The organism is Arenibacter algicola (assembly GCF_000733925.1).
Lineage (GTDB): Bacteria > Bacteroidota > Bacteroidia > Flavobacteriales > Flavobacteriaceae > Arenibacter > Arenibacter algicola.
In genome coordinates, this window is the sequence record NZ_JPOO01000001.1 from 576,714 (window position 1) to 807,399 (window position 230,686).

Genomic DNA, 230,686 nt, shown 5'->3' on the forward strand with positions numbered 1-230,686 from the left:
TCTATTTCGTAGTAGTAGGAACCTCCATCTGGCAGTCTACTGCTCAGGTCCTTGTAATGTCCGTCCCAGTCGTTCTGGTAGTTCCTGGCAGAGAACACTTCTGCTCCCCATCTGTTGAATACCCGCACAAAGGAGTTGGGATAGTTTTCTATGTTATAGATGGTCCAAGTATCGTTTACCCCATCGCCATTGGGCGTAAAGGCCTGGGACACCTTTAGGGAGTCCTTGTCACCATTTCCGTCACCGGAACCATCACCATCACTACCGTCGTCACCCTCTTTTTGACTATCGGAACAGCCATTGGCGTCGGCCGTTTCCCCGGCAGGGGTATTGGGACAAGTATCATTATCATCGGTTACACCATCATTATCACTGTCTTTCTGACTATTGGCACAACCGTTGGCATCCACGGCCTCATCTTCAGGGGAAATCGGACATAGGTCTTCTGCATCGCTTACCCCGTCAAAGTCACTGTCCTTCTGACTGTCGGAGCAGCCTTCGGCATCCACAGCTTCCCTAGCAGGGGTATTGGGACAAAGGTCTTCATCGTTGACAACCCCATCGCCATCTGCATCCTTTTGGCTGTCCGAACATCCATTGGCGTCGGCCGTTTCCCCGGCAGGGGTATTGGGGCAAGTATCCTTATCATCGGTTACACCATCATTATCACTGTCTTTCTGACTATTGGAACAACCGTTGGCATCCACGGCCTCGTCTTCAGGAGAATCCGGACATAGGTCATCAGCATCTCTTACCCCATCATTGTCACTGTCCTTTTGACTCTCTGAGCAGCCTTCGGCATCCACAGCTTCTCCAGCAGGGGTGTTGGAGCAAAGATCTACATCGTCTGTAATGCCATCGTTGTCATCATCACTGTCACATACATCTCCTTCTCCGTCCATATCCGTGTCTAACTGATCCCCGTTGGGTACGGTAGCACAATTATCGATAGCATCAATCACCCCGTCACCATCCGTATCAGTATCATCATCGTTAAGTGTAACTACTATTGTGTGGAACAAACCGTCAAAAGTATCGTCAGAACTATCATTAGCTACACGAATGGAAATGGTAGTAGCATCGTCACGAACCATATCGTCGTTTACCCCAGTAACGGTCACCGTCTGGGCCGTATCCCAATTGGAGGGGGTAAAGTTAAGGATGGTCTTATCCACTATAGCCTCCGTCGTTGCAGCACTCGTCATATAGAGTACTACATCGGAATCTGGGGCTACAGCCAAGACTACAGCAAAGTTGCCCGTACCTCCATTCTCGTCCAGGGTGATCGCTGTTGTACTTACCGTTAATTTTTGACCCACTGAGCATCCGCTAGGATTTACTGCATCTCCCACTGGGGTATCATCGCAGACATCATCTTTATCAGCGATCCCGTCATTATCACTATCTGGACAGTCTCCTCCCGCATCCGTAATTCTCCAACTAAAGTTACTGGCGATTTTTTGGCGGGCAGCGTCCCCATCGCAATAGGTGCTGTTACCGGCACCAAAAATCACATTGTATTGTAAAGTCAGCACACTCCAGCCGTTCAACAGTTTGTCATAGTTCTCCATAGACAGTCCGGCGTCTGCAAACATATTCCTCATGGTGGTTACTTTGGACACATCCCAGAACCCAAGATTTTGATTAAAAGCAGCGACTTTATAAAACATGCCCTCCATATTGGTCACATTACTAACATCCCAATTCCCTATATCTTGATTAAAAGCATAGGCCCTATAGAACATTTCCCGCATATTGGTCACATTACTAACATCCCAATCCCCAATATCTTGATTAAAAGTAGAGGCTTCATAAAACATTCCTATCATATTCTCCACACTACTGACCTCCCAGACCCCAATATTTTGATTAAAAGCTAACGCTCTGATAAACATGCCAACCATATTGGTCACATTACGCACATCCCAGTTCCCAATATCTTGATTAAAAGCTAAGGCTCTGCTAAACATTTGCTGCATATTGGTCACATTACTAACATCCCAATTGCCAATATCTTGATTAAAGGCAGAGGCTTTTTCAAACATCCAACTCATATTAGTCACATTACTAACATCCCAATTGCCAATATCCTGATTAAAAACAGTTGCATCAAAGAACATCTCCGCCATATTGGTTACCTTGGACACATCCCAGCCCCCAATATTCTGGTTAAAAGAGCTGGCACCATAGAACATAGCCTTCATATCACGGACATTGGAGACGTCCCAACCAATAATGTCTCCGTTAAAGGTGGCTGCACCCCTGAACATAAAACTCATATCGGTTACCTGGGAAAGATCGGGGACATCTGTCGCATTAATAACCATATTAGAACAGTTGTAAAAGCTCCACCTCATGGATTCCCAGATTTGGCTACCCCATTGTTCTACCGAAAGCAGTTTTTTATTATCCTGGAAACTCTCCCAGGGAAAATAAAGATGTGGAAAATCGCCACTGATGCTTACGGTATAGATACCCTTTGAGCCATAGGTATGGGTGGCATTGCCTGTGTACACCGTATTATCCGTAGAGCCATCCCCCCAATCCACGGTATAGGCGAAGGTGCCGTCTCCTGTGGGTATTTCGATGCTATAGAAATCGGACTTGCCAGTCTTTCCCGTATGCCAGGTTGTGATAAAAGGCTTTTGGCACTCTTCCCCGGCATCGGTAATGGTCCAATTAAAGTCATCTATAATTTTCTGGCGGGCAGTGGCCCCATCGCAATAGGCAGTGCTCCCCACATTTAATTCCACCCCGTTCTTTAAGTTCAGGGCACTCCAACCGATTAACAGCTTGTCATAGTTTTCTTTGGAAAGTCCCGCTTCTTGAAACATACCATACATTGATACCACATTGGATACGTCCCAATCGCCAATATCCTGATTAAAGGCTGGTGCTTCATAGAACATATATGTCATATCGTACACCTTGGACACATCCCAGCCCCCAATATTCTGGTTAAAAGAGCTGGCCTGGTAGAACTGCGACTCCATTTCTTCCACCTTGGATACATCCCAGCCTCCAATGTCCTGATTAAAGGAGGTTGCTCCGTAAAACATTTCGGACATTTTGGTAACATTGGAGACATCCCAATCGCTTATAGCCTGGTTAAAGGAGCTTGCTTTGTTAAATATTGCACGCATGTCGGTAACCTTGGATACGTCCCAGCCGATAATATCCTGGTTAAAAGAGCTGGCCTGTAAAAACATTCCTCTCATACTGGTTACACTGGATACCACCCAGTTACCAATATCCTGGTTAAAAGATGTGGCGCTTTGGAACATATAGTTCATCGATGTTACATTGGATACGTCCCAACCCCCAATGTTCTGGTCAAAGGCATTGGCATTTGAGAACATATTGCTCATATTGGTTACATTGGATACATCCCAACTACTGATATCATGGTTAAAGGAAGCGGCTCCTTCAAAGATTCCCCTCATGTTTGTTACATTGGATACGTCCCAACCACTGATATCTTGGTTAAAGGCATTTGCAAATGAAAACATTAGGTTCATGCTGGTCACGTTTGACAGATCGGGTACATCAGTGGCATTGATGACCATATTGGCACATCCAAAAAATGCCTGACTAAAGGATTCCCAGACCTGCCCCCCCCATTGTTCTACATAAAGTAATTTTTGATTGTCCCCTCCAAAATCAAATTTAAGATGCGGAAAATCTCCGCTGATACTTACTGTATAGGTGCCCGGGCTGGCATAGGTATGGGTCGCCGGGCCCGTATATACCGTAGTGTCGGTGAAGCCATCGCCCCAGTCTACCGTATAGGCAAAGGTGCCGTCCCCGGTGGGGATTTCAATGCTGTTGGCATCGGTCTTTCCGGGGTTGTCGGTTTTCCAAGTGGTAATAAAAGGAGGTGGGCAGTCCTCTCCGGCATCGGTGATGCTCCATCCAAAGTCATCTATAATTTTTTGACGCGCCACATCACCATCGCAATAGGTACTGTTGCCGGCATCAAAAGCCACTCCGTTCTGTAAAGTCTGGGTACTCCAACCTTCTAACAATTTATCGTAGTTGTCCGTGGAAAGTCCGGCATCTTTGAACATCTCCGTCATAGCATAAACATTGGATACGTTCCAAGCACCAATGTTCTGGTCAAAGGAAGAAGCCCCTCTAAACGTATATTCCATATAGAACACCGAGGAGACATCCCAAACCCCAATATTTTGATTAAAGGAGGATGCACCATCGAACATATTGTTCATACTACGTACATTGCTCACATTCCAACCACTGATATCTTGGTTAAAAGAGGTTGCACCAGCGAACATATTATCCATTACGGTTGCCGTGGTCACAATCCACCCACCAATATCCTGGTTGAAAGCGGAAGCGCCATCGAACATAAACGACATATATTGTACATTGGATACGTCCCAGGCTCCAATATTTTGATTAAAGGAGGTGGCACCAGCGAACATATAAAGCATTTTGTTCACATTGCTTACATCCCATGCGCTGATATCCTGGTTAAAGGATGTTGCATTCTGGAACATCGATTGGGTCGTTGCCACTTGTGTCAAATCGGGTGCGTCAGTCGCATTGATTACCAAATTGGAACAATTGTAAAAAGTCTGTTCCATAGAGCCCCAGACCTGAGTACCCCATTGTTCTAAGGATAATAGTTTTTCATTGTCCCCGTCATCAACAAATTTAAGATGAGGAAAATCCCCGCTTATGCTCACCGTATAAGTTCCCGCTGTGGCATAGGTATGGGTGGCGTCGCCTGTGTAGACCGTAGTATCGGTGGAGCCATCTCCCCAGTCTACCGTATAGGCAAAGGTGCCGTCGCCGGTGGGGATTTCAATGCTGTTGGCATCCGTCTTACCGGGGTTGTCGGTTTTCCAAGTGGTAACAAAAGGACATTCTTCCCCTGCATCGGTGATGGTCCAGCCAAAGTCATCGATAATCTTTTGGCGGGCGGCAGCCCCATTACAGTAGGTACTGTTTCCAGCATTTAAGGAAACATTGCTCTGCAGGCTTAAATCGCTCCATCCATTTAGCAGATTATCATAATTGCTCGCAGACAGGCCTGAATCGTCAAACATATACCTCATGTCAGTCACCTTGGAAACATCCCAGGAACCGATATTTTGATTAAAAGATGTAGCACCTCTAAACATACTTATCATATCGGTTACCCCTCCCACATTCCAAGAACCGATGTTTTGATCAAAGCTTTTTGCATTCAAGAACATACCCTTCATGCTGGTTACATTCCCAACATTCCAATTACCTATTGCACCGTTAAATTGAGTAGCCCCAAGAAACATATCATCCATATTGGTTACATTGGACACATCCCAGTTCCCTATATCTTGATTAAAAGCAGAGGCATTATAAAACATATAATCCATCTTGGTAACATTGCTCACATTCCAATTACTAATATCCTGATCAAAGTCTTTAAGTCCTTTGAACATAAAGAACATGTTGGTGACATTTTTAACATCCCATAAACCAATGTCTTGATTGAAATTCGTTGCGTCATAGAATAAGTATGAGAAATCGGTTACACTTCCAACGTTCCATGAACCAATATCTTGATTAAAAGAGGCAGCTTCATAAAACATAAAGCTCATATTGGTAACCTTAGATACATCCCAACCTCCAATAGCTTGATTAAAAGAAGTAGCTTGATTAAACATGGATGACATGTTAGTTACATTACTCACATTCCACCCTCCAATATTTTGGTTAAATGCGGTGGCTTTATAAAACATGGATGACATATTAGTTACATTACTCACATTCCACCCTCCTATATTTTGGTTAAATGCAGTGGCTTCATAAAACATACCTGACATGTTAGTTACTCCTGTCAGATCTGGCACATCAGTCGCATTGATGATCATATTGGAACAATAGTAAAAAGTCTGTTGCATGGAGCCCCAAACCTGATCCCCCCATTGCTCCACGGACAATAATTTGCCGTTATCCTCTCCATATTCAAATTTAAGATGCGGAAAATCGCCACTAATGCTCACCGTATAAGTATCATCCGTGGCATAGGTATGAGTGGCGTCTCCAGTATATACTGTAGTATCGTTAGAGCCATCTCCCCAGTCTACGGTATAGGCAAAAGTGCCTTCGCCGGTGGGTATGGTAATTTGATAGTCGTTGGAAGCTCCCGGATTATCGGTTTTCCAGGTGGTGATAAATGGATTCTGTGCCATGATACTGCCAAAACCGAGGCAGCAGAAGACCAAGAGCATACACTTGAGGGTACTTTTCATAAGGTTTGATTGATTAGTAATTGGTTTTATTGATTTTTTCATACTTCGGGCTAGGTCAGCATGCAGCAAAACTATCACTGGGTCATAAGACAGGTCTATCTTTTAATTCAACCTACTCACATTTAAGTATATTCCTACATGTAGTGAGCCGAAGTCTGCAAAAAAACATTAAAAAGCTGGGTTTATTATTTCTAGAACAGGCATATTGGTGTCCAAATTAAATCTTGACACCAACTTTAAAGGCACATGAATAGAAGTATGAATAAGGTGTGGTACTCTAAAATACTAGCCGTTATCTTGGAGTATTGATGCATAATCACTTGGACTATGGTCTGTTGCGTCTTTAAAGACCCTGCTAAAGGAGCTCCTGCTGGCAAAACCACATTCCCAAGCCAGGGCATCGGTGGTATTATTCTCCAAAAAACCGTCTTCGATCAGTTTTTTGGCATGTTGCATACGTAAATTGTTCTTATAGGAAGTAAAATTAAGTCCATACTGCTGCTTAATGAAATAAGACAAATGATGTGCAGGCATTTCCATCTCACGTGCACAATTGGTAACATTAAAATCTTGTTGCAAATGCAATTTCTTTTGAACGAGAAGTTTCAGCTTTCTTTTTACCCCTGCTTCATCCAATCCATACTTATTATCGAGTTCTTGGTTGGAAATCGATTGTTTTGAATCCACAGTACCTTCGATTACTTGAGGATACCCATGTAAGATGGTAGGGAAATAGATGGGAATTACCCCTATGGAGAACATAATCAAATACAATATTACCGGTACCATAGATCCCCCTTCAAAAATGTTTATCGCCAGCATATTCTCTACGGCATAAAAAATGGCAAATACGGCAAATAGGGTTAAGCCAAACCAAAAAACCAATAACCATTTGTTCAAAATAACCTTTAACCCATCAGCAGTGCCTTCCTTGATAAAGTCCAATAACTTGGGCATCACAATCAATAAGGCGCCAAGCTGCCATACATGGCGCATTAGCATGTGCTGATCCAGATCAAGGAGCCAATAACTTACATGCAGCCTATTTTTGGGGTCGGTCAAGGCATTATGTAACATTTCTTGATAAACCGCATCTGGTTGCAGATATATAAATCCTGCGTCAATAACACTTAAAACAAAAGGAAGAAACAGTAGCAAGTATCTTTTTTTCCATTTAAATTCATCAGCCATAATAGTTTCAAAATAAAAATAAATGGGCACGGCAAACAGGTTATAAAGTATAAGCGGCCATAAAAAAAACCAACTACATAATGCCAAATGCCCTCCATCTATAATATAGGCCTGCAAGGCATAGACTGAAAGCAAAAAGTAAAAGCTCCCTAGAAAAATAGTGGCTTTGGGTTGGGTGGATTTTTTTAAAAACAACAAGGTGGTTAGAACAAAACCGAAAATGGAGGCAATCAATAAAATATTATACACAATGCAATCTTTAATTATTTTAGAAACTCAGGTTAAACACCAGTAACCTTTGTGTTTGGTAAAGCCTCTTCTTATATGACAATTACTCAATATTAAACCTAATGGTTCTATCTCAGCGCCTAGTACTAACCCTTTGAATATCCGTAACACTTCTTGAGTATACCTTGGTTCACTATTTTTTATTCTAATCTAAGCTAATTACGGTTACTGTAATTAAACTTAAAACTTGGGTCTAAGGCATAGAAAATTGAACCGATATCCCAATTGAATGCGGCAAAACAAATAAAATAATAACGTAAATACAAATTTAACTTCTTTTGGCAACAAGGTTCAGTTGAAACGCGCGGTATAAGATGTCCTTTCTAATTTAAATCCTGATATCCTGATGGCCTTACAATGTAAGTTGCGGCAATTGGAATATCTTTCTGATCTATTGCACTTTGAGGTAGTATGGATTGGGAAAGGTCTTCAATAAGTTGGTCGGTTAAAAGTTAACCCTCTTGAAGTAGATCCTGTACCTCGCCGATAATTTTCTTGGTTTTTGACCATTGAGTACAGTTTGTATTTCAAATTAAAGATTAATAATAATCCTACAAAATCAAAAACGGCTTAAGTCCGCTTTGGTTTTCGCTGGGGTCATTTTTTTTTTTTTTTTTTCAATAGCATATTTAGTATAACATTTTAAAAGATACCAAATAACTGTAAATGACAATAGATGGAATTAAAGTGTTGTGAATCAGGTGTTTATGCGTTTTTAAGGCTTCTGTAGGCTTAAATTTGGATGAGATGACCTCTACTATTCTCCAGCTGTAAAATACGCTAAAATCATGCGTAAAATTCAAAATAAGACCATGTTTAAGTATAATTTTTAAAATGAAATTAAACTTGGATGGTCAATGGGCGTTTTTGAGAAAAACGCCCCCCATTTATATAAGTTTTATTTTGTTTATTTATGTTTTAAATAGTTTATATATATGTACCACTACTTGTCCACTACTTGTCCACCGCTTGTCCAGTAGTTGTCCAGTAGTTGTCCCACTAGTTGTCCCAGATTTGGTTATGTTATTTGTGTGCTCATCAAAATCAAGCAAAAGATCTCAAATAAAATGATGGTTTTTTCAAATCATAAACCTATTCCAAGATTGAAAAAGCGATTCTTCGCTTCTCTTTCCCGATACCAAAGTTGTCCGATTTCGTCTTATTCGGATTGCATAATCGGGCTCGTGCCTCGCTCCTTTTATAAATCCTCCATAAGCCAAAATCGAGTTGGAGGGGTATCGAAAAAGTGAAAAATAAGTCGTGGAGGGCAGGGAAAAATATTATAGTTTTGTTTTTGATCTATTATAAATATAGGTATTTCTTTTGGGCGTTTACGTTTTGAAACGAACCTGGGTGAGTTTAAAATGTAAAGCAAGAGGGTAACACGCCAAGGCGGTGTTACGGTTCATAAAGTGCTTAATTTTATGGCTGTGTTGATAAACTTAAATTGAAAAGTCATGACATTTTTACGGTAAAAGTGCTCGGAAATCTCGTAATAATTGAAATTTTTATAGTAAATAAATTGGATAATATTACTTTCCAGAATTACGTGGTTGGGGAATTTATTAGGTTGGGAAAACCTAAAATGTTAAATGTAACACTTAGTTAGCGGTAAATAGGCAGGGAGCTCCTCCAAAACATTGTTTACTTGAGAATTTCATGATTTCCTTGATGAACTTGCTTATGTTGTGGGTATGTGGTTTTGAATATTTCAAATCAATTTCTTCCTGCGCCTTGGTTAATTGGTGCTAATATCAATTCAACTCTTAATTTTTCTTCTCAGAAAGGCCAAGAATAAGGGACAGGTATTGGTTTTTGTTATTCTAATTATGGCTTGTATCCAACTACTTTGAAAAATTAATTATAGCGTCCAATGCTTCGTCCGCATTTTTATGAATAAAATTCCCTTGGTAGCCAATAGTTGTACTGAGATGGGTATGCCTGTATAATTTTTGAAGCATTTGGGGCGAGACCTTGTCGCCTGCTATGTTTCCGAAACTATGTCGAGATATGTGATTGGTAATTTTTTTATCTATTTTAGCAAGTCCGGCAATCATTTTTAAATTGGTATTATGTCTTTTTATAGAAGATTTAATTCTTGTGTAGATAGTCTTGGAGTCCTTGTTTGGTAAATTTTTTAAATCAGGAAAAATGTAATCTGATTTAAGTCTTTTGTCAATTTTGTAGTAGTCAAGAATTTTTATCACCTGGTCAGGAAGTTTTAGTGAATCGGCTTTGTCATTTTTGCTCATTTTGTAATATAGTCGATCTCCATTAATGTCACTCCATTCCATTCTAAGGACGTCCGATATCCTTATTCCGGCAAGATAGAAGGAAAATAAGAATATGTTTCTAGTGTGCCATGTTGGAGTTCCCTCTTCTAAATCAAGTTCCTCAATTTTCCGAATCTCGTTTTCATCTAGACCTATTTTAATGGTCTGGGGGTATTTTATCTTTATTTTGTCTTTCCCGAAAGGGTAAAACTTTCTATCCACTATCTTTTTACTAATGGCAATGTTAAAAAGTAATCGTATCAAAACCAACACGTTCATTGCAGATCGTTCAGATATTCCGGCATTACTACGAAGGTAAATTTTCAATTTTTTAAGTAATTGTTCATCTATTTCCTCAAATGTCAGGTTTCTGTTTTTAACGAATTCCTTTATGGTGTTAATTTTGCTTCTATCGGAAATTGCTCTATTATGCTTATTGGCATTGATCAGATCCCCAATGTGCTCGTTAGCAAGTTCAAAAAACGATAATTTTCGGGTATCCTTTCGAATAGAATCTATTACACCTTTAGCTGTATAATTTTGTTTAGAAGCTTCCAAGTCAAATATGATATCTTCAATTTCATCGTATTTCTTTCTAATGAGCCTATTTAGCCGTTTGTACTTTGGATGTGAAGTTTTGACTTTTTCACCACTTTCATCCCAAAACTCCGGTTTTAGCTTTTGGCCTAGATGGTAATAACTGCGTTTTCGATTTACTGTAAGGCGCAGTGCTAAACGAAATTCTTTCTTTCCTTTTTTGTCGGTTTTAGTGTGTAAAACAGTTTTTAGAGTTGCCATGTTCCAAATAGTTTTTTATAAAGATAAACAAACTGGGTAACACATGGGTAACACATTTTGTGATATTATCTGGACACAATTCTAGATATAAAATATTATAAGGCACTTATAAACAATTATTTATGTTGTTTTGATATCTTTTGATATACTGAAAATTTAGGCTTAGGATCTAGTGCCGTGAGGTGTGAGAGTTCGAGTCTCTCCGCCTGTACAACAAGGGAAAGCCGACTTTTAGGAGTCGGCTTTTTTTGTTTTGGTAAAACAATGTTAAAACAAATTGAGGTTTTGTGGGATCAAGAACAATTGTTGTGTTTATGCAAATATCGTAGTTAGCCTAAATAGGAAGAATTCTGTGTTTTTGACTCCTCTGAATTGCACACCAAAAGCTTTTATGTTTGCATTGAACGATTCTGCCGATGCATTTGTGCTTCTGTTTATAAAAACTTAGGATATATCTATAGTTGAGCGATATTGTGTTTACGATGGTGTTGAAAATGGATCAAGTACAAAACTTGGGTCTGAAGTGAATAATTTATTTCTTTGCACTTTAAATTTAATGGATGGACAAAGGAACCGATTTATCGTTATTGAGCTTATTTTTACCAGAGGGATTACTCGACTTTTTTGATATCGTCGGCTTTGAACAAAAACCTATAAAGAATCCCTTATACGACAATCGGCTGACTGTATTTCTAGAGGAGAAAAAGCAGATACCGGAGCGTTACAAAGAGCACACCTTTAAGGCCAGTGGCTTTATGGAGCCCAGGGTCATCGATGATTATCCGATCCGCAGCAATCTGGTCAGTTTGAGTCTCAAGCGCAGGCGCTGGGATGTCCTGGAGGATGAAAAATGGACCAAGACCAGCCGTGATTGGGACGAATTTATTGCACAGGGGACCCGCATGTCAAAGGAGTTCGCTGCTTTTTTAAAAGAGATCAACGGATAATACGGCCCTGAGCGGCCAACAACTTGGGTCTCTCTTCGGGGTAAATGGCAAGAAACTCCAGCGGCAGTACAGGAATTATCTGAGCGAGTTCAAGCATTGGGAGCAAAAGGGACATGCCAAACAATGGCTCGTCTTTCCCGAAAATATGGGACCTTACCTCTCCATTGACGAAACGGCACTCTCCAAGGGGGAGCTCTACACCATAATCACCAACAAAAAAGCCAAGGGTAAAAAAGGGTCTATAGTGGCCATATTCTCCGGCACCAAGGTGGGGCCCATCATGGAACAACTGATGAAAATACCCGCCAAGAAAAGGGCAACGGTCAAGGAAATCACCCTGGATATGGCGAACTCGATGAAGACCATCGCCAAAAAATGCTTCCCAAAAGCGGTACAGGTGACGGATAGGTTCCACGTACAGAAGCTGGCGCTGGAGGCCCTTCAGGATATCCGGATCAAACATAGGTGGGACGCCATAGACCGGGAGAACCAACAGATAAAGCAGGCAAAAGAAAAGAACAGGGCCTTCGTCCCAAAAGAATTCAATAACGGGGACACCAGAAAACAACTCTTGGCCAGAAGTAGGTACCTGCTTTATAAATCGCCCAACAATTGGACCCGGAACCAATCCGAAAGAAGCAGGATATTGTTCGATCAATACCCTGATATAAAGACTGCCTTTGACCTGGTCCAAGGACTCAGGAACATATTCAATACGGCAACTTCCATTCAAACGGCATATACCAAGTTGGCACATTGGTACAAAGACGTAGAGAACACGGGCTTTAGAGCCTTCAACACTATTGCAAACACGATATCGCTCAACTATAGATCGATCCTGAACTATTTTATAAATAGAAGTACAAATGCATCCGCTGAATCCTTCAACGCTAAAATAAAGGCATTCAGGGCACAGTTCAGAGGGGTTAGAAACACAGAATTCTTTCTGTTTAGATTAACTCAGTTATTTGCATAAATATCCAAATACCCAGAAATCGTACTTGATCCTTGAAAATGGATTAATGCTATGTTAATAGTATTTACATTTCCAATGTGAAACTCTGGTGTGTGATGAAGAAATTGATAATATTATAAGTTATTCAGTGTCAATTTAGGAGTTAGGAGCGTAAAAATTGTTGATATCACAAAATAAATCCCATAAAAATTTTATTTTGTAAAAATAAATATGTAATATTGAAATTCCTAAACCGCTTTAGTTAATTAGTATCGATTAGGATTTAGTTGTTGGGATTAATTAAAAGCGTAGCAAGAGTGGCTTGTAACGGTTAAATAGAGTTGGTTAAAATATATGGTTTAGCGGTAATAACTAAACCGCTTTAGGTATTGTTCGATATGAAGAAGGTTTTCTTAAAGGATATTGCAAAAAAACTGAACGTTTCCAAAACGGCAGTATCATTGGTATTGAATAACAAAGGGGATGAAAACAAAATCAGTCAGGAAACTCAGAAAAAAATTATCGATTATGCCAAGAAGCACAATTATGTGCCAAACCAACTCGCACGTGGTTTAAGTAGAGGGAAAAGTGAAACTATCGGGTTGATTATTCCTAATATTTCGGATTCCTTTTATTCTAAAATAGCCGGTTATGTGGAGTTAAAGGCGAAGAGTCTTGGGTATACCGTTCTTTTTAGTAGCTCAAGTGAGGATCCAAAGAAAGAGTCAGAATTGATTCGGTCAATGCTCAACCGACAGGTTGAAGGATTAATTATAGCCTCAACGCAGCAGAATCTAAAAGAAATTGAGTCATTGAAGGAAGATAAATTTCCTTTCGTATTGATTGATAGGCATTATCCTGAAAGTGAGACTAATTATGTAATTGTAGACAATTATAATGGATCAAAAACTGTCACAGAACATTTATTGAAATTGGGGAGGCGAAAAATTGGGTTTATTACCCTAAAGCCAGGTTTGGAGGCAATAAGGCAAAGGATGTTGGGGTATGAAAATGCGTTGAAAGACTTTGATATAGAATTTAAAAAGGAACTTATAAAGGAGTTAAGTCCTGAAAATTATGAGGATGAAATAAAATTGGCAGTAAGTGAGCTAATAAAGTTTCCCAATTCAGTAGATTCAATTGTGTTTTCAACACACTACCTAACATCTGTTGGTTTACGAGAGCTTAAAAGGTTCAATGTAAAAGTACCTCAGGAAGTAGCCATTGTTAGTTTTGATGAATTAAGCGCCTTTGATTTAGTCGATCCACCTATTACTTCGGTTATTCAACCAGTAAAGGATATTAGTAACATTGCAGTGGAGATATTAATAAATGAAATTGAGGGAATGAAAGAGAATATAGACAATACTAGAATACTAGATTCCAAATTGGAAATAAGAAAATCATGTGGGACGTTTTAATACTAGAAATTAACTAATCATTTTTTGAACCCACATAACTAAACCGATTTAGTTTAACTTCAATCTAATTTATATGAAATAAAAAAATCAAGAATCGTGCACACTTCCGGAAATTGAAAACAGTATAATAGGGCCTGAAACCGGTCGGGTAAAAATGGAGTTTAATCAATAATCAAAACCAAAATGTGAATTATGAGAAAAATGTTTCAAACCCTTTCGAAGGGAACTTGTATGCTCTTTGCCTTGGCATTTATATGTGCTATCCAAAATGCAAAAGCTGAAAAATTGACCGCTACGCCACCTGAAGCGTTTGTTGATTTGGATTTAAAAGGCAAATCGATTGACACGGATAATTACCAAGAAATTAAATTAACAGGTACAATAAAAGATAATAATGGGATAGCCTTACCAGGCGCTAGTATTGTTGAAAAAGGTACAGTAAACGGGACACAGGCCGATTTTGATGGAAATTTTAGCTTGTCTGTGGCCAATGACAATGCCATTTTAATTGTTTCCTACTTGGGATATGCCAATCAAGAAATGATGGTTAATGGTAAAAGGAATTTTGATATAGTTCTAGTAGAAAGTGCCGATAGCTTAGATGAAGTAGTAGTAGTAGGTTATGGAAGTGTAAAGCGATCGGATCTTACTAGTGCCATAGCAACTGTTTCGACAAAAGAACTGGAGTCGCGAGTTGTTGCCAATCCACTACAGGCTCTGCAAGCCAAGGTTCCTGGTCTAAACATATATAATAATAACGGTTCGCCTGGGGGAGATCTTAGTTTTAACATTAGAGGTTTCTCCTCAATTAATGGTTCAAATACACCACTAATTCTAGTTGATGGCGTTATAACCTCGAATATTTCTGGTTATCATCCTTCAGATTTCGAATCTGTTTCAGTTCTTAAAGATGCTTCAGCTACAGCTATATATGGTGCTAGAGGAAGTAATGGTGTAATATTATTCACTACCAAAAAAGCGAAGAGAGGTGGATTGAATGTAACTTATGATGGAAATATAAGTGTTGGTGTACAAGCTCGAAGAATTGAAATGCTTGATGCCGAAGGATATATGGAATTATTTAAAAGAATGTGGGAATATGATCCAGCTAGGGGGCCATATGAAACAACTATCAAACCAAGGTTACATTCTGATTATCCATTGTTGTTCGATGCTAACAATAATCCGATCTACGATACAGATTGGCAAGATGAAGCTGTAGGAACAGCATACTCTACTCATCATCACCTATCAATTACTCATGGCACTGATAAATCACAAACCGGAATATTTCTGGGATTGAATGATGAAAGAGGTCTTTTTCAAATGGATTTTCAAAAAAAGGCAACCTATCGAATTAACACCGAATATAAACTAAGCGACTGGCTGACTGTTGGGGGTGAACTTAATGGATGGTCTATAAACCAACAAATTCGCAGTAATTCTGGCACCGGTGGTTTGAACTTAGCGAGGACTTTGATAGAAACTCCCCCTATATTACCAGTACAATTTCCAGATGGAAGGTTTGCTACTTTTAGAGATTGGGGCTATAGCACCACTGGAGTTCCACAACAATATTATTCTCAAGGAAATAACCCAGTGGCACAGTCCAATAATTCATTAGGTAGCTCGCCTGTAAAATCTTCCAATTTGCGTTTTACAGGATTCGCAAATCTCAATCTTTTTGAGGGATTGGAATTTAAATCAATTTATACCAATGAGGCAATTTACAACTTAGGTTACAATTGGAATACTTTTACCAATATCGATGGAAACGGTTTAGGTAGTGCTAGTGGTAATGCAGGACGTACTTCAATATGGACCTCCGACAATTTCTTTGCGTATAACACTATTATTAATGACAAACACAGTATTAATGGAATGATCGGAGCACAATGGTCATCAACCTATAGTAATTCGTTGGGAGCATCAACATCAGGATACACAACAGATTTTTATAAATACAATAACCTCGGAGTTGGTTCGCAACCATCCAGTGCAAGTTCAGGATTTAACGCAACCTCTACAAATTCTTATTTTGGACGGTTAAATTATGTATTCGATGATAAATATCTAATTACTGCCAGTTCACGTTATGATGGATCATCCGTATTTGGTGCTGATAATAAATATGCCTTATTCCCATCAGGGGCCGTAGGTTGGATACTTTCTAACGAAAATGCCTTTGTTAATAGCAATACTTTATCCAAGGTATTCTCATTTTTTAAGCTAAGAGGTAGTTATGGTTTGACCGGTAACTCCCCAAGTCCATATTCTTCTTTGGGAACAGTCGGAAATTATACAATAAATCTTAATAATCAAGTAATAAAAGGTTCAGGTATTGGTGGCCCCCCAAATGAAGATTTAAGATGGGAGAAAACAGCGCAACTAAATATTGGAGCCGATATAAGACTGTACAACGATCGTATATCGTTGACTGCTGATTGGTATAATAAGAAAACGACGGATCTCTTGTTCAATGTACCTGTATCACTTGTATCTGGGTTTTCTTCCGTAACAACAAATATAGGCAGTGTTGAAAATAAAGGGATTGAATTGGCACTTTCGGGTGATATTATAAGAAAAAATGATATTAATTGGAACATGAGTGCTGTGTTTTCAAAAAACGAAAATAAAGTCCTTGCCTTGGGAGATACAGATGCAGATGTGATTTCTTCAGGGTTTTTAGGTGCAGCAACAATACTAAGAGTAGGAAAACCAATGGGTTCCTTTATTGGTGTTGAAAGATTGGGTACTTGGGGAACTGATGAAGCATCAGAAGCTGCCAGATATGGTAAGAAACCAGGGGATATTAAGCGACATGATGTAAACAATGATGGTCAATTCGACGATGCCGATATGAAATTTCTAGGAAGTCCCTTCGGTGATTATGATATGACACTTTCGACCTCTGTTAGATATAAAAATTGGGACATGAGTGTTGATATCCAGATTAGGCAAGGGAATAAAATAGAAAATGTTGCCGCGCTTACGGTAGAAGATAGAACCTGGTATGCTAGTGGATATGCCACTGTATTAAAAGATGCCTGGACACCGGATAATCAAAATACTATGGTGCCAGCATTGCGGATGGGATCAGATCCTTGGAATACAGATTTTGGTAGTTTTGCAGACAGCCATTGGATGGAAGATGGTTCTTTTGTTAGGGGTAGAAGCCTAAACTTAAGTTATAGTCTACCTTCAGATGTTTCAGATAAATTGGGATTAAGGACCGCGAAACTTTATTTCAATCTAGATAACTTTTTCTTGATTGCACATAATCGTGATTTTGATCCTGAAGCTTCATCTTTTGGTGGAGGGTATGCGCAACAAGGGCAAACTTTTTATGGTACCCCAAGACCTCGCACCTACACATTTGGTATTAACCTTAACTTTTAAATACAAATTGAAATGAAAAAGTATATAATTATTTTGTTTGTGATAATTGGTTTTTCATCCTGCGAAGAGTTTCTTGAAGAAGATGTGCGCAGTTTTCAAACCAATGAAAATTTCTATAAGACGGAAGCAGACCTAAATTCTGCAATTAATGCGATTTATGCATTTCTTTATAGCCCATATAATAAAAGCGGTTATGATGATATGCCAATGGCTATGTTGGAAATGATTACAGGCCAGTGGAACAATGTATCACAATGGCCTGAAACAGGATTTTATTATGATCTTACAAATTCATCTGGGAGTTCCTATACCCTCAATTTTTGGGAGAATTGTTATAAAGGTATCGAATCCGCGAATTTAGTCATTAATAGTATTCCGAATGTTGATTTTTTAAATGAAGCGGATAAAAATAGCTTATTGGGCGAAGCCAGATTTTTAAGGGCATATTACTACTACTACCTGGTAAATATTTTTGGGGATGTTCCATTGAAACTTGCCCCTACTACAGCACCTGGTAGCGATGGATTGCTTCCAAAAACATCCATTAATGAAATTTATGACACTGCAATTGTGCCGGATTTAATATATGCAAAAGGCAATATAAAGTATGCCACACCGGAAGGCAATGGAAGAGTATCGGCTGGTGCTGCCCAAACCTTGCTGGCCAAAGTATATTTAAGCATGGCAGGCCACCCAATAAATGATGGATCAGCAATGGCACTTGCAAAAGAGGAAGCTTTGGCTGTCATAAATAGTAATTCCTTTTCACTGTTCCAAAGTGATGCTAGTTTAACTTGGTTTGATAAATTGAACAACTCAGCCTATGATAATACTGAGGAACACATTTGGGATCTGAATTATAATTATCCAGATTTTCCATCAAGTTTAAACACTTATTTTCTGCCCAAAGAAGTAGTTTTTACTAATACTGGATTCTTGCAATTTGGAGGTTTTTATCCTGATTCCGATTATTTGGACAGCTTTGATCCCGCTGATTTAAGGGGTAGAAATAATATGGGATTCTTTTACAATAGTTTTACAACCAATGGTCAAACTTACAATTTTCCCTGGGCTGTATATAAATTTTTTGACAAAGATATATTGGATACTAATCCAGGAAGTGGGAAAAATTTTCCTATGCTACGATATGCCGATCTTTTGTTAACCTATGCCGAGGCACAAAATGAAACTGATGGATCGCCAAATTCTACCTCTTACCAAGCCGTGAATGATATAAGGGTAAGAGCCGGGTTGTCTACAATTTCGGGATTAAGTCAAGAAGATTTTAGGAAAGAGGTGTGGAAACAAAGATATTGGGAATTGGGTGCTGAAAATAAAACCTACTTCGATATAATTCGGACCCAACAGATTTTCGATGCAAAACAGAATGACTTTGTACCAATTGTTGGTTTCGAATTACCTAGTGGAGCAATTGTAAAGGCGGACTATTTACCATTTGCTATACCATTAAGGGAAGTTCAAATAAACCCTTTACTAGCAGAATAACTAGATTTTGGGGTTGCCTGGGAAGTTATATTCTGATGCGCAACCCCTATTTATTATTTCATGTTGGATCTATTTTTAATGAATTATTATGTTATGAGAAAGTATTTAGTATTATTTGTTTTTTGTTTGTTCACTGGGTCTTCCTTTGTACTTATGGCCCAAGGACAACGAACCTTGGCAATCCAATATGTAAAGCCATATGAGTATGTGGCCTTAGATAACAATCTGATGGCCAAAGCATATCTTTCCGGTGAGAACTCCAATTCCTATAAGACTATAGTTTTTGAAAGCGGAAGGACTCTGAAAGTTGAACAGAAGGATGGAAAGGCATGGGTTTGGCTACCTGTAATCGGGGAGCCGGAAATGATAGAAATCACGGCCAGAAATAGGAAATTGAACCAGGAACAACTCTTTACCCCTTTAGTTACCTCGGACTGGGGTTATTTCAAGGAAGGTACTTTCCATATAATTTCATCTTCCCATCAGGATATAGCCTGGATGGATACCCCGGAATATTGTATGCATGAAAGGGTTAACGAGATAATTGCCCCTGCCTTGGACATAATGAAATCTGACAAGGATTACTATTTTGGAATGGAACAAGCCTTGAATTTAAAGGAATTTGTTGAAGCACATCCAGAAAGAAAGAATGAGGTAATAGACCGTTATAAGGAAGGCAGGTTTACCTGGGGAGCAACATACAACCAGCCATATGAAGGTATGCAGATGGGTGAACAACTCATTAGGGAAATGTATTTCGGTAAGCTCTGGATCAAAGAGAATTTTGATGGTGTCGAGGAAGAAACCGCCTTTAATACAGACGTACCAGGAAGGACCCTTCAGTTTCCCCAAATTTTGGCGAAATCTGGTGTAGATAACCTTTTCGTGTCCAGAATGAGGGAAGGTTTTTATGATTGGCATTCACCGGATGGTTCTTCAGTACTTACCTACACCCCAGGGAATTATGGTTGGGCCGCCATGTTTTATAAGCTTTTTGAGGAAGATGCTATCGAGGCCCTGCACAAAATCCAAAATAGGGTTAAAATGTGGAGCGATTATTATAAGAAACACAATTTGCCCCCGCATTTTGCAATAGTATTAAGCAACGACGCTTCTGGGCCTGTAGATTACGGACATGTAGTGAAGGAATGGAATGAAATTGTAGCCAAGACAGGGGCCAATATACCTAGTTTAAGACATTCTACGGTAACCAGCTTCCTTTCAGAAATTAAACAACCGGGAGCCAAGTTTGAGAACCTAGAGGGAGATCGCCCCAATATTTGGGCATATATACACGGCCCAGGGCATCACAAGGCTATAACAGCTTCTAGAAAGGCGGGTAGGATTCTACCTTCAGCGGAAATTTTTGGCACTGTGGATGCGTTGCTAAACAAAAGTTTTGATCAATATCCAACACAACGACTATCAAAAGCGTTTGAAGAATCTATTTATCCAGACCACGGATGGGGAGGAAAAAACGGTCACATTACCGATAGTATTTTTAAGGAAAAATTGGAGTTTGCGGCCGATGAGGCGGATAAACTGTTACAAGCATCCCTAAATTCCATTTCTGAAAAAATCAAAACAGAAAAATCCAATGGGATCGTGGTGTATAACGATCTTTCTTGGAATCGAAGTGGATTGGCTTCAGTAAAAATAGACAACGCAACTGCATATTATGTTATAGATGATAAGGGTAATGTGGTCCCTTCGCAAACAAGTACTGGGAATAGTAACGAAATACAGTTCTACGCAGCGGATATTCCTTCACTTGGATATAAAACGTTTTATTTAAGAAAGGGCAGAAAAAGTTCTAAGGTAATTAAAGCGGTTGCACCTAATTCTTTGACGAACGACTATTATACCATGCACCTTGGCAAAGGGGGAATTAGTTATTTGTTTGATCATAATTTGGGAGCTGAAATCATGAATACCACACGTTTTTCAGGTGGTGATATTTTATCTATGGGTTATAATGGCAACGGTGCCGGGGAATTTACTCAAATGACCGAACCCAATATGGAAGATTATGACAAGATGAGCAACCATATTGGTAATTGGGAAATAGTGGCAGATGGTGCAGTGTACACTGAATATGAAAATAAGGCAAAGTTTAAGCACATATCTACTGTAGCCCAAAGAATTCGGGTATTCCATCAGGAGAAAAAAATAGACTTTTTTATAGACTTCCTGAACTGGGATGGCACACACAATAGGGAGTTTAGGTTTGCAGTGCCCCTTAATATGGAAAATTCCAAGATTAAATATGAGGTGCCTTTAGCAATAGCTGAAGTAGGGAAAACCGAGATGAAGAATGCCCCGGGAGGTTGGGCATGGGGCGGAACCTACGATCAAAAGCCCGTAACAATACACCCACGTGAAGTGATGAACTTTATCGCGGCCGAGAATGAAGATTTTGCCGTAACCATGGCTACCGATGTAGCTTTGGCCGATTGGATAGACCCTACAAGAGAAGCAGTGGATTATACCGTTCTACAAGGGATTTTGATGGCTTCACATAAAAGTTGTCATGGTGAGGGCAACTGGTATCATCAGACTGGTGACCATCATTTTAAGTTTTCTTTGGCATCTCATAAGAAAGATGAAAGTACCTCTTTCCAGTTTGGAACAGCTTCTAACCACCCCTTAAGAACGGTATTGAAGCCTAAATCCAACACCAAAGGAGATCTGGCTCAAGAAATGAGTTTTTTCAATGTTTCGGACCCAATGGTTCGTATCAGCACTATTAAAAAGAGTGAGAAAAACAATGATGTAATCATGAGGTTGGTAGAAATGGAAGGGAAAGATAAAGAATCTAAGATAGAACTGGCGATGCCTTTTGAGCAGTTGATCAAAACCAATTTAATAGAAGAGGAGGAAAGTAAATTGCCTTCTTCAGGTAAAGATTTTAAGGTCAATATAGGACATAATGCCATAGATACATACAAACTAATTTTTTCCAAATAATAATCATTATGGGGCTTATTGAAAAGATTTCTAATGTAAAAGCAGGATTCCACCCTGTCTTGATAAAGGATAGTTGGCAGGTGTGCATAGCGAATTATTCCCAATATAATGAGGTGGATAGATTAGACTCCCTCATCATCAATGACAACAATAGCCTGGCCCTCTCTTTATTGACTGGAAGAGCAGTGTTGATTATTCAAAAGCCATGTGAAAGCGAGCCTTCTTTAGAAGCAATCGCCATGGTAAGGGGAACTTCGTATGTCATCCCTGAAAATGTGGGCTATAATCTTATAATGGAAAAGGGGTGCCAAGTTATTGGTGTTGAAAGGCCCAACACACACTCTGAAGGTGGTAGGAGAATACCCTTGACCACTGGGGAAATTGAGAGGTTAAAAAAAAATATAAACAAAGAATTTAAAAGTTAAGCATGGAAACAATTGCACCCTTATGGAAAAATGATGACGAGCTGTTTAAAATAGCCAAAGAAGAACTATTTGTTGCCCTGGTAGGAGATATTTTGGATACCCTAGGATACCAGCATCAATTTTTGCCTCCCAAAATTAAACCTCTAAACCCTGATTTTGTACTAATTGGGAGAGCAATGCCAGTATTGGAAGCCGATGTTTTTGAGGAAACAGTGGAACACACCAATAATCCACTGATGAAAAAGCCCTTCGGAATCATGTTCGAAGCCTTGGACGACCTTAAAAAAAATGAGGTGTATATCTGTACCGGTTCATCACCAAGGTATGCCCTTTGGGGAGGCTTGATGAGTACCAGGGCAATGAAACTTAAGGCTGCAGGAGCAGTAATGGATGGCTACTCTAGGGATACTAACGAAGTACTTAATTTAAATTTTCCCACATTTTCTTTTGGTGGTTATGCTCAAGATCAGGGACCGCGAGGCAAGGTGATCGATTATCGTGTTCCCATTGAAATTAAAGGAACGAGAATAAATCCTGGAGATATAATTTATGGGGACAGAGATGGGGTGCTGATAGTACCCAAAGAAGTTGAAATCAAAGCATTCATGGGCGCTATTGAAAAAGCCCGAGGGGAACAGATGGTTAAAATGGCCTTGGAAAAAGGAATGACCACTGTTGATGCTTTTAATAAATTCGGAATTATGTAGCCGTGCCAAAATAGGGATGCATTAATAGAAAAATAATTTATGAAAACTAAAAAATCCAACTATTTGTTGGGAATAAGCTTTGTTTCAACCATTGGAGGTTTCCTTTTTGGTTACGATACTGCGATTATATCGGGATGCAATACTTTTTTGGAACAGCATTTTAATTTATCGGCTGCAGAATTAGGTTGGTTGGTGTCGTCGGCATTGTTGGGAACCATTTTAGGCTGTGTGGTTGCTGGATTTATAACTGACAGATTGGGACGAAAAAAAGCTTTGATCATAGCTGCGATTTGCTTGACTTTTTCGGCATTTGGTTCTATGTTACCCCCGCAGTTTTTGGGTGATTTGGATCAGGCATATTGGCTCACTGCTGACGAAGATCTAGCGTTTACATTTTTAATTATAGTCCGTATTGTTGGAGGGATTGGTGTAGGCGTAACCTCAGTAGTCGCTCCCATTTATATTTCAGAACTTTCCTTGCCCCAAAATAGGGGTAGAATGGTGTCCTTATATCAGTTATCCATAACCTTAGGTATACTTTTGGCTTTTTTAGTAGATTGGTTGGTGTTGACCAATGCCGGAAATGCTGCCGGAGTAATTTCCAACGAACCTTCTGGATTTTGGCAGTGGCTTTTTGTGGATGAACTTTGGAGAGGTATGTTTGGTACGGAAATACCCATTGCCCTTTTATTCTTGATTTTACTATTCCTAGTGCCGGAAACACCAAGATGGCTCATTTCGAAGGAGCGATATGATGAGGCAGAAAAAATTATGGAAAAAATCAATGGAAAGGAGTATGCACAGATACAAATTGCAGAAATAAAAGAGGTGGTAAAAGAGGAAAGTGCTGGGATCAAGGAATTATTGAAACCGTTTTTAAGGGTGCCACTTTTAATAGGAGTATTGTTGCCCATGTTTTCTCATTTAAGTGGGATAGCGGCCATTATGTATTTTGCTCCGAATATCATTAATGAATCCATACAGAGCGTAGAGAGCTCCTTTTTAGGGGCCGTATTAGTAGGGGTGGTCAATAGTGCATTCACTTTCGTTGCAATTTTAAATATTGAAAAATTCGGACGTAGAAAGCTGTTGCTTGTTGGAGTTGTTGGAGCGTTTATTTCTCTAACTGGCGTTGGGATTTTGTTCGCAATAGGATCAAAATATGTAATTATTCCTTTATTGATGTATGTAGCTAGTTTCGCGTTTTCGTTCGGACCCATCGTTTGGGTTATTATCAGTGAAATTTTCCCTACACGCATACGTGGGTTGGCAGTTTCCTTAGGGAGTTTCGCTTTAATGGTTACCGGGTTTTTTATCACCTTGACCAATCCTATATTAATAGAACAAATTATGCCTTCGGGTACCTTCTTTGTCTATGCCGCTTTAACCCTACCTGCTATTTGGTTTATTTGGAAATATGTTCCTGAAACTAAAGGAAAGACCTTGGAGGAAATTGAAATGTATTGGCGAGAAGGTATTAACAAAAATAAAATATGAATTAAAGACCTGCGATTTTCTAAAAGAGGTCGTGTAAGGTTGTAGGTATTATAACCCATGATTAAAGAATATAAAACAAAAGAAAAAGGATACCATCCTTTTATTATTGAGGATGGATGGCAATTGGCAAAACTTAATTATACGGAAGATCAGCATATAGATAAAATAAACCAATTGGATGTCCACTTGGAAACAGATGAAGTTTTTGTTGCCATTGCCGGAAAATCGGTTCTCATAGCAGCCATAATTATAAATAACGAACCACACTTTGAATTGGAACCAATGAAAATCAACCAAATCTATAATATTCCGAAAGGAGTTTGGCACAACATAGCTATGGAAAAAGGAAGTGAAGTATTAATTGCGGAAAAATCGAATACCCATGTTGCGGATTTTGAACATTTTGCTCTTAGCAATTCTAAAAAAAAGGAATTAGAAACATTGGTTAAGGGACATTTGGAATCGCTAAAAATCTAATTGTACAACAATTATTAAAAAATGAAAGAAATAAATCTAAAAGGTAAAAAGGTATTGGTGACTGGGGGAAGTATGGGGATTGGAGCGGAAATCTGCAAGCAATTTGCCAGCTGCGGTGCGGATGTTTTTATAAACTATTTTAAGAATAAAGAGAAGGCAGAGATTCTAGCCAATGAAATACGTGAAGCCCATGGGGTAAAAGTAAGCTGTTATGGGGCTGATGTATCCAATGGCGCTGAGGTAGAAAAATTGTTCCAACAAATGGACGTGGACATGGGTTCTATTGATGTTTTGGTAAATAATGCAGGTTGTGAGGCCGTAGAGCATGTTTTGGATATGGAAGAAAGCGAATGGGATAGGGTCCTTAGCGTTAATTTGAAAGGCCCTTTCCTATGCTCACAACAAGCTGCCCGGAGAATGGAAAACAATGGTAGCGGCGTAATTATCAATATCTCTTCCATACATGATACCGTACCCAGAAAAGGGTTAATACATTACTGTTCGGCCAAAGCAGGACTTAAAATGTTTTCTAAATGTTTGTCTTTGGAACTAGCGGACAAAGGGGTTAGGGTAGTCTCCGTTGCTCCAGGCGCTATTGAAACCAATATGAACAGGGAGGAGATCCAGAAATTTGGCAAGGACAAGTTTGAACAATGGATTCCACAGGGTCGTGTAGGAGAGGTATCTGACGTGGCCAATACCGTTGTTTTTATGGCCAGCGATTTGGCTAATTATATCAATGGAGCGGATATTTATATTGACGGGGCATATATGAACCATACAATACAATATGATCCCAGACCTAAAAGAGAAAACAAGTAACCCAACAATTATATGTTGAAAAAAATCACATTAAAAGGCATTGCTTGGGACCATCCCAGAGGTTATCAGCCTCTTAGAGCGACCTCTGAGACATTTATACAATTACATCCTGAGGTGGATATTCAATGGGATATCCGTTCCCTGAAAGAGTTTGGGGACATGCCCATAGAGGATCTAATCGAAGTTTATGATCTAATTACTATTGATCATCCTTATATGGGGCAAGCAAATGCCAACAACCTGCTGTTACCTTTAGACAAATTGATTCCGAGGCATAGCTTGGAGAAATTGAAGGAGGAGTCCGTAGGTCCCAGTTACCAAAGTTATTATTATAATGGCAATCTTTATGCTATATCTGTAGATGCTGCGGCCTTGGTTGCTGCATATAGGGAAGATCTAATTTTAAAATTAGGTCTAAATATTCCTAAAACTAGAGCGGAACTATTGGATTTCTATAAAAAAATACCGAGTTCCCACATGGTAGCTTGGCCCTTATGTGCCACTGATCTTTGGTGCACTTTCCTGACCTTATGCGCGCAGGATGGTGGTAGGGATTTTATAAAGGATAAAACAATCGAAAATCGTTTAGGCATACAAGTTCTGGATGAACTAAAAATACACTTGGAATACCTTCATCACGATTCCATTCATTGGAATCCCATACAGATCTTAAACCGTATGGCGGATGAGAATGAGATAATCTATTCCCCTTTTTTGTTCGGTTATACCAATTATTCCAGATTGGGATATGCTAAAAACCTCGTGAAGTTTGGGAATAGCCCAACAAATCCTAATATCGATGTTTCTACAATATTGGGTGGGGTTGGCCTTGCCATATCTGCGCATAGTGAGCATCAGGATATGGCAGCAGCCTATATAAATTATGTGGCAAAGGCGGAAACCCAAGAGGGGATTTATACCAAAAATGGAGGTCAACCGGGGAATCTTAAAGCATGGCAAAATCAGGGGAACAATACGTTATGTAACAATTTTTTTGTCTCTACCATGGACACCATGAATAAAGCGTATGTGCGTCCTCAACACAAGGGATGGAACAAATTTCAGGAACAGGGTGCAGACCTATTGCATAACGGTCTTGTAAAGAACATTCCTTCTGATACCATAATGAAAAAATTAAATCAGTTATACCAATCTATTTGAAATGGATAGTAAATACAAAAATATAAACCTAATAATAGATGACAAGGTTGCGGTGCTAAAGTTTAATAGACCAGAGCAGCTAAATGCCATGAACCGGCAAATGATGGATGAAATTATTGATGGTATTGTAACTATCAATAACAACGATGATGTTAAAGTAGCCGTAATCACTGGGTCAGGACGTGCTTTTATGGCTGGTGCGGACATTAAGGAGTATGGAAGTCAAACCGAAGAGCAGTTTAGATCGTTTCAGGAAAGGGGCATAACCTTGTATGAGGCCATTGAAAATGCTTCCAAGCCGTGGATAGCGGCAGTGAACGGATTTGCATTGGGAGGCGGTTTTGAAATTGCGCTCTCCTGTGATTTGATTTTGGCAAGTGACAGTGCCAAGATGGGACTGCCAGAAGTATTTCTAAGTTTGATTCCCGGGGGAGGTGGAACCCAGCGCCTAATTCAAAAGATAGGTGTAAACCGGGTAAGGGAAATGTTGTATTTGGGAAGGCAATATTCATCCGAACAACTTCACACATGGGGAATCGTAAACCAGATTGTGCAGGACGGGGAATTTGATGAAACCATATTGCTATATGCGGAGAAACTAAGCCGTAGATCACCTAGTGCCATCAAACAACTGAAAAAATTGGTTCAATTAAGTCTTACATCCTTGTCTTTTGATAAAAAAATACAGGAGGAAGCCAAGACCGTAACCGAACTTTTTTACAGCCCTGAGGCAAAAAAAGCTATAAAAGACTTTATTGAAAAAACATGAAAGCTGCACTTTTGATTTTATTTATAGGAAGTTATACGGAATATCCGATACCTGGTTTTGGAGGTATAGGCCATGGAATATATACAGTTCAATTGAATACCGAAACCGGTGAGTTGACAACTTTACATACCATGATGGCACGTAACCCCAGTTATTTGGTGGTTAGCGATGACCATCAGTTTTTGTACTGCGTTAACGAATTAGACGAAAGCGAAAACCCTAAAGTAGGGGCTTATAAAATCAATGCTGATTATTCGTTGCAATTTTTGAACGAACAACCCATAGCCGGGGGGTATCCATGCCATATCAAAACCTTTGGCAATAATGTATTGGTGGCCTGTTATGCTACAGGGAATATTCATCAGTTTCCATTTGAAGCCTCGGGGAAATTAGGCCCCGCGGTACAACAATATAGCCATGTCGGAAGTAGCGTTAATAGTGACCGTCAAGAAGCGCCTCATGCACACCAGATTGCCGTACATCCCAATGGCAGGGATGTTTATGTATGTGACCTAGGAATAGATATTATCAAAGCCTACCATTTTAAAGGAAAGAACTTGGTGCCTAATGATATAAAGGATTGTAAAATATCAAAAGGAAGTGGTCCACGTCATATGGTTTTTGATGCCGCCGGAAATTTGGGATATGTAAACAATGAGTTGACAGGTACCGTTTCCGTTTTGAAACGTAAAGAAGGTTCTTTTGATGAAGAAGAAATCTATTCGGCCTTGCCCAGTGATTATATAGGCCTGCCAAGTGGATCGGCCATACGTATCCGCCCTAATGGTCAATTCCTATACGTTGCCAATAGAAAATTGGAGGCAATAAGCATTTTCAGAATAGATAAGGACAAACTTGAACCAATAGAATATCAGTATACCAAAGGTGAGGAACTTCGGGAATTTAACATTACACCGGATGGCAATTGGTTAATTGCTTGCCATCAGAACTCCCATGACACATTGGTGTACCAAATAAAAGAGGACGGAAGATTACAGGAACGTTATCGCACTAAGGAAATATTGTCCCCGGTCTGCGTAGTTTTTAATTAATAAGTTTAACTAAACCGATTTAGTACAATATATATAATAATAAATAAGCATAATGAGCAATAACAATAATGAAAATGTAGGTCCATTGAAAGGATTGGTCGTGGCCGATTTTACACAATTGGCTCAGGGACCTTGGGCAACGCAGATGTTGGGAGATATGGGGGCGGATATCATTAAGATAGAACCGGAAAAAGGAGATTGGATGCGGCACTATGCATATGGGAACCTTTATCCCAACGGTGAAAGCATTTCCTTTGTTAGTTTCAATAGAAATAAACGCAGCATCGCATTAAACCTAAAAGACCCAGAAGGGGTAAGAATAGCCAAGTCCATTATTGCTAAGGCAGATATTCTTGTTGAGAACTTTCGGCCAGGAGTTATGGACAGGTTGGGTCTTGGGTATGAGGAAATAAAAAAAACAAACCCCAAATTGGTGTATTGTTCAAGTTCTGGCTATGGATCTTCGGGGCCATATTTACATAGGGCAGGCCAAGATTTATTGGCACAATCCATAGGCGGCGGTTCGGCTCTAAATGGAAAAAAGGGAGATATGCCAGTGGTTACGGCTGTTGGACAAGCCGATTTATTAACCAGTTTATTTATAAATCAGGCAATAATGGCTGCCCTTTACTCCAGGTCAAAAACGGGAAAAGGCCAAAAGATCGAGGCGAACTTGCTGAACTCTGTGGTAGGCTTCCATATACAGGAAATTACTGCATACCTGCACAAAGGGGCAAACCCGGAACGCAGTGAAAGTGGTATCCCCAATCCCTGGTTAGGAGCACCATATGGGCTCTACAATACCAGTGATGGATATATCGCCATCGGTATGAACTCCGTACAAAAATTGGCTCAGGTCATTGCCTTGGAAAAATATGATTCAGAAGTTTATGCTTCCAATAATATAATAGAAAGTAGGGATGAAATTCGATTTGACTTCGATGCTGTTTTTCAATCTAAAGCGACCGAGGAATGGTTGGCCCTGCTGCTGGAACATGATATTTGGTGCTCCCAAGTCAATAGCTTCGATGAAATGGTCAATGACCCTCAGATAAAACATAATGAAATGATCATAGAAATTGAGCACCCAACAATTGGCAAGGTTAAGACTACCGGTTTCCCCGTATGGTTCAGTGACACCCCACAAAAAATATACAAGTCGGCACCCTTGCTAAATGAACATGCCGATGAAATACTCAGGGAATTCTGCGATTTTAACGAATAAGGAGTAAATACATAAACAACTAAAGTGACATAGCTATGAAATTAGGATTTGGTCTGTACAGACATATGTTGAACACCGAGCACTATAATTTTGCCAAACAATGTGGCGCCACACATCTAGTAATTCATTTGGTGGACTACTTTGGCCATAACAAGGACAATGCAGACCAGCCTATTGGGGGGAAGGAAGGTTGGGGACATGCAGGGGACCCAAATAAAATTTGGTCCTTGGAGGAGCTTTTGACCATAAAGAAGGAAATAAATGATCATGGATTGGAACTTGAGGCCATTGAGAATTTTGATCCGGCGCATTGGCATGATATTTTGTTGGATGGCCCGAAGAAAGAAACTCAAATAGGAAATCTAAAAGAACTAATTCGCAATGTCGGTAAAGCAGGTATCCCAGTATTCGGGTATAATTTTTCTTTAGCGGGGGTATCTTCAAGAGAAATTGGTCCCTATGCTAGAGGTGGGGCTTTATCTGTGGGAATGTCAAAAGGAGATGAAACGCCAATTCCAAATGGAATGGTGTGGAATATGGTTTATGATGAAAATGCTCCTGAAGGTGTTTTGCCTAAAATAGATCACGACGAACTATGGCAACGGTTACAATATTTTTTAAATGAATTGATTCCTGTTGCTGAAGAAGCCGGAGTGAAATTGGCCGCGCATCCGGATGATCCACCAATGCCATACATTAGAAATACACCAAGATTGGTATATCAACCGGATATGTATCAAAAATTGATAGATATGAAACCGAGTCTTTCAAATAATTTAGAATTCTGTTTGGGTTCTATTGCCGAAATGACCGAAGGAGATGTATATAAGGCCGCCGATACCTATAGTGAGCAGGGAAAAATCAGCTATATCCATTTTAGAAATGTGGTTGGTAAAGTTCCAACATATAAAGAAGTCTTTGTAGACGAAGGGGATATAGATATGTTCAAAATCCTTAGAATTCTTAAGAAGAACAATTTTGATGGGGTATTGATTCCCGACCATACCCCCCAGATGAGTTGTGACGGTTCATGGTATGCCGGAATGGCTTATGCTATGGGATATATGAAAGCAGGATTAAAAGCAATAAATGAATAAGTAAACCATGGCCAATATGGGTCAATGGATAATGATAGTTAGTTCAGTTAGTTTTTTTGAGTTGAAGGGTGCATCATGACATAAGGGTGCACTCTTTTCAAGAAAAAAATACATAACAAACTATTAGATATGACACTTTAAATAGAATAATAACTAAAAGAAGAAAACAACTATGAAAAGAATACTTGTAATTATCGCAATAATTTTTAATGTCGGTTCTAACATTATAAATGCACAAGAAACTTTGAATTGTGATTTGGAAACCTATGAACTACTAAAATCACTGTCTGATTCTAAATTGGCGAATGGAAAAGTGCTCCTATTTACCAATACTCATCAAGACCTGGCATGGATAGATGAACCTGAAAAATGCAAAATATTCAGGGATACTTTGTGGATAACCCCATTTTTGGATAGGTTACGATCGGAACCAGAATTTAAAATGGATATAGAGCAAGTATCCATAGTGCGGGATTATTTTGAAAGACAACCTGATAAAAAGGAGGAGTTCACTAAATTTTTGAACGAGGGTAGGATAGCCATAGGCGGTGCGTATAATTCTCCGTATGAAGAAATGTATTCTGGAGAATCACTCGCCCGACAATTTTATTTAGGTAAAAAATGGATGGAAGAAAACTTAAACGGCTACCAACCAACCACATATTTCAATGTTGATGTTCCTGGTAGGACCGCACAAATGCCGCAGCTTGTGAAAAAAGCAGGAATAGATAATTTTTTAATAAGCCGTCACTTAAAAGGCTATTATAATTGGCAGGCACTTGACGGATCAAAGGTTAGGGTTTATAGTCCTGGGCACCATTATATGGATTTTTATAACCTTTTAGGAATGGAAGACGCAGATGCTATAAAAAAAATGGCGAAAGATGCTGTGGCTTGGTATGAGATTTACAATGACAATGTAGTTGATAAAGCAATAATGCCGGTTATGTTGAACTATGAATTCATATGGGATCAGGAGCCGGTTCAAAATTGTGGCCCTTTTATGAAAAAATGGAATAGTATTCGGTATATAAAGACTGAGGGTAAAAAACGTATTGCCATCAACTTACCTAGTATAGTGTATGGTACGGCCGATGAGTTCTTCAAAAAAGGAGTTGAGACTACCCAAGTTAAACAGACTATTAGGGGAGAGCGACCCAATGCTTGGATTTATATACACGGGGCATCGCATCAAAAAACACTTAGTGCTAGTCGTGAAGGAGATATTCTTCTCACCCAGGCAGAAAAATTTGCAACCGCAAATGCTTTAATTGATGGCTCTTTCAAAAGATATCCAGAAAATGATTTACAATCGGCATGGTTGGCAAAGATTTATCCAGACCATGGTTTTGGTGGTAAGGGAGGAGACATAACGGATAATTTGTTTTTGCAAAAATATCTTTTATCACAATTAGAAGCCAGGAAAGTCTTGGACAATAGTTTAAAAGAAATAGCGGGCAAGATAAATTTTAATGAGCACGAAGGCACGCCAATTGTAGTTTTCAATAGTCTGAGCTGGGAACGGACAGACCCCGTAGATTTTGAAGCGAAATTTGAACAAAATGAGCTGAAGAATATTGCTTTGTATGATGACCAAAAAAATGAGGTTCCTGTCCAGATAATAGAGAGCTCATATTTTGAAGATGGTTCTATAAAGGATGTAAAGGCTAGGTTTTTGGCAAGAGAACTTCCTTCCATAGGTTACAGAACGTATTACTTAAAGTCCAATGATAACCTGGTGAATGTCAATAATGACATTAATGGCAGTAAGATAATAGAAAATAATTTTTACAGGATAACCTTCGCGAATGGAGGAGTGGCAAGTATCTATGACAAAGAACTTAAGGTTGAGCTAATAGATGATTCCAAGTTCAAAGCAGGAGAGGTTTTTGAAATGAATTCGGTGGGGACGGGAGCTGGTGAATTTTCTTTAGTGCAACAGCCAGATACCACGTTTTTTGAGCAACTTGGAACTGGTACAACCCATTGGGAAATTGATAAAAAAGGTCCGGTATTTACATCGGTCAAAATGCGACAGAAAATGAAGGAAGCCGTTGTCGAAATGGAGGTTTTGCTTTATAACGATATAAAAAAGATAGATTTTAATATTAATTTGAAAAATTGGGACGGTGTCCTATATAGGGAATTTAGAATGGCTTTGCCTTTGAACATGGAGAATGGCAAGGTTACTTATGAAGTTCCTTTTGGAGCGGTGACTGTGGGTGAGGATGAGCATAAGGGAGGTGGAGGAGAGATGTACAATTCACCTGTACAAGATATTCGGCCAAGGGGAATTGCAAATTGGATATCCGCTAGCAATGAGGCATATGGGGTAACTTTAAGTTCGAGTGTGGTTACTGCCGACTACATAGACCCAACAGATACTTTGAACAACAAGACGATATTACAAACCATATTGCTTGCCTCTAGAAGAAGCTGCCATAACGAAGGAAATGAATACCTCCAAACAGGAAGTCATCAATTTAATTTTAGCGTTACTTCACATAAACCAGGGTGGAAGAATGGGCAACGGTTTGGAGTAGAAGCGAATGAAAAGTTACAGGCTATAAGCGATCCTGAAACATATAAAACCGCCCAACTTCCCGAAACACTCAGTTTCTTCAAGACGGACAAGTCCAATGTGGTCATTTCTACTGTAAAAAGAGCAGAAGATGACCAAAGTGTGGTTATAAGGGCGTACGAAACTGATGGCAATGATGTGGATGTAGCAATTTCCATATTCAAACCTATCACAAAGGCATATTTGACCAACTTAATAGAACAGCCTATAAAGGAAATTAATAGTGGTAAACAAAAAATTGAATTGAACCTAGGTCACAATTCAATTGAAACGATAAAAATTGAGCAATATTAAGTCTATAAAATGAAAAGAAGAAAATTCATCACAGTTACAAGTACTTCTGCTATTGCAGTTACTGGAGTTTCACCTTTATTAACGTGGGCTTGTAATGAATCTATACCGAACAAATCTTCATTAAAAGAACAAGCCTTGCTTGCTTTTCAACGATTTGAAGAAGTTTGGGATTTTCAAGATTTTTGGAAGAGGGGAAATACCTTCGACGCCTGTTTGGTTTTTGTAGAAGCCCTACAACAACGTTGGCCGAAGGATAAGGAAGTTGAAGCAATACAAGAAAAAGTGGGGGAAATGTTGAAGGAAAACCTAACTTTTTTTAAAAGCTACGACCCTGGAACACTTTGGGCAGATGATTTTGGTTGGTGGGGTCTACTGGCACTCAATGCACGCAAGCACCTTCTGCGAATAGGGGACATGGAACTAGCCGATAAATACCTAAAATTGTCAACCGATCTATGTTGGGAATACAAAAGGAAAACTGCATATGACCATACGGATGCTGCCAGACCTGTTTTACATGGTTGTAGAAATGGAGATGCAAATGGGGATAGTTTGGGCGTTAAGAACACTGTTACCAATGTTTTGTTGTTCCTGCTTTCATCACGAATCTACCGTTTGTCACTAAAGGGGAATATAGAAGATAACGAGAAGTATCTAGATATGGCCTATCGCCAGTGGGTATGGTTCAATGAGTGGTTTAATCTGGAAGAATACCAGTATTTAAAGCAATTGTCAACATCAGGAGCATTGGTGCAAGAAAGACCTATGGCCTTTTTCGAAGGCTCAAGTTATCAGGAAAAAACACACCCCACCTGGGCAGAAGGTTGGGTATGGACGGGAGACCAAGGAATGTTGGTTGCTGCTTTGACCGATATGTTAGCGATTAAAAATGAGTTATCTACCTATCTCACAACAAAAAGCATAGATCCGAGTTTTGATGTAAAGGCCTATGAATCTAGGTTAAAAGGTATAATTCAATCAATTGGCAAAGGTGTTAAAAATGCCATGGTCGCCAATGTGGATGGTATTATTCGTGAGGCACCATGCCAAACTAGTTTTGGACCCGAACATGGAAGGGACTACCTCGCCGGTCGTGGAATTATGATGCGGTATTTAGGCAGCGATGAAGAAAGAAGGCTAATTGGTGTTGATCTAACAGAAAATATTCAAAAAACTTTAGCTGCCATTTGGAGTACGCGTAATCTGTCAACCAATCAGTTTCAACCTGAATTTACTAGTCTTGAAAATGACAAGCTTTATGTGAAGCAGTTCCGAAATCTTTGGGGCTTGGCAGATGAAGTTTATCAATGGGATATAGAATCGATGAAAGAGAAAAACAAAAACGGAGTATGCCAGTCTATAGGCTTAGATGTAATAGGTGCTATGATCAAATTAGCATAAATTTAATTAAAGCATATGAATTTGAGTAATTATAAAGCCGCCCTAATTATCATTATAACGATGCTTCCCGTAGCAGTGAGTGCACAACATAATGTCGACCCATTTGAAGGAAGCTGGGATATGACCATAGATCTCAATGGCAATGATGTTCCATCATGGTTAGAAATAAAACCTTGGGGATTCACAAAAGTGGGGAGATTTTTACATATTGGTGGCTACCCAAGGCCACTTTCGGTAATAAATATAAAGGATGATTATTTTGATTTTACCGTTCCGTGGGAATCTGAGAAAAGATTGCTGACGGTTGAAGGTAAATACACCGATGATCAGCTAAAAGGAACTATTCATTACCCTGATGGGAATTCATATAAATGGGTAGCAGTGAGAGCACCTGAGCTGCCATATGTTAAAAATCCTGCTTGGGGTACGCCAATTGTACTTTTCAATGGGGAAAACCTTGATGGATGGCATACTAAGGGAGATAATCAATGGATTGCTGATACTGGGGTTTTAATAAGTCCAAAAGCAGGTTCTAACCTTATTAGCGATTCTGAGTTTATGGACTTCAAGCTGCATATAGAATTCAAATATCCAGAGCATGGTAATAGCGGTGTTTATCTTAGAGGAAGGTACGAAGTACAAATAGATGATAGTCAGGGTAAGTCTGTACATTATGATGTTTTGGGAAGTATTTTCGGTTTTCTTGAACCTAATGAGGTAGTTGCAAAAAAGCGTGGTGAATGGCAAACTTATGATATTACTTTAATTGGTAGAAGAGTCACGGTTGAAGCCAATGGGGTTGTCATTATCAATGACCAGCGTATACCAGCTATTACTGGTGGGGCTTTGGATAGCAAAGAAGATGAGCCCGGTCCATTTATGCTTCAAGGAGATCATCATCCTATCGAATTCAGAAATATAATTGTTACACCCATGGTTACTGGTATGTAATGTCTATTTCCGTAGTATTAAGCTTTAATTCAAAGGTCTCAAACTTTATATTTAGCCCTCCAAAAAAGGGGATAGTTTGAAACCTTATACATCTTGAATGGATAGTTGGTCTTTAATAATACTCCGTTCATTAGCCTTATTCTAAAATTCACTTGATGTGCGTTGCTTTATTCTGAGTCCTCCTTCCGTACCACTCCTATAACGAAGCCAGGCTTTATATTTGTTAAAAAGGTTATTGGTGATATCCTGAAACCATATTGACGTAAATCTACAAAACCACTTCATAGACTTCATTTTAACAAACAAGCCCCTTCGGAAGTAGGGCAACACTTTCGCTCCAATATTCCCCACACGCCCACGTTCCTCTTGTCCACTGGGGAAGTCTTTATGTTCCAGTTTACTTTAACACCAACCTGCCTGCGGGAAAGAACAAGCTGAAAATACAGCTTGACTTTTCTTCTCCCTAGCCACAATCATTCCTATCCATTGAAATGTTCCATAGCCTCCAGTTTGCACTTTTAAAATCATACGCTTCAAATAATAAAGGGAATGCTGCTGTCGAGTTATATTGAAATATGTAAATATAAATATATTCGTATATGTACCTATGTACATAGGATTTGGGTAATAGGAAGTTTTTTTTGTTATAAAGTAGGAACAAATCCGATCCGCCCATTTTCAGTAATTTATCATTAGAAAAAGAATTGAAAATATTAATCTTCGGAGAAGATAGCAAGTTATGTTTTAAGCATCTTAAAACTCCTACTTCTGGCGAAGTGAAAACCAATAAGAATATCGTAAAATATGCTAGTAATCACCAAAAAGGAAGGTAAGACGTATGAGGGAAAGGAAACGGGAGTCTATCCTAACATTTCGTTTCAATATCAGAGAATACGATTAATCAAGTAAAATATGCGAATCCTATAACTTGAATATTTTGGAAATGGAATGTAATAAGTCCTCTTCTTAGAAGATTGGTCTTACAACAAGATGCTGACGTAAAGATAATGCTCCTCGGTTCATATTGATGTTTAAGCAAACGAAAATGAAACTTGACCGATAAGGTGTTACTTGCCCAGTCAATACTTTTTTGCGCCCTACTAAGTTTTTTCTTAACGCTTATCTACCGGAACGCTAAAGAAACTCCGCAGGATCCTCGTGCAGGTAAGTTCTGGTAAGGATTTGGGGTTGGACGAGAAATTTATTCACCTTGAAAACCCCGCTGAATTTCCAATAATGGTTTTAGACTTTCCTCAACAGTAGTATTGGCCCAATTTGCCATGATCTTCCCAATTTCACTGGTATTGACATCCATCGTATTTTTTTCTAGAAGATTGGTCAGCCTTTCATTGAGTTTTTCATTCCTGATTCCTATTTTCTTCATCTCCCGACCCATAACACGTGCGGCAATGAGATTAAGCCCAAAATCATCATCGCCAAATAAATCTGAATGATGCTCGTAAATTTGGTCGGTATACATTTCAAAAAAGTGGGTTAGTATTGTCAGAATGTCCTTTAGGTCATCCCTTCGGATTTCAGGACGGTCTTCCCAAGCGATGAGTTTTAGAATAACGATTCCGGGCAAGTTGCAAAATTTAAAGCGATGTTTCCCTTCCAATTCCACTTCAGGCAAGCCATTCTCATAGATTTCCATAAAGCCGGGCATATTCAAACTGGTACCCCCTGTACCTTCAATACTTACTTTGAAATTTTCATCTTCAATGTTTCCGAAGGGAAGTAAATCAACTTGCATTCTTCCTTGCCACAGTAGCACAAAATTATTCTCTTTGGAAGGTTGAAAGTGTTCGATTTCAATGAGGTAATCCTTCAAACTTTTATAGCTTCTATTATCTTCGATAAAGACAGCGAAATCGATATCCCTTGTAATCCTACTTGGTGGAATTTCATTAATTGCTGTCATCCATACATCACGGGCGATGGCACCGACCAAGTAAAAATCGATATTGAATTTTTTAAAACCTCGTTCCAAAGCCGCTAACATTTCTAAAAAGTCGGGTCTTTGCCGAAGTTGTTTAAAATTTATCCTGTAAGTACTCATTATATATTTTTTCTGCGGTTTCGGTACAACGTCTATCCCCTTTCATTAATAGGTCAGCATAAGCAAGCAAAGGATGAACTGCATCTTTTTCCTTTGTATTGTCTTTCCAGAATTTTTCGTAGATCTTGACATTACCGCTTTGATCGGGAACAAGTCTATAATTTTTCATCAGTTCGTTTCTCGGTTCCTTGGTGTATAAGGTCAATTCCTCTGGTCGAAGGTAATTAGTATAAATATCCCCAGCGGGTTCTCCACCCCAGAATGTTTCGCCCTCTTTTAATTTAATGTCCTTCCAATTGAAAAAAGTATCATTATCCGCAAAACGATATGTTCCAATGGCTAGATTTGGTTTCAACTTTTTTTCGTAGGCCATAATCCATTTTTCAAGGAGCTTTTTTTTATTTTCCATTATATAGGTATCCTTAGTAATTGGAATGAGGAAACCGTCATCTTTTAGTCCATTGAAGATGTTCGTAATATTACCGATACCTGTATCCGTTTTATCGGCTATCTCTCGATAAGTTTTGTTGACCCATGTATCGTCCAATAGGAACTGGTAAACAACCCTTAGTCCGGTTTTGGTAAATGCCCTATTCGTGGTCTTATTCTTAATTTCGATGGGTTCATTGGCATCTAGCCAAAGGAAGATTCCATTTTCATTAAGGTAAATATTACCGTTTGCCTCAAGGTAAGCGATATTCCTATTACGCAGCTCTTGTTTTATTTTGGGAAATATGCGTTGTGCAACTATCATAAATGGATGATACTCCTTGGCAAAAGCCTCCAATTTAGTTAGATGGATATTTCTTAGCTCCTTTTTAATTTCTATACCTAGCTGGATGGTTCGGTTGTTCAGGGTAAGGTTTATCATGCCATCCAAGACTTCATTGGGGGCGTTATCAAGCCATTTGGCTTCGAATTTACCTGTTTTCTGAAGGTTGGCCAATGCGTATTGCACAATTTCCTGATCGTTCATTGTTCACTTTATTTTATTGTTCACGAAAACGTGAATTGAATAACATTGTGAACAAAAGTACATAATTATTTTGATATGCAATAATTTATTAGGGCGAAGACATATTAGAGAAAATCAGGAGCAATGTGCAGACAGGTCAGAAACCAATGACATTATCAAGAGCATCGTCCAAATCTTTGTTTATAAAGTTTTGTTGGTAGTCAATGGTTGTTTTGATATCAGAATGGTTATACAGCTTCTGCAAGACTTGTAACGGAATTCGGTCTCCGGAGATATTGCCAAAGGAATGACGTGATATGTGCATAGTGATTTTTTTTGTTATTTCGGCTCTGTCGGCAATTTGTCCTAGATATCTATTCAGTCTTTTGTTTGCCGTTTTGCTCACTCTCAGAATGTCTTTGGGATTATTGGCTGCTTCTCTTAATTCAGGGAAGATATAATCGCCCTGTGAACTTTTTGTAGGGAGGTACTCGTCTAATATTTTTTGAAGTTTACCGTGAATTTTGAGCGAAAGGTTTTTTTGATTTTTGTTCATAGTATAATATATCCGTTCTCCCTGCACGTTTGCCCACTTCATTTGAACTACATCTGAAACCCGCATCCCGGCGAGATAGAAACTAAAAAGAAATACATTGCGAGTGTGGTGTTGTTTTGGGTTGTCAGAAAGGTCTAAATCTTCGATCATTTTGATTTCCTCCGAAGTAAGACCGATTTTAATAGATTTGGGAATTCTAATTTTAATCTTTCCGTCGTGGTTTCCGAAAGGATAATTGTCTTTGGAGACAAGGCCCTGTTGTGAGGCTCTGTTGTGCAATGTACGTATGAAAATCAATGTGTTTACTATACTTCTTTCCCCAACGGAATCTTTAGTACTTCTTAAATAGGAGATAAAGCCTCGCAAAAAAAGAGGGGTAATAGCTTCGAAGGTCAAGGTTTTTGCCCTAGGATACTTTTTTATTCTATTTAATAAGGGTCGTTCGCAATTGATGCGAGAGTACTTTTTGTTCTTTTCCAATTCCTCGAAGTAAGCTTCGGCAAATGTGTAAAACGAGTTACTTTTATATTTACCTGAAATGGTCTTTTTTATCTCGGCAATTTGTGTTTTCGAATTGACCTCGGTCTCAACATCTAATAGTGTTTTATTTATTTCTATAACTTTAGAGGATATGAAGTTGTTTAAACGAGCCGAGTTGGGGTGGCTTTTTTTAACTTTGCTCGTTACTTCGTCCCAATACTTTGGTTTAATTTTCTGACCTGTATGGATATAAGTCGATTTCCTGTTTTTAGTAATGCGAATGGCGATGGTGCATTCCCCGGCCTTATTCTCTTTTTTCCAAAGTAATGCTTTGATCGTTGCCATTTGTTCTTTTTATAAAGATACAAAAATTGGTAAAACAATGTTAAAACAAATGGTGGTTTTATATGGCTTTTTATGGTATTATTTGATTTGTAAAATTTCATAAGTAATTGATAATTAGGTTTTTTGGTATTTATAGGTGCAAATTAGAAAAAACTTAGGATCTAGTGCCGTGAGGTGTGAGAGTTCGAGTCTCTCCGCCTGTACTTAGTAAAAGCTCTTCAGAAATGGGGAGCTTTTTTTATGGCCAAAGGTTATCTTTTAGAGGATCAAGTACAATTTGGATCAAGTACAATTGGATCAATCCTAAAAGTTGTGTGTGAATTGAAAATAGAATAAGATCGGATCAAGAACAATTGTTGTGTTTATGCAAATATTGTGGTTAATCTATAAAGGAAGAATTCTGTATTTCTAACGCCTCTGAACTGTGATAATAGGTTATGTGATCCTCGGTGTTCATACTCACTTTTAAAACTTCTATTGTTTTGTTTTTCAGGATAATGTCAAATTTTTTTAATGTTTTGGATACCGTTGGATCTGTTGATGTATAAATTATAAGGCCAACCAGTAAAAGCAGAGGTGTCAGGTTAAAATTATTCTTATGTATATAACAAAATAAGGTATATAAATACCAACCACAGCTAACAAAAGTCATTTTTGGAAGTAATTATTTTGGTAGCCTTGCCTGGGGTATGGAAACAATAGGCTTATGGGGCTATATGAGAGTAGTTGGCAAATAGTATCAAGCCTGAATGATGTAGATAATTCAATTTTGCAGAAGAAATAAAAAGCATTACTATTGTTAAACAAGTGTTAAACTATCATGCGTTGATAGTATTACTATTATATTTGCGAGTGTTAAAATTGAGGTATGGAACGTCTATTTGGGTCAGTCACAATTAAAATAAATGATAAAATCTTTGTTAAGGACCCAGCTTCTTCGGATTTGGGGAAGCGGATTATTGAACAAAGTATCTTAATGATAAACGATATTGGGTTTGAGGGTTTTACCTTTAAAAAGTTAGGTCACCAAATTGGTTCCAATGAAAGCTCCATATACCGTTACTTTGAGAACAAACACAAGTTGTTGTTGTACCTTACCTCCTGGTATTGGGGTTGGTTGGAGTATCAGTTAGTATTTGCTACCAATAGTATTGCCGACACTTCTGAAAAATTAAAAAAGGCGATAGAAATTGTTACCCGACCCACGGTACAGGATTCCGCTTTCTCCCACATTAATGAGGTCTCGTTGAGTAATATAGTAATCAACGAATATTCAAAATCGTATTTGACCAAAGAAATAGATACAGAGAACAAGGAGGGCTATTTTGTAATCTACAAGAGAATGATAGAGCGCTTTAATGAAATGATACATGCGGTTAATTCTGAATATAAGTACCCCTCTAGTTTGGCAAGTACTATTTTGGAAGGATCGCTTCACCAGTATTTTCTCAAGGATCATTTTCCTTCACTCACGGATTGTCATGAAAAAGGGGATGCTACCAAATATTTCACTGATTTAGTATTTCACACTTTAATGGCAAAGCAAAATGGCTAAAAACGTATTGACCGCTTGGCAGCGGCTATTGGGTCTGTTGAAACTCGATAAAAGGGATGTTTTGCAGACCTTTTATTATGCCATTTTTGCAGGGCTTGTTAATCTTTCTTTGCCCTTGGGTATACAGGCTATTATTAACCTCATCCAAAGTGCAGAGATAAGTACCTCATGGGTGGTTTTAGTGGTGCTGGTAACAGGTGGAGTGGCCTTTGGGGGCCTATTGCAATTAATGCAGATCCGAATTATAGAGAATGTTCAACAGAAGATATTTACCAGGGCGTCGTTCGAATTTACATACCGTTTTCCTAAAATAAAAATGAGTGAACTACACAATTACTATCCCCCGGAACTGGCAAATAGATTTTTTGACACACTAAATGTTCAAAAGGGATTGGCAAAGATTTTATTGGATTTTCCTGCAGCCGTACTTCAGATTGTTTTTGGGTTGATCCTCTTGTCTTTTTATCACCCATTTTTTATCGTCTATGGAATATTGTTAGTGTTGCTTATTTACGTAGTCTTCAAATTTACCGCCCAAAAAGGGATGGATACCAGTCTTGAGGAATCCAAGCGAAAGTACAAGGTAGCGCACTGGATACAGGAGGTTGCCCGATCTTTGATAAGCTTTAAGCTTTCTGGTAGGACCAGTCTGGCATTGGACAAGAACGATGCCCTGGTGTTGGATTATTTGGAGGCTCGCGAGAGTCATTTTCGCATTCTGGTAATACAGTTTATACAAATGATAGGGTTCAAGGTATTGGTAACAGCGGGCCTTTTGTTGATCGGGGGGCTGTTGGTGCTAAACCAGGAAATGAACATTGGGCAGTTTGTAGCTGCGGAGATCATCATTCTTCTGGTCATAAGTTCAGTAGAGAAATTGACCCGCAGTTTGGAAACTTTCTACGACCTTTTTACGTCATTGGAAAAATTGGGGCAGGTAGTGGATAAGGAATTGGAAGAGCAACAAGGAGAAAGACCATTAAATGAGGAGGACGAATTTTCTTTGGAGCTGGACAGGGTGTCCTTTGGCGCATCAAAAATTGGTAGGAATATATTGGACGACATTTCCTTAAAAATTGGTCCCAAAACTCGTTTGTTGGTTCTCGGGGCCAACGGTTCAGGTAAGTCCACCTTGTTGCGACTCATTGCAGGCCTGATACAGCCCGATGATGGGAATATTTATGTGAACAATGTATCACTTAGAGGTATAAACCCCAATCATTACCGTTCCTTTTTGGGTCAGTCCCTGACCGAGGAAAAACCTTTTGAAGGTACCATATTGGAAAACATTACTTTTGGCGATAAGAGTATTACCGAAAAAGAAGTGCAATGGGCCATGGAAAATACGGGATTACTGCAATATGTAAAAGAGCAGCCGAAAGGGATCAATACCATGGTATATCCTGAGGGACAACAAATGCCGTTTACAGTTTCCAAAAAAATAGTCCTGGCGCGCAGTATTGTGAGGAAACCAAAACTACTATTGTTAAAAGATCCCTTAATTCAATTTGACGAGGTTGAAGCTATTAAAATCATAAAATTCTTAACGGACGATAAAAATCCTTGGTCGTTGATAGTGGTGAGTCAGGATCCTAAATGGTTGAACCGATTCCAAAACATAATAACATTGGAAAACGGTAAGATCGTTTCTAAAATTTAAGAAACTATGTTGAATATTTCTAACAATCCACTGAATAAAACGGTTCACCTTAGGGGGTATAAGTCAACCGAAAGGGTCTTTCACGAAAGGCATTATAAGCATTTTAACCGATTTTTACTGGGCTCCGCTATTTTTGGGATTATCGTTCTCTTCCTGCCGTGGACACAAAATATAAGAGGGAACGGTTTTCTAACCACTTTGAAGCCGGACCAAAGGCCACAGACAATACAATCCCCAATTCCAGGAAGAATAGAAAAGTGGTATGTGCAGGAGGGCGATTTTGTTGATAAAGGGGATACAATTTTGTTCATTTCCGAAGTCAAGAACGAATATTTCGACCCCAAATTGGTAGAGCGAACAAGGCAACAAATTAAGGCCAAATCTATGGCTGTGGGGTCTTACGAAGGCAAGGTTAATGCATTGAACAATCAGATTTCCGCCTTGGGCAATGAACGGAAACTTAAATTGGAACAGGCCAAGAATAAATTGATGCAGTCCCATTTGAAGGTTCAGAGCGATAGTATTGACCTAGAAGCGGCTAAAACCAATATTAGCATAGCGGAAAAACAGTATAACCGTACGGAGCAATTACAGAAGGAAGGTTTAAAGGCCGTTACGGATGTGGAGGAAAAACGCTTAAAACTACAGGAAACCCAGGCTAAATTAATTTCACAGCAAAACAAATTATTGGTTGCCAAGAATGATGTTTTAAATGCTGAAATGGAGATTAACCGTATCCAGGCCGAATATACGGATAAGATTTCTAAGGCCCAAAGCGATATGTTTACAGCCCAATCAAGTCAATACGATTCCGAGGCGCAAGTGACCAAGCTTGAAAATGAATACACCAATTACGAGATGCGCAACGAAATGTACTACATACGTGCGCCTCAAAGTGGGTTTATCAATAAGGCCTTGCAAGGGGGAATTGGGGAAACTTTTAAGGAAGGAGACCGTCTTGTTGGAATTATGCCTGCGGATTATGACATGGCCGTAGAAACATTTTTGGAACCATTGGATTTGCCTTTAATTCATATTGGGGAGAAGGTAAGAATTCAATTCGATGGTTGGCCTGCCATAGTTTTCAGCGGGTGGCCCAATATTTCTTATGGTACCTACGGTGGAAAGGTTGTAGCGGTTGAAACCTTTATAAGTGAAAATGGAAAATATCGCGTGCTGTTGGCCCCAGATCCAGAGGATGAACCGTGGCCAACCCAAATTAGGGTAGGCTCGGGAGCCAATACTATAGCCCTATTGGAAGATGTTCCCATTTGGTTTGAACTTTGGCGACAGGTCAATGGCTTTCCGCCCAATTATTACCAGCCCACAAAATCTACCGCAAAAGCCGAAAAATGATGCAAAAGTATTTGTACAGTTTGTTCGTATTACTTTTCATGGGTGTAAATGCCCAAGAACAGGATAGGCTTGTCCTAAATTTTAAGGAATATCTGGGCTATGTTAAAAAATATCATCCTATTGCAAAACAGGCCGAGCTTAAGATTGATATGGGGCAAGCAAACCTAATGCGTTCACGAGGGGGCTTCGACCCTAAGATTGAAGTGGATTACGATCGAAAGGAGTTTAAGGGAACTGAATATTATGATCGACTTAATGCTGCTTTTAAGATACCTACCTGGTACGGTCTGGAGTTGAAGGGTAACTTTGAACAAAATGATGGGAATTATTTAAATCCCTCGGAAAATGTCCCGGATGATGGTCTATATAGTGCCGGGGTTTCTATGTCCGTAGGTCAAGGTTTTTGGATCAATGAACGTATGGCCACTCTAAAACAGGCCAAGTTGTTGAGGGAACAGACCAAGGCCGATCGGGATTTACAGGTGAACCAAGTTCTGTTCGAGGCATCACTAGCCTACTTCCAATGGTTGCAGGCCTATCAGGACAGTCAGATTTTGAATGATTTCTTTTCAAGCGCACAATTGCGTTTTGAGGGCGTCAGAACCACCGCATTGGCAGGTGAAATAGCCGCCATAGATACCGTAGAGGCAAAGATTGCCGTTCAGGACCGTGCCTTGAATCTGGAGCAGGCCAAGGTTCGTTTCGTAAAAAGCTCCCTGGAATTGTCCAATTTTCTCTGGATGGGAGACAACCTTCCGGTAGAGTTAAAACCAAATGTAATACCGGATGTCAATTTAGGGCAAGATATAGATGCCACCTTGGAAATACTCGGGAAACCATTGGACAGTTTTAATTTGGAAAATCACCCCAAGTTAAAATCCATGGGTTACAAAATTGAAGGGCTCACGGTTGAAAAGCGACTTAAGGCAAATAAGTTATTGCCCAAGGTAGATTTGGAATACAACTTTTTAACAACAGGGCCCGTTACTATGAACGCTTTTGAACCCCAAGACTATAAGGGAGGTTTGTCTATAAACTTGCCGCTATTTTTAAGGAAGGAACGTGGGGATTTAAAACTGGCGAAGATCAAATTGGAGGATGCCAAGTTTGAATTGGACAATGCCCAAATACAAATAAAAAACAAGATTGTTGCCATTTTTAGGGAACTGGAATCTTTTGAAAAGCAAAATCTGCTTATAAATGACATTGTGGGCAATTATAATTTACTGCTCACTGCTGAGGAGCGAAAATTTAGTTTTGGGGAAAGTTCATTGTTCTTGGTCAATTCCAGAGAAAGCAAACTCATAGATGCAGAGCTCAAACAGAATGAGGTTAGAAATAAGTATTATTCGGCAAAAGCCAAGTTGTTCAATAGTTTGGCCGTTAATCCAGAAAAAATGTAGGGTGTTTTGGGATGGGACCAAAAAAATAGGGTCCTTATAACTCCAAATGCAGAATCATTCTACTACCGCAATTTACCCAATAGACGTGCATTGCATTCAGAAATTGGTAAGTATATGAGCTTACTATTCATGGAAGAGGGTTGATTGGCCTACTATAAAAACAAAGGTCATTTCCTGGAAGGCGTTCCCGGAATAAATTGACAATTACCAATTGTTTTTTTTTATGGTTTCCATTTTGTGTTGAAAGAAGAGGGACAATCTATGAATGCCATACCTAGGGACAATGGCATTATCTGCCATAAGGGTCGGGAAAAACTCGATTGGTCCGTTGCTGTTGTCGACTAATATTTCGTAGAATGTTTCTCTAGGGTTAGTATTGTCTGCGTATTTGCAGGGGGGGACATAGAAATTGGAAATAGATCATTTCTTTTTTTTGGTGTCCTACTAGTTGTTTTTTGGTTTTTAGAGGATATTAATATAATGGCCAGGCAACTGGATTAACTATCCCTCAATAAATAAAGATTGGTAATGTTCTGAAGGAAGAAATATGCCCCCACTTTCTTCATAAAATGACCTGCCAGTTGTGTAGGCCCCATTTTTGGTCTGAGTCCATTCCGCACCTGCCCGAGGGTGATAGGATTCGAGTTTGCCCCAGTTTTTATAAAACTGATGACCGTTGGTTTCCAATAGCCCGAAATTCATCATAGGAAGTGGTGCCAAACGAGCAGCAATCGATTTGTTCCAATCCACCAAAATAGGGTTCACCGTAAGGTCGGCACTAATACAAGGAACTTTTCTTTTATGACAGGCTTGTACGATTTTCAAGGTCATACTCAAGGTCTTGGCTATGGCCTTTACGACAATGGTGCCATACCCCTGCTCCACGCGATCCATGGCATCCTGAACGGTATGCGCACTTTCATCGGCGGCTATCGTAACCCCTACATCACCTACATACGATTCATCTTTTTGCCCCAGAGGTTCCTCTATAACTGCAATCTGGTCGAAGGCCCCGATTTTTTTTGCATGGTCTAAAAAGCGTAAAAGGGCTTCCATGGACCCATATCGTCCGTTGGCGTCGATGTAATAATGGATTTTACCGTCTTTGGTATGGGGCGTTTCATAATGCCCGATAGCTTTGTGTACGTTGGATAAAAATTCCAAGTCCTGGGCCAACATCTCTTCTTGGGTGCCCTTGGAACCCGTTTTCAATTTTAGGATAAAATAGCCTTCATCGGCTGCTGCCTTTATTTTTTCGATCGCCGTACCCACAGGAAAGGAGGGGATGCTCGCCACCTTTTCATTTCTATATGATAGTCCGGCCCGGTATTCCACAGGAATCATGTCGTCGAATGTCTTTAAATTGTTCTCATGGGCATATAGCAGCCAGGCCGCGTTATCAATACAGACCAGGGAGTTTAATGCAAAGGTTTTTCTGAGGTCTGATTTGCCAGTTATTTTTTTACCGTAAGCGTGGACTTCCGGCAAAATGGAGTCGAGCAATTCCATGGGATCCGTAAACGATATGTCTTTTATAAGTTGCAAGGCCTTTTCGCTCATGGCGAACATCAGCGCATTGGCCCCGTTTTCGGAATGGGCACCGGCCACACTTCGATCTGACCAAAGGGGGCTCTGAGTACCAAGACCTACTCTTGAAACCCCCGATTCGCTTTGTAGCCAGGCGGCCGTCTGCCAAAGCTGGGTGACGGCGCTCCCCCCAAAACGATAGGGGTAAAGTGATTCCCTTTCAAAATTTAAGCTTGTGTCCTTAATCTTGATTTTTGTCTGCATTTCTATCTCTTTTCCAAATGTTGAAGGTTCAAAAATAGTCCTATGGTATCAAAAGCGTTAGCTGCAGTGGTTTTGTTTACAAGCGCCCTAGGCTTTATAAGTCTATAGTTTGTTTTTGGTCATGGATTGTTCTTCCGTTCATTATTTGGTTATATCGTTCACGGTGTTCCAGGCTTCCTAAGTTCACGGGTTATACCGTTTGCGCTCTAAAGATGGTTGGGAACCCTTAAATATACGATATGTTTTGTTTTAAGTAGGGTATTGTGGAGTAACAGCATGAGGTGTAGGACAAATTTTCCTGTTCATGAAATACCCCTTGAGTCATTGCCGAATTGAAGTCTGACTATAAACCTTACCCTCTCTTTCGGAGCGAGTAAGGGAGAAGTCTTTTAGCGGTATAAAAATATTTTTCCTAGTAACACTCATCTACGAGTCACTCACAGCCCTCTCTCTCGCGGATTGGGACAGATTCCCCCAAAAATTGAAATCTGTCGTACGCCGACTGGTTGTTTGCTGGAAATCAAACACATATTTTTAGTACATTACCATAATTCCAATCCATACCAACTAAAAATATGAAAAAAATCTTCGCGCTTATCGGTCCTGGTTTTATTACGGCGGCCTTGGTATTGGGTCCAGGTAGTTTGGCGGTGGCATCGAAAATTGGGGCGAACTATGAATATCAACTGCTGTGGGTAATGCCGTTGTGCGTTTTGTTCATGGGTGCATTTACTGTTGTTTCCACACGAATAGGCCTTGCATCCGAAATCTCCTTACTCCGACAGATTCACCTCACATACGGAAGATGGGTTGCCATTGTGATCGGAGTCGGACTCTTTATGGTAGCGGCTTCGTTCCAAGCCGGAAACTCCATAGGTGCGGGAATGGTCTTTAGTGAGACCTTGGCCATGTCATCAGCCCCATGGATAATAGGAATATCGGCCATCGCCATTTTCTTACTGTTTTTTAAGACCTTCTTTAAGATTCTCGAAAAAGTAATGATCGGTATGGTCATCTTAATGCTGGTATCTTTTATGCTTACCCTGGTCATTTCGAATCCAGATCTTTCAAGATTGGCGGAACAATTCACTTTTGAAATTCCTAACGGTTCCGAAATGCTGACCTTAGCATTGGTAGCATCGAGTTTTTCTATTGCCGGTGCCTTTTACCAATCCTATTTGGTGCAGGAAAAAGGATGGACGAAAGCCAAATCAAGATCGCACGAACGCGAAGGAATTACTGGGATCGTTATCTTGGGAGTGATTACCTCGACCGTGCTCTTGGTCGGGGCATCCGTTTTATTTCCCAAGGGGATTGCGGTCAATAGTGCCACTGAAATGGGCATGGCATTGGAGCCTATTTTCGGGTCCTATGCCACCAAGGTCTTTATGCTGGGGCTTTTTGCGGCATCTTTTTCTTCCCTGTTGGGTAATGCCACCTTGGGCGGCGTTTTAATATCCGATGCACTGGGGTTCGGGATGAAACTCGAATCGATAAAAGTACGTGTAATGGTCATGTTGGTCATAGTAATCGGTGCGTTGGTAGCGATAGTTTTCGGCAATTTGCCAGTTGAACTGATTGTTGTGGCACAGGGCCTTACGGTTATCGTATCACCCTTGATCGGACTGTTGTTGCTTTTGATCGCATTTGGAAAATCCGCAAAAAAAGAAATGGAATTGGGCATTGGTTTAAAGGTCCTGATGATCTTAGGTTGGTTGATATTATTATTTTTGGCCATGGCCAATGGATATAACATTTTTATTAAATAGCATATGAAAACTGTTGAAGAACTTGAGCTTAAATTATCGAAACCTTCCGAAAGACTAATAGTGGATGTTGCCAAGATCCATGGCGACATCTTGATTTTGGGCCTCGGTGGAAAAATGGGCCCAAGCTTGGCCAAATTGCTCAAAAAGGCCATTGATAAGGCGGGAATTTCTAAAAGGATAATGGGGGCCTCACGGTTTTCGAACGAGACCATGTACAACGAACTTTCCAATTTCGGAATTGAATGTCATAAGGTCGATTTGCTGAACGATGCCGCGTTAAACGGTCTGCCCGATGCCGAAAATGTCATCTATATGGCCGGCAATAAATTTGGAACGGCGGGCAACGAGCATTTTACCTGGGCGATGAACGCCTATCTTCCTGGCAGGGTTGCCGAAAAATACAAACACTCCAATATAGTAGTATTTTCAACCGGAAATATTTATCCCTTTATGCCCATCGGAAGTGGTGGTGCACAGGAAAACGTAAGACCTTCGCCCATAGGGGAGTATGCACAGTCTTGTTTGGGCAGGGAGCGGGTGTTCGAGCATTTTTCGGTAAAGAATGGCACGAAAATGTTATTGTACCGTTTGAACTATGCGCTGGATCTAAGATACGGCGTGCTTTTGGAGGTTGCTAAAAAAGTGATATCCGAAAAGCCCATCGATTTAAGTATGGGCTACGTAAATGTGATCTGGCAGGGCGATGCCAACGAATATGCTATTAGAAGCCTGCTGCATTGCGAATCCCCGGCGAATAAATTGAATATTACAGGTCCTGAAACGATATCGGTGCAATGGCTTGCCGAACAATTCGGCAAACATTTCGAAAAAAAACCGATTTTTGAGAACAAGCCTGCCGAAACGGCCTTGTTAAACAATGCTTCGCGATCTTTCGAACTTTTCGGACAGCCATTTGTTTCCCTGAACGAGATGATCATGATGACAGTAGAATGGGTAAAATCCGGAGGAAAGGAAATCGGCAAACCCACCCATTTTCAAGAACGAAAGGGGGATTTCTAAATTTTATTGCCCAAAAAGAAACTCAGAAAAATGAAAGATTTAGATCCAAAAATAAAAGAACTATTAGACAAAGGCACAGTGATTCCGGCCCATCCGTTGGCCCTTACCGCAGATCGTAAGTTGGATGAAGCCAGGCAACGTCTGTTGACCCGATATTACATAGCATCTGGTGCCGGAGGCATTGCTATTGGCGTACATACCACCCAATTTCAAATACGCGATCCTGAAATCGGATTGTACCGAACAGTGCTTGAATTGGCAATCGAGGAAATAGACAAGGCGAATCTAACTCGACCCTTCATAAAAGTCGCAGGGGTTAGCGGCAATACGGAACAAGCCGTCAAGGAAGCCAAAATATGTTCGGAACTGGAGTATGACATCGTGCTGGTCAGTACAAACGGATTGGGCGATTGGCCCGAAGCCGCTCTATTGGAGCGTACCCGGAAGATTGCCGAGGTTATTCCCGTATTCGGCTTTTACCTGCAACCAGCAGTAGGAGGGAAGGTATTGAGTTTTGATTTTTGGAAGGCCTTTGCTGAAATAAAGAATGTTCACGCCATAAAAATGGCCCCTTTCAACCGTTATCAGACCTTGGAAGTGGTTAGGGCGGTCTGTGAATCGTCCAGATGCGATGACATCGCGCTATATACGGGCAACGATGATAATATTGTCAATGACCTATTGAGCACATATAAGTTCAGTGTCAATAACAAACTAGTAACCAAGGACATAGTCGGGGGATTACTGGGCCATTGGGCGGTTTGGACGAAAAAGGCCGTGGAACTGCTGGACAAGATAAAAAAGGCAAAAAAGAGCGGAAGTACCCTGCCTAAGGAACTTTTGACCTTGAACGTTGCTGTAACCGATTCGAATGCTGCTTTCTTTGATGCTGCCAACAATTTTCATGGATGTATAGCTGGCATTCACGAGGTATTATACCGACAAGGAATTTTAAAGGGAATATGGTGCCTGGATGAAAATGAAGGACTTTCCAAAGGACAAAAAGAGGAAATCGACCGTGTTTACCGAGATTACCCCGAACTGAACGATGATGATTTTATAAGGAGTAATATTGAGAAATGGATGGTGGATTAGTTGTTCCAACTTTAATTTTTCAATTATAATAATGCTAGGAATAAAATAAAAATAACGATTATGAAAAAACAAAATAAAACGAGCAGAAGAACCTTTGTAAAGACCTCGGCCAAGACCCTAGCAGCCGGCATGGTCTTCAGTCACTTACCGATATTTTCAAGTGCCAATGTACTGGGGCAGGAGAAAATTAAATTAGGATTGGTAGGTTGTGGCGGTCGTGGAACCGGAGCTATTTTTCAAGCCTTGACCGCATCAAAATCCGTACAGTTGGTTGCTATGGGCGATGTTTTCAAACACGAACTAGACAATAGCCTTCAACAGGTAGCCACCAAATTTTCGGATCAGGTGGCTGTGCCGAAAGAACGCCAATTTTTAGGGTTGGATGCTTTTGAGAAGGTAATTGCAGAGTGCGATGCGGTTATCTTGGCCACCCCTCCAGGATTTCGCCCCCAACATTTTCAACATGCCATCGACGCCGGAAAGCATGTGTTTTTGGAAAAGCCTTTGGCCGTAGATGGCCCTGGCTATCGCAAAATCATTGAAACCGGAGAAAAAGCGACCGAGAAAAAGCTCAACGTTGTTGTAGGCCTGCAGTTCCGGTACGAAATCGCCATGAACGAAATGGTAACAAAAATACATTCGGGGGAAATCGGCGACGTATTGTCTGCCGATGTGTATTATAATGTGGGCAAGGCCACTGTACACCCACGAAAAGAAGGCCAGACAGAACTGGAATACCAGATCAGCAACTGGCATTATTTCAATTGGCTTTGGGGAGGCCAATTGGCAGGGCAGGCCATACACCAGATCGATGTCATAAACTGGATAAAACAGGCTTACCCCATAAAAGCAAGTGGAATGGGGGGTAGGGCCATGCTCGAAGGTCCGGATCATGGAGAAATATTCGATCATCATTATGTGGAGTTCGAGTATGCCGATGGCTCAAAATTGCACGTACAATGCCGACAAATGGACAACTGCGCCAACCGAATGGGGTTCAATGTTCAAGGTACCAAAACAAGGGCCGATGAGCGTTATCAGCTTCTCGACAATCAGGGGAATACGCTTTGGCGGTACCGTGATAGGGACGACCCTTCATCTTCACAAATCGAACAGGATGTTTTTATCGGGGCAATATTGGGTTCCAAACCCTATGTGAACGACGTTGAATTCGGTGCCGAAAGCAGCATGACCACCATAATGGGTCGTATGGCAATAGAGTCCGGCCAGATCATCGAATTGGATAAGGCCAAAGCCTCCGATCTGAGTATCGTCCCTGATCCAATGTCATGGGATATGAGGATGCCCAATGCACCCTTGGAAGATGGCAATTACTCCATACCAAAACCGGGCATCAGGGTATTGTAGGAGCAATAAAGAATTACAGACCAGTTTTTCAAAAACCGTGTTTAGGGACTAATTAAAAATACGTAAGGCCAAAGTGGCATATGGCTTAACCCCAAGAGTAGGATCATTAGGGGTCTAGTTTTATTTCGGATTCATTTTTTTGAATTGCCAGGGTAAGGAACTCATTAAAATTAATTATCAAGCCATTGGGATACTTTTTGAATGGATTTGTAGGCACCAGGCCTATCCAAATTATTGTAAAGCTCTTTGGCCCAATCGTAAGTTGTGGGCTGACTACCAATTATAACGAGTTGATTGGGAAATTGCAAACCAGCCACTTGCGGTAGATCGGTCACCCTCAAACAATTGAGCATTTCTATGGCTTCGCCCTTGCCGGTTGGGTCGCTAGGCACGTTCTGGGTTGCTGGGGGATCTTTAATCAGAAGAGATTTTACATTACCGTCCAATAGGGCCGTATATGAGGCAATGGCTGCCATTTCTCCCAGGGCAAGAATACTAATGTTGTCGGTATCTACGCCCGGGATGCCGCGCATGGCTTGCAAACAACGTAACACGTCATAAACACGCATGGAGGCGATGGTTCTTCCTGTCCAAGCTGAAGCTCGGCGAATATGCCACTGTTCTGACTGAGACCAACCCGTTTCACCGATCCCCCGTGCCTCAAAATAGGCAATGATTACTTTCCCCCTAAGACCACCAACCAAAGCGGCCGATTCATAACGTTCTTCATTAGGGTTCTTTAAGACTAAAAGAAGGGGTTGGTTATTATCAGTCGGTTGCCCCGATTGTAGGGAGAGCTTCAACCGCCATCCTTCCTCGGAAATAAAACTGTAGTCTTTTCTTTCGTTGCCCGATGAGCTCGATGATGTAAAATCCAATCGCATGTCCAAGGATGCTGGTTTTTCAGGAAAGGCACTAAACGTTTTTTCCTTCAAAAAAGCCTTTACCTCGTTTTTATAGGAATCCAGCTGTTCTACCGTATTAATTTCTGGTGGTGAGGCCAGCTCCACGAACGAATCCTGAATGGTTTTTGTTCTATCGTCTTTTGGTACTCCATTTACATAAGCTTTCAATGCTTCTTCTGAGAGTTCCAACGAAGTGTCGATTTCTCTCAATTTATCCCGTGAGATATTTTTACCCTTTAATTCCTTTAAAAAGAACGCTAGAATTTCAGGGCGCAATTCTTCCTTCGATCCATAACTATGTCCTCCGGAAGCATCTTTCATAATTAAATTTTCTGGCTTTCCGTAAAACGAGTAAATGGGTTTTGTTTTGTGGAACAATGTATGGACGGCCTCGATGGAATAGTACAGGTCACGATTTGGTTGCGCAATCATAAATGGTCGTGGCGCTATCAATGCGCCGATGTCGGAAAAGTCGATGCCATAGGTGTTGATCGGCATCATACAGTCGCAATGGTCGTCGATAGTTTTTTGAACAATTTGGCCTTCCAACGAACTTGCGCCGGCTACGGCCGCCGCTGCCTTGATTCTTGAATCGGCAGCTGGCAGATACCAGCTTTGGGAACCTCCTCCCGAAATACCGGTTACACCAAGATTATTTTTATCTACTTCTGGCATTTGGGACAATAGATCCAAGCCCCTAATGCCGTTCCATACTTCCACGCCCGCAGGATTGTAGCCGCGGCTGTACCAATGGAACCATCCGTTCGATTCCTGGCCTAAGTGTTCGCCTTCTACCTCTCCTCGTTGAATGGTTTCGATAATTAGGCATACAAAACCGTTTTCGGCGAAATTCTTGGCATGTGCCTGATAGTTGTATTTTTGGGAATGAGCATGGCCACTAACATACAATATGGCGGGCAGCGGTTTTTTGATTCCATTCGGAATGTAGAGGTTTGCGGGCACATATAGACCGGGCAAAGATTCGTAGTACAACTTTTCGATCCGGTATCCCTTTTTTTGAATACTTCCTGTTTTGGTCACATTTAGAGGAGGCCTCTTTCCTTCAAAAGGCTTTCCTTGCAGCCCCAACATCTCCAAAAATTGTTGATGCCGTTCCTCCCGAACGGCTTCCCAGTCCTCCAAATTTTTAATATCATTTAAGGAATTATGGGTAATGTCGCTGGCCACCTTGCACAGATATTGCCGGATGTTATTTGGTTGGTCAAATTTAGCCTCCACTTTTTGCTCAAAAGATTGAGGGAATGTCAACATGGAGCAAAATACAGAAAGTAGGATTACGATGGATTGCCTATTCATGGAAATGTGTTTTTACTATTTTAATTTGCATCAGCTCTAGATTCACGGTTTTTGCGATTCATATAGTTACTTTGTTTACATTAATTGAAAATATAATATCAAACATGTTTGGATCAGGTGTCTAAAAGGTAGTGAATCATAAACAAAAAATAGGTAAATCCTTGGATATGGCAATTTTAAAGTAATTCGTTTAATTTAGCGCCAGTCAGATTTTGGACATTGGCCGTTATTTTTTCAATGGGCCAATCCCACCATTGCAGTTTTAATAATTTGGAAATATCCGCTTCGGAAAAGCGCTTTCGGATCAACTGGGCTGGATTTCCGCCTACCACACTATAAGGTTCAACGTCTTTGGTTACCGTTGAATTACTGGCAATTATAGCGCCATCGCCAATGGTTAATCCCGGCATTATCGTTGTATTATAGCCGATCCAAACATCATTGCCTATTACCGTATTGCCTTTGTTAGGATAGCTTTTTCCGTCCATGGCGCGGCTCCAATCCTTGCCAAAAATGGCGAAGGGATAGGAGGAAATGGAGCTGCTTAAATGATTGGCCCCGTTCATAATAAAGGTCACATTGGAGGCAATCATACAGAATTTTCCAATAATGAGCTTGTCTCCCACAAAGTCGAAATGATATTTCACATTTTTCTCAAAATTGGCCACATCCTCAAAATCATCGTAATAGGTGTAATCGCCAACAAGGATATTGGGGTTCTTTATAATATTTTTTAAAAAGCAGAGTCGATCGTAATTCTCTAAAGGAAAGGGATTGTTTTTATCAGGTGAGTTCATATGACTATATTTTTGGTGAATAATAGAAAGATATGGCTAAAGCAGAGATAATTGTAGCGCCATACAGAAAAGTAAATTCTTGGAAAACCATCGTAAAGTTAATGTCTTTTTTAGAACTGCCTCTGAAAATGCTTTATTGCAAATTATCGTACTTTTGGAATGAGTTGCTTTTTTGTGCAATGAAATCTAAGACCAATAATTAATGCCAAGCAATAAAAACCGCCGTATTGCAGTCATAATGTTTACCGATATTGTTGGCTACACCGCTCTGATGCAGCGGGATGAAAATGCCGCAGCGGAAATGCGGGCCCGTCATAGGCAGGAATTTGAAAAACATCATAAACTTCATAATGGGGAAATCCTACAATATTATGGCGATGGAACCCTGAGCGTTTTTAGCAGTGGGTTGGAGGCAGTGGAATGTGCTATAGCTATACAAAAGGCCTTGCAACAGGAAAGTGCCGTGCCTCTGCGCATTGGGCTACATCTAGGCGATATTGTTTTTGATGGAACGGAAGTTTATGGAGACGGGGTAAATTTGGCTTCCCGTATAGAGAGTTTGGGGGTTGCAGGTTCAATACTCCTATCGGGCAAACTAAATGATGAGCTTAAAAATCATCCGCATATTCCCACCCTGTCCTTAGGCCGTTTTAGTTTAAAGAATATTGCTAAACCGATTGAAATATTTGCAATTAATATGGAAGGTGTACAGGTGCCCAGCCGTTCGGACCTGGTCGAGGTTCCTAAAACTGAGCCCAAATCTATTGCTGTTCTCCCTTTTGTAAATATGAGTTCCAATACGGACAACGAGTATTTTAGTGATGGCATGACGGAGGAAATCATAAACGCCCTTGCTAAAATAAAGGGCTTAAAAGTAACTTCAAGAACCTCCTCCTTTCACTTTAAAAATATTAATCTACCTATAGCACAGATTGGCAAGGAACTTAATGTATCTACCATTTTGGAAGGCAGTGTGCGCTTGTCCAACAATAAAATGCGCATAACGGCACAGCTGATAGATGTTAAGGACGATTTTCATTTTTGGTCGGAGACCTTTGATAGGTCCTTGGAAGATGTTTTTGCCGTTCAAGATGAAATTAGCCTGTTCATTGCCGAAAGGTTGCGGGAACATATTGGACATTTTGAAATTGAAGGCCAATTGGTCCAAGATCCCGAAGTGCCAATTGATATATACCATCGCTATTTAAAAAGCAGGTATCATATTTTAAAGATGGGCAAATCCGACATTGAAACAGGGATGTCAATTTTAGAAACAATTATAGAGGATTACCCTCATTTTGCATTGGCCCATCTGGGGATGCATCTGGCCTACACCCTGTTGGGTACAATAGGCTTTGTGCCATTACACGAGGCCTTTGCAAAGGGACAGCCATTTCTGGAAAAGGCAATACAAATAGACGAAAATCTACCGGAATGTCAATTGCACCTGTCTTACGCCTCCTTTATTCAAAATTGGGATCTTCCTGGAGCATATCGGCATTTAAACAAAGTGTATGAAGCGGGACCACTTGTTGACTATTACCCGAGTATGGCATCCATTTTGGTAGCCGAAGGAAGCTTTGGTGCGGCCCGAACCTATATTGAAACCGCCCTTCAGCTCGATCCTTTTTCATCTATAAATTATCACTTAAAAGGATTTATAGATTACTGTGAAGAGAAATTTGATGCTGCCATCACTGCTTTTGAAAAGGGAGTAGAGCTCAAAGTAGATTTTAAAACTTCTACCTTGTATTGGGGACAGTCATTGTTGCTGATGGGTAAAGGCAAGGAAGGCTTGGCCTTTTTTGAGAAATTGCCACAGAATGAAACCGAAGATATCATGAGGCTGGGAGGAACAACAATGGCCCACGCCGTTTTAGGAAATAAGGATAAGGCCGAAAAGGGAATTGCCATGTTGGAGGTAGCTATGGAAACCGATTTTATGGGGAGGGCTATAAACTTGCTTATTCTCTGCAATGCGCTCTTGGGCAAGGTGCCGGAAACCATTAGGTTAATAGAACAGGGTGTTGCCCAAAGATTACCAATGATGATTTACATTTTTGTGGAACCAATACTCAAGCCATTTTTTGGAATGCCCCGATTTCAGGAGCTTAGGAGGGAAGTTTTGGGAGAAGACAGTAAGCTTTCGACCAATAAACGGAGGTATCAAAAATCGTTATTCAATAAAAAACAGCTAAAGGAATACAGGGAAAATTTGGATCGGTTAATGTTGGAAGAGGAGCCATACATAGATCCCAACCTTACACTGCCCATTTTGGCGGAAATGATGGAAATTCCTTCCAATCATCTTTCCCAGCTGCTCAATGAGGGTTATGGGAAAAATTTTGCAGACTTTGTAAATTCCTACCGTTTGGAAGCTTTTAAGGCCAAAGTGGCCGACAAATCCCAAGGACATCTTACTATACTTGCGCTGGCATATGATAGTGGATTTAACTCCAAGACCGTTTTCAATACCTATTTCAAAAAGACAATGGGTACAACCCCCAGCGCCTATTGGAAAAAAATTGTGTCTTAAAAGGTTCCGATTTACAAAATGGAACGACCAGTCTAGTCATTATAAACACCTTTGTCTCAAATAAACCATTTTAGATTTAATAATGAATAGTACATATATCATTGGGAAGGCAATTCGCTTGGCAATTCTGATTACAATATTATTAACATCATGTTCCAGTAGCGATACGGACTCCGATGATAATCAATACCTGGACATAACGGATGCTAGTTTTGAAGCTATATTAATTAAAGAGGGTATAGATTCGGACGGAACCCTAAATCAAAGAATGTTGAGGAAAGACGCGTTGGAAGTGAGTGTTCTTGATTTAAATTTTTCAAGTGAGACTGTAATAAGTGATTTGACCGGAATTGAAGGTTTTGTGGGGCTAAAGAAGCTATCCGCAATGCAGCAAGAAATAACGGAAATCGACTTAAGTTACAATACTTTGTTGGACAGTTTAGTTCTTGCAGGCAACTATATCTCTAATATTGATATCAGTAACAACCCCAATTTAGTTTTATTGGATGTGCAGTCTAACCAACTTAGTGCCATTAACGGACTTTCCAAAGCGGTTCACTTAAAAGAATTAAATCTATCCTTTAACGAATTGGAAGAATTTAGCATTGAAAATGAAACTCTTGAAATATTGAAAATAAGTAACAACTTATTACATTCCTTTGATGTCAAGGGGTCTATGAATCTGAAAAATATATTACTGACTACGAATGAGCTGACTTCTGTAGATTTTAGTAAAAATATACTTTTGGAAACCCTATTGATTTCTGACAATAATATTCAGAACATTGATCTTGAACATAATACCAGTTTAACGCACCTATACATTTCAAGCAATTCACTTACAGATCTAGATGTGGGCAACAATCAGGAACTAGTTGATTTAAAGGTGGATAGAAATCCCAATTTAAGCTGTATCAAAATCCAAGGTGCTCAGAACATACCTAATGTATCAATATCGGAATATCAAGAATTAAATACTTCCTGCGAATAACCAATAGACCTTGTAGCTCAAAAAAGGCTCCTAAGTGCAATAAAAACAAACAAGAATTGGACCGTCACTTTAAACCTTATCCAATATATAGCCAAGAAATATTATTTTTAGGATCTATCCAAGAATCATATTTATGACATATAAAATAGATACGATTTCCAAAACCGAATTCCCTGAAGTGGTTGTGGTTTGGGAGGCATCGGTCAGGGCCACACACCACTTTTTAGATGAAAAGGACATTCAATATTTTAAACCGCTAATATTGAACGAGTATTTAAATGCTGTCCAATTAGGGTGTATTAGGAATACGGATAAGGAGATAATCGGTTTTATGGGGGTGGCAGATCGGCAATTGGAAATGCTATTTATACATCCCGAATACAGGGGAATGGGAGTAGGCAAGAGTTTATTGACTTATTCCATTCATGAATTGAATGTTAATAAAGTCGATGTTAATGAACAGAACGAACAGGCTGTTGAATTTTATAAGCATTGTGGATTTGAAATAATAAGTCGTTCAGAATTGGATGCTTCAGGAAAACCCTACCCTATATTACATATGGAATTAAAAAGGTAAGGACATCGTTCGCTATCACTTAGGTGAAAAGAATTATAATAACTACCATAAAAACATTCTGATCCATTTTGTTCCGATTCCTAAACTGGAACGATTGGCCTAGAGGTTTGGGATACATTTGTCAAAACAAAAAAAATGACAAAATGAAAGCGATCATAATTACAAAGTATGGTTCTCCCAAGGTTTTGCAACTTCAGGATGTTCCAAAACCTACACCTAAAGAAAATGAGATTTTGATTAAGGTAAAAGCGGCCAACGTTACCACTGCCGATACCATGATGCGTAAAGGGAATCCTTGGTACGGTAGACTTTTTATTGGTTTAACAAAGCCCAAGTATCCTATAGCCGGAACGGGTTTTTCTGGAACCATTGAGGCTGTTGGAGGCAGTGTGCAACGTTTCCAAGTAGGGGATGAAGTCTTTGGGGAGTCTGTTTTTGGTGCAGGCGCCAATGCGCAATATTTATGTGTTTCAGAAGACGGTTTAGTGGGGGTTAAGCCTAAAAATGTAGCTCATGAAGTACTTGCATGTGTGTGTGACGGGCCTTTGACCTCTTGGAATTATTTAAAGGAAATGGCCAATGTGAAAAGTGGACAAAGAGTGCTAATTAATGGGGCTTCGGGAAGTCTAGGTTCTGCAGCGGTGCAATTGGCCAATTATCTTGGCGCGGAAGTAACCGCGGTTTGCAGTTCCTCCAATTTTGACATGGTAAGATCGCTCGGAGCGGATCATGCCATAGATTATACAAAGGTGGATTTTACTAAAACAGCTAACAGATACGATGTTATTTTTGATACCGTGGGTAAGAGCTCGTTCCCTGCATGCAAGGAAATACTTAATAAAAATGGCACCTACCTATCGCCTGTACTAAGTATGCCACTACTAGTTCAAATGCTGTGGACCTCCAAATTTGGCAGCAAAAAGGCAAAGTTTATGGCGACCGGACTTTTAGCTGTTCCAAAACTTAGGACAATGTTGCATGAGCTCACAAAGCTTTTGATTGCCGGGAAACTAAAATTGGTCATAGATAAACGCTATTCCCTCCATGAAGTTAGTATAGCCCACAGCTATGTGGACACTGGTCGCAAAAAAGGCAATGTGGTTATAAATTTGTAGTGGATCCTAGTTTTGAAACTGTATTTTTTTTGATCTTGAAAAAATGAAACCGTCCAGGATTTGAGAACTGAATTGGAATCTAGCACCGATATTTTTTCTTTAGTTTATAAAAGTAGAACACCTTTTTATTGGTAAAATTTCTAGGGAAATCTACATTTTATCCAAGGTTTATTAGCGTTGAACGTTGATATTTTGAAACATGGTCATTCCATGCTAACTTTAGAAATGGAATTGTGGATTAAATGCACAATTGAAATTTAAACCTAGGAATAACCCAATCAAATCTAATTGCCCCTCCTGTGGAATGGTGATGACTATGGAAAACAATAAAAATTAAGAATGAAAAAGAAATTCAATTTTATAGACCTGGTATTGACTTGTAGCGGTGCCTATGCGGTTATTGTATTGTTATTGGTAGTAGCCAAGTTCGTATAGTAGCGTTTGGTACTAAGGTCATAGGAAAGATTCTTAAAATTAGCGGTCCAAGGATACCAATTTTTACGTAAGTATAGTGTGGTATCTCAATGGAACAATTTATTGTTTTAATTTAAATTCGGAATAATGTCTAAAACATCCGCTCGGTGGTTATTGGTATTGGGGCTTGTCATAGTTGGTTTTGGGGTCGGTATTTACTTGCAGGATTTAAAACATCAAGAAAGTACCAAGGCAGCCTGGAAGGCCAACCGCTTCAATGTGGCCAGGTTTAACAAGATAATGCGGTATGCAGGGGATATGAACGACCAAAACTGGGCTTCAATGCGGGACAGTATTGGTGGTCAATTGGATAGTTTAATGATTTTGAGGTTCAGAAAAGAAGTTGATAGTATTAAAAAGACAAAAAAATAACATTTTGGCCTTAATCCGTCTTAGTTGTTTTAATCACTGAGACATTCTAATGGTGCAGGCAATAATTATTAATAGCAACCCAGGCGGGTTGCTTTTTTTTTGTGAATATCAGCTGCACTTCGTATTGCATTTTTAAATTGAATAGTTAACTTAGAGGAAAATAAATGTAATGGGCATAAAATTATGTTGAGTATAGCAAACCTCACATTTAAAGTAATATTAGCATACAAAAAAATATTAAATTGCTGCTATGGACATTAATTCTTGGGACTGGATATTTCAGTTGTTGGGACGCTTGCACCCTTTGGTGGTACATTTCCCCATAGGCCTATTGGTGGTTGCTTTGTTTTTGGAATTTTTGACCTTGGGAGGCAAAAGACAGGGCCTCAGGGAAGGGATTAATTGGATGGTTTTTTTGGGGGCTGTATTCGCCCTGCTGGCCGCAGTCTTGGGTTGGCTGCTTCGTACTTACGACGATTATGATGGTGATTTGGTTCTGTTTCACCAGAATGCGGGTATTGCCACAGCTGTATTGGCAGTAGTTACCGCTTATATTTTGCGCACTACTTTGAAAGGTAAACTTAGCTCGTATATATATTATCGAATTGGGCTATTTGCAACAGTATTGGTTTTGGTGGTTGCGGGTCATTTGGGGGCAAATCTGACCCATGGGGAAGATTATTTAACCAGTGTCCTGCCCCATAATCAGGATTCATACGATAACGATAGGACAAAGGTACTTTTGGCAGAATTAAAGGGACTGGATTCATTGTCTGAAGCGCAGCAGGAAGACTTAAATTTGGGAGTTAGGGCAATTTTGGCACATAACTGCTATCAATGCCACAGTGAAAATAAGCAAAAAGGCGATTTGGTGCTGGACAATAAACGCGGGGTATACCAAGGAGGAAAGTCGGGCCCCATTATTGTAGAGGGCAGGCCGGAAGAGAGTGAGATGTTTATAAGAGTAAGCCTTCCGCCCGATCATGATGATGTAATGCCGAAGAAAGGGAAAGTGTTGAAGGAAAGTGAAATAGGGTTGATTGAATTGTGGATCAAGAATGGTGCAAAATGGTCGGATGGAGCGCTAAAAATTTTTCCTGAGGCCGAGTTGGCCCTTTCACAACCCGAATTGCCAAAGGGCAATACGGAAAGTCATCCCGTAGATAAAATAATGGATTCTTATTTTAAGGAAAAAAGGATGAAATGGCCAGAGGTGGTGGATGATAGGACCTTTATTAGACGAGCCTATCTTGATATTCTAGGTCTGCTTCCGGAACCGCTTAAAATAGATCAGTTTGTGGGCAATAGGGATAAGGAGAAGAGAGCTAAGCTCATTGATGAATTGTTGGCCGACAAGCATAATTATACACAACATTGGTTGAGTTTTTGGAATGATATACTCAGGAACGATTACAGTGGTCCCGGATTTATAACAGGAGGACGCAAGCAGATTACAGATTGGTTGTACAAGTCGCTTATGGAAAATAAGCCTTATGACGTTATGGTCAAAGAATTGATAAATCCAACCGAAGCATCTGAAGGATTTATTAAAGGGATTAAATGGCGCGGCCTGGTCAATGCCAGTCAACGTACGGAAATGCAGGCGGCCCAAAATATAGGTCAGTCTTTGATGGGGGTGAACGTAAAATGTGCCTCCTGCCACAACAGTTTTGTTAGCAATCTTACCTTGGAACAATCCTACGGGTTTGCCTCGATTTTTGCAGATTCCATAATGGAACTGAATCGGTGTGATATGCCCATTGGGAAAATGGCCGAAGTAAATTTTTTATATCCCGAACTGGGCTCGGTAGAGGCGGAGAGTGTAAAGGAAAGATTGTTATTGCTCTCAGAGGTAATGGTAAAACCGGAGAACGGAAGACTGTACCGAACCATTACCAACAGGTTTTGGAAACGTCTTATGGGAAGAGGGATAGTGGAACCTGTAGACGAGATGGACAACGAACCATGGAATGCCGATCTGTTGGATTGGTTGGCCGCCATTTTTGTGGAGTCTGATTATGACATAAGGCATTTAATGAAAACGATAATGACCTCAAAGTCCTATCAGCTTGAATCTACCAGATTGGAAAATCAGGAGGATTTACAAAAGGGGTATGTCTTTAATGGGCCCATACTAAGACGGTTAAGTGCAGAGCAATTTTCAGATGCAGTTAGTCAAGTAGTGGCCCCCATGTATTATGCGGCCGCTTATGATCCCGATAATGAAGGCCTGCCTTCCAATAGAATCTGGCACAGGGAAATTAAGTTTGATCGTGATGTATTGCCCGAACCTGGAAAACGATATTTTAGGAATAGCTTCAATTTAAATGATAACAAAATACAGGCCGCAAAAGCATTGATTTCCGTGGATCATTCCTATGTGCTATATCTCAACGGCCAAAAAATCTCGGAAGGTACGGATTGGAGAAAAGTAGATCGTTTAGAGGTAACCAACATGCTTGTTCAAGGTGATAATATATTGGCTATAGAGGGTAATAACGAGGGAACCATTGCCAATCCCGCAGGAATCCTGTTTGCCATGAAAATTCAATATGCGGATGGGTCGGAAAAGTTGATCACTTCCAATGATAAATGGAAAAGTACGGATAAAGAACCTGGGAAGGGATGGGTAAACGTCAAATACGATGATGGTAGCTGGCAAGGGACGCGTAATTATGGTTCCAGTAACTGGGACAAATTAGTGAATTTTACTTTCGATAATCCGGAAAAGGAATTTGCCAGGGCCAGCCTTGTAAAACAACATCCGTTTATGAAGGTTATGGGTAGGCCCACTAGGGAAAATGTAGCCACTACAAGAGATGAACAAGCTACTTTGTTGCAGGCGCTGGAGTTGACCAATGGGGAATATTTTAATGGTGTACTCAAGGAAGGGGCAGCCGAATGGCTTAAGAAGTATGGTGATCGGAATGAGGAAATAGTACTCAATTTATATCAAAAAACCTTGGGAAGAAATCCGACCGATAAGGAAAAGGGGATAATGTTAAGCGCCTTGCAAACCGATGCGAAAGAGGAGGCATTGCAGGACCTTTTTTGGTCCATGTTCATTTCGCCCGAATTTCAATTTATATACTAAGCAATAATGGATAAGGATTTACATATCAATGCACGTAGGGATTTTGTGAAAAAGATGGCCGCCGCCAGTCTGTCGGCAGCCACAACCAGTATTCCCATTGCCAGTTTTTTAAGTTCCTGTAATTCGGCACCTGCAATAACCTCCAAAGCGGATACTGTTATATTACTTTGGATGGCGGGAGGTATGGCCCATACGGAAACATTTGACCCCAAGGCATATGTACCTTATTCCAAGGGGGTGGAGAGCAAAAGGGTTTTAAGCACCTTTCCCAAGGTGCCCACTATTGTGGATGGCCTACATTTTTCAGAGGGATTGGAATCTATCGGAAGTGTAATGGACAAAGGAGCCATAATCCGTTCCTATAAATCTGCCGATCTTGGTCATATCCTGCATACGAGACATCAGTACCACTGGCATACCTGTTATGAGCCCCCGCAATCGGTCCAGGCTCCTCACATAGGTGCTTGGATCGCCAAGGAGTTAGGCCCTGTAAATCCTGTTATTCCCCCATTTATTGCCATGGGCCAGCGTTTTACTGTCGGGGAAGCCGAGGAGTTAAAGGCGTTTCATTCCGCTGGGTTTTTAGGGAGTGAATATGGCCCGTTTCTAATACCGGACCCTTCTACAGGTTTGGATAGTGTGAGGCCTCCACAAGGGATGTCACTGAAAAGATTTGAGGCCCGCTATAAACTTTATAAGGAGTTGGCCAATAAGAGCAAGATTATGGAGGGAGGAAGCGATTATCAAAGGGAATCCTTGATGCGATCTATGGAGCAATCTTATCGCTTGCTAAATTCCCCTGAAGCCAAGGTGTTCGATTTGAGCCAGGAACCTAAAGAGGTATATGACACCTACAATACCGGCAGGTTTGGTCTGGGATGTCTATTGGCGAAAAGATTGGCTATGAACGGCGGCAGGTTTATAAGTGTTTCTACGGAATATGAACCTTTCCTTGGCTGGGATACCCATGAAAATGGTCATACCCGTGCAGCGAAAATGAAGGAGTTGATAGATAGGCCTATTGCACAACTAATTAAAGATCTGGACGAGTCCGGGCATTTGGATAGAACATTGATTATTCTGGCCAGTGAATTTAGTAGGGACGCTATAATGGAAGGTCGCCCCGGAGTACCTGTCCAGGACCAAGTGGATCAACCGGATATTATCGAGGATGAAAAATTCTATGGTATGCATAGACATTTTACGGATGGCAGCTCAATTCTTATGTGGGGCGGTGGAATTAAAAAAGGATTGGTCTACGGTAAAACGGCGGATGAACGGCCTTGCTCTTCCATTGAAAACCCTGTAGTGATAGATCAAGTGCATCAATCCATTTATCACGCCTTGGGCATGGATCCAGAAACCAATTATACTATAGAAGGGAGGCCCTTTTACACCACGCCTGATGGGCAGGGGAAACCTATATTGGACTTGTTCGGGGAGCCAATGGTCACCTAGCAGAAAATCAATCCAATTCTTTAAGGATATTAAAATATTAAACCATAGGGAAATAAAAAATCTGGGCATGCCCAATTAAGGGGGGGGCAGAAATTTATTGGGCCAAGAAGTAGGAGCAAATTTTGTTTCCCATTAAAAGAAACCAAAAGCTGCTAAAATCAAACAGACTACCACAGCCAATAAAATGGCTACCAATACTACGACCATAAGGCTTAGGAATCCATTGAGCACCCTTGTGCCAAAAGTAACATCTTCCATGATATTTAGATTTTAAAACAATTTAATGAATTATCCTCAAATTATCATGTGTTTTGGAGTCAAATCCGTTAAACGGCCATCAATTAGTATACTAATCCGTTATACTGTTAAAATTTTCGATAAAATACTGAAAATCAATGAGTGGTATTTTCTTACTTACTCAGTTTTTTGCTAAGTTCTTCCAAGGTAATTCCTTTGGTTTCCGGCATCATGAAAATTACAAAGAGCAACTGCAAAACCATCATAAAGGCAAAGAATCCAAATACGGGCCCAGGACCTACCCAGGCAAAAAGTGCAGGGATGGAGGAGGGAATAAGCCAGGCCAATACCCAATGTACGGAACTTCCAAAAGCCTGACCCGAACCTCTTAAATGATTTGGAAATACCTCGGAGATAAAAACCCAGATTACAGCTCCTTGGCCTATAGCATGGGATGCAATAAACAAGAAAAGAAAAATTGGGACAGCCATGCCTTCCCAGTTCAAAATAAATGCCGCGGCTACCAGCGACAAGGAAATAATATAGCCAATGGAGCCAAAATACATTAGTTGTTTACGCCCAAGTCTGTCTATTAGAAATATACCCAAAAAGGTAAAGATAAGGTTGGTGATACCTATTCCGATACTGCTGAGCAGCGCTGTGCTTTCACCCAGACCTGCCGCTTCAAATATTCGGGGGGCGTAATATAAAAAGGCGTTTATCCCTGAAAATTGATTGAAAAAGGCAATTAAAAAGGCCAAGGTTAACGGAAAGCGATATTTTTTCATAAAAATATTCTCTGAGGCTGTCCCAGCTTCTTCACCATAGGCGATCTCAGCTTCCAATTCTTCCACGGAAAGATCCGGATTTATAGAATTGAGTATTTTTTTGGCTTCCTCGGTCCTGTTTTTGGTCAATAGCCATCTTGGACTTTTTGGTACCGTAAGTACAAATAAGGTATATATTATTGCGGGGAAAGCTTCAACGCCAACCATCCAGCGCCAATCGTTTTCACCTATGTTGCTCAGGGCGTAATTGGACATGAAGGCCACCATGATACCAAAAACAAGCATAAACTGATAAAGTCCAACCAATCTTCCACGGTCTTTTGCCGGGGCAATTTCGGAGATATAGGAAGGGGCTGCTACTGTTGAGGCACCAACTCCCAATCCGCCTATAAACCTGAATATTCCGAAGGTGACGGGGTCATTGGCAAAAGCAGATCCTATGGCCGAGACAGAATAGAGTATCCCAATCCAAATAAGAGTATTTTTTCTGCCAATTTTGTTAGTGGGAATGCCTCCTAATATAGCTCCAATTACAGTTCCGAACAGCGCCATTCCAATAACAACAGTTCCGTGAAAAGCTTCGGAGGAATTCCATAAAAGTTGTAGCTTTTTCTCGGCACCCGAAATAACTACAGTGTCGAAGCCAAATAAAAATCCCGCCAAGGCGGCAATAAGGGAAATGCGAAGTATTTTGGAATTCATAATTTGGTTTGTTGATTTTTGTAAAGCTAACAAAAAAAGGAAACCAAATGAATGGTAAGTTTAAGACAGGGCAATTTTGGGGGCAAGGGTGTCCCTTGCTCTGGGCTTTTGTCCATTTTTGGATTTGGTAGGGATGTTTTTGTCCCTTTGGGGTAAAACTTTTTCAGGTTCTTTCTTCTTTACATCGTCCTTTTTAGAAGAAGGAACAGCATTTTCAGGTGGAGTAGTGCCTTGTTGTTCGCCCAAAGGCTCCCTGCATGAGAGACAGAAGAGGACAAAAGTGGTCAGGGCAACCAAGTATGTAATTCGGGAATTTTGCATAGTCGTAACATAGGTGTTCAAATTAATGTACGTACATATGCCATGATTTGGATGCTTGCCCCTTTATTTTCAGAGACATAAGTGCTGTTGATATCCCCTGTCCTTTTAAGGTGCTCCTCATCTTTTAGCAGGTCGTTGACCAGGGTGAAGAATTCTGCTGGCGATTTAACAACCAATACTCCACCCTTATTGACCAAATCCTCTGCTTCCTTAAATCCTTTAAAGCTCGGGCCAATAATTACGGGAATACCGTAAACTGCAGGTTCTAAAGTATTGTGCAATCCGGTGGCAAAACCACCACCTACATAGGAAATTTCCGCGTAACTGTAAATTTTGGTCAATAGCCCAATAGTGTCTATAATAAGAACCTCGTAGGCAGATAAATCCTTATTCTCCAATTCCGAATAAAGTATTGTTTTCTTATTGATGGAGGACTTAAGTTTGTTGATGTGCTCCGGTTTAATGTTGTGAGGGGCAAGAACAAATTTCAAGGAGGATTCACCAGTATTGATATAAGGAACCAAGACCTCTTCATCATCGGGCCAAGTGCTGCCGGCCACCAAGGTCTTTGCCCCATTTTTAAAATTTTCCATAAAGGCTAGGTTATTATCCCTTTCAAGAATTTCAATAACCCTATCAAATCTGGTGTCCCCACTAATAGCGGTATTCTTGATGTTGATTTTACTTAATAATTCAATGGATTTGGTATCCTGAACAAAAATATGGGTGAAGTTGTGGAGGGCTTTTCTCATGAAACCACCGTAACTTTTAAAGTATATTTGATTTTCCTTAAATAGGGCGGAGATCAATAGGGTGGGGATGTTCCTTTGGGATAAGGCCCTCAAATAATTGGGCCAAATTTCGTACTTGACAAAAATGACCAACTTGGGATTGACAAGATCCAAGAATTCTATAGCGTTTTTTTTGGTGTCCATAGGGAGGTAGGTAACCAAATCGGCCGCTGCGGTATTTTTTTTGACCTCATAGCCAGAAGGAGAAAAAAAGGTCACCAATATTCGATATTCGGGATAATTTTGCTTTAACTGTTCTATTATAGGAAGGCCTTGTTCAAATTCGCCCAAGGAGGCCGTGTGTACCCATATTATAGAATCTCTCTCTGAAATATTTTTCTTTAAATAGGACATTACCTCCTTCCGCCCATCTACGAAAAGTTTAATTTTTGGGTGGAACAAAGCAATCAATTTCAGGAAAAGAGCGGATAATTGTACGGCAAAATTATATATGGCAAACACAGAATCTTCGTTTGGGGCTAAAATACGTTTCTTTATATAAATTCCATTGGCTGCCAATCCTTATTTTTGTAATATTGTTCGCGCCAAACCAAGTTTGGAATCTAAGTTTTATTCGATGAGGAAAATTCAAATGGTAGACCTAAAGGGTCAATATGAAGTCATAAAGGATGAAGTAAATGCCTCTATTTCCAATGTTTTGGAAACGTCCGCATTTATTAATGGCCCCGAAGTACATGCCTTTCAAAAGGAATTGGAGGACTATTTGGGGGTGAAGCACGTTATTCCCTGTGCCAATGGTACCGATGCCCTACAAATAGCTATGATGGGCTTGGGCTTAAAACCAGGTGATGAGGTAATAACGGCCGATTTTACCTTTGCAGCTACGGTAGAGGTGATTGCACTGTTACAACTTACCCCGGTCTTGGTAGACGTTGAGCCCGATAGTTTCAATATAGATCCCGCAGCCCTGGAAAAAGCAATTACTCCTAAAACCAAGGCTATAGTACCTGTTCATCTTTTTGGCCAATGTGCCAATATGGATGCAGTTCTAGAAATTGCAGAAAGACATAAGCTATTTGTTATAGAGGATAATGCACAGGCCATTGGGGCTGATTATACTTTTAAAAATGGAACAAAACAGAAAGCTGGAACTATGGGACATGTTGCGGCAACCTCATTTTTCCCTTCCAAGAACTTAGGTTGTTATGGGGATGGCGGAGCTATTTTTACCAATGATGATGAACTGGCGCATACCCTGAGGGGAATTGTAAACCACGGGATGTACGAGCGCTACCATCACGATGTAGTGGGGGTCAACTCCAGGTTGGACTCTATTCAGGCAGCGGTTTTACGTTCCAAGTTGTCCCGACTGGACGCTTATAATGCCAGTAGGAGGGCAGCGGCAAGAAAATATTCCAAGGCCTTTGAGGGAAATAAAAATATTATTGTTCCCCAAATGGCCAATTCCTGTACCGAGATTTGTGCAACCTGCGATTGTCATGTGTTCCATCAATATACCTTAAGGATTTTAAACGGCAAACGTGATGAATTGGTAAAGCATTTGGCGGAAAAACAAATTCCATGTGGGGTGTATTATCCCATTCCTTTACACAGGCAAAAAGCCTATTTGGATGAACGTTATAATGAGAAGGATTTTCCGGTAACCAATCAATTGGTCAAGGAGGTAATTTCATTGCCAATGCACACCGAACTGGACGACGAGCAAATTAGTTTTATCACCCAAACCATTAACCAGTTTATTGGAGGGTTATAGTCGAACGCTTGGGTCTGGCCAAGTTCACTTTATCAAAAATGAAAACCAAAATTTAAAATAAAAATCAATAGATGAAAATACTCGTAACGGGAGGCTTGGGATTTATAGGTTCCCATACCACGGTAGAATTACAGAATAAAGGCTATGAAGTAATTATTATTGACGATCTGTCCAATTCAACCGAAAAGGTCTTGGACGGTATAGTGGCCATTACGGGGAAGCGACCAATTTTTGAGAAAATAGATCTGAAAGAAAGGTCAAAAGTGGAGGATTTTTTTAAAAGACATCAGGATGTTGCCGGCGTTATTCATTTTGCGGCATCCAAGGCCGTTGGTGAAAGCGTGGAAAAACCATTGTTGTACTACGAGAACAATATAGGTACTTTGGTTTACTTGCTTAAAGAACTTTCCCAAAAAAACAAATCCAGTTTCATCTTTAGTTCGTCATGTACAGTGTACGGACAGGCCGATAAGATGCCCATAACCGAAAGTGCACCGGTAAAGCCGGCGGAATCGCCCTATGGAAATACCAAACAAATGGGGGAGGAAATAATTCGTGATACCTGCAAGGTAACACCGGGCATAAATGCTATTGCCCTTAGATACTTCAATCCAATGGGAGCACATCCCAGCGGGGAAATAGGGGAATTGCCAATTGGTGTTCCTCAAAATTTGGTTCCCTTTATTACCCAAACGGGCATGGGTATCAGGGAGCAACTTTCCGTTTTTGGTGACGATTACCCTACCGAGGATGGTACCTGTATTAGGGATTATATTCATGTGGTAGACCTGGCCAAGGCCCACGTTGTGGCGTTGGAAAGATTACTGAACGGCAAGAACCAGGATAATTATGAAGTGTTCAATGTAGGGACAGGGAAAGGCAGTTCGGTTTTGGAGGTTATTAAAAGCTTCGAAAAAGTGTCCGGAAAAAAATTGAACTATAAAATTGTTGATAGAAGACCTGGTGATATCACTTCTGCCTATGCGGATACCACCAAGGCAAACAAAGTTTTAGGCTGGAAGGCGGAATCTACTCTGGATGAAGCCATGAAGTCGGCCTGGCTTTGGGAAGAAAAAATTAGGAAATAAATCTCTAGAACCTAATATTTCTATTTTAACAAGCCAGGAGGGTTGTGTAAATAATCGTCCCCCTCTATTTGTGTGGAATTCTTCATAGTTTGGATAAATTAAGCTTGAAGAAAGCAACCCATCCTGATCCTTTGTATCCTATAATAAAAAAGGATTTATGAAATTATTTGTTGCTTTAATAACGGTTTTGCTAACACTAAATTGTAGTGATAACGATACGGATGATGCATCTAATTGTTCGGATGTATTCTGTACCGAAGAATTTAGGACTATTACGGTTAGTGTCAAGGACAAGGACGGTGTTGCCGTGGCCTTGGACAGTTTTAAGGTTGTTGATCTGACTAATGGAGACGATATCACTCTTGATGCTTCAGGCAGTGAGTATGAATGGATGACAAAAAACGGGACCTATCCTCTGTTCAGCGATAAATATGCTGCAAAATACCGCAATAAGGAAATTGAAATAAATTTTCAGGGTTATGTTGATGACAAGCTTTTGGTTGATTCGGATTTCACGGTAGGCGCAGATTGTTGTCATGTTGCACTTGTTGAGGGGGATACTGATATTGTGTTGGCCAATCCTTAATTGGAAGGCAACCGTGAAGTATTTTAAGAAATAGGGGGCCAGGGGGAAAATTGGTCAATCCTTTATTATTTCGTCGAAAATAGTCCCAAGACTGCGGAATTATCGAAAAAGTTGGCTTTATTGCGCTTCCTTGAAAACCATTTCAAATAAATTTTCGTAAATAGCATATGGTTGTAAATTTCCCCAACATTTCGTCGCTTCTAAAACATGCTGAGGATCAAAGTCTCTATCAGAATCTGGTATCACAATTACAGAAGGATTTTGTGTTCGCCAATGTTTTTATAGAATTGCCGGACAAGATATCTCCCAAGGACCTAAAAACCTTGATACATGAGAAAGTATATTATTTGATCATGGAGAAATTCACCGATTATTTAAACCTTCTTTATATTATTGATGTCCCGGAGAAAGTGGTCAAGGCCATTGAAGCCACCGACGTGGTTGAAATTTCGGAGCAGGTTACCTTCGAGATCCTTAAAAGGGAATGGCAAAAAGTGTGGTTTAGAAACGAGTACGGATCCTAGATTAAAAATATACCCTTACAAAGGGCATAAAGGCATCGGCATAAATACTTCTTTGTTGGTCGTGCAAAACATTGTATCGTATGCCCACGGTTACATTCCTATTGCCGTAACCTATACCCAGAAACAAGGCCGGTGACCAATAATTTTCTTCCTGGTTGCCACCGTCAAGTTCAAGTACACGATATACCCTAAGCTGTTCCATTTCGGCAGAAAGTTGTAATGCACGAATTGGATTGAACAAGGAAAGTACACTGCCTCCATAAGCCACTAATTTTGCATTGCGAAATTTGGCATAGTTGAAGTTGACTCCCAATCCTACCCCGAATTGCTCGTTGGCTTGGTAAATGGCACTGGGAGAGATAGATGCATTGAAGGAATTATTGCCAAAACCGAGGCCTAAATTGCCTCCAAAATATACCTGGTTCCAAAAATCGGAATTCCCTGGGGTGGGTTGCGAGTAACCTAAGCCCCAAAATGCCGTGAAAAAAACACATAAAATCACGCTTTTTTTTAAGGAATGACGATTTAACATAATTATTGTAATAATTTTCCATTATTCAGGGCTAAGATAAGCTTAGATATGCTAAATGTTGTATTTTTGAATAAATTTTGTTCAAAAGACAGAGAGACTTTTTCATGGATAAATATTCCTTTTTAAACGCTGCGCATACTTCTTATTTCGCAGAATTATACGATAAGTATTTAATAAATCCCGATAGTGTAGAGCCTAGTTGGAGGGCCTTTTTTCAAGGGTTCGATTTTGGCATGGAAAATTCCATGGATGGGATGGTCGATGAATTGCAGACGGCACCATTGTCTGTGGCTGGTGGTCACGAGGTAGAGGTTCCGGAGAAACTTCAGAAGGAGTTTCAGGTAGTTCGACTCATAGATGGGTACAGGACTAGAGGGCATTTGTTTACCAAAACAAATCCAGTGAGGGAGAGAAGACAGTATTTCCCCACTTTGGAAATTGGGAATTTTGGCCTTGCTCCAAGTGATTTGGATACCACATTTACCGCAGGGGAAATTTTGGGAATAGGCCCTAGCACCTTGCGTGAAATCATACAGCACCTTACAAGCATATATTGTGATGCCATTGGGGTGGAATATATGTATATCAGAAACCCGGAGAGGGTGGAATGGATCCAAAATTGGTTGAATGTCAATGACAATCATCCCAAATACGATGCCGACAGGAAAAAGCATATTCTTAAAAAATTAAATGAGGCGGTTTCCTTCGAAGGATTCCTGCACACCAAATATGTGGGTCAAAAGAGGTTTTCTTTGGAAGGAAATGAATCGTTGATACCGGCATTGGATGCGGTAGTGGAAAAAGCTGCCGAAATGGGGGTGGAGCAATTTGTTATGGGTATGGCCCATAGGGGCCGCTTGAATGTTCTTACCAATATATTTGGCAAGAAGGCAAAGGATATCTTTAGTGAGTTCGATGGTAAGGATTATGAGCAGGAGATTTTTGATGGGGATGTGAAATACCATTTGGGGTGGACTTCTGAACGGAAAGCCAACAATGGAAAAAAAATAATAATGAATATTGCGCCAAACCCTTCCCACTTGGAGACTGTTGGTGCGGTAGTTGAAGGTATCGCCAGGGCAAAGCAGGATGCTCGTTATAAAGACGATTTTTCCAAGGTATTGCCTATTGTAGTGCATGGTGATGCTGCCATTGCAGGGCAGGGATTGGTTTATGAAGTGGTGCAAATGGCAAATTTGGATGGTTATAAAACCAATGGTACCATTCATATTGTTGTAAATAATCAAATTGGGTTTACTACCAATTATTTGGATGCCCGTAGCTCTACTTATTGTACGGACGTGGCCAAAGTAACCTTGAGTCCGGTGCTACATGTTAATTCGGACGATCCGGAGGCAGTTGTTCATGCCTCGCTTTTTGCCTTGGAATTTCGTATGCGTTTTCAAAGGGATGTATTTTTAGATCTTTTGGGGTATAGGAAATATGGGCATAACGAAGGTGATGAGCCGCGTTTTACCCAGCCAAAACTGTATAAAGCAATTGCCAAGCATAAAAACTCGAGGGACATTTATGCTGCAGCATTGATTAAGGAAGGTATTATAGGTGACGGTTTTGTGCAAGAGTTGGAAGAACAATACAAAGCTTCTTTGGAGGAGGAATTGGAAGATTCCAGAAAAGAGGATAAGACCGTGATAACCCCCTTTATGGCCGATGAATGGAGCGGTTATACCCATGTGCGCGAGTGGGAGATGATGGATCCGGTGGATACAAAATACGATAAAAAGAAACTTACGGATATAGCCAAGGTGTTGACAGAGTTGCCCAAGAATAAGAAGTTCTTGCGCAAAGTTGAGAAATTGGTGAACGATCGCAAGGCTATGTTTTTTGAAAATGATACCTTGGATTGGGCCATGGGAGAGCTTTTGGCCTACGGTACTCTTTTGGAGGAAGGTTACGGGGTGCGTATGTCCGGACAGGATGTTGAAAGAGGTACTTTTTCACACCGCCATGCCGTAATGAAAGTGGAAGAAAGTGAGGAGGAAGTAATGCTTTTAAACCACATTTCGGATAAACAGGGAACTTTTCAAATATATAATTCACTTTTATCGGAATATGGTGTAGTTGGTTTTGATTATGGATACGCTATGGCGAGCCCCAATACCTTAACGATTTGGGAAGCTCAATTTGGGGATTTTAGCAATGGTGCCCAGATTATGATAGATCAGTACATATCCGCAGCGGAGGATAAATGGAAATTACAGAATGGTTTGGTAATGCTGTTGCCGCACGGGTACGAAGGTCAGGGCGCAGAACATTCGTCCGCCCGTATGGAGCGATATTTACAATTATGTGCAAGGGATAATATGTATATCGCCGATGTAACTACCCCTGCAAATATGTTCCATTTGTTGAGAAGGCAAATGAAGGTGAATTTCAGAAAGCCTTTAATAGTGTTTACACCAAAAAGTTTGTTGAGGCATCCACGGGCCGTATCAACGGTTGAGGAATTTGCAAACGGGGAATTCCAAACGGTAATTGATGATGCAACCGCCGAGGTGTCCAAAATTAAGAGCATGGTATTCTGTACCGGTAAATTCTATTACGACCTTTTGGCTTATAAGGAGGAAAATAATAGGGAAGACGTAGCCTTGGTAAGGGTAGAACAATTGTTTCCGGTGCCGACAAAGCAAATGAAGGCAATAATGGATAAATATAAAAATGCCGAAGACAAGGTTTGGGCACAGGAGGAACCGAGGAATATGGGTGCTTGGGGTCATTTAACCATGCATTTCAGTGAGGCACATAAATTAAGGGTAGCCTCCAGAAGATTTTACGCTTCCCCAGCAGCCGGTAGTGCAGTACGTTCCAAGCGTCGTCATCAGCAGGTAATAGATTATGTTTTTGATATAAACAAAAACAATATGGGAAGAAACCCGGAGTCTACTGATAATTAGTATTATTTATTTTGGGGATTGATCGGTGGAAACTCCTAAATGTCCAAAAGGAAAATTTGATAAAGGTTAGAATTAAGAACGAGTTTAGACAAAACACAAATTAAAATTATAAAACATGATTTTAGAAATGAAAGTCCCTTCTCCAGGGGAATCCATTACGGAAGTAGAGATAGCAGAATGGCTGGTGAGCGATGGTGATTACGTGGAGAAAGATCAGGCAATAGCGGAAGTAGATTCGGACAAGGCCACATTGGAATTACCGGCAGAGGAAAGTGGTATTATTACCCTTAAGGCCGAGGTGGGTGATGCTGTTGCCGTAGGTGCGGTAGTATGTTTAATAGACACTAGTGCTTCCAAACCTGAAGGGGTCGCCAAGAGTGAAGAAAAACCAACGGAAAAGAAACCGGAGGTTAAAGCGGTAGCGGAACAGAAAACCGAGGCTAAACCAGAAAAAACCTCTTATGCTTCAGGATCAGCTTCACCGGCTGCCAAGAAAATACTTGCTGAGAAAGATTTGGATGCCTCATCTATAAAAGGCACGGGAAAAGACGGGCGTATTACAAAGGAAGATGCTGTAAAAGCAGTGCCTTCAATGGGTACTCCTACAGGAGGGTCGAGAGGGGAAAGTAGAACCAAGTTGTCCATGTTGCGCCGTAAGGTTGCCGAGCGTTTGGTTGCTGCTAAAAATGAAACAGCAATGTTGACCACTTTTAATGAAGTGGATATGTCGGCTATCTTTGCGCTAAGGAATCAATACAAGGAAGATTTTAAAGACAAGCATAATGTTGGTTTAGGGTTTATGTCCTTTTTTACAAAGGCCGTAATCAGGGCGTTGCAAATGTATCCTTCCGTGAACTCAATGATAGACGGCAAGGAGATGATTTCTTATGATTTCTGTGATATCAGTATAGCCGTTTCTGGGCCAAAAGGTCTTATGGTACCTGTTATTCGCAATGCAGAGAACTTGACCTTCAGAGGAGTGGAGGCCGAAGTAAAAAGATTGGCCATTAGAGCTCGTGAAGGCGAGATTACTGTCGATGAGATGACAGGGGGTACCTTTACCATTACCAATGGTGGAGTATTTGGTTCCATGTTGTCCACTCCAATTATTAATCCTCCCCAAAGTGCAATCTTAGGAATGCACAATATAGTGGAAAGGCCAATTGCGCGTGATGGGGCCATAGCCATAGCACCTATAATGTATGTTGCCCTGTCCTATGATCACCGTATTATTGACGGTAAGGAGTCTGTAGGTTTCCTAGTGGCGGTTAAGGAGGCTTTGGAGAGTCCTGAAGAATTGTTGATGGATAACAACGTTAAAAAGGCGTTGGAGCTTTAATAGAATAATTTATCAGTGGGGTGTAATCCCTACTCCTAATAACATTGACCTGTCGAGATTTAAAAACTTGGCAGGTCTTATTGTTTTAGGTAAAGACGGGTTTTTTGATAGTCAATAATGGCCCTTCCTTTTTTTAATATATCCGCCCCTATAATGCCGTCTACGGGCATAGCCTGGTGAGAAGTCAGGGCCTGGTTTACATGAACAAGGTCGAACAGGACAATTTTCTGTTTTCGCTTAAACCATTTTCCTATTTCTATAACGTTTTTGGTAGATAATTTGGTGAACATTTCCGTGGCTCCTGCCCCTGCGGCCTTTATTTTTGAATCTTTGGAGTTTAATTTGAAGAATTCTATTTTGTCCAGACCAATGCAGGTGTTGGAGGCTCCGGTATCCAATATAAACCTGCCCTTAACGCCATTGATGGTGGCCGTGACTTCAAAGTGGTTTGTAGCCGTAAGCACTAGGGGTATGGCGATGTATTTTTTTTTATGTAGAAAAACTTTAAGGCTGGGCATATGTACTTTTTTTGTCAAAGATAATCCTATTTTTGTTCTATGATATTAACAGATACACATACCCATTTATATAGTGAGGCTTTTGATAGCGATCGCAATTTGGTCATAGAGAAGGCCATGGAACTTGGGGTAAAGCGTTTTTTTATTCCCGCAATAGATTCGTCCTATACCAAGGCTATGCTAGATTTGGAAAAAGCCTATCCCGAGAACATCTTCCTTATGACGGGGCTTCATCCCACACATGTTAAGGAAGATTACAAGAAGGAACTGGCCCATGTTGAGGAATTGTTGGCGTCCCGGAAATTTTACGCAGTGGGGGAGACCGGCATCGACCTGTATTGGGATAAAACCTTTTTAAAGGAGCAGCAGATTGCCTTTAAACAGCAAATACAATGGGCTAAAAAGTACGCATATCCTATAGTTATCCATTGTAGGGAGGGTTTTGATGAAATATTCCAAATTCTGGAAGAAGAAAAGAGCGATGGACTTTTTGGAATTTTTCATTGTTTTACGGGTACTTTTGAGCAGGCGCAGAAGGCAATTTCCTATAATATGAAATTGGGTATTGGGGGCGTAGTTACTTTTAAAAACGGTAAAATAGATACTTTTCTAGGTGAAATAGACCTGAAACATGTGGTTTTGGAAACGGATTCCCCTTATTTGGCACCCGTTCCATATCGTGGAAAACGGAACGAAAGTGCTTATTTGGTCAACGTTTTGGAAAAAATGGCCCATATATATTCCATGGAAAAGGAAGAAGTTGCCGCAATTACTACTGCTAACTCCCAACAGGTTTTTGGGGCTTAATTGGATCTTGGAACAAGTTGTCTAAAGGTGGAAGTTAATAATGTAAATAGGATGCGCCTCCTGTTTTTTTAACCCTAACAATTATTTATATTGAAAAATAGAAATTCTACAGAGAAAAAAACCAAAATTCTTCTCATTTATACTGGAGGGACTATAGGTATGGTCAAGGATTACGATACCGGGGCACTGAAGGCTTTTAATTTTAATAAATTGATCAAAAATATCCCCGAGCTAGGTCAATTGGACTGTACTATAGACAGCGTGTCCTTTGATATTCCAATAGATTCATCCGATATGAATGTTGAACATTGGGTAAATATAGCTACACTTATAGAAGATCATTACGATTCCCATGATGGGTTCGTGGTGCTACATGGGAGCGATACCATGAGCTATACTTCTTCAGCTTTGAGCTATATGTTGGAGAATCTCCAAAAACCGGTGATTTTTACGGGTTCCCAATTGCCTATTGGGGATTTAAGGACAGATGCCAAGGAGAATTTGATCACCTCTATACAGATAGCTGCTTTGCGAGAAGACAATAAGCCTGTGGTCCAAGAGGTGGGACTGTATTTTGAATATAAATTGTATAGGGCAAACAGAACTACAAAGATCAATGCGGAGCATTTTGAAGCTTTTGCCTCTTTAAATTACCCGGCCTTAATAGAGTCTGGGGTGCATTTAAAGGTGAACAGGGAGTATTTGTTTAGGGCAAATTCCACCAAAAAGTTAAAAGTTCATAAGGTTATGGATCAAAATGTGGTCATTTTGAAATTATTTCCAGGATTTAACCAAACAGTCTTGCATAGCATCTTAAATTCACCTAACTTAAAGGCAGTGGTCCTTGAAACATATGGTTCTGGAAATGCTCCTACTGATGAATGGTTTACTTTGGAGCTGAAAAAAGCCATGGAGAGAGAAATTTTTATTATCAACGTAACACAGTGTTCAGGGGGAAGCGTTCTTATGGGGCGCTATGAAACCAGTAAGCAGCTTGAAAGATTACAAGTTATTAATGGTAAGGATATTACAACCGAAGCGGCAATTACCAAGTTGATGTATTTACTTGGAAATAATATTTCCCCTAAGTTGTTCAAAACCATATATGAAACATCTCTCAGGGGCGAAATGCAATAAAAATAACAGTCTAAATTTCTTTAACTAATATTTTTTTTGTTATTTGGCTGCCCGATAACTATAACTAGAGAGGTGGCCGAGTGGTCGAAGGCGCACGCCTGGAAAGTGTGTATACCCCACAAGGGTATCGAGGGTTCGAATCCCTTCCTCTCTGCTGTTAAGTTTTAATTTTTATATTGCGAATTTTTTTTATCTTTAACCCTATTAACTAACTAAATTTAAGTTTCAAAGAAATGAAAAGATTATTCTCTATCCTGGCAACAGCTGGGTTATTTGTGGCAGGTACAAATACAGTAAGTGCAAAAGTTGTTGCAGCAGCAGCCATTTTGCAAGATGCAGCTCCAGCAGCGGAAAAAGGTTTTACCCAAGTGCTTAAGGAGCAATTTATACAGGGTGGTGCCGGATTTATGGGTATTGTTCTTTTGTGTTTAATTCTTGGTTTGGCCGTAGCTATTGAAAGGATTATTTATTTAAACCTTGCTACTACCAACACTACCAAACTTAAGCAGCAAGTAGAAGATGCTTTGGCTTCCGGTGGTATTGAGGCTGCCAAGGAGGTTTGTAGAAATACAAAAGGTCCTGTTGCTTCCATCTACTATCAAGGATTGGAAAGAGCTGGAGATAGTATAGAGTCGGCTGAAAAAGCAGTTGTAGCCTACGGAGGTGTGCAAATGGGTCAATTGGAGAAGAACGTTTCCTGGTTGTCTTTGTTTATCGCGGTAGCTCCAATGCTTGGGTTCATGGGTACGGTAATCGGTATGATTCAGGCCTTCCAGAAAATTGCAGCGGTTGGTAACTTAAGTGCCTCCCTTATTGCAGGTGATATTCAGGTGGCGTTATTGACTACGGTATTCGGTCTTATTACTGCGATTATCCTACAGATTTTCTACAATTATATCATTGCAAAGATTGACAGTATTGTAAATGATATGGAAGATTCATCAATCACTTTGATTGATATGTTGGCAGATCACAAAAAATAAGTCGGACACTAAATACTTAAAGTATCATGCATAAAATTGTTAAAATAATATTAGTTGTACTCGGAGCAATTGGGGCCATACTGTGGTTTCAGCTTCCTAGTGCAGACGTTCCCGCAACGGAAGCCATAAATAATGGGTCTATGAACTTCATGTTCATTATTACCTATTTATTGTTGGGGATTGCGATAGCGGCCTCGGTTCTTTTTGGATTGGTGAACTTGTTTACCTCCAAAGGAGCCTTAAAGAAAACCTTATTTGGTGTAGGGGGTCTTTTGGTAGTCGTTGTTATCTCTTACGCCCTAGCAACTGGAACAGATGTTAGTTTGGAAGAAATGGCCAAAAAAGGAGTTCCTACTACGGAGGACACAGTGAAAACCATAGGTATGGGATTGAATGTATTTTTTATCCTTACCATTATAGCTGTAGGCGCCATGTTGTGGTCCGGAGTTAAGAAAATGATTAGTAAATAATAAAATAAAATATTATGCCAAAAAGAGGAGCACCACCAGAGGTTAATGCGGGTTCTATGGCAGACATAGCGTTCTTATTGCTTATCTTTTTCCTAGTGACTACCACTATTGAAACGGATGCAGGATTAGATCGTATGTTGCCACCAATTGAGCCACCAGATACCGATGTAATCATTAAGCAAAAGAATATATTTCAGGTCAATATTAACCGTGATGGACAGTTATTGGCTGATGATGAGTTGACAAACATTAAGGATTTAAGGGCCAAAGCCATTGCCTTTTTGGACAATGGAGGTGCGCCATCCGGATCACCTGACTATTGCAATTATTGCAAAGGGAAAAGGGATGTAGCTTCATCGGATAGTCCAGCCAAAGCTATTATATCACTTAAGAACGATAGGGAGACGAAATACGGAACCTATATCACCGTTCAGAACGAATTGGTAGGAGCCTATAACGATCTTAGAAATAGGGAAGCCCAACGTTTGTTCAAGAAGGACTTTACGGATATGGAAGCTGAATATCTTAATCCTGAAACTCCGGACAATGTTCGTGAAGAGTTGAAGGAGAAGGTTAAGAGAATACAGGATTTGTTTCCTCAGAAGCTTTCAGAGGCTGAAACGTCGTCAAACTAAATTTAGAAGTTAAAAACAAGATACTATGTCAAAATTTAATAAGAAAAAAGATGCGGCCTTGCCTGCGGTGAATACTGCATCCTTGCCAGATATCGTTTTTATGCTTTTGTTCTTCTTTATGACGGTTACAGTGATGAAAGACAGTACCTTGAAGGTAGAAAACGTACTGCCCAATGCTTCGGAAATCAAGAAATTGGAAAAGAAGGACAGGGTAATCTATATTTATGTTGGTAAGCCTACCCGTGAGTATGAGAAGACCTATGGTACCGAGTCAAAAATTCAGTTGAACGATAAGTTTGCCGATGCATCAGAAGTTGGAGATTATATTTTGATGGAAAGGGCCAAAAAGCCACAGGAATTACAAAATGTATTGACAACCGCACTTAAGGTGGACAAGGAAGCCAATATGGGTATTATTTCCGATATAAAACAAGAACTTAGAAAAGTAAATGCCTTGAAAGTAAATTACACCACCTATGAGGGTGATGCGTTCAGGAATTTGCAATAGTTAGTTAAAGGATAAGAGAATTAAAACGCTTCAAATGCATATATTTGAAGCGTTTTTTTTATGTTTAATTAATTACCTTTAGAAGGCTATGAGATGTTCCATACTGTTTGCAATTCTTTTGTTTTCCGGTGCTTTTGTAACTGGGCAAGTTATGGAATCCAATGGGGAGGTGGACAGGAAGTATTTGGAAGATCAGTTTTATTTGGGACTTACCTATAATTTTGCCACCAATCTCCCTGCCGGGATTTCGCAAAGAAACCTTTCCTACGGCTTGCAGGCCGGTTTTATTAAGGATATTCCCTTAAGTTATCAAAGGAATATGGGCATCGCTATTGGTTTGGGGTATGGTATAAATTCCTATTACACCAATCTATTGGCTTCCCAGCAGGGATCTGATGTGGAATATACAGTTTTGGACAGCGATGTCGATTTCAAGAGAAATAAAATTGCCACCCACGTCCTGGAGGTTCCCTTTCAGTTTAGATGGCGTAATTCAACTCCAGAGGAATATAAGTTTTGGAGGATATACGCCGGTGTTAAGTTTGGTTATGTTTTTGATGGTCGGTCCAAGTATGTCTCAAGCTCGGAGAAAATAGTCTTTATAAACAAAGATATAAGGGACTTTCAATACGGTCTAACCTTAAATGTAGGGTACAATACCTTCAATGTTCATATTTATTATGCACTCAGTTCGCTTTTCAATGATGGAGTAATGGAACAGTCAGGGGAAATCGTTGAAATTAAGCCGCTTAAAGTGGGGCTTATTTTCTATATTTTATAACCAAAATTTAATTGTAAATAATTGGGTAAACAGGCCAATGGCAAAGCCAATCAAGACTTCTGCCTTAGTGTGGGCGTTCAAGTATAGTCTGGAGCTGGCTGCTAGGCCGCTTAGCCATGTTACTATGCCTATGGCAATGGTAACATTGATTTCAAAGTGTATGCTCAGGTTTATTAAGTACATTAACAGGCTTCCCATGCCCAATAGGTGCATACTGCACTTAAAGTTTAGAAATAACAATACAAGGGCGCTAAATAAGCCCGCTATTAGCCCTAAAAAGTAGTAATGCAGCTCTATGGTAAAGTTGTTCGGAATTACCTTAAATAAGACCATTATAAGCAGTCCTAGACTAATATAAATAGGGTATTTCCTTTCTTGGAGATTAGGCATGAAAACGGAGCTAACAATGCCCAGATTGCGCAAGATCAGGTAAAATATAATGGGTATGATTACGGTGAGTATAAATATGGGCAAAATGTTTCCGCTCTGCACCTCCAGCGGACTGTATTTGGGGGTAATCAGGAAATAGGCCAAGGTACCTGCAAATGGTATAAAAAGCGGGTGTAGAAGGTAGGACATGATCTTGAGGAATAGTCGCATTAAATTTGTTTTCTCAACCTGGCCACCGGAATATCCAGTTGTTCCCTATATTTTGCTACCGTACGCCGGGCAATAGGGTAGCCCTTTTCTTTGAGAATAGCGGCCAATTTATCGTCTGTAAGCGGTTTTTTCTTGGTTTCTTCTCCAATAACAGTTTCCAGTATCTTTTTAATTTCCTTGGTAGATACATCCTCTCCCTGATCGTTTTTCATGGATTCGGAAAAGTAGTCCTTTATCAATTTTGTACCATATGGGGTGTCAACATATTTGCTGTTGGCCACCCTGGAGACTGTAGAAACATCCATGCCAATACCATCGGCTATGTCTTTCAGGATCATGGGTCGCAGTTTGCGTTCATCCCCGGTCAGGAAATATTCTTTTTGATATTCCATGATTTCGTTCATGGTAATATAAAGGGTCTGCTGACGTTGCCTTATGGCATCAATAAACCATTTGGCCGCATCCAACTTTTGCTTAATGAACATTACGGTGTCCTTTTGGGACTTCGACTTTTCCTTGGAGTTTTTGTACCCTTCCAACATGTTGTTGTACTCCCGTGAAACATGCAGCTCAGGTGCATTTCTTCCGTTCAGGGTAAGCTCCAGTTCCCCGTCTACAATACGAATGGAGAAATCGGGAACTACGTGCTCCACAATTCTGTTATTCCCGGAATAGGAACCTCCAGGTTTGGGATTTAGGCGTTCTATTTCGGCAATGGCAGCCTTTAACTGTTCCTCTGTGATGTTGTGCTTTTGAATAAGCTTTTGATAGTGCTTTTTGGTGAACTGCTCAAAGGATTTCTCCAACAATTGAATGGCCAGTTCTATGCCGGGGGTCACTTCCTTCCTTTTTAATTGAAGCAGAAGGCACTCTTCAAGAGTTCTGGCAGCTACACCGGCAGGGTCAAGATCCTGAACTATGTGCAATACTTTTTCAATGGTCTTTTCGTCGGTATAGATATTTTGGGTAAAGGCCAGATCGTCCATAATATCTGTAAGAGGTCTTCTTATGTACCCGCTTTCATCGACGCTGCCCACCAAAAATTCGGCAATGGACCATTCCTCATCTGTTAAATAAACAGTGTTTAACTGATTGATGAGATATTGATTAAAGGAAATTCCGGCCGCATAAGGAACATTTTTTTCCTCATCATCAGAACTGTAATTATTGGCTTGTGTGCGATAATCCGGAATCTCGTCATCGCTTAAATAATCGTCAATATTGATATCTTCCGCACTTATGCTTTCGCTATCGGTTTCATTGTCATAAAGATCATCAAATTCATCCTGTTGCGTGTCAACTTCATCCTTTCCAGTTTCAAGGGCAGGGTTTTCCTCCAGTTCTTGTTTTAGTCGTTGTTCAAATGCCTGCGTAGGCAATTGAATCAACTTCATCAACTGTATTTGTTGTGGAGATAATTTCTGCGATAATTTAAACTGTAGGTGTTGTTTCAGCATTTATAACGGTAATCTATCTTATAAAGTTAAAGAATAATGATTAGAATTCAGCATTCTGCGGTGTTCTTGGAAAAGGTATTACGTCCCTTATATTGCCCATGCCTGTTGCAAAAAGTACCAATCTCTCAAAACCGAGTCCAAAGCCACTATGTACGGCAGTTCCAAATTTTCTAAGATCCAAATACCACCAAAGTTCCTTTTCATCAATGCCCAAAGCTTTGATCTTCTCCAATAGTATGTCCAGGCGCTCTTCACGTTGGGATCCACCCACTATTTCGCCAATACCAGGGAATAGAATGTCCATAGCCCTAACCGTTTTGCCATCCTCATTTAAACGCATATAAAATGCCTTTATTTTTGCTGGATAATCAAATAGTATTACCGGGCATTTAAAATGTTTTTCCACTAGGAAGCGTTCGTGCTCACTTTGTAGGTCTGCACCCCATTCATCAATAAGGTATTTAAACTGCTTCTTTTTGTTGGGTTTACTGTTTCTAAGAATGTCTATGGCTTCGGTGTAAGTTACACGCTTGAAAGTATTGTCCGAAACAAACTTAAGTTTTTCTATCAACGGCATTTCACTGCGCTCGGCCTGTGGCTTGCTCTTTTCTTCGTCCAGTAGTCTTTGCTCCAGGAATTGCAGGTCTTCCATACAATTTTCCAGGGCATAATTAATGACTTCCTTAATGAAGTCTTCGGCCAAATCCATGTTGGCATCCAGATCATTAAAGGCTACTTCGGGCTCTATCATCCAAAACTCGGCCAAATGTCTTGAAGTGTTGGAGTTTTCAGCCCTAAAAGTGGGGCCAAAGGTGTAGACCTTCCCAAGTCCCATGGCGTAAGTTTCGGCTTCCAGCTGTCCGGATACCGTTAAATTGGTCTCTTTTCCGAAAAAATCTTCCCTATAGTCTATCTCACCATCATCCGTTAAAGGCGGCTTTTTATTGTCCAAAGTAGATACCCTGAACATTTCTCCAGCTCCTTCCGCATCCGAACCTGTAATTATCGGGGTATGGACATAGAAGAATCCATTTTTTTGAAAATATTGGTGCACGGCAAAAGAAAGGGCCGAGCGCACCCTCATTATAGCCGCAAAGGTATTTGTTCTTACGCGGAGATGTGCCTTTTCCCGCAAAAACTCCAAAGAGTGTTTTTTGGGTTGTATAGGGTAGACCTCAGGGTCTGCTCCTCCGTGCACCTTGATCTCCTTGACCTGTATCTCAACGGACTGCCCTTTTCCCTGGCTTTCCACCAAGGTTCCGCTTATTTTGACTGCAGCTCCTGTATTAATTTGCTTTAGTAGATTTTCATCAAACTCCTCAAAATCTACAACGCATTGTATATTGTTTATAGTAGACCCATCGTTCAAGGCAATAAATCTATTGCTCCTGTAGGTTTTTACCCAACCGTTAACAATAACCTCTTGGTGTAAATGATCTGGGGATAGTAGCTCTTTTACGCTAAATGTGTTCATTTGAATTCCTTGTAAATTAAGTGGCAAAGATAGCCTTTTTGCAAAAATATGAATTGGGTATATATCTGTATATACCGGGTAAAAAATATTTTAATCAACGGACTATTACTCCTTGTCCGGGATATTGAGTTCTTCCTTGGGAAGAATGTCTATATGTGGTTCTTTTAGTACTTGTTTGTTGGCAATGCTTCTTTCCAATGAAAGGAGTAAAGAGGGTAATAAAATAAGGTTGGCCAGCATGGCGAACAATAAGGTGGCCGAAACCAATGCCCCTAAAGCTACTGTTCCTCCGAAACTTGAAATTATGAAGACCGAAAAGCCAAAGAACAGTACAATGGAGGTGTAAAACATGCTTACCCCGGTCTCCCTTAAGGCGGCGTAGACCGATTTTTTAATTCTCCAATGGTTACTGGTAAGTTCTTGCCGGTATTTGGCCAGAAAATGTATGGTGTCGTCTACCGAAATTCCAAAAGCAATACTAAATACCAAAATTGTGGAAGGCTTAATGGGTACCCCTACAAATCCCATTACACCTGCCGTTATTACAAGTGGTAGTAAGTTGGGTATCAATGAAATTACGATCATTCTAAACGATCGGAAAAGATAGGCCATAAAGAGGGCAATAAGACCAATGGCCAAAGCTAGGGACATGATCAGGTTTTTTACCAAATATTTGGTCCCTTTTAAAAAGAGAAGGGCGCTCCCTGTCATGGTAACCTTATACCTGTCCGCAGGAAAGATTTTGTCAATATTTTCTTTTAGCTTGGCCTCTATGGTTTCCATTCGGGATGTTTTCACATCCTTCATGTAGGTTGTTATCCGGGCTACCTGCCCCGTGCTATCTACAAAACTACTTAGTAGGTTGCCGTTGTCCGCGGATTTACGGGCGACATCCATAATAAAAGTATTTTCTTGTGAAGTGGGCAGTTGATAATATTTGGGGATACCACTATAAAAGGCCTGTTTGGAATATTTAACCAAGTCCACTACCGAAACGGGTCTGGAAAGTTCCGGGATTTCATTTATCACCGTACCCAATTCATCCATTTTTCTCAAGGTGGAAAGTTTTAGAACCCCTTTGGGCCTTTCAGTGTCCACTACAATTTCTACGGGCATTATTCCATCAAACTCTTGTTCAAAAAAGCGTATGTCCTGAAAAAATTCGGCCTTTTTGGGCATGTCCTCTATAGGGCTTCCGGAAATGTCTATTTGATAAATTCCAATTATACTGGCCACCAAAAGAGCAATGGATACTATATAAACGGAAATCCTTCTCTCCCTTACAATTCTTTCCATCCAGCTAACAAAAGTTTCTATCCACTTGGTATTTAAGTGTTTCAAATGCTTGTCTTTTGGAAGGGACATGAAACTATAGATAATCGGAATTATCAAGAGGGAAAGCACAAATATGCCTATAATATTGATAGAGGCAACAATGCCGAATTCTTTGAGCAGTTTACTGTCGGTAATGATAAATGTTGCAAAACCGGAAGCCGTAGTAACGTTGGTCATTAAGGTTGCGTTACCAATTTTTGAGATTACACGTTGTAATGACAGGGCCTGGTTTCCGTGCTTTTTTACTTCTTGTTGGTATTTGTTGATCAGAAAGATGCAGTTGGGTATACCAATAACAATAATTAATGGTGGAATTAGGGCGGTTAGTACCGTAATCTCATATTGTAGCAGTCCCAAGATTCCAAAAGCCCACATAACCCCGATAATTACGACAAACATGGAAATAATCGTGGCCCTAAAACTTCTGAAAAAGAAAAAGAAGATCAAGGAGGTGACCCCTAGTGCCGCAAGAATAAATTTCCCGATTTCATCAATGATATTTTGGGAGTTCATTGTTCTAATGTAGGGCATGCCTGAAATATGAACATCGAGGCCGGTTTCTTTTTCAAAATTTTTGACCAAAGTAGAGAGGTCTTCAAGTATAAAGTCCTTACGTACGGAGGTGTTTACAATATCCTTGTCCAAATAAATAACGCTGCGTATGGTATGTGTTTTTTTATTGTAGATAAGGTTATCGTAAAAAGGAAGATCGTTAAAAAGATGATTGGTTAGACTGTCTACCTCCTTTTTGGTTTTCGGGGTTTGTTTTATAAAAGGCTGCATAACAAATTCTTGTTTTACAGTGTCTTTTACGAGCTCTTGTAAATTGTCTGTGGACAAAACAAAGTCGACCTCAGGAAAGGCCCCCAGTTGTTTACTGAGTTTGTTCCAGCGATTAAATTTTATAGGGGTAAATAGTGCGCTGTCCTTTACGGCCAAAACAACAACATTGCCTTCCTCACCAAATTGTTCAAGAAAGGATAGATATTCCAGATTTACAGGGTGGTGATCCGGTAGGAGGTTGGCCTGTGAATTCGAAAACCTCATTTTCTCCCATTGCATGGACATAAAAAGGGTCATAATGGCCAATAGGACTAGAATTATAATTCTGTTCCTAAGTATTATCCGTGCTATTTTTGCCCAAAATCCTCGCGTTAACTTTGCAACCATCTAGTGAAACGTCTTATTTCAGAATGCTTTTTTGGCATCTAAACCTAAAAAAAAACCAGTAAACCCTTATGATTTAAACAGGTCTTTCGGATTCTAAAATTATTCGAGCGCAAAGGTAGAGAATGATTGTTATTGTTCCTAGGAAGCTGGGACTAAATAGTAAGGGTCTGGGGAAACAAAAAGAGCGACTTCATAGGGTCGCTCTTTTTGTTTCGGTGCTTTTAGGATTATACTTTCATGATTTCCGCTTCCTTCGCCTCAAGGAAGGCATCGATCTTTTTTATGTACTTATCGGTGAGTGCCTGTACATCGGCTTCTGCGTTCTTCTGTAGATCTTCGGAAACATCCAGACTCCTAACTTCTTTGTTGGCTTCCTGACGTGCGTTACGGACACCGATTTTTGCGTCTTCCGCTTCCGCCTTTGCCTGTTTTACCAGATCTCTCCTTCTTTCTTCCGTTAGGGGAGGTACGTTTATAATTACAAAATCGCCGTTGTTCATAGGATTAAATCCAAGATTGGCGTTCATTATGGCTTTTTCTATTTCATGTAGCATATTCTTTTCCCAAGGTTGAACAGACAAGGTTCTTGCGTCCGGAGTATTCACATTTGCAACTTGGGACAATGGAGTTGGGGAGCCATAATATTCCACCATGACACTGGATAGCATTACTGGGCTTGCCTTGCCTGCCCTAATTTTTAAGAACATTTTTTCAAGGTGTGCTATAGCACTGTCCATCCCTTCTTTGGTAGTATCCAGTATAAATTTAATTTCTTCGTTCATATGCTATTTTTTAAATGATTTAACACAAATAGTGCCAAAACTATAGATTTACAACGGTTCCTATATTTTCTCCGGAAACCAATTTCATAAGGTTTCCTTTTTTGTTCATGTCAAAAACAACAATAGGCAATTCGTTTTCCTGGCTTAGGGTAAAGGCTGTGGTGTCCATAACTTTAAGTCCCTTAGTCAGTACATCTTTAAAGGTTATCGTATCAAATTTGGTGGCTGTTTTGTCTTTTTCCGGGTCGGAGGTATAAATACCGTCCACTCGGGTACCTTTTAAAATTACATCGGCTTCAATTTCTATAGCTCTTAATACGGCGGCCGAATCTGTGGTGAAATATGGATTTCCAGTACCGCCGCCAAATATAACCACCCTACCTTTTTCCAAATGCCGCATGGCGCGTCTTCTTATGAAAGGTTCGGCTACCTCATTTATTTTTATGGCAGATTGTAATCTGGTCTGTACTCCCTGCAATTCCAAGGCACTTTGAAGGGCCAATCCATTTATAACGGTGGCCAGCATCCCCATATGGTCTGCTTGTACCCTGTCCATTCCGTTACTTGCACCGGCCAATCCCCTGAAAATATTTCCACCACCGATTACAATAGCAACTTCTATACCTTTGTCCACAACTTCCTTGATCTCCTCCGCATACTCGGATAAACGCTGTGCGTCTATGCCGTATTGCTTAGTGCCCATGAGGGCTTCTCCACTGAGTTTTAAAAGTATTCTTTTGTATTGCATCGTGATGTTGATTAATTTCAAGCAAAAATAATCAAAAATATTTATGAAGTGGCTTAGCGTAGACGATTCATGTATCCTTAATTATTTCCTAATGCATATGGGAAGGTAGATTTATTTTTATAATCTTGCGTCTGTTTTTCTAGTTCCGCCAATTTATAACGGAAAAATGCCATTTCTTAACATATCGGTGCCTGGAGAGGCTTTGACATTTTAGGAATAATCGATAAATAAAATCAATAAAAAATGATAAATAAAATAGGGTTGTTTGGAAAATCATGGATTTTAGGGGTTGCAATTTTGGTGCTCCAAGGGTGTGGTTCCACCAAGACTTTGGTGTCTGCCGATAAGGCTTCCGTAATTGCGAAAATCGATTTGATCAATGTTGTAGACGACAAAGTAAATGTAGTTTTGGATCCGGCGGCATTTGTAACGGATACGGTATCTTTTTTTATTCCCAAGACAGTTCCAGGTACTTATAGCGATGATAACTACGGAAAATATATAGAACAATTCAAGGCTCTTGATTATAAAGGAGGGGAATTAAAAGTGGAAAAGTTGGATGATAATACTTGGAGGATTATCAATGCCAAGGATTTGGATAAAATTGACTATTGGGTAAACGATACCTATGATACGGAAGTAGAGGTGAGTGAGCCGGTCTTTTCACCCTCTGGGACCAATATACTTAAAGGAAAGAACTTTATGTTGAACCTACATGGCTTTGTGGGTTATTTTGACGACCTTGAGGAAATACCGTATTCATTGGAAATTTCTGCCCCAGATGGTTTGGAGCCTGTAACTTCCTTGGTTAAGGGTGTGCAGGATGTAAATAGGCCGGAAACAGATATTTTTGTAGCCAATCGTTACTTTGAAGTTATAGATAATCCTATAATGTACTCCAACCCAAGTACGGAAACATTTCAGGTGAACGATATTGCGGTAACCTTAAGCGTTTATTCTCCAAATGGTCATTATACAGCTGCTAGTTTAAAAGCAGGAATGGAAAAAATGATGCGGGGTCAAAAGGCATTTTTGGGCGATATTAACAGTACGAAGCACTATACTATTATCCTCTATCTTTCCAATATGGATGATAATGATGCCAAAGGTTTTGGGGCATTGGAGCACCACACTTCTACAGTTGTGGTAATGCCAGAACAAATATCTAAGGAGAGATTGGAAGAGGCAATTTTTGATACGGTTGCCCATGAATTTTTTCATATCGTCACGCCCTTGACGGTTCACTCCAATGAAATACAATATTTTGATTTTAATGACCCAAAAATGTCCATGCACTTATGGATGTATGAAGGGACTACCGAATATTTTGCCAATCTTTTTCAAATTCAGCAGGGGTTGATTTCGGACGAAGATTTTTATGAAAGGCTTATGGAGAAGGTCGAGAGATCCAAAACCTATGATGATAGTATGTCCTTTACCCTTATGAGCAAAAATATATTGGAGGAGCCTTATAAGGCAAATTATGCCAACGTTTATGAGAAAGGGGCATTGATAAATATGGCTTTGGATATTAACCTTAGGGAATTAAGTGGAGGTGAAAAAGGTGTTTTGTGGTTGATGAAGGAACTTTCCAAAAAATATGGAAATACCAAGCCTTTTGAGGATGGGAAGTTGATTGATGAAATAGTAGCAATGACGTATCCGGAAATAGGGGAATTCTTTAAAACCCATGTCGCTGGTGAAACACCCATAGACTACGCTGTGTATTGGAATAAAGTGGGACTGCAAACAACGGAGCAGGAGCAGTCTACAGGTTATTTTTTTGATGGTGAGGTGCCTTATATAGATGTGGATCCTTCAAATGACAATGCAATTTTTGTAAGGGAAGGAATTCAATTGAACAGTTTTTTTAAGGGTTTGGGAGCCAAAGGGGGAGATATAATTAAAAGCGTTGATGGTAAAATGACCAATCTGGTTAATATTAGGTTACTTATAGGGCAGAGTATGAATTGGGATCCGGACAAGGAAATAGTTTTGGTGGTGCAAAGAGGGGATGACGAAGTTACCTTGACAGGGAAGGTTGGTGAGCCTACTTTGGATGTAGTTAAGTTAGTTCCTATGGAAGGCGCTAGCGAGCAGCAGATCAAACTGCGGCAAGCTTGGTTGAGAGGTTAGTGCCTTTTGTGCAAAGCTGTTGAGGAAAAGTTCGGGCATCCTAATTGGAGTATGCCATTTTAATCTAATGTTTATATTTAAATAGGAATTGGATGTAGATTTTCTTGACGATATTCTTGGCTATCAAATTCTGTAATCTAGTTTAATTGCATAAAAAAAACGCCTCTACATTGTAAAGGCGTTTTTTTATATGCTTGGTGCTTAAGGATTATCCTAGAGCAACCCTTTTAAATCCTGTTACTTCCAATTTGGAATCAACAGATTTTACGTATTGGGCTACGCTTTGTTTGCTGTCCTTAATGAAATCTTGGTTCACCAAGGTATTGTCTTTGAAGAAACGGTTCAATTTACCTTTGGCGATATTATCCAACATGGCTTCTGGTTTTCCTTCTTGACGCAATTGATCTTTGGCAATTTCGATTTCTTTATCAATAATTGACTGGTCAACTCCTTCTTCGTTTAAAGCTACCGGGTTCATAGCGGCTGCCTGCATGGCAACATCTTTAGCGGCAACGTCTGCACCCTGAACAGCAGCAGAAAGTCCTACCAAAGTAGCTATTTTGTTTCCAGCGTGAATGTAAGAGCCAACAAATGGAGCTGAAAGTTTGCTGAATCCACCTATTTCAATTTTCTCACCAATAACACCAGTTTGTTCAGTAAGCTTATCCTGTACAGAATTCCCTTTGTAATCGGCATTCAAGAATTCTTCTTTGGTGTCGAAATTTAAGGCTAGGTCTGCCAAGTCGTTGGCCAAAGCAACAAAAGTGTCGTTCTTGGCAACGAAATCGGTTTCACAGTTCAAAGAAATGATAACTCCAGTAGTGTTGTCTGCATTTACTTTGGCAATAGCAGCCCCTTCGGAAGAATCACGGTCAGCTCTTTTAGCAGCAACTTTTTGTCCCTTTTTACGTAAGATTTCAATTGCCAAATCAAAATCCCCTTCTGCTTCAACCAATGCATTTTTGCAATCCATCATGCCTGCACCAGTTGTTTGTCTTAGTTTGTTTACCTCAGCGGCGGTAATTTTAGCCATTTTATTTTGTTTTAATTTTCACCTAAATTAAAATAGAAATGTAATCCTAATCTAGGTTAATGTTAAATTTATATTCTGTTTTAAGTAAAAGAGGATTATTCTATTCCTCCTTTAACGCTATCTTGCCATTCCTGCAATTCATCCCAATTACCATCGGCAGCCATTTGTGCCTGCTTAGGCCATGAAGCTGGATTTTTGGAAGCGTATCTTGGGCCGGATTCAGTTAGGATGTCTTTAAGATCGTCCTCTGATTTGTCCGCTAGGTCAGCATAAGTATTGATGCCTGCTTCTTGGAAAATTTCAGCAATTTTTGGGCCAATACCTTCAATTTTGGTAAGGTCGTCTCCAGTAGTGCTAGCTTTTTTGGGAGCTTTCTCTTCTGAAGCTACTTTTGCTTTTTTCTCCTTTGGTTTGGCTTCATCTCCACCTTCCTTCTCACTTTGCTTTTCAGATTTACGTTCTGTTAATCCTTCTGCAATAGCTGCAGTTACAGATGCCATAATAACCTCTATGGATTTTGAGGCATCGTCATTGGATGGAACTATAAAATCGATTGGTCGTGGATCGGAATTGGTATCTACCATTGCAAAAATTGGAATGTTCAATTTTTGTGCTTCTTTTACAGCGATGTGCTCACGCATGGTGTCAACAATAAACAAAGCTGCTGGTAGACGTGTCATTTCAGAAATAGAACCTAAGTTCTTTTCCAACTTGGCACGCAAACGATCAACTTGTAGACGCTCTTTTTTGGAAAGCGTGTTAAAAGTACCGTCTTTTTTCATTCTATCAATAGAAGCCATTTTTTTAACGGCTTTACGAATAGTAACGAAATTGGTCAACATACCACCTGGCCATCTTTCAGTGATGTAAGGCATGTTTACATTCCCTGCTTTTTCAGCAACAATGTCCTTTGCTTGTTTTTTGGTAGCTACGAAAAGTATTTTTCTACCTGAAGCCGCAATTTTTTTAAGAGCCTCATTGGTCTCTTCTAGTTTTGCAACTGTTTTATAAAGATTGATAACGTGAATTCCGTTACGCTCCATGTAGATATAGGGAGCCATGTTCGGATTCCATTTTCTGGTAAGGTGACCAAAATGTACACCTGCCTCTAAAAGGTCTTTTACTTCAACTTTGTTTGCCATTTTTATTTTTTAGTTTACGTTCCTTTGAATTAGCAATACTAAAGTGGTGCCCAAAGGCAGCCTTTAATATTTAGATGCTAAACTAATTTATCCAGAATTTAAATGCATTGGACTTTCCCCTAAGGCGAGGTCCTATGATTAACTTTGGATTATTACTTACCCTATGACAAGGGTTTTCAATGAACAATTAAAAATTATACCGAATCTGACAATTTTTTCCCGATAAGCATCAAGAGCATTGCCGTATTTCAGTATTTGTTTTGTTAATACGGTATTAACGTTTAGAGAACTGGAATTTCTTACGAGCTTTCTTCTGACCGAATTTCTTACGTTCAACCATTCTTGGATCTCTTGTTAAAAGACCTTCTGGCTTAAGAACCAATCTGTTTTCGGCATCCAATTCGCATAATGCTCTGGACAATGCCAAACGAACTGCTTCCGCCTGTCCTGTAATACCGCCACCATATACATTAACTTTTACGTCGAAGTTCTCTTCGTTGTTGGTCAAGGTAAATGGCTGCTTTACTTTGTACTGTAATGTTGCTGTAGGAAAATAGTTGCTTAAGTCTCTCTTGTTAATAGTAATGTTACCATTTCCTTCTGTAACATAAACTCTGGCAACTGCAGTTTTTCTTCTACCAATTTTATGAATCATTTCCATTACTTAAAATCGTTTAAGTTAATTGCTGTTGGTTTTTGTGCTTCTTGGTTGTGGGCTGCTCCTGCATATACCTTCAGATTACGAAAAAGCTCTGCACCCAATTTGTTTTTGGGCAACATACCTTTTATCGATTTCTCTACTATACGCGCTGGATCTTTAGCCAACATTTCTTTAGCCGTTGTAAACCTCTGGCCTCCTGGATAACCGGTGTGACGAACGTAAGTTTTTGAATCCCACTTCTTTCCGGTTAGGTTGATTTTTTCTGCATTGATAATAACAACATTATCCCCACAATCAACATGTGGTGTAAAACTAGGCTTGTACTTCCCTCTAAGTAACTGCGCTACTTTAGAAGCAAGACGGCCCAATGTTTCTCCTTCAGCATCAACTAGTAACCATTGTTTGTCAACGGTCGCCTTATTGGCCGAAATCGTCTTGTAGCTTAATGTATCCACACTAATATATTTATTGATTAAACACTTCAATCCCGTTTAACGGGCTGCAAATGTACAATTATTAAGTTGAATTCCAAATGGTTGTTTCTTATTATTTTATAGTTTTTTCCAATATTGGCAAATTGAAGCAAACTTTGCCAGCACTTTAGAATCCCAATAATTGATTTTTGTATAATACAGGTCATTTTGTTACCTGCAAATCCGAAGTAGTGGTATTGGCTTTGAAATTATTAAGGAGGAATGTTAAAACCACCGTAAGGCTTTTAAATGGCAATACATTTAGGATGTGATTTTTATAGTTTTTAAGTGTTGTTTTTTGTGGGGTGCGGATGGAGGGTTTAATTGTTGGGATTCATGGATACTAATTTGTACTATAATCCGTTAGCTTTTAAAACAATGTAAATTTCAAAAAGATGAAAATTAAGTTTCTTTTACTTTTTCTATCTACGGGTCTTTTCTTTTCATGTTCCTCGGATAGTGATGATGATAATTCCAAGGAGGATTCTATAGTGGGTGTTTGGCAGGCCTATGAACTAAAGGTTAATAATGATACTGCTAGTGATGATGAAAAAAATGCCAGGGATTTATTGGCATATTTAACAGCTAAAGAATGTTATGTGTTGAGTTTTGAATTTAAAGCGGACTTAACGGTTACTATTGAAAATTCCGTGGAATATTTGGAAAGGGATGGTTTTGATATTCCCTGTCCTACCGAAAAGGATACGGAAACCACGGTCTATGTTTATGCCGATGGCACACTAACCTATACCGATGAAGATCAGCAGGAAATCTCTGTTGATGTGACCATAGATGGTGACATCATGACCGTAGATGCTGCAGATCTGGATATACCCAATTTAAGTGCAGGTGGACAGCTTCTCTTTAAGAGAAAATAAAATTCTGATAAAAACCTATTACTAAAAAACGGAACGCATTGGTTTAAACCAATGCGTTGTTCCGTTTTTGTTTTTTAGAGGTTGGGCTTAATGGGCCTCCAGCCAATTGTTGCCAATACCCAGTTCCACATCCAGGGGTACTGATAATTTGTAGGCGTTTTCCATTTCTGTCTTTATCATGGTCTTTAATTCCTCCAATTCGGGCTTATATACATCGAACACCAATTCATCATGGACCTGTAGGAGCATCTTGCTTTTGTATTTTCCTTCTTCGAGTTTTTTGTGAATATTGATCATTGCTATTTTTATGATATCGGCGGCACTTCCCTGAATAGGGGCATTTACAGCGTTGCGTTCCGCTGCTCCACGTACAATGGCATTACTACCGTTTATGTCCTTAAGGTACCTTCGTCTGCCCAACACGGTCTGAACGTACCCATTTTCCCTAGCGAATTCTATTTGTTCACTGATATAATTGCGCAATTTGGGGTAGGTCTTATAATAGGTCTCTATTAGCTCTTTGGCTTCTGCCCTAGATAGGTCGGTTTGGTTGCTCAATCCAAAGGCCGATACCCCATATATGATTCCAAAGTTAACGGTCTTGGCATTGCTTCTCTGTTCTCTGGTAACATCTTCTAACGGGACATTAAATACCTTGGAAGCGGTGGAGGCGTGAATATCCTCTCCGTTTTTAAAGGCCTCTATCATGGTAGACTCATCGCTAAGCGCAGCAATAATCCGCAATTCTATCTGCGAATAATCCGCTGCCAACAAGGTGTAGTCTTCATTTCTTGGAATAAATGCCTTTCTAACCTGTCTTCCCCGCTCCGTTCTAATGGGGATGTTTTGCAGGTTGGGATTGTTGCTGCTAAGTCGTCCCGTAGCGGCAACGGTTTGCATATAGTCTGTATGCACCCTGCCCGTACTTTCCTCAATTTGTTCAGGTAGGGCATCCACATAGGTGCTCTTTAGTTTGCTTAGACCACGATAGTCCAATACGCTTTGGATTATTTCATGATCTTTGGCCAGATAGGATAGTACATCCTCGGCAGTGGAATATTGACCGGTTTTGGTCTTTTTGGGTTTGTCCACCAGTTTTAGCTTATCGAATAATATTTCGCCCAATTGCTTTGGAGAGGCAATATTGAATTCTTCCCCAGCTTCCTTGTAGATCTTTAATTCCAAGTTTTTGATATCGTTGTCCAGATCCTTGGCAAGAGAATTTAAAAAGTCCTTGTCCAAATTGATTCCTTCCTGTTCCATATCGGCCAGGACATGTAATAAGGGAATCTCTATATCATTAAATAATTCTTCGGTGTTGGCCTCTTTCAATTCTGGTCTAAAGTGTTGCGCCAATTGAAAAGTGATATCGGCATCCTCTACGGCATATTCGGTTTGTTGTTCCAAAGGAACATCCCTCATAGATAATTGGTTTTTCCCTTTTTTTCCAATAAGTTCGGTTATGGAAATTGGGGTGTAGTTTAAATAGGTTTCCGCCAGTACGTCCATGTTGTGGCGCATGTCCGGATTAATAAGGTAATGGGCAAGCATGGTATCAAAGCATTTGCCTTTTATTGAGATGTTGTATTTGTGCAGTACCTTAATGTCATATTTTAGGTTCTGTCCAATTTTTTCAATGTCGTCCGCTTCAAAAAACGGTCTTAATTGTTCAATAATTTCTTGGGCCTCTTTTTTGTCCTCTGGAAAAGGAACATAAAACCCCTTTCCGGCTTCCCAACTAAATGCAATACCTACCAGTTCTGCAGTTAGTGGATTAAGTCCCGTTGTTTCGGTATCAAAACAAACCGAGGTTTGTTTCATTAAATTCTGAACAAAAAGTTTCATGGCCATCCCAGGCAGTATACTCTGGTATACATGGGAAACTTCCTTTATGCTTTTTCTACTGGATACTTCTTTTATTGTTCCTCCCGTGACTTGTCCGTCGCCGCCGAATAAGGAAAATTGGCCTCCACCGGCCTCTGTTTGTTTCTTTTTTGAAGTGTTGGGCTCTTGCTTACTTTCCTCCGGGTTATCGCTATCCGATTCGGACGAAAAGAGCTTTAGGAATTGGTCCTTTAACCTACGGAATTCCAATTCCTCGAAAATCTCCTGCACTTTTTCGCCATCGGGCATGGAAAGCTCGTAATCTTTGGCGTTAAAGGTTACATCGCAATCCACAAATATGGTCGCCAGTTTTTTGGACAGAATGCCCAGTTCTGCATTTTCTTGGACCTTTTCCTTCATTTTGCCTTTGAGCTTATCGGTATTGGCAAGCAAATTTTCCATTGAACCGAATTGCTCAATAAATTTTTTGGCGGTTTTGTCGCCCACTCCTGGTAATCCGGGAATGTTGTCACTTGCATCGCCCATCATCCCCAAATAATCTATTACCTGTTCCGGACGTTCAACCCCAAAACGTTTTTGTACTTCGGGAATGCCCCAAATTTCTATACCGTTGCCCAATCTTGCCGGGCGGTACATAAATATGTTCTCGGATACCAATTGTCCAAAATCCTTATCCGGGGTAACCATATATACCTTATAGTCTTCTTTTTCTGCCTGCTTGGCCAAGGTGCCAATAATATCGTCGGCCTCCATTCCTTCCAATTCCACCACCGGAATATGCATGGCCTTCAATATATTCTGAATATAGGGTACGGCTATTTTAATGGCGTCCGGAGTGGCATCCCTATTGGCTTTGTATTCGGCAAACATTTCAGTACGGTCCGCACTTCCTCCCTTGTCAAAACAAACGGCCAAATGATCCGGTTTTTCCCTTCTGATCACATCCAATAAAGAATTCATGAATCCCATAATGGCGGAAGTGTCCATTCCCTTGGAGTTTATCCTTGGGTTTTTTATGAGAGCGTAATAACCCCGAAAAATCAGTGCATATGCATCAAGTAAGAAAAGTCTTTTTTGTTCAGCCATTATATTTGATTCTTGTTAAGATTTGGATATTGCGATATTGATAATTAGGATTTTAAAAAAGTCTCTGTCGGGTTGTTGCTCTGTCCGGCCTCTACAAATTTGCTGTAGCTAAACCCGGGATGTATGCAATAACCTCCGGTTTCCCCTTTCTTGTTGATGGCAATAAACCCAATTTGAAAATCCCTTCTATCCTTGTTCTTTTCCATGATTCGTCTTACACCTTCCTCGCAAGCCTCCTGTGGTGACTTTCCTTGACGCATAAGTTCCACGATAAGGAAGCTGCCCACGGTTCGCACTACTTCTTCCCCAACTCCTGTTGCTGTAGCCCCGCCAACTTCGTTGTCCACAAACAGTCCGGCCCCTATTATTGGGGAGTCGCCAACACGTCCGGCCATTTTGTAGCCCATTCCGCTTGTAGTACAGGCCCCTGCAATATCGCCATTTTTGTCAATGGCCAACATACCTATGGTATCGTGGTTTTCTATATTGATAATGGTTTCGTATTTGGATTTCTTTTTCCACTCCAACCAATCTTTTTTTGCTTTTTCAGTCAGTAGATTTGTTTTTGGAAAACCTTTTTCATAGGCGAATTGTTCTGCTCCCTTTCCGGCTAGCATTACATGCGGAGTATCCTCCATAACCTTTCTTGCAACCGAAATAGGATGCGCAATATTTTCCATACATAGCACGGCACCACAGTTCCCGTCCTTGTCCATGATACAGGCATCCAAGGTAACATGGCCATCCCTGTCCGGTCTTCCGCCGTTCCCAACCGTTTCGTTGCTAAGGTCTGCCTCCTCTACCATTACCCCTTGTTCCACTGCATCCAAAGAAGAGCCTCCTTTTTCCAAGACTTCCCACGCCTTTGCTGTTGCATTCTTGAAATTCCATGTGCAGATTACAATAGGTTTTACGGTTTCCAGGACATCTGGATTAAGCGGTAGCTCGTTTTTTGTTTCTTGATATGATGCGAAAAGTGGTGCTGATATTATTCCAGCAGTACTTAAGGTAGAATTTTTAAGGAAATTTCTTCTTTTCATAAGATGGTGTTACTTAATTTTAAGGTTCTAAATATAAGAAATATGATTGTAGAAGTATGTGCCAATTCCTTAGAATCTGCCCTTAACGCCCAAAAAGCTGGTGCTGACCGAATTGAGTTATGTAACGAGCTTGCTGTAGGTGGGGTTACTCCTTCTTTTGGGCTGTTGCAGCTTATAAAGGAACATATTTCTATTCCTGTAAATGTATTGATAAGACCTAGAAGTGGCGATTTTTCCTATTCCGATCCGGAATTTGAGATTATGAAAAAGGATATTGCATTGTGCAGGGAACTGGGTTTTAATGGGATTGTTTCTGGGGTGTTGTCCAAGGATTTTGCCTTGGATTATAAGAGAACCCAAGAATTGATTGGGGAGTCCGGACCATTGCAATTTACCTTTCATAGAGCTTTCGATTGGGTAAGTGATCCTATGGCTACTTTACGGCAATTGCAGGAATTGGAAGTAGATACCATACTAAGCTCTGGACAACAAAAATCTTCGGTGCAAGGAATGGAGTTGTTGACCCGCTTGTTAAAAGAATCCAAGGGTTGTGTTATAATGCCCGGGGGAGGTATACGTGATACCAATGTGTTGGAATTTAAGAAGCAGGGTTTTGGTGCGGTGCATTTGTCCGGGATAAAATTTCATAAAACCTTGGAACATACACCTGAAATTCCAATGAGCAGTCCAGGGTTTCTAAGAGATGATGAAATTGGCATTAGCGATTTGGCTACTCTTAAAGAGGTGGTCCGCCTAGTTAAAGAAAATTAAAAAACCACCTAATGGATTTGAAACCAATATCTTTGCTAAAAAAAATAAGGGATGCTACGTTGGATTGTTTTTATTGTCATTTATATAACCCTCGGAATTTATACTTTGCAAGCCATAAAGGCCTCAACCCGATATCCCTGGGTCTATTATGCCTATATGGTATTATCACTTTTTGTTTTGGGGAATTTCATCTATCAGTTTACTATGGGCGATGACCCTGGTAGGGTGTTGAGTGTATCAAAAAGTTATGCTTTTGGTCTCTTACTGGCAATCCTCACTTTTATGTTGATTACCATTGTATTTTTATTCTCCGAAGATATTTTTAGATTTTTTACTGCTAGCTATCACAAAATATTTGGTGGGACCAAAGAGTTTAGCCTCCCGGAGCGAAGACGTTTTTTAAGTACCCTTGCCATGGGTATTGCCGCTTTGCCATTCTCTGCATTGTTGTACGGTATGATTAAGGGGAAATATAATTTTAAAGTACTGAAGTATAATTTGGAATTCGATGATTTGCCCAATAGCTTCGATGGATATCAATTAACCCAAATATCGGATGTGCACAGTGGTAGTTTTGATGATAGGGAGAAAATTGAATACGCAATAAACTTGATAAATAAGCAAAAAAGTGATGTGTTGCTTTTTACGGGGGATATGGTTAACAATATGGCAGAGGAAATGTTGCCATGGAAAGACCTTTTTTCGACCTTAACTGCAAAGGATGGCAAATTTTCAGTATTGGGGAACCATGATTACGGGGATTATGTAAGTTGGGAAACCGAAGAGGCCAAAAGCAATAATTTAAACGACCTTAAAAATTTGCAAAAGGATATGGGCTTTGATCTCTTGTTAAACGATAGTAGGTACTTGCAAAAGGGAGAGGATAGAATTGCTTTGATCGGAGTTGAAAATTGGGGCAGGGGAGGATTTAAGAAGGCAGGGGACCTTAAAAAGGCTGTTTCCAATGTTAACAAGAATGATTTTAAGATCTTAATGAGCCATGACCCATCCCATTGGGAAGATCAGGTGTTAAAAGATGATTATCATTATCACCTCACCTTAAGTGGGCATACACATGGAATGCAATTTGGGATAGAAATTCCGGGATGGATAAAATGGAGCCCAGCTAAATGGAGGTATAAATATTGGGCAGGAGTGTATGAAGAAATGGGGCAGATGATAAATGTGAACCGTGGATTTGGGTTTTTAGGCTATCCGGGGAGGGTGGGTATTTGGCCCGAAATCACTGTAATTACCTTAAAAAAGAGGTCGTTGACCTGATTTTAACTACTACCTTGTCGACAAAAATGATAGCACTAGTTGTATTTTAACATTTTTTCTTATTTTTGATTTATAACCCAATGTATAGTATATGTCTAAATTTGGTGAATTAATTGATATTAATGTTCCTGTGCTATTGGATTTTTACGCAGAGTGGAACGAACAGTCAACAGCCATGCACCCTGTACTACGGGATGTTGCCGCTGCCTTGGGCGATAAGGGCAAGGTTATTAAGATTGATGTGGATAAGAATAAAGAGCTTTCCCAGGCATTGCGGGTGAAGGGCCTTCCTACCTTAATGATCTACAAGAAAGGTGAAATGGTTTGGAGGCAAAGCGGGGAGCAGGATGCCAATACCCTTATTGGGATACTTAATGAGTACATATAACTAGTTAAAATTATAAAAAAAACCGAGACCTGAGTCTCGGTTTTTTTGTGTCTTTTTATTTATTCTGGAAGCGCTACACTATCCAGTTGTTCTTCCGGTATAGCATCTATAGCGGATGAATCCATTAGATCCGGATCCGAAGTTGGAGCTTGTATGCCCTCCATTGGGTCGTTGCGATAAAAGCGTTCAAACTTATCTATGTATTCGTTGAAGATAAGGGTTTCCTTTTCTGCAGTTTCCTGGTCCTGGTTGGTAATTAAAATGTCAATATTTCTACTGTAGGCCTCCAGGTCTGGAATAATTTCGTCCAAGAACATTCGCTGTTCTTCAAAGGGTAAATTGGCGTAATAATCCAATCGTTCCTGATAAATGTTTTTCAATTTTTGAAATAGATCCCTGGCTTTTTGGGTTTCCCCTACTTTAAAGTATCCATCTATAAAAGGTTCTACAAAGGCGTAATACCCAAAATATTCAACAGGCATGTTTTCCATAGCGATATTGATAACGTCTTTCGCCTTTTCAATCTTGTTTTCGTTTATCAAAGTTTCGGTAAGCCGCGCTAAGTTGCCTCTAAAGGAAAGTGCCTGTGTTCGGGTTTGGGGGTCGTGATATATATCCGAGCTTCCTGCATTGCCCCAATCCCATTTTTTTACAATGTCGTACATAAGATCGGCATCTATTCTGCCCATCTCATAAGAACTCCTATTGGTTGTTTTAATGGGCACCAGTTTGTAGACCAGGCCATCCAATTGAAGATAGTCTTTCATCCAAATGTATTCCGCGGCATCAAAACTTCCCCCGGAAAAATATATGGGGCGTTTCCAGTCATTGTTGGCAATGATGTCCAGCATCAGGATTCGGTTTTTGGGCAGGGCACTCCTTGGTAGGTCTATATCAATATAATCCACTATTAGTGCCGAATCTTTTTCTTTGACCAAACCACTCTCCAGAACATTTTTCTTGTTTACCGGAACCCTAATTTTATTGGTCGGATAGTAGACGACATCCAAATTGCTTTCGGAATACTGACTCAGATCTGCACCTTTCTTCTGTAAAATACTTCTAAATTTGGTTTGTTCCTTATCACTGCCTACCCAGTTCATAAAGTCTTTTATGTCCCATCTGCTCTGGGTAAGTTCATTAAAGTATATGGCATCCCTAGATCCCCATTTGTATTCGTTGTGGGTAAGCTGGGACGGAATTGGGTCGCTTTCGTAGGCCTTCTTTTTCATTTGGTCTATATACCAATCCGTAGCAAAAAGACTGGTGTTTACCACCCGAACGTCCGTTCTGTAACCTTCAATCTCTTGTGCGTACCACAGAGGGAAAGTGTCGTTGTCTCCAATGGTAAACAAAATGGCACCCGAGTCTTCCTTGGTCGATTCCAGATAGGCCTTTGCGGTAGATTTAGCGGTAAACCTATTGGATCTGTCGTGGTCGTCCCAATTTTGAAATGCCATAACTCCGGGTACTGCCAAAAGGCAGAGAATGGTTATTCCTGGAGCCAATATTTTGGGACTCAATAGCTTTTGGAATTCATCAAAAAGCCCATAAACGCCCAGCCCGATCCAGAGGGCAAAAACATAAAAGGAACCCACTAGGGAGTAATCCCGTTCCCTAGGCTGAAAAATGGCCGGATTGGTGTAGAATTGGATGGCAATACCCGTAAACATAAAGAATACGAACAAAGCCCAAAATTGTTTGGGGTTTCTGCTTATTTGAAAGATTAGGCCAATTATACCTAGTAGTAACGGAAGGAAGAAATAGGTGTTCCTGCCTTTGTTGTTCTTAATATCGCTGGGAAGATTCTCCTGACTGCCCAACCTGGCACTGTCAACAAAGTTGATGCCGCTTAGCCAATTTCCGTGGTTGTCATATCTGCCTTGTATATCGTCTTGCTTACCAACAAAATTCCACATAAAATAACGCCAGTACATATAGCCAAATTGAAATTGGAACATGTATTTTATATTTTGCATTACTGTTGGGGGCTGCACATCAATATATTCGCTAAACTCCCTGAGGAATCTCATATATTGGGAAGTGTCTATTTCTCCTTTGGCGTAACCGTCCTTAAATTGGTTAACGGCTTCCCTTAGTTCATTGTTTCCAAGATAATCAGATTTTATCCTAAAGGTCAGCGGATCAAAATACTTCATATAATTCTCGGCATTTTGTTCGCTCCACATCCGTGGCAAGAGTCCTACATGATCTGGGTTTGGTCCTTGTAAAGCATCCTTATAGTTGTTTACTATAATATATTTTCCGGCCTTTAGGTCTTTTTCGTATTTGGGCTTCTCGTCCTTTTCATCACCTGCAGGGGCAAAAGTATCCGAGTAATAGGCGCCATATACTGGGCTGTCCACTCCAGGGTATTGTTCACGGTTGTAATAGGCCAACAAAGATCTGGCGTCCGAAGGATCGTTTTCGTTGATCACCACATCGGCATTTGCCCTTATGGGAAGCATTAGCCAAGAAGAGAATCCCAAAAATAAAAACATTAGACAGAGAACAATGGTGTTTGCTACGGTATAGTTGTTATTGCGGGTATAGCGTAAAGCCCAATAAAAAACACCTACAAAAATGAGCCCCATGATAATGGTTCCCGAGTTAAATGGCAGGCCAATGGTATTGATGAAAAACACCTCGCTCCAACCAAAAACCTTTAGCACATAGGTCAATGAAAATTTATAGACCAGCATCAATATGGCAACCACAATAATATTGGCCAAAAGGAAATTCTTAACGGTAGTGGTTTTATAGGTTTTAAAATAGTACAATAAACCTATTGTGGGTATTGCCAGGAAACCCATAAATTGAATTCCAAAGGTAAGTCCGACCACAAAAGAAATAAGGATTATCCATTTATTGCCTCGTGGATTCTCCAGATCATCCACCCATTTTAGTCCTAGCCAGAGTAGAAGGGACATAATTAAACTGGCCATTGCATAGACTTCGGTCTCCGTTGCGTTGAACCAAAAACTATCTGAAAAGGTAAAGGCCAGGGAGCCTACGATACCACTTCCTAAAATGGCCAAAGCTTTGCTATTGGTTATGACTTCCTCCTTGGAAATAAGTTTTCTTGTGAGGTTCGTAATGGTCCAAAACATAAAGAGGATAGTGAAGGCACTGGAAACCCCGGAAACGAGGTTTACCATCTTTGCAACCTGGGTAGGTTCTAAGGCGAACATGGCCATAAATGCACCTATCATTTGTAGCAAAGGCGCTCCCGGTGGATGTCCTACCTGTAGTTTGGCAGCTGTTGAGATATATTCACCGGCATCCCAAAAACTGCTGGTAGGTTCAACGGTTATTCCGTAGGTAATAAGGGCTATAAAAAAAACAAACCATCCTGTGATGGTATCCCATTTTTTGAAATTTTTTGAAAACATGCGGTTTGTCGTTTGTCCGAAGGGCGAATTTACTAATTTAAAAATATAATGGGATATATATTTCATAAACCTTTAACATGATATATGGATCAAGGCGACTTCATTAAGCGGGCCAATGTGGGTAATACCAAGGGGTATTGCTTTAGGGCATGTAATTAATGTTGTTGCCGCAACCCTTACGGTGCTGGTTGTGGCAGAATATTTTTCTATTTTTTTGGAATATGACTCAAAAATATTTGTGCATATAAAACTTTGTTTTAAATTTGCACGCTCAAACGAGGTAGTGGCCTATGGTGTAATTGGTAACACAGCTGGTTTTGGTCCAGTCGTTCTAGGTTCGAGTCCTAGTAGGCCAACTTAAAGTTTAGAAGTAAAATCCCAATGCAAACGTATTGGGATTTTTATTTTAGACGAAAATATGCGATTACCGTAAGACAATTTTTGAAGGGTATCATAAATTGTCTTTTAGATAATAAATAACTAAGATTATTGTAGAATCTAAAAATTATGTATATTTGCGGTGCTGAAAGAATATAAAGTATTCATGAGGGGACATTTTGTCCCCTCTTTTATTACTATACTTTAATTAAACGGCACGGTAAGAAAACAGCTTTACGTTATATTCTGAAGCAGGTCGATTTCAGATTTAAGAGCATATGTTTAATAAAACCGAAGTATATGTTGAAGGATAAAGTTACTGCACTTTTAGAGGAAGCGTTAAAGGAGAATCAATCACTTTTTTTATTGGATTTTTCAATATCCGCAGATAATAAAATAAAGATAACCTTGGACGGTGACCAGGGTGTTACCTTGCAGGATTGCATGAATGTAAGTAGGGCCATAGAACACAATTTGGACCGGGAGGAAGAGGATTTTTCCTTGGAAGTGGCTTCTGCGGGAGCAGCTTCTCCAATTAAGTTGCCTAGGCAGTACACAAAAAATATTGGTAGAAAACTTGAGGTTAAGACCCAGGATAGGGAATTTGAAGGCAAGTTGACAGAAGCATCAGGGGATAGTATTACCCTGGAGTGGAAAGATAGGGAACCCAAACCCATAGGAAAAGGGAAAATCACGGTTCAGAAAAAGCAGCAAATTGCAATTTCTGATATTAAGGAAGCTAAAGTTGTATTAAAATTTTAATTGTAGTTCAAAAATGGAAAATATTGCGCTAATCGAATCTTTTTCGGAATTTAAAGATGATAAATTCATAGATAGGGTAACGCTAATGGCGATTTTGGAGGATGTTTTTAGGAATGCGTTAAAGAAGAAGTTTGGTTCCGATGACAATTTCGATATCATTATAAACCCGGACAAAGGGGATTTGGAGATTTGGAGAAACAGGGTTGTTGTTGAAGACGGGGAAGTTGAAGATCCGAACGAAGAAATATCGCTTTCTGCGGCCAGAAAAATAGAACCGGATTTTGAGGTGGGTGAGGATGTGTCCGAGGAGGTGAAATTGATAGATCTTGGAAGAAGAGCAATTTTGGCCTTAAGGCAAAATCTTATTTCTAAGATCCACGAGCACGATAATACCACCATCTACAAGCAATTTAAGGATCTTGAAGGTGAGATTTATACAGCGGAGGTACATCATATTAGACACAAGGCCATAATTCTTTTGGATGATGAGGGGAATGAGATTATTTTACCAAAGGATAAGCAGATTCCTTCAGATTTCTTTAGGAAGGGAGATAATGTACGTGGAATAATAGAGAGCGTGGAGCTTAAGGGCAATAAGCCTACCATAATTATGAGCAGAAGCTCTCCCTTGTTTTTGGAGCAATTGTTCTTCCAGGAAATTCCCGAAGTTTTTGATGGTTTGATAACCATTAAGAAGGCGGTTAGAATTCCAGGGGAAAAGGCCAAGGTGGCAGTAGACTCCTATGATGACCGTATAGATCCGGTAGGTGCCTGTGTGGGAATGAAAGGATCCAGGATCCATGGAATTGTCCGTGAATTGGGCAATGAAAATATAGACGTAATAAACTGGACTAGTAATCCACAGTTATTGGTTACTAGGGCTTTGAGCCCTGCCAGGGTCTCTTCTGTAAAATTGAACGATGAAAAAATGACCGCTCAGGTGTATCTTAGGCCAGAGGAAGTTTCCAAGGCTATTGGTAGGGGAGGTCATAATATTCGATTGGCAGGGCAATTAACTGGTTATGAAATTGATGTGTTCCGTGAAGGTGTGGAAGAAGATGTTGAGCTTACTGAGTTCTCCGATGAAATAGAAGCATGGATCATTGAGGAATTTAAGAAAATAGGTATGGATACCGCCAGAAGCGTTTTGGAACAAGATGTGGATGATTTGGTAAAAAGAACCGATTTGGAAGAGGAAACAATTTTGGAAGTTGTGCGAATTCTTAAGGAAGAATTAGAAGATTAAACTATATATTAGCAGTAAATTACAAGAATAGGAATTTTTTTTTATGGCGGATAATGCAACGATAAGGCTTAATAAAGTCCTAAGAGAACTTAATATTTCATTGGACCGTGCGGTAGACTATCTCGGGTCCAAAGGGCACGATATAGATGCACGGCCTACCACTAAAATATCCAATGAGGTGTATCAAGTTCTATTGGATGAGTTCCAAACGGACATGAGCAAGAAAGTTGCGTCCAAAGAGGTGGGTGAGGAAAAGAGGAAGGAAAAGGAAGCTATACGATTACAACTGGAGCAAGAGCAGGAAGAGAAAAAACTTGCTAGGGAGAAGAGGGCCGAGAAAGATAATGTTATCAAGGGTCGAGTGGAACTTGCCGGTCCAAAAACTGTCGGGAAGATAGATTTGGATGCTGGCAAAAAACCAGCTCCTGCCGAACCGGTTAAATCGGAAGAGGTAGTTCCTGAAAAAGCTCCTGAAAAAGCTCCCCAAAAAGTAGAAGAAAAGACTCCTGAAATAGTAGCCAAGGAAGAGTCCAAAGTAGAAGTTCCGGAGAAAGTGGAAGTTCCTGAGGATAAGAAGGAAGAAGTGGCTCCAAAACCGGAAGCGGTTAAACCTGAAGAGGTTAAAGAGGAAAAGGCAGTGAAGGAAGAGAAGAAGGCCGAGGCTCCTGCTGAGCAGGATGCGTCTGGTGAAAATGAGGTCATTGCTACCAAATATCAGAAGCTAAGTGGGCCAAAAATTATGGGGGACAAAATAGACCTCACAAAATTTGAAAAGCCCAAAAAGAAAAAAGAAGCACCAAAGGCCGGTGATACTTCCGATAGGAAAAAAAGAAGGAAGCGTATAGTTTCCAAACCTGGTACGGACTCTACGAGCAGGCCGCCAGCGGCAAAAGGAAGGGGTCCTGTTGTAAGACGGGCTCCCGGTCAGCGTTTTGTATCCAATGCCAAGGTAGAGCCTACCGAGGAAGATGTACAAAAACAGGTAAGGGAAACCTTGGAGAAACTTCAAGGGAAATCCAAAAAAGGAAAAGGTGCCAAGTATAGACGGGATAAGCGGGATCAGCACCGTCAACAGACTGAAAAGGACCTGGAGCAACAGGAACTGGAAAGTAAAATATTAAAGGTTACGGAATTCGTTACCGCCAGTGAGGTGGCTACAATGATGGATGTGCCCACTACTAAGATTATATCTGCTTGTATGTCCCTTGGAATCATGGTAACCATGAACCAGCGGCTGGATGCGGAGACTTTGTCCATTGTGGCCGATGAATTTGGTTACGAGGTTGAGTTTGTAACCGCCGACTTGGAAGAAAGTATCGTTGAGGACGAGGATTCTCCGGAAGATTTGGAACCAAGAGCTCCAATTGTTACGGTAATGGGGCATGTGGATCACGGTAAAACTTCTTTGTTGGATTACATAAGAAAGGAAAATGTTATTGCCGGGGAGAGCGGAGGAATTACCCAGCACATTGGTGCTTACGGGGTAACCTTGGAAAATGGTCAAATGATATCATTTTTGGATACTCCTGGTCACGAGGCGTTTACGGCAATGCGTGCCCGTGGAGCCCAAGTTACGGATATAGCGATTATTGTGGTTGCGGCAGATGATGATATTATGCCACAGACCAAGGAAGCCATAAGCCATGCGCAAGCGGCAGGAGTTCCCATAATTTTTGCGATCAACAAAATAGATAAGCCTACGGCCAATCCTGAAAAGATTAAGGATGGTCTGGCGCAAATGAACCTATTAGTGGAAGATTGGGGAGGAAAAATTCAGTCCCACGATATTTCGGCCAAAACCGGGCTCGGGGTTAAGGAATTGTTGGAAAAAGTGCTTTTGGAAGCGGAACTTCTGGAGCTGAAGGCCAATCCCAACAAGTTGGCTTCGGGTACAGTTGTGGAAGCCTTTTTGGATAAGGGAAGAGGATATGTATCCACAATTCTTGTACAGGCAGGTACTTTGAAAATAGGTGATTACGTCTTGGCCGGAACTTGCAGTGGTAAGGTAAAGGCCATGCACGATGAACGTGGCAATAGTATAAAAGAAGTAGGGCCTTCAAGACCAATATCCATATTGGGATTGGATGGAGCCCCCCAGGCAGGGGATAAGTTTAACGTTCTGGAGGATGAACGTGAAGCTAGACAAATTGCTACCAAGAGATCCCAATTATTGCGCGAGCAATCGGTTAGGACACAAAGACATATTACTTTGGATGAGATCGGACGACGTATTGCGTTGGGCGACTTTAAAGAATTGAACATAATCCTTAAAGGGGATGTGGATGGTTCTGTGGAGGCCTTGACGGATTCGTTCCAGAAATTGTCTACAGATGAAATACAGGTTAATATTATCCATAAAGCGGTTGGCCCAATTACGGAATCGGATGTGTTGTTGGCTTCTGCCTCGGATGCGGTTATCATTGGATTTAATGTAAGGCCAATGGGCAATGCCAGACAGGTGGCCGAAAAAGAGGAAATAGATATTAGAATGTACTCTATTATTTATGATGCCATCAATGATCTTAAGGATGCCATGGAGGGTATGTTGTCGCCTGAAATGAAAGAAGAGATTACAGGTACCGCTGAAATTCGTGAAACCTTTAAAATATCCAAAGTGGGTACCATTGCAGGTTGTATGGTGACCAGTGGAAAGATCTTCAGAAATTCAAGTATTAGATTGATCCGGGACGGTGTGGTTATCTACACTGGAGAGTTATCTTCATTGAAGAGGTTTAAGGACGATGTTAAAGAGGTATCCAAAGGTTATGATTGTGGATTGCAGGTAAAAAATTATAATGATATTCAGGAATTGGATATTGTGGAAGCATTCCAGGAAGTGGCTGTTAAGAAGAAATTGAAATAGCCGGATATTCCTTATTTAAATAGTAAACTATAAATGAAAAAACGACCTAATTGGTCGTTTTTTCTGGTTTTAATAGCATGGCGCTCGGGTATTTTTGCCTTACTTCTATGAGTTTGCGCTCCCCTTCCAATTGGGTCTTAAATCTCCCTATCCTAACCCTGTAGCTCGGGGATTCAAAATCGATTTTTGTAGGCCAATCAGGGAAGTCCTTATCTACATTTGCCTTCAGGGTTTCCGCTTCCTGAAAGGAGCCGAATCCAACCTGAATTCTGTAATGGCTGCTGTTTTCATTCACAGATTTGTAGATTCCCAATAGGTTGGTGATTTTTTCATCTTGCTGAATGTTGATATTGCCCTGTTGTCCATGGCAATAAAATATCGAACAGACTAAAATAAGGGTGGAAGAAATGGTTTTCATAGGGTATTTTTGTTATGAAATTTAGACATTACAAATGTAATTTATTCAGAATCAATCAAAAGATTTTATTTTTATTTAGAATTGGTATAAATTAGAAATTATCAATACCTTAACATTTCCCAAATAAAGTCTAATGCGTATTTTTGCCATCAATTTGAGCATGGTCGATTTATTTATTATTGTGAATGTATAAATATCATGCCAAACTTTCGATAGAAATATTTTTAATATGAAAAAGGTTCCATACCGCAATCTAATTTCTAAAGTTTTAGGTGTCAGTCTGGTAGTAGTATTACTGCTTTCAAATTCCCTTCTTGCGCAAGAATCTGCAGCGGCCCCATCGGGTGAAGGTGATGCTGTTAAGGGTAAACAGTTGTTTAACCAGAATTGTGCCGCGTGTCACGCTTTGAACAAAAAGATGACCGGTCCGGCTTTGGCAGGGGTCACTGAAAAGTATGATAAGGAGTGGCTTTATCAGTGGGTAAAGAACAGTCCTGCAATGATCAAAGCTGGGGATGCCGACGCCTTGAAAATTTACAACGAGTACAATCAGGCGGCAATGACACCTTTCCCGTTATTGTCCAATCAGGATATTGATGATATCCTTGCCTATACCGATGCTCCTCCGGTAGTAGCTGCTGCTCCTGTTGCAGTTGTGGAAGGTGCACAAGGTGGTGGAGCTTCCTCCGGTATCTCCAATGAGATTATATTGGGTGCGCTGGCCTTGGTTTTTGCTCTCTTGGTGATGATGTTGGTTTTGGTGAACAAAACCTTAAGACGTATTGCGGAGGCCAACGGAGTTGTTTTGGAAAAGGAGTTGGCGGAGAAAAGGTTGCCAATTTGGAAGGCTTTCGCCCAAAATCAATTTTTGGTTCTAGTGTTTTCTATTTTCCTTTTGTTGAGTGCTGCTTATTTTGCATATGGTTGGATGATGCAGGTTGGTGTGGATCAAGGATACGCCCCTATTCAGCCTATTCACTATTCCCATAAAATTCACGCTGGAGATAATGCCATAGAGTGTAAATATTGTCACTCTTCTGCCAGGGTTTCCAAAACTTCTGGAATACCATCCCTGAATGTTTGTATGAACTGTCATAAGTCTATTTATGAATATAAAGGAAATCCAGAAGGTCCAAGTCAAGAAGATTTGGCAAATGGTTATACCAATGAATTCTATACTGGTGAAATCAAGAAATTGTACAAGGCAGTAGGATGGGATGAAGAAAATCAAAAATATACTGGAGAATCCAAGCCTGTAGAATGGGTGAGAATCCATAATCTTCCTGATTTTGCTTACTTCAATCACTCCCAGCACGTTTCTGTTGCAGGAATTGAGTGTCAGACATGTCATGGTCCTGTTGAGGAAATGGAAATTATGTATCAGTACTCCCCACTGACCATGGGATGGTGTATAAACTGTCACCGTGAAACCAATGTTAAGGTGGAGGGTAATGAGTATTATGAAAAGATTCATGCTGAGCTTTCCCAAAAATATGGGGTAGATAAACTTACGGCCGCTCAGATGGGTGGATTGGAATGCGGTAAGTGTCACTATTAATCAAACTAACTAGAAGATAATTTCAGATATATAATATGTCATCAAACAAAAAATACTGGAAAAGCGAGGCGGAATTAAACCCCAACGATTCCATTGTTGAGACGCTAAGACAAAATGAATTTGTTCAAGAGATTCCTGTAGATGATTTCTTGGGTGATAAAGAAACATTGGCGGCATCTTCGACCAACAGAAGGGATTTTCTTAAGTACGTCGGATTTAGTACGGCTGCGGCTTCATTGGCAGCCTGTGAGGGTCCGGTGACCAAATCTATCCCCTACGTAGTGAAACCGGACAATATTATTCCCGGGGTGGCAAATTTTTATGCCACTACCATTGCGAATGGTTTTGATTTTGCCAGTATTTTGGTAAAGACCCGCGAGGGTAGACCTATTAAGATTGAAAATAATACCGATGCAAAAATTGGCGGTAGTGCCAATGCGCGTGTTCAGGCTTCTGTACTGTCATTGTATGATAGTACCCGTTTGCAAGGGCCTACCTTTAATGGGGAGCCTATTGCTTGGAGCGATTTGGATGCGGCGGTAAAATCTAAATTGGGGTCTCTAAAAAATTCGACTAAAAAAATCGCGATATTATCGCAAACATATGCAAGTCCTTCTACTTCTAGATTGATTGCTGAATTCAAGGAGGTATACGGAAATGTAGATCATGTTACTTATGATGCCATATCCGAGGATGCTGCGCTTTCTGCTTTTGAAGCCAAATATGGTGAAAGGGCTTTGGCGGATTATAATTTTGAGAACGCCGAGATCATTGTTTCCTTCGGTGCCGATTTCTTAGGGGATTGGCAAGGTGGTGGATACGATAGCGGATACTCCAAGGGTAGGATTCCTGTAAATGGAAAAATGTCCAAGCACGTGCAGTTCGAGGCCAATATGTCCTTGACCGGTGCCAATGCTGATAAAAGGGTTCCTTTGACCCCATCCGAGCAGAAAGTGGCTTTGGCTTATTTCTATGGGAAACTCAATGGTAATGCTGGTAGCGGAAACCTTCCTGAAAGCGCGAAAGCTGCATTGGATGCAGTAGCGGCACAGGTGTTAAAGAATAAGTCCAATGCCGTTGTTGTTACGGGAATTGAAGATGTTAATGCCCAAGCGGTTGTTTTGGCCATTAATGAAATGTTGGGAAGTAAGGCGTTTGATGCTACGGCTCCCAAGTATGTAAGGCAGGGTAACACTAAGGCGGTCAATGCCTTGTTGTCGGATTTAAAAGCTGGCAAAATAGGTGCTTTGTTTATGGACGGGGTTAACCCCGCCTACTCCTTGCCAAATGCGGCGGATTTTGTGGAAGGGATCAAGACAGTCGATTTAACTGTGGCTTTCTCCACCAATAGAAATGAGACTACAGAATTGGTGCAGTACGTTGGTGCTTCAAACCATTATTTGGAATCTTGGGGAGATGCCCAATTAAAGAAAGGACATTTTAGCCTTATGCAGCCTACTATAAAGGAGTTGTTCGATACTAGGCAGATCCAGACGGCAATGTTGCAATGGTTGGATAGTGATAATACTTATTACGATTATATAAAAGAAACTTGGAACTCGGGAATATTGGCAGGTAGTGACTGGAGTCAGGCATTGCACGATGGTGTTTTTGTTGCTGTTCCGGTAATGGATGAGGCTGTTTCTGCTACTGTTGCAGCTGTTGTAACGGAAGAGGCAGAAATGACTGCAGAGGTTCCTTTGGCTTCTGCAATTAGAAGCTTGTCCGGTGCTACTGCAGAAGGTATGGAGCTTACTTTGTATTCCAAAGTTGGTATGGGTGACGGACAGCAGGCAAGTAACCCTTGGTTACAAGAGTTTCCTGATCCTATCACCAGAGTTTCTTGGGATAACTATGTGACCGTTTCCAAAGCAGATGCGGAGAAATTGGCCTTGGTCAATGAAAATGTGGCAGATGGTGGATTAAACGGTAGTTATGTAAAACTTACGGTTGATGGTGTTGCTCTTGATGGTGTTCCTGTAATAATACAGCCGGGTCAAGCTCCTGGTTCATTAGGGCTTTCTTTTGGGTATGGGAAAACCGTGGGAATGAAAAGTGAAATGCAAACTGGGGTGAATGCCTATGCGTTGTATAAAGATTTTTCCAACATTCAATCGGTTAGTATAGAAAAGTCTGCTGGCATGCATGAGTTTGCTTGTGTTCAGTTACATAAGACTTTAATGGGTAGGGGAGATATTATAAAGGAGACTACCTTAGAGATATTTAATACAAAAGACGCCAAGGAATGGAATGTTGTTCCTGTAGTGTCATTGGATCATCAGGAAGTTCCTGCTACTACGGTAGATTTATGGGATAGTTTTGACCGATCAATAGGACATCATTTTAACTTGTCCATAGATTTGAATGCCTGTACTGGTTGTGGGGCCTGTGTTATAGCATGTCATGCAGAGAACAACGTGCCGGTGGTAGGGAAGGCTGAAGTTAGAAAATCAAGGGATATGCACTGGTTGCGTATCGATAGGTACTACAGCTCGGAAGATACTTTTGCGGAGGATGATACCAAGAAAGAAGAATTTGATGGCCTGTTCGGGGATAAGGGATCCTTGGGTGGATTTGGTGAAATGGAAGACCCTTCAACCAATCCTCAAGTGGCGTTCCAGCCTGTAATGTGCCAGCACTGTAACCACGCACCATGTGAGACTGTTTGTCCAGTTGCGGCAACTTCCCATGGGCGTCAAGGTCAAAACCATATGGCTTATAACAGATGTGTTGGAACTAGGTACTGTGCCAACAACTGTCCATATAAAGTTAGACGATTCAATTGGTTCTTGTATAATGAAAACGATGAGTTTGATTACCACATGAACAATGATCTAGGTAAGATGGTCATTAATCCAGATGTTACCGTTAGATCTAGAGGTGTTATGGAAAAATGCTCTATGTGTATCCAAAAGACCCAGAAGACAATTTTAGATGCCAAAAGGGATGGCCGTGTTGTTAAGGATGGGGAGTTTCAAACCGCCTGTTCTGCAGCATGTAGTAATGGTGCTATGAAGTTCGGGGATGTAAATGATGCCGAGAGTGAAATTGTGAAATTAAAGGAAAGTAACCGCATGTATCACTTATTGGAGCATGTTGGGACCAAACCAAATGTTTTTTATCACGTGAAAGTGAGGAATACGAACGAAGCTTAATCAAATTAAAGGAACGTAACTATATATCAAATTATGGCGTCGCATTACGAAGCACCTATACGAAAACCCTTAGTTCTTGGAGATAAAGGATACCACGATGTAACCGTGGACATTGCAGCTCCGGTTGAAGGGAAGGCCAATAAGCATTGGTGGATTGTATTTTCCATTGCATTAGCGGCATTCCTATGGGGTGTTGGCTGTATAATTTACACGGTATCTACAGGTATCGGTACATGGGGATTAAATAAAACAGTAGGCTGGGCCTGGGATATTACCAACTTCGTTTGGTGGGTAGGTATTGGCCACGCTGGAACCTTGATCTCTGCGGTACTTTTACTGTTTAGACAGAAATGGAGAATGGCAATTAACCGTTCTGCGGAGGCGATGACCATTTTCTCGGTTGTACAGGCAGGATTGTTCCCTATTATCCACATGGGTCGTCCATGGTTGGCTTATTGGGTATTGCCTATCCCAAACCAGTTTGGGTCGCTTTGGGTAAACTTTAATTCGCCGTTGCTTTGGGATGTATTTGCTATCTCAACCTACCTTTCTGTATCTCTGGTATTCTGGTGGACAGGTTTGTTGCCGGATTTTGCAATGATACGGGATAGGGCGGTTAGGCCTTTCCAAAAAAAGATATACAGTTTAATAAGTTTTGGATGGACAGGGCGAGCCAAGGATTGGCAGCGTTTTGAGGAAGTTTCCTTGGTTTTGGCAGGTTTGGCCACGCCATTGGTACTTTCTGTACATACTATTGTATCCTTTGACTTTGCTACATCGGTAATACCGGGATGGCATACTACCATCTTTCCACCTTACTTCGTTGCTGGGGCTATTTTCTCTGGTTTCGCCATGGTTAACACCTTGTTGATCATTATGAGGAAAGTTTGTCATTTGGAGGCTTATATTACTGTACAGCATATAGAGTTGATGAACATAGTAATTATGTTGACCGGTTCTATTGTGGGCTGTGCTTATATCACCGAGTTGTTCATGGCTTGGTACTCCGGAGTGGAGTACGAACAGTATGCATTCTTGAACAGGGCTACCGGTCCTTACTGGTGGGCATATTGGGCAATGATGACCTGTAACGTGTTCTCACCGCAATTTATGTGGTTCAAAAAGCTTAGGACCAGTATTATGTTTTCCTTCTTTATCTCTATTGTGGTAAACATAGGGATGTGGTTTGAGCGATTTGTAATTATCGTAACTTCATTGCACAGGGATTACCTTCCATCTTCATGGACCATGTTCTCCCCAACATTTGTGGATATAGGAATTTTCATCGGAACCATAGGATTCTTCTTCGTACTGTTCTTATTGTACGCCAGAACATTCCCGGTTATTGCTCAGGCAGAAGTGAAGTCTATTTTGAAATCCTCAGGGGAGAAGTATAAGAAATTGAGGGATGCAGGAAAGCCTTTGTATGAGATATCCAAAGGTAAAACAGTTGTGAAGGAAAAGGAACCAATTACTGATGATGTGTTGATGGGAGAAGTTGTTCCTAAGGTTGGTGATAAAGTAGGGGTTTCCGAACTTTTGGGAACTATAGGTACATTTGATCCTACCAAGGAGACGGCGGATGACCTTAAGAAGATTAAAGGTATTGGGCCCCAAATGGAAGCTACTTTGAATCAAATAGGAATATACACCTTCGCACAAGTTGGGCGTATGACAGATAAAGAGTATGATTTGTTGGATTCTATTACAGAATCATTCCCGGGTAGGGCGCAAAGAGACGATTGGGCAGGACAAGCAAAGATTTTAAATAATAAGAAATAATTATGGCGTCGAAAGTTATACATGCTTTTTATAATGATGACGATGTGCTAATGCATGCTGTTAAAAAGGTAAAAGCGGCAAAGCATCATATTGAAGAAGTTTATTGTCCTTTTCCGGTGCATGGTTTGGACAAGGCTATGGGGCTAGCCCCAACCAGGATTGCAATAACGTCCTTTATGTATGGCTGTGTTGGTCTTACAGTGGCAATCGTAATGATGAATTACATTATGATCCAGGACTGGCCTCAGGATATTGGCGGTAAGCCCAGTTTTAGCTATTTGGAGAACATGCCGGCTTTTGTGCCTATCATGTTTGAGCTAACGGTATTTTTCGCGGCGCATTTAATGGTAATAACTTTTTACCTTAGAAGTAGGTTATGGCCTTTTAAAGAAGCTGAAAATCCTGATGTTAGAACAACAGATGATCATTTTTTAATGGAAATCGAAATTCATGACAACGAGCAGGAATTGAAGGATTTGTTGATGGATACGGGTGCAGTCGAAATTAATATTACAGAAAAGTAGTCATAGATATTATGAACAGTTTTAGCAAAATAGGAGTCTTGTTTGGTTTGGTATTATTAGTTGCTTCTTGTGCAAACACGAATAGCAGAAACTATCAATACATGCCCAATATGTATGAGTCCGTAGGTTATGAGACCTATCAGAAAGTGGATTTTCTTCCAGATGGGATGGAAGCTGGGCTTCCGGCCGAAAATACCGTAGCAAGGGGATGGATACCTTACGGAATTGAAAATACTATGGAGGGAAAGGAATTGGCAAGGCTTAACCCAAGTCCATTGGATTCTCTAAATCAAGAGGCCAATCTAGCTGTGGGTAAGGAATTATATACCATTTATTGTGCAATCTGTCACGGCGATAAGGGAGACGGCCAAGGTAACCTAGTGAAAAGGGAAAAGATATTGGGTGTGCCCAGTTATGCCGATGTAGCTAGAAACATAACTGTTGGTACTTCATATCATGCCATCTATTACGGATTGAATTCTATGGGTTCCTATGCAGGGCAATTGGATACTGAAGAGCGTTGGAAGGTTTCTGAATACGTAATGAAATTGAAACAAGATTTAACAAAATAAGACCTAGATATTAGCAATATGTACACTTTTTCAAATAGATTAAAAATTGCTTCCTTCATTTTAATGGCTGTAGGCGTTTTGGGAATTGGTATCGGTTTTATGGCTGCGCCAAGCACTGTAGAGGAGGCAAAGGCAATTGTTGCCGGACACGGAGACGGTCATGGGGATGCCCATGCGGTTGCAGAGGGTCATGGTGACGAAATGGGACATGGAGATGCACATGATGCATCGCATGATGAACATCTATTGCACCAGTTGCAAAACAAACCATGGGCAGCATTATATGTAGCAGCTTTCTTCTTTTTTATGATAGCTTTGGGGGTATTGGCGTTTTACGCTATTCAGCGTGCAGCACAGGCGGGTTGGTCGCCATTGCTTTTCAGGGTTATGGAGGGAATTACGGCTTATTTGGTACCAGGTGGTATCATAGTATTTGTAATATTGGCCTTATCGGTAGCACATATGAATCACTTGTTCGTGTGGATGGACCCAGAGGTAGTTGCGCATGATACTCTTTTGCAAGGGAAGGCAGGTTTCCTTAATGGTACCTTTTTCTTGATCAGGGCTGCGGTCTTCTTGGGAGGTTGGATTTTATATAGGGAGTATTCCCGAAAGTTGTCCTTGGCTCAGGATGAATCTAACGATGACTCCAATTTTAAACTGAATTTTAGGATATCTGCGGCATTTTTGGTATTCTATCTTATATCTGAGTCCATGATGTCCTGGGATTGGATTATGAGCGTAGATCCACATTGGTTCAGCACCTTGTTCGGATGGTATATCTTTGCAAGTATGTTTGTGTCCGGTATTACTGTTATTGCCATGGTTACGATCTATCTTAAATCTAGGGGCTATTTGCCAGATGTTAACGATAGCCATATTCACGATTTGGCTAAATTTATGTTCGGTATCAGTATTTTCTGGACCTATTTATGGTTCTCCCAGTTTATGTTGATTTGGTATTCGAATATTCCTGAAGAGGTAACTTATTATGTTACCAGGATAGCCGATTTTAACCTGCCATTTTTTGGTATGGTGGCCATGAACTTTTTGTTCCCTGTACTTTTGCTTATGAACAGTGATTTTAAAAGGGTTAATTGGTTCGTTATCATGACCGGTATAGTAATTTTGGCCGGACATTATTTGGATATTTTTAACGCCATTATGCCGGCTACCGTTGGAGATCAATGGTTTATTGGTATCCCTGAAATTGGGTCTATTTTATTCTTTGCAGGATTGTTTATCTTTTTTGTATTTAGAGCGTTGACCAAGGCTCCATTGCAGCCAAAGCGCAATCCGTTTATTGAAGAGAGTAAGCATTTTCATTATTAGTATTTAGTATATAAGTATAATTTCAAATCATACGATGACTCCATTATTGACCATAGTTGTTTTAGTATTAGTGGCAATTGCAATCTGGCAAATGACCAAGATATTCGAATTGTCACAAATTAGAGCTAGCAATTCCCAAGTAGCAAGTGAAACGGATAATAAATACAATGGGTATTTGATGTTCGCTTTTCTAATTTTCCTTTATGGAATTACCATTTTTAGCTTCTGGAAATATTCTAAAGTACTTTTGCCAGAAGCTGCTTCCGAGCATGGCGGGGGGTATGATTCGTTAATGGTTCTTTCATTTGTAATAATTTTTATTGTACAGACCTTAACCCAGTTTCTGTTGCACTACTTCGCTTATAAGTATAGGGGAGACAGGGAAAGAAAGGCTTTGTTCTATGCGGATAACGACCGTTTGGAGTTTATATGGACCATTATTCCTGTTATTGTTTTGGCAGGTTTAATTTTGTGGGGATTATATGCTTGGACCAATATTATGGATATCAATGACGAGGATGATCCTTTGACTATTGAATTATATGCCCAACAGTTTAACTGGACTGCAAGGTATGCGGGTAATGATAATGTTTTGGGCGATGCCAATGTTAGAATGATAGATATTGACAATGCAAATGTTTTAGGGTTGGACAATTCTGATCCAAATGCGGCCGATGATATTATTGTTAAGGAATTGCATTTGCCCGTAGGGCGCAAGGTTAATTTTAAGATGCGTTCCCAGGATGTGCTGCACTCTGCATATATGCCACATTTTAGGGCTCAGATGAACTGTGTACCTGGTATGATTACCCAGTTTTCATTTACCCCTACCATTACCACTGCTGAAATGAGGCAAAATCCTGATGTTGTTGATAAGGTAAAACGTATAAATGGGATCAGGGCCGAAAAGGCCGCTAAGGGTATGGATAATTCAGACCCTTGGGAATTTGATTACATTTTGTTGTGTAACAAGATATGTGGGAAGTCGCACTACAATATGCAAATGAAAATTATTGTTGAAACTGAGGAGGAATATAATGCTTGGATAGCAAGTCAGCAGACTTTTGGTAAGTCCATGGCTTCGGCACAATAATTTTAGTATTTAAATAATAACTTTATAAAAAATTTAAAAATAGAACTATGTCTGTAACAGCTCACGCACACGTAGAAGACCATTCAGATGACCACGGACATCATCACAAAGAAACCTTTGTGACGAAGTATATTTTTAGTCAAGATCATAAAATGATTTCCAAGCAGTATTTGATTACTGGACTTATAATGGGATTCATAGGTATTATGATGTCTCTGTTGTTTAGAATGCAGTTGGCATGGCCAGGGGAATCTTTTCCAATTTTTGAAGCCATTTTGGGTAAATGGGCACCAGGAGGTGTTATGGATGCAGATGTTTATTTGGCATTGGTAACCATTCACGGTACTATCATGGTATTCTTTGTTTTAACGGCAGGATTAAGCGGAACCTTCAGTAACTTGTTGATTCCCCTTCAAATTGGAGCTAGGGATATGGCTTCAGGGTTCTTGAACATGGTTTCGTACTGGTTGTTCTTTTTGTCCAGTGTAATTATGGTTATTTCACTTTTTGTTGAAGCCGGACCTGCTGCTGCGGGATGGACAGTTTATCCTCCGCTTAGTGCACTTCCAATGGCACAACCTGGTTCCGGAATGGGAATGACGCTTTGGTTGGTAGCTATGGCTATATTTATAGCATCTTCCTTATTGGGGTCATTGAACTATATTGTTACGGTAATTAATCTTAGGACCAAAGGAATGTCAATGACCAGACTGCCTTTGACCATTTGGGCGTTTTTCGTTACCGCGATTATAGGTGTGATTTCTTTCCCGGTATTATTATCAGCTGCGTTGCTGTTGATAATGGATAGAAGCTTTGGTACTTCCTTTTTCCTGTCGGATATTTTTATCCAAGGTGAGGTATTACATTATCAAGGTGGTTCTCCAGTATTGTACGAGCATTTATTCTGGTTTTTAGGACACCCTGAGGTGTATATCGTTATCCTGCCTGCTATGGGTATGGTATCGGAGATTATGGCGGTAAACGCCCGTAAACCTATTTTTGGATATAGGGCAATGATTGCCTCTATTTTGGCAATTGCATTCCTGTCCACAATTGTTTGGGGTCACCATATGTTTATTTCCGGTATGAATCCTTTCCTAGGTTCCGTGTTTACCTTTACTACATTATTGATCGCTATTCCATCTGCTGTTAAGGCATTTAACTGGATAACTACCTTGTGGAAAGGTAATCTTCAATTAAACCCTGGAATGCTATTTTCTATAGGAATGGTTTCTACGTTTATTTCTGGTGGACTAACAGGAATTATTCTTGGGGACAGTACCTTGGATATTAATGTACACGACACATATTTTGTGGTGGCCCACTTCCACTTGGTAATGGGTATATCTGCTCTTTATGGTTTGTTTGCAGGTGTTTACCATTGGTTCCCTAAGATGTTCGGAAAAATGATGAACAAGAATTTGGGTTATGTGCATTTTTGGATTACTGCTGTCTGTTCTTATGGGGTTTTCTTCCCGATGCATTTTGTTGGAATGGCAGGGGTGCCACGTAGGTACTATGAGAATACCGCTTTTCCAATGTTTGATGACTTGACCGATATTCAGGTGTTAATGACGGTTTTTGCGCTTATTGCAGCTGGGGCCCAATTAATATTTGCCTTCAATTTTATTAGAAGTATTTTCTACGGAAGTAAGGCTGTTCAGAATCCATGGAAAGCAACTAGCTTGGAATGGACTACACCAGTAGAACATATTCACGGCAACTGGCCTGGAGCAATTCCAGAAGTACACAGATGGCCATATGATTATAGCAAAACCGATGAAAACGGGGAATATATAATTCCAGGACAGGATTTTGTACCTCAAACCATGCCACTTTATGAGGGTGAGGAGGAGTTACAGCATTAACGATTGGAAAACAACAAATTTTAAAAGTCCATCCCTAAGATGGACTTTTTTTGTACCTTCCATTTACATATGGTAAATCTGCGAAACCTTTGGGTTTTGCAGGCTATATGAATTAATTGCAAATTTATGGCGATACAATTTCCAAGGCTATCGCAGTTTATTAGATAAGGATCTATTATGTATTATAAATCATTAGGAGTGAGACACATACTTTTATTTTTCATGTTATTGGTTGGCTGTTTGGTCTATTCTCAGCGTAAACCCAAAATTAAAGGCAATAGAAATGTGATAGAAGTGAGGGAGACCCTGCCGCCTTTTAATGCCGTTCAACTGGATGACGATCTGGATATTAACCTACAGGCCGCAACATCTGGGGAGTATATAATAGAAGCTGACGACAATTTAATCGATATTTTAAAGTTTAGGGTAGAGAATGAAACGCTTATCATAAGTTCTTATTACAGAGTAACCTCCAAGAAGAGACTGAACATTACCGTTAATTTTAATGAATTGTTCCTTATCAATGCCAATGACGGGAATATTGTGGTCAAAAACCGTTTTTCTACCGAGTTTCTAGAGGTAAATACTAGGGGGTCCGGAAGGGTGGAAATAGATGTGGATGCCGATGCAATGCAAATAACCATGAACGATAATAGTAAGGGGAATTTTAAGGTAGACAGTGATACCTTAAACATTCGCTTGGCAGAAAAGGCGGATTTAAGATTGTTTGGGGTTATGGAAAATACTGTTTTGGATATGCAACGTAATTCCAAGGCCGATTTGGAAGGTTTTACCGATGTTTTTCAGTTTCATTTATTGGACGCTTCCGACCTAAAGGCAAAAAGATTGGAAGCCAATTCTGTCGAAGCCAATTTGGAAGGCAGCTCTTCTGCCGAAGTCTTGTCAACGGCAACGGTGGACCTCAATTCCAAAGGAGATTCCAAGACCTATGTATTTGGTGATAGCAAAATTAACCTGCTGGAATTCCTTGATACTTCAGAGCTATATCGGCGTAAAAATTAGCGACTAATTGGGGCCGTTAAACAGTGATCCGGAATCCCAAAACCATCTACCAAAACCTCGATATGAGGTCTAAACTCCGTACTTAAACGCTCTACACGCTGTCGTATGGCTTTGGACTTGGTGCCTCCCAAATAGCCCTGTTCCAAATACCATGAGGCATCTTCCCGAATTTCGGACAATGCAAAGAGGCATCCAAGTTTTTGAAATAGCTGTTGGTTCTTCTTGTCTTCTATTGTTTCTGTAAACTGTAAGTAAGTATTATAGGCCAATTCACAACTATAGGCTTTTCCCAGGGCTATTAAATGGGTTTGTACTTTTAAGAAGGCCTGATAAGTGGGGACCCCTTTCTTGATATAGTCCCTGATTCGCATAGCTGCGGAATAGGTTAATCTTCTTGTTCTGTAATCAAAGGCATGTTGGTGGAACTTGGGATTGTATAAATGCTCCTTATCTACCTTGTTGGCATATATGGGGTTTATAGTGACCAATTTGTCGCTGATCTGGGTGCCTAACAACTTAAATACTGCCGAAAATCCTGCGCTGTTGAATTCCGTATTAAAATCGGACATAATTCCTTTGGCGGCCAATTGTAATAGTACCGTGTTGTCCCCTTCAAAGGTGGTAAATATATCCACATCGCCCTTGAGGTCGGCAATTCTATTTTCCAATAGGTAGCCTTTACCTCCGCAGGCTTCACGACATTCCTGTATGGTTTCGTTTGCGAACCACGTTATAATTGCCTTTAATCCGGCCACCTGGGTTTCTATTTTTCGTTTATCGGTTATGCTGTCATCACTATAGATTTTCATTAAAGAATCCAAGGTTATCTGGTATACATAAGATTTGGCAATGGCGGGGGTAAGCCGCAGTTGGTGCGATGGGTAATCCATGATTAAATCCTCTTGGATTTTTAGGTTGTCATTGAACTGCCTTCTTTGTAGGGCATATTTCACTGCAATGGCCAAAGACATTTTTGCCCCGCTCAAAGCTCCTTTGGCCACGCAGATTCGTCCGCCAACAAGGGTGCCGAGCATGGTAAAAAAGCGCTTATTTGGGTTTTTTATATCGGAATAATAGCTGCCATCAGACTTAATATCTCCATATTTATTTAAAAGATTCTCCCGTGGCACCTTAACTTGGTCGAACCAAATTTTACCATTGTCAACCCCGTTAAGCCCTAATTTATAGCCATTATCTTCAATGCGAACGCCCGGCATTAGACGATTTTCACTATCTCTTAAAGGTACTAAAATAGCATGGACACCGTGATTTTTGCCATCAACGATCAATTGGGCAAATACCGAGGCCATTGTACCGTGCAGTGCATTTCCTATATATTCCTTGTTGTCGTTTTTACCTGGGGTGTGAATGGTAATGTTGTCCTCTTTCTTGTTGTAGGTAGCGGTTGTTTTTATCCCCCTTACATTGGATCCGTGACCCGTTTCGGTCATGGCGAAACATCCGAGTAATTTGGCTTCCCCAATAGCGGTCAAATAGCGGTCATGGTGTTTTTTTGTTCCCAACTTCTGAATACTACCTCCAAAAAGCCCAAATTGAACCCCAAATTTCACGGTGAGGCTTCCGTCCACATACATCAGATTTTCAAAAATGGTGGCATATAACGGCATATTTCCTGTTCCCCCGTAAGCTTCCGGATAGGCCATGGCGCCATATCCTGCTTTGGCCAGATATTGCACCTGGGTTAGTACCTTCTCCCTAAAGTTCTCCTTGTTCTTTATTATTTCCCAAGAAAAAATGGAATTGCTTAGGGCTTCCCTAAATTCATCTATTTCGCGGTGGTTCGTGCCTTTGAAGATTTGGTCAATTTCCTTTGGGTCATAGAAATTGGATGTTTTTTCCAAAACAACTTCCACCTCGAACAAGTGGTGGTAATGGTTGGGTTGTATTCCGAGGTTTGTTTCAATGGCGGACAAATCTTCATTAAATACATGCTCCGAACCATTTTGTGATATTAATTTCTTGCTAAACGAAGTCAAAGGATGGTTGTCGCCTTCTACCAATTTGATGCCAGAATTGGAAATGGCCCGTTGCCACGATTTTATTTCCGTATCCAAAGGTGGCTGGGCGGTGTTGAGCCAACTGTTCAGGGTTTCCCTGTCTTTTTTGGAAAGATTTTGATCATCGTCGATTATCTTTTTTACAACGGCAATCTCTGAAAGGGTCAAAAGATCATCGGACCAAATAACAAAAAAGAAAGGTATATACTGTAGAATACTGGGTGGATATGTTGTCTTTATCATAATATGAATTTACATTATTTTTATTTTAAAATCTCTCTCCGGGACAGGATTAGGAAAATTTTGGGACTGTTCTTAGGTGGTTATAATTGTGTGGCTCTTATGTACGGTTTCCTTCAAAAACTATCCTAATTTCCATTATCTTTGTTGGAGTATGAATGAGAACCTAGATCCCACAGCGAGTAATTTTTCCAACGAGGAATTCGATATTGAAAGGGCGTTGCGTCCTATTTCCTTTGATGATTTTACCGGGCAGGAACAAGTTCTGGAAAACCTTAAGATATTTGTTCAGGCAGCTAATTTAAGGGGTGAAGCCCTGGACCACACCTTGTTCCATGGCCCTCCAGGTCTTGGGAAGACCACTTTGGCCCATATCCTGGCCAATGAATTGGGGGTGGGCATTAAAATGACTTCGGGCCCTGTGTTGGATAAGCCAGGGGATTTGGCAGGCCTACTGACCAACTTGGACGAAAGGGATGTTTTGTTCATTGATGAGATCCATAGATTGAGTCCTATTGTGGAGGAGTATTTATATTCCGCTATGGAGGATTATAAGATAGATATTATGATAGAATCGGGTCCCAATGCCCGATCGGTACAGATCAATTTAAACCCCTTTACCTTGATTGGGGCAACAACCCGCTCTGGTCTGTTAACAGCTCCAATGAGGGCCCGTTTTGGTATTCAGAGCAGATTACAATACTATTCCACGGAACTTCTTTCTACTATAGTGGAGCGTAGTGCCGAAATATTAAAGACTCCTATTACCCAACAGGCCGCCATTGAAATAGCCGGTAGAAGTAGGGGTACTCCCAGAATATGCAATGCCTTGTTAAGAAGGGTCCGGGACTTTGCACAAATAAAAGGGAATGGAAAGATCGACATAGAAATCTCCCAGTTTGGACTGAAAGCTTTGAATGTGGATGCCCATGGATTGGATGAAATGGACAACAAGATATTGACAACCATTATAGACAAGTTTAAAGGAGGCCCAGTAGGGATTACTACTTTGGCTACCGCGGTCTCTGAAAGTGCAGAAACCATAGAGGAAGTTTATGAACCTTTTTTGATCCAGCAAGGATTTATTATGAGAACCCCGAGAGGTAGGGAGGTTACAGAACTGGCCTATAGGCACTTGGGAAGAATAAAAGGGAATATCCAAGGAGGTCTGTTCTGATGTTTTCATTGGCCAAGGGTTTGTGCAGTAATAAAACCCTTTTTTAAATAATCAATTTGAAGTTAGTATCAAGATTTCAGGTCTTAAAAAATGCTAGGAGAATCCTAAAAAATCCCTTGCCCTTTCATCATGAAAATTTTGAGGCATATGGGGATTGTTTTAGAGTGCAATTAAGTACCAAGGAAATAGTTCTTTTTACAAGAAATCCCGGTCTAATAAAGCACATACTTCAAAAACAGCACAGGAAATATGAAAAATCCACTTTGCAAACAGTGGATTTGGCCAAGTATATTGGTCATGGAATATTAACATCCAGTGGTGAACATTGGCGCACACATAGAAGAATGGTGCAGCCGGCCTTTCATAAGAAAAAACTCCAAAATTTAATGGGGGTAATGAGGGAGGCTATACTTATGGAACTGGAACGAATAGAGCCTGGCAAGGTGCAGGACGTTTTTCCGCTTATGGGCGATCTTGCATTTCAGGTTGTTGCCAAATCCCTTTTTAGTAGTTCGGATATTCGCGAAAAGATGTCTCGCCTCCAACATATTACCGAGGCCAATCAGCGCATGTTGATCAAAGAAATGCGACAGCCTTATCTAAAATGGTGGTATAGGCTGAGTGGTAAAATTGATAAGCACTTGAAAATGGCCGGGGAAGGCAAGAGGCTACTTTTGGATATTATTGAAGAGCGGAGAAGTTCTGGATTGGAAAAAGATGATTTGTTGGATATGCTTCTTAGGGCACGATATGAGGATGGCTCCCCAATGCCGGATGGGCAATTGTTGGATGAAGTGTTGATTCTATTTACAGCAGGACATGAAACCACAGCCAATGCCCTTAGTTTCACCCTGTTTCTTTTGGCCAAAAATCCGTCCATTCAGGATCAGGTTTATGGGGAAGTGTCAAAGGTTAATTTTGAGGATAGCAATATTGATTTACTGCAAGGTGTGATGCAGCTTCAATTTGTTAAGCAATGTATAGAGGAGGCCCTAAGGTTGTATCCTCCGGCTTATGTAATAGATAGGGTGGCCACCGAAGATGATACTTTTGAAGATATTTTGCTGCCTAAGGGTACCATGGTGCTTATGTCCATTTACGAATTGCACCGCTATAGTAATTTTTGGGAAAGGCCACTGGAGTTTGACCCCAGCAGATTTAAGGAGGCGGACAAAAAGGATTATGGGGACTACTATTATCCGTTTGGGGCAGGCCCCAGAATGTGTGTAGGCAATAATTTTGCCATGTATGAAATGATCATTGCCATAGCGGAAATTGTGAAGAAGTATAGCATATCCAGCGATTTGAAAAACATAGAGATCAATCCTTTGATTTCACTTAAGCCAAAGGCTGTACCTTTAATGTTTACTGAACGATAATTTTTTTGAAGAACATTCATAAACATACCCAGCTTATCAAAGCCGAAGCCAAACGCCTCGGATTTTTGTCTTGTGGTATTTCCAAGGCCGAATTTTTGGAAGAGGAGGCCCCAAGATTGGAAAATTGGCTAAAAAAGAACATGCATGGGGAAATGGGCTATATGGAAAATCATTTCGACAAGCGTTTGGATCCCACTAAATTGGTAGAGGGTTCCAAATCGGTCATTTCCCTTCTGCTTAATTATTTTCCAGGGGAAAGTCAAAAAGAAAACACCTATAAGCTTTCCAAATATGCCTATGGACAAGATTACCATCATGTTATTAAATCCAAACTAAAGGAACTTCAAAATTTTATATCGGAAGAGATTGGGGAGGTGAGCGGTAGGGCTTTTGTGGATTCCGCCCCCGTCTTGGACAAGGCATGGGCCGCAAAGAGCGGATTGGGTTGGATAGGGAAACACAGTAATCTACTGACCCAACAGGTGGGGTCCTTTTATTTTATAGCAGAATTGATCGTGGACTTGGAATTGGAGTATGACCATAGGGTAACCGATCACTGCGGTAACTGCACTGCCTGTATCGACGCCTGTCCTACACAGGCCATAGTAGAGCCCTATGTGGTAGATGGCAGCAAGTGTATTTCTTACCTTACCATCGAATTAAAGAATGAGATCCCTTCGGAATTTCAAGGAAAAATGGATGATTGGATGTTTGGTTGCGATGTTTGTCAGGATGTATGCCCTTGGAACCGTTTCTCCAAATCCCATCGCGAGCCTTTGTTCAATCCCAATCCCGATTTACTATCCATGACAAAAAAGGACTGGGAGGAAATAACGGAAGATGTCTTTAAGAAGGTATTTCAAAAATCGGCCGTAAAGCGCACCAAATTTTCCGGTTTAAAACGGAACATTGAGTTTTTGAAGTAGGGATTAGTTTGGTTGTTTTTTAGACTTATTATGGCTATCGGAACTTATTCCCCTCCTTGGGAGGGGTTAGGGGAGGACGTCTAAAAAAGGATTGGGAGGAAATTACGGAAGATGTCTTTAAGAAGGTATTTCAAAAATCGGCCGTAAAATGCACCAAGTTTTTCGGATTAAAAAGAAATATCGAATTTCTGAAGTAGGGTACAAGTATGATAATCAAAAGTCCAACACCTTAGCCGAAAGAGTTCCCCTCCTTGGGAGGGGTTAGGGGAGGTCGACTAAAAAAGGACTGGGATGAAATTACGGAAGATGTCTTTAAGAAGGTATTTCAAAAGTCGGCCGTAAAGCGCACCAAGTTTTCCGGTTTAAAACGGAACATTGAGTTTTTGAAGTAGGGATTAGTTTGGTTGTTTTTTAGACTTATTATCGTTATCGGAACTTATTCCCCTCCTTGGGAGGGGTTAGGGGAGGTCGACTAAAAAAGGACTGGGAGTAAATAACGGAAGATGTCTTTAAGAAGGTATTTCAAAAATCGGCCGTAAAACGCACCAAGTTTTCCGGATTAAAACGGAACATTGAGTTTTTGAAGTAGGGTACAAGTATGATAATCAAAAGTTCAACACCTGTGCCGAAAGAGTTCCCCTCCTTGGGAGGGGTTAGGAGAGGACGTCTAAAAAAGGACTGGGAGGAAATTACGGAAGATGTCTTTAGGAAGGTATTTCAAAAATCCGCCGTAAAACGCACCAAGTTTTCCGGTTTAAAACGGAACATTGAGTTTTTGAAGTAGGACGTAAGTTTCATATTTTGTTGGATCTATAATCGTTTTTCAAAACTATCCCCTCACTGGTAATGCCTTCCTGGCCTTTTGGCCGGGTTATGGTTGGGAGGATTGTAAATTGAAATATTCTTCCCTGTTTAAAACTATGATAGATTACTTTTTTAAATCCTATTAATTTAAAGAATACTGTTAACTTTGTTTTTCTAATACAACATTATATGAGCAAGCAAAAGACAAGAAGGGAAGCGCTGGTATATCACGCCAAACCACAACCTGGGAAGATAAAAATAGTTCCTACCAAGCCTTATGCTACCCAAAGGGATCTGGGTCTGGCCTATTCGCCCGGTGTGGCCGAGCCCTGTCTTGAGATTGCCAAGAATAAGGATAATGTTTATAAATACACGGCCAAAGGAAATATAGTGGCCGTAATTTCCAATGGAACCGCAGTTTTGGGGTTGGGCGATATTGGTCCCGAGGCTTCTAAGCCGGTGATGGAAGGCAAGTGTCTGCTATTTAAGATTTTTGCCGATATAGACGGAATTGATATTGAATTGGATACCACCGATGTTGAAAAATTTATAGAAACCGTAAAGATAATAGCCCCAACATTTGGAGGTATAAACTTGGAGGATATAAAGGCTCCTGAAGCCTTTGAAATTGAAAGAAGATTAAAAGAGGAATTGGATATTCCGGTAATGCACGACGATCAACACGGAACGGCTATAATATCTGCCGCAGCCCTTTTGAACGCTTTGGTGCTTACCAATAAAAAGATTAGTGATGTCCGTATTGTTATTAGTGGTGCAGGTGCGGCTGCGGTTTCCTGTACACGCTTGTACAAAGCCTTTGGGGCAAGTGATAAAAATATAGTGATGTTGGATAGCAAAGGGGTTATCCGCAGCGACCGCGGTAACTTATCAGCTGAAAAATTGGAGTTTGCCACGGATAGAAAAATAGATACCTTGGAAGAAGCCATGAAAGACGCAGATGTTTTTATTGGTCTTTCTGTAAAAGATATTGTATCTGCGGAAATGTTATTATCCATGGCCAAGGATCCTATAGTTTTTGCCATGGCCAATCCAGATCCGGAAATAGATTATAACCTGGCCATAAAAACCAGAAAGGATATCATCATGGCTACAGGTAGGTCCGACCATCCTAACCAGGTGAACAACGTCTTGGGATTTCCGTTTATTTTTAGAGGGGCTTTGGATGTTAGGGCTACCAAGATAAATGAAGCCATGAAAATGGCTGCCGTGAAGGCTTTGGCCGAACTTACCAAAGAACCCGTTCCGGAACAGGTGAATATTGCCTATGGACAAACAAGGTTGACCTTTGGGCGTGATTATATAATTCCAAAACCTTTTGATCCCAGATTGATTTCTGAGATTCCACCTGCCGTTGCCAAGGCGGCCATGGAAAGTGGAGTGGCCAAAATGCCCATAGATGATTGGGATAAGTATAGGGAGGAATTATTGCAGCGCTCCGGTAACGATAATAAAATAGTTCGTTTGCTCCACGATCGTGCAAGAATGAACCCTAAAAAAATTGTTTACGCGGAGGCTGATCATTTGGACGTGCTAAAAGCGGCCCAAATTGCCTATGAGGAAGGGTTGGCAACGCCAATTTTATTGGGAAATAAGGTGATTATTTCGGAATTGATGAAGGAGCTGGAATTCGATGCCGATATTCTCATAATAGATTCCCATGCCGATGAAACCAATGATAAAAGAAATCATTATGCCGCCAAGTATTTTGAAAATAGACAGCGTAGTGGGGTAAGCCTCTTCGGGGCCCGCGCCAAGATGAAAGAGCGTAATTATTTTGCAGCAATGATGGTATTGGAGGGAGATGCGGATGGTATGATTTCCGGATATTCCAGGGCATACCCTACGGTGGTAAAACCAGTTTTTGAGGTAATAGGAAGGGCTGCCAACGTTAAAAAGGTGTCTACCGTAAACATTATGATTACCGAAAGGGGGCCGTTGTTTTTGGCAGATACTTCTATCAACATAGATCCCAGCGCCGAGGAAATTGCAGAAATTGCAAAAATGACGGCAAATGTGGCTACTACCTTTGGTTTTAGTCCTGTCATGGCCCTATTGTCCTATGCCAATTTTGGATCTTCAACACATCCCCGAGCTACCAAAGTGAAGGAGGCTGTAAAAATATTGCACGCCAACAATCCTGAATTGGTGGTCGATGGGGAAATTCAAATCGACTTTGCGTTGAACAAAGAATTGCACCAGGGTAAATTTCCCTTTTCCAAATTGTCCGGTAAAAAAGTAAATACACTAATTTTTCCAAACTTGGAGTCGGCCAACATTACCTATAAACTACTGAAGGAGCTGAACCAGGCAGATTCCATTGGTCCTATCATGGTAGGGCTAAGACGATCCGTACACATTCTTCAATTGGGGGCCAGTGTAGACGAGATGGTCAATATGACTGCTGTGGCGGTTATCGATGCCCAGGAAAGGGAGAAAAGAAAATTGGCAAAAACACAAAAATAAATAGTTTAAATAATTCTAGTTTCAAGATGGCTTGAAACCCGAAACCAGCAAAGGCTAATGATTACCCATTTAAAAGGAAAACTTGTTGAAAAAAATCCCACCCATATTGTAATCGAATGTGCGGGTGTGGGATATTTTGTAAATATTTCGCTGCACACGTTTTCAAAAATTGGGGATTCGGAAAGCATTCAGCTGTACACCCATCTACAAGTAAAGGAAGATTCACATACTTTGTTCGGTTTCTCCGAAAAGTCCGAAAGGGAGATATTTAGATTGCTTTTGTCCGTATCCGGAATAGGATCCAGTACGGCCAGAACTATGTTGTCCTCCCTGTCTCCAGCTCAGATCAGGGATGCCATAGCCACGGGAGATGTGCCTACTATTCAAGGAATCAAGGGCATCGGTGCCAAAACGGCACAACGGGTAATTTTGGACCTCAAGGACAAGGTTTTAAAAGTCTACGATATTGATGAACTTTCCGCCCCATCAAACAATACAAATAAAGATGAAGCGTTATCTGCATTAGAGGTTCTTGGTTTTGTCCGCAAACAAGCTGAAAAGGTTGTGGATAAAGTAGTTGCCCAAGACCCTGGACTAAGCGTAGAGGACATTATAAAATTTGCGCTTAAAAATTTATAACAAGTTTGAAAAAAGGGGCAAAATTTTATCTTAAATCATCATTTAAGCTTACTATCCTACTGTTTATTTTCTTGGCCGCAACGGGTACTTCCCTAGCGCAGGAAATAGAGGGGGAAGATGCAATTGAGCAGGAAGTAGATTCGGTAAAAACGGGTGTTGCACTGGGAAAATTGAAAATGGAAAACCCGGACAGCATAGTTTCAAAGTATACTTATGACCCCAATCTTGACAGATATATCTATACGGTAAGTGTTGGGGATTTTGATATCAATTACCCCGTTATCCTTACCCCTGAACAATACTTGGAGCTTGTGCGCCGCGAGGGCATGAAGTCCTATTTTAAAGAAAAAATTGATGCTTTTTCTGGCAAAAAAGAGGGTAGTGAGGCAGCTCGTAAAAATTTACTTCCCAATTTCTATGTAAATAATAGTTTTTTTGAAAGTGTCTTTGGAGGCAATACCATTGAGGTGATTCCACAGGGATCTGTGGCGATGGATCTAGGGGTGATATGGCAAAAAAACGATAACCCATCCCTGTCCCCACGTAACAGGACCAATCTTTCCTTCGATTTTGATCAACGGATAAGCTTAAGTATGTTGGGTAAAATAGGGGAGCGACTTCAGGTAACGGCCAATTATGATACCGAGGCTACCTTCGATTTTCAGAATTTGGTCAAGTTGGACTATACACCATCCGAGGATGATATACTTCAAAAGATAGAGGTAGGTAATGTTAGTATGCCTCTTAATAGTTCCTTGATTACAGGGGCACAGAGCCTTTTCGGGGTAAAGACCGAACTTCAATTTGGGAAGACCAGGGTTACGGCCGTATTTTCGGAACAAAGGTCGCAGAGCAATACGGTGGTGGCTCAAGGTGGGGGTACGGTGAACGACTTTGAACTTAGGGCCCAGGATTACGATGCCGATAAACACTTCTTCCTGGCCCATTATTTTAGGGATAATTATGATGCCGCACTTGTTAATTATCCATATATAAGGAGCCAGGTCCAGATTACAAGGTTGGAAGTTTGGATTACCAATAGGAGCCAGCAAACCGTGAATATTAGAAACGTTGTTGCTATTCAGGATTTGGGGGAGATACAACCCGAAAAAACAAGAATAGGGCAAAACAACGGTGATCCCGCTGGATTCTTTAATAGTTCCGCTGCCGGTAATTTACCAAGGAACGCTGCCAATGATTTTGATCCTCTACAAATAGGGTCCGGGGGCGCGCTCACAAGTAATATTCGCGATATAGCTACCGTGCAAACTGGTTTTAATGTTCCCGGTTATACCGTTAACCAAGGGTTTGATTATGCTATTTTGGAGAATGCGAGAAAATTGGAACAGGGCAGGGATTTTACCTTTGACTCCCAATTAGGCTATATATCCCTAAACCAAAGATTGAGCAATGATGAAGTCCTTGGGGTTGCCTTTCAGTACACCTTTAACGGTGAGGTCTATCAGGTGGGAGAGTTTGCCAATGGGGGTGTGGATGCCACAACGGTGTCTCCCGGAGCTGAAATACCGGTAAACAACAATACCTTGATCCTAAAATTGTTAAAGAGCAATATTACCAATGTTGTAGATCCTATATGGGATCTGATGATGAAGAATATATATGCTACTGGCGCCTATCAATTGAGTCAGGAGGATTTTAAGTTGAACATTTTATATGCGGAAACCACTCCAAGAAATTATATTACGCCAGTGGAATCAGGTGTTGGCTCTGGTTGGCCTTCAACCCCCAAGCCCTTGGAGGATAGGATATTACTGGATGTTTTCAATCTAGATAGGTTAAATGCATATAATGATCTTCAAAGCGGAGGGGATGGTTTTTTTGATTATGTGGAAGGTATTACCATAGACTCACAAACCGGAAACATTATATTTACCAAAGTTGAACCTTTTGGTGAATATTTATTTAATCTTCTGGGTGGCGGTACTTATGATGTGGATAATGATCAAGGCTATAATGCCAATCAAAAGAAGTACGTTTTTAGGAATATGTATTCGCTTCCTACGGCGGCGGCCCAACAAGATGCGGATAAAAACAGATTTATTCTAAAGGGAACCTATAAATCCCAGGGGACCAATGGAATTCCAATTGGGGCATTCAATGTTCCTCAGGGATCGGTAAGGGTTACTGCCGGAGGTAGGCAGTTACAGGAAGGTATAGACTATACCGTGAATTATCAGTCCGGCACGGTGCAGATTTTGGATCCAAGTTTGGAGGCTTCCAATACCCCCATCAATATTTCAGTGGAGAACAATGCGGTCTTTGGACAGCAGACCAGGCGTTTTACCGGTGTTAATGTGGAGCATCAATTCAATAAAAATTTTGTGCTGGGAGGTACTTTATTGAACTTGAACGAAAAACCGTTGACCCAGAAATCCAATTATGGCATAGAGCCTGTAAACAATACAATATTTGGCCTGAACAGTAATTTTTCCACTGAGGTTCCATTTTTGACAAGGTTGGTCAATAAATTGCCAAATATAGATACGGATGTCCCATCCAACTTGTCGGTTCGCGGGGAAGTGGCCTTTTTAAGTCCAAGTTCTCCCAAGAATGCAGATTTTGAAGGGGAAACCACAACCTACTTGGACGATTTTGAAGGGGCACAATCGCTGATCGATATCCGTTCCTTTCTTGGGTGGTCCATGGCTAGTCCGCCAGTGGAATTTGCAACCACGGTCAACAGTGTGGAGTCTGGATATGGCAGGGCAAAAATGGCCTGGTATACGGTAGATCCTATTTTTTATTCCAATCAGCGTCCTACTGCATTGAGTGATGATGATATTTCTACAAACGAGACTAGAAGAATCTATATACAGGATGTCTTTAATCAGGATGTCGCCCAGGGGCAGACTTTGGCCCAAAATACTTTGGACATAGCCTATTACCCCGGTATGAAAGGTCCCTATAATGCAAACCCAAATTTTACAACGGAACAACCACAGGATAAATGGGCAGGGATAATGCGGTCATTGAGCAGTACCAATTTTGAGCAGTCCAACGTGGAATATGTACAATTTTGGGTATTGGATCCCTATGTGGATGGTATTGCAACAAGTGCCGGGGATTTGGTGATCAACCTTGGTAATATTTCCGAGGATATTCTGCCCGATGGTAGGAAACAATATGAAAATGGGCTACCTGTAAATCCCTTATCGAACGATCTTACCTATAAAACAAATTGGGGTAAGGTTCCTGCAACCCAATCCTTAATATATGCCTTTGATGCAGATGAGAATAACAGAGGCTTACAGGATATTGGTTTTGATGGTCTAACCGACGCCGAGGAGGCTACCTATACTTTTGAAGGTGGAATAACCTATAATGGCCCTGCGGAAGATCCCGCATTGGATAATTACGAGTACTTCCTTAACAGGGAAGGTAGTATTTTGGAGCGATATTTAAATTACAACAACCCGGATGGTAACTCGCCCGTGCAATTGACTAATTCTGATAGGGGCTCCACTACTTTGCCCGATGTGGAGGATATAGATAGGGACGGAACTATGAATACGGTAAATAGTTATTACGAGTACCGTATTAATATTAAACCGGGGACTACTATCAATGACAAATATGTAACGGATATCAAGGAAGGGGTTACCAGGTCTTTGCCCAATGGCAATACCCTGAACGAACGTTGGATACAGTATAAGATACCTTTGTCCGATTTTACGGATGCGGTTGGCGGCATAAGCGATTTTAGGTCTATTAGCTTTATGCGGATGTACCTAACAGGATTTTCAAGTGATGTGGTATTGCGTTTTGCTACCTTGGACCTAGTGCGTGGAGATTGGCGTACATATGCCAAATCTTTGCAACCGGATGTGGACTCGGATGCATCGGATGATGGTACTTTGGTAGATGTTAATGCCGTGAACATAGAGGAAAATGCTGCACGAACCCCAATACCTTATGTTTTGCCCCCAGGTGTAGCACGTGAAAGGCTTAATAACAACAATACTATTATTAGGCAGAACGAGCAATCCTTATCATTTATGGTGGAGAACTTGGAGCCTCAGGATTCCAGAGGGGTCTTTAAAAATTTGGATATCGATGTAAGGCAATATAAACGTTTAAAAATGTTTATGCACGCCGAAGAGATTGTGGAATCGGATTATGCCAACGACGAAACACCTTTGGTAGGTTTTATTAGGATAGGTTCGGATTTTACCCAGAACTTTTATCAAATAGAATTGCCCTTACAATTAACTCCCCATGGAGCAAGTTCGGACAGTGAAATTTGGCCGGATGTAAATGAGCTGGATCTTTCTTTGGATGACCTATCCAAGGTGAAATCTACCGGAATTGCAGCCCAAACCCTTAGCACCATTAATTATTATGAAATAGACAATGGTGAGGTGATCCAGGTAAATGAATTTGATCCCAGAACATTGGGTAAAATACGTATTGGTATTCGCGGAAATCCTTCCTTGGGTGGTATTCGTAGCATGATGGTAGGGGTTAAGAACGATGATAATCTTCCTGCTAGGGGAGAGATCTGGTTTAACGAGCTACGCCTATCGGGATTGGATAATAATGGGGGATGGGCCGCTATTGCTGCCATGGATATGAATATGGCAGATTTCGCCAATGTGTCCGCCACCGGTAGCAAAAGTACTTCCGGGTTTGGGGCCATAGACCAAATGCCCAATGAGCGGGCACGTGAGGATGCCATTTCCTATGATGTGGTCACCAATGTGAATATTGGTCAATTGTTCCCAAAAAACTGGGGCTTGCAATTGCCTTTTAATTATGGTATTTCCGAGCAGTTGATTACCCCTGAATTTGATCCTGTCTATGATGATCTAAAACTGGAAGATCGCATCGCGGCTGCTGAAACGCCGGAAGACGCCGAGGCAATCAGACAACAAGGGGAAGATTATACCAAAAGGACCAGTATAAATTTTATTGGGGTAAGAAAGGATAGGGGCGAGGAAGCCGAGGCCAATTTTTACGATATTGAGAATTTTACCTTTAATTATTCCTATAACGAGGTGAACCATAGGGATTTTGAGATCGATGAGCTGAGGGATCAGAATGTGGTTACAGGTTTTGTTTATAACCATAATTTTAAACCTCTTCCCGTAGAACCGTTTGCCAAGAAGGATTCCTTGTTTACCGGAAAATATTGGAAATGGTTGAAAGATCTAAATCTGAATGTTTTGCCTGCCAGTGTTTCACTTCAATCCAATATCAACAGATCTTTTAATCAACAAAAGTTCAGGGATGTTTTTGAGCCAGGGGTAGAAAAGTTGGACCTGCCTTTTCTGCAACAAAGAAATTATCTTTTCAATTGGCAGTATGCCATCAACTATAGCCTAACAAAATCCTTGCGTTTAAATCTTACCGCTTCCAACAATAATATTGTAAGGAACTATTTTACGGAAGATGGTAATCCGAATTCGGAAATTGATCAGGCCCTGGGATTGTGGGATGGCTTCTTCGATCTTGGGGAGCCTAATAGGCATTCCCAGGAAATGCAATTGAATTATGAATTGCCTTTTAACAAAATTCCTGCTTTCGATTTTATAAATGCCCAGTACACCTATACCAGTAATTTTGACTGGCAAAGGGGAGGGGATGCTTTGAACGAAGTGGCCGGAGAGGATATAAACACAGTACAGAATGCCAGTACGCATAATTTAACGGCATCCCTGACCATGCAGAAGTTCTATGATTTCCTCGGTTTGGGTAGGAAAGATACCAAGGGAGCTGCGGCAAAACCAGCTCGTCTGGATAAAGCAGGCAACCCTGCATCCAATGATGACAGTAAAGACGTTAAAAAAGGGAGCGGTACAGGGTACAATGCTTTTATAGATGTGCTTACCATGGTAAAACGTGTAAATGTCACCTATAGTCAGAACAATGGTAAGGTATTGCCAGGTTATACCAGGTCTGTAGGTTTTATTGGCACTGCAAAACCTACCATAGGATTTGTTTTTGGTAGTCAGGCCGATGTTAGATATGAGGCGGCCAGAAACGGATGGTTGACCACTTTCCCGGAATTCAACCAACAATATATTCAGAATACCAATAAGCAGTTAAATATAACGGCAACGGCACAGCCCACTAGGGATTTGACTATAGACCTTGTGGCCGACAGACAAATGTCCGAAAGTTATCAGGAGACTTTTAACGTAGAGGATTTGGGGAATGACGCATTTGAATATGTAAATCTTTTAGGGAACAACTACGGTAATTTTAGTATTTCTACCTTAATGATCGGTACTGTTTTTGATAAGAGTGATGAATTTAGTTCGGATAGTTTTCAAACCTTCAAAGAAAATAGGATTACGATAGCCAACAGGATTGTTACAGAAAGAAACCATGATACCGGTGAGGTGGATGACGATGGTTTTCCGGAAAGATACGGTAAGACCAGTCAAGATGTTTTGCTGCCCGCTTTTTTTGCCGCTTATACTGGCAAGGACCCCAATAAGGTTAGTTTGGATGCTTTTAGAAGTATCCCTATTCCCAATTGGAATATTAAATATACCGGATTAATGCGCAATCCTTGGTTTAAAAAGAAATTTAAACGTTTTTCCCTTAGCCATGGATATAGAGCGGCATATAGTATAAATTCGTTTCAGACCAATTTAACACGTACACAGTTGATCAATGAGGGTATGGAGCCAATAAACTCGGAAACCCAGGATTTTTTACCGGTCAATATAATGAACAACGTGGTGCTTACGGATCAGTTCAATCCATTGATGAGGGTAGATTTTGAAATGCAGAATTCCCTTAGCGTACTTGCGGAGATTAGAACGGATAGGGCATTGTCCCTGAGCTTTGACAATAGCTTAATGACGGAGATCAATGGCAAGGAATATACGGTAGGTCTAGGGTATCGATTCAAGGATGTAAAATTTGTGACCAATATAGGCGGGGAACAGCAACGCTTAAAAGGGGATCTAAATCTTAAAGCCGACGTAACCCTTAGGGATAATATCACCATTATAAGAAACTTGGACATAGATAACAATCAAATTACTTCTGGACAAAATTTAATGTCCGTGAAATTTGTTGCCGATTATGCCTTGAGCAAAAGTCTGAACGCCCTGTTTTTTTATGATCATTCGTTTTCAAAATTTGCGGTGTCCACGGCTTTCCCCCAAACTTCTATAAATACCGGATTTACCTTGAGGTATAATTTTGGTAATTAGTGCTAAATTAATGCTTAAATGACTTCTCAACTGCGCTCGAAGTGATGATGGATTGACTGCTAGCGGAGTCGAGACCTTAATTCAAGGGCAAAACGTCCTTAACAAGACACTGGCACAGACAGGGAGGAATTGGCAGTAAGGGAATTGAATTTCCAATTGGGCCAAAAAAGTTTAAATGAGTTTTTTGATTAACAGGAGATATTCTTTTACATTTGTTGCCTTAACAAATTGGATAATGAATATACCTGCAGATTTAAAGTACACAAAAGACCATGAATGGGTCAGAATAGAGGGCGATACTGCTATAATTGGGATTACTGATTTTGCCCAAGGGGAACTAGGGGATATCGTTTATGTGGAAGTGGAGACCCTGGATGAAACCTTGGGCAAAGATGAGGTTTTTGGGACGGTTGAAGCCGTTAAGACAGTTTCCGATCTTTTTCTGCCCTTAAGTGGGGAAATTATAGCTTTTAATGAATCTCTTGAAGACGAACCTGAAAAGGTAAATACCGATCCTTATGGTGAGGGATGGATCATTAAGGTGAAAATTAGCGATTCTTCCGAAGTGGAGGGCTTGCTCGGGGATGCCGAGTACAAAGAACTTGTAGGTGCATAAGAAATATTTTTTTACAATCTTGTTTATAAGCTGGGTGGTGTTCATAACAACGCTCAGCTTATTTTCTTTTGAGGATGACGGTCTACCATCTGTAGATATTCCACATTTGGACAAACTGGTTCATTTTACTTTTTATTTTGTATTTACGGCTTTGGGTTGTTTGTCCTTTAGGGAAATGGATCGCAGAAATACTCCGTTAAAGAAAGTGATAGTGAAAATAATTTTCTATGCCGTTATTTATGGTATAATTATTGAAGTGTTACAAGGAGTGGCCACAAGAGATAGAGAACCCGATTTGCTGGATGTTTTGGCGAATAGTTTGGGGGCATTGTTCGGGAGTTTTGCGGTAAAATACATTTTCTCTGGAAAAACTCCTTTAAAGTGGATGAAATAGTATTTTTTTTGAGTAATTTGGGGTGTAATCCAAACGGAGTTGTGCAACCTTCTGGTTCTTAGTCTAATGGACATTTGGGATGCAGGTTCTGCGAATTGGTCTCGATCAGAGCCTTTGGTTACGGATAAAGGGATGTATTGGAATCCAATTGCCTGTTTGAATTTATTTGTATTTTTTTTAACAAAAAGTTTTAAACAGATAAAATAAATATATAAATTAGCGAACATTAAAAATTAAGAATTATGGAACTTAAAAAGAATCCTAAAGCAGATTTAACTAGAAATAGCGGGCTTTATTTCGTTATTGGTCTTGTTCTGGTTATGGCATTGACGTATATAGCTTTTGAATGGAAGACCTATGACGACGAGAACAATTTTGATTACACCATGAATGTGGAGGATACTTTGGACGAAGAAGTTCCAATGACCGAGCAAATTAAGACACCACCACCACCACCGCCACCAGCAGCACCTGAAATTATTGAAGTTGTTGAAGATGAGGAGGAAGTGGAAGAGACAGTTATTGAATCTACAGAGACCAGTCAAGAGGAAGAAGTTATAGAAGTGGCCGATGTTGAGGTCGAAGAAGTAGAAGAAGATTTAGATATACCTTTCGCGGTTATCGAGGATGTTCCTATTTTTCCAGGCTGTGAAAATGAGCCAAAAAACAAATTGAGGGATTGCTTTAACTCTATGATGCAGAAGCACATTGGGAAAAACTTCCGATATCCAGAAATTGCCCAGGAAATGGGGGTTCAAGGTAGGGTTAACGTAATGTTTGTTATCCAAAAAGACGGAAGCATCGGGAACGTAAGGATGAGAGGTCCGGATAAGAACTTGGAGGAGGAAGCTGCAAGGATTATCAGCAAATTGCCTAAAATGACTCCAGGGAAGCAAAGGGGTAGAGCAGTTCGCGTACCGTTTAGTATTCCAATTACTTTCAAACTGCAATAGTTTAAGTCCAAAATATATTTAAAATCCCGAGCCGAGGCTCGGGATTTTTTGGTTTTAAAAAGATTTATTTAAGAATTCATCGGTCAAAAAAAGGAAGAGTCTGTGCACTATATGCGTTTGAAGTCTAGGGCTCCTTTTTGGTTGATTCAATTAAACATGTTTATTTGGTTGCAAAAAATCCTTATGCGGTGTATCTTTGCGGTCCATTTAAAAAATGTAAATGAAAACGGCGGTCGGTTCGGTGAAAAATGCCTCTTTAGCGGTATATTTTGCTGACTTTAAAGAAATTACCAAAGCAAGACTTGCTGTAAGTGTAGTCTTTTCTTCCATTGCAGGATATTTTCTGGGTGCTGTTGAAATAAATTTCTCCTCGGTACTGCTTTTGGCTTTTGGAGGCTATTGTATGGTGGGGGCGTCCAATGCATATAATCAAATTATAGAAAAAGACCTGGATGCTCTAATGAGTCGCACCAAGAACAGACCTATACCTGCAGGTAGGATGTCTGTTAATACAGCCATGGCCATTGCTGTTCTGATGACTATTTTGGGAATCGTGGCCTTGTATTTTCTCAACCCCAAGACGGCCATGTTTGGCGCCATCTCCATTTTCTTGTACACAAGTGTCTATACGCCTTTAAAGACTAAAACGCCCTTAGCGGTCTTTGTAGGTGCTTTTCCTGGTGCTATTCCCTTTATGTTGGGGTGGGTAGCCGCTACCGATAATTTTGGAATTGAGCCAGGTACATTATTTATGATACAGTTTTTTTGGCAATTTCCACACTTCTGGGCTTTAGGTTGGATGCTGGACGAGGATTATAAGAAAGGTGGTTTTAAAATGCTTCCTACAGGTAAAAAGGATAAGGGTACCGCTTTACAGATAATTATGTACACCATTTGGATGATGATTATTTCTGTGATTCCCGTATTTGGCTTTACAGGAAGGCTTCAATTGTCAATTGTGGCGGCTATTATCGTTTTTTTAATGGGTACGGTAATGCTGTTCTTTGCTTTTAGGTTATATGAAAAAAGGGACAATGCTTCCGCAAGGAAATTAATGTTGGCCAGTGTAAGTTATATAACACTGATGCAAGTGGTATATGTAATGGATAAATTTATTTAATAAGGATGGACTTAACACAGGGTACGGGAAAGGAAAAGAACGCAAGGGCGAAGAAAATGATGCTCTGGTTCGGGATTGTGAGCTTGCTCATGGGATTTGCTGGTTGGACCAGCGCCTATATAGTAAGTAGTTCCCGGGAAGATTGGATCAAGGACCTAGCTTTGCCATCATCGTTTTTTGCGAGTACCATAGTTATAATTATAAGTAGTATTACTTATATTATGGCTAAGAAGGCCATAAGGCAGGATAGGATCAAACAGTGTACAACTTGGTTATTGGTAACACTGGCCCTAGGGATTACATTTGTAATATTGCAGTTCAACGGATTTTCACAGATGGTGGCCAATGGGTACTATTTTACGGGGCCTACGAGCAATATTAAAATGTCCTATGTTTTTTTAATAGCGGCAGTACATATTGTGCACGTTGTTGCCGGTATTATTTCCCTTTTGGTGGTTATTGCCAATCACTTGCGAAATAAATATTCCTCAGAGGAAATGTTAGGTTTGGAATTGGGTGCTACATTTTGGCATTTTTTGGATATTCTTTGGGTTTATTTAATTCTTTTCATGTATTTCGTGAACTAAAGAGGGGGCTAATTCTTTGGTAATTAGAAGGTATTCCAGATGTGCTTATTTAGAATGGGTTTTTTTTGCCATTTTTAAAAGGCAAAAATTTTGTTTAGCCGAAAAAAATGTAAATTTGTGAAAATTTTATTAACGCTATAATTTTTATATGGATACTACGGTTACTACGGGTACAGAAGAAAATGTCTGGGGTGGAGGAAATCAACCTCTAGGCGCTAGCTACGGAAAGTTGATGATGTGGTTTTTTCTTGTGTCCGATGCATTGACATTCTCTGGCTTTCTTGCTGCATACGGTTTTTCTAGATTTAAGTTTATAGAAACTTGGCCAATCGCCGATGAGGTGTTTACCCACGTTCCATTTTTTCATGGGAACTATCCTATGTACTATGTAGCGTTCATGACCTTTATTTTGATTATGTCCTCTGTAACGATGGTGTTGGCCGTTGATGCCGGACATAAATTGCAAAAGACAAAGGTAATTTGGTATATGTTCCTTACTATCATTGGAGGGGCAATTTTCGTAGGCTCACAGGCTTGGGAATGGGCTACTTTTATAAAAGGTGATTTTGGGGCTTTGGAAACCAAAGGCGGTAGAGTACTGCAATTTGTTAGCGCGGATTCAGGTGATCGCCTGGCATTAAGGGATTTTGCCGAGACTTTAGCTGAAGATAGGGTTGATCATGAAAAGAAGAACGGAATTTGGTACTACAAAGGCGATGCACTGCCCAGTTACTCCTTGAATGAGGTGGTTGAAGGGGTAAAGTCCAATCCAAATGTGTTGATTCGTACAGAATTATTGAACGAGGATGGCCATAAAACAGTTTTGACAAGGGATGAAACTTTGAAGAAATTGAACGATGCTGCTCTTGTTGTGGAAGGAGCTAATCTGGTCCGCAATGAATATGGCAGTAGGTTGTTTGCCGATTTCTTTTTCTTTATTACCGGTTTTCACGGCTTTCACGTATTTTCCGGTGTCGTAATCAATTGTATTATCTTTTTTAATGTTATTCTTGGTACTTATGAGCGAAGGGGGCATTATGAAATGGTGGAGAAAGTTGGACTGTACTGGCACTTTGTGGATTTGGTTTGGGTATTTGTATTTACCTTCTTCTACTTGGTATAGTTCTGGGAAAAATAAAATTTAGAATTAAAAGAATACTTTAAAAAATAGAATTAGAAATGGCACACGAACATAAACTGGAAATATTTAGAGGTCTGTTGAAGTTTAAGTCCAACACCCAAAAAATATGGGGAGTACTTATATTCCTTACTTTGGTTACCATAGTTGAGGTGGCATTGGGGATTTTAAAACCTGCTGCATTGACTCATTCATATTTCCTTGGAATGAAAGTCTTGAATTGGATTTTTATCATATTAACCTTGGTAAAGGCCTATTATATTGCTTGGGACTTTATGCACCTTAGGGATGAAAGGAGTTCTTTGAGAAGGGCTATTGTATGGACCCCAATATTCCTTGTGGCCTACCTTATTTTTATTCTTCTCTTTGAAGCGGATTATATATACCACGTGTATAGCGATGGCTTCGTTAAGTGGAATTTCTAACGAATAATTAACAGCTAAAAAAGACGGTATAACAACCGTCTTTTTTATTTTTGCACTTATTCGGTTTGCACTGATTTTGCGGCGTTAGAATGTTTTTTCTTTAAAAGTCTAACGTTGGAAACTAATAGATATTAGATGAAGAAAACATTAGTACTTGTTACCTTATTTGTACTGCCTATAGTAATATATTTATTTTTTGCTTCTGGTATTACAAACTTTGGCAAATTGGCAACTTTAACTGAGAATGTTTCTGAAATTGATTTTGCGGCCAAGGATGTATCCTTGGCTGGTAAAATTACCGTGTTGGGGTTTCTTGGGAAAGACGTGGAACGCAAAAAAGGCAATGCCTTTAATTTGAACCAGAAGATATATAAGCGCTTTAACGAGTTTAACGATTTTCAATTTGTTATGGTGATGCCCAAAGGTACGGAGCAGGGCGTGGAAGAATTGAAAAAGGAGCTGGAGCAATTGGCAGATGTGGGCAAATGGAATTTTGTTTATGGCGATGAAGATGAAATTAATGCACTTTTTGAAAGTTTAAAGACAAACCTTAGCTTGGATGGGAATTTGAGTACTCCTTTCGTGTTTATTATTGATAAGGATAGGGTGCTTAGGGGAAGGGACGATGATGAGGATGAGGGTGTCAAATATGGTTTCGATACCTCCTCGGTGGCGGATTTAAACAATAAGATGGAAGATGATATAAAAATTATACTGGCCGAATATAGGATGGCCCTTAAAAAGAATAATGCAGATAGGCCAAAATAATGCAAAAAAATAATTATACATATGCTTGGGTTTCATTGGTAATCCTGGTTTTTGGAATCATTTTTGTCCCAAAAATTGTTGATCGGGTACAAGGTGGTTCCGTTACACAAAATGATAGGTTGAACCTAAAAGAGGCCAACGATAAGCTGGCATATGTTGAAATGAACGGTGAAAGGCGTAAAGTGCCGCCATTTGCCTTTAGGGATCAAGACAGTCTGTTGATTACCAACGACGATTATAAGGGGAAGGTTTATCTGGTAGAATTCTTTTTTACTACCTGTCCTACAATTTGTCCCATAATGAACAAAAATTTGGTTCAGATTCAAAATGAATTTAAGGATTTTGAAAATTTTGGGGTGGCTTCATTCACTATAAACCCGGAATATGATACACCGGGGGTGTTGAAGGAATATGCCGAAGATTATGGTATAGCCAACATGGACTGGCATTTGCTAACGGGGAATTTAAATGATATTTATACCTTGGCCAATACCGGATTCAGTATTTTTGCCGCTGAAGTTCCGGATGCGGAAGGCGGGTTTGAACATTCAGGTCTTTTTGCATTGGTCGACAAAAATGGTTACATACGTTCCAGGGTAGATAAGTTTGGAAATCCAATTGTCTATTACAGGGGGACCATTACCGAGCAGGAAGGGGAAAATGACCATGGGGAGGAAGAACAGATATCGATTCTAAAAGAGGATATTAAAAAATTATTGGTAGAATAATGGATACAATTGCTTTAAAAGAAAAAAAATTCAATAAGATCATAAACTTGGTGTCCATTGTTATACCCCTTGTAGTGGCGCTGCTCTTTGGGGTTAAATTACCCAATGTGGAACCTCTTGGTTTTTTACCTCCCATATATGCTGCTGTAAATGGTTTAACAGCTATTTTGTTGGTTGTTGCCGTTCTTGCCGTTAAGAACGGGAAGTTAGGGTTGCATCAAAAATTAATGACCGCTTGTATTGTTCTTTCCTTGGCATTTCTAGTGATGTATGTGGCCTATCATATGACCTCTGATTCTACTTCATTTGGTGGGGAGGGAATTGTTAAGTATGTCTATTTCTTTATTTTGGTAACCCATATCATTCTTTCTATATTGATTATACCTTTGGTACTGCGCACCTATGCAAAAGCTTACCTTAAAAATTATGAGGCACATAGGAAACTGGCAAAGATTACCTTTCCGTTATGGCTTTATGTTGCCGTTACCGGGGTGGTGGTCTATTTAATGATATCTCCCTATTATGTGCACTAAAAGATCAATATTATATCCACGACCTATTAATTTTAAAATGCGGTATACCATATTGCTTTTAACTTTGGTTTTTTTGTTGGTTCCAGGATTGGCAGAGGCCCAATGCGCCATGTGTCGGGCTGTGTTGGAAAGTGAAGGGAGTGAAGCTGCCGCTAAGGGTATCAATAATGGTATTGTATATCTTATGGCCATTCCTTATCTATTGGTGGCTGGTTTATTCTTCTTTATCTATAAAAAGATGAAAGCCTAATAAGGGATTAATTTTAACATTTATTTAGAGTTACACCTGTAACAATTTCATTTCACAAGGGTCTTATTCAATAAACGCTATTGGGCCTATGTTTGATATTGAAAGATGGCAGGAAATTTTTGATGCCATACGGAAAAATAAACTCCGCACTATTCTTACCGGTGTTTCCGTAGCCTCTGGCATATTTATTTTGGTAGTTTTATTGGCGTTTGGGCAAGGCATGCAGAATGGCATAGCCAAAGAATTTGAAGCCGATGCCAGTAATAGGATCGGGGTATGGACACAGGTTACTACCCAAGAATACATGGGCTTAAATCCAGGTAGGCCCATACAGTTGCGAAATAATAATTACCAAGCCATCAATTCCAAATTTGCCGTAGACCTAGAGAACAGATCCCCGTTTTTTAGGGTAAGAAATGTAACTGTAGATTATAAAACTGAATCGGGTTCCTATTCCGTACAGGGCGTGTCTCCTTTATTTCAGAATATCGAAAATCAATTTATTTCCCAAGGCAGATATTTAAATTATGGCGATGAGGAAAACGTTGCCAAGGTAGTGGTGATCAGCAATAAAATTAAACGGGAACTGCTTAAAGGGGAAGAAAATCCCATTGGTGCATTTTTGAAACTTTCAGGGATTAATTTTCAGATTATTGGGGTTTATGGGGATAAGGGTGGCGATAGGGAAGAGGATAGGCTTTTTATTCCGATAAGTACTGCCCAACGGGTTTTTAATGGAAGCGATAACCTAAATATGCTGTTCTATACATTAAAACCTTCCGCCAGTCTGGATGAGACTGTTGCAAAGTCCGTAAAATTGACCGAAGATATCAAAACCTATCTCAAGGAGGCGCACATGGTAGCGCCCAATGACCCCAGTGCCATTAATACGTTTAATACACTGGAGGCGGTAAAACGATTTCAAAATTTAACGGGAGGGATTAAATTTTTCTTCTGGTTCGTTGGTATATGTACTATTGTGGCTGGTGTTGTCGGTGTAAGTAATATTATGATGATTATTGTGAAGGAAAGAACCCGGGAGATAGGGGTAAGAAAGGCTTTGGGTGCAAGGCCAATGGCTATTGTGGGCATGATATTGCACGAGGCAATCTTTGTTACCAGTGTTGCCGGATTGGCCGGGTTAATATTTAGCATGGGATTGTTGGAATTTGTGGGTCCTAACCTACAGGTAGATTATGTCCTTAATCCTTCCATTAATTTCAAGGTGGCACTTAGCACAGTTGTTTTATTGATAATAGCTGGGGCCTTGGCAGGTTTTTTTCCAGCTTGGCGGGCTGCTACCATTAGACCTATAGAAGCCTTGAGGGATGAATAGGACCGTTGTTTAAAATAACCAAAAGATATGTTCAATAAGGACCGATGGAAAGAAATACTTGAAGTGCTGACCAGTAACTGGTTTAGGACCATTTTAACGGCATTTGGGGTTTTTTGGGGGATATTGATATTGATCGTTCTCTTGGCGGCAGGGAAGGGATTGGAGAACGGTATACGGTCCAATTTTGGTGATATTGCAACCAATACGATGTTTATGTGGACCCAAGGAACCTCTATGGCCTACAAAGGCTTGCCAAAGGGAAGGCGTTTTACATTTAAATTGGAGGATGTAGCTGCCATAAAGCAAAAAGTGCCGGATCTAAGGTTTGTGTCCCCTAGAAATCAATTGGGAGGTTTTAATGGGACCAACAATGTGGTGAGGGGAATAAAAACGGGTGCATTTAATGTCTACGGGGATTATCCCGATATTATTAATCAGGATCCAATGGGCATCACATCAGGCCGATTTATAAACCAATTGGATATAGAAGGAAAAAGAAAGGTGGCGGTAATAGGTGAAGGGGTTCGTGCCAGCTTATATGATGTAGGGGAAGAGGCAATAGGTACCTATATTAAGATACAGGGAGTGAATTTCATGGTTGTTGGAACCTATAAAAAGAATTCCAACGACGGCAGCGCCGAGGAGATCCAAAAGGAAATTTTTATACCCTTTACTTCCTTTTCCCAAGCGTTTAACCAAGCTAATAACGTGGGCTGGATGGCCATTACTGCCGATGACAATTCTTCAATCACCCAATTAAAGGAGCAGATATTTACAGTAGTACGGGAAAATCAAAAAATTCATCCCCAAGATTTGCGTGCTATTGGGCATTTTGATCTGTTTGAGGAGTTTAACAGAGTGCTGGGCTTGTTTAAGGCCATGAGATGGATAGCTTATTTTGTTGGTGTTCTGGTATTGTTGTCCGGAGTAATTGGGGTTAGCAATATTATGTTGATAGTGGTCAAGGAGCGGACCAAGGAAATTGGGATAAGACGGGCCTTGGGCGAAAACCCATGGTCTATTAAACTTCAAATTATTATGGAATCTATTTTTTTGACCATCATGTCAGGGATGGCAGGAATCAGTTTTGGGGCCATGGTCATCTACCTCATTAATTATTTTCTGGCGAGCAATGGACCCATTGAAATGTTCCTAAATCCCAGTGTAAGTTTAGCGGTGGTAGTTGTGGCCTTGATCATTTTGGTAATATCGGGGTTGTTGGCCGGATTTATACCTGCACAGAGCGCTATAAAAATTAAGCCAATAGAGGCGTTGAGAATGGAGTAATCAAACCTTCATTATGAAACCGTAAAATTTTGAACTAGGAATAACAATATAAGTAGAAATCAATCAATCAAAAATCAGAAACATGAAAAAGTCGATTACTGTTGTAATTTTAATATTTATCGTTTTTAGCTGTGGTGGGGCATTGTATTACCTATATAAAAAGAATGCCGAAGATCCGGTGGTCTATGCAACAGAAAAGCCTTCCACACAGACCATAATAAAGAAGACTGTGGCTACGGGCAGTATACTTCCTTTGGAAGAGGTGTTGATTAAACCGAATATTTCAGGGGTTATAGAGGAAGTTTTTGTAGAAGGGGGAGACTATGTTAAATCGGGCGATCTTATTGCTAAGATAAAGGTAGTGCCCAACCTTTCTTCCTTGAACGAGGCCAAGAATACCATAGAAGAAGCCAAGATCTCCCTGGATGACCAAAAGCGCAATTGGGAACGTCAAAATACCTTGTTCGATAAGGGAGTAATTTCCAAAGTAGATCTGGAAAAGGCAGAGGTTGCCTATGACCAGGCAAAACAAACTTATGCTGCTGCCAATAAACGCTTTGATATAGTTAAGACAGGAACTACCAAAGGGTACGGCAATGAGGCAAATACTTTGATACGGGCAACGGTTAGCGGAATGGTATTGGAAGTGCCGGTAGAAGTTGGAAATCAGGTCATAGAATCCAATAATTTTAATGAGGGCACTACAATTGCAGCCATTGCGGACGTAGACAAGATGATTTTTGAAGGCAAGGTAGACGAATCGGAAGTAGGTAAAATTAAGGAAAATCTACCACTGGAAATAACAGTGGGGGCCATTGAGAATGCGGTGTTCGACGCCGTTTTGGACTATATTGCGCCCAAGGGAAAAGTGGAAAATGGTGCCATTCAGTTCGAGATCAAAGGTACCTTAAAGAAGCGCGATTCCATATTTATTAGGGCGGGTCTCAGTGCCAACGCTTCAATTATACTTGCAAAGGCAGATAGTGTTCTGGCGGTGAAGGAAGCCTTGATCCAATTTGATCCCGATACCAAAAAACCTTTTGTGGAAATCGCTACTGGGAGCCAGAAATTTGAACGTAGGGAAATTCAATTAGGGGTGAGCGACGGAATCTATATCCAAATTTTAAATGGAATAAAACCCGATGATGAAATAAAAGTTTGGAACGAAATAAAACCAGCAGCCCTTGGTGTATAATTTTTTAACATAGCTTTAACATAACCTGTTGTAACGACTTTATCGATTGTCGGTCTTATATTCATATTTTCAGGCAAGCTTACCTAATTCAAAAAATCATGATAGAAATTAAAGATCTTCATAAATCCTATAAAATGGGAAGCAATTCCCTTCATGTATTAAAAGGCATTAATTTTTCTGTGGAAGAAGGGGAGCTTGTGGCCATTATGGGGTCTTCGGGTTCTGGCAAGTCTACCCTGCTTAATATACTTGGTATGTTGGACGTACTGGATGAAGGGTCATATACCTTGGACGGGGTGCCCATTAAAGATCTAAATGAGACCAAGGCGGCACAATACAGGAACAAGTTTTTGGGGTTTGTTTTCCAATCCTTTAATTTGATCAATTACAAAAGTGCAATGGAAAATGTGGCACTTCCTCTGTATTATCAGAAAGTGGGAAGGAAGGAAAGGCAGGAAAAGGCTTTAAAATACTTGGAACAAGTGGGCTTAAGGGAATGGGCGGACCATTTGCCAAGTGAATTGTCCGGAGGGCAAAAACAAAGGGTGGCCATAGCCAGGGCCATGGCAGCTGAGCCCAAAGTATTGTTGGCGGATGAACCTACCGGTGCCTTGGACAGTACCACTTCCTACGAGGTCATGGATCTTATCCAAAAAATAAACGATGCCGGCAATACCATACTAATAGTTACTCATGAGCCGGACATTGCGGACATGTGCAAGAGAATTGTCCATTTAAAGGACGGGGTTATTGTTGAGGATAAAAAAATAACCCAGGTTAGAGCCTCCCAATATGTTTAGTAGGGATAATTGGAAGGAAATATTTGAAACTATTCACAAGAATAAACTACGGACCTTTCTCTCCGGGTTTACGGTGGCTTTGGGCATTTTAATTTTCGTTGTTCTGTTTGGAATGGGCAACGGACTGGTAAACACCTTCAATGAGTTTTTTGGGGATGATGCTACCAACGTGCTTTATGTTTTTCCCGGAAGGACTACGATACCTTATAAAGGCTATAAATCCAATAGGACCATTGAGTTCGATAACAGTGATTTGGTGGATATCAACAAAAATTTCGCAATGTTCGTGGAGTATTCTACCCCAAGGATTTCCAGAGGAGGTCTGGTCAAATACAGGAATGAATCCAATAACTATACTACCAGAGCGGTTGGTCCGTCTCATCAATATGCCGAAAAGACCATTATGATGAAGGGTCGCTTTATAAACGAAGAGGATGTAAAAAACAAAACAAAATATGTGGTCATTGGGAGGTTGGTAGAGCAGGATCTTTTTGGAAATAACAGTGCCATAGGCGAATACATAGATGTGGCGGGGAGTGCTTTTATGGTTATCGGAGTTTTTCAGGATGACGGAGGCGATAATGAGGAAAGATTGATCTATATGCCCTATACAACAAGACAGCTCATTGAGAAAAACAACGATAAAATAGACCAAATAATAGTGGCTTTCAAACCAGAGATCGGTTACGCTGGGGCAATGGCGCTGGATAGAAGCCTGGATCGATTTTTTAGGGAAAAGAAATTCATAAGCCCGGATGACCAGAACGGAGTGTTTATCAGAAATGTGGCGGACCAATTGAAGCAAAATCAGCAGTTTGCCAGGGTTTTGCAAATTATAGTTGCCTTGGTGGCCTTTGGTACCATAATAGCGGGCATAATAGGGATCAGTAATATTATGGTATTTGTGGTCAAGGAACGTACAAAGGAGCTTGGGATTAGAAAGGCGCTCGGGGCCACACCTAAATCGGTTATCGGATCTATTCTATTGGAGTCGGTTTTTATTACTACCATTTCGGGATTTTTCGGAATGCTTTTGGGGATTTTTATTTTGAACTCCTTGGGTGAAAAGTTGAAGGACTACTTTATAACCAATCCCTATATAGATATAACAATGGCCATTAGTGCAACCCTGGTATTGATACTGTTTGGGGCCATTGCAGGATACATTCCGGCAAAAAGAGCAGCGGAAATAAAACCAATTGAAGCCTTAAGAGACGAATAATATGCGATTTTTATTTGATAGTAATACATGGCAGGAGATTTTTGGTTCTATTGGAAAGAATAGGACCAGGACCATTATTACGGTGATAGGTGTATTATGGGGAATTTTAATTTATATCGTTTTGTCGGGAGCCGCTAAAGGCTTGGACAATGGGTTCGAGAAGCAATTTCAAAATGTGGCCATGAACAGTATGTTCACTTGGGCGCAAAGTACAAGTATGCCCTATAAAGGATTTAAAACCGGAAGACAGATACAACTTAAATTGAAGGATGTGAGTATTCTAAAAAATAGGATTCCTGAGATTCAATATATTGCCCCAAGGAATGTGAAGGGCATTTTTGGAGGTAGCCCGGCCCAGATTATTAGAAGCGGTAAGTCTGGGAATTATGCGGTCTATGGCGATTATCCCATTTCCACAAAAATTGCAACCAAGAAAATCTATGATGGGGGCAGATTTATAAATGATGAGGATATTGATGGTGCCAGAAAAGTATGTGTTATCGGGGAGCGCACGCAAAAGGATTTGTTTGAGAGTGATGAGAATCCCATAGGGGGATATATTAGGATCGATAATGTATTTTTCCAAGTAGTGGGAGTGCACAAGTTTACGCCCGGAGGTGGATTTGAAAGCGATTCAGATATTTATATACCCTTTACTACTTTCAAAAAATTATATAATACAGGTGAAAATGTGGGTTGGTTCGCTATCGCAGCCTATGACGACGCAGATGTTATTAAGGTGGAGGAAAATGTGAAAGCGGTTCTTAAGACTATTCACAACGTAAACCCAAAGGATGAGCGTGCCATTGGTTCGTTCAATCTAGGAGAAATATTCAACAGAATTGTTGGCTTTGCAAAGGGTCTTACATTCATGTCCTTGGTGGTTGGGATTGCAACTATTTTGGCGGGAGTTATAGGGATTGGCAATATTTTATTGATTTCGGTAAAGGAGAGGACCAAAGAATTGGGAGTTAGGCGTGCCCTTGGTGCCACCCCAAAGGAAGTGCGTTCCCTTATTATCCTGGAGTCGGTGTTTCTAACCATGCTGGCCGGCGTTATGGGAATAGTTCTAGGGGCGGGAGTGCTAAGTCTGATCAATAAGTTAACCCAGGGTATGGATTTTCCTTACGCCAATCCAACTGTGCCCATACCTTATGTTTTGGGGGCCTTGGCCTTAATGGTAGTGCTTGGGACATTAATAGGCCTGATACCTGCGCAAAGAGCAGTAAGTATAAAACCAATAGATGCTTTAAGAGAAGAATAAAACAAACCAATAAAAATAAATATATAGTAAAATGAACAAGATTGTAAAATATGTGCTAATCGGAGTTTTGGTGCTGGGAGCTCTTTGGGCAGCGGCCTTTTTTGTGAAGTCGAATAGTAAGTCGGCCATTACCTACGAGACTAAAAATCCTTTTACCGCCAATATCCAAAAGAAATCTGTGGCAACCGGAAAGGTAGTGCCCGAGGACGAGGTAGAGATAAAACCTCAGATTTCAGGTATTATAGACGAAATCTTTTTGAAAGAGGGTGCCAAGGTAAATGCGGGCGACCTAATTGCAAAAATAAAGGTGGTTCCTAATGAACAGTCCATGAACCAGGCTAGAGGTCGGGTAAAAAATGCAGAGATAGCATTGAACAATACCAAGATTGAATATGACCGGAATAAGGCCATATTTGATAAAGGAGTAATTTCTTCCCAAGATTTTAATACGCAACAGTTGCGATATGACCAGGCAAAATTGGAACTTCAGAACGCACAATCCGATTACCAGATTATCCGTGATGGGTCTGCCGGTGGCAGTGCCACGGCCAACACTAACATTCGGGCTACTGTTTCCGGGACTGTCCTTGAGATTCCCGTGAAGGAAGGAGATCAGGTAATTCAGAGTAACAACTTTAATGACGGGACTACCATAGCCACTATTGCCGATTTGAGTATTATGATATTTGAAGGGAAAGTGGATGAAGGTGAGGTGGGAAAATTGGAATTGGGAATGCCCCTGGAAATTAGTTTGGGCGCCATTAACGATAAAAAGTTTGATGCCAAACTTAGGTTTATTGCACCTAAGGGGGTTGAGGAATCTGGAGCTGTACAGTTTAAGATAGAGGGCGATGTAACCGTGGAGGACGATTTTTTGATCCGTGCCGGTTATAGTGCCAATGCCTCCTTGGTACTGGAAAAGAAGGATAGTGTAATGGTAATACCAGAGGCGCTTTTACAATTTGATAAGGTAACGGATAAACCCTTTGTTGAAGTGGCCATAGGTACTGTAGAGGAACAAAAATTTGAAAGAAAGGATGTTGAAATAGGGATTTCGGACGGGGTTAATGTGGAAATTGTTTCGGGCATTACCAAGGATGATAAGGTGAAGATATGGAACAAAACGGAGCCTATTAAGAAAGGTACCGAAGAAGATAGTGAAACAGAGGAAGGCAAATAAGCGGAACATCAATCAAAAAACAATCAAAAAATAATCAAAACATGAAAATTAAGATACTTATAGGGTTGTTTATTTTCTGTTGTGGCGTACTATCCGCCCAAGAAAAGAAATGGACCTTGGAAGAATGTGTTTACTATGCCGTGGAGAATAACTTGACCATAGAGCAGTTTGAACTCGATCTTGAAAATGCCAAAATAGATAAGTCCGATGCCATCGGTGATATGTTGCCCAATTTTAATGCAAATGCAAGTGTTTCCGGTAATTCTGGGCTCGTTTTGGATCAATCCAGGAACCAACAGGTCACTGGAACCGTAACAACTGCATCAGGAGGATTTAGTTCCTCGGTAAATCTATTTAATGGGCTCAGGAATATTCATAGGTTAAATAGGGCAAAACTGAATGCCTTGGCCAATCAATATAGATTGGATAACTTAAAGGACGATATTATGCTTGCGGTGGCCAATGCCTACTTACAGGTTTTGTCCAATAAGGAGTCGCTTAAAGTCTTTAGGGCACAATATGCCGTTACCGAGCAGGATCTGGTCAGGACCAAGGAATTGGTGGATGCCGGTGTTGTTCCAAGAGGTGATTTGTTGGAAATAGAGGCTACTGCCGCGAATCAGGAACAGCAAATTGTAAATGGTGAGAACCAAGTGTTGATCTCCAGGATTAGCTTGGCACAATTGCTTCAAATCAGGGACTACGAAAATTTTGATATCGCGGATGAGGAATTTGACATTCCACCCTCCAATATATTGGACAATTCCCCCAAAACGATTTTCGACAAGGCCCTTACCTTTAGGAATGACATTAAATTCTCACTTTCCAATGTGGAATTGGCTCAAAAAGATTTACAAATAGCCAAAGGTGCAGTTTACCCAACTTTAGGGGCTTTCTTTAACTATGGCACACGATATTCAAGCGAATTTAGGGATCCAGTGACTTTTAATAGAATCGCCTTTGCCGACCAGTTGTATTTAACGGATGGTATTGCCTATGGGCTGCAATTGAATATTCCTGTATTTAATGGATTTAGTGTTAACAACAATATTAAAAGGGCCAAAATTGGGGTAGAAAGGTCACGTTTGCAGTTGGAACAGGATAAATTGGATTTGGAAACCAATGTCAATCAGGCCTATGTAGATGTTAAGAGCTTTTCAAAGGCCTATGAAGCTGCCCAAAAAACTTTGGATGCCCGTAGGTTGGCCTATAATTATTCAAAAGAGCGATTTGATGTAGGCCTAATGAACGCCTTCGATTTTAGTCAGTCGCAGTCCAGGGTAGATAATGCAGAGGCCGAATTAATAAGGACCAAATATGACTATATATTTAGATTAAAGGTTCTGGAATTTTATTTTGGTTTACCTATAACATTGGATTAAGCTATATTTGCGGTCTATTATGGCTATGATATTAAATTTAGAGACCGCAACCACGAATTGTTCCGTGAGTATTGCCAACAAAGGGGAAATAATTTCTTTAAGGGAAGATAATAGTCCAAACTATTCGCATTCGGAACAGTTGCACATTTTTATAGAGGAAGCTTTGAAAGGGGCTTCCTTAACTTTTAAGGATATATCCGCCATTGCCGTTAGCAAGGGTCCTGGGTCTTATACGGGACTGAGAATAGGAGTGTCGGCAGCCAAGGGGCTCTGTTTTTCATTGGATCTTCCGCTGATATCGGTTTCCACACTGGAAAGTTTGTCCAAGCAGGGATATGAAAAAACCTATGATTTTATAATTCCTCTCTTGGATGCCAGGAGAATGGAAGTATATTCGGCAGTTTTTGATGCGGAAGGTAACAATATAAGGGAGACCAGAGCAGAAATTATCAACAAGGATAGTTTTTTGGAATATGCACAAAAGGGCAGTGTTTTGCTAATTGGGGACGGAGCGGAAAAATGCAGGGAACTGTTGGATCACCCAAATTTTAGTTACCGTTCGGCATTGCCTACAGCTAAAGAAATGGGAGTATTGTCCTATAAAAAGTTCAAAGCAAACGATTTTGAAAATGTCGCCTACTTTGAACCATACTATTTAAAGGACTTTATGTTGCCATCCAAAAAATCTTAGACTCAAGATTGGTGGATAACCCTTTGCGGGAAAGGAATTTCTATACCTGCGGCATCAAACCTGTTTTTTAGCTCTTCCATAACATGAAAGTGGGCTGCCCAAAATACTTCATTTTCGGCCCAAAAACGCAAGGAAAGGTTAACGGAGCTATCTCCCAATTCGGCCACATATACTTCTGGGGCCGGATCTTTTAGGATGTTTTCATTCTCCGCACATATCTCCAGTAAAATTTCTTTGGCCAATTTTATATTGGAGCCATACCCTATACCCACCGCAATCTTGTCCCTTCGCGTGTTTTGGGCATTGTAATTAATGATGTTGTTATTGGATAATTGGCCATTGGGAACTATGGCGATTTGATTTCCAAAGGTGCTTAGTTTAGTTGTAAAAATGGTAATTTCCTTAACCGTGCCATCTACCCCTTGGGCGGAGATAAAATCACCTACCTTAAATGGTTTAAACACCAAGATAAGTACTCCTCCTGCAAAATTGGCCAAGGAACCTTGTAGGGCCAGGCCAATGGCCAGACCGGCGGCACCAATAATGGCCACCAAGGAAGAGGATTGAACACCCATCTGGGTAATTACCAGTACAAATAGCATTATTTTAAGGCCGATACTGATAAAACTCATCAAGAACGATTCCAGGGAAGGGTCGTATTCGGCCTTCCTAAAAAATTTCTTGACCATTCTGTTGATTAATCTTATAATCCAAAGACCTACTACAAAAATAAGTGCGGCTGTGACCAGGGAGGTGGCCAAACCGGGCAAAATTTCCCATGCCCATTCCTGGGCTTTAGTAATGTTGTCCTCGTAGTCGTTCAATATATTCATGTAATTTTAATTTTTTGCAAAACAATAAAAAATCCATTTCCTTGTCAAATCCCAAACACTAAACAATTGTTAATCTTGCTGACAATTACTGTTGGAATCTAGAGTTTTGATTAGGGTTAGAAAAATATAGTACAAAAAAAGCGCCTTTTATCGGCGCTTATTGATTGAAATACGAATAATATTAATTCACTTCAAAAGTGATTTTAACATTTACCCGATAATTGTCGATTTTTCCATCCTTAACGGTAGCACTTTGTTCATTAATGTAAACCGAACGTATATTTTTTACCGTTTTGGAAGCATGATCAACAGCATTTTTAGCAGCATCTTCCCACCCTTTGTTGGAATTTGCCAATACTTCGATAACTTTTAAGATAGACATAGTATAAATTTTTAGATTCTCTTAAAGTTAACAAATAAAAGCCAGAATGAAGGGTTATTGTTATTGAAAATCAACCATTTAAGGCAACTACTTCATTTACCATATCGCCCATCATATTTTTAAGCATGGTTTCGATTCCATTTTTTAAAGTATAGGTAGATGATGGGCAACCACTGCAAGCTCCTTGCAAAATAACGTTGACGGTTTTTGTGTCCTCTTCATAGGACTTGAAGAGAATGTTGCCACCATCACTAGCTACTGCGGGTTTTACATACTCCTCTAAAATATCAATGATCTGCTTGGATATGTCGTCCAAATTGGTGTCTTCCAATTGGGCTTCCGGGGTGTTGGTATTTTGTTTTTGAAGACTCTTGGCCGAAACCACTTCCTTGCCGGCCGCAATAAAATCCCGGATTTTTTCACGAAGCTCCAAGGTAATATCGTCCCATTCCGCAACATCATACTTGTTTATGGAAACATAATTAACATCAAAAAACACTTCCTTTACAAAGGGCAGCATAAATAGTTGTTTGGCCAATTCCGAATCTTTGGCCTCATCTATGTTTTTAAATTCAAAAGTCGTTGGTACAATTCTTTTGTTGGTCACGAATTTCATCACGGACGGATTGGGGGTAACTTCGGCATACACTGTTACGGCCACCTTCTTTTGATTTTCATCCTCCTTAACAACAGGCTCGCCAGCATTAAGATAATCTACCAACTGCTGTGCCACACTATCCTTAACATCGTCCCATTCCACAATATCATAACGCTCCAATCCTATAAAGTTACCTGAGATATAGACCGTTTTAATAAACGGTAGATAAAATAACTGTTGGGCCAAAGGCGAAATTATAGCTTCGTCTATGTTTTTGAATTCGTAGTTATTATTTTTTGTTATGAAATGATTAGTCTCAAATTTCAGTATCGCCGGATTCTTCGTGGGTACCACGGTAATTATAAACTCCTCCATTTAAATATTTTTTACAAAAGTACGAAGGTTTTCTAAGTTATGGCATATATAATAATGTAGTATTTCAACCGTTATCATTTATATTTGGACGATGTTATTAACGCACCCCTCATCTTAAATGAAACGACATTTATTGATTTTACTTTCGTTTTTTGCGATTGGCTATCAGTCCATTGCTCAAGAAGGCGTTCCTGTTTATTTTGATTATTTAGCGGATAACTACTATTTGGTATACCCGTCTATGGCCGGAATAGGCGAAGGAGGGAAAATTAGGGCAACTATTAGAAAACAATGGTTTAGTGTAGATGAGGCTCCCAATATGCAGACCTTGAATGCACATTTTAGGGTTGGTGAAAGAAGCGGCTATGGAGCTACCGTTTTCAATGATGCCAACGGCTATCATTCCCAAACGGGATTTAAACTTACCTATGCACATCATTTGAGATTGGGTGGGGACTTTAGAAGTCTAAATCAACTCTCTTTTGGACTTAGTGCAGGCATACAGCAAAGTAATTTGGACGAGTCGGAGTTTGTTTCTGTTATTCCAGATCCAATAATTACGGGTTCCAGGAATAGTGTTGGCTATTTTAATATGGATTTGGGAATGTCCTATAATTTTATGGAATTCTATGCCCATGCCGCTGTCCATAATCTAATGGGGAGAGGTAGGGATCTATATTCGGCCATAGAGTCCAATAACTTAAGAAAATACCTCATATCATCGGGTTATGTGTTTGGAAAGAGCGAATGGCAAGTAGAGCCTTCGGTTCTATTTCAGTTTACCGAGTTTACCCAGGAAAAGGCAATCGATATTAACGCCAAGGTTTATAAGAGTGTAGATTTTGGAACGGTTTGGGGCGGTCTTTCCTATCGAAGAAGTTTTGATGGGGCACAATACCAAACTGCCAGCGATTTTGGGGAACAGCGTTTACAGCTTTTTACTCCAATTGTGGGGGTTAACTACAAGAATTTTTTGGTCTCCTATAACTATTCCTACCAAATGGGGGATGTTAGATTTGATAATGGCGGATTTCATCAAATTACCCTTGGTTACGATTTTGGACAGACTGAGAAAAGATACGATTGTAAGTGCCCAGCTGTTAATTACTAATTCCGAAGCTGCGCTTTGCAGTTTGTCAATATTTCCTTTATTATTGATATATGGTACTTGTGTATCCAAGAATTAAATGTCCAACAGATTTTTTAGATCCATTGAACATTTTATTAAATCTTTCATTCTTTTACAGCCTTAAGAGTATATTTTTTAGTAGGTAAAGGGCTTATTCCCAACGATAATTTTTCTTGGCCGCCTGTTTTTTAATAGCGATAAGCATGGCATTTTCCAATTCACCCTTTTCATTATCCTTTTGCTGTGAGGCAATATAAGCTTCCCTTTTGCTGTTCAGGTCTTGGATTTCTTTTTGGATATCGCTACGCTCCTTTTTCTTTCCTTCTATAAAGGATGCAATTTCAGTTTTGGATTTTCCCTTTAACTCCATTGGCAATTGCTCCTTTTTAATCTTGTCTATGTCAAACCCTTCGGCCTTGGAGGCATCCACTAAGTCCCAGGAAGAATTGGTGTAAAGTCTGGACGATTTGCTGACCGCTCTTTTAACCGCAACAGCTTCCTCCATTTCCATGGCATTGCTATCCTGGGCGCTTTGCTGCTGTATTTTTGCAGCGCCCAAGGCTCCATAGGATATATAGGTTTTGTTCAGTCTGGAATTTAATTTAATAATCACATCATCATAGGGTGTGGCTATATGTACTACCTTCCTGTTGTGGTCTATGGCCATATATTCTCCTCCCGTTAATTGGGCCCCATTTTTCCAACCTGTATTGATACCTTGCTCGTAGGAACCACAAAAAATGGTATTTACAATAACATCCTTTTCCTTGGCATTGGCAACGGCATCCTTATAATTTAGTTTTCCTTGGGTAAAGGGTTCATTGCCGGCAATAAAGATCATCTTTAGCTGGTCTGGATTTTTTCCCCAGTCCAATTGGCTCAAAGAAGTTTGTATTACTTGTCCGCAATATTCTTCCCCTCCATTGGTTGAGAGTGAGAATAGTTTTTCTGAAATCTCATCCAGATCACTGCTAAAACCTAAAACCTGTTGAATATAACCTTCCCTGGAGGATAAATCATCGTTTCCGTATTGGTACAGGGCAATCTGCAGCTGAGGCCTACCATCGTTACCGCATTTGGCATGGGTAAATTTATTCACAATATCCCATAATTGTGCCTTGGCCTGATTAATTAGCCCGTCCATACTATTACTGGTATCCAGCAGGAGTGCTATTCTGACCATATTATTGGCCGGCTTGGAGTCTTCTTTTGCCACTTCGGTGAAACCAGGATCTTTTAGGGTGTGCCTATTATTAAGATCGTTGCCAAAACTTTGACCCATTCCTAGGGCAATAGCCCCTAAAACTAATATTTGCTTTACATTTTTCATTAGTACTTTATTTTAGTTGAACATTGATTCTTATGTACTTGTAGTGGTTGAATAATTATAGCTTACCACTACTTTTAGTATGTTATGAACCACCTAAGTTTTAAGTATCTGGATAATAATCGGTGATATCATAGGTTAAAAGTAGGATCAACATTATTCTAAAAAAACAAGCAATGAGTGAATGGTCATTTTGGATGAGGCAAGTGGAGTTTTGGATTCGTTAAGCCTATTTTAGGTTTATAAAGGGTGCTATTTATAGAGATAAGGCATTTTTTAATACGGTATAAATCAATTAAGTTTATCATATATATTAAATGGGCATGACCAAATTTTTTTACATATGTTTATTGCTGGTTCTGGGTTCTGCATCGGGGTATTCCCAAATATCGCAGACCGGATCTAATTTTGAACTACAGGGGGTGGTCAAGGAAAAGGGAAGTAATCAAGGCCTTTCCGGAGTGGCAGTGTCCACCGACAGTGGAGAGTATACGCTGACGAATGCAAAAGGGGAATTCAAAATAAAGGTTGGCATGGGGCAGGAGCTTGTCTTTGAGAGTCCCCATACGGAAACCGTACGATATAGGGTAACAAGCAAGGACGATTTGGAAATTTTGGTAGAGACCAATGACAAGAATAATATTGGTGTAAGTAGGAGTAGTAGTCAAGGTGAAAGATCTACTTCTTTGTATTATAGTTATATCGATTCTGCCAATTATTACAAAAAGAGCAATATTCGGAAAAGCATCGATTTTATTACGCAATCACTGGCCCAATTGGGGATTGGGAGTGATAAGGAGCAATTGGCTATAGCGTATTCCACATTGGGCGAGGTATACCAATATCATAAGCAGTACGATTTGGCCATCTCCAGCTACAAGGATGCATTGTTAGCCAACCAGACGCTAAAAACATCATTGCTGCTTGGCAAGACCTATGTTTTCAACAAGGAGTATGGGGAAGCCGAGAAGTTGCTGTCACCTATGGAGAAAATAACCAAAATGGTGCCATTTCAGAGGGTGGAACTGTACGAGACCCTTGGAGATGCCTATGTTGGCTTAGGAGACGTGGATAAGGCTGTGGCTTTTTATGGAGAGGGGCTTAAAATTGCTGATAAGAATCAAATCGCCCCAAAAACCATAGACCTAAATTCCAAAATAGCCACTGCTTACGCAAAGGGAAATCGACTTCAGGAAGCAAACGCCTATTTTAATAACTCCTTGGAGCTTTCTTCGGGACAAGCGCCCCAGCGTGCGGTTCAGGAAAAAGAGAAAGTGGCCGATTTTTACAATAAAAAAAATCAATTTGGACAAGAAATCCAATTGCGAAAAAAGAGTTTGGAGGATTTAAAAAAGATTCCCAAGAGCGAGGTCGCGGATAGATTATCCATAGAGAACGATTCCATATCGGCCCAAAGAATAAATTATAAAATTGCCAACGCCTATATTGCCCAGGATAAATATGATGAAGCTATTCCTTATTTGGAAGAAAGTATAAAAGATGCAGATGTTGATGATGATTTGTTGGTCAGGAAAGATGCCACGCGCAAATTATCCGAAGTTTATAAATATAAGGGCGACTACACCAAAGCTTTGGAGACCTATCAGGAGTATGTAGCTGTTGTAGATACCCTATATGTTAGAAAAGAGCAGGAAATAGCCAGAGCGGCCCGATTTAATAGGGAGCTTGCTGCCAAGCAAAGTAGAATATCCGGCCTTGAACAGGAGCGGGAGCTTGCCCAAAGTAAATACAGCCTGGCGCTCACGGAGCAGCAATTGGTGGAAGAAAGTATAAAACGTCAAAATTGGATCATATATTCCTTGATTTTTGGAATGCTTTTGATGGGGTTGGCGGCCTACTTCTTTTATAGGAGCAATAAGCAACAAAAATTGGCCAATAATTTGTTGGCCCTAAAATCCCTGAGGTCTCAAATGAATCCCCATTTTATATTCAACGCCTTAAATTCGGTAAATAATTTTATTGCCAAAAGTGACGAAAGAAGCGCAAACAGGTACTTGAGCGACTTTTCTACCCTGATGCGGGCCGTATTGGAGAATTCCGATGAGGATTTTATTCCCCTGTCCAAGGAGTTGGAATTGTTGGAGCTGTATACCAAGTTGGAGCATTCGCGCTTTTCGGATAAATTCGATTATAGGATTACAGTGGATGAGGATATTGATATTGATGCCTTTCAAATACCGCCCATGTTGTTGCAACCTTATATAGAAAATGCCATCTGGCACGGCTTGCGCTATAGGGAGGACAAGGGGTTTCTGCAAATTGGGATTAAACAGAAAGATAAGCTTGCCTTGGAGATTTCTATAACCGATAACGGCATAGGTAGAAAGAATTCGGCGGCCTTGAAGACTCAAAATCAGAAAAAACAAAAATCCAAGGGTATGGGCAACATCAAAAAGAGAATAGAAATATTGAACGATATGTATAGGGATAGGGTAGATGTCTTTATTTCCGACCTGGAAACAAATGGCACTGGCACCAAGGTGCTATTTACCATTAAGAAGGACTGATGAAAATTAAGAAGTTAAGGTTGATAGGTCAGAGAGGCCTTACGGGAAGCAATAAACACAAAATTTGAGAATGAAGTTAAATGCCCTAATTGTAGAAGATGAAGCAAATAGCAGGGAAATTCTACGTAATTATTTGGCCAAATATTGTCCTGCCGTTAATTTGGTAGGGGAAGCGGCAACCATTAAGGAAGGGCTTGCCCTGATCAATAACAACGACCTTGATGTGGTATTCTTGGATGTGGAAATGCCTTTTGGAAATGCTTTCGATTTGTTGGATCAGCTACCTGACCGTAATTTTGAGACCGTTTTTGTCACTGCCTATAACCAGTACGCCGTAGATGCACTAAATGCCCACGCCGCCTATTATTTAATGAAGCCCATTAGCATAGACGAACTAATAAAAGCAGTAGACTATGTAGCTGCAATAAGGGAGAAGGAAAAGGCGATCGAGAATCGAGTTCTTACCCCTAAATTTAATAAGGTGGATGGAAAAATAACCTTGCCGCAACAAGATGGTTTTCAGGTGTTGAATGTGTCGGATATTTTATATTGCAAAGCGGATGACAATTACACGGAACTGTATTTGGAGAAACAAAAAATTTTGGTGAGTAAAACGCTTAAATATTTTGAGGATGCCTTGTCCGACTATACCTTTGCCAGAGTCCATAAATCTTATCTGGTAAATGTAAATGAGATCGTTAAGTATAAGAAGGGTAAGGGTGGCAGTGTGGTAATTTCCAACGGAAAGGAAATTTTGGTGTCTGCTTCCAAAAAGAAGGATTTGCTGTCGTTTTTTGAATAGCGTAGATTTGCCCAAAGTCTAAGGTTGCACGTTGGAGATTGAGCGGAGTCGAAATCGGAGATGAAAAATAGTAATGAGCGGCATACGGTCAACAGCAATCAGGGATGTTTACTACCTTGTGGCTTCGGCTACGCCCGCCTGAACGGAACGGGCAGGCTCAGCCACCGGATGAAAATAGGAAGATTGAGAGGGGTAGAAATTGAAGTAAACTTGAGATTGTAAATAGTGAACAATCAACAGTTAATAATTAATAGTGAAAAACGGGAAAGTCCAATGTATAAAATACCCCCATTGTTCGTTCGAGCGCAGTCGAGAACTTCTGATATTAGGTGGTGTCAAACCTTAGCAAGTAACGGATGTTAGAAACCAAAAAAACATAAACGAATAAACTAAGATGATTAAGACCATAAATGGTAAATCGCCCCAGATAGGGGAGGATTGTTATATTGCGGAGAATGCCACCATTGTGGGCGATGTAGTTATTGGAAACCAATGCAGCATTTGGTTCAATGCCGTTTTAAGAGGTGATGTTCATTATATAAAAATGGGTAATAAGGTAAACGTGCAGGATGGTGCTGTAATACATTGTACCTATTTAAAGTCGCCGACCAATATTGGCAATAATGTTTCCATAGGTCATAACGCCATTGTTCACGGCTGTACCGTTCATGATAATGTGTTAATAGGAATGGGCAGTATAATCATGGACGATTGTATTGTGGAAAGCAATAGTATCATTGCGGCCGGAGCTGTGGTTACCAAGGGAACCCGTGTACCTTCAGGTTCCATATTCGCGGGAATGCCGGCAAAAAAAATTAAGGATATCAGTACCGACTTAAGTGTAGGGGAGGTAGAACGTATAGCCAATGCTTATGTAAAATATTCCAGTTGGTTTAAGGAGTAATTTCCAAAAATTATTGTAGGGTGGATATTGCTAATGCTATGATTTGAACATCTAAATGAGCACTAATTCCTGGAATTACGGGTAAACTCCTGATTAAATAATCTTATTTTTGCAATAAAATTAAACAGTATTAAAACAAACGTATGAAAGCATATATTTTTCCAGGACAAGGAGCGCAATTTGTAGGAATGGGATTGGATCTTTATGAAAAGTATCCTTTAGCGCAAAAAATGTTCGAAACTGCCAATGAAATTTTGGATTTTTCCATTACAGACCTTATGTTCGAAGGTACCCCTGAGGATTTAAAGGAAACAAAGGTAACCCAGCCGGCTATCTTTTTGCATTCCGTAATCATGAGCAAGGTTATGGGATCAAGTTTTAAACCGGATATGGTGGCAGGGCATTCCTTGGGAGAATTTTCTGCTTTGGTGGCCAATGGGACCTTGGATTTTGAAGATGGATTGAAATTGGTGTTCCAGAGGGCAATGGCCATGCAAAAGGCCTGTGAAATACAGCCAAGTACTATGGCGGCCGTTTTGGGATTGGATGATGCCATAGTAGAAAAAGTTTGTGCGGAAATTCCAGGTATTGTTGTGCCTGCCAATTACAACTGTCCGGGACAATTGGTCATCTCCGGTGAGGTGGAGGCCATTAATATTGCATGTGAAAAGTTGAAGGAGGCCGGTGCCCGTAGGGCTTTGGTGCTACCAGTTGGCGGGGCCTTTCACTCACCTTTAATGGAGCCTGCAAGGGAAGAGTTGGCAGCGGCTATAAAAAATACCGTTTTCAAGACACCGAGTTGTGCCATATACCAAAATGTGCCTACTACAGCGGTTAAGGATCCAGAGGCTATAAAAGCCAATTTAATTGCCCAATTAACGGCTCCGGTAAAATGGACACAAAGCGTGCAGCAAATGGTGGCCGATGGAGCAACTTTGTTTACGGAAGTTGGACCGGGGAAGGTACTTCAGGGCTTGGTGAAAAAAATTCATCCTGCAGCTGAAACTATGTCTGCGGAGCTTTCTTAAATGGCTTTGTAATAGTTTTTTGCCGTTTATCTGATAATTTTATATTTAACCCTTATTCTTAGGCTTATGGGGTATTTTTTCTTAATATTGATTCCCTATTTTGGGGATATGGCAAGGCCATTCCCTGTTTGAATCTTAGAATGATATAACCCGCTATGAAAATAAATACCCTACATAATCTACTTTCCACATTTTTAATTTCACGCTACCTGAGAAGTTTGACTTTTTTATGTGCAATATTGTTTTTTGGGTTTAATGGGTTTGGGCAGTCTGTAACTATTGAGGATGAAAATGGAAACGAAGATGATGGTTCCATTACGATAACTGCTACTCTGGATATTGCAGTACCTGGTGGTTTTACTGTGGATGTTTCGACAGCGGATGGTACCGCGACAATTGCGGATAATGATTATACCGCAGTTAGTTCTTTTACCTTAACTTTTGCGGGAAATCCAGGTGAACAACAATTTTTTACAGTTCTGCCGACATCTGATAGTTTTGTTGAACTTGATGAGAATCTTACTGTTAGTATGGGAAATTTACAAGGAACTGTTGAATCCGTAAATATTACTGATAGTGCTACTATTACAATTAATAATGATGACAGTTATATCGCGAGCATCACGGCCAACGATCCAACGGCCACAGAGGCCGGTACCACCACTGGCCAGTTTACGGTAGACCTTGGTACGACCAACACCACTGGTAGCGCCATTGTAGTAAACTTCAATATCGCTACGGGAGGTTCCAATGCAACGAATACGACTGACTATGCGAACATCGGCACCAGTGTATCTATAGCGAACGGTGCGCAGACGGGGTTGGTTACTATTACCCCTGTTGACGACGTGCTTGTGGAAGGCCCCGAGACGGTGATACTTACCTTGGCGGCTGGAACGGGCTATGCTGTGGCAGGCGCCCCGAACAATACGGCAACGGTGACCATTGCGGACAACGACAGCTATACGGCAAGCATTACGGCCAACGATCCCACGGCCACAGAGGCCGGCACGACCACTGGCCAGTTTACGGTAGACCTTGGTACGACCAACACCACTGGTAGCGCCATTGTAGTAAATTTCAATATCGCTACGGGAGGTTCCAATGCAACGAATACGACTGACTATGCGAACATCGGCACCAGTGTATCTATAGCGAACGGTGCGCAGACGGGGTTGGTTACTATTACCCCTGTTGACGACGTGCTTGTGGAAGGCCCCGAGACGGTGATACTTACCTTGGCGGCTGGAACGGGCTATGCTGTGGCAGGCGCCCCGAACAATACGGCAACGGTGACCATTGCGGACAACGACAGCTATACGGCAAGCATTACGGCCAACGATCCCACGGCCACAGAGGCCGGCACGACCACTGGCCAGTTTACGGTAGACCTTGGTACGACCAACACCACTGGTAGCGCCATTGTAGTAAACTTCAATATCGCTACGGGAGGTTCCAATGCAACGAATACGACTGACTATGCGAACATCGGCACCAGTGTATCTATAGCGAACGGTGCGCAGACGGGGTTGGTTACTATTACCCCTGTTGACGACGTGCTTGTGGAAGGCCCCGAGACGGTGATACTTACCTTGGCGGCTGGAACGGGCTATGCTGTGGCAGGCGCCCCGAACAATACGGCAACGGTGACCATTGCGGACAACGACAGCTATACGGCAAGCATCACGGCCAACGATCCCACGGCCACAGAGGCCGGCACGACCACTGGCCAGTTTACGGTAGACCTTGGTACGACCAACACCACTGGTAGCGCCATTGTAGTAAACTTCAATATCGCTACGGGAGGTTCCAATGCAACGAATACGACTGACTATGCGAACATCGGCACCAGTGTATCTATAGCGAACGGTGCGCAGACGGGGTTGGTTACTATTACCCCTGTTGACGACGTGCTTGTGGAAGGCCCCGAGACGGTGATACTTACCTTGGCGGCTGGAACGGGCTATGCTGTGGCAGGCGCCCCGAACAATACGGCAACGGTGACCATTGCGGACAACGACAGCTATACGGCAAGCATCACGGCCAACGATCCCACGGCCACAGAGGTCGGCACGACCACTGGCCAGTTTACGGTAGACCTTGGTACGACCAACACCACTGGTAGCGCCATTGTAGTAAACTTCAATATCGCTACGGGAGGTTCCAATGCAACGAATACGACTGACTATGCGAACATCGGCACCAGTGTATCTATAGCGAACGGTGCGCAGACGGGGTTGGTTACTATTACCCCTGTTGACGACGTGCTTGTGGAAGGCCCCGAGACGGTGATACTTACCTTGGCGGCTGGAACGGGCTATGCTGTGGCAGGCGCCCCGAACAATACGGCAACGGTGACCATTGCGGACAACGACAGCTATACGGCAAGCATTACGGCCAACGATCCCACGGCCACAGAGGCCGGCACGACCACTGGCCAGTTTACGGTAGACCTTGGTACGACCAACACCACTGGTAGCGCCATTGTAGTAAACTTCAATATCGCTACGGGAGGTTCCAATGCAACGAATACGACTGACTATGCGAACATCGGCACCAGTGTATCTATAGCGAACGGTGCGCAGACGGGGTTGGTTACTATTACCCCTGTTGACGACGTGCTTGTGGAAGGCCCCGAGACGGTGATACTTACCTTGGCGGCTGGAACGGGCTATGCTGTGGCAGGCGCCCCGAACAATACGGCAACGGTGACCATTGCGGACAACGACAGCTATACGGCAAGCATCACGGCCAACGATCCCACGGCCACAGAGGCCGGCACGACCACTGGCCAGTTTACGGTAGACCTTGGTACGACCAACACCACTGGTAGCGCCATTGTAGTAAACTTCAATATCGCTACGGGAGGTTCCAATGCAACGAATACGACTGACTATGCGAACATCGGCACCAGTGTATCTATAGCGAACGGTGCGCAGACGGGGTTGGTTACTATTACCCCTGTTGACGACGTGCTTGTGGAAGGCCCCGAGACGGTGATACTTACCTTGGCGGCTGGAACGGGCTATGCTGTGGCAGGCGCCCCGAACAATACGGCAACGGTGACCATTGCGGACAACGACAGCTATACGGCAAGCATCACGGCCAACGATCCCACGGCCACAGAGGCCGGCACGACCACTGGCCAGTTTACGGTAGACCTTGGTACGACCAACACCACTGGTAGCGCCATTGTAGTAAACTTCAATATCGCTACGGGAGGTTCCAATGCAACGAATACGACTGACTATGCGAACATCGGTACCAGCGTATCTATAGCCAATGGCCAACGTACCGGGCAGATAACAATCACCCCAGTGGATGATGGAATCGCTGAAGGTTCCGAGACAGTAATACTCACTTTGGCGGCAGGAACGGGCTATGCTGTGGCAGGTGCCCCGAACAATAGGGCAACGGTGACCATTGCGGACAATGATACTGCCGGTGTTTCTATTGACGACGTTTCGGTCAATGAAGGCGATGGCACCGCAACCTTTACCGTTACCTTGAACGGGGCTGTTTTTCTCGGTACTATAGTATCCTATTCCACAGCCAATAATACCGCTTTGGCAGGAAGTGACTACGATGCTGAAACAGGTAATGTTACATTTTTGGGATTGAACGGAGAAACACGAACAATTACAATCGATATTTCTGAGGATATTTTGGTTGAAGGTACTGAAACCTTTTTTGTAAACCTGACCAATGCAACTGGTTTTGCCCAACTGGGCAAGGATCAAGGAATTGGAACTATTGTGGATAATGACAGCTATATTGCAACAATATCCGCAACAGATGCTGATGCCGCGGAAAATCCTTTAAATACAGGGACTTTTACTGTGGGCCTAAACACTGCAAACCTGACGGGCAGTCCCATGGTAATCAATTATACAGTAGGTGGTACTGCTGTCTCAGGTTCGGATTATATAGCCCTAGCTGGTTCTGTCTCTATTGGGAATGGGCAAGAGAGTGCTTTCATAACTTTGAACCCTATAAATGATTCAGAAGTTGAAGCTGGATTGGAGACGGTAATCGTAAGCTTGGCAAGTGACACTGGATATATCGTTGGTGCGCCTAGCAGTGCTACTGTAAATATAGCCAGCGAAGATGTCGCAGGAATCTCCATAGATGATGTAGTGGTAAATGAAAATGACGCAACAGCTACCTTTACAGTTACCTTAAATGCCAATGTTCCGGCAGGGGCCTCTGTAGACTATTCTACGGCTAATAATACGGCTACTGCGGGAACGGATTATACAGCTGAATCAGGAACACTAACTTTCTTGGGCTTGAACAACGAAACACAAACAATAGTAGTCGATATTATAGAGGATGCCGTAGCTGAAGGAACAGAAAGCTTTTTTGTAAACTTGTCCAATCCCATAGGATTGATCCAAATTGATAAAGATCAGGGTGTAGGTACTATTGCCGATAACGATAATTGCATTGAGGCCCCGTTAATAAATAGTACTCCTACTATTTTTTGCGATGCCTTTATCCAAGATTTGGACGCTTATACAGATACCACTATTCCAGCCGGCTTTGAACTGATATGGAGCAGTAACAGTGATTTTTCGGTTACAGGCGCCAGGTTAAATACCAGCGTAATAGATTTTGAGGCTACCTTTTATGGCTTTTTGTATAATGAAAGTACGGACTGTGTTAGTCCGCCTCTGGAAGTAACCCTTGTTCGCAATGAGCCTCCGGAAATACTGAGTACCACCCCAGCAACAATTTGCGGAACGGGTATGGCAACTATAAGTGCAACGGTAACAGCTGGTGGTAGTTTGTTCTGGTACGCTTCGGAATCGGGTGGCACTTCTTTGGAGGAAGGAAGTAGCTTTTCCACAAGTGTTAGTGGTACTACTACCTATTATGTAGAGGCTTTTGCCAACGGTTGTTTCTCCGAGCGGGAAGCGGTTACAATAACAGTCAATGATCTGGTAGATACTGGTACAATAACAGATACTTCAGCTTGCAGTATACCTGGGGGTGGACCTACTACTGTAGATTTGGACGATACCAGGACTGGAGGTACGGCCGGGGTATGGAGCATAGTAGGCACCCCTCCGAGTACCATCACTATTGGTGCGGATAATATTGTTGATTTTGAGGGCGCCGCAGATGGGGATTACGTCTTCAGGCTTACCACAAATACTGCTGTTTCTCCTTGCGTAGATGAAAGTGTGGATGTAACCATATCCGTAACTACCTGTACTATGGATAGTGATGGGGATGGCCTTTTTGACAGGGATGAAACTGCTCTAGGACTGGATCCCACTCTTCGGGATACTGATGCCGATGGTATTGAAGATGGGGTAGAAGTGGGGCCAGATGTAAATAATCCTATCGACACTGATAGTGATGGAATAATAGATGCCCTAGATTCCAATATCTTGGATTTCGACAATGATGGTGTAGTGGATCAACTGGATCCTGCCAACGACAATCCCTGTATTCCCAATATTTCCGATGCTTGTCAGATAGACCTTGGTCTTGAAAAAGTCGTGGATAGTGAAAGTATATTGGTAGGTAGGGAAGTGGTTTTTACCATCACCCTGACCAACCTTAGTCAGATTATGGTAACCAATATTGTAGTCAACGATCTTGTGAGCCCTGCAACAGGGTTTCAATACGTAAGTAGTTCTGCTACCAAGGGTGTATATGATGAATTGGCAGGCGTCTGGCAATTGGACGAGGTTTTGGCAGATGAAGTCAATACTTTAACTATTACAGCCATTGTACCTGAAATTGGAACCTATCAGAACATAGCTGCCATTGTGGATTCCTTTCCTGAAGACAGTAATGCCACCAATGATAGGGCAACTGCCAGTGTAACAGTGACACCGCGATCGTCGGATGAATGTGGGTTCCTCTTTAATCAGATATCCCCAAATGGAGATGGGATAAACGATATGGTATTTATCAATTGTATAACCGATTACCCAAATAATACCCTTCAAATTTTTGATCGCTATGGCAATGAAGTTTTTTCTGTCAATGGCTATGACAATACTTGGATGGGGACAGGTAAAAATGGGGATTTGCCAAAAGGAACCTACTTTTATATCTTGGATCTAGGCGATGGAACGGAAGTTCGAAAAGGTTGGATTCAAATCATAAGATAAAATAGACTATGAATTTAAGAATATACGATAAAGGGTATAGAGATATTTTATTGTTTTTTTGCTTACTAATTTTTTCTACGGGCATGCTTTTTGCACAGAAAGAACCTCAGTATACCCAATATATGTACAATATAGGCAGTTTTAACCCTGCTTATGTGGGTACCGTAGAGACTCCGGATATTACAGGTCTGTACCGTGTGCAATGGTCTGGGATCCCGGGAGCCCCACGAACCATGCGGTTTGGTGTTAATCTACCCTTGGCCAATGAAAAAAATGGCTTGGGCTTTAATGTGGTAAGCGATCAATTGGGGCCTACGACTCAAACATACATAGACTTGGCCTATTCATTTCAGGTGAAGCTATCAGATGACACTAAGCTCTCTTTTGGGGTAGATGCTGGAGGTTCCTTGCTCGATGTAGATTATACCAAAGGTGATTTTGAAAACCCAAATGAGCCCTTGATCAATAATGCGGACACCTTTAATAAATTTTACCCTACAGTGGGAGCGGGGATGTTTATGTATCAGGAAAATTGGTATGTGGGCTTATCTGTGCCCAATTTTTTAACGTCGGGCATTTATGCTGACGAGGTAGCTAATATTGTGGAAGATAAAATGCAGTTTAATTTTATAGGTGGCTATGTTTTTGATTTTTCGGAAGGCCTTAAGTTTAAACCCGCCTTCTTAATGAACTATTTAAAGGGCCTGCCCTTAAACCTAAATTTATCTACTAATTTTTTAATTAGCGATGTTGTAACTTTAGGTGCTTCCTACAGATTGGACAATGCATTAAGCGGCTTGGCCGGATTGCAAATTTCCAACAGTCTGTTCCTTGGGTATTCCTATGATTACAATACGAATGGATTGGGGGAATATAGTCAAGGTTCGCATGAAGTAATTTTAAAGTTTTATTTGGGTAGATCAATAGGGAAAACTAAAAAGGACAATAAAAGAGATCAAAAAGGTATGCCTAAACAGATAGACAGTCCGAGGTTTTTCTAAAAAAAGATGAATATGAGGTTTAATATAGTAGTTGTATTTTTTATCATTTTGTCGTCCTTCGGTTTTGCACAGCAAAAGAAATCCAAAGGGGATATTCTGTTTTTTGAATATTCCTACAATCAGGCTATTATTGAATATCAAAAAGAATTGAGGGAATCTAAACTTTCCAATACGCAGTATTTAAACCTAGCGGATTCCTATATGAAAATAGGGAACTACAAAAAGGCTTCGGACATCTACGTGGACATTTACCAGAAAGATACTACTATGTCCCAATATCACTTTAATAAAATGTTGCAGTCCTTGGCCAAAACCTCGGAAGTAGAAAAAGTAAAAGCCTATTTGGCAACAAAAGAAGATAAATTGCCAAAGGAATTGGTGGAGAATTCGATTTTTAATTATGAATTAATAGCTACCAATAGTAATGAGGATCTGGATTTTGAGATATTCAATATAAGTGGCAATAGTGCAAAGGCCGACTTCTCACCTACTTTTTATAAGGATAAATTGTTGTTTTCAAGTGATAGACCGGATGGATCCAAGAAGGTTTATGGTCCATCGGGAGAAGCATACATTAATATTTACGAGTCCAAAATTGACCTTCAGGGCAATGTTGCGGATCCGCAACCGTTCAAGGGTATCCCAGATACTAAATTCCATAGGGCCACACCCTTTTATTCCCAGGATTTGAACAATATTTTCTATGTTCTGTCCAATTCCGATGGCGAAAATTTACAGTTTAGTGACAATGGAAAGAATGCCTTGTCTATCGGTATGGCCACTAGTCAGGGTTCTTTCAGTTTTATTTTGAGGGATCCCGATACTTCCTTTTATTATCCTTTTTATGAGGCCGCTACCGGCCGATTGTTTTTTGCAGCTGATTTTGGTGATGGTTATGGCGGTACAGATATATATTATGTTTATACCAATGACGGATTGATAATGTCGTCCCCAACAAATTTAGGGCCCAGAGTTAATACTCCCGGCAATGAAATTGCCCCATTTATTTTTGAGAACAGTTTGTATTTTTCCTCGGATATATTTTATGGCCTTGGTGGAATGGATATTTATAAATCTACCATCCATACAGACAACTCCTATAGCATACCCATTAATCTTGGGCCAGGTATAAATTCATCAAAAGACGACTTCGGATTTATTATCAGAAATAATGAAACCAATGGGCTGTTGGGTTATTTTTCATCCAATAGGGATGGAGGTAAAGGCGGGGATGATATTTATGGATTTAATGTTAAAGAAAAACCGGGATTAAAAACTTTGGCCCTAAAGGGAAAAGTGGTTGATCTTACCTCCAATAATGGGGTCTCCAAGGCACAAGTTAGGCTAATCGACAAAGATGGAAAGTTGGTTAAAGAAATATTTACCGACGAGAATGGTGATTACAATATTGAAATTCCTTTTCAGAACAACATTACCATTGAAGCTACTAAAGAGAAACATTCTATATTTTCCGTGACTTATCAAGACAGGGAATTGTATGAAATCCAAGAGAAAGCTTTCAATATGGGAATTAAGTTTTTGGATGATTTGGTGGAAGAGCAGGAGAACCAGACAGTAATAAAATTAAAGAAATTTTATTTTGATAAGGGTCAAAGCATAATTACTCCCGAAATTGCCCAAGAATTGGACAAGGTGGTCGATGTGATGACTAGATTTCCCCAATTGCAGCTTAGGGTGGAATCGCATACCGATAGTAGAGGGGGCTCCAGTGCCAATTTTACTTTATCTCAAAAAAGGGCAGATGCCATTAAGAAGTATCTCTTACAGGAGGGCGTACCAGCCGGGAGTATCCTTTACTCCATAGGTTATGGTGAGGAAAAACTCTTGAATGGTTGCAAGAACGGCGTTTTTTGCTTGGATATGTTGCACAGCAAGAACGAGCGATCATTAATAGTTGTACTTAATTACAATCTCCTGTATTAAGGGCGTTATGTAATTTGCGAAACTCCTTTCTTTGACCTTTGTGTTATAAAAAGGGCCAAGGCTGATTATCTTGCCAAATTACACGCACTACAGTCTTTTATTTCGCCGTAGTAGGTTTCTCTGTATTTATGGAGTGTCCTAATAGGAATACCGAAAACCACTTCTTTTATATACGTTACACGGGTGTATAGGATTCCCATTTTGGAATTATAACGCTTTTCGTTCCTTGTATTTCTCTTTATACGTATCAATTTCATTATTCTGCGCTTCTTCTTCATATTTTACAAAGATTAAGGATTCAAATACAAAAACCAAATTTTGGGTGTTAAGTCTTTATTAGTGAAACTCAATTTTGAGAAGTCAGTAAGACGCACTTAAAATTGCAAGTTGAACTAATCCCGCCTTTTTCGGCGGGATCTAGGTTCAATACCTCGACCCTTGGGTCGATTCCTATTATTGGGTTCAGGGCCTGCCCTTAGGTTTAATACCTTTTATTAATCACTTGGACATGACCTAGTTCCTCTAATATTGATGTTGTTTATGGATGCTTTCAATCAAAAAAACAGCATCCAACAATAATAAACGGAAAAGAGTGTTAGAAATAGTATGCCTAGGTAGGTCAATATTTGCAGGTTTCTGTCGGGTCTATGCATTTCTGGTATCTCCTGGCTCATTACGTTCTTTAGATTCATATAGCCTATGATAGGTGCCATAACAAATGAAACAAAAGTAGCCATGGCAACTAGGATGCCCATATTGGCAGAAAAGGTACTTATGACCATAAAATTTATTACCGCTAATAGTAACACTCCAATAGTAAATCCTCTATTTTTAATAAGCTCCCTTTTAGGGAACAGCAAGCTTAAAATGTCAACGCTTACCCTGCTTAGAGCATCGTGTGCAGTAATACAGGTGCTGAACATGGTGGCAAATGCGGCTATGGCTATCAAAATATAAGCCCAAGACCCAATATTGGTAGTGAACAGTTGGACCAGTTGGTCGGCAAAAACTACGGCGTTATTGCTCAATTCAGTGCTGGTGCCATAGAGGGTAAACCAGCCTATAATCATAAAAAAGATGGCCAAAATAGCTGTAGTGAAATAGCCGAACTTAAATTCTTGGAGGGCCTCTTTTAAAGTTGGTTTGTGTTTGGAATTTTTAAATTTTTCAATGCTCCAAAGACTTATCCAACTGGAAGCCTCAACGGCCGTTGGCATCCACCCCATGAGTCCTATTAAAAAAAGGATTCCCACTTCATTAAAAATATTGGGTGTTTTAAAGTTCTCTACTTCCGTAACTTTCCCGTTGGCGATTACCAAAATTGTAGTTACCAAAAGGGCCAAAAATAAAATGGATATCACATACTTGAGTGAGATTTCCAGTAATTTATAACGTCCAACAATAAGTAGGGCACAGATTAAAATAAAAAGTCCGCCTGCTACAACACTTACTGGGGTATTGGTTAGTTGAAAAAGATTAATTAGCAACCCTGATGTGACCACATAGAGAGCGGCAAGAATGGTAAAAGTACTGAACAAGGTAATAATGGCATAAAAGATTAGGTAGGCCTTGCCGCGATTTAGGTAACCTTCTATTAGTGTTTTATTGGTTATATTAGTGTACCGAACTCCAAATTCGAAAAATGGATATTTAAAGATGTTGGCCAATAAAATGGGGATTACCATAATCCATCCATATTGGGCACCTGCTTTGGTGGATAGCACTAAATGGGAAGTGCCTATGGCCGTACTGGCAAAAAGAAGGCCAGGACCAAGGTTATTAATCAGTTTTTGTATGGAAGCCATAATTGACATAGCAGGAGTAAATATAGCTAAGATTACTTGATTTCAATTTTCTCCCCAAAGAATTTTGGCTGCGTATTGAGTGCTAGGTCAATAAACACTTTTACACGGGCAAAATATTCCCTTATATGCACTTTTAATGCATGCTTAATGGACAGATCCTCGGCATTGTAACCAATGGCATATAAGCCTTTTTGTTCCGCCAAATAAATGGCCCTTTCATTATGGAATTTTTGGGATATTACGGTAACGCTGTCCAATCCGAAAATGTACTTGGCCCTGACCATGGAATCCAAAGTGCGAAAACCAGCGTAATCCAAAAAGATTTTTTCAGTCGGTATTCCTCCAAGAATGAGGTCCTTCTTGAAAACAGTAGGTTCGTTGTAGTATAGGGTACTGTTGTCACCGCTAACCAGTACGAAGTCTATTTTTCCAGCCTTAAAAAGCTCTAGGGTTGCATTGATTCTATTTGTGTAATATGGGTTGGATCCGCCACCTACCAGCCTGTTGGAAGTTCCAAGGACCAGGCCCACTTTGTTTTTGGGAACCTCTTTTAAGTTCCAATAGGTTCTGTTTTGGGTGGCTTTTTCTATGATACTATCGCATCTGGCCAAAATCAAATATACCCCCACTAATCCAATTAGAAATAAAATGCCAAATTTCTTTATCATTCCTCCAGTTGATCAATAATAAAATTAGTAATTCCAATTGCAATTGTTCACTGTCCACTATATGTTGTACGCAAGAATTGTGGTTCTCAACCATATCTAAAAAAGAAACCCCTACTTGCAAAAGTAGGGGTTTAATATTATCTAAAGAACGTTAAATTTAGTTGGCATTGACACCAATATTGCCCTCTGTAATTATAATTTCAAGGTGGTCTTCATTCTGATGTATTTTAATATGGCCATCAAATTTCATTAATTGATCGTATGTAATGGGGGTGCCATCGTCTAAAGTTGTGATAATGGTGCTGCTGGATTCGCAATCACAATCTATCGGTTCTAAGGTAATCGCCACTTCTCCATTGCCTCCGGCATCACCAAAATAAATAAATGCAGGATGAATGTCTGTTGAAGAACCATTTATCTCTAGTAGTATAGTCGTTGATCCGTCCTCATTTTTGGTAAAAGTAACCTTACCAGAAATCTTGGAATTAGAAACTGAACTCAAAGTGAACACTTTAACACTTGATGAGGGGTCAGCTGAATTGTCGTCATCTTTCCCACAACTAGAAATTACCAAAGAGATTGAAAGAAGTAATAAGAAGTAATATTTTTTCATTTTCACGGAGGAATTAAATTATTTACCCAAAGGTTCTAAATTAAATATGTTAATATTCTATTATTACTTTAATCGGTATAAAAAATCGTTGAATTGTAATAACAACATTGTTTTATAGGTGCAATTCATCTCAAATTGCATTAAATTCTTTTGCCAAATTAATGATCTTAAAGAATTAGATATTACCTCGAGTTCGCCATTACAAGAAATAGAATACATGAATGGTTTCATTCAATAACTACGCCATAAACCAGTTTAGATAGTCGAAAAAAAGCAGGTCCTTTAGGAGATACATAAATTGGCACCTATCTCATTAGGATTTTTTGGCTTTCTTGTCCCTTTTTGCAGCTTTCTTTTCCTTGGCGGATAAAACAGGCTCCTTTTTTATGTTCTTCTTTGCGTCTTGACTCTTTGCCATAGTAATTGTTTATATCAAAGATAATGAATATGGGCACTGTTATTACTTAAGGAACATAATTTGTAAAATAATCCAATTAGTCTGGGTAAGTGGTTAAATACAGCATAGCATAAATTGGTCTTTAGCTATGATGATTATTTATTATTGCAAAGCTACACGCTTTTGGGCCATTAGTTTTGCGATAACCTTTTCCAGTTTCTTAGGTTTGTCCGCATACTTTTCCAAATCAATAATTTCCACTTTTCTGAAGTCTACAGGGTGACTTTCGCTTTGAAGGGAAATGCTTCCCGACTTTAGGAGTTCCCCTTCTTCCGATCCCTTAACCGGATCTAGCTGGGGTTTGTTATAACGCATAACCTCTTCCCCATTTACATAATGCACAATTAAAGAGTCCCCTAGAACAAGGACTTCTGACCTTACCCATTGATCCCCGTGATAGGTTTTGGAGGATGAATTGGTGCAATGTTGTTTTATTATTTTGCCATCTTTTACATATTGGGTGCCAGGCGTACATAGATTTGCGGTGGAACGTTCATCTTTGCCATTGCCCCCAAGTAGCTGTACCTCAATGGAATTGGGGAAATCCTGGTCTACCGTCATGGTCGCCGGATCTTGACCATGGATCATAATGCCACTATTTCTGTAGGCCCAACCTGGACCTTCATTTACTTGATCCCCAACAAAGCGGTATTCGACCCCTATTATATAAGACGAATAGGGCTGTTTGTAGAACAAATGGCCGAATTGTTCATCAAACTTGGAGTATTGATCATATCTTACTTGAATATTTCCGTCATTTACCTGAAAAGTATTTCCGAAATTATCGTTTAAATTATGGTGTCTTATTTTTATTTGCCAGTCATTTAAATCCTTTCCATTGAACAACTGTTTCCACTTAATATTTTTTTGAGCAGAACATTCACCGGAGAGTAGACCTAGACCAATGACAAATAAAATGGTATAATGTGCTTTGCTGGATTTGGCTTTCATAAGATAAATTATAGTTTAACAGGTCTAAAATAGCATTTTAATTTAATAGAGCAGTCTGAAAATACTGTGCATTTATCTTTTTTCGTCTATTGTTCCAATATGTATTTGGTTTACCCTTAATGGGTAAGAGACCCGAAAGACTTGTCCGTTTTTGCGAAAATAAATTTATCCCATAGTCCAAAAAAAAAGCCCCGACCAAACAGTCAGGGGGCATTCCTTTTTGTTGGAATGATAAATTAAGTTCCAATAATAGGCCATTGTTTTAAAAAAAGCCCTGGAATAATTAACGCTAGATATAAGTATAGGTTTTTGTCCGCGAGACGAGAATTACCTCACTTTGTTCGGTTAGCCCCGTCCGAACATGTTGAAAGTGAAAAAGCCGGCACTATATGCCGCATTTTTGTTTTGCCCGTTTTCGCTCAAATAAATTTGGCTCATCGTCCAAAACAAAAAAGCCTTGGAATAATTAACGCTAGATATAAGTATAGGTTTTTGTCTGCGAGACGAGAATTACCTCACTTTGTTCGGTGAGTCCCGTCCGAACATGTTGAAAGTGGAAAAGCCGGCATCTTATGCCGCATTTTTGTTTTGTCCGCTTTCGCTCAAATAAATTTGGCTCGGCGCCCAAAACAAAAAAGTCAGAGCTTTTGTTCTGGGAAAGTTATGTGGGTGTTAAATGTTGTTATAAGGGCGGGAATTACCTCGCTTCGTTCGGTGAGTCCCGTCCGAACATGTTGATAAGAAAAGACCAGTCCTTTCAGGACTGCTAATTTTGTTCCTTACCTTTTTGCCCAAATAAAGGATCAATCCTAAAAGTTGTGTGTGAATTGAAAATAGAATAAGATCTTTGCAGAAAAACGATCGCATTGGAATTATCATTGGACCTATTAAAGTTTATACTGCCAGAAGTATTAACGACCCATTTTGACCTAGTCTCCCATAATATGCAAGAGGGTGCGCTTCATTTATATTTTGAAGAAAAAAAAGATACCCCGAAAGAGGAAAAACATCGCACTTTAATAGCCCATGGTTTTCACAAAGAGATCGTCGTCCAGGATTTTCCGTTAAGGGGAAAGTCAGTTTATCTCCACATTAAGCGCCGCCGTTGGCTGGACAAGGCCACTGGCCAAGCCGTGCAAAGAGATTGGGATCTAGTGGCACAGGGGACTCGTATGACCGTTGAGTTCGCTGCTTTTTTAAAAGTACTTGGTCAGTACCAAGGCTAATGACTGCCATACCATTGGCGGATTTTATGGGGTCAACGGCAAAAAACTACAGCGACAGTTTCGGGATTATTTAAGCGAGTTCAAACAATGGGAGGAGAGACCACATGCCAAGGAGTGGCTCATATTTCCAGAGAATATAGGACCTTATCTGTCCATTGACGAAACGGCACTCTCCAAGGGGGAGCTCTACACCATAATTACCAACAAAAAGGCCAAGGGCAAAAAAGGTTCCATAGTGGCCATATTCGCCGGCACCAAGGTGGGACCGATCATTGAGCAGCTGCTAAAGATATCGGCCAAAAAAAGGGCCAAGGTCAAGGAAATTACCCTGGATATGGCCAACTCCATGAAGACCATCGCCAAACAATGCTTCCCAAAAGCAATACAGGTAACGGACAGGTTCCATGTACAGAAGCTGGCACTGGAGGCCCTTCAGGACATCCGCATCAAACATAGGTGGGACGCCATAGACCGGGAGAACCAACAGATAAAGCAGGCAAGGGCAAAGAACGGGACATTCGTCCCAAAAGAATTTAGCAATGGGGACACTAGAAAACAGCTCTTGGCCAGAAGTAGGTATCTCCTTTATAAATCGCCCAACAATTGGACACAAAACCAATCCGAAAGGAGCAAAATATTGTTCGCCCAATATCCGGATATAAAGGTGGCCTTCGACCTGGTACAGGGGCTCAGGAACATATTCAATACGGCAACTTCTATACAAACAGCATATACAAAGCTGGCACATTGGTACAAAGACGTAGAGAACACAGGCTTTAGGGCCTTCAATACTATTGCTAATACGATATCGCTCAATTATAGGTCGATCCTGAACTATTTTATAAACAGGAGTACAAATGCATCGGCGGAATCATTCAATGCAAAAATAAAAGCTTTTAGAGCGCAATTCAGAGGAGTCAAAAACGTAGAATTCTTCCTTTATAGATTAACCACAATATTTGCATAAACACAACAATTGTTCTTGATCCCAAATAAATTTGGCAAAAGGGAGAAACAAAAAAACCAAAGCTTTCGCTTTGGTCTTTCTTCATTTGTACTCGAGGCGGGACTTGAACCCGCACGGACTAATGTCCATTGGATTTTAAGTCCACGCCATTTAATCCCAAAAAGAGACAATACAACTGATAATCAATTGATTATAAATAATTTAATTTTTTATGATATCAAATAATATTAGCTAATATCATAAAATGTTGTACCTATGTTGTACCTGAAAAATTGTTATATTAGTATTGAAAATAAGTGAGTTATGTCTTCAAAAACCAAAATAGTACTTAGGAAAAAGGCTAATAAAGAAGGGCTTTTTCCACTTGCAATTAGAATTACAAAAAATAGAAGTTCCAGTTATATTTTCATAGGTCATTATGTAGACCGAAAACATTGGGATGAACGCAGAAACATAGTACGAAAATCACATCCCAATTCGGAATTGTTAAATACGTTGTTGAGTTCGAAATTAGCCGAAGTCAATAAGACATTAATGGAATTACAATTTGATAACAATGATATTTCCGCGAACCGGGTTAAGAAGGAACTTACGGTGGCTAACAAGGACAAAAGTTTCTCAAGTGTTTCTGATGAATATCTAAATGAATTGGAAAGTAATAATAAGTTAACGCGATTTTATGCAGACAAGGTCAGGGTCAATCATGTGATAAAGTTTTATAAATCCAGGCAGTTAATGTTCCAAGAAATTGACGAAGGCTTTTTGATAAGGTTCCAAACGTACCTAAGAAATAACAAAAAATTGTCAGAAAGGTCAATTGTAAATAATCTTATTGTAATTAGAACTCTATATAATCGTGCTATTAGAATGGGTGTGGTAGAACAAAAAAGTTATCCTTTTGGAAAAGGAAAGATCCAAATAAGATTTCCAGAAACGGAAAAGGTCGGATTGACAATTAAGGAGATACAAAGAATTGAAAGCCTAGAAAACCTTACAAAGATGGAGGAGCATACTAGAAATGTGTGGTTATTTAGCTTTTACTTGGCGGGTATTAGAGTAGGGGACGTTTTAAAAATACGCTGGAGTGATCTTTATGATGGACGGATTCATTATAGAATGAACAAGAACTCCAAATTGGTGTCATTGAAATTACCTCATAAACTTAAACCTATTTTGGAATATTATGAGGACCATAAGTTAAATCCAAATGATTTTATATTTCCTGAACTTAAGATATCCGATATAAAGAATGATAGGGATGTGTATGCTAAAACTAATACGGCTACAAGTAAGTTCAACAAACATTTAAAGGAGATAGCCAATAAGGCCGGATTGGATAAAAAGTTGACAATGCATATCGCGAGACATAGTTTTGGTCATATTGCTGGAGATAGAATACCAGTGCAAATGTTACAAAAGCTATATAGACATACTTCCATTACTACTACCATGCAATATCAATCCAATTTTATAAGTAAAGAAACTGATAGGGCATTGGAGGAAGTTGTTAATTTTTGATGCGATAATGCTAGCTGCGTTGTTTTGGATCCATCATTAAATTAGACTTTATCGGTTATTATGGTCAATAAATAGTTATAATATGATATGTGCCTTTTCAAAGCTTAAATGCGCAACCGTAATTTTATAAACGTTTACCCCCAAGGATCAAGGAGCCGCTTGTTGTGCCCAACGAACATAACAACACCTAGAGCAATGTCTTGTAACCGATGTCCTGGAAAACAAGAGACGTTTCAGGTATTTCAACACAAAGAAGAATTTATTATGGTAAAATGAACTATTTACGGGACTCTGATTACAAGGTTCCCAACTTTAGACCGGAGCTTAGTGTATTATAGAAAAGCAAACGATAGATTAAATCAAAAGTTTGATATTCCTATATTTAGCTAATCGTTTATTATCTAAAAAAAGCAGGCAGGGACTAATTCTTTATGGTCTGGTTGTTTCTAGGATGAGAACTGCTAATTCAAATAAAATCAACTTTACACGTACCGCTCGGAATAATACTGAGTGGTCGACCTGCCCGCTAATCTTCATTTTATTGCCACCGTATTACATTTTGGATGTAATAACTAAAATAATAACAAAGCAGTACTCTGTCTTGTACAGATGCGACATAATCGGTTTATTTAATGCGAGTCGGCGTAACTTGAAAATTTCTGTACCAATCCCGTACTCTTTTTTATACCCTTCCGGCTCTTTTAGGGTATAGTTGATTATTTATTTAAGAAATAGCGTTCCATAACTTTTTGGACTATCGGTTCAAAAGGTAATTAATGTAATTCATATCCAGTTCCACAATGCTGTTGGGGGAAACCTTCAAATATTCCTTTACATACCTTGACATGTGAGACTGATCATAATAACCAGCCTGATCGGCTAACTCGGACCAAGTAATCTTGGGCCGCGTCAGTAAAAGATTCATCAAGCATTTAAATTGATAAATTTGAACGTAAACTTTTGGGGATAATCCAATCATCCTTTTAAATTGCCTTTCCAAAGTTTTACGATGACAATGACAATTTTGTTCAATTTCCTTTATGGTATTTCCACCTTGGTTAATATGGATATATTCCATGACCCTTTTAATGTTATCCACGTCTTTACCTACAACATTTAAACCAAGAAAAAAATCATTCAAGACTTCGATTTGATGTTCGCTGTTTTGATTTGCCCTAAATTTGGCCAAAAACTTATCTGCTTCCTCTTTGCCCAGAAAGTCACTTAACGTTATGGCCATATTTTTTAAGGTAGACATATCGGTTCCAAAAAGTTGATACTTGCCCAGAGGTTGAAAAAATACCATGATCGTTTTAAGTGGACCATTGATCTGTCCATAAACTGGAAACGTTACCTGCCCGGTAACCACAGCGCTTTCCGTAAAGAAATCCTCTCCTTCTAATTTTGCGACAAGTTTATTCGGGCTGTTTGTAGATTGGATAATAAATCCGCTCAATCCCAATGGAGGGGAAAAATAGGGTTCGACGACACCCTCTTGAATTTCCAGGATACCATAGCTCGAAATGTATTCCCGCAATCCTGGATGGGGCAGATAAGTGGTTGGCTGGGTCATTAATACATTGAAGGTTAGTTTTTCTGATATGGCTTATTGCCCTGACGGTAAAATAATGTAAATATTGCCAGTTTTCAGATGTCGAACACTAAAACTACAATTTATAACAGGAATGTTCAACAATTTTATTATTAAGGTTGTAAGCCGGAACTTTGAATTACCCTAAGGAATTTTGGCATGGTATGCACTAATACCTATAATCTTTAATTTCCAATTCCTTTGAACCTTATAAATTTTAGGTGTCCTAGAGATCAAAGTTCTCGCCTTTGGGGTTTAAGCAACCGTATCCTACACGTACAATGATTCATGGGAATGAGCAAAAAAAAAGAAATGTACGCTATAGGCTACCTTTCATTAACATCATTGTGTACTTCACATGTGAATGCAGATTCAGTGACCAGGTTACCGAAAAGATCCGAAACCATATAATGGGTTTTCAAGAATTCATTAATTTTGAAATTTTGAACATTGATTAAATGTGTTCCGATGAACTCGGAATCGACTATTTATATGTCATTCCCTTTTTTCTAATAGATTAAAAAACCAGCAGCCATTTTTCATCGAACAAATATTGCCGCAAGATCAATAGGTACATCGACAATTACTGATACCTTGGAATAGGTCTAATCCAATGGTTACTACATGTGTACCGGTGCTATAGCCCAATATCTCGTTAAGAATGATCTGGTAGGAATATCCGAAATAGAAATTACTTTTCTTAAGTCCGGCCAATGGAGCAATGTACAATGGCCTACCAATTTGGTCATTTAAAAAACGGTAGGTAACACCCGCATAATAGTAATCCTCAAAATCGTACCATCTAAATTTTAGGTTTAAATCCGCTTCGGATCTACCGTCACTTTCAAATATTTTGTATAGTAGGGAGGGTTCTATTTCCATATTACTGTTTCTGGATTTTTTATATCGGTATCCAGTATAGGCATAGAAGTTTCTAAGTTTGTTGGGTTCATAGATAGGATCGAAAATATATACATCCTTGTTGATAACGTTTGAGGCATTTACACTGAAATAAAAGGAATTTTTTCGGTACAAAAGACCTACATCGAAGTTGTGGTTGGATGTGGATCTGTCATCGGTTACCCCTGGATCAAAACCGGCATCTATAAATTCTTCTACATCCAATCTAAATTGATTAAAATTATAGGAGATACCAAAGGATAAAAATTCGTCCTCGTAACGGTCCAAGGTCAAATGGTGGGCAAAGGATATTCGTGCACCTTGTTGTTTGGTATAGCCATTGGAATCGTTATATAAAAACAAGCCTATTCCCGATTTTTCCCCTAACCTCATATCGGCTGCCAAAGACTGGGTCCTTGGCGCATCCTTAATACCAACCCATTGCGCAAGTCCGTTCAACCTTATTTTTACATGATCACCAATACCTGCATAAGTAGGTGACAAAACAAAAGGGTTATCCGCCAAATATTGAGAAAGCTGCGGTGAATTGAGTTCCTGTCCATTTAAGGTAATGGCCCATAAAATCAAAAAGAATAACGCGAAATCTTTAACCTTTCTATATTTGGTCAAGATCATCATCGGTACAGGGTAAAATGTCCAAAAAATTCTCTTTTATAATCCTCCTCATTAAATTGTACCACGTACCAATAATCCCCGGTAGGTAGTTCCTTGCCCTCATAGGTTCCATCCCAACCGTCAATATTGGATAATCTGGCCACCACCCTACCGTAACGATCGTAAATCTTCACTGTTAAATCGGGAAAATATTCTGCATTGCCAGGCTTCCAAAAATCGTTCATACCATCACCGTTGGGAGTATAGAAATTGGGCATTTTAATATCCACGAATTCCATAAATATATCGGCGATGGCCTCACATCCATTTTCATCAACGACCCTTACTTCATAAGTGCCCGTTCTACGAATGCGGTAGGTGCTATTGCCGCCCATGTCAATTCCATTTAGATAAAAGGTATATTCCAACCTCCCTCCCTGGGCGACCGCTGTTATTTCATTCACGTTACTTTGTTCCAAGCTAAGGGTCAATGGTTCATAGTTTTCTATATAGAATCCAACGGTCTCTATACAGCCGTTTGCGTGTGCAATGGCAATGTAATGGTCCCCAGTGGCGATATTCCTGAAATTTGGATCCATTTGCATTTCCTCAGGGTCGGTAGTATCAAGGCCGTACATTACCTCGGCCAGTACCGATTGGTCCTCTAATATAATATTGACGTAATTATTTGGAGTGTTCCCAATACATTCATAGATCGGTTCCACTGTAGCACTAAGGTTGACACCAGGTTCAATGGTAGCAACAATAAAAGTTTCACAATCTTGTGCATCCTTTATAAAAATCAAATAATCACCTGCCGAAAGATCTGAAAAGTCCGTTCTACCCAAAATATAATCCGAATCTGCATTGGAGTTTATGGCTGTCCTATAAGGAGCAGTACCTCCACTGATAGATAGACTTATCGTCCCATCTGCGTTTCCTATACAGGTTTCCGGGGCGGTAGTTGCGCTTACCTCTATCACAGCAGGTTCTGTAATAGTATATTCGAGATACTCAAAGCATCCATTTTGATCTTGTGCTATTACGGCATAATCACCCGGAGCCAAATCCGTAAATGTATTTATCGAATCGAATTTATCAAGATTGGGCGATATGGAATAGATATATCCACCTGCGCCACCTGCAAGGTTTACCGTAATGGAGCCATTCTCTTCACCGAAACAGTTTACATCTACTACCTGGTCGGTATATGATAAAGGTAAAGGTTCTTCAATAACGACCTGTTCCGGAGCGGTCGTACAATCTTCACTGGTTACATTGACCCAATACGTGCCTGCCACAAGATCCTTAAATACCCCCGCACCCTGTGGTCCTACCAATCTATTGGCCGGTTCAATACTATTCAAGTAAAGTTCATATTGGTAATTGCCAAGGCCACCAGTGGCCCCTGCATAGATTACAGCAGTGCCCTCTCCTGTACAATTGATATAAGCCGACGTTCTATTAACGGTCAGGGTCAAGGGTTCGATAGGGTTTTCTGTAACTGCATTTGAAACGATCGCCCCACAACCATTTATGGCATCCCGAACATAATATTGATAGGTTCCGGCGCCCAAAACCCCTAAATCGGGTATTCCCATTGGATTGCTCGTCATTGGCAGAAAGGTTATATTGTCCGAACTATATTCATAGGTTCCGCTTCCACCTATGGCAGTGAGTTCAAATTCGGCACCTGTGGCACAGGTCAAGGGATCTGTCCTCACTAATGAGGCAAAAACCATTGGAGGCTGGGTGATGGTCACTTGATTGGTTTCAACATCACAGTTCCATCCATCCGTTACCGTTATACTATAAATGCCGGCTCCCAATCCCGTAAAGGTATTGGACGTCTGCTCCCCAGACGTAAAATCCAATAAAGAACCGGCATCATCATAGTAATTTAAGCGATATTCGTAATTACCGCTTCCCCCACTTGTAACTATGGCCGTGACCGTAGCATTATTATCGTTGTAACAACTTAGCATGGTTGTTAACGGAATTGCATTGGCAATAATTGGCACTGCTGGAGACAACACTTCGGCATCCAAATAAATACAACCAAAATTATCGGTAACCTGAACAATAAAATTTCCGGCAGATAATTCTGTGAACAACATTGCCCCCACATCATCGGCATTGTATACTTGCCCTGTCGTGGCATTGGTCAATACGATATCATAAGGAGCATAACCCCCACTAGGGCCAACTAAGATCTCACCCATGTTATCCGTACATTCCGCTTCCGCCACCGGATCAACGATGGCAGTCAAAGGCATATTGGGCGAACTAATTGCAATTACATTGGAATCATCGGAACAGTAAGGGAATTCTGTCTGGGTTACCCTTATAAAATAATTTCCGCCAGATAATCCATTAATAGTTAAAGGAGTTGAGGCCGAATTGCCCAAACCTGTTTGTACACTTACTCCATTCTGGGTAAAAACTTCATAATCGATAGCTCCGGAATATCCTGTAATCTGGAAGTCCATGGTGCCGTTGCCATCCCCTAAACAAGTAACGGGCGATGTGGCAGTGGCCAATATATCCATTAGATCATAAGGGGCAATATCGTACGGGGCAGTGTCAATATAACATCCAGTGGTTAAATCAGTTATCCTAAAAGTATAATTGCCAACGGCATTAAGGTTATAGGAGGCCGATGTGTTGGTCGGTGTCCCGGTCAGTATCCCATTGGGGTTTCCAAGCGGCAACAGCTCAAAGGAATAGGAATTGGCCGGATTACCGTCATCGGCCACGGTAATTACAATTTCCTCCGGACCGGCACACGAGATCGCACTGATTTGGGAAATGCTAGCGGTAAAAGTATTAAGGGGTTCTACGGTCTGTGTAGGCAAGGCAAAAAGACAGCCATTGGCATCCCTTATTACGATATCATAATTGCCCGCATTTAATGCCTCATAGGTAAAAACGGTCCCTAAGGTGGGCAGGAAATTACCTCCGTTTACACTGTAGAAATAATTTGGGGTACCAGTGCCGGAAGTAATGGTTACTTCTATTACAGCGGCTTGCGTTGCACTGTTCATGTCACAAGCAAAAGGTACCACATTGGTAATGTTGGCTTCCAAGGCTATTGGTTCTCCAATAGTCACTTGGTCCAGGGCAATACAATTCCGATTGGAGGTTACGGTGATATCCCATACCCCTGCTGCCAGTCCGGTGAAAACACCTGAACTTTGTGAAAAACTGGAAATTCCGTTGGTTATTTCATATAAGTACGGCGGATTATCATTTACCCCGACACTTGAACGCTCAAGGTTTACCGTGATACTGCCATCCATACCACCGAAACAACTAACATCGGTCCACGCTGTGGCCAACAAGGTTATAGGTGTTGGTTCCTCCAATGAAATAGGGAGCTCAATATAACAATTCGGGGTACCTAACGTATTGTCCGTCACCCGTACCACATAATCCCCAAAAGGAACTCCTGTGAACTGATTACCAATTGGGGTGATCCCCGATGGTGATAGATCGGAAGCTAATAACTCGGCAGTATACGAGCCCGATCCTCCGTTGACCGTAAATTCTATAACACCATCGTCAGCTGAACAACCGGGTTGTACCATTACCATAGCGCTTACTTGTAGTTCCGGGGCGATCACAATACCCTGTATATCACTACAGCCATTACCATCCACTATTTCAATAATATGACTGCCCGAATTTAAACCAGGAATGGTTATCATGCTGCCTACAGCGTTCAGGCCTGTAACAACCCTCGGTGCACTACCATTTACCCGCACAGTATAAGGCGCAACGCCAGCAGTTGTAAGTGTTATGTCTATTGCGTAATTTCCTTCCGATCCCAAACATTGATTGTTTACGGCAAGGCTTATTTCCGGGGAAGGATCCGATGGAACTACAACGGTATCCTGTTGAATACAGTTATTGGCATCCTTAATATAAACGATATAATTGCCTCCTTCCACATTAAAAACATTAGTAGAACTACCTGTCCATGTCGCTACTGTCGGAGGTGTATCCGTAGATAAGGTAATCTGATATTCATACGGAGCAGTGCCAAACTGACCAATTGCCGCAACTTGACCGGCATTTAAGTTACAGTTATCATTTTTTATCAAGGAAGCCGTAACCTGTAAAGGATTTGTAGATTCTGAAATTGTAAAAATTTCAGAACCCACGGAGCAACCGTCATAGCTACCTCCTACCTCTTCAAATAGGACATAGTAGGTGCCCGGGGCCAAAGGACCCACATCGGTTACACTTACGCCAGTACCTACACTGGGAGGATTTACAACTACCGAACCCATAATGCCTGTTGTGCTGTTGGACTGAAAATTAAATACTTCATAATTGACATTTGTGGCATCAGGTGCATAATCGTCAATGGTAAAGCTTACATTTCCATCTGCATTTCCGGTACATGTTACGTTATTAATGGCATCCAAGTTGGTCGTTAGGTTCGAGGGTGTATCAATGGGTAGATCGGCCGTTTCAAAATAATAACAGTTACTGGTCAAGTCATGTACCACAAAACTATAGGTTATACCAGGGAGCAATCCCGTAAAGGTCGCCGTATCCCCTCCCGGAGTATCAGCAGACTGATAATCATTAATCGGGTCATCCACATATGGCGCCGTATAAGTTTCAAGAACGGCAAATTCATAATTGCCGCTCCCCAAGACTGAATTTACGGTAATGATAGCCGTACCGCCCAAATTACAATCTACGGTGGCAGTACTTACATTAATATCCAAATCATCTGGTGGGGAAGCTATTATATTGGTTGTCCTTACAGAGCAACCATTGGCGTCTACAACGTCTATCTCATAGATACCGAACTCCAGAATGGTAAAGGTATGGTCCTCTCCCCCTAATGTAGTTGTATAGCTATCGGTATGACCATTGTTTCCAGTAAGATAATAAGTGTATTCTTCAGTCCCTCCACTGATATTGGTGACACTAATGGAACCAGGATCCATACCATTGCTCAGGTCGCAGGTAATGGGTGTTACCACTATATCATAGGTTATGGGATCCGGCTCATCAATGATTATTGTTTCCGTATCCGAGCATGATTTTGAATCCGTTACGGTTACTTCATATTCACCGGCAGGTAAACCAGAAGTTTGTTGGCCATAGACAGTTCCTGTTGTTATATTTACTACGGATATCGTGTAGGGCGGTAGTCCAGTGGTGCCATCAATATTTACCTGAATAGTACCTCCATTTTCACCATTACATAGAATTTCGGTAGTCTGAATTAACGAAAAACTGGGAAGTAAATATGGATCCACAGTTGTTGTGGTGCTTACAGTACATCCACTGGCATCGGTAATGTTAAACGTATAGGTGCCCGCTGTAGGTGCAGCATAAGAAAAAGGAATTCCGGGTACCGTTGTACTTGTTTGTTCCAAGGTTCCGTCCAAATAAACCTCATAGGTGTAATTGGGAGATCCATCCGCTATAGTGATTTCGATTTCCGCATCGGGCGAAACACTACAGTCCAAACCTTTGATAAGGTTTGAAGTCGCTGACAAGGTCGGAAATATTTCCAAACTGGCCGTATCGGTACAACTTTTGCTATCTATGACTTCAACGGTATAACTGCCAGGCCCCAATCCTGTAAAATTATTTCCCGATTGATAAGCCCCTCCGTTCAATCGATATTGAAAAGGCGCCGTACCGCCAGATATAACATTTGCGGTTAAACTCAGTCCCACAGTACTATCATAACATAGATTATTGGCGATCAATTCCAAAACTGGAGGTGGAACAGGTGCAAATGCAAAATTTTGGGCAACTTCACAACCTCCTGCATCCCTAACTGTAACCGTATAGTTCCCTGAGGTGTCATTTAGTCCTGAAAAAGTATTGTTTCCCTGTGGTCCCGTAGTGGATCCGGAAGGGTCCATCAATTCGTATTCATAACCGCCCCATCCACCGCTGGCAGTTATAGTGACCGCTCCAGTGGAAGTACATGAGATCTCTGACACGTCCAGACTTGTAATTAGAAGCGAGGACGGTGGAGCATTCACGGTAACGCTTGTAATTGCCGAACAGTTCGTATCACTATCGGTTATTGTTATGCTATAGGTCCCTTCGGCCAGGCCGGTCAGCGGAATGGTATTGGCAGTTGCCCCTGTATCCGAAAATGTTAAAGGTCCGGTTACCACATAGTCATAAGAAGAATTAAAATTGCCCACATTAAAAGTAATGGCGCCATCAGATAGGCCAAAACAGCTGACATTATTGATCAATTGACCGTTCACCCCAATTGGCACTACGGGAGCTATCGTATAGCTTTCTTGAATTGTGCAACCCTTATCATCCGTAACCTGAAAGGTATATGTTTTTGGGGATAGGCCCGTGAAGGTAGCATTGTTACCATTATTCACCACATCCGAAGCGGGTGCTATAATTTCATAGATAAAAGGGGCATTGCCATCAACAACGGTAACAGTGACATCCGAGACCAAATTAGGGCACACTGGCTGCGTGGAAGTAAATATAAGATCAGTAGGTGGATCTAAAGGGTCGAGTATTATTGGATCGGTCATCATGACACAACTGACCGCGTCCCTGATCGTTATGGTATAGGTACCCTCGGTGAGCCCAGTAAATCTTTCGGCACCCGGACCGGAGAAAAAGTTCACTCCATCTATACTGTATTCATATGGCGCGGTTCCGCCCGTTACGTTTTGCGCCTCAATTATTCCGTCCTGCAAACAGGTATAACCCTGAATCAATACGGCATTACCGCCAAGGGAATTGGCCGGCTGCGAAATGGTATGATACTCAAAATAATCACAGGAAGCACTTCCTTTCCGTTGGTTTATGACAATGGCATAGTCGCCTGCCGCTAAGCCAGGGAAATTACCCGAGGTATTGGTAGACAGGGCATTATTATAATCATAATTTTCTTCGTCAAATGTGGCTGCGTCAAAAAGATAATAAGTTAGTTGATACCCATTGCTGTTGACGAGGTTGAATCTTATTGTTCCACTGGATTCCCCGTAACACAGTACATCGATTACGGAAGTGGCATTGTATTCTGCAGCAGGCCTAAACTCAATGGCTACCGTATTGGAAATGGACGGGCAATTGAACCTGTCGACTACTATAAACGTATACTCCCCTGGATCATAGATGTCAAAGATCTGGCTTGTCTGGTATGCCGAGGCCGGAATATCACCGACCGAAGGATAAGAAATTACAGTATCCCCATCTTCATTGACATAGGACCAAATAGCATAGGTATGTGGCGTTTTTCCTCCGCCAGAGCTCATGAGGATATTACCCTCTTTGCAGGTAATGTGCTGCGAAACCCTTGCTTCTAAATATAGGTTATTGAAGTTTTCTATTGCTATTTGTTCCGTATGTGAACAACCATCGGCCGTTCTGGCTATCGCTATATAATTTCCTGGGTTTAGATTTTCAAAAGTAAAATTATTGTCCTGTTGCGACGTTTCGCTATCCACAAGCGTTCCCTGGCCTCCATTGGAGCCATCATCCAACCTGATCTCAAATTCATAATTGGGCGGGGCCCCGATAATCTGTATGTTGACCGATCCAAGGCCGGAACAAGTTACCGGGGTTGTGCTTACAGCATAGGTTGCGTTCCTTTCCAGAATACCTATGTCCGGTGTACTAAAGATACAGGCCCCAGGGATAGGCATCCCTGCATTGTCCAATTGTACAACTTCTACACGGTAACCACCATTTTGTCCCGTGACGAAATTAAAACTCGGACCGTTGTTCGCACTAAAAGGTATTATGATATTACCATTTGCTGCATTGACCAGTTGATAACCATAACCATTCCCTAAGTTCGTGATAGTTATGTTACCGGGGCTTGCGCAGATAATATCCTTTTTGTTGTATTGTATGTCAAGATCGTTTTGGAACACATTAAAATAGAAACGGCTGAAACAACCATTTTGATAATTGACCACCAAACGGAACTTTCCTGCAGTATTGGCCGTATAACTGGAACCAGAGGCTATTGGATTCCATGTACATGTGGCATTCTTGTTAGCACAATTATCCCCGGAATCCGAACAACTCCCTTCTACCAACTGCTCCCAAGAAATACTCATAGCATCGCTAATGGCAACTTGGAGCAATTGTGTATCGTTTGACCCACATAAGAAAATCTTGGGCAATGGGCTACCATCAATGGAACAACTCACTATTTCACCTGAAATATTATTGGTGGGATCGGTATCGCCATTTAAGTTGTTGAAATAATCAACTATTGGATTGGTCTGGGTAGCTCCATAAAGTTCCACATTTATAGTTTCAACAAAGCCTTTACAGGGATCTGCGACTATTTTATCCACTAGATATGTTCCTATCCTGTCTACGATCAAAGTGCTGGCATCGTTATCCGGGTCTCCATCGTCCAATATAGAATCTGTTGCATCGATTTGATTATTGCCATTATCATCCCTATACCATACATAATCGTCAAATCCATCACCAACATTCAAAATTAATTGTTCACCACAAAGTTTGACTGTGCTGGTGAAGGTACAGTCATTCAGGTCGTCCAATAGGAAGTTTGTCGCCCCGGGCACTACAAACCCACAAGTGTTAAAGTCATGGACACTGGGGTCATCGGTAATTATGTTGTTGTTGATAGCACCGGAATAGGTGGAAAAGGCCAAATTCTGAATTTGATCGGAACAGGCATCTACAAAGTCATAGCAGTTTTCGGCTACCTTTACCCGCATACGAATACTGTATTCCGGATCATTTTCTTGAACAAGGCCATCTGGAATGTTGAATATAATCGTTCTGGTCGATTCATCGAAAGAATAGGTAACCCCAACCGGCAGAACCAAATTGGTCTCGTCCAATGTCACGTTTATAGGCAATACATCGCGTATCGTATAATTCACCGTATCATCATTACCTATATTCTGAAATGTAAGGACATAATCAAGGGTCTGGCCCAGATTCACTCCCAAGCCTGTAATATCATTACCCCCGATATCCTCCACCCTTTTTTCCAGAACAATTTCCGGTTCGATCTGTTCAACCAAAAAAGCGGCAAGGAATGCACCATAACCATCGCCTGTAGATGTAAACCGCATAGTCGCTCCAGTTTCATCGTTGGGCAGTATTGAATTGCTTGGATTGTTCAGATCAAAGATATCCAGATCCAATCCCAGGGTATTGGTTCCAAAAGGTGTCCGGGTAGATACTTGGGTGTCATTGTCCGATATCGTAGAATTAAAAAAGTTGTTGGCCGGGTTCAGATTGGTGGTGGACAGGTTTGTATATGATGCAGTCATGTTCGCCTTCAAAGCGAACCTATCGTTGGTTATGCTCCTATCTCCTTCCAAAGCCCCTACGGCCAATCTTGCATTTACGGGAAAACCGGAAGGTAGGGTCTTAAATCCGTTTACGTTTACATCAACGGACCCAATACTTCCGGACAAACCTGCATAGCCGTCAAACAATGAAATAAATTTCCCTGTTTGTGAAGGATTTTCATAAATGACGACCATCACCCATCCTGCCGAACTGGAGCCGTTCCTAACCCCCTTTGTAGCGCGGATATTGGCTATGGTATATTCACCATTTGGGTTCGGATTGGCCCGTACCAGATCTGTTATGTTTTTATAACATATGTAGGGAGAATCCTTGAAAGAGTTATTGATATTGCTGTAATCATAACCATCGAAAATTATATCATCCTCTTCTCCAATTAGGTCTGGAGCAGTATCCGCAGTTAGGTCGATATAGCTACCTCCAGGAACCTTAAATTTAATATTGAACCAATCCTCAATTCTTTGGGTACCGGTAAATTGCGCAGAGCCATCGGTACTTCTTTCATTTGGATATGTTGCCGCCCAATAAAGTCCCGCATAGCGAATTTGGGAACAGGATGGATCAGGAACACTTAGCTCCGCACTACTGGAACTAAAAGTGGAGGAATCACCATCGATATCGATATACTCCATCCAAAGACTGTTGTTGTTTTCGGTACCATTGTATGGGGTATTCGCCAGAGAAGGGTCCACTTGGGAGGCCCTGTTCAAGATGTTGTTCCCGACCAGTATGATATCTCCCCGTAAATCTATATTGCCGCCATTAAGCCGAGGAGCAAAAGGAACAGCCACTTGCGCATGAGATAAGAAAAGGTTTCCAATAAGTAGGATAAGGAATATTTCAACTCGCCTGTTTATAAATTGGGTGGTTCTCATATCTTTGGTAGGTTATTGCGGACTATTGTAGTGCTAAGTATCTAATTGGGGATTTGGAAACTAAGGGAAAAGAAATAGTCATTTTTTAAATGGGATTCCAGCCTTTCTTTTAACCTATGGGCCGTGACCATTTTTGTAATCCTTTCCTTTATTGGATGGTTCTTGGTTTGTAAAATCAGTCTTAAGCAATTTGGGCTTTCTGGTTGTTATTTCATGTAAATGGGGTATTACAAAATCATTATTTTTTAGTTGCGATATTTTCAGTTTGGGTAAGAATATTACCCTTTCAGGGAAATCCCCAGAAACATCGTTCTCGTCTAGGATCATAGATTTCAGATTGGAAGGTGACCCAATGCTTTCTGCAACTGGACCATTAAATCTATTGTGTGCAAGATCTATTTGCTCTAATGACTTCACATCTCCTAGTTTCACAGGAAGGTGATCGTACAGTTCGTTATAAGAAAACTGCAGTAATTTTAAATGACTCAATTTTCGCATACCTTGAGGGAACATAGCGGACAATTTGTTGTATAACAAATCCATGATCACCAATCGTCCAATTCCGCCCAGATTTTTGGGAATACTTCCACTAAGTTGGTTTTTTCCTAAAGCAATAACAATTAGTTTCCTTAACTTAGAAATACTTGGGGAAATATTGCCCTGTATAGAATTCAAAGCTAAATTTTGCACCCTTAAATTGGACAGTTCTACAATTGAATTGGGAAGTTTTCTGGATAGATTGTTCCTGAACAATTTAATGGTCATAAGAGTATTGTTCTCCACACGGACCCCGTACCATGTGGAAATTGGGCCGATCAAATCCCGCGGTATCGACCAATCAGGTCCATTCGTACTTGTATATAAATTTAAAAGTGAGCGTTTTTCAGGCTCATGAATCCCTCCAAAAACTACTTGAACCGTTTTCAGAAATAAAACGAGAATAATTGATACTGTATCCATTTTCAAATGATCAATAAGCCTTTTTATATGATAAGCCTGAATTCTTTAAATTTAGGTTTATATAGTTGAGATAGATGTATAAGTGATATTCCTTAATTCATAAATGGCGTTAAACAATGAATTAAAGTAATCACAATCTTGGACGAAGTGCAAAAATAATCGTTGAATGTTAGGGCTAGTGCCAATTTATGTTGTGAAAGGACAATAATCTGTGGTTTAGAGATGGGGCATATTGGTATTTAAAAGTGATTCAACTCTGATGGATCCATGTCCAAAATCCATAAAACACATCTTTGGGTTATTAAAAATAATACGATTTTTGGCACGAATTTATTGCTTGGTGTTTTGGTCGATACTTATCATATTTTGATTTATTCAAAATAGAATAAGGCTGTCCAAATAAAATTCAGACAGCCTCTTTATTATATTACGATTTGAAGGACCTTTAGTTCCCTTCTTCCGTTGCTACAGAATTATTAAGTTCAAAATCCTGTACAGTTTTGTTCCCTGCAACAATTTCAATGTCTTCGGCAGATTGTACATCGTATCCTTCAAGATCCACGGTCACATCATAGTCCCCGGACAAAAGACCCATAACCATATAGGCGCCGGTCTCATCGGTAAAAGTTGTTGTATTTAAGGTATCTGCTGCAAAAATCGATACTTGTGCCCCTTCCATTCCAACGGCTATTTCTTCTTGTATGCTCGTCACCATTCCTGCGAGGCTACCAGCAGTAGTAAGGTTACTAGCTTTTATTACCGGCTTAAAATTAAATCCAGTGATGTCGGCAATATCATTACTGTTCCCTTTTGGAACGAAGGATCTGCTTACATCAAAATCCAACAACAAGTCGGCACTTAAATTACCGGTTACTGTTACACCAGGTTTTATAAAGACTTTTATACCAGTTTGTTCACCACTGGGAACATCTAATCTATAAGTAGTACCATCCGTAAGTACTACATTGACGCCTTTCACATAGACCCTTACAAGATCATATGTGCCAACTGGAACTTCAGTATTTACGACAGTTTCTGTAATGCCATTGGTCAGGTCCAAAAGATTTATCTCCATTTCTTGTTCCATTAGAACAACAAATGAATCGTCCGTTTCCCCATCCTTGTTTCGGGCATCAATTTTAAATAAGGTAACATTCGCCTCGGCAACCAAATCATGTGGAAAAGGGGCATCTGTCAATTGAATTGACATTTTTCCCATTTTTGCACTCTCGTCGTTATTATCTGTACAGCCAACGAATATGGCAAAACTGGTAAATAAAATAAATGACAACAATTTAATTTTCATAATTTTAGATTTTTTGTTCAACATTTTTAAGTAGGTTTTAGCCCGAATAGTTCGGGCAATTAATATGTATAACAACACAAAGCATATAAAACCCTACCGTTAAAATCAATTTTTTTAGGTTATTTCGATGAAATACAGGCTTTAAAAGTTTGCTTTATTGTAAAGATATACGGGTCCAATCACCATAATAGTTCATTTCACAACTATAAATTTTCTCAATCGAACCAAAAATGTAGGTTTTCAATCCTTGGAGCTGTAATAAGTGTAATATAAATTCCTTGGCACCACAATGATAATTAGAGCGAAGATTATTGATTTGACCCGTCCTGAAATATGTATACAAAAAACCAATGTATATGTATAAAAATGATGGATATGTAAGACGTTACAGCGAAAGCTTTAAGCTCAAGATTCTCGCAGAACTTACGAAAGGAAACCATTCCAAAAGGCAAATTGCATTAACTTACGGGATACAATCCAGTACTATCAACGTATGGATCAAGAAGTATGGACGTAAAGATTTAATGAACACCCGTGTAACCGTGCAAACAGACGATGAATTCACCCGTATCAAAGCCCTTCAGAAAGAGCTGAAGCAACTCAAGGACCTCCTGATCAAAAAGGACCTTGATAAGCTCGTTACCGACAGCTATCTTCAAGTGGCCGCCGAGAACCTGGGGTACAAAGATGTTGAGGAACTAAAAAAAAACTTAAACATCGAGCCCTGATGAAAATCGCACCCAAAAACAGAAAGGACAGACTGTTCACCATCGATGCTATTTGTGAGGCATTTTCTTTAAAAAGAGATGCCTATTACAAATTCCATAAACGTTATCTAGCTAAAACGGAGGTGGAACAGATCGTTGTCGGGCTCGTTAGAAAAAGTAGAAGAACGCTACCCAGGGAAGGCACTAGAAAACTGATGAAGTCGTTACAAAACGATTTTCAAAAACAACACCTGAAAATAGGCAGGGATAGACTATTCAGTATCTTAAGAGAAAACAGGTTGCTGGTAAGAAGAAAAAAATATTCTACCAGGACGACCAATTCACATCACCGGTTCTATAAATACAACAACATCATAAAAGACCTAAAAATCAATAGGCCCGATCAAGTATGGGCTTCCGATATTACCTATATCAGGACCATTAACGGATTTTGTTACCTGGCGCTCATCACCGATATGTATTCAAGAAAAATAGTCGGGTACGACCTGAGTGACAGCCTGGAGCTCAATGGAAGTATCAGAGCCCTTCAAAAAGCAATTTACCAGGCCAAGGCAACCAAAGGGTTGATTCATCATTCCGACAGGGGAATACAATATTGCAGCAATGTATATACCCAGATCCTTAAAAGAAAAAAAATGGAAATCAGCATGACGGAAGAGAATCATTGCTATGAAAATGCCATGGCTGAAAGGGTAAACGGAATCTTGAAGGACGAATTTTATCTCGACCAGACCTTTACTAGCGTGGTCCATGCTAAAAAGGCGACCAAAAACGCAATCAAGTTGTACAACAACAAAAGATTACATTTATCTTTAGATTATAAAACACCTAATTACGTACACCAATATGCCGCTTAAACTGAATATTAATCTGTAGCCGTATTTTAGGACGTGACAATTGTTTATATAACATATAACATATATCATATAACATATAATTATCATTATATCGGCGATTTAATTCTTGCGAGACTTCTAAAAATTTGACAAGAAATGAAGCTTTCATCAAGGAAATTCATCATTATCACATCCCTAACATAATTATAAACCACCAATTAAATATTATATTCAATTCATAAAATAAATATAAAATTGCCGTGTCCAACAGGACATTAAATTCCCCGAAATGAGGCGGGCTTGGCAGTTTTATATTTTAACAGAACAAGATATTCCCCTGTGATAAAATTAATTTGACCATCAATTAATAACCAGAGTTATATTCAATAGTATAATTCAAAACTTTAGACAAATAAAAGTTAAAAATAATTTGACGCTATTAATTTGGATTCTATATTTGCTCCTTGTTTTAAATTAATCTAAATAAGAATAGAATGAAAATTATGACCTGGGCCGTAGCCTTATTACTCTCTTTTTACGCGTTCCCGCAAGCTAGCATCAAAGGCAAAATTACAGATGAAGCCAATCAACCACTTATAGGTGCAACCGTTTATATTTCCGAATTGAACAAGGGCAACATGACCGACTTAAATGGTGATTATATAATTGGAGACATTGAGGAAGGATCATGGACGGTTATCGTGAGAATGCTTGGATATCAAACTCAATCTAAAAAAATCACTATAGCACCGAACTCCACCTGGAATTATGATTTAGTTTTACAAGAAGATCTGAACGATTTGGATGAAGTAGTGGTTTCCGCCAGCAGGCATTCCGAATATCTTTCTGAAATTCCGGCATCCGTTACCGTTGTAGGCCTTGCCAAATTGGAGGAGTTTGCTCAATCTACCTCCAACATCAGCGAAATACTGGAATTTACCGTCCCGGGTCTTGCCGCCTCTACAGGTACCTTTTCCAATTGGGGTCAAACCCTCAGAGGGCGATCACTATTGGTTATGGTCGATGGCATTCCCCAATCTACCCCATTGAGAAATGGGCAACTGGGAATAAAATCCGTAAATCCCAATGATATTAGCCGTGTAGAAGTAATCAAAGGAGCCACATCCATCTTCGGAAATGGGGGCAATGGCGGTTTTATCAATTATATCACCAAGAATCCAGCTTCCAATAAAAAAATTGAAGGCACTACCAATATCTGGGGCTCCGCCAATTTGGCTAAAACAAATGATGCCTTAGGCTGGGGCATACATCAGTCCCTAAAGGGCAACTTGAATAGATTCAGTTACTACATCAGCGGCAGTTTGGAACAGACGGGTAATAAATACGATGCAGATGGAGTTCCCATTCTCCCTACATATGGTTTTGACAACACCGATATTTATAGCACATTTGGAAAACTGGAATATTTACTAACAGAACAACAAAAACTTACCCTTAGTGGTAATATCTACCATTCCGCTCAAGATAGCCCCTTCATTCCGGTGGCAGCGGAGGTAGAAGTCTTTAATGAGAATGGGGATTATACGCTTGTTCCTGGTTATGGCGTAAAGGGGACCATTGTTGGTGAAGAACCTACTGGGACGACCTTGGTCAATGGACAATTAAAATATAGTCTCAACAATATATTCCAGGGAACTACCAATTTTGAAACAGACCTATATTATCAAAACACCGAGAACGTATTCTTCTATTCCGACAAATTCGAAAACGGTGGACAATCCGTAATAAATGCCAAAAAATATGGCATCAGACCCAACTTCAATACCAGTTTTGGTTCATATGGCCCAACAAATATAACTTTGACCTACGGCGTAGACCTTTTAAAGGACAAAACCAATCAAGGGCTTTTGGATGGAAGGCTATGGGTTCCAAATATCGATTTGATGAGTTGGGCGCCCTACGCGCAATCTACCATAAAACTTAAGAACCAATGGGTTCTTAAAGCAGGTTTGCGATATGACGATATGAATATGGATATCGTAGATTACAACACCCTTCCCTATTCAGCCAAAAGCGATGGCAATTTCAGTCCATCTGTAGCTGTGGAAGGTGGTAAACTTAAGTTCAACAATCTGGCCTTCAACATAGGTGCCCGGTATATAGAGCATCAGGAATTTACACCTTATATAAGTTACTCCCAAGGTTTTTCCATTGCCGACCTAGGCTCTATATTGAGGTCTGCTGTGGCCAATAACATAAATGATATACAGTTGGAACCAGCGGTTACCAATAACTATGAATTTGGCTTTATATCCAAGTTCAATAACTTTCAACTAGAGGCCGTCGGCTATTACAGCACCTCCAACTTGGGCGCAGGTGTTGTATTTGTGGATGAGATCAATTCCTTTGTACCCTCTAAACAACCACAACGAATTTATGGAGGTGAGGTATCCGTAGATTATTTTAGTTGGGACAAGAAATGGCAAATAGGAACTTCATATTCCTACGTAGAGGGCCTAACCCATAGTGTTGGTGATGAGAATAACTTAACCTATTTGGGAGGTGATGTTATAGCCGCTCCAAAATGGACCACATATATTAACTGGCAGCCCACAGAAAAATTAAACACATCGCTTAGAATGACCAATCTGGGTGATAGAAACCGATTTGATCCCTTTATCGATACTAACGATACTTGGGCCTATAGACATACACAATTCCCTGTGAGTGGCTATACTTTACTGAACCTTTCTATGGCCTATCAATTAAAATCGAACCTATCCCTTTCATTAGGGGTCAACAATATATTGAACGAATACTATCTACCTGCCCGATCTCAGTGGGCCGCCCCTTTAAAAACCTTTACGGGGGTTGGAGAAGGAGCCAACGCAAAACTGGGACTTAGGTACAATTTTTAAACCATAGGCCCCATGTTCGACTATCATCATATATGGGGCCTAATTAAACAATAGCTTCTTTGATTACTTTTAACAGGTTTATCAGGAATTTACATCTGTGGCTGGGTCTAACATGCGGCCTAATCGCTTCTATCTCCGGGTTGACAGGTTCTCTATATATTTGGCAACCTGAACTAAGCGCTATGCTCAACCCAGAGTTATTGACCATCGAGCCTATTAAACCTTTTGATGAAAATAATCTCTACAAGACGGCTTACAATTTAGTTGAACAACATAAGGATAGTCTGACCAAAATAAACTTGCCCTATCGGGAGCAAAAGACTATTTCCCTGGAATACACAAATGGTGAGACCAATTATTATCATCCCATTTCTGGCTCGCTTTTGGGCAAAAAATCGAGTTCCATTGAATTTTTTGAAAATTTATTGAACTTTCACCGCACCTTGGGAATTCCTAAAATTGGAAAGTATATTACTGGAAGCAGTACTCTTTTATTTTTCCTGTTATTGTTAAGTTCTGGTGCCTATTTGTGGTGGAAAACCTATAGGACTAATTTAATCAAGGGATTCAAAATAAAATGGACAGCTAAGAAAAAGAAATTAAATTATGACCTTCATAAGGCAATTGGAGCTAGCTTTTTTGTCCCACTTATGGTCATAGCCTTTACTGGTGCTTATTTTACCTATAATACCTACTACAAAACGGCACTAAGCATATTCAATGATTCAGCAAAACCGAAGTCAGTGCAAAACGAACTTAAAATTGGAAGTCCAATTAGCCATAAAGAATATCTACTCAATCCTGATAAAGACTATGATCTTCGTACTGTCATTCTTCCCAAAAACAAACAGGAAGGATATCATTTTAGATATATTCAGGATAGATTCCAAATGGAAGGGCAAAGAAAAACCAAGGAACTGAAAATTGATCAAAAAGGATCTATTACTAGTCTGACGGATTTTCAAACAGATCCCAACAGCAACCGCATTGCAGCACAATTCTATCCCGTTCATATAGGGGAAATTGGAGGGTTATGGGGAAGGATCCTGGTATTTATTTCTGGTCTAATTCCAATAACTCTCTTTATAACTGGTCTAAAGTTGTATCTCCTAAAAACAAAAAGGTGATTGAAGATACCTCGGGAGTAAATTTTTATTAATTACTTAGTCCTTTAAAATCCACTATACTTTAGTGGACTTACAACAAAAAAAATGGACAGTTAGGTAAGAGCCATTCAGCCACCTTTTGATTATTCAATTCTATTTCGATTTCCCAGATTATCTTATTTACCAAGATAGGGTATATTCATGTTCAGTTGCACCAGTTTACTTTCTGTTGGACAAGCGACAATTCTCCTTCTGACCTAAGATGCTAGTTTGGGCTATATATTCATACTACCCTAAAACTTTAAAAGACTGATTCAGCTACTGAATTATCCAAACAATTACCTTTTCTGCCCATTCTTTGTATTACCAATCCATTTTAACTCAAAAGAGTATTGAGAAATTCTTCATTTGTGTCAAAAATTTACCCAATTGTTGCAACGGGGTTTTTAGTCGTTGCCTAATTTACCAGTGCCAAAATCAAAACACATGTATCAAACTAGCCAAATTGAGAATCAAGTGGAAATTGCAAGCAAACTGCATTGGATAATCCTGAAGAATATGGAATTGGAAATTAACTATCTAAAAGTGACAAACTTTGTTGCCAGTAGGAATCTCAAGACCTACTTTCTTAAAAAAAGTAGTGATCTAAAAAAATTTACCGAATCCTTGAAATACGAGGTCTCCATCGCATATCCCCAGCTTTTTCCTAATGCCTTGGCAAAATACACCCTTCAGTGGTTAGATCCTGTTGCAATTCTGCAATCGACCGATGAAGCTACCATATTCGAACTATCACTATATGGAGATAGAAAAGCGGTAAGAGAATATGAGAACCTATTGAACAAGTATTTGATACCATATGAAATTTACCATCTCATACGTAAACATAAAATGTGGATAGAGGTAAATCTAATCAAATTTACGAAAATGGAGGATTTATATGACAGAAATACCAAATACTAGGATCAACTATTGCACAATTTAAAAAATTGCCACATTTAAACGCTGTCGGCTCAATAAATATAGAATTTTCACCTATAGTTCGTCTGTTACCTTATGCAATGCGTTCTATGGAACCACTTTCTTATATTCCAAGGATTTTGTTTTTCCCACTTTATACCATCACCATTAATGCCGTAAAGCTTTTTAATTTCTTATTATTATGGTTGATCTATTTTAACATAATATAATTAAATCACCTCCAATTAGATAATTTATAGAAAAGATATCAGAAAGATTCTGTTTTTCTTTAAAAGTTGAAATCAACTTATAAAGAATAGATATATAGACAAGTTTAATATGTCCATTGAGCAGACTGTTTAGTTGGATAATCTGCCGATTTCAATCTCAGCTGCTTTAATGAGTTTTTCAAGATGTGCTGAACGTTCCTTGTTATTAGTACGTTTCAAATAGTAATGGGAACGCTCGATCAACCTTTGGCAATAAGCGATCTGCGAATCAATCGGCAGATTTGAGATCGTATTTTCGAAAAGAAGGTCCAGATCGCTCAACGTATTGGTTGGCGTTCTTCGAATAAAATAATTGAGTATAAATTTCAAAACTTTTTATTCAAATAACCACAATTATCAGGCCGAAAAGTCACATGGGATATACAGAAAAATCCAAACAGCGTCTCGAACAAATGTTTATAAAATCTTTATATCTCTTTGTTTATCTTTGAACCAAAAATTAAATAGGCGTCAAAATGGCATTAAAACTGAGCAGAACGGAACAGTATGTCATAAGTGTCTCTCTTACCCTATTAGCATGCTTCGCCTCTTATCTATTCAAAGATATTATCGGGTACCGTATTGTAGCTCTTATTTTATTACTTGTAGTATCCATATCGGCTATACTGTTCGATATCTTTCCTGTTCTATTGACTGCACTTCTGAGTGCCATTATTTTAAATTTCCTCTTCATCCCCCCGACCTTTACATTCAATATAGATTCAGCAGAAGATATCCTGTTGTTTCTTATGTACTTCGTAATTGCCTTGATCAACACAGTCTTGACTTTTAAAATCAGACAGTTTGAGAGAAAAAGAAGGGACGAGGAAGAAAAGGGGAAAACAATTGAGCTATATAATACTCTTCTGAATTCCTTGTCTCATGAATTAAGGACCCCGATCTCGACGATCATTGGAGCAATAGATACCATTGCCGACCAGAACGCCAAATTATCCGAAATAAACAAGTTCGAACTTTATAAGGAAATAGAAATAGCTGGATATAGACTAAACAGGCAAGTGGAAAATTTATTGAGTATGAGCCGTCTGGAAGCCGGTACCATCAAGCCATCCTATGATTGGTGGGATATCAACGAAATTGTGTTCACTGTACTTAAGGAAAATATAGCCGATGCTAGTGACCACACTATCCTCTTTGAGCCAAATGATTCATTACCATTGATAAAAATAGATGGTGGTTTTTTAGAAATGATATTGCACAACCTTGTGCACAATGCAATTCAACATACCCCAAAAAATACTACAATTATCATCGCTGTCGACTGGTCCACAATTGAGCTTCTAATTTCGGTCTCGGACAATGGCCCCGGTTTCCCAAAAGCGCAAATGGACCTGGTATTCGATAAGTTTTACAAATTGAACAGTACGGTTACCGGTGGAACGGGCCTGGGACTATCAATCGTTAAGGGATTTACCGAGGCGCTGAAGGGTAAAATAATTTTAAGGAACTTGAAATGTACAGGAGCATCATTTACGGTTAAAATCCCTGTAGAAATATCGGACATACATTATTTTGACAATGAATAGAGCACAGATATTAATAATCGATGACGAGCCCCAAATCAGAAAATTATTGCAGATCAATTTGGAGAGCAATGATTACAAGGTAATCCAGGCCGCTACAGCCAAAGAAGGGATAACGTTATCGGCAAGCTACATGCCCGATCTCATATTATTGGACATCGGCCTTCCCGATCAGAATGGTCATGGTGTGCTCAAAGAATTAAGGGAATGGTACAACAAACCTATCATAATACTTTCAGTGCAGGACAATGAGGCTGATATCATTTCCGCACTGGACAATGGGGCAACGGATTATCTGACCAAACCCTTCCGGGCAGGGGAACTATTGGCAAGGATACGCTCAGCTATACGAAGAAATCATACTAAAACCAGCGAAACGAGCCTGCACTTTGGAAACCTTGAAATCGACCTTGTTGCCAGGATACTTAAACGCGGAAAGGAAATAATTAAACTCACGCACACGGAATACAATCTATTGGCATTGTTCGCCAAAAACGAAGGAAAAGTGTTGACGCACCAATTCATGCTAAAAGAAGTTTGGGGACACGGGTATCTTACCGATACACAATATTTAAGGGTCTTCGTTGGGACACTTCGCAAAAAAATCGAAGAGGACCCGAACAATCCAAGACATATCGTTACCGAAAGTGGGGTGGGATACAGGTTCCAATAATCTTTATAAAATCTTTATACCATTGCCAGAACTTTAATTTTCTATTTACGACTTTATAAGGAATTTTGTAGAACCGTCCTTATTTCTTCTGAGAGCGGACCAAAACCAATTGCTATTGAAGATCCTAGGTAATAAACAGATGGGCCTAAAATTCCTGTACAGGTCAGCCTTTATATTTAGTCTGTTGGGCATGTTGTTGTTAGTTCTAGATTTTGGGTTTGATAAGTCGCCCAAGATCCAGCAGATCTTTATTGGGTTTTATTTTGTGGTGATCATCCTTGGTATAGTCACCGTGCTTGTCCGTTACTTAAAGTCCCACACACATATAAAGAGGAGCGTTCTCATTTTCGATGGGGTCGGCATCTTCATTACTTTGACCATTTTATACGCCCATTTTTTAGATGTGAAGGGCCATGTATCGCTTCTTTATAATGATAACTGGGTAAAATTTGCCATCATTATTACCTTTATTAGGGAGTTTTCTGAAAGGCACATCAATATTAAACGGACAGTTGTGAATCCTGCGCAGTTGTTCATTCTGAGCTTTTTAGGTATAATAGGCCTAGGCGTCCTATTATTGATGTTGCCAAATGCCACCCATAATGGGATTTCTTTTTTGAACGCCTTGTTCACCTCGACCAGTGCGGTCTGTGTAACCGGACTGATCGTGGTGGATACCGGTAGCTACTTCACTATCTTTGGTCAAACGGTCATTTTATGCTTAATTCAGGCCGGGGGTATCGGTATTCTTACTGTTGCCAGCTATTTCGGTTATTTTTTCAAAGGGGGTGCTACTTACGAAAATCAGTTGACCCTTAACGATTTGACGGGCGTTGGTAAATTGGGCGAGGTGTTCTCGACCTTAAGACGTATCCTTTTGATAACCTTTTCCATAGAGTTAGTAACAGCCTTCCTAATCTTTTTTAGTTTCGAAAATTCTGTGTTCAATACTTTGTTCGAACGCTTATTCTTTTCTGTATTTCATGCCGTATCGGCCTTCTGCAATGCGGGTTTCTCCACACTTCCAAATAACCTGTACGAAGAAGAGTTTAGGAGTAATTACGCCCTGCAGAGTGTTATACTTACAGCATTTGTACTAGGTGGGCTGGGATTCCCCATTGTTGTTAACATCATAAAATACCTGAAATATTTTTTCATCATAAAACTGTTCTATGTTACTGGAAAGCAACAGATCCACAAACCGTGGGTACTCAATATCAACAGCCGTATAACATTGGTTACCACCATTGCCTTGACAACCGTCGCCACCGTGCTGTTTTTCATTAACGAATATGACAATGTCCTGGCGGGCCATAAAGGTATAGGTAAGTTTGTCACGGCACTTTTCGGTGCTGCGACTCCAAGAACAGCGGGTTTTAATACTATAGATATGGGTGCGCTGCACTTTTCAACATTAATGATGATTTTCCTGTTGATGTGGGTAGGCGCATCCCCCGCCTCTACCGGTGGTGGCATCAAAACCAGCACTTTTGCGATTGCCACACTTAATTTTTTAAGTTTGGCTAGGGGAAAATCAAAAATAGAAGTGTTCCGAAGGGAAATTGCAGATATATCCGTACGCCGTGCATTTGCCATCATTGCATTGTCATTAGTGGTAATAGGTTCGGGAATTATTCTATTGTCAATTTTTGATGCTCAAAAGAGCTTGTTGAGCCTTGCCTTTGAATGTTTTTCAGCCTATAGTACAGTGGGACTGAGCATCGGAATAACTGCACAATTGAGCGAAATGGGCAAATTTGTCATAATCCTGATAATGTTCATCGGACGGGTAAGTATGCTGACATTTTTAATTGCCGTCTTCAAAAAGGCCAGACATCAGAATTATCAATATCCGAAGGAAGAAATTATAATCAATTAAAAAATGAAATATATAATAGTCGGGTTAGGGAGTTTTGGAGCGTCATTGGCCGAAAAATTGACCGAACAGGGAAACGAGGTCATTGGTATCGACTCAGATTTGAACAAAGTAGACAATTTTAAGGAACGTATCTCCCACACCATTAGAATGGATGCCACCGACGAGTTTACTGTGTCCGGCCTTCCGCTCAAGGATACGGATATAGTTATAGTTGCCATTGGTGAAAACCAAGGTTCCAACGTGATGGCGACTGCACTGTTCAAGAACCTACAGGTAAAACGCCTAATTAGTAGGGCCATAAACCCCCTGCACGAAAAAGTGCTCCATGCCATCGGAATAGATGAGATCGTGCATCCTGAGGAGGAGACCGCCGAACGCTGGGCCAAAAAACTCTGTCTTAAGGGGGTGGTGGATTCTTTTGAACTTGATGACAATTACAGCATCGTAGAAGTAAAAGTACCTCCCAGATATAACGGAAAATCGATTAGGGAAATCAAAATCAGGGAGGACTATGAACTCTTGGTGTTGACGACCATTTCAAATATCGAAGTAAAAAGCAAGATTGGAAAATCCAAAAATGTGACAAAGGTCCAAGGAGTGGCAGGACCTGACAACATCCTGATTAAGGACGACACCATTGTCGTTTATGGGGCCAACAAGGACATTAAAAAATTCTTGCAAAATGGGTGATTTGGGAAAGAAGGGATTCATGGTCTTACTTTTAATAGGCATAATTTTTTTATCATGTAAAGATAGAATTCACGAAAGGTTGGTTATGGAACAGAAAAGGATAAACGATTCTATCAATAGTACAATTGAAGGGAAATTAAGAAAAATACCTGTGGGCAAATTTGAAACCTTCGACTATGAAGGATGCGAATATCTACTTTATAAAGATGAAGGGGAATATAATAGTGCCTATGGATTTATGGCCCATAAAGGGAATTGTTCAAATCCGATTCATGTCTATTCCGAGTATAGATAGAGTTGAATATGCGAGGAGCCATAAGCTTAATTGGTGCAATATAGCCGGAGATAATATATATGTTATAGGTTAGCAAGTAATTTTATTTTTGGAATCAAAAGTCCTTTCAATCCTGGAAAACCTTTTTCATATTACTAAAATAGTGAAACTAAGGATGAAATGGCCACACAGTCCCAACTCAGAATCACTAGGCTTTGAATTCAATAATGATTTGTATTTAGTAAAATTAGCAGCTACGCAATAAGCTAAGGCGATATTGATTTTAAACAATAACCTTTATATATAAAATTATCCGAAACCCAGAGGCTTACTATATTTTTTAAATTTTAGAATGACCGTAAAAAATAAAAAAACTTACATAAAGTGAATCACTATTTGACAATAGGCCCTGGGTTCAATTATATGTAGCCGAAAATTTAGTTTATTTTACCTTGTTTTTTCAGGATCTTTTTATATTCTCATTTTGTTAGAAAATATTATTTCTGATTAAAAACAAATATGTTATTTATATAGAAAGCAATTTCTGATCAAGATTAACGTTATATCACTCATTATCCAATTCCTATAATCTAGAATATTTCAATAAACTACTATGATTCCCCCAAAGCACCATTTTCGTGAAAAGGAGCGCCTGGAGGCTTTGTACTCCTACTCCATATTAGATACCCTTCCAGAGGAAGATTATGACAATCTAACTAACATCGCTGCTGAAATATGTGGAACGCCAATTTCCTTGGTAACCTTGGTGGACAAAAATCGACAATGGTTCAAATCGCGCCATGGCATTCAAACCTCGGAGACACCAAGGGAATTTGCATTTTGCGCTCATGCGATCAACAGTGATGATGGAATTTTCATCGTTCAGGATTCACGCTTAGATAATCGCTTTAATGACAACCCTTTGGTCGATGAATATCCAAGAGTGATATTCTACGCTGGGATTCCACTTGTTGGTGATGAAGGACTCCCTTTGGGAACGCTATGTGTAATCGACCATAAACCCAGAGCTCTCAATCATAACCAGGTACAGGCATTGAAGTCACTTTCAAACCAGGTAATGAACCTGTTAAAATTAAGAAGGACTAATACCCAATTGAAAATGACGATTGAGATGCTGAATGACAGGAACCGCAACTTGGAACAGTTTGCCCAAATTGCGGCACATGACCTTAAATCCCCCTTGAGCAACATATCGAGTATTTCGGAATTATTTTTGGACAATTATAACAATTCACTGGACGTTGATGGAAGGACAATGATTTCATTGATCCAAAATGCATCCGAAAAACTCAGAGGACTCATTGATGGACTTTTGGAATATAGCAAAAGTGAGGCTATCTTAACACAGAAAACAACCAATGTGGATCTAGAAATTTTATCCGAAGATATACGCGGTCTGTTGTCATTTGATAATTCCTTAACTTTTGTACTTAATTCGGAACTAAAAAGTATTACAATTAATAGAACAGCAATCCATCAAATTCTGATCAACTTGGTAACCAACGCCATTAAATATCATGACAAGCATCAAATCAAAATTGAATTTGGGGTAAGGGAAGATGAAGTATCCTATGAATTTTATGTAATGGACAACGGCCCTGGAATCGCAAAGGAAAATCAAGTAAAGGTATTTCAGTTATTCCAAACACTTGGCGCCAATGACAGATTTAATAGGGAAGGTAATGGAATCGGTTTAGCAACAGTAAAAAATATCGTGAATAAAATGGGCGGATCAATCAAGATAGAATCTGACCCCCCGAACGGGTGTAAATTTGTTTTTAGTGTAAAAAAAAATATTAATGCTGTTCAAGAAATAGAAATGATCCAGTATTACATTGCCAGGACTAACTCATAAAGTGGGTAAATATATAAGAGCTGGGGCGCATGCCCCACCTTTTTTTTGCTTAATTTTAAATATTTACACATTATGAAAAAAGAAGAATTATTGGATGATGAATTTCTAAAACAGTTCAAGACCGGAGATGAGCTCAACGGTTTTTTATAGGAACTACAAAAAAAAGGGTATCGAAAATATGCTCGAGGGAGAGTTGAACGGTCATTTAGATTATGACAGGCACAAAAAATCAAATCAATTCTAGAAATGAGTATTCCAAAAAAATAGTACGCACTTCCTTCGGAGAATGCGAAATAGCCGTGCCAAGAGACAAAGTTTGCTTTTCTACTCAAAGACAACCCAAGGGCTTGGTATACACGGTGGGTCCAGTTTATGTTTCCATAGCCTAATTTCGTTGCCTAAGCGTCCGTGGGCATTACAATACCCTTCTTCCAAATGTTCCCTACCTATTTGCAGCAACGCCCTTTCTATCTCCGTATTGTCTTTTGCCAATGGCTTATAATAATAGCTCTTCTCCATGTTCAAGTCATGGAATGCCCTGCTGATACCGTAATGAATAAGTTCCTTGGTAATTGTTCTTTCATGACAGGGCCTTAGAACTTTTTTTCAATGTTCCCTTTGGTCATTTAGTAATCCAAGGTGAATTAGGCGTATATCTGTTTAGCCTTGATGCTTTCCTCTTCCAATTCTTTAATACGATTGTGTTTCTTGGGATTCATTCACTCATCACGTCAATGCCATTTATAAGAACTGGCTGGACTGACCCGATGCTCAAGACCTAGGCCCTTAGATAATTCCTTTAAAATCTTCTTGATCTGCAAATGTAAAAATTTACTTATTCCTAATAATACTGTTTAAAATGAAGGATTATTATTCTACACCTAAGCTGTTCGTTTTAAAAGCTTACAAAATTACCTAGGAATTCTAAAAAATAGTCCAATGATATTACAACCAATAATATTTAGTAGTATAGGTAAAGGATATAAGTTATATTATAGTAATCCAACATGTAAAATAATAATTAAACAATGTCTTATATCGCAAATTCTTAAATATTGATCTTAATTTCTTAATCCTATGTCGTGTTTATCTATCATTTTATAACCCAATATATTTTTTGATAAATAGTATAAAGTGAATATGTGAATAAACATTTTAAATTAATGGTCGCCACAAGTTTCGGGCTTTTCACAACAAAAACACACAGATCCATTGCAATTAACCGCTTGTACTAAACTTTTTTCAGATTATATGACTATTTTTATAAATGTAAGAAAATACGTCATAAAATAATTATCAAGTTCAGATAGCAACTATTTGAACATTTATTAAATTATAGATCAAATGGTAAGAGTTTATTCTTTTTTCATACTGGTGTTTTTACTACCCCTCCACATTATAGCGGAGGTATCCCCAACAGAAAAAAATGCACTATTAGATATTTACAATAGCACCAATGGTTCGAGATGGACCATAGGTTGGGATCTGTCCAGACCCGTCTCCACGTGGCACGGGGTTGGAATAATAGAAGATAAAATCGTTTCCCTGGATTTATTCAACAATGGACTTGACGGCATACTGCCCAGTTCTTTGGGAGACTTAAAATATTTAAATACCTTGAATCTTGCATTAAATAAAATAGGAGGCACAATTCCAGAGAGTATCGTCCTGTTAAGGCGCCTGACCGTCCTGAGATTGGGAAGGAATAATTTATCGGGAGAAATTCCTGCAAATATTGGGAATTTGGAGGATATGGAAGTTTTGGATCTTTTTGGGAATTCTCTGGTCGGGAAAATTCCACAAAGCCTGGGAAATATGGAACACATGAAAACTTTAATTCTCTCCTATAACCGATTAAGTGGAATTATTCCGGAAGAAATTGGAAATTTGATCTTATTGGAGCGCCTGGAGCTGGGCGAAAATGAATTGGAGGGAAGGATTCCGGATGGCCTTAAGGGAGCTTACCTTTTAAAGGCCCTTGATTTGTCAGGTAACAACCTTGTCGGTAAAATTCCGTGGAAACTTACAACACTTCCAAATCTAGATCTCTTACAGTTGCAGGATAACAATTTCGATAAATCTCATATTTTACCTTTAGTTAATAAAAATATAAATATCGCTCTGTTCGATTATGACGGTAGGCCACATCAAAGTACACATAAGCAAATTAATAGCTTTATAATAAAAAAGGATGCAGGAATGGTGGATCTAGAATTTGTGGATGTCAGTGATTAAAAACGAGAATTATGAAAATTCCGTCTAGAAATTGTTCCAAAGTTATAATAATTCTGGTCTTGTTGCCATTATTTGGATTCAATATAATAGCTCAGGACATGGTTTCGGAAAGTGAGCGTAGGCTACTAATTGATTTATATGAAACTACTAATGGAAAGGAGTGGGTACATAAGTGGGATCTGGATAGTCTGGTTTCTGATTGGTACGGTATCCAAGTGAGAAATGGTAATGTCGCTGAAATAAAACTTTTTAGAAACAATCTGGTAGGACAAATTCCTGAAAGTATAGGCAAGTTTGAGCATCTTACAATTCTCAATCTTGCATTTAATAATTTAATAGGGGAAATACCCAAGAGTATTAAGGAGTTATCACAGTTGAAATTCTTAAAGGTTGAAATGAATCAGCTAAGTGGAAGAATCCCCAAAGATATTGGAAAACTGGAAAACTTAGTTGAACTTTCAGCCTTTAACAATTTCCTATACGGTAAAATCCCTATAAGTATAGGCAGTTTGAACAATTTAAAGGTATTGAACCTGTCCAGTAATAATCTATGGGGAGAAATACCGGATTCTTTAGGCCGACTTTCAAAATTGGAGGTTTTAGGCCTATTCGAGAATTCGTTGAACGGCGCAGTTCCCTCAGCACTTGGTAATCTGTACTCCTTAAGGGAATTGGTATTGGCCAATAATAATTTTGGAGGTGAGTTTCCTATGGAAATGAGCCAATTGGTCAATCTTAGAATTTTCCAAATTCAGAATAATAAATTCGATTCCTTGGAAAACCTTAAGTCAATGAAGACCGAACAGTTCTTTGTATTCGACTATGATGATGGACATGTCAAATCGCTGAAAAGCAATAATAATAGAGAAAAAACTAGATTGGCAGACACTAACTTTGAAGATGACGCTAACGATTAAGTCTGGATTTCGTCTTTAAGGTTAAATATCAATGGTAACTGATGGATGGCGGGTTAAGATTAACAATTAAATCAAATACGATGTTCACCAAACATAAATTAAAGGAAATTATAGCAATGTCTAATATTGTTTAATATCGAATAATAGTGGGATTTAATAAAACGAATAGGAATGAAATGGCTTTTGAGTTCTTACACTACTTAAAAATCTTTATTTTCCTAATTAAAGCCATTACTGTTGTTCATAATATTACCTAATAATCTAGTAAGAATATGCTTAATTGTTCAGATATAATATAAATTTCAAATTAAATAATTCTTAAATTTAGTATTCATGAGTACTATAAAATTTGAAGTAATAGAAGGAAATTCCAAAGATGTTATCTTAGGGGTTTACCTAAGCGATGAACAGCCTTTTGCGTATAAACACTTCTCAAAAGAGTTGGATTCATTATGCTTGGCCCTTAGGGTAGGGGGAAAAAATAATTTTGATATTTCGGAGTTGGTGGCAGTAGTCCAAAAGGTAACTGGAGAGGGAAAGGGAATATTTTCACAGTTTGTGACCGAAAATAATATAATAGTAAATTTCGATATAGCCAAATATACCAAACAACAGGAATCTAAGTTTTCTTATTGGGAGGATGCCAAGGTTGTACTTACTGGCAAGGAATTCATGCAAATTCATCAAGCCCAACGAAATGATCTGATTTTTCGTATCCACACCAGAAATATAAAATCCGGTACCGTAGTGCCAAAATATGTCTTGGAGTATGAACAAAACCTAGCGAACTACCAGAAAGAGGCTGCCTGACAAATCGTCTTGAGTATCTGAGTATAATCAATGACAAGTGGGTAAAGTAGATGAAGTAATTTTAGAGTATTACTTGATATTGGGAAAGTGGCAATACATAAAATTTATTAATCGTGCAGGGAATTGGGGCCATGGAAATTTCTCAATTAATTTGTTTTCGAATCCAAATACGATACAATTTTAGAAAGTACTATAACCACGTAAATCCATTACAAAATGAACAATGATAACTTAACCTACGACATTGTGTACATTGTTGATGATGACAAAGTCATAAACCTCACACATTTACAAATTATCAAGAAAACTGGAATCGCTAATGAAACTAGAGTGTTCAGTAATCCCTTGAAGGCGCTTGAAGATTTGACGGCTGAACTTAAATCGTCGTATAAAAATATATTCGTACTGCTGGATATTTCCATGGATCAGATTAATGGTTTCGAATTATTAGATTCACTTACCTATATAAATGTTAAAGGCATTTTGGACATTGTAATAGTAACTTCTTCCCTAGATTACAAAAATAGACAAAAGGGAATGGAGCATCCTCTGGTGAAGGGTTATATAAATAAACCCCTTACCAAAAAGCACCTATTGGAATTTATCCACAATTACACCCTTAAATCTGAGTAATCTTTGAGGCTAATTGGTGTAAGTTCCATTTCAGATTAAAAGTTAAATTAAATAATAAATTTAGATTTATTTCGCTGCCATTTAGATTCTTAAGAGCCATAAATCATAATTCACTTTATAATTAGGATAAAAAGAAAAACTCTTATTGTTAAACGTAAATTTGTTTAACAAGTGTGGATCTAGGAGCCGCTTGTTGTGCCCAACGAACATAACAACACCTAGAGCAATGTCCTGTAACCGATGTCCTGGAAAACAAGAGACGTTTCAGGTATTTCAACACAAAGAAGAATTTATTATGGTAAAATGAACTATTTACGGGACTCTGATTACAAGGTTCCCAACTTTAGACCGGAGCTTAGTGTATTATAGAAAAGCAAACGATAGATTTAATCAAAACTTTGATATTCCCATATTTAGCTAATCGTTTACTATCTAAAAAAAGAGGTAGGTAATAATAACAGGGAGCATCTATTGATTTGTGTAAATAGAGTGGCAAAGATTTTAAATAGACAATTAAGTAAGGCGACGGTTTTAGATGCGGCATTAAACTAAGATTTGGAAGGTTGATTATTAGCTTTTTTTATTTAAAACAGTCTAAATTTTTATCTAAACTCTGTTTGACGACATTTTTAATAGTTTTAACGGGTTCATTTGAAAAGCGGTTATTTGAAATAATGCTAACCACCTATTTCGAATTTTTTCCCCAATTTTTCCAAACTACAATGTGCATTTGATCCAAAACAAAGTGAGTTAGATATAATAATCAAAAGCAATAAACGCCCGGATTTTTTAATAATTACTTCCAGCTAAATCAAAATAGAAACTATTTAATAAATTAACAGGGTAAATCTTACAATAAAACAAGAAATTTACAATAAATTGTCGATTTAGTAGTTAAAGAATTATGCCTAAAACTAATATAAATTTACCCCAAACCCCCGATGAAAGCAAAAACTGTTCTTTTGATAGAAAACTGTGACCTTGACGCAATATTGATTAAGGAGTCTTTAAAACAAAATGGTAAACTATGTAATATTAATTTGTTGCAACACCGCGGAGAAGTAGCGGCATATTTTGAGAAGCTAATAGTTCAAAAGAAAAATGAAATTCCGGATTTGATCATTGCGAATTGGGAACTTATAATGAATAACGGGGTAAACATGCTATCTCCGTTAAGCAGTTTGGAAAATTCTTTTATTCCTGTTGTAATATTTACTTCGAGTGGGCCAGATATGCGGCCCCATTTTAATAAACAAACCTGTTGCTATATAAAAAAGCCCTTGGATGTTAGGGAGTTTCTGGCAATAATCAAAGAAATTAAATATTCTTGGTTGAGCTTTGTCAACTAGAAGAGTAATTGGTTAAAGGACTCCTACAACTAAAGTTTTTTATGGTTTGTTCTGTACATTTTTATAAAGTCTTAGAATTTCAGAGATTTAAGTTTTTACTAATAATTCTCAGGGCAAAGTCTGTGGTATATACACATAATTAGAGCTTTTTTAGTTGATTTGAAAACCGTAATTGGCCATATTCCTTCTCCTATCTATAATTTTTGTCATAGGACAATAATGTTTTACATGCACTTTATGGATATGGATATGAATATTTGAACTCGACCAAAAGACTAATTTTTATGTACTAGGTAAGGTCGGCGGTAATAACTTGTATAGAACAAATCTAGTTGACTTATTAATCAATTTTACAAAAACGGATGACTTATTTTATTGAAAACTTAATAGAACTAAATGTTGACACTGAAATAGAAATCGGTCTAAACTTAAGAATTAGAGCGGCGACCTCTGAAGAACAGAATGTTATAAAATCGTTTATATCCGCTTTTGGCTTATCGCGGATATTAGAGGTTGCATATGACGGACTATATAAGCATGTCATAGAAAAACGGCTAACTGAGGGGAAAGGTCATCCAAAGAAAGGCCTAGGACAGGACTTCCGTTATTTTGTACTAGAGGAAATGGAAAAGACGGGGATTTATAATCCAAATTACGCCAAAGCGCTATTTTTATCTGATAAGGAGTTTTTTATTCCTTTTGGATTTGATTTAAAGGACTATCCACGGGGTGGAGTTTCACTAAAATATTCATTTGATTCTGAATTAAGTGCTTATACTTATTTCAATGATAAGAATACTAATATTATTGAGCGAGGGTCTGAATTTTCAATAGAATTTACAGATGAAGACAAATTTCAAGTATTAGATAATTTAACTTTATTAAATGAATTTGAGAAAAAAAAAGAGGATTATCCATACATTAAAAAAGCTTTAGATGACTTTTTCAAAATGATCGAAATATCCAATCGATCTGTCTTTAAAATTATTCAATTGTTTGCCTGTATAGAGCTATTGTTGCTGGATGGCAAATTGGCCAAGCCGAAATCAAGCGCATTACAGCTAGAATCTAAATTGGATTTGATCAATAATAGGATTGGCAATCCAGTTAAGGTTTCCGAATTTATACATGTTCCGGACTCCTTTACTGTGGGAAAATTAATTGGAATAACACACGAGTATAAAAGCTCAATAGCCCATGGAGATTTTCTTGACTTTGAGAAAAAAATACAAATTTCAAATAAAATTTCAGAGTTGGACATTTTAATTTTAGCAAGGAAAGTTTTAAAAAGTATAATAGTTTTTGCCTTAAAGGAACCTCAATTAATTACGGACTTAAAAAAATGCTGAAAATAAATTGGTACACAATGACGATTCGTTTTTGTGGATAGGAGTAGAAACTAGAATGCAGTTTTGAACTGGCCAAATTGTAGCTTCTTAACATTTCCCTTTATTATTCTGTCAATTCAATTGATTTTAATTAATATGTACTCAATGTCTGTTGATGGCTTTGGTTCGGGACGGGTATCTAGTTGGCAATATTAATATTAAATGTTGTTAAGCGCTTCCATCAATTCTATTTTTTTTCTTCGGCTTACAGGTACCTGTCGCCCCTCGACTTCAACATTTTTCCTATTGAATTTTTCAATTCTTTCCAAATTCACGATATAGGATTTGTGTATCCTTAGGAATTTATATTTTGGCAACTGTTTTTCAAAAGATTTCATAGTAGAAAGAATAACGATATTGCCTTCATTCGTTACCAATTTTATATAATCGCCAAGACCTTCGATCCACATTATGTCGTTTATAACCACTTTATGCTTTTTTAAACTGCTCTTCACAAAGATGTACACGTCCTCTTCGCTCATCCTTTGTGCCCTCTCACATTTGGCCATCGCCCGTTTTACTGAGGAATCAAAACGCGCCAAAGTAATGGGTTTTTGGAGGTAATCGGTAACATCATAATCAAAAGCCTTAAGGGCATACTCAGGATTACCGGTAATCAGAATTACCTGTGGTGGATTGTCCAAAGATTCCAGAAGATCAAAACCATTGATGATGGGCATCTCCACATCTAGGAAAATTAGATCGACTTCATGGTTTTTGATACCATTTATTGCTTCAATGGCATTGCTATACCCTGCTATCATTGCTAAGTTCGGGTGATTGTTTACTAATCTGGCTATGGCCATTCGCTGCATGGACGAATCGTCCACGATGATACTTCTTAATTTCATAATAGTTGATTTTCGGGGTTAAATCATTTACAAAGTACTTAAATTACAGTACCTGCCAGCACTAATGATGTAAACCGTTCAAAAAATGTTGTATGGAAAGAGATACCTGTGGTTTGTGAATTTGGTTAATTTCATTTACTATTAATTAATTTTTTCAAACCATAATGAAGATTGATCTATATTCTCACTAGTACAATCCAAAAACGCTAAATGTAGTGGGCATGATCGATGCGAGTTTTTTTATTTTGATAAACTTTACACATGTTGACCATTTTTGTTGTCATGATTATAGCAACATTGGAGAATTTGGCAATTCGAATCAAAGTAAGCCTTCAAACTAGTTTGTGATTAATTTAGTCTTCCTACTTGCCACAGCGAAATGCATTTATAATATTTGCCAGTTATTAGCAAAAAAAAATACTTGTCTAAACAGTTTACTGTTCAAGGATAGAAGCCTTTCTGTACTTCAGGACAATTCGAAAATTGCAGTAGATTTAAAGAAAATTAAAAGGCGCAATTTGAGTGACATCAATGATATAATATCCAATTGCACAAAATATAGTGGAATTTTGAATTTCACGTGTTGACGTTTACTGCATCAGGTATATCAATTCTGACCAATTATAAAGACGATTGACGAATATAAAAGGGGAAACCTGTCAAAGGCCATAATTTTACAATAGCCTTATGGATATATTATGAAAACAGTGTTACTTATGGCAAAAATTTATACTGAAGGTTTTAAAAACATAGGTGGTTTGATAGTGCAAAACTATTTGAAGGTCTTTGCATGGTTCAGTTTCATTATGTTTGAATTGGTCCTCTACGCTATTGTATGTAGATTGGCGACAGGTTTTTCTTTTTACCGAACCAAAAGACAATGGCCTAGACCTATGTCCTTTCAAGTGTTTGTGTGGGGCCAACAGATTTCAAGACTTTAGACTACAATTGGACTAACGAATTGAATTTTGATTATATTTCTAGGATAAATGGACGATAAAATCGTTTGGATCATCAATGATGATATGGTATCACAATTTGCCATGGAATATAAGATAGGACAATCGTGGCCAACCTATAAGGTTATTGGTTTTTATGCCGTATTAGAAGCCTTGACCCAGATAAATCAATGTTTGGAAACGAAATTGACTTGCGAACATAATATTATTGGACCTCGTATAGCCAGATAACAATGAGTGGCACTTCTTAATGCAGCTCAAAATGATTCAAGTTTGTATTGACGATTTGGAGATTTATATTGTTTCCGCCTTTTGCAGTTCAATGGGCCGTAAACAGGTACAGGAACGTCCATGATATAAGGATATTTCCACAAGCCATTAAACAATGCTAGTGTTGATAAAATGTTTGCATTGGAGAAAAAATGACTAAATCCTTTATAGGAACTATGCCAAGCCATCTGTCTATTATGTTTTTTAAATGATTCGATTTATCCAGGAGAACAAACAATTTGACCATTTCACGTGATAATTCGGCATTGTCATTTTTGTATTTGAAGAATGATTAAAACAAAAGTCTTGAGTTTCGCCCAACAACTTTTTTTATGTTCAAAACATACCCTTTTGCCGCGTACTTCCAAAGATAATTCCACCATCTTTCCGGCCGGAAAAATAATCTGATTCTTGCTACTATCTACAACATAAATTAGGATGGACTCATACTTGATTCTAAAAGGATCAATTGGGTGAATAATCAACTCATTTTCACGTTTCTTTGCCATTAACTTGAAATCGTGCAATTAGCAAATTGGCCTTAAGGCCCTATCTAGTGTACTTAGTAATGGTGCTTTTCCAATAATACAGATTTAGCACTATGGGCGAGATGAAAATTAGGTTTGTATTCCCTGTAAACTTTGGGTGGTATTCATTTGACAACTAAAAAGCAGCTATTCACAACATTTTTTTGGTGCGACAAACGATAATAAATATGTTTACAGAGAAATTATTGGCCCAAACAATAATAAATACCAAATCTTACCATGTTATACGGCACCTACGGAGAGGAATATTTAGTATTCCTGCAAGATTTAAATGAAATTTTGAGTTTAAACGAATTAGTTGAGGTGGACTATATTTAGTAAGGCTCAATTTTCGGCATCCAATACCCTAAATCTAGTTTGCGAAGCATAATCCAACGGATAACGCTTATTAAAACTTTATCCGTTGAATTTAACGAAATTCTATTTGAGTTAGGTAGAGTTCATTGTTTCAATTGAACTTTGCTCGGTAATTTGTATTCCAAATACCATTAAAATAATTTCAAACATTAATTCGTTTTACCCTTACAGGTTTGTATATGTCGAATTTAGGGGTCATTTTTTTTCAATAAAAGACGTCTTATAATTAATTTAAGTGTAATTTTACAAGGCATAAGTTAAGACTTATATACTAAATTATAAAAGAGGGCGTAGGGGTGCGTCCTCTTTTTTTATATAATTATAGAGTTGTAGAAGTGTCCAGATCTTGAGTGCTGATCTGCGATAATGTACCACGAGGGAAGGCAATGGAGATTTTTCAAAGGCTTCGTAAGAATAAGTCTGATAAATTCACTTTTCAAGTAGTCAAACGTTAACAGGATTGTCTATTGTTTTATATATTCTCTCTTTGTGAAAAATATGAATTTCCTATACAGATTCATACATGATTGCAAACTTTCTACCAAAATTATATTGCATACACGAATCCAATGGGTTGAACAGAAGCTTTTTTAAAATTTCCCCAGGTGCGCTTTTCCTTGCTGCTCACCTCATATCCATATTGAGGAGAACTTGCGGCTTGGGCAAAAAAAATCCCGAATATATTTATCGATAGGACTTGGGCATCATTAATTTCCCCATCGTGTACCGTCCGATATCTTCAAGTGTATATTGAAACGGTTCCTATAAACAAGATAGTTGCATTTGGAGGGGACTGCCATACCCCAGAAGGAGTATGTGCCGCTTCCGTAATTGCTAGGGAAACCGTTGAAAACGCATTAGTCTCAATGGTTAGGAACGGGTATCTAAGAGAATCGGAAGCCGTAGAAATAGTGAAGAAGATCCTTAGGACCAATTCAATCGATTTTTACGGATTACAAAAATTTATAAAAAACTGATATATTTATAGTTAAAGTAAAATCATAAGGTATTACCACCGGATGTTGCACCATCATCCATAAATTCAATAATTATCTGAAAATGAACTTATCTGTAGCACAATTTCAACCTAAAGACGGCGATAAAGAATACAATTTATCGATAATCCGAAAGCTTGCCAAGATGGCCAAATGCAACGGAGCGGATCTAATCAGTTTTCATGAAATGTCAATTACTGCCTACACCTTTACAAAGAATCTAAACCTAGCGCAGATGAATGAGTTAGGGGAGGAGGTTCCAAATGGAAAAAGTACCCAAGAATTAATTGGAATTTCCAAAGATTTGGATATCCCTATTTTGGCAGGTCTAGTGGAAAAATCGGAAGGAAAATTATATAATACTTATATTTGTGTTACAGGTGACGGACTAGTTGCAAGGTATCGAAAAATACATCCATTTATAAACCCATATTTATCAGCAGGAGATGAGTATTGCGTATTCGACCTACTTGGTTGGAAATGTGGCATTTTAATTTGTTATGACAACAATATAATTGAAAACGTAAGGGCAACAAGTCTTTTGGGAGCGGAACTTATTTTTGCACCGCACGTTACTGGATGTACACCATCTGCAATGCCTCATAGGGATTATGTTGCAGACAAGTATTGGCAGAATCGTGAGGATGACCCAGTGTCATTACGCATGGAATTCGATGGGCCAAAAGGTAGACGTTGGTTAATGCGGTGGCTGCCTGCAAGGGCATATGACAATGGAGTTTATTATGCCTTTACGAACCCAATTGGCTATGATGGCGAACATCTGAAAAATGGGAATTCGATGATAATTGACCCTTATGGTGAAATATTATCCGAAATAAAATCATTTAATGACGATATTACAATTTCAAAAATCATAAAAGAAAAAATTCAGCTCTCGGGAGGTTGGAGATACAAGAACGCTAGAAGACCGGAACTGTACAAGGAAATTATTGGCGGAAATCATAAATCAGACACAAGGCCAATATGGATGAAGTAGTATTTTGCAATACATT

168 protein-coding genes, 2 tRNA genes and 4 pseudogenes (1 of these 174 running past the window's edge) are annotated in these 230,686 nt (G+C 40.0%); 128 read left to right on the plus strand and 46 right to left on the minus strand.

Going from position 1 to position 230,686, the window contains the following annotated elements; all coding sequences use genetic code 11:
- The 3 genes from U735_RS25880 to U735_RS0102435 all read right to left on the minus strand — a co-directional run.
- Positions 1 to 6,257, minus strand: partial view of a BspA family leucine-rich repeat surface protein gene (locus U735_RS25880; protein ID WP_232233152.1) — the 5' portion only. It extends 58 nt beyond the left edge of the window; the window shows 6,257 of its 6,315 coding nt (coding positions 1-6,257); its start codon is at positions 6,255 to 6,257; the stop codon falls past the left edge of the window.
- 285 nt (positions 6,258 to 6,542) lie between these two features.
- Positions 6,543 to 7,697: a helix-turn-helix domain-containing protein gene (locus U735_RS0102425; protein WP_157364992.1), complete on the minus strand. Its 1,155-nt coding sequence runs from the start codon at positions 7,695 to 7,697 to the stop codon at positions 6,543 to 6,545.
- 1,883 nt (positions 7,698 to 9,580) lie between these two features.
- The gene (locus tag U735_RS0102435) at positions 9,581 to 10,807 is read right to left on the minus strand and encodes a site-specific integrase (RefSeq protein ID WP_031442305.1); all 1,227 of its coding nucleotides are present in this window, start codon (positions 10,805 to 10,807) and stop codon (positions 9,581 to 9,583) included.
- A 560-nt stretch (positions 10,808 to 11,367) separates the two neighbouring features.
- Here U735_RS0102435 and U735_RS0102440 point away from each other — a divergent pair.
- From U735_RS0102440 to U735_RS0102535, 19 genes are all read left to right on the plus strand, one after another.
- Positions 11,368 to 11,754 carry an ISAon1 family transposase N-terminal region protein gene (locus U735_RS0102440; protein ID WP_031442306.1) on the plus strand — a complete coding sequence of 129 codons (387 nt, stop codon included), beginning with the start codon at positions 11,368 to 11,370 and terminating at the stop codon, positions 11,752 to 11,754.
- Positions 11,755 to 11,761: 7 nt separating this feature from the next.
- Complete coding sequence (locus tag U735_RS0102450; protein ID WP_031442307.1) at positions 11,762 to 12,730, plus strand: ISAon1 family transposase; 969 nt, start codon at positions 11,762 to 11,764, stop codon at positions 12,728 to 12,730.
- 377 nt (positions 12,731 to 13,107) lie between these two features.
- Entirely contained in the window at positions 13,108 to 14,130 is a 1,023-nt protein-coding gene (locus U735_RS0102455; protein WP_034247970.1) for a LacI family DNA-binding transcriptional regulator, read from the plus strand.
- Positions 14,131 to 14,322: 192 nt separating this feature from the next.
- Positions 14,323 to 17,529, plus strand: coding sequence for a SusC/RagA family TonB-linked outer membrane protein (locus U735_RS0102460; RefSeq protein WP_084681063.1), 3,207 nt, complete (start codon positions 14,323 to 14,325; stop codon positions 17,527 to 17,529).
- 12 nt (positions 17,530 to 17,541) lie between these two features.
- A complete protein-coding gene (locus tag U735_RS0102465; RefSeq protein ID WP_031442310.1) occupies positions 17,542 to 19,035 on the plus strand; it encodes a RagB/SusD family nutrient uptake outer membrane protein in 1,494 nt (497 codons plus the stop codon).
- Between the two features lie 93 nt (positions 19,036 to 19,128).
- On the plus strand, positions 19,129 to 22,002 hold the full coding sequence (locus U735_RS0102470) for a glycoside hydrolase family 38 N-terminal domain-containing protein (RefSeq protein ID WP_198036612.1): 2,874 nt from the start codon (positions 19,129 to 19,131) through the stop codon (positions 22,000 to 22,002).
- 8 nt (positions 22,003 to 22,010) lie between these two features.
- Positions 22,011 to 22,427, plus strand: a complete 417-nt coding sequence (locus U735_RS0102475) for a hypothetical protein (protein ID WP_031442312.1) — start codon at positions 22,011 to 22,013, stop codon at positions 22,425 to 22,427.
- Between the two features lie 2 nt (positions 22,428 to 22,429).
- Positions 22,430 to 23,134 (plus strand): RraA family protein, encoded by a 705-nt coding sequence (locus tag U735_RS0102480; protein WP_031442313.1) that lies wholly within the window; start codon positions 22,430 to 22,432, stop codon positions 23,132 to 23,134.
- 39 nt (positions 23,135 to 23,173) lie between these two features.
- A complete protein-coding gene (locus U735_RS0102485) occupies positions 23,174 to 24,631 on the plus strand; it encodes a sugar porter family MFS transporter (protein ID WP_031442314.1) in 1,458 nt (485 codons plus the stop codon).
- Between the two features lie 57 nt (positions 24,632 to 24,688).
- On the plus strand, positions 24,689 to 25,108 hold the full coding sequence (locus tag U735_RS0102490) for a hypothetical protein (protein ID WP_031442315.1): 420 nt from the start codon (positions 24,689 to 24,691) through the stop codon (positions 25,106 to 25,108).
- 21 nt (positions 25,109 to 25,129) lie between these two features.
- The gene (locus U735_RS0102495) at positions 25,130 to 25,930 is read left to right on the plus strand and encodes an SDR family NAD(P)-dependent oxidoreductase (protein ID WP_051891842.1); all 801 of its coding nucleotides are present in this window, start codon (positions 25,130 to 25,132) and stop codon (positions 25,928 to 25,930) included.
- Positions 25,931 to 25,942: 12 nt separating this feature from the next.
- Positions 25,943 to 27,091 (plus strand): ABC transporter substrate-binding protein, encoded by a 1,149-nt coding sequence (locus U735_RS0102500; RefSeq protein ID WP_051891843.1) that lies wholly within the window; start codon positions 25,943 to 25,945, stop codon positions 27,089 to 27,091.
- A gap of 1 nt (position 27,092) precedes the next feature.
- The gene (locus tag U735_RS0102505) at positions 27,093 to 27,860 is read left to right on the plus strand and encodes an enoyl-CoA hydratase/isomerase family protein (protein ID WP_031442318.1); all 768 of its coding nucleotides are present in this window, start codon (positions 27,093 to 27,095) and stop codon (positions 27,858 to 27,860) included.
- Complete coding sequence (locus U735_RS0102510) at positions 27,857 to 28,912, plus strand: lactonase family protein (RefSeq protein WP_031442319.1); 1,056 nt, start codon at positions 27,857 to 27,859, stop codon at positions 28,910 to 28,912. The genes U735_RS0102505 and U735_RS0102510 overlap by 4 nt, the downstream gene beginning before the upstream one ends.
- 52 nt (positions 28,913 to 28,964) lie before the next feature.
- Positions 28,965 to 30,137, plus strand: coding sequence for a CaiB/BaiF CoA transferase family protein (locus U735_RS0102515; RefSeq protein WP_084681065.1), 1,173 nt, complete (start codon positions 28,965 to 28,967; stop codon positions 30,135 to 30,137).
- A gap of 35 nt (positions 30,138 to 30,172) precedes the next feature.
- The gene (locus U735_RS0102520; protein WP_031442321.1) at positions 30,173 to 31,234 is read left to right on the plus strand and encodes a mannonate dehydratase; all 1,062 of its coding nucleotides are present in this window, start codon (positions 30,173 to 30,175) and stop codon (positions 31,232 to 31,234) included.
- A gap of 172 nt (positions 31,235 to 31,406) precedes the next feature.
- A complete protein-coding gene (locus tag U735_RS0102525; protein WP_031442322.1) occupies positions 31,407 to 34,109 on the plus strand; it encodes a glycoside hydrolase family 38 N-terminal domain-containing protein in 2,703 nt (900 codons plus the stop codon).
- 9 nt (positions 34,110 to 34,118) lie between these two features.
- Complete coding sequence (locus U735_RS0102530) at positions 34,119 to 35,510, plus strand: glycoside hydrolase family 76 protein (protein ID WP_031442323.1); 1,392 nt, start codon at positions 34,119 to 34,121, stop codon at positions 35,508 to 35,510.
- A 15-nt stretch (positions 35,511 to 35,525) separates the two neighbouring features.
- Entirely contained in the window at positions 35,526 to 36,461 is a 936-nt protein-coding gene (locus tag U735_RS0102535; RefSeq protein ID WP_031442324.1) for a 3-keto-disaccharide hydrolase, read from the plus strand.
- Between the two features lie 1,201 nt (positions 36,462 to 37,662).
- On the opposite strand, the gene U735_RS0102545 is transcribed toward U735_RS0102535, so the two are convergent.
- The 3 genes from U735_RS0102545 to U735_RS0102555 all read right to left on the minus strand — a co-directional run bounded on the left by U735_RS0102545 (position 37,663) and on the right by U735_RS0102555 (position 40,856).
- On the minus strand, positions 37,663 to 38,520 hold the full coding sequence (locus U735_RS0102545; protein ID WP_031442325.1) for a hypothetical protein: 858 nt from the start codon (positions 38,518 to 38,520) through the stop codon (positions 37,663 to 37,665).
- Positions 38,495 to 39,496, minus strand: coding sequence for a type IV toxin-antitoxin system AbiEi family antitoxin (locus U735_RS0102550; protein WP_031442326.1), 1,002 nt, complete (start codon positions 39,494 to 39,496; stop codon positions 38,495 to 38,497). Before U735_RS0102550 ends, U735_RS0102545 begins: the two co-directional genes overlap by 26 nt.
- Positions 39,497 to 39,632: 136 nt before the next feature.
- The gene (locus U735_RS0102555) at positions 39,633 to 40,856 is read right to left on the minus strand and encodes a site-specific integrase (protein ID WP_031442327.1); all 1,224 of its coding nucleotides are present in this window, start codon (positions 40,854 to 40,856) and stop codon (positions 39,633 to 39,635) included.
- An 868-nt stretch (positions 40,857 to 41,724) separates the two neighbouring features.
- On the opposite strand from U735_RS0102555, the gene U735_RS0102565 reads away from it, so the two are divergent.
- The 4 genes from U735_RS0102565 to U735_RS0102580 are packed head-to-tail and all read left to right on the plus strand — an operon-like array spanning position 41,725 to position 46,830.
- Positions 41,725 to 42,411 carry a TetR/AcrR family transcriptional regulator gene (locus tag U735_RS0102565; RefSeq protein ID WP_031442329.1) on the plus strand — a complete coding sequence of 229 codons (687 nt, stop codon included), beginning with the start codon at positions 41,725 to 41,727 and terminating at the stop codon, positions 42,409 to 42,411.
- Positions 42,404 to 44,071 carry a peptidase domain-containing ABC transporter gene (locus U735_RS0102570; RefSeq protein ID WP_031442330.1) on the plus strand — a complete coding sequence of 556 codons (1,668 nt, stop codon included), beginning with the start codon at positions 42,404 to 42,406 and terminating at the stop codon, positions 44,069 to 44,071. The genes U735_RS0102565 and U735_RS0102570 overlap by 8 nt, the downstream gene beginning before the upstream one ends.
- A gap of 6 nt (positions 44,072 to 44,077) precedes the next feature.
- Positions 44,078 to 45,427: an HlyD family secretion protein gene (locus U735_RS0102575; RefSeq protein ID WP_031442331.1), complete on the plus strand. Its 1,350-nt coding sequence runs from the start codon at positions 44,078 to 44,080 to the stop codon at positions 45,425 to 45,427.
- On the plus strand, positions 45,424 to 46,830 hold the full coding sequence (locus U735_RS0102580) for a TolC family protein (RefSeq protein ID WP_083260611.1): 1,407 nt from the start codon (positions 45,424 to 45,426) through the stop codon (positions 46,828 to 46,830). The genes U735_RS0102575 and U735_RS0102580 overlap by 4 nt, the downstream gene beginning before the upstream one ends.
- A 501-nt stretch (positions 46,831 to 47,331) precedes the next feature.
- Here the strand turns inward: U735_RS0102580 and U735_RS0102585 are convergent.
- Positions 47,332 to 48,621: a mandelate racemase/muconate lactonizing enzyme family protein gene (locus tag U735_RS0102585; protein WP_051891844.1), complete on the minus strand. Its 1,290-nt coding sequence runs from the start codon at positions 48,619 to 48,621 to the stop codon at positions 47,332 to 47,334.
- Between the two features lie 575 nt (positions 48,622 to 49,196).
- Between U735_RS0102585 and U735_RS0102590 the strand changes: the two genes are divergently transcribed.
- The 4 genes from U735_RS0102590 to U735_RS0102605 are packed head-to-tail and all read left to right on the plus strand — an operon-like array spanning position 49,197 to position 53,873.
- Positions 49,197 to 50,390 (plus strand): Nramp family divalent metal transporter, encoded by a 1,194-nt coding sequence (locus tag U735_RS0102590; RefSeq protein WP_031442334.1) that lies wholly within the window; start codon positions 49,197 to 49,199, stop codon positions 50,388 to 50,390.
- Positions 50,391 to 50,393: 3 nt separating this feature from the next.
- Positions 50,394 to 51,410 carry an NAD-dependent epimerase/dehydratase family protein gene (locus tag U735_RS0102595; protein ID WP_031442335.1) on the plus strand — a complete coding sequence of 339 codons (1,017 nt, stop codon included), beginning with the start codon at positions 50,394 to 50,396 and terminating at the stop codon, positions 51,408 to 51,410.
- 30 nt (positions 51,411 to 51,440) lie between these two features.
- Positions 51,441 to 52,505 (plus strand): dihydrodipicolinate synthase family protein, encoded by a 1,065-nt coding sequence (locus U735_RS0102600; RefSeq protein ID WP_031442336.1) that lies wholly within the window; start codon positions 51,441 to 51,443, stop codon positions 52,503 to 52,505.
- Between the two features lie 60 nt (positions 52,506 to 52,565).
- Positions 52,566 to 53,873, plus strand: coding sequence for a Gfo/Idh/MocA family protein (locus U735_RS0102605; RefSeq protein WP_031442337.1), 1,308 nt, complete (start codon positions 52,566 to 52,568; stop codon positions 53,871 to 53,873).
- Between the two features lie 170 nt (positions 53,874 to 54,043).
- Here the strand turns inward: U735_RS0102605 and U735_RS0102610 are convergent, their stop codons facing one another.
- Together U735_RS0102610 and U735_RS0102615 are read right to left on the minus strand one after the other, a co-directional pair.
- Positions 54,044 to 56,095, minus strand: a complete 2,052-nt coding sequence (locus tag U735_RS0102610; RefSeq protein ID WP_146032813.1) for an alpha/beta hydrolase family protein — start codon at positions 56,093 to 56,095, stop codon at positions 54,044 to 54,046.
- Positions 56,096 to 56,271: 176 nt separating this feature from the next.
- Positions 56,272 to 56,892, minus strand: a complete 621-nt coding sequence (locus U735_RS0102615) for a CatB-related O-acetyltransferase (RefSeq protein ID WP_031442339.1) — start codon at positions 56,890 to 56,892, stop codon at positions 56,272 to 56,274.
- Between the two features lie 202 nt (positions 56,893 to 57,094).
- Here U735_RS0102615 and U735_RS24370 point away from each other — a divergent pair, with 202 nt between their 5' ends.
- The 7 genes from U735_RS24370 to U735_RS0102660 all read left to right on the plus strand — a co-directional run bounded on the left by U735_RS24370 (position 57,095) and on the right by U735_RS0102660 (position 67,509).
- Positions 57,095 to 59,428, plus strand: coding sequence for a helix-turn-helix domain-containing protein (locus U735_RS24370; protein ID WP_034247975.1), 2,334 nt, complete (start codon positions 57,095 to 57,097; stop codon positions 59,426 to 59,428).
- 82 nt (positions 59,429 to 59,510) lie between these two features.
- On the plus strand, positions 59,511 to 60,419 hold the full coding sequence (locus U735_RS0102630; protein ID WP_051891845.1) for a leucine-rich repeat domain-containing protein: 909 nt from the start codon (positions 59,511 to 59,513) through the stop codon (positions 60,417 to 60,419).
- Between the two features lie 133 nt (positions 60,420 to 60,552).
- Positions 60,553 to 60,996: a GNAT family N-acetyltransferase gene (locus U735_RS0102635; protein ID WP_031442342.1), complete on the plus strand. Its 444-nt coding sequence runs from the start codon at positions 60,553 to 60,555 to the stop codon at positions 60,994 to 60,996.
- Between the two features lie 143 nt (positions 60,997 to 61,139).
- Entirely contained in the window at positions 61,140 to 62,111 is a 972-nt protein-coding gene (locus tag U735_RS0102640) for an NAD(P)-dependent alcohol dehydrogenase (RefSeq protein ID WP_031442343.1), read from the plus strand.
- Between the two features lie 561 nt (positions 62,112 to 62,672).
- Positions 62,673 to 62,957 (plus strand): hypothetical protein, encoded by a 285-nt coding sequence (locus U735_RS0102650; RefSeq protein ID WP_034247976.1) that lies wholly within the window; start codon positions 62,673 to 62,675, stop codon positions 62,955 to 62,957.
- Positions 62,958 to 63,207: 250 nt separating this feature from the next.
- On the plus strand, positions 63,208 to 66,051 hold the full coding sequence (locus tag U735_RS0102655) for a DUF1549 domain-containing protein (RefSeq protein WP_031442345.1): 2,844 nt from the start codon (positions 63,208 to 63,210) through the stop codon (positions 66,049 to 66,051).
- A 6-nt stretch (positions 66,052 to 66,057) separates the two neighbouring features.
- A complete protein-coding gene (locus tag U735_RS0102660; RefSeq protein ID WP_031442346.1) occupies positions 66,058 to 67,509 on the plus strand; it encodes a DUF1501 domain-containing protein in 1,452 nt (483 codons plus the stop codon).
- Between the two features lie 132 nt (positions 67,510 to 67,641).
- Here the strand turns inward: U735_RS0102660 and U735_RS26060 are convergent, their stop codons facing one another.
- The 4 genes from U735_RS26060 to U735_RS0102680 all read right to left on the minus strand — a co-directional run bounded on the left by U735_RS26060 (position 67,642) and on the right by U735_RS0102680 (position 70,867).
- Entirely contained in the window at positions 67,642 to 67,767 is a 126-nt protein-coding gene (locus U735_RS26060) for a hypothetical protein (protein WP_258364872.1), read from the minus strand.
- A 152-nt stretch (positions 67,768 to 67,919) separates the two neighbouring features.
- Positions 67,920 to 69,236, minus strand: coding sequence for a sugar porter family MFS transporter (locus U735_RS0102670; protein ID WP_031442347.1), 1,317 nt, complete (start codon positions 69,234 to 69,236; stop codon positions 67,920 to 67,922).
- Positions 69,237 to 69,296: 60 nt separating this feature from the next.
- Complete coding sequence (locus U735_RS0102675) at positions 69,297 to 69,557, minus strand: hypothetical protein (protein WP_031442348.1); 261 nt, start codon at positions 69,555 to 69,557, stop codon at positions 69,297 to 69,299.
- A 17-nt stretch (positions 69,558 to 69,574) separates the two neighbouring features.
- Positions 69,575 to 70,867, minus strand: a complete 1,293-nt coding sequence (locus U735_RS0102680) for a 3-deoxy-D-manno-octulosonic acid transferase (RefSeq protein ID WP_371514375.1) — start codon at positions 70,865 to 70,867, stop codon at positions 69,575 to 69,577.
- 58 nt (positions 70,868 to 70,925) lie between these two features.
- Between U735_RS0102680 and U735_RS0102685 the strand changes: the two genes are divergently transcribed.
- The 4 genes from U735_RS0102685 to U735_RS0102700 all read left to right on the plus strand — a co-directional run bounded on the left by U735_RS0102685 (position 70,926) and on the right by U735_RS0102700 (position 74,281).
- Positions 70,926 to 72,083 carry a DegT/DnrJ/EryC1/StrS family aminotransferase gene (locus tag U735_RS0102685; protein WP_031442350.1) on the plus strand — a complete coding sequence of 386 codons (1,158 nt, stop codon included), beginning with the start codon at positions 70,926 to 70,928 and terminating at the stop codon, positions 72,081 to 72,083.
- A 71-nt stretch (positions 72,084 to 72,154) separates the two neighbouring features.
- Entirely contained in the window at positions 72,155 to 73,171 is a 1,017-nt protein-coding gene (galE, locus tag U735_RS0102690; RefSeq protein ID WP_031442351.1) for a UDP-glucose 4-epimerase GalE, read from the plus strand.
- Between the two features lie 157 nt (positions 73,172 to 73,328).
- Positions 73,329 to 73,757, plus strand: coding sequence for a hypothetical protein (locus U735_RS0102695; RefSeq protein WP_031442352.1), 429 nt, complete (start codon positions 73,329 to 73,331; stop codon positions 73,755 to 73,757).
- A gap of 167 nt (positions 73,758 to 73,924) precedes the next feature.
- Positions 73,925 to 74,281: a hypothetical protein gene (locus tag U735_RS0102700; protein WP_031442353.1), complete on the plus strand. Its 357-nt coding sequence runs from the start codon at positions 73,925 to 73,927 to the stop codon at positions 74,279 to 74,281.
- Between the two features lies 1 nt (position 74,282).
- Here the strand turns inward: U735_RS0102700 and U735_RS0102705 are convergent, their stop codons facing one another.
- The gene (locus U735_RS0102705; RefSeq protein WP_034247978.1) at positions 74,283 to 74,813 is read right to left on the minus strand and encodes an alpha-ketoglutarate decarboxylase; all 531 of its coding nucleotides are present in this window, start codon (positions 74,811 to 74,813) and stop codon (positions 74,283 to 74,285) included.
- A 104-nt stretch (positions 74,814 to 74,917) separates the two neighbouring features.
- Between U735_RS0102705 and U735_RS0102710 the strand changes: the two genes are divergently transcribed.
- Positions 74,918 to 77,728, plus strand: coding sequence for a 2-oxoglutarate dehydrogenase E1 component (locus U735_RS0102710; RefSeq protein ID WP_031442355.1), 2,811 nt, complete (start codon positions 74,918 to 74,920; stop codon positions 77,726 to 77,728).
- 115 nt (positions 77,729 to 77,843) lie between these two features.
- On the plus strand, positions 77,844 to 79,067 hold the full coding sequence (gene odhB, locus U735_RS0102715; RefSeq protein WP_031442356.1) for a 2-oxoglutarate dehydrogenase complex dihydrolipoyllysine-residue succinyltransferase: 1,224 nt from the start codon (positions 77,844 to 77,846) through the stop codon (positions 79,065 to 79,067).
- 77 nt (positions 79,068 to 79,144) lie between these two features.
- Here odhB and U735_RS0102720 read toward each other — a convergent pair whose 3' ends face one another.
- On the minus strand, positions 79,145 to 79,585 hold the full coding sequence (locus U735_RS0102720) for a retropepsin-like aspartic protease family protein (protein ID WP_031442357.1): 441 nt from the start codon (positions 79,583 to 79,585) through the stop codon (positions 79,145 to 79,147).
- A 39-nt stretch (positions 79,586 to 79,624) separates the two neighbouring features.
- On the opposite strand from U735_RS0102720, the gene U735_RS0102725 reads away from it, so the two are divergent.
- The 8 genes from U735_RS0102725 (at position 79,625) to U735_RS0102760 (ending at position 84,906) form a co-directional block, all read left to right on the plus strand.
- On the plus strand, positions 79,625 to 80,392 hold the full coding sequence (locus tag U735_RS0102725) for a TatD family hydrolase (protein ID WP_031442358.1): 768 nt from the start codon (positions 79,625 to 79,627) through the stop codon (positions 80,390 to 80,392).
- A 90-nt stretch (positions 80,393 to 80,482) separates the two neighbouring features.
- Entirely contained in the window at positions 80,483 to 81,529 is a 1,047-nt protein-coding gene (locus U735_RS0102730) for an asparaginase (protein WP_227020945.1), read from the plus strand.
- 66 nt (positions 81,530 to 81,595) lie between these two features.
- Positions 81,596 to 81,683, plus strand: a tRNA-Ser gene (locus U735_RS0102735).
- A 79-nt stretch (positions 81,684 to 81,762) separates the two neighbouring features.
- Positions 81,763 to 82,512 carry a MotA/TolQ/ExbB proton channel family protein gene (locus U735_RS0102740; RefSeq protein ID WP_031442360.1) on the plus strand — a complete coding sequence of 250 codons (750 nt, stop codon included), beginning with the start codon at positions 81,763 to 81,765 and terminating at the stop codon, positions 82,510 to 82,512.
- A gap of 26 nt (positions 82,513 to 82,538) precedes the next feature.
- Positions 82,539 to 82,982, plus strand: a complete 444-nt coding sequence (locus U735_RS0102745) for a hypothetical protein (RefSeq protein WP_031442361.1) — start codon at positions 82,539 to 82,541, stop codon at positions 82,980 to 82,982.
- A 14-nt stretch (positions 82,983 to 82,996) separates the two neighbouring features.
- Positions 82,997 to 83,617, plus strand: coding sequence for an ExbD/TolR family protein (locus U735_RS0102750; RefSeq protein WP_031442362.1), 621 nt, complete (start codon positions 82,997 to 82,999; stop codon positions 83,615 to 83,617).
- A gap of 25 nt (positions 83,618 to 83,642) precedes the next feature.
- Positions 83,643 to 84,125 (plus strand): ExbD/TolR family protein, encoded by a 483-nt coding sequence (locus U735_RS0102755; RefSeq protein ID WP_031442363.1) that lies wholly within the window; start codon positions 83,643 to 83,645, stop codon positions 84,123 to 84,125.
- Positions 84,126 to 84,213: 88 nt separating this feature from the next.
- Positions 84,214 to 84,906 (plus strand): porin family protein, encoded by a 693-nt coding sequence (locus tag U735_RS0102760; RefSeq protein ID WP_031442364.1) that lies wholly within the window; start codon positions 84,214 to 84,216, stop codon positions 84,904 to 84,906.
- Here U735_RS0102760 and U735_RS0102765 read toward each other — a convergent pair.
- From U735_RS0102765 to pyrH, 6 genes are all read right to left on the minus strand, one after another.
- Positions 84,901 to 85,506 carry a hypothetical protein gene (locus U735_RS0102765; protein WP_031442365.1) on the minus strand — a complete coding sequence of 202 codons (606 nt, stop codon included), beginning with the start codon at positions 85,504 to 85,506 and terminating at the stop codon, positions 84,901 to 84,903. The two genes, U735_RS0102760 and U735_RS0102765, sit on opposite strands and share 6 nt — an antisense overlap.
- Complete coding sequence (gene rpoN / locus U735_RS0102770; protein WP_031442366.1) at positions 85,506 to 86,963, minus strand: RNA polymerase factor sigma-54; 1,458 nt, start codon at positions 86,961 to 86,963, stop codon at positions 85,506 to 85,508. Before rpoN ends, U735_RS0102765 begins: the two co-directional genes overlap by 1 nt.
- A gap of 40 nt (positions 86,964 to 87,003) precedes the next feature.
- Positions 87,004 to 88,437: an asparagine--tRNA ligase gene (gene asnS / locus U735_RS0102775; RefSeq protein ID WP_031442367.1), complete on the minus strand. Its 1,434-nt coding sequence runs from the start codon at positions 88,435 to 88,437 to the stop codon at positions 87,004 to 87,006.
- A 105-nt stretch (positions 88,438 to 88,542) separates the two neighbouring features.
- Complete coding sequence (locus tag U735_RS0102780) at positions 88,543 to 90,942, minus strand: efflux RND transporter permease subunit (protein WP_031442368.1); 2,400 nt, start codon at positions 90,940 to 90,942, stop codon at positions 88,543 to 88,545.
- A 227-nt stretch (positions 90,943 to 91,169) separates the two neighbouring features.
- Positions 91,170 to 91,724 carry a ribosome recycling factor gene (frr, locus tag U735_RS0102785; RefSeq protein ID WP_031442369.1) on the minus strand — a complete coding sequence of 185 codons (555 nt, stop codon included), beginning with the start codon at positions 91,722 to 91,724 and terminating at the stop codon, positions 91,170 to 91,172.
- Between the two features lie 40 nt (positions 91,725 to 91,764).
- Positions 91,765 to 92,472, minus strand: a complete 708-nt coding sequence (gene pyrH / locus U735_RS0102790; RefSeq protein ID WP_031442370.1) for a UMP kinase — start codon at positions 92,470 to 92,472, stop codon at positions 91,765 to 91,767.
- A 243-nt stretch (positions 92,473 to 92,715) separates the two neighbouring features.
- Here pyrH and U735_RS0102795 point away from each other — a divergent pair, with 243 nt between their 5' ends.
- Complete coding sequence (locus tag U735_RS0102795) at positions 92,716 to 94,608, plus strand: M61 family metallopeptidase (protein WP_051891846.1); 1,893 nt, start codon at positions 92,716 to 92,718, stop codon at positions 94,606 to 94,608.
- A gap of 208 nt (positions 94,609 to 94,816) precedes the next feature.
- On the opposite strand, the gene tsf is transcribed toward U735_RS0102795, so the two are convergent.
- From tsf to rplM, 4 genes are all read right to left on the minus strand, one after another.
- Positions 94,817 to 95,641 carry a translation elongation factor Ts gene (tsf, locus tag U735_RS0102800; RefSeq protein WP_031442372.1) on the minus strand — a complete coding sequence of 275 codons (825 nt, stop codon included), beginning with the start codon at positions 95,639 to 95,641 and terminating at the stop codon, positions 94,817 to 94,819.
- Positions 95,642 to 95,736: 95 nt separating this feature from the next.
- Complete coding sequence (gene rpsB / locus U735_RS0102805; RefSeq protein ID WP_031442373.1) at positions 95,737 to 96,783, minus strand: 30S ribosomal protein S2; 1,047 nt, start codon at positions 96,781 to 96,783, stop codon at positions 95,737 to 95,739.
- Between the two features lie 274 nt (positions 96,784 to 97,057).
- Positions 97,058 to 97,444, minus strand: a complete 387-nt coding sequence (gene rpsI, locus U735_RS0102810; protein WP_031442374.1) for a 30S ribosomal protein S9 — start codon at positions 97,442 to 97,444, stop codon at positions 97,058 to 97,060.
- Entirely contained in the window at positions 97,444 to 97,899 is a 456-nt protein-coding gene (rplM, locus tag U735_RS0102815) for a 50S ribosomal protein L13 (protein WP_031442375.1), read from the minus strand. Before rplM ends, rpsI begins: the two co-directional genes overlap by 1 nt.
- Positions 97,900 to 98,312: 413 nt before the next feature.
- On the opposite strand from rplM, the gene U735_RS0102825 reads away from it, so the two are divergent.
- Complete coding sequence (locus U735_RS0102825) at positions 98,313 to 98,795, plus strand: hypothetical protein (protein WP_031442376.1); 483 nt, start codon at positions 98,313 to 98,315, stop codon at positions 98,793 to 98,795.
- An 87-nt stretch (positions 98,796 to 98,882) separates the two neighbouring features.
- On the opposite strand, the gene polA is transcribed toward U735_RS0102825, so the two are convergent.
- Both polA and U735_RS0102835 read right to left on the minus strand, forming a co-directional pair.
- The gene (gene polA / locus U735_RS0102830) at positions 98,883 to 101,726 is read right to left on the minus strand and encodes a DNA polymerase I (protein ID WP_031442377.1); all 2,844 of its coding nucleotides are present in this window, start codon (positions 101,724 to 101,726) and stop codon (positions 98,883 to 98,885) included.
- Between the two features lie 44 nt (positions 101,727 to 101,770).
- Entirely contained in the window at positions 101,771 to 102,766 is a 996-nt protein-coding gene (locus U735_RS0102835; protein ID WP_031442378.1) for an isoaspartyl peptidase/L-asparaginase family protein, read from the minus strand.
- A gap of 42 nt (positions 102,767 to 102,808) precedes the next feature.
- Here U735_RS0102835 and U735_RS0102840 point away from each other — a divergent pair, with 42 nt between their 5' ends.
- From U735_RS0102840 to U735_RS0102850, 3 genes are all read left to right on the plus strand, one after another.
- Positions 102,809 to 103,537, plus strand: a complete 729-nt coding sequence (locus U735_RS0102840; RefSeq protein ID WP_031442379.1) for a copper homeostasis protein CutC — start codon at positions 102,809 to 102,811, stop codon at positions 103,535 to 103,537.
- A gap of 51 nt (positions 103,538 to 103,588) precedes the next feature.
- On the plus strand, positions 103,589 to 104,818 hold the full coding sequence (locus tag U735_RS0102845; protein WP_031442380.1) for a metallophosphoesterase: 1,230 nt from the start codon (positions 103,589 to 103,591) through the stop codon (positions 104,816 to 104,818).
- A gap of 91 nt (positions 104,819 to 104,909) precedes the next feature.
- Positions 104,910 to 105,206, plus strand: a complete 297-nt coding sequence (locus U735_RS0102850) for a thioredoxin family protein (protein WP_031442381.1) — start codon at positions 104,910 to 104,912, stop codon at positions 105,204 to 105,206.
- A 59-nt stretch (positions 105,207 to 105,265) separates the two neighbouring features.
- On the opposite strand, the gene U735_RS0102855 is transcribed toward U735_RS0102850, so the two are convergent.
- A complete protein-coding gene (locus U735_RS0102855; RefSeq protein ID WP_031442382.1) occupies positions 105,266 to 108,598 on the minus strand; it encodes a glycosyltransferase family 117 protein in 3,333 nt (1,110 codons plus the stop codon).
- Between the two features lie 284 nt (positions 108,599 to 108,882).
- On the opposite strand from U735_RS0102855, the gene U735_RS0102860 reads away from it, so the two are divergent.
- The 4 genes from U735_RS0102860 (at position 108,883) to infB (ending at position 113,847) form a co-directional block, all read left to right on the plus strand.
- Positions 108,883 to 108,954 (plus strand) — tRNA-Gln (locus U735_RS0102860).
- Positions 108,955 to 109,276: 322 nt separating this feature from the next.
- Positions 109,277 to 109,738, plus strand: coding sequence for a ribosome assembly cofactor RimP (gene rimP / locus U735_RS0102865; RefSeq protein WP_031442383.1), 462 nt, complete (start codon positions 109,277 to 109,279; stop codon positions 109,736 to 109,738).
- A 13-nt stretch (positions 109,739 to 109,751) separates the two neighbouring features.
- A complete protein-coding gene (gene nusA / locus U735_RS0102870) occupies positions 109,752 to 110,984 on the plus strand; it encodes a transcription termination factor NusA (protein ID WP_031442384.1) in 1,233 nt (410 codons plus the stop codon).
- A 43-nt stretch (positions 110,985 to 111,027) separates the two neighbouring features.
- Positions 111,028 to 113,847, plus strand: a complete 2,820-nt coding sequence (infB, locus tag U735_RS0102875; protein WP_031442385.1) for a translation initiation factor IF-2 — start codon at positions 111,028 to 111,030, stop codon at positions 113,845 to 113,847.
- A 46-nt stretch (positions 113,848 to 113,893) separates the two neighbouring features.
- Here the strand turns inward: infB and U735_RS0102880 are convergent, their stop codons facing one another.
- Positions 113,894 to 114,265, minus strand: a complete 372-nt coding sequence (locus U735_RS0102880) for an SPOR domain-containing protein (RefSeq protein WP_031442386.1) — start codon at positions 114,263 to 114,265, stop codon at positions 113,894 to 113,896.
- A 229-nt stretch (positions 114,266 to 114,494) separates the two neighbouring features.
- Between U735_RS0102880 and U735_RS0102885 the strand changes: the two genes are divergently transcribed.
- The 9 genes from U735_RS0102885 (at position 114,495) to U735_RS0102925 (ending at position 127,172) form a co-directional block, all read left to right on the plus strand.
- Complete coding sequence (locus U735_RS0102885) at positions 114,495 to 115,823, plus strand: c-type cytochrome (protein WP_031442387.1); 1,329 nt, start codon at positions 114,495 to 114,497, stop codon at positions 115,821 to 115,823.
- A 35-nt stretch (positions 115,824 to 115,858) separates the two neighbouring features.
- Positions 115,859 to 118,978, plus strand: a complete 3,120-nt coding sequence (locus tag U735_RS0102890) for a TAT-variant-translocated molybdopterin oxidoreductase (protein WP_031442388.1) — start codon at positions 115,859 to 115,861, stop codon at positions 118,976 to 118,978.
- 33 nt (positions 118,979 to 119,011) lie between these two features.
- Positions 119,012 to 120,760, plus strand: coding sequence for an NrfD/PsrC family molybdoenzyme membrane anchor subunit (gene nrfD, locus U735_RS0102895; RefSeq protein WP_083260612.1), 1,749 nt, complete (start codon positions 119,012 to 119,014; stop codon positions 120,758 to 120,760).
- A 2-nt stretch (positions 120,761 to 120,762) separates the two neighbouring features.
- Entirely contained in the window at positions 120,763 to 121,284 is a 522-nt protein-coding gene (locus tag U735_RS0102900) for a DUF3341 domain-containing protein (RefSeq protein ID WP_031442390.1), read from the plus strand.
- An 11-nt stretch (positions 121,285 to 121,295) separates the two neighbouring features.
- A complete protein-coding gene (locus tag U735_RS0102905; protein WP_031442391.1) occupies positions 121,296 to 121,856 on the plus strand; it encodes a c-type cytochrome in 561 nt (186 codons plus the stop codon).
- A gap of 18 nt (positions 121,857 to 121,874) precedes the next feature.
- Positions 121,875 to 123,188: a hypothetical protein gene (locus U735_RS0102910; protein WP_031442392.1), complete on the plus strand. Its 1,314-nt coding sequence runs from the start codon at positions 121,875 to 121,877 to the stop codon at positions 123,186 to 123,188.
- Between the two features lie 34 nt (positions 123,189 to 123,222).
- Positions 123,223 to 124,281 (plus strand): cytochrome c oxidase subunit II, encoded by a 1,059-nt coding sequence (locus tag U735_RS0102915; protein ID WP_031442393.1) that lies wholly within the window; start codon positions 123,223 to 123,225, stop codon positions 124,279 to 124,281.
- Between the two features lie 47 nt (positions 124,282 to 124,328).
- Positions 124,329 to 126,149 (plus strand): cytochrome c oxidase subunit I, encoded by a 1,821-nt coding sequence (locus U735_RS0102920; RefSeq protein WP_031442394.1) that lies wholly within the window; start codon positions 124,329 to 124,331, stop codon positions 126,147 to 126,149.
- Between the two features lie 198 nt (positions 126,150 to 126,347).
- Positions 126,348 to 127,172 carry a GIN domain-containing protein gene (locus tag U735_RS0102925; RefSeq protein WP_031442395.1) on the plus strand — a complete coding sequence of 275 codons (825 nt, stop codon included), beginning with the start codon at positions 126,348 to 126,350 and terminating at the stop codon, positions 127,170 to 127,172.
- On the opposite strand, the gene U735_RS0102930 is transcribed toward U735_RS0102925, so the two are convergent.
- Positions 127,169 to 129,433 carry an acyl-CoA dehydrogenase family protein gene (locus tag U735_RS0102930; protein WP_031442396.1) on the minus strand — a complete coding sequence of 755 codons (2,265 nt, stop codon included), beginning with the start codon at positions 129,431 to 129,433 and terminating at the stop codon, positions 127,169 to 127,171. The genes U735_RS0102925 and U735_RS0102930 overlap by 4 nt on opposite strands.
- Positions 129,434 to 129,584: 151 nt before the next feature.
- Here U735_RS0102930 and ruvB point away from each other — a divergent pair, with 151 nt between their 5' ends.
- From ruvB to tsaB, 29 genes and pseudogenes are all read left to right on the plus strand, one after another.
- Positions 129,585 to 130,607, plus strand: a complete 1,023-nt coding sequence (gene ruvB / locus U735_RS0102935) for a Holliday junction branch migration DNA helicase RuvB (RefSeq protein WP_031442397.1) — start codon at positions 129,585 to 129,587, stop codon at positions 130,605 to 130,607.
- A gap of 56 nt (positions 130,608 to 130,663) precedes the next feature.
- Positions 130,664 to 131,986: a cytochrome P450 gene (locus U735_RS0102940; RefSeq protein WP_232233155.1), complete on the plus strand. Its 1,323-nt coding sequence runs from the start codon at positions 130,664 to 130,666 to the stop codon at positions 131,984 to 131,986.
- A gap of 5 nt (positions 131,987 to 131,991) precedes the next feature.
- The gene (gene queG, locus U735_RS0102945; RefSeq protein ID WP_031442399.1) at positions 131,992 to 132,912 is read left to right on the plus strand and encodes a tRNA epoxyqueuosine(34) reductase QueG; all 921 of its coding nucleotides are present in this window, start codon (positions 131,992 to 131,994) and stop codon (positions 132,910 to 132,912) included.
- Positions 132,913 to 133,190: 278 nt separating this feature from the next.
- A pseudogene (locus U735_RS25890) lies at positions 133,191 to 133,304 on the plus strand (tRNA epoxyqueuosine(34) reductase QueG); the annotation flags it as partial.
- Between the two features lie 83 nt (positions 133,305 to 133,387).
- A pseudogene (locus tag U735_RS25895) lies at positions 133,388 to 133,501 on the plus strand (tRNA epoxyqueuosine(34) reductase QueG); the annotation flags it as partial.
- An 81-nt stretch (positions 133,502 to 133,582) separates the two neighbouring features.
- Positions 133,583 to 133,696 (plus strand): annotated as a pseudogene (locus U735_RS25445) (tRNA epoxyqueuosine(34) reductase QueG); the annotation flags it as partial.
- A gap of 209 nt (positions 133,697 to 133,905) precedes the next feature.
- Positions 133,906 to 136,200, plus strand: a complete 2,295-nt coding sequence (locus U735_RS0102965) for an NADP-dependent malic enzyme (protein ID WP_031442401.1) — start codon at positions 133,906 to 133,908, stop codon at positions 136,198 to 136,200.
- Positions 136,201 to 136,257: 57 nt separating this feature from the next.
- Complete coding sequence (ruvA, locus tag U735_RS0102970) at positions 136,258 to 136,839, plus strand: Holliday junction branch migration protein RuvA (protein WP_031442402.1); 582 nt, start codon at positions 136,258 to 136,260, stop codon at positions 136,837 to 136,839.
- Between the two features lie 5 nt (positions 136,840 to 136,844).
- Positions 136,845 to 144,026 carry a T9SS outer membrane translocon Sov/SprA gene (sov, locus tag U735_RS0102975; RefSeq protein WP_031442403.1) on the plus strand — a complete coding sequence of 2,394 codons (7,182 nt, stop codon included), beginning with the start codon at positions 136,845 to 136,847 and terminating at the stop codon, positions 144,024 to 144,026.
- A 235-nt stretch (positions 144,027 to 144,261) separates the two neighbouring features.
- Entirely contained in the window at positions 144,262 to 144,642 is a 381-nt protein-coding gene (gene gcvH / locus U735_RS0102980) for a glycine cleavage system protein GcvH (RefSeq protein ID WP_031442404.1), read from the plus strand.
- Between the two features lie 37 nt (positions 144,643 to 144,679).
- Positions 144,680 to 145,036: a VanZ family protein gene (locus U735_RS0102985; RefSeq protein ID WP_157730771.1), complete on the plus strand. Its 357-nt coding sequence runs from the start codon at positions 144,680 to 144,682 to the stop codon at positions 145,034 to 145,036.
- A gap of 242 nt (positions 145,037 to 145,278) precedes the next feature.
- A complete protein-coding gene (locus U735_RS0102990; RefSeq protein WP_031442406.1) occupies positions 145,279 to 145,989 on the plus strand; it encodes an energy transducer TonB in 711 nt (236 codons plus the stop codon).
- A gap of 220 nt (positions 145,990 to 146,209) precedes the next feature.
- Positions 146,210 to 147,109, plus strand: coding sequence for a heme o synthase (gene cyoE, locus U735_RS0102995; protein WP_031442407.1), 900 nt, complete (start codon positions 146,210 to 146,212; stop codon positions 147,107 to 147,109).
- Between the two features lie 5 nt (positions 147,110 to 147,114).
- Positions 147,115 to 147,696, plus strand: coding sequence for a cytochrome c oxidase subunit 3 (locus U735_RS0103000; protein ID WP_031442408.1), 582 nt, complete (start codon positions 147,115 to 147,117; stop codon positions 147,694 to 147,696).
- Positions 147,697 to 147,844: 148 nt separating this feature from the next.
- Positions 147,845 to 148,819 (plus strand): cytochrome c oxidase subunit 3, encoded by a 975-nt coding sequence (locus U735_RS0103005; protein WP_031442409.1) that lies wholly within the window; start codon positions 147,845 to 147,847, stop codon positions 148,817 to 148,819.
- Between the two features lie 56 nt (positions 148,820 to 148,875).
- The gene (locus tag U735_RS0103010; RefSeq protein WP_031442410.1) at positions 148,876 to 149,259 is read left to right on the plus strand and encodes a cytochrome C oxidase subunit IV family protein; all 384 of its coding nucleotides are present in this window, start codon (positions 148,876 to 148,878) and stop codon (positions 149,257 to 149,259) included.
- A gap of 135 nt (positions 149,260 to 149,394) precedes the next feature.
- The gene (locus tag U735_RS0103015; protein ID WP_031442411.1) at positions 149,395 to 150,027 is read left to right on the plus strand and encodes a thioredoxin domain-containing protein; all 633 of its coding nucleotides are present in this window, start codon (positions 149,395 to 149,397) and stop codon (positions 150,025 to 150,027) included.
- The gene (locus U735_RS0103020) at positions 150,027 to 150,755 is read left to right on the plus strand and encodes an SCO family protein (protein ID WP_031442412.1); all 729 of its coding nucleotides are present in this window, start codon (positions 150,027 to 150,029) and stop codon (positions 150,753 to 150,755) included. Before U735_RS0103015 ends, U735_RS0103020 begins: the two co-directional genes overlap by 1 nt.
- The gene (locus tag U735_RS0103025; protein WP_031442413.1) at positions 150,755 to 151,288 is read left to right on the plus strand and encodes a DUF420 domain-containing protein; all 534 of its coding nucleotides are present in this window, start codon (positions 150,755 to 150,757) and stop codon (positions 151,286 to 151,288) included. Before U735_RS0103020 ends, U735_RS0103025 begins: the two co-directional genes overlap by 1 nt.
- Before the next feature lie 37 nt (positions 151,289 to 151,325).
- Entirely contained in the window at positions 151,326 to 151,538 is a 213-nt protein-coding gene (locus U735_RS0103030; RefSeq protein ID WP_031442414.1) for a hypothetical protein, read from the plus strand.
- Between the two features lie 88 nt (positions 151,539 to 151,626).
- Entirely contained in the window at positions 151,627 to 152,874 is a 1,248-nt protein-coding gene (locus U735_RS0103035; RefSeq protein ID WP_031442415.1) for an ABC transporter permease, read from the plus strand.
- Positions 152,875 to 152,901: 27 nt separating this feature from the next.
- On the plus strand, positions 152,902 to 154,161 hold the full coding sequence (locus U735_RS0103040; RefSeq protein WP_031442416.1) for an ABC transporter permease: 1,260 nt from the start codon (positions 152,902 to 152,904) through the stop codon (positions 154,159 to 154,161).
- Between the two features lie 82 nt (positions 154,162 to 154,243).
- Complete coding sequence (locus U735_RS0103045) at positions 154,244 to 155,356, plus strand: efflux RND transporter periplasmic adaptor subunit (protein ID WP_031442417.1); 1,113 nt, start codon at positions 154,244 to 154,246, stop codon at positions 155,354 to 155,356.
- 98 nt (positions 155,357 to 155,454) lie between these two features.
- Positions 155,455 to 156,156: an ABC transporter ATP-binding protein gene (locus U735_RS0103050; RefSeq protein ID WP_031442418.1), complete on the plus strand. Its 702-nt coding sequence runs from the start codon at positions 155,455 to 155,457 to the stop codon at positions 156,154 to 156,156.
- Positions 156,149 to 157,378, plus strand: a complete 1,230-nt coding sequence (locus U735_RS0103055; protein ID WP_031442419.1) for an ABC transporter permease — start codon at positions 156,149 to 156,151, stop codon at positions 157,376 to 157,378. Before U735_RS0103050 ends, U735_RS0103055 begins: the two co-directional genes overlap by 8 nt.
- Position 157,379: 1 nt before the next feature.
- Positions 157,380 to 158,642, plus strand: a complete 1,263-nt coding sequence (locus U735_RS0103060) for an ABC transporter permease (RefSeq protein WP_031442420.1) — start codon at positions 157,380 to 157,382, stop codon at positions 158,640 to 158,642.
- Between the two features lie 31 nt (positions 158,643 to 158,673).
- On the plus strand, positions 158,674 to 159,822 hold the full coding sequence (locus tag U735_RS0103065) for an efflux RND transporter periplasmic adaptor subunit (protein WP_031442421.1): 1,149 nt from the start codon (positions 158,674 to 158,676) through the stop codon (positions 159,820 to 159,822).
- Positions 159,823 to 159,863: 41 nt separating this feature from the next.
- On the plus strand, positions 159,864 to 161,204 hold the full coding sequence (locus tag U735_RS0103070; RefSeq protein ID WP_031442422.1) for a TolC family protein: 1,341 nt from the start codon (positions 159,864 to 159,866) through the stop codon (positions 161,202 to 161,204).
- A 19-nt stretch (positions 161,205 to 161,223) separates the two neighbouring features.
- Positions 161,224 to 161,895, plus strand: a complete 672-nt coding sequence (tsaB, locus tag U735_RS0103075; RefSeq protein WP_031442423.1) for a tRNA (adenosine(37)-N6)-threonylcarbamoyltransferase complex dimerization subunit type 1 TsaB — start codon at positions 161,224 to 161,226, stop codon at positions 161,893 to 161,895.
- Between the two features lie 2 nt (positions 161,896 to 161,897).
- Here the strand turns inward: tsaB and U735_RS0103080 are convergent, their stop codons facing one another.
- The 3 genes from U735_RS0103080 to U735_RS0103090 all read right to left on the minus strand — a co-directional run bounded on the left by U735_RS0103080 (position 161,898) and on the right by U735_RS0103090 (position 164,083).
- Entirely contained in the window at positions 161,898 to 162,728 is an 831-nt protein-coding gene (locus tag U735_RS0103080; protein ID WP_031442424.1) for a mechanosensitive ion channel family protein, read from the minus strand.
- A gap of 181 nt (positions 162,729 to 162,909) precedes the next feature.
- The gene (locus U735_RS0103085) at positions 162,910 to 163,110 is read right to left on the minus strand and encodes a dodecin family protein (RefSeq protein ID WP_031442425.1); all 201 of its coding nucleotides are present in this window, start codon (positions 163,108 to 163,110) and stop codon (positions 162,910 to 162,912) included.
- A 70-nt stretch (positions 163,111 to 163,180) separates the two neighbouring features.
- Positions 163,181 to 164,083: a NifU family protein gene (locus U735_RS0103090; RefSeq protein ID WP_031442426.1), complete on the minus strand. Its 903-nt coding sequence runs from the start codon at positions 164,081 to 164,083 to the stop codon at positions 163,181 to 163,183.
- Between the two features lie 118 nt (positions 164,084 to 164,201).
- Between U735_RS0103090 and U735_RS0103095 the strand changes: the two genes are divergently transcribed.
- Entirely contained in the window at positions 164,202 to 165,194 is a 993-nt protein-coding gene (locus U735_RS0103095) for a PorP/SprF family type IX secretion system membrane protein (RefSeq protein WP_031442427.1), read from the plus strand.
- A gap of 169 nt (positions 165,195 to 165,363) precedes the next feature.
- Here the strand turns inward: U735_RS0103095 and U735_RS0103100 are convergent, their stop codons facing one another.
- Positions 165,364 to 166,542 (minus strand): vWA domain-containing protein, encoded by a 1,179-nt coding sequence (locus U735_RS0103100; RefSeq protein ID WP_031442428.1) that lies wholly within the window; start codon positions 166,540 to 166,542, stop codon positions 165,364 to 165,366.
- A 320-nt stretch (positions 166,543 to 166,862) separates the two neighbouring features.
- Between U735_RS0103100 and U735_RS0103105 the strand changes: the two genes are divergently transcribed.
- The 7 genes from U735_RS0103105 (at position 166,863) to U735_RS0103135 (ending at position 180,874) form a co-directional block, all read left to right on the plus strand.
- Complete coding sequence (locus U735_RS0103105; protein ID WP_031442429.1) at positions 166,863 to 169,067, plus strand: tetratricopeptide repeat protein; 2,205 nt, start codon at positions 166,863 to 166,865, stop codon at positions 169,065 to 169,067.
- Between the two features lie 70 nt (positions 169,068 to 169,137).
- Positions 169,138 to 169,869 (plus strand): LytR/AlgR family response regulator transcription factor, encoded by a 732-nt coding sequence (locus U735_RS0103110; protein ID WP_031442430.1) that lies wholly within the window; start codon positions 169,138 to 169,140, stop codon positions 169,867 to 169,869.
- A 394-nt stretch (positions 169,870 to 170,263) separates the two neighbouring features.
- Positions 170,264 to 170,773 (plus strand): gamma carbonic anhydrase family protein, encoded by a 510-nt coding sequence (locus tag U735_RS0103115; RefSeq protein WP_031442431.1) that lies wholly within the window; start codon positions 170,264 to 170,266, stop codon positions 170,771 to 170,773.
- Positions 170,774 to 170,916: 143 nt separating this feature from the next.
- Positions 170,917 to 171,801, plus strand: coding sequence for an ACP S-malonyltransferase (gene fabD, locus U735_RS0103120; protein WP_031442432.1), 885 nt, complete (start codon positions 170,917 to 170,919; stop codon positions 171,799 to 171,801).
- Positions 171,802 to 171,956: 155 nt separating this feature from the next.
- Positions 171,957 to 177,929 (plus strand): Calx-beta domain-containing protein, encoded by a 5,973-nt coding sequence (locus U735_RS24375; RefSeq protein WP_034247983.1) that lies wholly within the window; start codon positions 171,957 to 171,959, stop codon positions 177,927 to 177,929.
- Positions 177,930 to 177,937: 8 nt separating this feature from the next.
- A complete protein-coding gene (locus U735_RS0103130; protein WP_051891849.1) occupies positions 177,938 to 178,930 on the plus strand; it encodes a PorP/SprF family type IX secretion system membrane protein in 993 nt (330 codons plus the stop codon).
- A gap of 12 nt (positions 178,931 to 178,942) precedes the next feature.
- A complete protein-coding gene (locus U735_RS0103135; RefSeq protein WP_031442435.1) occupies positions 178,943 to 180,874 on the plus strand; it encodes an OmpA family protein in 1,932 nt (643 codons plus the stop codon).
- Between the two features lie 65 nt (positions 180,875 to 180,939).
- Here the strand turns inward: U735_RS0103135 and U735_RS25190 are convergent, their stop codons facing one another.
- The 5 genes from U735_RS25190 to U735_RS0103160 all read right to left on the minus strand — a co-directional run bounded on the left by U735_RS25190 (position 180,940) and on the right by U735_RS0103160 (position 185,368).
- Positions 180,940 to 181,131 (minus strand): hypothetical protein, encoded by a 192-nt coding sequence (locus tag U735_RS25190; protein ID WP_083260619.1) that lies wholly within the window; start codon positions 181,129 to 181,131, stop codon positions 180,940 to 180,942.
- A 297-nt stretch (positions 181,132 to 181,428) separates the two neighbouring features.
- Positions 181,429 to 182,679 carry an NRAMP family divalent metal transporter gene (locus tag U735_RS0103140; protein ID WP_031442436.1) on the minus strand — a complete coding sequence of 417 codons (1,251 nt, stop codon included), beginning with the start codon at positions 182,677 to 182,679 and terminating at the stop codon, positions 181,429 to 181,431.
- Positions 182,680 to 182,711: 32 nt separating this feature from the next.
- Positions 182,712 to 183,347, minus strand: coding sequence for a SanA/YdcF family protein (locus U735_RS0103145; RefSeq protein ID WP_031442437.1), 636 nt, complete (start codon positions 183,345 to 183,347; stop codon positions 182,712 to 182,714).
- 157 nt (positions 183,348 to 183,504) lie between these two features.
- Entirely contained in the window at positions 183,505 to 183,849 is a 345-nt protein-coding gene (locus tag U735_RS0103150) for a hypothetical protein (RefSeq protein WP_146032814.1), read from the minus strand.
- Positions 183,850 to 184,519: 670 nt separating this feature from the next.
- Entirely contained in the window at positions 184,520 to 185,368 is an 849-nt protein-coding gene (locus U735_RS0103160; RefSeq protein WP_031442439.1) for a 3-keto-disaccharide hydrolase, read from the minus strand.
- 866 nt (positions 185,369 to 186,234) lie between these two features.
- Between U735_RS0103160 and U735_RS0103165 the strand changes: the two genes are divergently transcribed.
- The 3 genes from U735_RS0103165 to U735_RS0103180 all read left to right on the plus strand — a co-directional run bounded on the left by U735_RS0103165 (position 186,235) and on the right by U735_RS0103180 (position 189,079).
- Positions 186,235 to 186,594, plus strand: a complete 360-nt coding sequence (locus U735_RS0103165; RefSeq protein ID WP_031442440.1) for an ISAon1 family transposase N-terminal region protein — start codon at positions 186,235 to 186,237, stop codon at positions 186,592 to 186,594.
- On the plus strand, positions 186,575 to 187,561 hold the full coding sequence (locus tag U735_RS0103170) for an ISAon1 family transposase (protein WP_051891851.1): 987 nt from the start codon (positions 186,575 to 186,577) through the stop codon (positions 187,559 to 187,561). Before U735_RS0103165 ends, U735_RS0103170 begins: the two co-directional genes overlap by 20 nt.
- A gap of 303 nt (positions 187,562 to 187,864) precedes the next feature.
- Positions 187,865 to 189,079 carry a site-specific integrase gene (locus U735_RS0103180; protein ID WP_031442443.1) on the plus strand — a complete coding sequence of 405 codons (1,215 nt, stop codon included), beginning with the start codon at positions 187,865 to 187,867 and terminating at the stop codon, positions 189,077 to 189,079.
- A gap of 754 nt (positions 189,080 to 189,833) precedes the next feature.
- On the opposite strand, the gene U735_RS0103185 is transcribed toward U735_RS0103180, so the two are convergent.
- The 5 genes from U735_RS0103185 to U735_RS0103210 form a co-directional block, all read right to left on the minus strand.
- Positions 189,834 to 190,652: a helix-turn-helix domain-containing protein gene (locus tag U735_RS0103185; protein WP_031442444.1), complete on the minus strand. Its 819-nt coding sequence runs from the start codon at positions 190,650 to 190,652 to the stop codon at positions 189,834 to 189,836.
- Positions 190,653 to 191,234: 582 nt separating this feature from the next.
- Positions 191,235 to 192,209 (minus strand): PorP/SprF family type IX secretion system membrane protein, encoded by a 975-nt coding sequence (locus tag U735_RS0103195; protein ID WP_232233158.1) that lies wholly within the window; start codon positions 192,207 to 192,209, stop codon positions 191,235 to 191,237.
- Positions 192,206 to 202,381 (minus strand): T9SS type B sorting domain-containing protein, encoded by a 10,176-nt coding sequence (locus U735_RS0103200; RefSeq protein WP_031442446.1) that lies wholly within the window; start codon positions 202,379 to 202,381, stop codon positions 192,206 to 192,208. Before U735_RS0103200 ends, U735_RS0103195 begins: the two co-directional genes overlap by 4 nt.
- 114 nt (positions 202,382 to 202,495) lie before the next feature.
- Positions 202,496 to 203,341 (minus strand): leucine-rich repeat domain-containing protein, encoded by an 846-nt coding sequence (locus U735_RS0103205; protein ID WP_031442447.1) that lies wholly within the window; start codon positions 203,339 to 203,341, stop codon positions 202,496 to 202,498.
- Positions 203,342 to 203,786: 445 nt separating this feature from the next.
- Positions 203,787 to 204,647 carry a DUF4382 domain-containing protein gene (locus U735_RS0103210; protein ID WP_031442448.1) on the minus strand — a complete coding sequence of 287 codons (861 nt, stop codon included), beginning with the start codon at positions 204,645 to 204,647 and terminating at the stop codon, positions 203,787 to 203,789.
- Positions 204,648 to 205,003: 356 nt separating this feature from the next.
- Between U735_RS0103210 and U735_RS0103215 the strand changes: the two genes are divergently transcribed.
- The 12 genes and pseudogenes from U735_RS0103215 to U735_RS26220 form a co-directional block, all read left to right on the plus strand.
- Entirely contained in the window at positions 205,004 to 205,375 is a 372-nt protein-coding gene (locus U735_RS0103215) for a transposase (protein WP_031442449.1), read from the plus strand.
- Positions 205,375 to 206,232: an IS3 family transposase gene (locus tag U735_RS0103220; protein ID WP_157364993.1), complete on the plus strand. Its 858-nt coding sequence runs from the start codon at positions 205,375 to 205,377 to the stop codon at positions 206,230 to 206,232. The genes U735_RS0103215 and U735_RS0103220 overlap by 1 nt, the downstream gene beginning before the upstream one ends.
- A 473-nt stretch (positions 206,233 to 206,705) precedes the next feature.
- The gene (locus U735_RS0103225; protein ID WP_031442074.1) at positions 206,706 to 209,090 is read left to right on the plus strand and encodes a TonB-dependent receptor; all 2,385 of its coding nucleotides are present in this window, start codon (positions 206,706 to 206,708) and stop codon (positions 209,088 to 209,090) included.
- A 59-nt stretch (positions 209,091 to 209,149) separates the two neighbouring features.
- A complete protein-coding gene (locus U735_RS0103230) occupies positions 209,150 to 210,217 on the plus strand; it encodes a PepSY-associated TM helix domain-containing protein (RefSeq protein ID WP_157364990.1) in 1,068 nt (355 codons plus the stop codon).
- A 465-nt stretch (positions 210,218 to 210,682) separates the two neighbouring features.
- On the plus strand, positions 210,683 to 211,159 hold the full coding sequence (locus U735_RS0103235) for a hypothetical protein (protein WP_031442451.1): 477 nt from the start codon (positions 210,683 to 210,685) through the stop codon (positions 211,157 to 211,159).
- A 742-nt stretch (positions 211,160 to 211,901) separates the two neighbouring features.
- Positions 211,902 to 212,972 carry a sensor histidine kinase gene (locus tag U735_RS0103240; RefSeq protein ID WP_034247986.1) on the plus strand — a complete coding sequence of 357 codons (1,071 nt, stop codon included), beginning with the start codon at positions 211,902 to 211,904 and terminating at the stop codon, positions 212,970 to 212,972.
- Positions 212,965 to 213,642, plus strand: coding sequence for a response regulator (locus U735_RS0103245; RefSeq protein WP_031442453.1), 678 nt, complete (start codon positions 212,965 to 212,967; stop codon positions 213,640 to 213,642). The genes U735_RS0103240 and U735_RS0103245 overlap by 8 nt, the downstream gene beginning before the upstream one ends.
- Before the next feature lie 139 nt (positions 213,643 to 213,781).
- Complete coding sequence (locus U735_RS0103250; protein WP_031442454.1) at positions 213,782 to 215,521, plus strand: TrkH family potassium uptake protein; 1,740 nt, start codon at positions 213,782 to 213,784, stop codon at positions 215,519 to 215,521.
- A 3-nt stretch (positions 215,522 to 215,524) separates the two neighbouring features.
- Positions 215,525 to 216,211, plus strand: a complete 687-nt coding sequence (locus tag U735_RS0103255; RefSeq protein WP_031442455.1) for a potassium channel family protein — start codon at positions 215,525 to 215,527, stop codon at positions 216,209 to 216,211.
- A gap of 85 nt (positions 216,212 to 216,296) precedes the next feature.
- Positions 216,297 to 216,506, plus strand: a complete 210-nt coding sequence (locus U735_RS0103260) for a hypothetical protein (RefSeq protein ID WP_157364994.1) — start codon at positions 216,297 to 216,299, stop codon at positions 216,504 to 216,506.
- 592 nt (positions 216,507 to 217,098) lie between these two features.
- Positions 217,099 to 218,361, plus strand: a complete 1,263-nt coding sequence (locus U735_RS0103265; protein WP_034247988.1) for a sensor histidine kinase — start codon at positions 217,099 to 217,101, stop codon at positions 218,359 to 218,361.
- Positions 218,362 to 218,433: 72 nt separating this feature from the next.
- A pseudogene (locus tag U735_RS26220) lies at positions 218,434 to 218,675 on the plus strand (transposase); the annotation flags it as partial.
- A gap of 10 nt (positions 218,676 to 218,685) precedes the next feature.
- Here the strand turns inward: U735_RS26220 and U735_RS0103270 are convergent.
- Positions 218,686 to 218,880 (minus strand): hypothetical protein, encoded by a 195-nt coding sequence (locus U735_RS0103270; RefSeq protein WP_031442458.1) that lies wholly within the window; start codon positions 218,878 to 218,880, stop codon positions 218,686 to 218,688.
- Positions 218,881 to 219,705: 825 nt separating this feature from the next.
- Here U735_RS0103270 and U735_RS0103275 point away from each other — a divergent pair.
- The 6 genes from U735_RS0103275 (at position 219,706) to U735_RS0103300 (ending at position 225,654) form a co-directional block, all read left to right on the plus strand.
- The gene (locus U735_RS0103275; protein ID WP_051891852.1) at positions 219,706 to 220,596 is read left to right on the plus strand and encodes a leucine-rich repeat domain-containing protein; all 891 of its coding nucleotides are present in this window, start codon (positions 219,706 to 219,708) and stop codon (positions 220,594 to 220,596) included.
- Between the two features lie 11 nt (positions 220,597 to 220,607).
- The gene (locus U735_RS0103280) at positions 220,608 to 221,513 is read left to right on the plus strand and encodes a leucine-rich repeat domain-containing protein (RefSeq protein ID WP_031442460.1); all 906 of its coding nucleotides are present in this window, start codon (positions 220,608 to 220,610) and stop codon (positions 221,511 to 221,513) included.
- 333 nt (positions 221,514 to 221,846) lie between these two features.
- A complete protein-coding gene (locus U735_RS0103285; protein ID WP_031442461.1) occupies positions 221,847 to 222,323 on the plus strand; it encodes a hypothetical protein in 477 nt (158 codons plus the stop codon).
- 216 nt (positions 222,324 to 222,539) lie between these two features.
- A complete protein-coding gene (locus tag U735_RS0103290; protein WP_031442462.1) occupies positions 222,540 to 222,956 on the plus strand; it encodes a response regulator in 417 nt (138 codons plus the stop codon).
- A 941-nt stretch (positions 222,957 to 223,897) separates the two neighbouring features.
- Positions 223,898 to 224,305, plus strand: coding sequence for a response regulator (locus tag U735_RS0103295; RefSeq protein ID WP_031442463.1), 408 nt, complete (start codon positions 223,898 to 223,900; stop codon positions 224,303 to 224,305).
- Between the two features lie 362 nt (positions 224,306 to 224,667).
- The gene (locus U735_RS0103300) at positions 224,668 to 225,654 is read left to right on the plus strand and encodes a hypothetical protein (RefSeq protein WP_031442464.1); all 987 of its coding nucleotides are present in this window, start codon (positions 224,668 to 224,670) and stop codon (positions 225,652 to 225,654) included.
- A 197-nt stretch (positions 225,655 to 225,851) separates the two neighbouring features.
- Here the strand turns inward: U735_RS0103300 and U735_RS0103305 are convergent, their stop codons facing one another.
- Positions 225,852 to 226,544 carry a LytR/AlgR family response regulator transcription factor gene (locus tag U735_RS0103305; RefSeq protein WP_031442465.1) on the minus strand — a complete coding sequence of 231 codons (693 nt, stop codon included), beginning with the start codon at positions 226,542 to 226,544 and terminating at the stop codon, positions 225,852 to 225,854.
- Positions 226,545 to 227,242: 698 nt separating this feature from the next.
- Between U735_RS0103305 and U735_RS26110 the strand changes: the two genes are divergently transcribed.
- The 4 genes from U735_RS26110 (at position 227,243) to U735_RS0103335 (ending at position 230,670) form a co-directional block, all read left to right on the plus strand.
- Complete coding sequence (locus U735_RS26110) at positions 227,243 to 227,485, plus strand: DUF6747 family protein (RefSeq protein WP_034247989.1); 243 nt, start codon at positions 227,243 to 227,245, stop codon at positions 227,483 to 227,485.
- Between the two features lie 48 nt (positions 227,486 to 227,533).
- Positions 227,534 to 227,734, plus strand: a complete 201-nt coding sequence (locus tag U735_RS0103315; protein ID WP_031442466.1) for a hypothetical protein — start codon at positions 227,534 to 227,536, stop codon at positions 227,732 to 227,734.
- 1,687 nt (positions 227,735 to 229,421) lie between these two features.
- A complete protein-coding gene (locus U735_RS0103330) occupies positions 229,422 to 229,655 on the plus strand; it encodes a hypothetical protein (RefSeq protein WP_031442468.1) in 234 nt (77 codons plus the stop codon).
- Between the two features lie 82 nt (positions 229,656 to 229,737).
- Entirely contained in the window at positions 229,738 to 230,670 is a 933-nt protein-coding gene (locus U735_RS0103335) for a nitrilase family protein (RefSeq protein ID WP_031442469.1), read from the plus strand.
- Positions 230,671 to 230,686 lie beyond the last annotated feature (16 nt).

Excerpts from the sequence above, each read along its gene's own strand:
- U735_RS0102435 (WP_031442305.1), bottom strand. The coding sequence starts at position 10,807 with ATGGCAACTCTAAAAACTGTTTTACACACTAAAACCGACAAAAAAGGA.
- U735_RS0102440 (WP_031442306.1), top strand. The coding sequence starts at position 11,368 with ATGGACAAAGGAACCGATTTATCGTTATTGAGCTTATTTTTACCAGAG.
- U735_RS0102455 (WP_034247970.1), top strand. The coding sequence starts at position 13,108 with ATGAAGAAGGTTTTCTTAAAGGATATTGCAAAAAAACTGAACGTTTCC.
- U735_RS0102460 (WP_084681063.1), top strand. The coding sequence starts at position 14,323 with ATGAGAAAAATGTTTCAAACCCTTTCGAAGGGAACTTGTATGCTCTTT.
- U735_RS0102465 (WP_031442310.1), top strand. The coding sequence starts at position 17,542 with ATGAAAAAGTATATAATTATTTTGTTTGTGATAATTGGTTTTTCATCC.
- U735_RS0102470 (WP_198036612.1), top strand. The coding sequence starts at position 19,129 with ATGAGAAAGTATTTAGTATTATTTGTTTTTTGTTTGTTCACTGGGTCT.
- U735_RS0102475 (WP_031442312.1), top strand. The coding sequence starts at position 22,011 with ATGGGGCTTATTGAAAAGATTTCTAATGTAAAAGCAGGATTCCACCCT.
- U735_RS0102480 (WP_031442313.1), top strand. The coding sequence starts at position 22,430 with ATGGAAACAATTGCACCCTTATGGAAAAATGATGACGAGCTGTTTAAA.
- U735_RS0102485 (WP_031442314.1), top strand. The coding sequence starts at position 23,174 with ATGAAAACTAAAAAATCCAACTATTTGTTGGGAATAAGCTTTGTTTCA.
- U735_RS0102490 (WP_031442315.1), top strand. The coding sequence starts at position 24,689 with ATGATTAAAGAATATAAAACAAAAGAAAAAGGATACCATCCTTTTATT.
- U735_RS0102495 (WP_051891842.1), top strand. The coding sequence starts at position 25,130 with ATGAAAGAAATAAATCTAAAAGGTAAAAAGGTATTGGTGACTGGGGGA.
- U735_RS0102500 (WP_051891843.1), top strand. The coding sequence starts at position 25,943 with ATGTTGAAAAAAATCACATTAAAAGGCATTGCTTGGGACCATCCCAGA.
- U735_RS0102505 (WP_031442318.1), top strand. The coding sequence starts at position 27,093 with ATGGATAGTAAATACAAAAATATAAACCTAATAATAGATGACAAGGTT.
- U735_RS0102510 (WP_031442319.1), top strand. The coding sequence starts at position 27,857 with ATGAAAGCTGCACTTTTGATTTTATTTATAGGAAGTTATACGGAATAT.
- U735_RS0102515 (WP_084681065.1), top strand. The coding sequence starts at position 28,965 with ATGAGCAATAACAATAATGAAAATGTAGGTCCATTGAAAGGATTGGTC.
- U735_RS0102520 (WP_031442321.1), top strand. The coding sequence starts at position 30,173 with ATGAAATTAGGATTTGGTCTGTACAGACATATGTTGAACACCGAGCAC.
- U735_RS0102525 (WP_031442322.1), top strand. The coding sequence starts at position 31,407 with ATGAAAAGAATACTTGTAATTATCGCAATAATTTTTAATGTCGGTTCT.
- U735_RS0102530 (WP_031442323.1), top strand. The coding sequence starts at position 34,119 with ATGAAAAGAAGAAAATTCATCACAGTTACAAGTACTTCTGCTATTGCA.
- U735_RS0102535 (WP_031442324.1), top strand. The coding sequence starts at position 35,526 with ATGAATTTGAGTAATTATAAAGCCGCCCTAATTATCATTATAACGATG.
- U735_RS0102545 (WP_031442325.1), bottom strand. The coding sequence starts at position 38,520 with ATGAGTACTTACAGGATAAATTTTAAACAACTTCGGCAAAGACCCGAC.
- U735_RS0102550 (WP_031442326.1), bottom strand. The coding sequence starts at position 39,496 with ATGAACGATCAGGAAATTGTGCAATACGCATTGGCCAACCTTCAGAAA.
- U735_RS0102555 (WP_031442327.1), bottom strand. The coding sequence starts at position 40,856 with ATGGCAACGATCAAAGCATTACTTTGGAAAAAAGAGAATAAGGCCGGG.
- U735_RS0102565 (WP_031442329.1), top strand. The coding sequence starts at position 41,725 with ATGGAACGTCTATTTGGGTCAGTCACAATTAAAATAAATGATAAAATC.
- U735_RS0102570 (WP_031442330.1), top strand. The coding sequence starts at position 42,404 with ATGGCTAAAAACGTATTGACCGCTTGGCAGCGGCTATTGGGTCTGTTG.
- U735_RS0102575 (WP_031442331.1), top strand. The coding sequence starts at position 44,078 with ATGTTGAATATTTCTAACAATCCACTGAATAAAACGGTTCACCTTAGG.
- U735_RS0102580 (WP_083260611.1), top strand. The coding sequence starts at position 45,424 with ATGATGCAAAAGTATTTGTACAGTTTGTTCGTATTACTTTTCATGGGT.
- U735_RS0102585 (WP_051891844.1), bottom strand. The coding sequence starts at position 48,621 with ATGCAGACAAAAATCAAGATTAAGGACACAAGCTTAAATTTTGAAAGG.
- U735_RS0102590 (WP_031442334.1), top strand. The coding sequence starts at position 49,197 with ATGAAAAAAATCTTCGCGCTTATCGGTCCTGGTTTTATTACGGCGGCC.
- U735_RS0102595 (WP_031442335.1), top strand. The coding sequence starts at position 50,394 with ATGAAAACTGTTGAAGAACTTGAGCTTAAATTATCGAAACCTTCCGAA.
- U735_RS0102600 (WP_031442336.1), top strand. The coding sequence starts at position 51,441 with ATGAAAGATTTAGATCCAAAAATAAAAGAACTATTAGACAAAGGCACA.
- U735_RS0102605 (WP_031442337.1), top strand. The coding sequence starts at position 52,566 with ATGAAAAAACAAAATAAAACGAGCAGAAGAACCTTTGTAAAGACCTCG.
- U735_RS0102610 (WP_146032813.1), bottom strand. The coding sequence starts at position 56,095 with ATGAATAGGCAATCCATCGTAATCCTACTTTCTGTATTTTGCTCCATG.
- U735_RS0102615 (WP_031442339.1), bottom strand. The coding sequence starts at position 56,892 with ATGAACTCACCTGATAAAAACAATCCCTTTCCTTTAGAGAATTACGAT.
- U735_RS24370 (WP_034247975.1), top strand. The coding sequence starts at position 57,095 with ATGCCAAGCAATAAAAACCGCCGTATTGCAGTCATAATGTTTACCGAT.
- U735_RS0102630 (WP_051891845.1), top strand. The coding sequence starts at position 59,511 with ATGAATAGTACATATATCATTGGGAAGGCAATTCGCTTGGCAATTCTG.
- U735_RS0102635 (WP_031442342.1), top strand. The coding sequence starts at position 60,553 with ATGACATATAAAATAGATACGATTTCCAAAACCGAATTCCCTGAAGTG.
- U735_RS0102640 (WP_031442343.1), top strand. The coding sequence starts at position 61,140 with ATGAAAGCGATCATAATTACAAAGTATGGTTCTCCCAAGGTTTTGCAA.
- U735_RS0102650 (WP_034247976.1), top strand. The coding sequence starts at position 62,673 with ATGTCTAAAACATCCGCTCGGTGGTTATTGGTATTGGGGCTTGTCATA.
- U735_RS0102655 (WP_031442345.1), top strand. The coding sequence starts at position 63,208 with ATGGACATTAATTCTTGGGACTGGATATTTCAGTTGTTGGGACGCTTG.
- U735_RS0102660 (WP_031442346.1), top strand. The coding sequence starts at position 66,058 with ATGGATAAGGATTTACATATCAATGCACGTAGGGATTTTGTGAAAAAG.
- U735_RS26060 (WP_258364872.1), bottom strand. The coding sequence starts at position 67,767 with ATGGAAGATGTTACTTTTGGCACAAGGGTGCTCAATGGATTCCTAAGC.
- U735_RS0102670 (WP_031442347.1), bottom strand. The coding sequence starts at position 69,236 with ATGAATTCCAAAATACTTCGCATTTCCCTTATTGCCGCCTTGGCGGGA.
- U735_RS0102675 (WP_031442348.1), bottom strand. The coding sequence starts at position 69,557 with ATGCAAAATTCCCGAATTACATACTTGGTTGCCCTGACCACTTTTGTC.
- U735_RS0102685 (WP_031442350.1), top strand. The coding sequence starts at position 70,926 with ATGAGGAAAATTCAAATGGTAGACCTAAAGGGTCAATATGAAGTCATA.
- galE (WP_031442351.1), top strand. The coding sequence starts at position 72,155 with ATGAAAATACTCGTAACGGGAGGCTTGGGATTTATAGGTTCCCATACC.
- U735_RS0102695 (WP_031442352.1), top strand. The coding sequence starts at position 73,329 with ATGAAATTATTTGTTGCTTTAATAACGGTTTTGCTAACACTAAATTGT.
- U735_RS0102700 (WP_031442353.1), top strand. The coding sequence starts at position 73,925 with ATGGTTGTAAATTTCCCCAACATTTCGTCGCTTCTAAAACATGCTGAG.
- U735_RS0102705 (WP_034247978.1), bottom strand. The coding sequence starts at position 74,813 with ATGTTAAATCGTCATTCCTTAAAAAAAAGCGTGATTTTATGTGTTTTT.
- U735_RS0102710 (WP_031442355.1), top strand. The coding sequence starts at position 74,918 with ATGGATAAATATTCCTTTTTAAACGCTGCGCATACTTCTTATTTCGCA.
- odhB (WP_031442356.1), top strand. The coding sequence starts at position 77,844 with ATGATTTTAGAAATGAAAGTCCCTTCTCCAGGGGAATCCATTACGGAA.
- U735_RS0102720 (WP_031442357.1), bottom strand. The coding sequence starts at position 79,585 with ATGCCCAGCCTTAAAGTTTTTCTACATAAAAAAAAATACATCGCCATA.
- U735_RS0102725 (WP_031442358.1), top strand. The coding sequence starts at position 79,625 with ATGATATTAACAGATACACATACCCATTTATATAGTGAGGCTTTTGAT.
- U735_RS0102740 (WP_031442360.1), top strand. The coding sequence starts at position 81,763 with ATGAAAAGATTATTCTCTATCCTGGCAACAGCTGGGTTATTTGTGGCA.
- U735_RS0102745 (WP_031442361.1), top strand. The coding sequence starts at position 82,539 with ATGCATAAAATTGTTAAAATAATATTAGTTGTACTCGGAGCAATTGGG.
- U735_RS0102750 (WP_031442362.1), top strand. The coding sequence starts at position 82,997 with ATGCCAAAAAGAGGAGCACCACCAGAGGTTAATGCGGGTTCTATGGCA.
- U735_RS0102755 (WP_031442363.1), top strand. The coding sequence starts at position 83,643 with ATGTCAAAATTTAATAAGAAAAAAGATGCGGCCTTGCCTGCGGTGAAT.
- U735_RS0102760 (WP_031442364.1), top strand. The coding sequence starts at position 84,214 with ATGAGATGTTCCATACTGTTTGCAATTCTTTTGTTTTCCGGTGCTTTT.
- U735_RS0102765 (WP_031442365.1), bottom strand. The coding sequence starts at position 85,506 with ATGCGACTATTCCTCAAGATCATGTCCTACCTTCTACACCCGCTTTTT.
- rpoN (WP_031442366.1), bottom strand. The coding sequence starts at position 86,963 with ATGCTGAAACAACACCTACAGTTTAAATTATCGCAGAAATTATCTCCA.
- asnS (WP_031442367.1), bottom strand. The coding sequence starts at position 88,437 with ATGAACACATTTAGCGTAAAAGAGCTACTATCCCCAGATCATTTACAC.
- U735_RS0102780 (WP_031442368.1), bottom strand. The coding sequence starts at position 90,942 with ATGGTTGCAAAGTTAACGCGAGGATTTTGGGCAAAAATAGCACGGATA.
- frr (WP_031442369.1), bottom strand. The coding sequence starts at position 91,724 with ATGAACGAAGAAATTAAATTTATACTGGATACTACCAAAGAAGGGATG.
- pyrH (WP_031442370.1), bottom strand. The coding sequence starts at position 92,472 with ATGCAATACAAAAGAATACTTTTAAAACTCAGTGGAGAAGCCCTCATG.
- U735_RS0102795 (WP_051891846.1), top strand. The coding sequence starts at position 92,716 with ATGATAAATAAAATAGGGTTGTTTGGAAAATCATGGATTTTAGGGGTT.
- tsf (WP_031442372.1), bottom strand. The coding sequence starts at position 95,641 with ATGGCTAAAATTACCGCCGCTGAGGTAAACAAACTAAGACAAACAACT.
- rpsB (WP_031442373.1), bottom strand. The coding sequence starts at position 96,783 with ATGGCAAACAAAGTTGAAGTAAAAGACCTTTTAGAGGCAGGTGTACAT.
- rpsI (WP_031442374.1), bottom strand. The coding sequence starts at position 97,444 with ATGGAAATGATTCATAAAATTGGTAGAAGAAAAACTGCAGTTGCCAGA.
- U735_RS0102825 (WP_031442376.1), top strand. The coding sequence starts at position 98,313 with ATGAAAATTAAGTTTCTTTTACTTTTTCTATCTACGGGTCTTTTCTTT.
- polA (WP_031442377.1), bottom strand. The coding sequence starts at position 101,726 with ATGGCTGAACAAAAAAGACTTTTCTTACTTGATGCATATGCACTGATT.
- U735_RS0102835 (WP_031442378.1), bottom strand. The coding sequence starts at position 102,766 with ATGAAAAGAAGAAATTTCCTTAAAAATTCTACCTTAAGTACTGCTGGA.
- U735_RS0102840 (WP_031442379.1), top strand. The coding sequence starts at position 102,809 with ATGATTGTAGAAGTATGTGCCAATTCCTTAGAATCTGCCCTTAACGCC.
- U735_RS0102845 (WP_031442380.1), top strand. The coding sequence starts at position 103,589 with ATGCTACGTTGGATTGTTTTTATTGTCATTTATATAACCCTCGGAATT.
- U735_RS0102850 (WP_031442381.1), top strand. The coding sequence starts at position 104,910 with ATGTCTAAATTTGGTGAATTAATTGATATTAATGTTCCTGTGCTATTG.
- U735_RS0102855 (WP_031442382.1), bottom strand. The coding sequence starts at position 108,598 with ATGTTTTCAAAAAATTTCAAAAAATGGGATACCATCACAGGATGGTTT.
- rimP (WP_031442383.1), top strand. The coding sequence starts at position 109,277 with ATGTTGAAGGATAAAGTTACTGCACTTTTAGAGGAAGCGTTAAAGGAG.
- nusA (WP_031442384.1), top strand. The coding sequence starts at position 109,752 with ATGGAAAATATTGCGCTAATCGAATCTTTTTCGGAATTTAAAGATGAT.
- infB (WP_031442385.1), top strand. The coding sequence starts at position 111,028 with ATGGCGGATAATGCAACGATAAGGCTTAATAAAGTCCTAAGAGAACTT.
- U735_RS0102880 (WP_031442386.1), bottom strand. The coding sequence starts at position 114,265 with ATGAAAACCATTTCTTCCACCCTTATTTTAGTCTGTTCGATATTTTAT.
- U735_RS0102885 (WP_031442387.1), top strand. The coding sequence starts at position 114,495 with ATGAAAAAGGTTCCATACCGCAATCTAATTTCTAAAGTTTTAGGTGTC.
- U735_RS0102890 (WP_031442388.1), top strand. The coding sequence starts at position 115,859 with ATGTCATCAAACAAAAAATACTGGAAAAGCGAGGCGGAATTAAACCCC.
- nrfD (WP_083260612.1), top strand. The coding sequence starts at position 119,012 with ATGGCGTCGCATTACGAAGCACCTATACGAAAACCCTTAGTTCTTGGA.
- U735_RS0102900 (WP_031442390.1), top strand. The coding sequence starts at position 120,763 with ATGGCGTCGAAAGTTATACATGCTTTTTATAATGATGACGATGTGCTA.
- U735_RS0102905 (WP_031442391.1), top strand. The coding sequence starts at position 121,296 with ATGAACAGTTTTAGCAAAATAGGAGTCTTGTTTGGTTTGGTATTATTA.
- U735_RS0102910 (WP_031442392.1), top strand. The coding sequence starts at position 121,875 with ATGTACACTTTTTCAAATAGATTAAAAATTGCTTCCTTCATTTTAATG.
- U735_RS0102915 (WP_031442393.1), top strand. The coding sequence starts at position 123,223 with ATGACTCCATTATTGACCATAGTTGTTTTAGTATTAGTGGCAATTGCA.
- U735_RS0102920 (WP_031442394.1), top strand. The coding sequence starts at position 124,329 with ATGTCTGTAACAGCTCACGCACACGTAGAAGACCATTCAGATGACCAC.
- U735_RS0102930 (WP_031442396.1), bottom strand. The coding sequence starts at position 129,433 with ATGATAAAGACAACATATCCACCCAGTATTCTACAGTATATACCTTTC.
- ruvB (WP_031442397.1), top strand. The coding sequence starts at position 129,585 with ATGAATGAGAACCTAGATCCCACAGCGAGTAATTTTTCCAACGAGGAA.
- U735_RS0102965 (WP_031442401.1), top strand. The coding sequence starts at position 133,906 with ATGAGCAAGCAAAAGACAAGAAGGGAAGCGCTGGTATATCACGCCAAA.
- ruvA (WP_031442402.1), top strand. The coding sequence starts at position 136,258 with ATGATTACCCATTTAAAAGGAAAACTTGTTGAAAAAAATCCCACCCAT.
- gcvH (WP_031442404.1), top strand. The coding sequence starts at position 144,262 with ATGAATATACCTGCAGATTTAAAGTACACAAAAGACCATGAATGGGTC.
- U735_RS0102990 (WP_031442406.1), top strand. The coding sequence starts at position 145,279 with ATGGAACTTAAAAAGAATCCTAAAGCAGATTTAACTAGAAATAGCGGG.
- cyoE (WP_031442407.1), top strand. The coding sequence starts at position 146,210 with ATGAAAACGGCGGTCGGTTCGGTGAAAAATGCCTCTTTAGCGGTATAT.
- U735_RS0103000 (WP_031442408.1), top strand. The coding sequence starts at position 147,115 with ATGGACTTAACACAGGGTACGGGAAAGGAAAAGAACGCAAGGGCGAAG.
- U735_RS0103005 (WP_031442409.1), top strand. The coding sequence starts at position 147,845 with ATGGATACTACGGTTACTACGGGTACAGAAGAAAATGTCTGGGGTGGA.
- U735_RS0103010 (WP_031442410.1), top strand. The coding sequence starts at position 148,876 with ATGGCACACGAACATAAACTGGAAATATTTAGAGGTCTGTTGAAGTTT.
- U735_RS0103015 (WP_031442411.1), top strand. The coding sequence starts at position 149,395 with ATGAAGAAAACATTAGTACTTGTTACCTTATTTGTACTGCCTATAGTA.
- U735_RS0103020 (WP_031442412.1), top strand. The coding sequence starts at position 150,027 with ATGCAAAAAAATAATTATACATATGCTTGGGTTTCATTGGTAATCCTG.
- U735_RS0103025 (WP_031442413.1), top strand. The coding sequence starts at position 150,755 with ATGGATACAATTGCTTTAAAAGAAAAAAAATTCAATAAGATCATAAAC.
- U735_RS0103030 (WP_031442414.1), top strand. The coding sequence starts at position 151,326 with ATGCGGTATACCATATTGCTTTTAACTTTGGTTTTTTTGTTGGTTCCA.
- U735_RS0103035 (WP_031442415.1), top strand. The coding sequence starts at position 151,627 with ATGTTTGATATTGAAAGATGGCAGGAAATTTTTGATGCCATACGGAAA.
- U735_RS0103040 (WP_031442416.1), top strand. The coding sequence starts at position 152,902 with ATGTTCAATAAGGACCGATGGAAAGAAATACTTGAAGTGCTGACCAGT.
- U735_RS0103045 (WP_031442417.1), top strand. The coding sequence starts at position 154,244 with ATGAAAAAGTCGATTACTGTTGTAATTTTAATATTTATCGTTTTTAGC.
- U735_RS0103050 (WP_031442418.1), top strand. The coding sequence starts at position 155,455 with ATGATAGAAATTAAAGATCTTCATAAATCCTATAAAATGGGAAGCAAT.
- U735_RS0103055 (WP_031442419.1), top strand. The coding sequence starts at position 156,149 with ATGTTTAGTAGGGATAATTGGAAGGAAATATTTGAAACTATTCACAAG.
- U735_RS0103060 (WP_031442420.1), top strand. The coding sequence starts at position 157,380 with ATGCGATTTTTATTTGATAGTAATACATGGCAGGAGATTTTTGGTTCT.
- U735_RS0103065 (WP_031442421.1), top strand. The coding sequence starts at position 158,674 with ATGAACAAGATTGTAAAATATGTGCTAATCGGAGTTTTGGTGCTGGGA.
- U735_RS0103070 (WP_031442422.1), top strand. The coding sequence starts at position 159,864 with ATGAAAATTAAGATACTTATAGGGTTGTTTATTTTCTGTTGTGGCGTA.
- tsaB (WP_031442423.1), top strand. The coding sequence starts at position 161,224 with ATGGCTATGATATTAAATTTAGAGACCGCAACCACGAATTGTTCCGTG.
- U735_RS0103080 (WP_031442424.1), bottom strand. The coding sequence starts at position 162,728 with ATGAATATATTGAACGACTACGAGGACAACATTACTAAAGCCCAGGAA.
- U735_RS0103085 (WP_031442425.1), bottom strand. The coding sequence starts at position 163,110 with ATGTCTATCTTAAAAGTTATCGAAGTATTGGCAAATTCCAACAAAGGG.
- U735_RS0103090 (WP_031442426.1), bottom strand. The coding sequence starts at position 164,083 with ATGGAGGAGTTTATAATTACCGTGGTACCCACGAAGAATCCGGCGATA.
- U735_RS0103095 (WP_031442427.1), top strand. The coding sequence starts at position 164,202 with ATGAAACGACATTTATTGATTTTACTTTCGTTTTTTGCGATTGGCTAT.
- U735_RS0103100 (WP_031442428.1), bottom strand. The coding sequence starts at position 166,542 with ATGAAAAATGTAAAGCAAATATTAGTTTTAGGGGCTATTGCCCTAGGA.
- U735_RS0103105 (WP_031442429.1), top strand. The coding sequence starts at position 166,863 with ATGACCAAATTTTTTTACATATGTTTATTGCTGGTTCTGGGTTCTGCA.
- U735_RS0103110 (WP_031442430.1), top strand. The coding sequence starts at position 169,138 with ATGAAGTTAAATGCCCTAATTGTAGAAGATGAAGCAAATAGCAGGGAA.
- U735_RS0103115 (WP_031442431.1), top strand. The coding sequence starts at position 170,264 with ATGATTAAGACCATAAATGGTAAATCGCCCCAGATAGGGGAGGATTGT.
- fabD (WP_031442432.1), top strand. The coding sequence starts at position 170,917 with ATGAAAGCATATATTTTTCCAGGACAAGGAGCGCAATTTGTAGGAATG.
- U735_RS24375 (WP_034247983.1), top strand. The coding sequence starts at position 171,957 with ATGAAAATAAATACCCTACATAATCTACTTTCCACATTTTTAATTTCA.
- U735_RS0103130 (WP_051891849.1), top strand. The coding sequence starts at position 177,938 with ATGAATTTAAGAATATACGATAAAGGGTATAGAGATATTTTATTGTTT.
- U735_RS0103135 (WP_031442435.1), top strand. The coding sequence starts at position 178,943 with ATGAGGTTTAATATAGTAGTTGTATTTTTTATCATTTTGTCGTCCTTC.
- U735_RS25190 (WP_083260619.1), bottom strand. The coding sequence starts at position 181,131 with ATGAAATTGATACGTATAAAGAGAAATACAAGGAACGAAAAGCGTTAT.
- U735_RS0103140 (WP_031442436.1), bottom strand. The coding sequence starts at position 182,679 with ATGGCTTCCATACAAAAACTGATTAATAACCTTGGTCCTGGCCTTCTT.
- U735_RS0103145 (WP_031442437.1), bottom strand. The coding sequence starts at position 183,347 with ATGATAAAGAAATTTGGCATTTTATTTCTAATTGGATTAGTGGGGGTA.
- U735_RS0103160 (WP_031442439.1), bottom strand. The coding sequence starts at position 185,368 with ATGAAAGCCAAATCCAGCAAAGCACATTATACCATTTTATTTGTCATT.
- U735_RS0103180 (WP_031442443.1), top strand. The coding sequence starts at position 187,865 with ATGTCTTCAAAAACCAAAATAGTACTTAGGAAAAAGGCTAATAAAGAA.
- U735_RS0103185 (WP_031442444.1), bottom strand. The coding sequence starts at position 190,652 with ATGACCCAGCCAACCACTTATCTGCCCCATCCAGGATTGCGGGAATAC.
- U735_RS0103195 (WP_232233158.1), bottom strand. The coding sequence starts at position 192,209 with ATGATGATCTTGACCAAATATAGAAAGGTTAAAGATTTCGCGTTATTC.
- U735_RS0103200 (WP_031442446.1), bottom strand. The coding sequence starts at position 202,381 with ATGAGAACCACCCAATTTATAAACAGGCGAGTTGAAATATTCCTTATC.
- U735_RS0103205 (WP_031442447.1), bottom strand. The coding sequence starts at position 203,341 with ATGGATACAGTATCAATTATTCTCGTTTTATTTCTGAAAACGGTTCAA.
- U735_RS0103210 (WP_031442448.1), bottom strand. The coding sequence starts at position 204,647 with ATGAAAATTAAATTGTTGTCATTTATTTTATTTACCAGTTTTGCCATA.
- U735_RS0103215 (WP_031442449.1), top strand. The coding sequence starts at position 205,004 with ATGTATAAAAATGATGGATATGTAAGACGTTACAGCGAAAGCTTTAAG.
- U735_RS0103220 (WP_157364993.1), top strand. The coding sequence starts at position 205,375 with ATGAAAATCGCACCCAAAAACAGAAAGGACAGACTGTTCACCATCGAT.
- U735_RS0103225 (WP_031442074.1), top strand. The coding sequence starts at position 206,706 with ATGAAAATTATGACCTGGGCCGTAGCCTTATTACTCTCTTTTTACGCG.
- U735_RS0103235 (WP_031442451.1), top strand. The coding sequence starts at position 210,683 with ATGTATCAAACTAGCCAAATTGAGAATCAAGTGGAAATTGCAAGCAAA.
- U735_RS0103240 (WP_034247986.1), top strand. The coding sequence starts at position 211,902 with ATGGCATTAAAACTGAGCAGAACGGAACAGTATGTCATAAGTGTCTCT.
- U735_RS0103245 (WP_031442453.1), top strand. The coding sequence starts at position 212,965 with ATGAATAGAGCACAGATATTAATAATCGATGACGAGCCCCAAATCAGA.
- U735_RS0103250 (WP_031442454.1), top strand. The coding sequence starts at position 213,782 with ATGGGCCTAAAATTCCTGTACAGGTCAGCCTTTATATTTAGTCTGTTG.
- U735_RS0103255 (WP_031442455.1), top strand. The coding sequence starts at position 215,525 with ATGAAATATATAATAGTCGGGTTAGGGAGTTTTGGAGCGTCATTGGCC.
- U735_RS0103260 (WP_157364994.1), top strand. The coding sequence starts at position 216,297 with ATGGAACAGAAAAGGATAAACGATTCTATCAATAGTACAATTGAAGGG.
- U735_RS0103265 (WP_034247988.1), top strand. The coding sequence starts at position 217,099 with ATGATTCCCCCAAAGCACCATTTTCGTGAAAAGGAGCGCCTGGAGGCT.
- U735_RS0103270 (WP_031442458.1), bottom strand. The coding sequence starts at position 218,880 with ATGGAGAAGAGCTATTATTATAAGCCATTGGCAAAAGACAATACGGAG.
- U735_RS0103275 (WP_051891852.1), top strand. The coding sequence starts at position 219,706 with ATGGTAAGAGTTTATTCTTTTTTCATACTGGTGTTTTTACTACCCCTC.
- U735_RS0103280 (WP_031442460.1), top strand. The coding sequence starts at position 220,608 with ATGAAAATTCCGTCTAGAAATTGTTCCAAAGTTATAATAATTCTGGTC.
- U735_RS0103285 (WP_031442461.1), top strand. The coding sequence starts at position 221,847 with ATGAGTACTATAAAATTTGAAGTAATAGAAGGAAATTCCAAAGATGTT.
- U735_RS0103290 (WP_031442462.1), top strand. The coding sequence starts at position 222,540 with ATGAACAATGATAACTTAACCTACGACATTGTGTACATTGTTGATGAT.
- U735_RS0103295 (WP_031442463.1), top strand. The coding sequence starts at position 223,898 with ATGAAAGCAAAAACTGTTCTTTTGATAGAAAACTGTGACCTTGACGCA.
- U735_RS0103300 (WP_031442464.1), top strand. The coding sequence starts at position 224,668 with ATGACTTATTTTATTGAAAACTTAATAGAACTAAATGTTGACACTGAA.
- U735_RS0103305 (WP_031442465.1), bottom strand. The coding sequence starts at position 226,544 with ATGAAATTAAGAAGTATCATCGTGGACGATTCGTCCATGCAGCGAATG.
- U735_RS26110 (WP_034247989.1), top strand. The coding sequence starts at position 227,243 with ATGAAAACAGTGTTACTTATGGCAAAAATTTATACTGAAGGTTTTAAA.
- U735_RS0103315 (WP_031442466.1), top strand. The coding sequence starts at position 227,534 with ATGGACGATAAAATCGTTTGGATCATCAATGATGATATGGTATCACAA.
- U735_RS0103335 (WP_031442469.1), top strand. The coding sequence starts at position 229,738 with ATGAACTTATCTGTAGCACAATTTCAACCTAAAGACGGCGATAAAGAA.